Source organism: Streptomyces sp. NBC_00038, from assembly GCF_026343635.1.
GTDB lineage: Bacteria > Actinomycetota > Actinomycetes > Streptomycetales > Streptomycetaceae > Streptomyces.
The window spans coordinates 6,515,452-6,744,834 of sequence record NZ_JAPELQ010000001.1 but is presented as its reverse complement, the minus strand read 5'-3'; the positions used below and the strand labels follow the sequence as shown (position 1 = coordinate 6,744,834).

205 protein-coding genes, 1 pseudogene and 1 riboswitch (2 of these 207 cut by a window edge) are annotated in these 229,383 nt (G+C 70.1%); of the genes and pseudogenes, 95 read left to right on the top strand and 111 right to left on the bottom strand.

What is annotated here, in order from left to right; translation table 11 throughout:
• A protein-coding gene (ilvA, locus tag OG219_RS30665) for a threonine ammonia-lyase (RefSeq protein ID WP_266831887.1) crosses the window boundary here: on the bottom strand, positions 1-42 show its start. 1,188 nt of this gene lie to the left of the window's left edge; 42 of the gene's 1,230 nt are visible here — the first part of the coding sequence; it begins with the start codon at positions 40-42; its stop codon lies beyond the left edge, outside the window.
• Between the two features lie 164 nt (positions 43-206).
• On the opposite strand from ilvA, the gene OG219_RS30660 reads away from it, so the two are divergent.
• The 3 genes from OG219_RS30660 (at position 207) to OG219_RS30650 (ending at position 1,708) form a co-directional block, all read left to right on the top strand.
• Positions 207-713, top strand: coding sequence for a MarR family winged helix-turn-helix transcriptional regulator (locus OG219_RS30660; protein ID WP_266836288.1), 507 nt, complete (start codon positions 207-209; stop codon positions 711-713).
• Positions 714-965: 252 nt separating this feature from the next.
• Positions 966-1,463 (top strand): sigma factor-like helix-turn-helix DNA-binding protein, encoded by a 498-nt coding sequence (locus OG219_RS30655; RefSeq protein ID WP_266831885.1) that lies wholly within the window; start codon positions 966-968, stop codon positions 1,461-1,463.
• Positions 1,460-1,708, top strand: coding sequence for a hypothetical protein (locus OG219_RS30650; RefSeq protein ID WP_266831883.1), 249 nt, complete (start codon positions 1,460-1,462; stop codon positions 1,706-1,708). Before OG219_RS30655 ends, OG219_RS30650 begins: the two co-directional genes overlap by 4 nt.
• 5 nt (positions 1,709-1,713) lie before the next feature.
• On the opposite strand, the gene OG219_RS30645 is transcribed toward OG219_RS30650, so the two are convergent.
• Positions 1,714-2,871: a cystathionine gamma-synthase gene (locus OG219_RS30645; RefSeq protein ID WP_266455174.1), complete on the bottom strand. Its 1,158-nt coding sequence runs from the start codon at positions 2,869-2,871 to the stop codon at positions 1,714-1,716.
• Between the two features lie 211 nt (positions 2,872-3,082).
• Here OG219_RS30645 and OG219_RS30640 point away from each other — a divergent pair, with 211 nt between their 5' ends.
• Positions 3,083-4,201, top strand: a complete 1,119-nt coding sequence (locus tag OG219_RS30640; protein ID WP_266831881.1) for a hypothetical protein — start codon at positions 3,083-3,085, stop codon at positions 4,199-4,201.
• Between the two features lie 42 nt (positions 4,202-4,243).
• Here the strand turns inward: OG219_RS30640 and msrA are convergent, their stop codons facing one another.
• From msrA to OG219_RS30610, 6 genes are all read right to left on the bottom strand, one after another.
• A complete protein-coding gene (gene msrA / locus OG219_RS30635; RefSeq protein WP_266831879.1) occupies positions 4,244-4,756 on the bottom strand; it encodes a peptide-methionine (S)-S-oxide reductase MsrA in 513 nt (170 codons plus the stop codon).
• A 174-nt stretch (positions 4,757-4,930) separates the two neighbouring features.
• On the bottom strand, positions 4,931-5,536 hold the full coding sequence (locus OG219_RS30630; RefSeq protein ID WP_266831877.1) for a hypothetical protein: 606 nt from the start codon (positions 5,534-5,536) through the stop codon (positions 4,931-4,933).
• Positions 5,533-6,051 carry an RNA polymerase sigma factor gene (locus tag OG219_RS30625; RefSeq protein ID WP_266831875.1) on the bottom strand — a complete coding sequence of 173 codons (519 nt, stop codon included), beginning with the start codon at positions 6,049-6,051 and terminating at the stop codon, positions 5,533-5,535. Before OG219_RS30625 ends, OG219_RS30630 begins: the two co-directional genes overlap by 4 nt.
• Before the next feature lie 154 nt (positions 6,052-6,205).
• Positions 6,206-7,903: a methyltransferase gene (locus OG219_RS30620; RefSeq protein WP_266831873.1), complete on the bottom strand. Its 1,698-nt coding sequence runs from the start codon at positions 7,901-7,903 to the stop codon at positions 6,206-6,208.
• 104 nt (positions 7,904-8,007) lie between these two features.
• A complete protein-coding gene (locus tag OG219_RS30615) occupies positions 8,008-9,171 on the bottom strand; it encodes a 4-hydroxybenzoate 3-monooxygenase (RefSeq protein ID WP_266836287.1) in 1,164 nt (387 codons plus the stop codon).
• A gap of 434 nt (positions 9,172-9,605) precedes the next feature.
• Positions 9,606-10,259, bottom strand: a complete 654-nt coding sequence (locus OG219_RS30610; RefSeq protein ID WP_266831871.1) for an NADPH-dependent F420 reductase — start codon at positions 10,257-10,259, stop codon at positions 9,606-9,608.
• A 101-nt stretch (positions 10,260-10,360) separates the two neighbouring features.
• On the opposite strand from OG219_RS30610, the gene OG219_RS30605 reads away from it, so the two are divergent.
• Complete coding sequence (locus OG219_RS30605) at positions 10,361-10,738, top strand: helix-turn-helix domain-containing protein (protein ID WP_266831869.1); 378 nt, start codon at positions 10,361-10,363, stop codon at positions 10,736-10,738.
• 46 nt (positions 10,739-10,784) lie between these two features.
• Here the strand turns inward: OG219_RS30605 and OG219_RS30600 are convergent, their stop codons facing one another.
• On the bottom strand, positions 10,785-11,651 hold the full coding sequence (locus OG219_RS30600; RefSeq protein WP_266831867.1) for a helix-turn-helix transcriptional regulator: 867 nt from the start codon (positions 11,649-11,651) through the stop codon (positions 10,785-10,787).
• A 106-nt stretch (positions 11,652-11,757) separates the two neighbouring features.
• On the opposite strand from OG219_RS30600, the gene OG219_RS30595 reads away from it, so the two are divergent.
• Complete coding sequence (locus OG219_RS30595) at positions 11,758-12,495, top strand: SDR family oxidoreductase (RefSeq protein ID WP_266831865.1); 738 nt, start codon at positions 11,758-11,760, stop codon at positions 12,493-12,495.
• Between the two features lie 175 nt (positions 12,496-12,670).
• A complete protein-coding gene (locus tag OG219_RS30590) occupies positions 12,671-13,012 on the top strand; it encodes a VOC family protein (RefSeq protein ID WP_266831863.1) in 342 nt (113 codons plus the stop codon).
• Between the two features lie 309 nt (positions 13,013-13,321).
• On the opposite strand, the gene OG219_RS30585 is transcribed toward OG219_RS30590, so the two are convergent.
• On the bottom strand, positions 13,322-13,873 hold the full coding sequence (locus OG219_RS30585; RefSeq protein WP_266831861.1) for a DUF3455 domain-containing protein: 552 nt from the start codon (positions 13,871-13,873) through the stop codon (positions 13,322-13,324).
• Between the two features lie 242 nt (positions 13,874-14,115).
• Here OG219_RS30585 and OG219_RS30580 point away from each other — a divergent pair, with 242 nt between their 5' ends.
• Entirely contained in the window at positions 14,116-15,102 is a 987-nt protein-coding gene (locus OG219_RS30580) for an LLM class flavin-dependent oxidoreductase (RefSeq protein ID WP_266831859.1), read from the top strand.
• 22 nt (positions 15,103-15,124) lie between these two features.
• Here OG219_RS30580 and OG219_RS30575 read toward each other — a convergent pair whose 3' ends face one another.
• Positions 15,125-16,417, bottom strand: a complete 1,293-nt coding sequence (locus OG219_RS30575; protein WP_266831857.1) for an ArgE/DapE family deacylase — start codon at positions 16,415-16,417, stop codon at positions 15,125-15,127.
• A 180-nt stretch (positions 16,418-16,597) separates the two neighbouring features.
• Between OG219_RS30575 and OG219_RS30570 the strand changes: the two genes are divergently transcribed.
• Both OG219_RS30570 and OG219_RS30565 read left to right on the top strand, forming a co-directional pair.
• Positions 16,598-17,095, top strand: coding sequence for a hypothetical protein (locus OG219_RS30570; protein WP_266831855.1), 498 nt, complete (start codon positions 16,598-16,600; stop codon positions 17,093-17,095).
• A 12-nt stretch (positions 17,096-17,107) separates the two neighbouring features.
• Positions 17,108-17,914 (top strand): hypothetical protein, encoded by an 807-nt coding sequence (locus OG219_RS30565; RefSeq protein WP_266831853.1) that lies wholly within the window; start codon positions 17,108-17,110, stop codon positions 17,912-17,914.
• Between the two features lie 8 nt (positions 17,915-17,922).
• On the opposite strand, the gene OG219_RS30560 is transcribed toward OG219_RS30565, so the two are convergent.
• Positions 17,923-18,312, bottom strand: coding sequence for a VOC family protein (locus tag OG219_RS30560; protein ID WP_266831851.1), 390 nt, complete (start codon positions 18,310-18,312; stop codon positions 17,923-17,925).
• Between the two features lie 125 nt (positions 18,313-18,437).
• On the opposite strand from OG219_RS30560, the gene OG219_RS30555 reads away from it, so the two are divergent.
• Genes OG219_RS30555 through OG219_RS30545 form a run of 3 tightly spaced genes read left to right on the top strand, consistent with a single transcriptional unit; the run spans position 18,438 to position 21,588 of the window.
• Entirely contained in the window at positions 18,438-19,493 is a 1,056-nt protein-coding gene (locus OG219_RS30555) for an iron-siderophore ABC transporter substrate-binding protein (protein WP_266831849.1), read from the top strand.
• 41 nt (positions 19,494-19,534) lie between these two features.
• On the top strand, positions 19,535-20,542 hold the full coding sequence (locus OG219_RS30550) for an iron ABC transporter permease (RefSeq protein ID WP_266836286.1): 1,008 nt from the start codon (positions 19,535-19,537) through the stop codon (positions 20,540-20,542).
• Entirely contained in the window at positions 20,539-21,588 is a 1,050-nt protein-coding gene (locus OG219_RS30545) for an iron chelate uptake ABC transporter family permease subunit (protein ID WP_266831847.1), read from the top strand. Before OG219_RS30550 ends, OG219_RS30545 begins: the two co-directional genes overlap by 4 nt.
• A gap of 51 nt (positions 21,589-21,639) precedes the next feature.
• On the opposite strand, the gene OG219_RS30540 is transcribed toward OG219_RS30545, so the two are convergent.
• Positions 21,640-22,680 (bottom strand): NAD(P)-dependent alcohol dehydrogenase, encoded by a 1,041-nt coding sequence (locus OG219_RS30540; RefSeq protein ID WP_266831845.1) that lies wholly within the window; start codon positions 22,678-22,680, stop codon positions 21,640-21,642.
• Between the two features lie 198 nt (positions 22,681-22,878).
• Between OG219_RS30540 and OG219_RS30535 the strand changes: the two genes are divergently transcribed.
• Positions 22,879-23,793, top strand: a complete 915-nt coding sequence (locus OG219_RS30535; RefSeq protein WP_266831843.1) for a helix-turn-helix domain-containing protein — start codon at positions 22,879-22,881, stop codon at positions 23,791-23,793.
• A gap of 226 nt (positions 23,794-24,019) precedes the next feature.
• On the opposite strand, the gene OG219_RS30530 is transcribed toward OG219_RS30535, so the two are convergent.
• The 6 genes from OG219_RS30530 to OG219_RS30505 form a co-directional block, all read right to left on the bottom strand.
• Positions 24,020-24,790: a group II truncated hemoglobin gene (locus OG219_RS30530; RefSeq protein WP_266831841.1), complete on the bottom strand. Its 771-nt coding sequence runs from the start codon at positions 24,788-24,790 to the stop codon at positions 24,020-24,022.
• 98 nt (positions 24,791-24,888) lie between these two features.
• Entirely contained in the window at positions 24,889-28,197 is a 3,309-nt protein-coding gene (locus tag OG219_RS30525; protein ID WP_266831839.1) for a S8 family serine peptidase, read from the bottom strand.
• Positions 28,198-28,400: 203 nt separating this feature from the next.
• Positions 28,401-29,084, bottom strand: a complete 684-nt coding sequence (locus OG219_RS30520) for an ABC transporter ATP-binding protein (RefSeq protein WP_266831837.1) — start codon at positions 29,082-29,084, stop codon at positions 28,401-28,403.
• Positions 29,085-29,140: 56 nt separating this feature from the next.
• The gene (locus OG219_RS30515; RefSeq protein WP_266831835.1) at positions 29,141-30,619 is read right to left on the bottom strand and encodes an ABC transporter permease; all 1,479 of its coding nucleotides are present in this window, start codon (positions 30,617-30,619) and stop codon (positions 29,141-29,143) included.
• A 171-nt stretch (positions 30,620-30,790) separates the two neighbouring features.
• Complete coding sequence (locus tag OG219_RS30510) at positions 30,791-32,062, bottom strand: Ig-like domain-containing protein (RefSeq protein ID WP_266831833.1); 1,272 nt, start codon at positions 32,060-32,062, stop codon at positions 30,791-30,793.
• Positions 32,063-32,271: 209 nt separating this feature from the next.
• Positions 32,272-32,616, bottom strand: coding sequence for a hypothetical protein (locus OG219_RS30505; RefSeq protein ID WP_266831831.1), 345 nt, complete (start codon positions 32,614-32,616; stop codon positions 32,272-32,274).
• Between the two features lie 110 nt (positions 32,617-32,726).
• On the opposite strand from OG219_RS30505, the gene OG219_RS30500 reads away from it, so the two are divergent.
• Together OG219_RS30500 and OG219_RS30495 are read left to right on the top strand one after the other, a co-directional pair.
• The gene (locus tag OG219_RS30500; protein ID WP_266831829.1) at positions 32,727-33,068 is read left to right on the top strand and encodes a hypothetical protein; all 342 of its coding nucleotides are present in this window, start codon (positions 32,727-32,729) and stop codon (positions 33,066-33,068) included.
• A gap of 37 nt (positions 33,069-33,105) precedes the next feature.
• Positions 33,106-33,843, top strand: coding sequence for a DUF2625 family protein (locus OG219_RS30495; protein ID WP_266831827.1), 738 nt, complete (start codon positions 33,106-33,108; stop codon positions 33,841-33,843).
• A gap of 85 nt (positions 33,844-33,928) precedes the next feature.
• Here the strand turns inward: OG219_RS30495 and OG219_RS30490 are convergent, their stop codons facing one another.
• The 5 genes from OG219_RS30490 to OG219_RS30470 all read right to left on the bottom strand — a co-directional run bounded on the left by OG219_RS30490 (position 33,929) and on the right by OG219_RS30470 (position 40,052).
• Positions 33,929-35,614, bottom strand: a complete 1,686-nt coding sequence (locus OG219_RS30490) for a DEAD/DEAH box helicase (protein WP_266831825.1) — start codon at positions 35,612-35,614, stop codon at positions 33,929-33,931.
• 113 nt (positions 35,615-35,727) lie between these two features.
• The gene (locus tag OG219_RS30485) at positions 35,728-35,931 is read right to left on the bottom strand and encodes a cold-shock protein (protein WP_266455269.1); all 204 of its coding nucleotides are present in this window, start codon (positions 35,929-35,931) and stop codon (positions 35,728-35,730) included.
• 242 nt (positions 35,932-36,173) lie between these two features.
• Positions 36,174-37,712 carry a histidine ammonia-lyase gene (gene hutH / locus OG219_RS30480; RefSeq protein ID WP_266836285.1) on the bottom strand — a complete coding sequence of 513 codons (1,539 nt, stop codon included), beginning with the start codon at positions 37,710-37,712 and terminating at the stop codon, positions 36,174-36,176.
• A gap of 64 nt (positions 37,713-37,776) precedes the next feature.
• Positions 37,777-38,946, bottom strand: coding sequence for a diguanylate cyclase (locus tag OG219_RS30475; RefSeq protein WP_266831823.1), 1,170 nt, complete (start codon positions 38,944-38,946; stop codon positions 37,777-37,779).
• Between the two features lie 293 nt (positions 38,947-39,239).
• Positions 39,240-40,052, bottom strand: coding sequence for an enoyl-CoA hydratase/isomerase family protein (locus tag OG219_RS30470; RefSeq protein WP_266831821.1), 813 nt, complete (start codon positions 40,050-40,052; stop codon positions 39,240-39,242).
• 349 nt (positions 40,053-40,401) lie between these two features.
• Here OG219_RS30470 and OG219_RS30465 point away from each other — a divergent pair, with 349 nt between their 5' ends.
• Positions 40,402-40,848 carry a hypothetical protein gene (locus tag OG219_RS30465; protein ID WP_266831819.1) on the top strand — a complete coding sequence of 149 codons (447 nt, stop codon included), beginning with the start codon at positions 40,402-40,404 and terminating at the stop codon, positions 40,846-40,848.
• Positions 40,849-40,870: 22 nt separating this feature from the next.
• Here the strand turns inward: OG219_RS30465 and OG219_RS30460 are convergent, their stop codons facing one another.
• Entirely contained in the window at positions 40,871-42,064 is a 1,194-nt protein-coding gene (locus tag OG219_RS30460) for an adenylate/guanylate cyclase domain-containing protein (protein WP_266831817.1), read from the bottom strand.
• Positions 42,065-42,314: 250 nt separating this feature from the next.
• Positions 42,315-43,187, bottom strand: coding sequence for a biotin--[acetyl-CoA-carboxylase] ligase (locus tag OG219_RS30455; protein ID WP_266831815.1), 873 nt, complete (start codon positions 43,185-43,187; stop codon positions 42,315-42,317).
• 193 nt (positions 43,188-43,380) lie between these two features.
• On the opposite strand from OG219_RS30455, the gene OG219_RS30450 reads away from it, so the two are divergent.
• On the top strand, positions 43,381-44,979 hold the full coding sequence (locus OG219_RS30450; protein ID WP_266831813.1) for an acyl-CoA carboxylase subunit beta: 1,599 nt from the start codon (positions 43,381-43,383) through the stop codon (positions 44,977-44,979).
• Between the two features lie 35 nt (positions 44,980-45,014).
• The gene (locus OG219_RS30445) at positions 45,015-45,224 is read left to right on the top strand and encodes an acyl-CoA carboxylase epsilon subunit (protein WP_266831811.1); all 210 of its coding nucleotides are present in this window, start codon (positions 45,015-45,017) and stop codon (positions 45,222-45,224) included.
• A 7-nt stretch (positions 45,225-45,231) separates the two neighbouring features.
• Here OG219_RS30445 and OG219_RS30440 read toward each other — a convergent pair whose 3' ends face one another.
• Positions 45,232-46,362 (bottom strand): SGNH/GDSL hydrolase family protein, encoded by a 1,131-nt coding sequence (locus OG219_RS30440; RefSeq protein WP_266831809.1) that lies wholly within the window; start codon positions 46,360-46,362, stop codon positions 45,232-45,234.
• A 164-nt stretch (positions 46,363-46,526) separates the two neighbouring features.
• Between OG219_RS30440 and mmpB the strand changes: the two genes are divergently transcribed.
• Both mmpB and OG219_RS30430 read left to right on the top strand, forming a co-directional pair.
• Positions 46,527-46,655 carry a morphogenic membrane protein MmpB gene (gene mmpB, locus OG219_RS30435; protein ID WP_266455295.1) on the top strand — a complete coding sequence of 43 codons (129 nt, stop codon included), beginning with the start codon at positions 46,527-46,529 and terminating at the stop codon, positions 46,653-46,655.
• 54 nt (positions 46,656-46,709) lie between these two features.
• Entirely contained in the window at positions 46,710-47,330 is a 621-nt protein-coding gene (locus tag OG219_RS30430; protein ID WP_266831807.1) for a nucleoside triphosphate pyrophosphatase, read from the top strand.
• 12 nt (positions 47,331-47,342) lie between these two features.
• Here OG219_RS30430 and OG219_RS30425 read toward each other — a convergent pair whose 3' ends face one another.
• Positions 47,343-47,825 carry a hypothetical protein gene (locus tag OG219_RS30425; protein ID WP_266831805.1) on the bottom strand — a complete coding sequence of 161 codons (483 nt, stop codon included), beginning with the start codon at positions 47,823-47,825 and terminating at the stop codon, positions 47,343-47,345.
• A 356-nt stretch (positions 47,826-48,181) separates the two neighbouring features.
• Here OG219_RS30425 and OG219_RS30420 point away from each other — a divergent pair, with 356 nt between their 5' ends.
• Positions 48,182-49,954, top strand: a complete 1,773-nt coding sequence (locus OG219_RS30420) for a biotin carboxylase N-terminal domain-containing protein (protein ID WP_266831803.1) — start codon at positions 48,182-48,184, stop codon at positions 49,952-49,954.
• 120 nt (positions 49,955-50,074) lie between these two features.
• Here OG219_RS30420 and OG219_RS30415 read toward each other — a convergent pair whose 3' ends face one another.
• Positions 50,075-51,040, bottom strand: coding sequence for a DeoR/GlpR family DNA-binding transcription regulator (locus tag OG219_RS30415; protein ID WP_266831801.1), 966 nt, complete (start codon positions 51,038-51,040; stop codon positions 50,075-50,077).
• 167 nt (positions 51,041-51,207) lie between these two features.
• Entirely contained in the window at positions 51,208-52,656 is a 1,449-nt protein-coding gene (locus tag OG219_RS30410; RefSeq protein ID WP_266831799.1) for an NAD(P)H-quinone dehydrogenase, read from the bottom strand.
• A gap of 107 nt (positions 52,657-52,763) precedes the next feature.
• Here OG219_RS30410 and OG219_RS30405 point away from each other — a divergent pair, with 107 nt between their 5' ends.
• From OG219_RS30405 to OG219_RS30390, 4 genes are all read left to right on the top strand, one after another.
• Positions 52,764-53,201, top strand: a complete 438-nt coding sequence (locus OG219_RS30405; RefSeq protein ID WP_266831797.1) for a gamma-glutamylcyclotransferase — start codon at positions 52,764-52,766, stop codon at positions 53,199-53,201.
• Between the two features lie 158 nt (positions 53,202-53,359).
• Positions 53,360-54,184, top strand: a complete 825-nt coding sequence (locus OG219_RS30400; protein WP_266831795.1) for a purine-nucleoside phosphorylase — start codon at positions 53,360-53,362, stop codon at positions 54,182-54,184.
• Between the two features lie 253 nt (positions 54,185-54,437).
• A complete protein-coding gene (locus OG219_RS30395; protein ID WP_266831793.1) occupies positions 54,438-56,069 on the top strand; it encodes a phospho-sugar mutase in 1,632 nt (543 codons plus the stop codon).
• A 200-nt stretch (positions 56,070-56,269) separates the two neighbouring features.
• On the top strand, positions 56,270-57,415 hold the full coding sequence (locus tag OG219_RS30390) for a glycosyltransferase family 39 protein (protein ID WP_266836284.1): 1,146 nt from the start codon (positions 56,270-56,272) through the stop codon (positions 57,413-57,415).
• Positions 57,416-57,637: 222 nt separating this feature from the next.
• Here OG219_RS30390 and OG219_RS30385 read toward each other — a convergent pair whose 3' ends face one another.
• On the bottom strand, positions 57,638-58,333 hold the full coding sequence (locus OG219_RS30385; RefSeq protein WP_266831791.1) for a PH domain-containing protein: 696 nt from the start codon (positions 58,331-58,333) through the stop codon (positions 57,638-57,640).
• A 158-nt stretch (positions 58,334-58,491) separates the two neighbouring features.
• Between OG219_RS30385 and deoC the strand changes: the two genes are divergently transcribed.
• From deoC to OG219_RS30370, 3 genes are read left to right on the top strand one after another with little or no spacing between them, the layout of a single operon-like run.
• The gene (gene deoC / locus OG219_RS30380) at positions 58,492-59,451 is read left to right on the top strand and encodes a deoxyribose-phosphate aldolase (protein ID WP_266836283.1); all 960 of its coding nucleotides are present in this window, start codon (positions 58,492-58,494) and stop codon (positions 59,449-59,451) included.
• A gap of 3 nt (positions 59,452-59,454) precedes the next feature.
• Positions 59,455-60,891, top strand: a complete 1,437-nt coding sequence (locus tag OG219_RS30375; protein ID WP_266836282.1) for an aldehyde dehydrogenase family protein — start codon at positions 59,455-59,457, stop codon at positions 60,889-60,891.
• Positions 60,884-61,771 (top strand): aldehyde dehydrogenase family protein, encoded by an 888-nt coding sequence (locus OG219_RS30370; protein ID WP_266831789.1) that lies wholly within the window; start codon positions 60,884-60,886, stop codon positions 61,769-61,771. The genes OG219_RS30375 and OG219_RS30370 overlap by 8 nt, the downstream gene beginning before the upstream one ends.
• Before the next feature lie 229 nt (positions 61,772-62,000).
• Here the strand turns inward: OG219_RS30370 and OG219_RS30365 are convergent, their stop codons facing one another.
• From OG219_RS30365 to OG219_RS30350, 4 genes are all read right to left on the bottom strand, one after another.
• A complete protein-coding gene (locus tag OG219_RS30365) occupies positions 62,001-67,469 on the bottom strand; it encodes a hypothetical protein (RefSeq protein ID WP_266831787.1) in 5,469 nt (1,822 codons plus the stop codon).
• Between the two features lie 16 nt (positions 67,470-67,485).
• Positions 67,486-69,183 carry a hypothetical protein gene (locus OG219_RS30360; protein ID WP_266831785.1) on the bottom strand — a complete coding sequence of 566 codons (1,698 nt, stop codon included), beginning with the start codon at positions 69,181-69,183 and terminating at the stop codon, positions 67,486-67,488.
• On the bottom strand, positions 69,183-73,394 hold the full coding sequence (locus OG219_RS30355; RefSeq protein ID WP_266831783.1) for a protein kinase: 4,212 nt from the start codon (positions 73,392-73,394) through the stop codon (positions 69,183-69,185). Before OG219_RS30355 ends, OG219_RS30360 begins: the two co-directional genes overlap by 1 nt.
• Positions 73,395-73,507: 113 nt before the next feature.
• Positions 73,508-73,873: a hypothetical protein gene (locus tag OG219_RS30350; RefSeq protein WP_266831781.1), complete on the bottom strand. Its 366-nt coding sequence runs from the start codon at positions 73,871-73,873 to the stop codon at positions 73,508-73,510.
• Between the two features lie 150 nt (positions 73,874-74,023).
• Between OG219_RS30350 and OG219_RS30345 the strand changes: the two genes are divergently transcribed.
• Positions 74,024-75,061 carry a DUF397 domain-containing protein gene (locus tag OG219_RS30345; protein WP_266831779.1) on the top strand — a complete coding sequence of 346 codons (1,038 nt, stop codon included), beginning with the start codon at positions 74,024-74,026 and terminating at the stop codon, positions 75,059-75,061.
• Between the two features lie 60 nt (positions 75,062-75,121).
• Here the strand turns inward: OG219_RS30345 and OG219_RS30340 are convergent, their stop codons facing one another.
• The 3 genes from OG219_RS30340 to OG219_RS30330 form a co-directional block, all read right to left on the bottom strand.
• Positions 75,122-76,564, bottom strand: coding sequence for a restriction endonuclease subunit S (locus OG219_RS30340; RefSeq protein ID WP_266831777.1), 1,443 nt, complete (start codon positions 76,562-76,564; stop codon positions 75,122-75,124).
• Complete coding sequence (locus OG219_RS30335; RefSeq protein ID WP_266831775.1) at positions 76,561-78,798, bottom strand: N-6 DNA methylase; 2,238 nt, start codon at positions 78,796-78,798, stop codon at positions 76,561-76,563. The genes OG219_RS30340 and OG219_RS30335 overlap by 4 nt, the downstream gene beginning before the upstream one ends.
• 154 nt (positions 78,799-78,952) lie before the next feature.
• A complete protein-coding gene (locus OG219_RS30330) occupies positions 78,953-81,010 on the bottom strand; it encodes an AIPR family protein (RefSeq protein WP_266831773.1) in 2,058 nt (685 codons plus the stop codon).
• Positions 81,011-81,315: 305 nt separating this feature from the next.
• Here OG219_RS30330 and OG219_RS30325 point away from each other — a divergent pair, with 305 nt between their 5' ends.
• On the top strand, positions 81,316-81,564 hold the full coding sequence (locus tag OG219_RS30325; protein WP_266831772.1) for a type II toxin-antitoxin system Phd/YefM family antitoxin: 249 nt from the start codon (positions 81,316-81,318) through the stop codon (positions 81,562-81,564).
• Positions 81,565-81,816, top strand: coding sequence for a type II toxin-antitoxin system RelE/ParE family toxin (locus OG219_RS30320; RefSeq protein ID WP_266831770.1), 252 nt, complete (start codon positions 81,565-81,567; stop codon positions 81,814-81,816).
• Positions 81,817-81,929: 113 nt separating this feature from the next.
• On the opposite strand, the gene OG219_RS30315 is transcribed toward OG219_RS30320, so the two are convergent.
• On the bottom strand, positions 81,930-82,343 hold the full coding sequence (locus OG219_RS30315; protein ID WP_266831768.1) for a hypothetical protein: 414 nt from the start codon (positions 82,341-82,343) through the stop codon (positions 81,930-81,932).
• A gap of 213 nt (positions 82,344-82,556) precedes the next feature.
• Here OG219_RS30315 and OG219_RS30310 point away from each other — a divergent pair, with 213 nt between their 5' ends.
• A complete protein-coding gene (locus OG219_RS30310; protein WP_266831766.1) occupies positions 82,557-83,195 on the top strand; it encodes a uridine kinase in 639 nt (212 codons plus the stop codon).
• 200 nt (positions 83,196-83,395) lie between these two features.
• On the opposite strand, the gene OG219_RS30305 is transcribed toward OG219_RS30310, so the two are convergent.
• Complete coding sequence (locus OG219_RS30305) at positions 83,396-84,136, bottom strand: SigE family RNA polymerase sigma factor (protein WP_266455371.1); 741 nt, start codon at positions 84,134-84,136, stop codon at positions 83,396-83,398.
• Positions 84,137-84,433: 297 nt separating this feature from the next.
• Between OG219_RS30305 and afsQ1 the strand changes: the two genes are divergently transcribed.
• The 5 genes from afsQ1 (at position 84,434) to OG219_RS30280 (ending at position 88,285) form a co-directional block, all read left to right on the top strand.
• Positions 84,434-85,111, top strand: a complete 678-nt coding sequence (gene afsQ1 / locus OG219_RS30300; RefSeq protein ID WP_266831764.1) for a two-component system response regulator AfsQ1 — start codon at positions 84,434-84,436, stop codon at positions 85,109-85,111.
• Complete coding sequence (locus OG219_RS30295; protein WP_266831762.1) at positions 85,108-86,700, top strand: HAMP domain-containing sensor histidine kinase; 1,593 nt, start codon at positions 85,108-85,110, stop codon at positions 86,698-86,700. Before afsQ1 ends, OG219_RS30295 begins: the two co-directional genes overlap by 4 nt.
• A complete protein-coding gene (locus tag OG219_RS30290; protein ID WP_266831760.1) occupies positions 86,697-87,314 on the top strand; it encodes a hypothetical protein in 618 nt (205 codons plus the stop codon). Before OG219_RS30295 ends, OG219_RS30290 begins: the two co-directional genes overlap by 4 nt.
• A gap of 113 nt (positions 87,315-87,427) precedes the next feature.
• Positions 87,428-87,979, top strand: coding sequence for a VanZ family protein (locus tag OG219_RS30285; RefSeq protein WP_266831758.1), 552 nt, complete (start codon positions 87,428-87,430; stop codon positions 87,977-87,979).
• Positions 87,980-88,081: 102 nt separating this feature from the next.
• Complete coding sequence (locus OG219_RS30280; protein ID WP_266831756.1) at positions 88,082-88,285, top strand: PspC domain-containing protein; 204 nt, start codon at positions 88,082-88,084, stop codon at positions 88,283-88,285.
• Positions 88,286-88,364: 79 nt separating this feature from the next.
• Here OG219_RS30280 and OG219_RS30275 read toward each other — a convergent pair whose 3' ends face one another.
• Together OG219_RS30275 and OG219_RS30270 are read right to left on the bottom strand one after the other, a co-directional pair.
• On the bottom strand, positions 88,365-88,718 hold the full coding sequence (locus OG219_RS30275; RefSeq protein WP_266831754.1) for an ATP-binding protein: 354 nt from the start codon (positions 88,716-88,718) through the stop codon (positions 88,365-88,367).
• 142 nt (positions 88,719-88,860) lie between these two features.
• A complete protein-coding gene (locus OG219_RS30270; protein ID WP_266831752.1) occupies positions 88,861-90,024 on the bottom strand; it encodes an adenosine deaminase in 1,164 nt (387 codons plus the stop codon).
• A 113-nt stretch (positions 90,025-90,137) separates the two neighbouring features.
• Between OG219_RS30270 and OG219_RS30265 the strand changes: the two genes are divergently transcribed.
• From OG219_RS30265 to OG219_RS30235, 7 genes are all read left to right on the top strand, one after another.
• Positions 90,138-90,899 (top strand): alpha/beta hydrolase, encoded by a 762-nt coding sequence (locus OG219_RS30265; RefSeq protein ID WP_266831750.1) that lies wholly within the window; start codon positions 90,138-90,140, stop codon positions 90,897-90,899.
• Between the two features lie 156 nt (positions 90,900-91,055).
• Positions 91,056-91,706 (top strand): choice-of-anchor M domain-containing protein, encoded by a 651-nt coding sequence (locus OG219_RS30260; protein WP_266831748.1) that lies wholly within the window; start codon positions 91,056-91,058, stop codon positions 91,704-91,706.
• Between the two features lie 9 nt (positions 91,707-91,715).
• Positions 91,716-93,329 carry a choice-of-anchor M domain-containing protein gene (locus OG219_RS30255; protein WP_266831746.1) on the top strand — a complete coding sequence of 538 codons (1,614 nt, stop codon included), beginning with the start codon at positions 91,716-91,718 and terminating at the stop codon, positions 93,327-93,329.
• A complete protein-coding gene (locus OG219_RS30250) occupies positions 93,326-94,810 on the top strand; it encodes an anchored repeat ABC transporter, substrate-binding protein (protein WP_266831744.1) in 1,485 nt (494 codons plus the stop codon). The genes OG219_RS30255 and OG219_RS30250 overlap by 4 nt, the downstream gene beginning before the upstream one ends.
• Entirely contained in the window at positions 94,810-96,177 is a 1,368-nt protein-coding gene (locus OG219_RS30245) for a TIGR03773 family transporter-associated surface protein (protein ID WP_266831742.1), read from the top strand. The genes OG219_RS30250 and OG219_RS30245 overlap by 1 nt, the downstream gene beginning before the upstream one ends.
• Positions 96,174-96,899, top strand: coding sequence for an anchored repeat-type ABC transporter ATP-binding subunit (locus OG219_RS30240; protein WP_266831740.1), 726 nt, complete (start codon positions 96,174-96,176; stop codon positions 96,897-96,899). The genes OG219_RS30245 and OG219_RS30240 overlap by 4 nt, the downstream gene beginning before the upstream one ends.
• Complete coding sequence (locus OG219_RS30235; RefSeq protein ID WP_266831738.1) at positions 96,896-97,783, top strand: anchored repeat-type ABC transporter permease subunit; 888 nt, start codon at positions 96,896-96,898, stop codon at positions 97,781-97,783. Before OG219_RS30240 ends, OG219_RS30235 begins: the two co-directional genes overlap by 4 nt.
• Here the strand turns inward: OG219_RS30235 and OG219_RS30230 are convergent.
• Entirely contained in the window at positions 97,737-98,699 is a 963-nt protein-coding gene (locus OG219_RS30230) for a LysR family transcriptional regulator (protein ID WP_266831736.1), read from the bottom strand. The two genes, OG219_RS30235 and OG219_RS30230, sit on opposite strands and share 47 nt — an antisense overlap.
• 62 nt (positions 98,700-98,761) lie before the next feature.
• On the opposite strand from OG219_RS30230, the gene OG219_RS30225 reads away from it, so the two are divergent.
• Positions 98,762-100,051 carry an MFS transporter gene (locus tag OG219_RS30225; RefSeq protein ID WP_266831734.1) on the top strand — a complete coding sequence of 430 codons (1,290 nt, stop codon included), beginning with the start codon at positions 98,762-98,764 and terminating at the stop codon, positions 100,049-100,051.
• A gap of 354 nt (positions 100,052-100,405) precedes the next feature.
• Positions 100,406-101,455, top strand: a complete 1,050-nt coding sequence (locus OG219_RS30220) for a sigma-70 family RNA polymerase sigma factor (RefSeq protein WP_266831732.1) — start codon at positions 100,406-100,408, stop codon at positions 101,453-101,455.
• A 39-nt stretch (positions 101,456-101,494) separates the two neighbouring features.
• Here the strand turns inward: OG219_RS30220 and OG219_RS30215 are convergent.
• A pseudogene (locus OG219_RS30215) lies at positions 101,495-101,734 on the bottom strand (hypothetical protein); the annotation flags it as partial.
• A gap of 123 nt (positions 101,735-101,857) precedes the next feature.
• Here OG219_RS30215 and OG219_RS30210 point away from each other — a divergent pair.
• Positions 101,858-102,778 carry an AEC family transporter gene (locus tag OG219_RS30210; RefSeq protein WP_266831730.1) on the top strand — a complete coding sequence of 307 codons (921 nt, stop codon included), beginning with the start codon at positions 101,858-101,860 and terminating at the stop codon, positions 102,776-102,778.
• Positions 102,779-102,808: 30 nt separating this feature from the next.
• Here the strand turns inward: OG219_RS30210 and OG219_RS30205 are convergent, their stop codons facing one another.
• The 8 genes from OG219_RS30205 to OG219_RS30170 form a co-directional block, all read right to left on the bottom strand.
• Entirely contained in the window at positions 102,809-104,092 is a 1,284-nt protein-coding gene (locus OG219_RS30205) for a thymidine phosphorylase (RefSeq protein WP_266836281.1), read from the bottom strand.
• Positions 104,093-104,190: 98 nt separating this feature from the next.
• On the bottom strand, positions 104,191-104,586 hold the full coding sequence (locus OG219_RS30200) for a cytidine deaminase (RefSeq protein ID WP_266836280.1): 396 nt from the start codon (positions 104,584-104,586) through the stop codon (positions 104,191-104,193).
• 17 nt (positions 104,587-104,603) lie between these two features.
• Entirely contained in the window at positions 104,604-105,869 is a 1,266-nt protein-coding gene (locus OG219_RS30195; RefSeq protein WP_266831728.1) for an ABC transporter permease, read from the bottom strand.
• Positions 105,866-106,990 carry an ABC transporter permease gene (locus OG219_RS30190; RefSeq protein ID WP_266831726.1) on the bottom strand — a complete coding sequence of 375 codons (1,125 nt, stop codon included), beginning with the start codon at positions 106,988-106,990 and terminating at the stop codon, positions 105,866-105,868. The genes OG219_RS30195 and OG219_RS30190 overlap by 4 nt, the downstream gene beginning before the upstream one ends.
• Positions 106,990-108,621: an ABC transporter ATP-binding protein gene (locus tag OG219_RS30185; RefSeq protein ID WP_266831724.1), complete on the bottom strand. Its 1,632-nt coding sequence runs from the start codon at positions 108,619-108,621 to the stop codon at positions 106,990-106,992. The genes OG219_RS30190 and OG219_RS30185 overlap by 1 nt, the downstream gene beginning before the upstream one ends.
• A gap of 272 nt (positions 108,622-108,893) precedes the next feature.
• Complete coding sequence (locus OG219_RS30180) at positions 108,894-109,943, bottom strand: BMP family protein (protein WP_266831722.1); 1,050 nt, start codon at positions 109,941-109,943, stop codon at positions 108,894-108,896.
• Between the two features lie 300 nt (positions 109,944-110,243).
• On the bottom strand, positions 110,244-111,299 hold the full coding sequence (locus tag OG219_RS30175; RefSeq protein ID WP_266831720.1) for a BMP family protein: 1,056 nt from the start codon (positions 111,297-111,299) through the stop codon (positions 110,244-110,246).
• Positions 111,300-111,739: 440 nt separating this feature from the next.
• Positions 111,740-112,978 (bottom strand): amidohydrolase, encoded by a 1,239-nt coding sequence (locus OG219_RS30170; RefSeq protein ID WP_266831718.1) that lies wholly within the window; start codon positions 112,976-112,978, stop codon positions 111,740-111,742.
• Between the two features lie 373 nt (positions 112,979-113,351).
• Here OG219_RS30170 and OG219_RS30165 point away from each other — a divergent pair, with 373 nt between their 5' ends.
• Both OG219_RS30165 and OG219_RS30160 read left to right on the top strand, forming a co-directional pair.
• A complete protein-coding gene (locus OG219_RS30165) occupies positions 113,352-113,894 on the top strand; it encodes a SigE family RNA polymerase sigma factor (protein WP_266455456.1) in 543 nt (180 codons plus the stop codon).
• Entirely contained in the window at positions 113,891-114,919 is a 1,029-nt protein-coding gene (locus OG219_RS30160) for a hypothetical protein (RefSeq protein ID WP_266831716.1), read from the top strand. Before OG219_RS30165 ends, OG219_RS30160 begins: the two co-directional genes overlap by 4 nt.
• A 25-nt stretch (positions 114,920-114,944) precedes the next feature.
• On the opposite strand, the gene OG219_RS30155 is transcribed toward OG219_RS30160, so the two are convergent.
• The 5 genes from OG219_RS30155 to OG219_RS30135 form a co-directional block, all read right to left on the bottom strand.
• Positions 114,945-116,108 carry a low temperature requirement protein A gene (locus tag OG219_RS30155; RefSeq protein WP_266831714.1) on the bottom strand — a complete coding sequence of 388 codons (1,164 nt, stop codon included), beginning with the start codon at positions 116,106-116,108 and terminating at the stop codon, positions 114,945-114,947.
• 88 nt (positions 116,109-116,196) lie between these two features.
• The gene (locus tag OG219_RS30150) at positions 116,197-117,327 is read right to left on the bottom strand and encodes a hypothetical protein (protein WP_266831712.1); all 1,131 of its coding nucleotides are present in this window, start codon (positions 117,325-117,327) and stop codon (positions 116,197-116,199) included.
• Between the two features lie 29 nt (positions 117,328-117,356).
• A complete protein-coding gene (locus tag OG219_RS30145) occupies positions 117,357-118,292 on the bottom strand; it encodes an N-acetylneuraminate synthase family protein (protein WP_266831710.1) in 936 nt (311 codons plus the stop codon).
• 14 nt (positions 118,293-118,306) lie between these two features.
• A complete protein-coding gene (locus tag OG219_RS30140; protein ID WP_266831708.1) occupies positions 118,307-119,617 on the bottom strand; it encodes an N-acylneuraminate cytidylyltransferase in 1,311 nt (436 codons plus the stop codon).
• Between the two features lie 77 nt (positions 119,618-119,694).
• Positions 119,695-121,047 (bottom strand): DUF6716 putative glycosyltransferase, encoded by a 1,353-nt coding sequence (locus OG219_RS30135; RefSeq protein ID WP_266831706.1) that lies wholly within the window; start codon positions 121,045-121,047, stop codon positions 119,695-119,697.
• Between the two features lie 198 nt (positions 121,048-121,245).
• Here OG219_RS30135 and OG219_RS30130 point away from each other — a divergent pair, with 198 nt between their 5' ends.
• From OG219_RS30130 to OG219_RS30110, 5 genes are all read left to right on the top strand, one after another.
• Positions 121,246-122,232: a glycosyltransferase family 2 protein gene (locus OG219_RS30130; protein WP_266831704.1), complete on the top strand. Its 987-nt coding sequence runs from the start codon at positions 121,246-121,248 to the stop codon at positions 122,230-122,232.
• Positions 122,232-123,563, top strand: a complete 1,332-nt coding sequence (locus tag OG219_RS30125; RefSeq protein ID WP_266831702.1) for an alpha-2,8-polysialyltransferase family protein — start codon at positions 122,232-122,234, stop codon at positions 123,561-123,563. The genes OG219_RS30130 and OG219_RS30125 overlap by 1 nt, the downstream gene beginning before the upstream one ends.
• A gap of 243 nt (positions 123,564-123,806) precedes the next feature.
• A complete protein-coding gene (locus OG219_RS30120) occupies positions 123,807-124,904 on the top strand; it encodes a glycosyltransferase family 2 protein (RefSeq protein ID WP_266831700.1) in 1,098 nt (365 codons plus the stop codon).
• Entirely contained in the window at positions 124,894-125,334 is a 441-nt protein-coding gene (locus OG219_RS30115; RefSeq protein ID WP_266831698.1) for a GtrA family protein, read from the top strand. Before OG219_RS30120 ends, OG219_RS30115 begins: the two co-directional genes overlap by 11 nt.
• Positions 125,331-126,599, top strand: coding sequence for an NAD(P)/FAD-dependent oxidoreductase (locus tag OG219_RS30110; protein ID WP_266831696.1), 1,269 nt, complete (start codon positions 125,331-125,333; stop codon positions 126,597-126,599). Before OG219_RS30115 ends, OG219_RS30110 begins: the two co-directional genes overlap by 4 nt.
• Positions 126,600-126,656: 57 nt before the next feature.
• Here OG219_RS30110 and OG219_RS30105 read toward each other — a convergent pair whose 3' ends face one another.
• Genes OG219_RS30105 through OG219_RS30095 form a run of 3 tightly spaced genes read right to left on the bottom strand, consistent with a single transcriptional unit; the run spans position 126,657 to position 132,139 of the window.
• Entirely contained in the window at positions 126,657-128,414 is a 1,758-nt protein-coding gene (locus OG219_RS30105; RefSeq protein ID WP_266831694.1) for a hypothetical protein, read from the bottom strand.
• Between the two features lie 3 nt (positions 128,415-128,417).
• On the bottom strand, positions 128,418-130,754 hold the full coding sequence (locus tag OG219_RS30100) for a glycosyltransferase (protein WP_266831692.1): 2,337 nt from the start codon (positions 130,752-130,754) through the stop codon (positions 128,418-128,420).
• Positions 130,751-132,139, bottom strand: coding sequence for a glycosyltransferase family 29 protein (locus OG219_RS30095; protein ID WP_266831690.1), 1,389 nt, complete (start codon positions 132,137-132,139; stop codon positions 130,751-130,753). Before OG219_RS30095 ends, OG219_RS30100 begins: the two co-directional genes overlap by 4 nt.
• A gap of 370 nt (positions 132,140-132,509) precedes the next feature.
• Here OG219_RS30095 and OG219_RS30090 point away from each other — a divergent pair, with 370 nt between their 5' ends.
• Positions 132,510-133,619: an acyltransferase gene (locus OG219_RS30090; RefSeq protein WP_266836279.1), complete on the top strand. Its 1,110-nt coding sequence runs from the start codon at positions 132,510-132,512 to the stop codon at positions 133,617-133,619.
• A gap of 113 nt (positions 133,620-133,732) precedes the next feature.
• Complete coding sequence (locus OG219_RS30085) at positions 133,733-134,743, top strand: class I SAM-dependent methyltransferase (protein WP_266831688.1); 1,011 nt, start codon at positions 133,733-133,735, stop codon at positions 134,741-134,743.
• A gap of 40 nt (positions 134,744-134,783) precedes the next feature.
• On the opposite strand, the gene OG219_RS30080 is transcribed toward OG219_RS30085, so the two are convergent.
• The gene (locus OG219_RS30080) at positions 134,784-135,434 is read right to left on the bottom strand and encodes a TetR/AcrR family transcriptional regulator C-terminal domain-containing protein (RefSeq protein WP_266831686.1); all 651 of its coding nucleotides are present in this window, start codon (positions 135,432-135,434) and stop codon (positions 134,784-134,786) included.
• A 27-nt stretch (positions 135,435-135,461) separates the two neighbouring features.
• Between OG219_RS30080 and OG219_RS30075 the strand changes: the two genes are divergently transcribed.
• Positions 135,462-136,919: an FAD-dependent oxidoreductase gene (locus OG219_RS30075; RefSeq protein WP_266831684.1), complete on the top strand. Its 1,458-nt coding sequence runs from the start codon at positions 135,462-135,464 to the stop codon at positions 136,917-136,919.
• Positions 136,920-136,925: 6 nt separating this feature from the next.
• Here the strand turns inward: OG219_RS30075 and leuE are convergent, their stop codons facing one another.
• Positions 136,926-137,573, bottom strand: a complete 648-nt coding sequence (gene leuE / locus OG219_RS30070; protein ID WP_266831682.1) for a leucine efflux protein LeuE — start codon at positions 137,571-137,573, stop codon at positions 136,926-136,928.
• Between the two features lie 55 nt (positions 137,574-137,628).
• Positions 137,629-139,209 (bottom strand): methylmalonyl-CoA mutase, encoded by a 1,581-nt coding sequence (locus OG219_RS30065; RefSeq protein ID WP_266831680.1) that lies wholly within the window; start codon positions 139,207-139,209, stop codon positions 137,629-137,631.
• 240 nt (positions 139,210-139,449) lie between these two features.
• Here OG219_RS30065 and OG219_RS30060 point away from each other — a divergent pair, with 240 nt between their 5' ends.
• On the top strand, positions 139,450-140,313 hold the full coding sequence (locus tag OG219_RS30060) for a L,D-transpeptidase family protein (protein WP_266831678.1): 864 nt from the start codon (positions 139,450-139,452) through the stop codon (positions 140,311-140,313).
• A 221-nt stretch (positions 140,314-140,534) separates the two neighbouring features.
• Here the strand turns inward: OG219_RS30060 and OG219_RS30055 are convergent, their stop codons facing one another.
• The 5 genes from OG219_RS30055 to OG219_RS30035 all read right to left on the bottom strand — a co-directional run bounded on the left by OG219_RS30055 (position 140,535) and on the right by OG219_RS30035 (position 144,908).
• The gene (locus OG219_RS30055; RefSeq protein ID WP_266831676.1) at positions 140,535-141,818 is read right to left on the bottom strand and encodes a hypothetical protein; all 1,284 of its coding nucleotides are present in this window, start codon (positions 141,816-141,818) and stop codon (positions 140,535-140,537) included.
• Positions 141,818-142,480: an RNA polymerase sigma factor gene (locus tag OG219_RS30050; protein WP_266831674.1), complete on the bottom strand. Its 663-nt coding sequence runs from the start codon at positions 142,478-142,480 to the stop codon at positions 141,818-141,820. Before OG219_RS30050 ends, OG219_RS30055 begins: the two co-directional genes overlap by 1 nt.
• A 401-nt stretch (positions 142,481-142,881) precedes the next feature.
• The gene (locus tag OG219_RS30045) at positions 142,882-143,577 is read right to left on the bottom strand and encodes a hypothetical protein (protein WP_266831672.1); all 696 of its coding nucleotides are present in this window, start codon (positions 143,575-143,577) and stop codon (positions 142,882-142,884) included.
• A gap of 162 nt (positions 143,578-143,739) precedes the next feature.
• A complete protein-coding gene (locus OG219_RS30040) occupies positions 143,740-144,357 on the bottom strand; it encodes an RNA polymerase sigma factor (RefSeq protein ID WP_266831670.1) in 618 nt (205 codons plus the stop codon).
• A 161-nt stretch (positions 144,358-144,518) separates the two neighbouring features.
• A complete protein-coding gene (locus OG219_RS30035) occupies positions 144,519-144,908 on the bottom strand; it encodes a hypothetical protein (RefSeq protein ID WP_266836278.1) in 390 nt (129 codons plus the stop codon).
• Positions 144,909-145,096: 188 nt separating this feature from the next.
• Here OG219_RS30035 and OG219_RS30030 point away from each other — a divergent pair, with 188 nt between their 5' ends.
• From OG219_RS30030 to OG219_RS30020, 3 genes are all read left to right on the top strand, one after another.
• Positions 145,097-145,324, top strand: coding sequence for a type II toxin-antitoxin system VapB family antitoxin (locus tag OG219_RS30030; protein ID WP_266831668.1), 228 nt, complete (start codon positions 145,097-145,099; stop codon positions 145,322-145,324).
• A complete protein-coding gene (locus OG219_RS30025) occupies positions 145,321-145,731 on the top strand; it encodes a PIN domain nuclease (protein WP_266831667.1) in 411 nt (136 codons plus the stop codon). Before OG219_RS30030 ends, OG219_RS30025 begins: the two co-directional genes overlap by 4 nt.
• A 176-nt stretch (positions 145,732-145,907) precedes the next feature.
• Positions 145,908-148,634 (top strand): FG-GAP-like repeat-containing protein, encoded by a 2,727-nt coding sequence (locus tag OG219_RS30020; protein ID WP_266831666.1) that lies wholly within the window; start codon positions 145,908-145,910, stop codon positions 148,632-148,634.
• 67 nt (positions 148,635-148,701) lie between these two features.
• Here OG219_RS30020 and OG219_RS30015 read toward each other — a convergent pair whose 3' ends face one another.
• The 5 genes from OG219_RS30015 to OG219_RS29995 all read right to left on the bottom strand — a co-directional run bounded on the left by OG219_RS30015 (position 148,702) and on the right by OG219_RS29995 (position 153,033).
• Complete coding sequence (locus OG219_RS30015) at positions 148,702-149,082, bottom strand: hypothetical protein (RefSeq protein WP_266831665.1); 381 nt, start codon at positions 149,080-149,082, stop codon at positions 148,702-148,704.
• A 212-nt stretch (positions 149,083-149,294) separates the two neighbouring features.
• Positions 149,295-149,882, bottom strand: coding sequence for a hypothetical protein (locus OG219_RS30010; protein ID WP_266831663.1), 588 nt, complete (start codon positions 149,880-149,882; stop codon positions 149,295-149,297).
• Between the two features lie 113 nt (positions 149,883-149,995).
• Positions 149,996-150,499 (bottom strand): hypothetical protein, encoded by a 504-nt coding sequence (locus tag OG219_RS30005; RefSeq protein ID WP_266831661.1) that lies wholly within the window; start codon positions 150,497-150,499, stop codon positions 149,996-149,998.
• A 91-nt stretch (positions 150,500-150,590) separates the two neighbouring features.
• Entirely contained in the window at positions 150,591-150,971 is a 381-nt protein-coding gene (locus OG219_RS30000) for a DUF4328 domain-containing protein (protein WP_266831659.1), read from the bottom strand.
• Between the two features lie 484 nt (positions 150,972-151,455).
• Positions 151,456-153,033, bottom strand: a complete 1,578-nt coding sequence (locus tag OG219_RS29995) for a glycoside hydrolase family 20 protein (protein WP_266831657.1) — start codon at positions 153,031-153,033, stop codon at positions 151,456-151,458.
• Positions 153,034-153,737: 704 nt separating this feature from the next.
• Here OG219_RS29995 and OG219_RS29990 point away from each other — a divergent pair.
• The 7 genes from OG219_RS29990 to OG219_RS29960 all read left to right on the top strand — a co-directional run bounded on the left by OG219_RS29990 (position 153,738) and on the right by OG219_RS29960 (position 159,829).
• Complete coding sequence (locus tag OG219_RS29990) at positions 153,738-154,361, top strand: 2-oxo-4-hydroxy-4-carboxy-5-ureidoimidazoline decarboxylase (protein ID WP_266836277.1); 624 nt, start codon at positions 153,738-153,740, stop codon at positions 154,359-154,361.
• A 166-nt stretch (positions 154,362-154,527) separates the two neighbouring features.
• Complete coding sequence (gene sdhC / locus OG219_RS29985; protein WP_266455538.1) at positions 154,528-154,908, top strand: succinate dehydrogenase, cytochrome b556 subunit; 381 nt, start codon at positions 154,528-154,530, stop codon at positions 154,906-154,908.
• An 8-nt stretch (positions 154,909-154,916) separates the two neighbouring features.
• A complete protein-coding gene (locus tag OG219_RS29980) occupies positions 154,917-155,420 on the top strand; it encodes a succinate dehydrogenase hydrophobic membrane anchor subunit (RefSeq protein WP_266831654.1) in 504 nt (167 codons plus the stop codon).
• Between the two features lie 23 nt (positions 155,421-155,443).
• Positions 155,444-157,198, top strand: a complete 1,755-nt coding sequence (gene sdhA / locus OG219_RS29975; RefSeq protein WP_266831652.1) for a succinate dehydrogenase flavoprotein subunit — start codon at positions 155,444-155,446, stop codon at positions 157,196-157,198.
• The gene (locus OG219_RS29970) at positions 157,198-157,977 is read left to right on the top strand and encodes a succinate dehydrogenase iron-sulfur subunit (RefSeq protein ID WP_266831650.1); all 780 of its coding nucleotides are present in this window, start codon (positions 157,198-157,200) and stop codon (positions 157,975-157,977) included. The genes sdhA and OG219_RS29970 overlap by 1 nt, the downstream gene beginning before the upstream one ends.
• 151 nt (positions 157,978-158,128) lie before the next feature.
• Positions 158,129-158,917, top strand: a complete 789-nt coding sequence (locus tag OG219_RS29965) for a hypothetical protein (protein WP_266831648.1) — start codon at positions 158,129-158,131, stop codon at positions 158,915-158,917.
• A 237-nt stretch (positions 158,918-159,154) separates the two neighbouring features.
• Positions 159,155-159,829 (top strand): hypothetical protein, encoded by a 675-nt coding sequence (locus OG219_RS29960; RefSeq protein ID WP_266831646.1) that lies wholly within the window; start codon positions 159,155-159,157, stop codon positions 159,827-159,829.
• Here OG219_RS29960 and OG219_RS29955 read toward each other — a convergent pair.
• The 4 genes from OG219_RS29955 to OG219_RS29940 form a co-directional block, all read right to left on the bottom strand.
• The gene (locus OG219_RS29955; protein WP_266831644.1) at positions 159,791-160,720 is read right to left on the bottom strand and encodes a hypothetical protein; all 930 of its coding nucleotides are present in this window, start codon (positions 160,718-160,720) and stop codon (positions 159,791-159,793) included. The genes OG219_RS29960 and OG219_RS29955 overlap by 39 nt on opposite strands.
• A 303-nt stretch (positions 160,721-161,023) precedes the next feature.
• Positions 161,024-161,287, bottom strand: coding sequence for a TM2 domain-containing protein (locus tag OG219_RS29950; protein WP_266455555.1), 264 nt, complete (start codon positions 161,285-161,287; stop codon positions 161,024-161,026).
• Positions 161,288-161,597: 310 nt separating this feature from the next.
• On the bottom strand, positions 161,598-162,017 hold the full coding sequence (locus tag OG219_RS29945; RefSeq protein ID WP_266831642.1) for a DUF2752 domain-containing protein: 420 nt from the start codon (positions 162,015-162,017) through the stop codon (positions 161,598-161,600).
• The gene (locus OG219_RS29940) at positions 162,010-162,522 is read right to left on the bottom strand and encodes a TM2 domain-containing protein (protein WP_266831640.1); all 513 of its coding nucleotides are present in this window, start codon (positions 162,520-162,522) and stop codon (positions 162,010-162,012) included. The genes OG219_RS29945 and OG219_RS29940 overlap by 8 nt, the downstream gene beginning before the upstream one ends.
• 331 nt (positions 162,523-162,853) lie before the next feature.
• On the opposite strand from OG219_RS29940, the gene OG219_RS29935 reads away from it, so the two are divergent.
• The 4 genes from OG219_RS29935 (at position 162,854) to OG219_RS29920 (ending at position 165,244) form a co-directional block, all read left to right on the top strand.
• Positions 162,854-163,264, top strand: coding sequence for a VOC family protein (locus OG219_RS29935; protein WP_266831638.1), 411 nt, complete (start codon positions 162,854-162,856; stop codon positions 163,262-163,264).
• Between the two features lie 185 nt (positions 163,265-163,449).
• Positions 163,450-163,857, top strand: a complete 408-nt coding sequence (locus OG219_RS29930; protein ID WP_266831636.1) for a hypothetical protein — start codon at positions 163,450-163,452, stop codon at positions 163,855-163,857.
• Between the two features lie 6 nt (positions 163,858-163,863).
• The gene (locus tag OG219_RS29925; RefSeq protein ID WP_266831634.1) at positions 163,864-164,472 is read left to right on the top strand and encodes a thiol-disulfide oxidoreductase DCC family protein; all 609 of its coding nucleotides are present in this window, start codon (positions 163,864-163,866) and stop codon (positions 164,470-164,472) included.
• 106 nt (positions 164,473-164,578) lie between these two features.
• Positions 164,579-165,244 carry a TetR family transcriptional regulator gene (locus OG219_RS29920; protein WP_266836276.1) on the top strand — a complete coding sequence of 222 codons (666 nt, stop codon included), beginning with the start codon at positions 164,579-164,581 and terminating at the stop codon, positions 165,242-165,244.
• Positions 165,245-165,301: 57 nt separating this feature from the next.
• Here OG219_RS29920 and OG219_RS29915 read toward each other — a convergent pair whose 3' ends face one another.
• Positions 165,302-167,710 carry an MMPL family transporter gene (locus tag OG219_RS29915; RefSeq protein WP_266836275.1) on the bottom strand — a complete coding sequence of 803 codons (2,409 nt, stop codon included), beginning with the start codon at positions 167,708-167,710 and terminating at the stop codon, positions 165,302-165,304.
• 157 nt (positions 167,711-167,867) lie between these two features.
• Between OG219_RS29915 and OG219_RS29910 the strand changes: the two genes are divergently transcribed.
• The 3 genes from OG219_RS29910 (at position 167,868) to OG219_RS29900 (ending at position 172,125) form a co-directional block, all read left to right on the top strand.
• Positions 167,868-168,557, top strand: a complete 690-nt coding sequence (locus OG219_RS29910; RefSeq protein ID WP_266831632.1) for a response regulator transcription factor — start codon at positions 167,868-167,870, stop codon at positions 168,555-168,557.
• A complete protein-coding gene (locus OG219_RS29905; RefSeq protein WP_266831630.1) occupies positions 168,554-170,029 on the top strand; it encodes a HAMP domain-containing sensor histidine kinase in 1,476 nt (491 codons plus the stop codon). Before OG219_RS29910 ends, OG219_RS29905 begins: the two co-directional genes overlap by 4 nt.
• 230 nt (positions 170,030-170,259) lie before the next feature.
• Entirely contained in the window at positions 170,260-172,125 is a 1,866-nt protein-coding gene (locus OG219_RS29900; protein ID WP_266831628.1) for a sulfatase, read from the top strand.
• A 135-nt stretch (positions 172,126-172,260) separates the two neighbouring features.
• Here the strand turns inward: OG219_RS29900 and OG219_RS29895 are convergent, their stop codons facing one another.
• The 5 genes from OG219_RS29895 to OG219_RS29875 all read right to left on the bottom strand — a co-directional run bounded on the left by OG219_RS29895 (position 172,261) and on the right by OG219_RS29875 (position 176,911).
• Entirely contained in the window at positions 172,261-172,665 is a 405-nt protein-coding gene (locus tag OG219_RS29895) for an ATP-binding protein (protein WP_266831626.1), read from the bottom strand.
• A 128-nt stretch (positions 172,666-172,793) separates the two neighbouring features.
• Positions 172,794-174,350, bottom strand: coding sequence for an ABC transporter substrate-binding protein (locus OG219_RS29890; RefSeq protein ID WP_266831624.1), 1,557 nt, complete (start codon positions 174,348-174,350; stop codon positions 172,794-172,796).
• A 121-nt stretch (positions 174,351-174,471) separates the two neighbouring features.
• Entirely contained in the window at positions 174,472-175,239 is a 768-nt protein-coding gene (locus tag OG219_RS29885; protein WP_266831622.1) for a hypothetical protein, read from the bottom strand.
• A gap of 42 nt (positions 175,240-175,281) precedes the next feature.
• Positions 175,282-176,631: a metallophosphoesterase gene (locus OG219_RS29880; RefSeq protein ID WP_266831620.1), complete on the bottom strand. Its 1,350-nt coding sequence runs from the start codon at positions 176,629-176,631 to the stop codon at positions 175,282-175,284.
• A gap of 16 nt (positions 176,632-176,647) precedes the next feature.
• Positions 176,648-176,911 carry an SCO4848 family membrane protein gene (locus OG219_RS29875; RefSeq protein ID WP_266831618.1) on the bottom strand — a complete coding sequence of 88 codons (264 nt, stop codon included), beginning with the start codon at positions 176,909-176,911 and terminating at the stop codon, positions 176,648-176,650.
• A gap of 91 nt (positions 176,912-177,002) precedes the next feature.
• Here OG219_RS29875 and OG219_RS29870 point away from each other — a divergent pair, with 91 nt between their 5' ends.
• Entirely contained in the window at positions 177,003-178,286 is a 1,284-nt protein-coding gene (locus OG219_RS29870; protein ID WP_266831616.1) for a D-alanyl-D-alanine carboxypeptidase family protein, read from the top strand.
• On the opposite strand, the gene OG219_RS29865 is transcribed toward OG219_RS29870, so the two are convergent.
• From OG219_RS29865 to OG219_RS29855, 3 genes are all read right to left on the bottom strand, one after another.
• Positions 178,240-179,205, bottom strand: coding sequence for a YihY/virulence factor BrkB family protein (locus tag OG219_RS29865; RefSeq protein WP_266831614.1), 966 nt, complete (start codon positions 179,203-179,205; stop codon positions 178,240-178,242). The genes OG219_RS29870 and OG219_RS29865 overlap by 47 nt on opposite strands.
• 91 nt (positions 179,206-179,296) lie before the next feature.
• Positions 179,297-180,349, bottom strand: a complete 1,053-nt coding sequence (locus OG219_RS29860) for a decaprenyl-phosphate phosphoribosyltransferase (RefSeq protein ID WP_266831612.1) — start codon at positions 180,347-180,349, stop codon at positions 179,297-179,299.
• The gene (locus OG219_RS29855) at positions 180,346-180,906 is read right to left on the bottom strand and encodes a phosphatase PAP2 family protein (RefSeq protein ID WP_266831610.1); all 561 of its coding nucleotides are present in this window, start codon (positions 180,904-180,906) and stop codon (positions 180,346-180,348) included. Before OG219_RS29855 ends, OG219_RS29860 begins: the two co-directional genes overlap by 4 nt.
• Before the next feature lie 142 nt (positions 180,907-181,048).
• On the opposite strand from OG219_RS29855, the gene OG219_RS29850 reads away from it, so the two are divergent.
• Both OG219_RS29850 and OG219_RS29845 read left to right on the top strand, forming a co-directional pair.
• Positions 181,049-182,410 carry an FAD-binding oxidoreductase gene (locus OG219_RS29850; protein ID WP_266831608.1) on the top strand — a complete coding sequence of 454 codons (1,362 nt, stop codon included), beginning with the start codon at positions 181,049-181,051 and terminating at the stop codon, positions 182,408-182,410.
• The gene (locus tag OG219_RS29845) at positions 182,407-183,162 is read left to right on the top strand and encodes a decaprenylphospho-beta-D-erythro-pentofuranosid-2-ulose 2-reductase (protein WP_266831606.1); all 756 of its coding nucleotides are present in this window, start codon (positions 182,407-182,409) and stop codon (positions 183,160-183,162) included. The genes OG219_RS29850 and OG219_RS29845 overlap by 4 nt, the downstream gene beginning before the upstream one ends.
• 30 nt (positions 183,163-183,192) lie before the next feature.
• Here the strand turns inward: OG219_RS29845 and OG219_RS29840 are convergent, their stop codons facing one another.
• A complete protein-coding gene (locus OG219_RS29840; RefSeq protein ID WP_266831604.1) occupies positions 183,193-183,777 on the bottom strand; it encodes a 2'-5' RNA ligase family protein in 585 nt (194 codons plus the stop codon).
• Positions 183,778-183,977: 200 nt separating this feature from the next.
• Positions 183,978-184,991, bottom strand: a complete 1,014-nt coding sequence (gene trpS / locus OG219_RS29835; protein WP_266831602.1) for a tryptophan--tRNA ligase — start codon at positions 184,989-184,991, stop codon at positions 183,978-183,980.
• 77 nt (positions 184,992-185,068) lie between these two features.
• Between trpS and OG219_RS29830 the strand changes: the two genes are divergently transcribed.
• From OG219_RS29830 to OG219_RS29820, 3 genes are read left to right on the top strand one after another with little or no spacing between them, the layout of a single operon-like run.
• Complete coding sequence (locus tag OG219_RS29830) at positions 185,069-185,776, top strand: RNA polymerase sigma factor (protein WP_266831600.1); 708 nt, start codon at positions 185,069-185,071, stop codon at positions 185,774-185,776.
• Entirely contained in the window at positions 185,763-186,653 is an 891-nt protein-coding gene (locus OG219_RS29825; protein WP_266831598.1) for a hypothetical protein, read from the top strand. The genes OG219_RS29830 and OG219_RS29825 overlap by 14 nt, the downstream gene beginning before the upstream one ends.
• 57 nt (positions 186,654-186,710) lie before the next feature.
• Complete coding sequence (locus tag OG219_RS29820) at positions 186,711-187,508, top strand: hypothetical protein (protein WP_266831596.1); 798 nt, start codon at positions 186,711-186,713, stop codon at positions 187,506-187,508.
• 66 nt (positions 187,509-187,574) lie between these two features.
• Here OG219_RS29820 and OG219_RS29815 read toward each other — a convergent pair whose 3' ends face one another.
• A complete protein-coding gene (locus OG219_RS29815; RefSeq protein ID WP_266831594.1) occupies positions 187,575-189,023 on the bottom strand; it encodes a glycine hydroxymethyltransferase in 1,449 nt (482 codons plus the stop codon).
• A 41-nt stretch (positions 189,024-189,064) separates the two neighbouring features.
• A riboswitch (ZMP/ZTP riboswitch) is annotated at positions 189,065-189,151 on the bottom strand.
• Positions 189,152-189,264: 113 nt separating this feature from the next.
• On the opposite strand from OG219_RS29815, the gene rocD reads away from it, so the two are divergent.
• Positions 189,265-190,482, top strand: a complete 1,218-nt coding sequence (gene rocD / locus OG219_RS29810) for an ornithine--oxo-acid transaminase (protein WP_266831592.1) — start codon at positions 189,265-189,267, stop codon at positions 190,480-190,482.
• Positions 190,483-190,604: 122 nt separating this feature from the next.
• On the opposite strand, the gene OG219_RS29805 is transcribed toward rocD, so the two are convergent.
• Positions 190,605-191,801, bottom strand: a complete 1,197-nt coding sequence (locus OG219_RS29805) for a glutathionylspermidine synthase family protein (protein WP_266831590.1) — start codon at positions 191,799-191,801, stop codon at positions 190,605-190,607.
• Positions 191,802-191,831: 30 nt separating this feature from the next.
• Positions 191,832-192,197 carry a hypothetical protein gene (locus OG219_RS29800; RefSeq protein ID WP_266831588.1) on the bottom strand — a complete coding sequence of 122 codons (366 nt, stop codon included), beginning with the start codon at positions 192,195-192,197 and terminating at the stop codon, positions 191,832-191,834.
• A 135-nt stretch (positions 192,198-192,332) separates the two neighbouring features.
• Between OG219_RS29800 and OG219_RS29795 the strand changes: the two genes are divergently transcribed.
• Positions 192,333-193,232, top strand: a complete 900-nt coding sequence (locus OG219_RS29795; protein ID WP_266836274.1) for a hypothetical protein — start codon at positions 192,333-192,335, stop codon at positions 193,230-193,232.
• A 135-nt stretch (positions 193,233-193,367) separates the two neighbouring features.
• On the opposite strand, the gene OG219_RS29790 is transcribed toward OG219_RS29795, so the two are convergent.
• Positions 193,368-194,765, bottom strand: coding sequence for a PLP-dependent aminotransferase family protein (locus tag OG219_RS29790; RefSeq protein ID WP_266831586.1), 1,398 nt, complete (start codon positions 194,763-194,765; stop codon positions 193,368-193,370).
• Between the two features lie 72 nt (positions 194,766-194,837).
• On the opposite strand from OG219_RS29790, the gene OG219_RS29785 reads away from it, so the two are divergent.
• On the top strand, positions 194,838-195,335 hold the full coding sequence (locus OG219_RS29785) for a carboxymuconolactone decarboxylase family protein (protein ID WP_266831584.1): 498 nt from the start codon (positions 194,838-194,840) through the stop codon (positions 195,333-195,335).
• A gap of 32 nt (positions 195,336-195,367) precedes the next feature.
• On the top strand, positions 195,368-196,081 hold the full coding sequence (locus OG219_RS29780) for an isocitrate lyase/phosphoenolpyruvate mutase family protein (RefSeq protein WP_266831582.1): 714 nt from the start codon (positions 195,368-195,370) through the stop codon (positions 196,079-196,081).
• Positions 196,082-196,208: 127 nt separating this feature from the next.
• On the opposite strand, the gene OG219_RS29775 is transcribed toward OG219_RS29780, so the two are convergent.
• The 5 genes from OG219_RS29775 to OG219_RS29755 are packed head-to-tail and all read right to left on the bottom strand — an operon-like array spanning position 196,209 to position 203,475.
• On the bottom strand, positions 196,209-197,180 hold the full coding sequence (locus OG219_RS29775) for an ABC transporter substrate-binding protein (protein WP_266831580.1): 972 nt from the start codon (positions 197,178-197,180) through the stop codon (positions 196,209-196,211).
• 1 nt (position 197,181) lies between these two features.
• Positions 197,182-199,137 carry a proline/glycine betaine ABC transporter permease gene (locus OG219_RS29770; protein ID WP_266831578.1) on the bottom strand — a complete coding sequence of 652 codons (1,956 nt, stop codon included), beginning with the start codon at positions 199,135-199,137 and terminating at the stop codon, positions 197,182-197,184.
• Between the two features lies 1 nt (position 199,138).
• Complete coding sequence (locus tag OG219_RS29765; RefSeq protein ID WP_266831576.1) at positions 199,139-200,368, bottom strand: glycine betaine/L-proline ABC transporter ATP-binding protein; 1,230 nt, start codon at positions 200,366-200,368, stop codon at positions 199,139-199,141.
• Positions 200,365-201,897, bottom strand: a complete 1,533-nt coding sequence (locus tag OG219_RS29760; RefSeq protein ID WP_266831574.1) for a GMC family oxidoreductase — start codon at positions 201,895-201,897, stop codon at positions 200,365-200,367. Before OG219_RS29760 ends, OG219_RS29765 begins: the two co-directional genes overlap by 4 nt.
• 57 nt (positions 201,898-201,954) lie before the next feature.
• Positions 201,955-203,475, bottom strand: coding sequence for an aldehyde dehydrogenase family protein (locus tag OG219_RS29755; RefSeq protein WP_266831572.1), 1,521 nt, complete (start codon positions 203,473-203,475; stop codon positions 201,955-201,957).
• Between the two features lie 228 nt (positions 203,476-203,703).
• Here OG219_RS29755 and OG219_RS29750 point away from each other — a divergent pair, with 228 nt between their 5' ends.
• On the top strand, positions 203,704-204,615 hold the full coding sequence (locus OG219_RS29750; protein WP_266831570.1) for a helix-turn-helix domain-containing GNAT family N-acetyltransferase: 912 nt from the start codon (positions 203,704-203,706) through the stop codon (positions 204,613-204,615).
• 46 nt (positions 204,616-204,661) lie between these two features.
• Here OG219_RS29750 and OG219_RS29745 read toward each other — a convergent pair whose 3' ends face one another.
• From OG219_RS29745 to OG219_RS29730, 4 genes are all read right to left on the bottom strand, one after another.
• On the bottom strand, positions 204,662-205,651 hold the full coding sequence (locus OG219_RS29745) for a malate dehydrogenase (RefSeq protein WP_266455649.1): 990 nt from the start codon (positions 205,649-205,651) through the stop codon (positions 204,662-204,664).
• Positions 205,652-206,114: 463 nt separating this feature from the next.
• Positions 206,115-207,392: an XRE family transcriptional regulator gene (locus tag OG219_RS29740; protein ID WP_266831568.1), complete on the bottom strand. Its 1,278-nt coding sequence runs from the start codon at positions 207,390-207,392 to the stop codon at positions 206,115-206,117.
• 700 nt (positions 207,393-208,092) lie between these two features.
• Positions 208,093-208,755 (bottom strand): DUF3017 domain-containing protein, encoded by a 663-nt coding sequence (locus tag OG219_RS29735; protein WP_266831566.1) that lies wholly within the window; start codon positions 208,753-208,755, stop codon positions 208,093-208,095.
• Positions 208,745-209,599 carry a bifunctional methylenetetrahydrofolate dehydrogenase/methenyltetrahydrofolate cyclohydrolase gene (locus OG219_RS29730; RefSeq protein ID WP_266831564.1) on the bottom strand — a complete coding sequence of 285 codons (855 nt, stop codon included), beginning with the start codon at positions 209,597-209,599 and terminating at the stop codon, positions 208,745-208,747. The genes OG219_RS29735 and OG219_RS29730 overlap by 11 nt, the downstream gene beginning before the upstream one ends.
• A gap of 254 nt (positions 209,600-209,853) precedes the next feature.
• On the opposite strand from OG219_RS29730, the gene OG219_RS29725 reads away from it, so the two are divergent.
• The 5 genes from OG219_RS29725 (at position 209,854) to OG219_RS29705 (ending at position 214,180) form a co-directional block, all read left to right on the top strand.
• The gene (locus OG219_RS29725) at positions 209,854-210,438 is read left to right on the top strand and encodes an RDD family protein (RefSeq protein ID WP_266831562.1); all 585 of its coding nucleotides are present in this window, start codon (positions 209,854-209,856) and stop codon (positions 210,436-210,438) included.
• A gap of 169 nt (positions 210,439-210,607) precedes the next feature.
• Positions 210,608-211,009: a DUF3592 domain-containing protein gene (locus OG219_RS29720; RefSeq protein WP_266831560.1), complete on the top strand. Its 402-nt coding sequence runs from the start codon at positions 210,608-210,610 to the stop codon at positions 211,007-211,009.
• A gap of 125 nt (positions 211,010-211,134) precedes the next feature.
• Positions 211,135-211,872 carry an FHA domain-containing protein gene (locus OG219_RS29715; RefSeq protein ID WP_266831558.1) on the top strand — a complete coding sequence of 246 codons (738 nt, stop codon included), beginning with the start codon at positions 211,135-211,137 and terminating at the stop codon, positions 211,870-211,872.
• The gene (locus OG219_RS29710) at positions 211,869-213,248 is read left to right on the top strand and encodes a protein kinase (protein ID WP_266831556.1); all 1,380 of its coding nucleotides are present in this window, start codon (positions 211,869-211,871) and stop codon (positions 213,246-213,248) included. Before OG219_RS29715 ends, OG219_RS29710 begins: the two co-directional genes overlap by 4 nt.
• Before the next feature lie 302 nt (positions 213,249-213,550).
• Positions 213,551-214,180 (top strand): M23 family metallopeptidase, encoded by a 630-nt coding sequence (locus tag OG219_RS29705; RefSeq protein WP_266831554.1) that lies wholly within the window; start codon positions 213,551-213,553, stop codon positions 214,178-214,180.
• Between the two features lie 66 nt (positions 214,181-214,246).
• Here the strand turns inward: OG219_RS29705 and OG219_RS29700 are convergent, their stop codons facing one another.
• Entirely contained in the window at positions 214,247-214,612 is a 366-nt protein-coding gene (locus tag OG219_RS29700; RefSeq protein ID WP_266831552.1) for a hypothetical protein, read from the bottom strand.
• Between the two features lie 221 nt (positions 214,613-214,833).
• Between OG219_RS29700 and OG219_RS29695 the strand changes: the two genes are divergently transcribed.
• Positions 214,834-215,265, top strand: a complete 432-nt coding sequence (locus tag OG219_RS29695; protein ID WP_266831550.1) for a peptidoglycan-binding protein — start codon at positions 214,834-214,836, stop codon at positions 215,263-215,265.
• Between the two features lie 89 nt (positions 215,266-215,354).
• Here the strand turns inward: OG219_RS29695 and purH are convergent, their stop codons facing one another.
• Complete coding sequence (purH, locus tag OG219_RS29690) at positions 215,355-216,923, bottom strand: bifunctional phosphoribosylaminoimidazolecarboxamide formyltransferase/IMP cyclohydrolase (protein WP_266831548.1); 1,569 nt, start codon at positions 216,921-216,923, stop codon at positions 215,355-215,357.
• Positions 216,920-217,546 (bottom strand): phosphoribosylglycinamide formyltransferase, encoded by a 627-nt coding sequence (gene purN, locus OG219_RS29685; protein WP_266831546.1) that lies wholly within the window; start codon positions 217,544-217,546, stop codon positions 216,920-216,922. The genes purH and purN overlap by 4 nt, the downstream gene beginning before the upstream one ends.
• Positions 217,547-217,974: 428 nt before the next feature.
• On the opposite strand from purN, the gene OG219_RS29680 reads away from it, so the two are divergent.
• The gene (locus OG219_RS29680) at positions 217,975-218,859 is read left to right on the top strand and encodes a hypothetical protein (protein WP_266831544.1); all 885 of its coding nucleotides are present in this window, start codon (positions 217,975-217,977) and stop codon (positions 218,857-218,859) included.
• A 245-nt stretch (positions 218,860-219,104) separates the two neighbouring features.
• Here the strand turns inward: OG219_RS29680 and OG219_RS29675 are convergent, their stop codons facing one another.
• Positions 219,105-220,694, bottom strand: coding sequence for a DUF6350 family protein (locus OG219_RS29675; RefSeq protein ID WP_266831542.1), 1,590 nt, complete (start codon positions 220,692-220,694; stop codon positions 219,105-219,107).
• A 108-nt stretch (positions 220,695-220,802) separates the two neighbouring features.
• On the opposite strand from OG219_RS29675, the gene OG219_RS29670 reads away from it, so the two are divergent.
• Positions 220,803-222,023, top strand: coding sequence for a helix-turn-helix domain-containing protein (locus OG219_RS29670; RefSeq protein WP_266836273.1), 1,221 nt, complete (start codon positions 220,803-220,805; stop codon positions 222,021-222,023).
• Between the two features lie 73 nt (positions 222,024-222,096).
• Here OG219_RS29670 and sucD read toward each other — a convergent pair whose 3' ends face one another.
• The 6 genes from sucD to OG219_RS29640 all read right to left on the bottom strand — a co-directional run.
• The gene (gene sucD, locus OG219_RS29665) at positions 222,097-222,981 is read right to left on the bottom strand and encodes a succinate--CoA ligase subunit alpha (RefSeq protein ID WP_266831540.1); all 885 of its coding nucleotides are present in this window, start codon (positions 222,979-222,981) and stop codon (positions 222,097-222,099) included.
• Positions 222,982-223,002: 21 nt separating this feature from the next.
• Complete coding sequence (sucC, locus tag OG219_RS29660) at positions 223,003-224,181, bottom strand: ADP-forming succinate--CoA ligase subunit beta (RefSeq protein WP_266831538.1); 1,179 nt, start codon at positions 224,179-224,181, stop codon at positions 223,003-223,005.
• A gap of 493 nt (positions 224,182-224,674) precedes the next feature.
• Positions 224,675-225,946 carry a hypothetical protein gene (locus tag OG219_RS29655; RefSeq protein WP_266831536.1) on the bottom strand — a complete coding sequence of 424 codons (1,272 nt, stop codon included), beginning with the start codon at positions 225,944-225,946 and terminating at the stop codon, positions 224,675-224,677.
• A 157-nt stretch (positions 225,947-226,103) separates the two neighbouring features.
• Complete coding sequence (locus OG219_RS29650; RefSeq protein ID WP_266831534.1) at positions 226,104-227,198, bottom strand: hypothetical protein; 1,095 nt, start codon at positions 227,196-227,198, stop codon at positions 226,104-226,106.
• Positions 227,199-227,380: 182 nt separating this feature from the next.
• Positions 227,381-228,586: a VWA domain-containing protein gene (locus OG219_RS29645; RefSeq protein ID WP_266831532.1), complete on the bottom strand. Its 1,206-nt coding sequence runs from the start codon at positions 228,584-228,586 to the stop codon at positions 227,381-227,383.
• On the bottom strand, positions 228,583-229,383 hold the final stretch of the coding sequence (locus tag OG219_RS29640) for a DUF5682 family protein (RefSeq protein WP_266831531.1). 1,620 nt of this gene lie beyond the right edge of the window; the window shows 801 of its 2,421 coding nt (coding positions 1,621-2,421); its start codon lies beyond the right edge, outside the window; it ends in the stop codon at positions 228,583-228,585. The genes OG219_RS29645 and OG219_RS29640 overlap by 4 nt, the downstream gene beginning before the upstream one ends.

Below are 229,383 nucleotides of genomic sequence, written 5' to 3'. Positions count from 1 at the left end.
GAGAGTCACACTGGGCAAGGAGTCAGCCGTGCTGTAGCTCATGACCACCAGTCTCGCAGTTCACGCGGGTCTCCTCCCGGTGTGACCACGCTCCGAGACTGGTTTACGCAGCGTCGGTACGGCCCGCGCCCCGGCCGCGTACCCTGTCCCCCAACCCAGCTCCCCACGCATGAATTGAGCCCCCGGCCATGCCCACAACACCAGAGATGTCGATGGACATGACGACCGTCGGTGACACCGGTCTTCTCGACACCCTGCAGCACGAGGTCGCGGTCTTCGCGCGCCGTGCCGAACAGACCCGGCTCGGCGGGGTGGGGCAGGTGCGCAACTCCATGGACCGCGCCGCCTACCTCCTGCTCAACCGCCTCGACAAAGAAGGCCCGATGGGCGTCAAGGCGCTCGCCGCAAGCATGGGAATCGACTCCTCGACGGTCACCCGGCAGGTGGCCCCGCTGGTCGACACCGGGCTCGTCAAGCGCACCTCGCACCCCGAGGACGGACGCGCGGTGGTGCTCCAGCTGTCGCCGCGCGGGCAGTCCCGCCTCGACGAAGTACGTTCCTCCAGGCGCCAGTTGATGGCCGAGCTCACCCACGACTGGGCACCGGAGGAGCGCGAGGCGTTCTGCACGCTCCTGACGCGCTTCAACAGCGCGCTCTCGGCCCGTCAGGCCGCCCAGGGCCTGCCGGTGGGCGAGTCGGAGCCGGCCTCCTGAGCCGTGTCGGGCACCGGATCCGGTGTTCGGGTCGCTCCACGCGCGCGTGCGCGGGACTCCGCTTTGCCCGACACCCACGCGCGCGTGTGCATGTGTGCCGGGCACGCGCGCGTGGGTGTGGTCCGGACTCTTGACCGGAAGGCCGCGCCTGGCCTCAGATGAGACTGGGTCCTGGTCGTACGCGGTGCGGCTGCCTGTCGTACGCGGCCGGGGCCCCGTTTCCCTCAGGGTCGGCCTCAGGCGGGAGGCGCGGTGCGCGAACGGCAGGTGTCCCAGGACGCCCGCCGGGCCCGGGAGTTCGAGGCGTTCGTCGCGGGCGCGGCAGGGCGACTGCTGCATGCCGCCACGCTGCTCACGGCTGAGCCCCGGAACGCCAACCCGCGCGCGCGACGCCTGCTGACGCTGGCCCTCGCCCAGACGTACGCCTCCTGGGACCGGCTGCGCGGCGAGGATCCGTACGACCACGCCCGCCAGCACCTGGCCGTCCGCTTCGCACGCGGCGCCTGGCACCAGCACGGAAGCCTCGGCCGGGCCCGCCCGTCGTCGGACAGCGTCCTGGCGCTCCTGTCGCCCCAGGAGCGGCTGATCCTGGTCCTCAGGCTGTACGAGGGGGTCGCCGAGGAACAGACGGCGGCCCTGCTCGGGCTCCCCACGGAACGGGTACGGGCGATCTGCGCCCGCGCAATGGCGACCCTGCTGCACCCGCCGCGCGGACCGGCACCCGCCCTGGCGAAGGTGGTGCCGTCATGAGCGTGCGCGAGCGTGAAGCGGCCGTACGGCGGATGCTGGAGCGGACGCCGCCTCCCGTGCCGCCGGACCTGCACGCGGACGTCGTACGCCGCGGCAGCCGCATCCTGCGCCGCAGGACCGCGGCCCGGCGCCTGATGTGGCTGCTGCTGCTCGCCGCGGCCGTCGCCTTCGCCGTCTGGGCGATGACGGCACAGCCCTGGGTGGAGCCGCCGTCGGAGACGACTCCACCACTGACGGGCTGGTGACCCGGTTACTGACCGAGCGCCTGCTGGAGGTCCTGAAGCAGGTCGTCGACGTTCTCGATGCCTACGGAGAGGCGTACGAGATCGGCGGGTACTTCGAGGGCGGAGCCGGCCACGGACGCGTGCGTCATGCGCCCGGGGTGCTCGATCAGGGATTCCACACCGCCCAGGGACTCGCCGAGCGTGAACACCTTGGCGCGGTTGCAGACCTCGACGGCCGCCTCTTCGCCGCCGTCGACCTGGAAGGAGATCATGCCGCCGAACGCCTTCATCTGCTTGGCCGCGATCTCGTGCCCGGGGTGCTCCGGGAGACCCGGGTACAGAACGCGCGTCACGCGCGCGTGCCGGGTGAGCATCTCGGCGACCTTGGTGGCGTTCTCGCTGTGCCGGTCCATGCGTACCGGGAGCGTCTTGGTGCCGCGCAGCACCAGCCAGGAGTCGAAGGGCCCGGCGACCGCGCCCATCGCGTTCTGGTGGTACGCCAGCTCCTCGCCCAGCGCCTGGTCGCCGACGATCAGCGCGCCGCCGACGACATCCGAGTGACCGCCCATGTACTTGGTCAGCGAGTGCACGACGACGTCCGCGCCGAGCGCGAGCGGCTGCTGGAGGTAGGGGGTCGCGAAGGTGTTGTCGACGACCAGCCTGGCGCCCGCGTCGCGCGCGATCTGGGCGACGACGGCGATGTCGGTGATGCCCAGGAGGGGGTTGGAGGGGGTCTCCACCCAGATGACCTTGGTCTTGGGGGTGACGGCCGCCCGTACGGAGGCGGGGTCGCTGGTGTCGGCGACCGACCATTCCACCCCCCACCGGGAGACGACCTTCGCGAACAGGCGGAACGTGCCGCCGTACGCGTCGTTCGGGATGACCACGTGGTCGCCGGGGCTGAGCAGCGTGCGCAACAGGCAGTCCTCGGCCGCCAGTCCGGACGCGAACGCGAGGCCGCGACGACCGCCCTCCAGGGCGGCGAGGTTCTCTTCCAGGGCGGTCCTGGTGGGGTTGGCGCTACGGCTGTACTCGTAGCCGCCGCGGAGCCCGCCGACGCCGTCCTGCTTGTAGGTCGAGACCTGGTAGATCGGCGGGACGACCGCGCCGGTGAGGGGATCGGCGGTGTTGCCCGCGTGGATCGCGAGAGTCTCGAAGTGCTGACTGATGTGCCTGTCGCTCATGGGTACCGAGCGTAGTGCGCTCGCGGGGCTGATGTGGTCGCGCGGTCGTGGAGGCGGTCCGTTCACGGAGGGGCAGGTGCCGGTGGAGCCGATCCGGTCACCGATGCCGCATGCCGGTGGAGCAGCTCCGACCGCCGGTCGCAGCGCGCCGGTTTGCCGGCGGAGCCGACCGGGTTCGCCAATTGTCCGACCCGTCTGGTTCGCTTGAGGCATGGAGATTCTCTGGGTCCTGATGGCGCTGGCCATGTTCAGCCTGGTCCTGCTGCCGGTTTTCAGGCGCAGGCGTGCCGGTATACAGCTGGTCTCGCCGGGCGACCCGGACGCCGCGGACCCGGCGAACTACGGGTTCCTGCTCCAGGAGGAGCTGGACATCCGCATGCCCGGCCCCGACCGGGACCTGATGGACGTGCTGGACCTGGTGCAGCGCACGCAGGACTACCGCTCCGCGTCGCAGCTCCTCGTGGGCACGGAAACAGAGGGCGAGCGGCGCTGGCAGCGGGTGCAGGCCTTCGCGGGCGCCGCCTCCCTTGAGCTGCAGCAGCGCCCCGGCGGGGTCAGCGAGACGCCCGGTGGGCAGTGGCTGCGGGTGTGGCGTGCCGAGAAGCCCAAGGACGCGGGCGGCGCGGCGGTGCACGCGGAGTTCCTGGTGCAGCAGGCGTGGCGCACGTCGACGCCGGGGACGGACGAGTTCCGGATCATCATGGAGGAGGCGAAGTCGGCGTGCGGCGAGGCGGCGCTGCTGTCCCCCGGTGACCCGATCCCGTACATCATCGAGCTCTCCGTGGCCCGCGGACTCGCCTACCCCCAGCCGGAGTTCGAGAAGCTCTGGCTGAAGATCCTGGACCGCGCGCCGGCCCACATGGGAGCGCATCTCGCGGCGCTGCACTACTGGTGCGAGAAGTGGCACGGCTCAAGGGAGATGTCGTACTCGTTCGCGGAGGCGGCCGCCGCGCGCGCCCCGCAGGGCTCCCTCCTTGCCGCCATGCCGCTCTTCGCGGTCTTCGAGCACCTCCCCGAGGTGAACCTGGTCCGCAGCTTCTACCAGAGCGAGGTCGTGACGAAGGCGGTCCACGGCGCCCTCTTCGCGGTCCACGCCGCCCGCCCCGACGACCCGATGCTGGCCCACGTCCGGCACCTTCTGGTCTTCTTCCTGGTCCGCAGCGAGCGCTGGGCGGAGGCCATGAACCAGCTGGTGCACGTCGACGGCCACGTCGGCGCGCTCCCCTGGACCGTCACGTCCGACCCGGCGGCGGACTACGCGGTGTACCGGGCGCTGGCGGTGGCAGGGTACGAGGCGAACGGAGGAAGCCCGGCGACACTCCCGCACTGAGGCCGGGCCAGCCTCCGCCCTCCGGGCCGCCTCCTCGTTCGGTCAGCCCTCCGCGCGGGCCGGCAGCCGCCATCCCGGGCGCGGGAAGTGGCAGGTGTAGCCGTCCGGGTAACGCTGCAGGTAGTCCTGGTGCTCGGGCTCGGCCTCCCAGAAGGGGCCGACCGGCTCGACCTCGGTGACGACCTTGTCCGGCCACAGTCCGGAGGCGTCCACATCCGCGATCGTGTCCTCCGCGGTCCGCTTCTGCTCGTCGTCCACGTAGTAGATCGCCGAGCGGTAGCTGAGGCCGATGTCGTTGCCCTGGCGGTTCTTGGTGCTCGGGTCGTGGATCTGGAAGAAGAACTCCAGGATCGCGCGGAAGTCGGTCTTCTCGGGGTCGAAAAGGATCTCGATGGCCTCCGCGTGCGTGCCGTGGTTGCGGTACGTCGCGTTCGGCACGTCACCACCGGTGTATCCGACCCGGGTCGCCGTAACGCCCGGGAGCCGGCGGATCAGGTCCTCCATGCCCCAGAAGCATCCGCCCGCCAGTACGGCCCTCTGCGTCTGCGCAGCCATTGCGGCCCTCCAATATCTGTCAGCTAGGTCACTCGGGCTGCTCGGCTCGCCCACCACCGGCATCTCATACCCACACCCCTCAACGCGCGAGGATTCCTGGCGATTCCTTCCCGGACCGGCCCGAGCCCACCGCGGCCGTCGGTGGGCTCGGATCGTCCGTGCAGCTGGTTTCCGTTACTTCCCGAAGGCCTGGCGGAATTCGTCAACGATCTCGTCCGGGGCCCCGTTCGCACCGCACACCGGGACGACGCCGTTCTCGGCGGCCACGATGTAGCGCTCACCTTCCGAGAACGTCAGCGCCTCCGGCCGGCCCGCGTCGCTGTCGAGCACGACCGTCTCCGTGTCGCCGCCCTTCAACCAGTGGTCGACGCGGAAGGTGACAGTGGAGCCCTTGATGGAGGTGACCGTTCCCACGAAGAGGGTCGGGTACCCACGCAGGGTGTCGGGACTGGGTGCCGCACACTTCCGGCTGCCGAAGTCGCTGTGGATGGTGAGTGTCAGTGGGCCGGCCGAGGCCGGGTGCCCGTTGTCGTTGTTCGCCATGACTCCTCCGGCGATGCCGCCGCCGAGCAGAAGCAGACCGGCAGCGGCCGCGAGCCCCAGGAGCTGACGGCGGCTCCGTCGCGCAGCGGTGTTCGCGGGAACCGGATTGCCGGTCTGGAGCGCGGTGTCGGTGGTCAAGGTGTCCTCCACAAGTCGGTTGATGTCGGGCAGCGGAGCGTGTGGGGTCAGCGCCGGGTCCGCGGACTTCAGCCGGGCCAGCAGCTCGTCGTCGTTCACTGACCGCTCCTTCCTTCATCTCTCTTGTGTCCGGACGGTTCGTCATGCTTTCGCCTCAACTGTGCGGCGAGTTTCTTTTTCGCCCGGTGCAGCCGGATGCTCACGGCGTTGGACGTCAGCCCGGTCGCCTCCGCGATCTGCAGGGGCGTCAGCCCCTCCCACGCCCACAGCCGCACCACCTCACGGTCCAGCGCCCCGAGGGCGGCGAGCGCGGCGTGCAGATCGCTGTGGTCGGCGACCACGGCCGGCTGCTGCTCCTGCGTCCGGATCAACCGCTCCACCAGCCGGAGCCGGCGCCCGTCGGCACGGCGGGCGTTCGCCAGGCAGCCCCGCGCCACCCCGTAGCACCACGGCAGCACGTCATCGGGGTCGGGCGGGGAACCCGGCGCCGGCCCCAGGCCGGGGACGTCGTCGATACGGCGCCACAGCACCAGCATCGCCTCGGCCAGGATGTCGTCGACCATGTCGGCGCTCGTCCGTCGCAGCAGATACCGGTGCAACGGTTCCACCACCACGTGCGCCAGTCTTTCGAAGCGCGCCCGCTGCCTCTGGCGCGACTCCTCTTCCGTAATGGATTCCACAACCCGTCCTGTTCGGCACTGGCCGGATCCTTTCAGGCGAGGGCGTACGGACCATCGGCGGACGCTGCAGCTGGGGCGAGAAGGCAGGTCAGGAGAGAGATGTGTTCGCCGGCCCGGTCCTGCGGACGTGCAGCACGCTGCCGTCGAGGGGCAGCGGTGCCCGGCCCACCAGGGTGAGGCCCGCGTCGGCGAACAGCCGGGCGTAGTGGTCGGCGCGCCGTTCGCGGCCACCGACGTTGCACATCATGTGCAGGTCCCAGGCCGTGGCCAGCGAGGTCGAGCCGTCGGCGGGCAGAACGCGTTCGACGACGAGCAGATCGGCGGTGTCGGACATCGCGCGGGCGCAGTGGCGCAGGATCTCGCGGCAGCGGTCGTCGTCCCAGTCGTGCAGGACGCGGGACAGGACGTAGACGTCGCCGCCCGCGGGTACGTCCGCGAAGTCGCCCGCCTGGAAGGTGCACCGCTCCGTGTGGCCGGCCGCACCGAGGAGGCGGCGGGCGGTCTCGACGGTGTGCGGGCGCTCCAGCAGGAGGCCGTGCAGGCGGGGGTGCGCGGAAAGGATTCGGCCGAGCAACTCCCCGCTGCCACCCGCGATGTCGACCACGGTGGCCCCTTCGGCCGCCGCGGTGAGGACCGGGTGGACGGGCAGTGGATCGAACATCCGTGAACCGGCGGCCATCGACCGGTCGAAGAGTTCGGCGAGTTCGGGATCGCGGGCGAAGTGGTCGAAGTGGTTCTCGCCGAAGCGCTGCTCGAAGGCGACCTGCCCGGTGCGCACGGTGTGATCGAGCCCGGCGAAGGACTCGTAGAACGGTCCCCCGTACATCAGCGCCAGGGCCCGCATCGACCCTTCGGTGTCCGCGCGCAGCAGCCCGCCGGTGTCCGTGAGCCGGAATCCGTGGTGGTCCTCGCTCACCACGCCGAGCATGGTGAGGTAGCGCAGCAGGGTGGCCAGGTTCGGCGCCAACACATCGACGTCCCGCGCCAGTTCGTCCAATCCGACGCCCCGCTCCTCGTCCATCGCGTCGGCCACTCCAAGGCGCGCGAACGCGGCCAGGGCCTGCGTCGTCCACGCCCCGGTCAGCAGGCGCAGCAGGGTCTCGGCGGGCTGCCGCCTGCGGTGCTCGTCGAGGTGGGCGGCGAGGATGTCGCGGTGGTCGCCGGGGACGTACAGCTCCACGCGCCGGTACCCGGCCTTGGCCTCGGCGGGCGCGGTGAAGTAGAACACCGTGCCGTTCTCGTGAGGGTTGTAGCCGCCGCCGTCAGGGGTGGCGCCGTACCGCCCGAAGACCGCGCACAGGCCGCGCAGCACCAACGGGTCCGGTGCCTCGACCTCGAAGGCAACATGCGCCTCGTGCTGCCGCTCCCGCTCCTGCGCGGCGACCGTCTCTAGGTCCGACCCCGGCGGCACGGTCAGCGCGAACACCTCGACCCAGCGCCGCGCCCCGTCCACGCATTCCACCGCGGGGCGCAGAATGCCGACGTCGAGCTCCGCCGCACACCGCTTGTGCCGTACGGCGAGACGCTCGCGCACGACGACGCTCGGCCGCGGCGGCGCGTCCGCGACGAGCCCGCAGTCGGCGAGCACGGCGTCCAGCGCCGCCTGGTCGGGCGGGAAGACGAGCAGCGCCGCGTGCGAGAAGTCGCAGCGCTCCACCAGGGCGCGCAGCTCCGGGCCGTCGAGCCCCGGGAGCAGGAGCGGGAGCAGCGTGGCGGTGTCCTGCTCCTTGACGAAGTCGACCGTCGCGCGCAGGCGGGACGTATCGCCCGACAATGTCGTGATCATTGCGGGGGGATCCTCATTCCGGGGTTCGGATGTACGCAGACGGATGTAGGCGTACGGACGCAGGCGTACGGATGTACGCGGGTGCGGAGTTGGGGGATGACGGGCTATACGCCGACGTATTGCTCGGCGAACCAGTCCTGCTGGCTGCGCGAGGTGCGCAGCGAGGTGAGGCGGGAGCGGCGCAGGGAGTTGTGGAACAGCGACTCGCCGTCCGCGCCGGACGGGCCGTGCAGCAACCCGATCATCCAGTGCGAGAACTCCTGCGCACGCCAGATGTGGTTCAGACACCGCGCCGAGTAGGCGTCGAGGCCTTCGGAGTCCCCGACGGTGAGGTCGTCGATCAGGGCGCGGGCCAGGACCGCCGCTTCGAGGACCGCGAGATTGGCGCCCTTCGCGGCGGACGGGCTGATCAGACCGGCGGCGTCGCCCACGAGGAACAGCGCGCCGTGGCGCAGCGGTTCGAGCACGTCGGACTCCAGGTCGACGACGGAGCGCTGCACGACGCGCCCGCGGCGCAGCGGGCCGTACTCCCGCGCCCGCATCCGCAGCTCCAGCTCGTCCCAGATCCGCTCCTCGGACCAGGCGTCGGCCGGGGTGCCGCGCTCGCACTGGAGGTAGTAGCGGGTGACCTCGCTGGTGCGGGCCATGTGCCCGGCGAACCCGTGCTCGTGCACCGCGTAGCCGACGGCGTCCAGGCTGGGCGGCGCCTCAGCGAGCAGGCCGAGCCAGGTCACGCCGTGATCGCGGTGGTGACGGACCGTTCCTGCGGGCAGTGAACGCCGGGCCGCGCCGTGCCGCCCGTCGCAGCCGGCCACGTACCGCGCCCGCCACAGGCCGGGCCGCCCGTCGCCCTCACGCACGGCCACCTCGGGCCGCTCACTGTCGGCGCCGCGCACGGCGACGGCCTCCGTGCCGAAACGGATATGTCCGCCACGTTCCAGGAACCGCGTCAACAGGTCGGTCACCAGCTCCTGTTGGGGGTAGACGGTGTGCCGCTCGCCCTGCCCGAGCCCGCTGTAGTCCAGCCGGAACCGGCCGTCCTCGGTACGGAACTCGCAGGTGCTGTGGATCTGCCCGCGCCGGTGCAGCCCGTCGGCGAGACCGTGCCGTTCCAGGATCCGTACGGTGCCCGCAGCCAGGAACCCGGCACGTGCCCGCGTCTGCACCTGCGTGCGCTCGGCCCGCTCCAGGACGACGCAGTCGATCCCCCGGTCCACCAGGATGTTGCCGAGCACGAGCCCGGCCGGCCCGGCCCCGAGGACGACCACACCGGTCGCGTGGTCGGCCGGTCGCCACCGGCTCTTCCCGTCTGTCACGGAACAAGATCCTAAGTAGCCGAAAATCCATGCTCGCACCGAAATCACCTGAATGCCCGGCTCGAACGGTGAATCGATCACCACTCCGGACCACCACTCCGGACAGAGTGGCCAGGCCTTGAGCCAGAGCTCCCCGCGTATCAACAGGCAATGCGGGAACGGCTCCTCGCGGCTCCCGTGGTGCCCGCGCCCGAACCCTGGCGGCTCGTCGCCTTCGTTCCGGTCGGTGGGCTGCTCGGGATGGGCTTCGCTTCGCACCCCGACGACGGCCACGAGCGGTCGGCTGCTCACCCTCCGGGCAGACCATCGCCGTCGCGACGAGCAGCGACATCTCACTGTGGACACGCAGGGCGGACCAGAGTCACTCCGGCAGCGCCGCGGACAGCTCAGTCCACCGCGGGCGATGAAGGCACACGAGGAACCGCGGAGTTGGGGTCGAAGCCTGTGAACGCCAGCCCGATGACGAAGCCCGCCACCTGTTCCAACTGGTGGACGCGGTCCAGTGGCCCGAGTATCGCCGGCGTCCCGCCGACGTCACGCACCAGTTGGCCGACGATGTGCAGTGCCGCCGGGTCGTCGCCGCACATCGCGACGGTCACGCGAGACCGGCCGTCGTCGGGAGGGCTCGTCCACTGGTCGGCGGGAAAGAGGTGGAACGCCTTCACGACCTGGGCTCCTGGAGCGAGTTCGGCGATCCGCCCCGCCATCGACTCGCCGGGTTCGGTGAGCAGAACGCCGACACCGTGTGCGACGGCGTTCGTGGGATCGATCAACGGCGTTCCCTCAAGCGCGCCGTCGGACCCGCCCGCCTGTCGCAGCATGTCCTCGACGCCGTCCCATGACACGGCGAGCAGCACCGCATCGCGCCCGGTGACCACCTCACGAGGCGGCACCGGGAGCACTCCGTGGCCCAGCCGCTCGGCGAGCTTCGCCGCCTTGGGCTGCGACCGTCCACCGATCGCCACCTCGTGCCCCGCACGTGCCCAGCCCTCGCCCAGGGCCGCCGCCAGTGTTCCCGTTCCCAGGATCCCGATTCGCATCGTCGCTGCCTCTCTCGAGCCGTAGCCAGTAGGGCAGTTACGGTAAGGAAGGTGTTACGCACCGATCGGTGCGTAACCAACGCGCGATGATGGGCGGCGAGATGACTGATCGCGAAGCCCACTGCTACGAGCTGGTCGCCGACTGCCGTCTGCGTGCGGCCACCGATCTCTTCGCCCACACCTGGGATCCCGTTGTGCTGGCGGCTCTTCGCATGGGACCGCGCCGACGCCGCGAGCTGCGCGCCGACATCGGCGGCATCAGCGACAAGGTCCTGACCGATACCCTGCACCGCTTGCTCGCCGCCGGCCTGGTCGACCGTCACGCACATGCCGAGGCGCCACCTCGTGTCGAGTACGGCCTGACCAGTCTGGGACAGAGCCTCGTCGAGGGACCGATGACGGCGCTCGGACGCTGGGCCGTCGAGCACGGTGACGAGCTTCTTGAAGCCCAGGAGAGCGCGGCACGGGCGCCTGGATGACGTACCGGTCCCCCCAACCCGTCCTGTCCGGTGCGGCCTTACCACGCTACTCGGACGAGTGGACGGTCACCATCGGCGCCGCCGCCGCACTCGCCCGCGTTCGTTCGGCCGGTTCGGTGCCGTCGGCGAGATAGATCACGAGGGTCTGTTCCGGCTGTTCGGCCAGGTGGAAGGCGGTGTAGGCGTAGTCGACCGCTTCGCGGCCCGGGTGCCGTAGCCGTTTCCGTCCGCTGTGCCGGGGCTGCACCTCGTACTGGGCCCACCAGTCCCGTGCTTCCGGGCTGCCCTCGTGCAGCTCTTCGATCAGCCGGGTGTAGCGCGGGTCGGTGGGATGGCGTCCGGCCAGTGTCCGGAGCCGGGCGAGCAGGCCTCGGGCCTCCGGCTCCCAGTCCACCAGCACATCCCGGGCCGCGGGTTCGAGGAAGACCCAGCGGACGAAGTTCGGAGGCCGGCCGGCCCCGTCGGTCTCGGCGATGAGGTTCGGGAACAGCTGGTCGGCGGCCTGGTTGTGGCTGAGGACGTCGTAGGTGCCGTCGATGATGTACGCGGGGTGCGGCTGCAACAACAGCGGGACGGCCGCCACTTCGGGTGTGAGGGGTTCGGATGCCTCGACTTCCGCCGGTGGCGCGTGGCCGGCGAGCTGGAGCAGATGCCCGCGCTCGTGCCGGTTGAGCCGCAGCACCGAGGCGAGGGACTCGAATACCTGCTCCGAGGCGCGGATCTCCCGCCCTTGCTCCAGGTACGTGTACCAGGTGGCGCTGATCCCGGCGAGCAGGGCGAGTTCCTCCCGCCGCAGACCCGGCGTCCGGCGGCGACCGGTCCCCGGCAGGCCGACCTCGTCCGGAGTGACGCGCTCTCTGCGGCTGCGCAGGAACGCGCCAAGTTCCTGACGGCGGTCCGGCTGTTTCGGCATGGTGTGTGGCAGCCCTTATTCCAGAATAAATGCGCTCTGGATACCAGGCTAAACCCGCCGCACACTGGGTTCAAGTACAGAAACACGACTCAAGGAGGCAGGCATCATGCCGGGAATCGACGGCAAGGTAGTGGCGATCACGGGGGCCAGCGGCGGCATCGGTGAGGCGACCGCGCTGCTGCTCGCCGAACGCGGCGCGCGACTCGTCCTCGGCGCACGCCGGACCGAGCGGCTGGAGGAACTGGTCGCCCGGATCGAGAAGACGGGCGGCGAGGCCGTGCAGATCCGCACCGATGTGACCCGACGGGAGGACCTGCACGCCCTGGTCGCGGTCGCCGACGAACACTTCGGCCGGCTCGACGTACTCGTCAGCAATGCCGGGCTCGGCACGATCTCGCCCCTCGACGACCTGCGCGTCGACGAATGGGATCGGATGGTCGACGTCAACGTGAAGGGGGTGCTGCACGGAATCGGTGCCGCGCTGCCGGTCTTCCGGGCGCAGGGCACCGGCCACTTCGTCACCGTCGCCTCCACTGCCGCGTTTCGCGTCGCGCCGGCCATGGCCGTCTACGCCGGTACGAAGGTCGCTGTCCGGGCCATCTGCGAAGGACTGCGCCAGGAATCGGGCGGCTCCCTGCGGGTGACCACCGTCTCGCCCGGGATGACCGCGACCGACTTCGCCGAGGCGTCCACCAACAGCGAGGTCCGCGCCGACATCACGAAGATGCGGGACGACATCGCGATCCCGCCGGAAGCGATCGCCCAGGCCATCGCGTTCGCCATCGAGCAGCCCGACACCGTGGACGTGAACGAGATCGTCGTACGCCCCAGCGCCCAGAGCTGACCTCCCCGCCCCTCCGATACGGCCGACCCGCCGAAGCCAGGCCGACACCCCCGGCGCGGCCCCGCGGGTCACGCGGCCGCCAAGGCTCGCCGGGACGGGCGTTCCTGCCCGATCGGTGGCCAAGGCAGACGGCTGAGCCTCTGCCCCGGACACTCGCCGGACCTACCATTGCGGCATGCCCCTCGATCTCTTCGCAGGCATCCCGGTCACCGACTACGCGGCGGCACTGGCCTGGTACGAACGGCTCCTCGGCTCCCCGCCGGCGTTCTTGCCGAACGACACGGAAGCCGTCTGGGAACTCGCGGAACATCGGTACGTGTACATCGAGCATCGCCCCGAGCAGGCCGGCAACGCCATGCACACCGTCCTCGTCGACGACCTCGACACCCGCGTCGCCGAGATCGCCGGCCGTGGCCTGAGGCCCACGAGCCGCGAGACCTACCCAGAAGGCATGCGCAAGATCACCTACCACGACCCGGACGGCAACGAGTTCGGATTCGGCGGCGCTTCACACTGATCGCCGGTGAAGTGGACGGAGAAGGCAGCTCCGGTTGAGCGGTCGGATCACCGAAGCTCGCCAGGACCAAGGCGTATCTGTCGAGCCGCCACCTGCCCGAAGCCGAAGCGGCACTCCAACGGCTGCTCCGCTGCGAAGCGGCCGGCGACTTCGAGGGCTTCTCCGCCGCGAGTCGCTCGGCCTGGTACGCCGCCTACTACGCGCCTTGATGCCTGACGCCGGTCTCCGGCAACGGCCGTTCCGTCTCCCACGCCTGGGCAGAGGCCCCTCGAAATCGCCCAGAGGCCCCTGCCGTTGCTCCTTACCGCATCACTTGGCGGGCTTGTAGAACGCGTAGGTGGCGGTGTACGGGACGCTGGTCTGGTCGGTGCCGGTGCAGGCGGTGGTGGGGGCGACGCCGCCCTGGGTGTCGAGGCGCTGAATGTAGGAGACGGCGGCGAAGACGCCGGTGCCGCGGGTGGCGGTGGCCTGCAGGAGGAGTTCGGGGATGGTGCCGGTCTTGGGGGAGGTGGCTATGGCGGCGGCGTTGACGGCGCTGCCGTCGACCGTGGACACCCAGACGGGGCCGCGGGAGTGGAGGGCGACCGGGCGGCGGGCACGGTCGTTCTTGGCCCAGAGGGTCGCGGCGGGCTCCAGCAGCTTCCAGGCGCCGTCGGTGCAGGTGTAGGTCTGGACGCCCGCGGCGGAGAAGACGCCGGTGAGCCTGTTGCCTTCGGGGACCTTCAGCGCGGCGGGGGCGTCCACGCCGGTGTGGGCGGGCTGCGCGGTCGCGGCCTGGCCGACCGTCGCGCCGAGGAGCGTGCCGGCGGTCACGGTGGCGAGAGCCGTGGTGGCGAGGATCAGACGCTTGGCGAACTTCATCGAGTTGGTCTCCAAAACGTTCTCTGAACAAGATCGTGGGTGTGGGGCGCGGACGCCGTACGTTGTCCACGTGCCGGAACAGCATGGTCCGCCGAGCCTTCGAAGCGGGAAAATATTCATGAACACTCGGCTCACACAAGGTAGTTGACGCGCCCGGATCTTTCCGGCCGACCGCGCCGATGGCCCATCGACCCTGCGCACAAAGGGAGTTGGCACCGAAGGACGTTTCCTATACTGACCGGATGATCACAGTTCCGCTCAGCGCGCTCGAGGTGGCCATGGTCCAAACGGGCGCCCGCGCGGAAGACACGCTACGAGACACCGCCGAGTTCGTCCGACGCCTTGAGGACCTCGGTTACGGGCGGCTCTGGTACGCCGAGCACCACCACTCTCCGGCCATCGGAGCGTTCCCGCCCGTCGTCCTGACCGCCCACGCGGCCGCGTTGACGTCGTCCATCCGGCTCGGCTCCGGGGGCGTACTCGCTCCGAACCACGCCCCGATCATGCTGGCGGAGCAGTTCGGCACGCTGGCCGCACTGCACTCGGGCCGGATCGACCTGGGCATCGGCCGTGGCCCGGGCACTTTCGACGACTCCACCGCGGGGGCGCTGCGCCGTGGGGCGGGTCCGACGACGGACGACGAGTACCGCGACGACGTGTCGTCGATTCTGCGTTTCCTGGTGGACGAGGTCGCGCTCGACCCGCTCCCGGAGCCGTGGCTGCTGTCCTCCAGCACGGCCGGTGCCGCGCTCGCTGCGGAACTCGGGCTGCCGATCGCGTTCGCCCATCACATTCGGCCCGACAACACCCTTGCCGCGCTCAGCCACTACCGCGAGCGTTTCTCCCCCTCCCGCTGGTGCGAGCGCCCGCGCGTGCTGGTCTGCGTGGAGACGGTCTGCGCCGAGACGGAGGAGGAGGCCGCCCGGCTCGCCGGCCCGATGGATGTCGTCAAGGCCGCGCTCCTCAAGGGACAGGGCGACATCACTTTCCCCACGCCCGAAGAGGCGACCACCCACCCGTTCACGGCAGAAGAAGTGCGGGCGCTGACGAGCTTCCGTGCCCACCAGGCACTCGGTACACCCGAGACCGTGGTGAAACAGCTGGCGGACCTGGTCGACGTGACCGGTGCGGACGAACTCATGCTGGTGACACCCGTCTACGCGTTGGCCGACCGATTGAGGTCGTACGAACTCGTCAAACAGCGCGTCATGACGACGGCGGCGGCGTAGCAGCGATCATCATGCGGCGGTGTCACCTGGTGCCGACCGTACGAAGTGCGCTGACGATCAACGCGCGGGTCACGTGCACGATCTCGGAGACCGAGACCTGTTCCTGCGAGCTGTGCGCGACGCGGATGTCGCCGGGGCCGAACTGCAGGGTCGGGATTCCGGCGGCGGCGTAGAGCCGCAGGTCGCTGCCGTACGGGGCGCCGTGTTCGCGCGGGGCGGGGGCACTGCCTGCGACGGCGTGTGCCGCCTCCCGTACGACGTCCCGCAGCGGATGCCCCAACGGCAAGCGCCCGCTGGCGAATTGGCCCCCGGACCAGGTGACCTTCGCCGGATGGTCGCGCAGCCACGGGTCGGCGGCGCAGGCCTCGGCCACGCGGGTCTCCAGGGCGGCGCGGGCGGCCGCGGGGTCCTCGTCCAAGCGTACGCCGAACCGGCCCTCGGCGACCAGGAGATCGGGCACGCTGCTCGCCCAGTCGCCCGAGCGGAGCGTGCCGACGGACAGCGCGTACGGAATGCGGTACTCGGCCATCAGCGGATCCGGGTCGGTGTTCCGCTCGGCCTCCAGGGCGGCCAGCGCGCGGTGGACGGGCAGGTACGCGTCGATGGCGCTGACCCCGGCGTCACGGGAACTGGCGTGGGCGGCCAGGCCTGGCACGGCGATACGGAAGGTCAGTGCGCCGGCGTTGGCCGTGATCAGGGAGCTGCCGGTCGGCTCGGTGATGATGCAGGCGTCGCCCGTGTGGCCGCGCTGGAGCGTGCCGAAGGCGCCGAGTCCGCCGTCCTCCTCGCCCACCACGAAGTGCACGGCCAACCGGCCGCGCAGCCGCACCCCGCTTGCCCGGATCGCGGCCAGCGCGGCGAGGTGGGCGACCAGCCCCGCCTTCATGTCGCACGCACCCCGGCCATGGACGATGTCCCCGGCCACCCTCGGCACGAACGGGTCCCCGTCCCAGCCCGCCAGGTCACCGGGCGGTACGACGTCCACGTGCCCCTGCAGGATCAGCGTCGGCCCGTCACCGCCGTCCTCCGTGACCCCGACAAGACCCCAGGCCTCGTCGCGCGGCGCCTCCGACCCGGGGAAGCCGGGGTGTGCCAGCAGCGCGGGCAGGTCCATGGACCACAGATCGACGTCGAGCCCGAGTCCGCCCAGCCGTCCGGCCAGGTCGTGCTGCGCCTCGGATTCCGCCGGGCTCCCCGTCACGCTCGGGATGGCGATCAGCTCGAGGAGGGTCCGGGCGACGGCCTCCTCGTCGATCGCGGCCAGGGCGGCCGCCTCCTGCGCGCTCAACTCGGCACTGGACACGTCGGTGCTCATGGGCGGTCGCTCCTGTCACGGCTCAGTGCGTCATGGCTCTCTCGTTGCGTGATGTTCACGTCGACGTTGGATCACTTCGGATCCTATGGCGCGGCAATTGGGCACTCAATCTTCGTACTGGCCGACTATTGAGACCAGGTCAGGTCGGTATCCGTGCCGGGAGCATGCCGGGAGGCTCTGGTGGAGATCGCTTCGTTGCCGTACGTCGATGAGCACGACACGGTTGTCGCGGCGGAGGCCGACGACGTCTGGCGTGGCCTGGGTGAAACGCTGGAGAGGTCCTTCTCGCGCCCCGGTGCGGCCCGCTACGCGCGGCTGGTCGGATCCCCCGACCGTACGGCGTCCGGGCCGCGGCCTCTCGCCGAGGGCTCGACGTTCCCCGGGTTCCGGGTGTCCGCCGCGCTGCCGGGGCAGGAGCTGGTACTTGAGGGGCGCCACCGCTTCTCGACCTACGCCCTGATCTTCCGCCTCGACCACGCAGGCCCGGGCCGGACACGGCTGCGCGCCGAGACCCGGGCCGACTTCCCCGGCCTGGCCGGCGGCCTCTACCGACGGCTCGTCATCGGAACGGGCGGGCACGCGGGCAGCGTACGACGCCTGCTCGCAGCGGCCCGCCGCCGGTCGGAGCAACCCTGGTCCGAGACCGGAGCCCCGGACAGCGGTTCCCAGCAGGAGTAGTAGCTTGCGGCCATGTGTGTCTCGATGGACCAGGCCGACTTCTCCGGCACCACCCTCTACGCCGGACGGCTGCGGCATCCCGCGCACGGTCTGATTCATGTCCTGGGCTACCAGAACACCGTGGTCAATCTGGCCGACGGCCCCAATGCCATGCTGCTGCACCTGCCGACGTACCGGATGAGCCGGGACAACTTCCTTTCGGTGGGGCGCAGTTCGGATGTTCTGGAGCGGATGGTGGATGCGGTGCGACCGGCCGCCCGTGCGGACGACGGCATCGCCTGGATGGGGTGGGACACCGCCCCCGAGGTCCAGGTCTTCGAGCACGACATCTACACGGTGTTGCTGGCCCGCGACCCGGCCGCACTGCCCGCCGCCCTCGCCGAGGTGCCTGACCACAAGCGGCCCCGGCTGAGCGAGGCGCTGTTGCGGTTCTACGGAGAGCGGTATCCGGGGTACGCCCTTGCCGTGTGCTGCTTCGACAACGCGCAGGCGGCGCAGGCAAAACCGCTGCTGATGTGGTATCCGCCGATCGATCCGGACGTGCTCACCGTGCCCGCGGTGGACTGTCACACGGGGGACGTGCCCGACCTCGACTCCGAGGTGGCGGTGGATCATTGGGTGCTGTTCGGTACCGACGAGGCGCCCGAGGGGTGGGGCTTCCCCGTCGCGTACGACGAACGCATGCGGCACGCTTTGCGGCGGTTCCTGCCCGGTGCGGTGGTGGGGCGGCGCTTCGAGGGCGCTCTCCCGAACGGGGACTTCGCCATCGACCACGGTGATCTGCTCGCGGGCGAGTTGGACGGCATCCGCAGGACCTGACGTGCGCGTCAGGCGTCGGCGCCGCTTCCGTACGGCCGGGTCAGGATTTCCAGGTTGTGGCCGTTCGGGTCGTCGAAGTAGGCGCCGCGGCCGCCGTCGTTGGTGTTGATCTCGTTGACGCGGCGGTGGAACGGGTCCGCCCAGTACGTGAGTCCGGCGGTGCGGATGCGGGCGAAGATCTCGTCGAAGTCGTCTTCCGAGACGAGGAAGGCGTAGTGCTGCGGGGGGATCGGTCCGGGGGTGTCCATGTAGTCGAGCGTGACGCCGTTGGGGATCGGGACCGGGATGAACGGGCCGTACTGCTCACCCACCCGCAAGCCCAGGATGCCGGCGAGGAACCGTGCCGAGGACTTCTTGTCGTGGGCGGCGACGATGGTGTGGTTCAGCTCGATGGTCATCGCGAAGCCTCCTCGTAGAGCCAGCGTCGCAACTCCGGGGTACGCCGTCCAGTCCGCCCCCGGTCCAAGCCACCCCAGGGCAGAGCTTAAGGTAAGCCTTACCTAATTCATCGATCGGAGTCGTTGTGCGTACCTGGGGATCAAAGGCCGTACTGGCCGTTGCCGTCGTCGGCGGGCTGTTGGCCGGATGCTCGTCCAGCGATGGAGCCTCCTCCTCGAAGAGCGAGAGCGCCGCCTCCGACTCGGACCGCAATCTCGTGGCCGGTGCCTCCGAGGGGCCCTCCGTCGCTCCCAGCGCCGTCGAGGACGGCATGGGTGCCGGGGGCGCCGAGGACGGGGAGTTCCCCCGGACCGTCGGGCACTTCCAGGGCAAGACGGAGATCAAGACCCAGCCCGAGAAGATCGCCGTGCTCAGCACCGGACAGCTGGACGACCTGCTGTCCCTGGGCGTCGTGCCGACGGTCACGACCCGTGCCGACAACGCCGGGCTCGTCCCGGACTATCTGGCGGACGCCTTCCCGGCGTACAAGAAGCAGCTCGCGGAGATGACCGACGCGGGTACGCGCCAGGCACCGAACCTGGAGACGCTGGCCGCCGCCAAGCCCGACCTGATCCTGCTCAACGACTCGCTCGGCGACCTCTACCCGAAGCTGTCGAAGATCGCGCCGACCGTCGTGACGGCCGGCAACGGCATCAACTGGAAGCGCGACCTGCTGCTCGTCGGCGACGCGATCGGCAAGGGCGAGCAGGCGCAGAAGCTGCTCGACTCCATCGTGGACGACGCCGCCACGAGCGGTGAGAGCCTCGGCGACCCCGCCGTGTCGATGCTGCGCTTCACGCCGGACCGTACGCGGATGTTCGGGGTGTCCTCGTTCACCGGGTCGATCGCCGTCGACATGGGGCTCGGCCGGCCCAAGTCGCAGCAGTTCAACGCGATTTCGCAGGACATCGGCGCGGAGAGCGTCGACACCGCGGACGGCGACTGGATCTTCTACTCCGTGCAGGGTGACGCGTCCAAGACCGACGCGGGCAGCGTGCTCGCCGGGCCGCTGTGGAAGTCGATGAAGGCGGTCAAGGCCGGTCAGGCGGTCAAGGTCGACGACGACCCCTGGTACCTCAACGCCGGTCCGACCGCCGCCAAGCTCGTCATCAAGCAGCTCACGGACACCATCGGCAAGTGAGTCAGGCAGCTCAGGCGGAACATGCGGTTCCGCCGAGGTCGGTGAAACGACGCGCGACGGCAGCCAGGCGCACCGCCTGGCTCGTCGTCGCGCTCCTGCTCACGGTCACCGCCGTCGCGTTCAGCCTCGCCGTCGGCACCCGCCCCGTACCGCTGTCCACCGTCCTCGACGCCCTCGTGCACGGCGGGGACTCACCGGACGCGCTGGTCGTACGGTCGCTGCGGGTGCCGCGGACCGCGATCGGCCTGACGGCGGGGGCCGCGCTGGGGCTCGCGGGGGCGGCCTTGCAGGCGGTCACCCGCAATCCGCTCGCCGATCCCGGGATCCTCGGACTGAGCCAGGGCGCGTCGGCCGGTGTCGTCTTCGCGATCGCGCTCGGGTGGGCGAACGGCTTCTCCGGGTACGTCTGGTACGCCTTCACCGGTGCCGTCGTCGCCGCGTGTGTCGTGTACGCCATCGCCTCGCGCGGCCGGGGTGGCGCCTCGCCGGTGAAACTGGCCCTCGCCGGAACGGCCCTGTCGGCGATGACGGCCGGGGCCACCACCGTTGTACTGACGTCGAGTTCGGCGACCCTCGACCAGTTCAGGTTCTGGCAGGTGGGCGCGCTGAGCGGGCGCGACGCCGGGACCGTCGGGCGGATGCTGCCGTTCCTGATCGCCGGCGCGCTTCTGGTCCTTGCCTGCGCCCGCGGCCTGGACGCGCTCGCACTCGGCGACGACACGGCGCGGGCGCTGGGCCACCGGGTCGCGCTCGTACGCGTGTGTGCGGCGCTCGGCGCGACCGTGCTCACCGCGGCCGCCGTCGCCGCCGCGGGGCCGATCGCCTTCATCGGGCTCGCCGTGCCCCACCTCGCCCAGCGACTCGTCTCCGGCGGCCACCGCTGGACCCTCCCCCTGTCCGCCCTCCTCGGCGCCGCCCTGCTGCTCGCCGCGGATGTGGCCGGGCGGGTGGTCCGCGCCCCGGCGGAGGTCCCGGCCGGCGTGATGACCGCGCTCGTCGGCGTACCCGTACTGATCGTGCTCGTACGCCGGAAGTCGGTGGGCGCATGACCATCAACAGTTACCCCCGCTCGGCGGGACTCTCCGTACTCCGCCGCAGCCGCTTCTCCCTCCTCCTGCACCGGCGCTCGGCAGCCGTCGTCTGCGCACTCGTCCTGCTCCTCGCGGGCGTGATGCTGCTGTCGGCGTGTGTCGGGCAGACGTACATCCCGCCGGGCGAGGTCTGGCGCGTCCTGCGCGGCCAGGGCGGCCCGTACGACCTGATCGTCGGTGAGCTGCGCGTCCCGAGGATCGTGCTCGGCGCGATGGTCGGCGCCGCGCTCGGGCTTTCCGGGGCGCTTGTGCAGACCGTGACGCGCAACCCGCTCGCCAGCCCGGACGTCATCGGCGTCGGACACGGCGCCGCCGCCGCGACCGTCCTCGCGCTCGCCACCGGCGCGGTCGCCTCCCCCGGCGCGCTCCCGGCCGTCGCGGTCACCGGCGGTCTCGTGGCCGCCGCGCTGGTGTACGTGCTGGCCTGGCGACACGGGATGCAGCCAAGTCGGTTCGTGCTGACGGGAGTCGGGATCGGAGTCGCGCTCTCGGCGGTCGTGCAGCTGTATCTGACCGAGAGCGAACTCGCCGAGGCCGAGGCGCTCAAGCTGTGGCTGACCGGCAGCCTCAACGGGCGCGGCTGGGAGCAGGCGGGGCCGCTCGGCTGGGTCCTGCTCCTCTCGCTGCCCGCCCTGGTGTGGGCGAACCGGGCGCTGCGGCCGCTCGGCCTCGATCCCGAGACGGCGGCCGCGCTCGGCATGCGCGTGCACCGCACCCAGCTCGGGCTGACCTTCCTGGGCGTGGTGCTCGCCGCGACGGCGACGGGCGCGGCGGGACCGATCGGCTTCGTCGCCCTCACCGGGCCGCAGCTGGCCCGCCGTATCACGCGCACCCCTCAACTGCCGCTCGTCGCCTCGGGGTTGACCGGAGCGGTGATCGTGGTCGCCGCGGATCTGGTGGCCCGTACGGTGGTGCCGCCGCTGGAGATTCCGGTGGGGGCGCTGACGTCGCTGGTCGGGGGGCCGTATCTGCTGTGGCTGCTGGGGCGTTCGGGCAAGCGCTGAACCCGGGCCCGGAGAACCGGGCCCGGGTTCGGCGCAAGGCGCCGGACCTGGCTAGATCGTGGCCGTGTCGATCACGAACCGGTAGCGGACGTCGCTCGCGAGGACCCGCTCGTAGGCGTCGTTGATCTCGGAGGCGGTGATCAGCTCGATCTCGGCGCCCAGGCCGTGCTCGGCGCAGAAGTCGAGCATCTCCTGGGTCTCCTGGATGCCGCCGATACCGGAGCCGGCGAGGGTCTTGCGGCCCATGATCAGGGAGAAGAGGTTGAGCGAGACCGGCTCCTCCGGGGCGCCGACGTTCACCAGCGCGCCGTCCGACTTCAGCAGGGACAGGAACGCGCCGAAGTCCAGCGGGGCCGAGACCGTCGACAGGATGATGTCGAAGGTGCCCGCCAGCTCCTCGAAGGTCTTCGGGTCGCTGGTCGCGTAGTAGTGGTCGGCGCCCAGCCGCAGGCCGTCGTCCTGCTTGCGGAGCGACTGGGACAGGACGGTCACCTCGGCGCCCAGCGCGTGCGCGATCTTGACGCCCATGTGGCCGAGGCCGCCCATGCCGAGGACGGCGACCTTCTTGCCGGGACCGGCGTTCCAGTGCTTGAGCGGGGAGTACGTGGTGATGCCGGCGCAGAGCAGCGGCGCGGCCTCGTCGAGGGCGATGCCCTCGGGGATGCGGAGGGTGTAGTTCTCGTCGACGACGATGTGCGTGGAGTAGCCGCCGTAGGTGGGCGTGCCGTCGACGCCGATGCCGTTGTACGTCTGGATGTTGCCCTTGACGCAGTACTGCTCCAGGCCCGCCTTGCAGTTCTCGCACTCGCGGCAGGAGTCGACCATGCAGCCGACGCCCGCGCGGTCGCCCACCCGGAACTTGGTGACACCGGAGCCGACCTCGGTGACGATGCCGGCGATCTCGTGGCCCGGGACCATCGGGAAGATGGCCTCGCCCCAGCCCTCGCGGGCCTGGTGGATGTCCGAGTGGCAGATACCGGCGAACTTGATGTCGATCAGGACGTCGAACTCACCGACCTCGCGGCGCTCGATGGTGGTGCGCTCCAGCGGAGCCTTGGCGGCGGGGGCGGCGTACGCAGCAACAGTGGTCATGCCGGGGTCTCCTAGGGAGTGGTCGTGTACCCGGCTGCCTTCTGACCTTGCTGTCCTTCTGACCGGGTACGTCGTCCAGCGTGCCGGGCCGCGCGACATTCACCCAGGTCACGGCTTTACGTACGTTCGCTGGTCCTACTACTGGCGGGGTCAGCCTCGTGCGCGTACGACCGTGGACGGGCCGTGAATACTGGAGGCATGGACCCACAGCCTTCTCAGCAGCCCGCGGGCGAAGCGGGGCCGCCGCTGGACCGGCGCGCCGAGCTCAGCGAGTTCCTGCGCACGCGCCGGGCCCGGCTGAAGCCCGAGGACGTGGGGATGCCGGACTTCGGGCGGCACCGCCGGGTGCCGGGGCTGCGCCGCGAGGAGCTGGCGCAGCTGGCCGGGGTGTCGGTGGCGTACTACACCCGCCTCGAGCAGGGCAACGGACGGAACGTGTCCGCGGAGGTACTCGACGCGATCGCACGCGCCCTGCGGCTCACTGACGCCGAGCACGCGCATCTCACCCACCTCGCGAAGCCCAAGCAGCACAAGAAGAAGCAGGGGGCTCGGCCGCAGCAGGTGCGGGGTGCTCTGCGGCAGCTGCTCGACACGCTGGACGGGGTGCCGGCGTACATCACCGGGCGGCGGTCCGACGTCCTCGTGTGGAACCGGATGGCCGCGGCCGTGTTCGGTGACTGGGCGGAGCTGCCGGTGCAGGAGCGGAACTGGGCGCGGATGGTGTTCCTCCGGCCCGAGTACCGCGATCTGTTCGTGGAGTGGGAGCAGAAGGCGATCGACATCGTCTGCCTTCTGCGTATGGACGCGGGCTGTCACCCCGATGATCCTCGGCTGTCCGCGCTGGTCGGGGAGCTCTCCGTGAAGAGTGAGGACTTCCGGCGGTTGTGGGCCACGCACGATGTGAAGGAGAAGACTCACGGGGTGAAGCGGTTGCGTCATCCCCTGGTGGGTGACCTCTCCCTTCAGTACGAGTCCTTCCAGCTGGCCGGGGACGGTGAGCAGGTGCTGGTCACGTACCACGCGGAGCCGGGGTCGCCCTCTGCGGAGGCGCTCCACCTGCTGTCCAGCTGGGGGCGGGACGCGACCCGGGCGGGCGCGGCTTCACCGCCGTAAGGTTTTTCGCCCCCTCCGCCCCTACCCATTCCCGTCCCTTGGGGGCTCCGCCCCCAAACCCTCGCTCCTCAAACGCCGGAGGGGCTGAATCTTTCCCCGGCCGGCGCTAGAGATCTTTTAGCCCGTCCGGCGTTTGAGGACGAGGCCGTCCAGGCCGAACGGGGGTCTGGGGGCGGAGCCCCCAGGAACGGGACGGGAAGGGGCGGAGGGGGCGAAAAAAATCCCCCTAGCCCCGATACGGCGGCGCCACCCCCCACCCCCACCGCGGCACAGGCTGCTCCCCCGGAGCCACCGCATCCGGGCCGGAGAAGTACACGGCCAGCCGCGTCCCCCACTCCACATACGCGACGAACGCCGAGCGGAACTCGGCGTCGGTCGGCAGGCCCGCGTCGTCGGCGGCGTCCTGGAGGAGGCCGGCCCACCGGCGGCGCTGGGCCTCGGTGATGCCCTTGCCGAGGTGCTTGGCGACCATGTGCCCGTGCCCGCCCTGCGTCTCGGAGTACGCGGCCGGCCCACCGAAGACCTCCCCGAGCCAGAGCGCGACATGCGCCGCGTGTTCGGGGGCCATGTCCGCGAACACCGGGGCGAGGACCTCGTCCTTGAGGACCTTGTCGTAGAAGACCTCGGTGAGGCGGGCGAAGGCCTCGGCGCCACCCGCCCAGTCGTACAGCGTGGGCACCGCCGCACCCGATCCCCGTACCGCCGTCGGCTTGTAGTGGCGCATCTCCTCGATGCTGGAGATGTAGGGCCGGATCTCGGCCAGGAAGTCGGGGAAGAGCTCCGACTTGCGGAAGCCTTCGAGATGGTCCTCGGTCGACGTCCACGTGATCCGCAGGACGAAGTGCTCGAAGTCCTCCTCGCAGCGCGCCAGTTCGTAGTCCATGCATTGCGGAGCTGCGGCGAGCTGGACGGCGGCCCGGGTGTAGGCGGCGAGGAACTCCGCCGACTGCTGCTCGGGGATGCGGTACCGGATGTACTCGACGGTGTGGGCGGTCATGTCCCCACACAAACACGGACGGCCCGCCGGAAGCTTTCCCTCCGACGGGCCGTTCGCTATTGGCTCACTTCACGAGCGGGCTCGACTCGCGTACACGCTCACTTCCCGAAGTACGCGTTGAAGACCGAGACCGTCGACTTGTTCCCCTTCTTGTCGGCGATCCTGGCGCTGAAGGAGATGCCCTTGCCCTTCGCCGGGTTCTTGAAGGTGACCTTGCCGCTCTTGACGGTGAGCTTGGTCCACTTCTTGCCGTAGTCGTAACTGACGTACACGGCCAGCGACTTGAGGTTGCTGCCCGCGGCCGCTCCCTGGACGGTGACCGGCATGGTCATCGTCTTGCCCGCCGTGGCACGGCTGTCCAGGCCGACGAGCGCGCCGAAGCGGGCCGTCGAGATCGGCAGCTTCGCGTTGGCGACCTTCTTCGAGCGGAACGTCCAGCTCGCGTTGATCTTCGTGGCGGCCGCGGCCACCTTCGCGGAACGCGTGATGGACGTGTTCAGCTGGTACAGCGCGTCCGCCGCCGACACCTTGAACTGGCCGCTGCCGTCCAGCGGATCGGCACTCGCGGAGATCTTGGTGCCGTTGCGGTACAGGGTCGTCTTGACCGAGGTGTAGAGGGAGTCACCGGCGTTTCCCGGGCCGTCGGCGAACATCGGCAGATAGCCGTAGAGGTAGTCCCCGGAGCGGAAGACCCCGTACTCACTGCTGAGCTTCGGGCCGAAGACCCCTCTGTTGAAGGTCTTCGTGTAGCTGGTGCCCGCCTTGTAGGTGACCGGGTTGCCCGAGGTGTAGAAGGCCTCCATGACCGGGGAGCCGTCCGCGGCCACGCCCCCGTACTGCGCGAAGTCCAGGCTCCACTTGACCTTGTCACCGGTGGACAGGTACATCGTCCGCGAGCTCGGCAGCTTCTGCCCGACCTCGACGCCGAAGGTGAAGTCGTTGGGCAGCTCGCCGTAGGCGGCGACCGAGCCCGTCTTGCCGGTGGCCGAGGCCCCCAGGTTCGCCTTCACCTTGGCGAGTTCGCTCGCCTTGTAGTGCTTGACCTTGGCGCCCTGCAGCTTGGTGACCTGGCCGCCGGTGAACACGTCGTACTCGGTGGCGCCGCCCTTGACCCAGGTGCCGGACCAGCTCTGGTACAGGCCGGAGGCGATCGCCGGTCCGACGTGCGCCGTCCGCAGGTTCTTGAAGGAGTCCAGGCCGAGGCCCAGTCCGACACCCGCGGCGTCGTACGAGTAGGAGACGACCCCCTGGAGCTGCTTCGCCGCCGCGTCCGGCACCGTGATGTCGGCGCCCTTGGCGGTGCGCTGGTCGATCGTCACCGTGGTGTCCTTGGTGACGTCCAGCTTGGGCTGGACCAGCCAGTCCACGCCGCCCTCGATCGTGACGAGGTCCTTCAGCAGGATGGTGTCCAGGATGTACGAGCCCTTGGGCACCCGGATGGTGTCGGTGGCCCCGGTGCCCTGCCGGTAGAAGTCCCTTCCTTCGGCCAGACCCGAGTAGGACCACAGGTCGGTGAGGTGGATGGGCTGCTCGCCCGCGCGGGCGATGTAGTTCACGGTGACGTCGTACGACTCCACCTCGCGCTGAACCGCCGCCGCCGTGCGCACGGTCTGGCCGCCGCCGGTCGCCGTCACGTACGAGGAGTACGCGCCGTCCGTGGTGCCGCCCAGCTTCGAGTTGACCGTCAGGTCGACGGAGGCCTCGCCGTTCGCGGGGACGGTGACCGTCGTCGCGCCGAGCGTGAAGAAGCCCGCGGGAGCCGCCTGGCCCTTGGGGTTGGTGGCCGTCGCCGTGAGGTTCAGGGTGACGTCCGCCGTGCCGAGGTTGCGGTAGGTGATCTGCTCGGTCACCGGGGTGTCGTCGGTGTGCGGCCACTCCTGGATACCGAAGCTCACCGACGAGGTCTTGGCGATCACGGTCTGCTGGATGGCCTTGTCGACCTGGATCCGGCCCGCGCCCTGCTGGAACGGCGTGTACGCGCCGCCCTTCGCGGAGCCGGTCAGCGCGCCCTTGAGCTCGGCGTACGTCCAGTCCGGGTGCTGCTGCTTGAGGATCGCCGCCGCGCCCGCGACATGCGGGGTCGCCATCGACGTACCGGAGATGGTCAGGTAGCCGGCCGGCTGCTCGCCGACCTCCTGGGCGATGAGGCTGCCCGCGGCCGAGGCCGCCGTGATGTCCACGCCGGGCGCGGTGACGTCGGGCTTGATGCCGCCGTCGAGGCCGGGGCCCCGGCTGGAGAAGGCCGCCAGCTTGTCGCTGCCGTCCACGGCACCGACGGTGAGCGCGTCGGCCGCGCTGCCCGGGGAGCCGATGGTCTGCTCGCCGCCGTCGTTGCCCGCGGCGATCGCGAAGAGGATGCCCTTCTCCTTGGACAGCTTGTTGACCTCGGCCTCGAGCGGGTCGATCTCGGGGGTGTCGAAGCCGCCGAGGCTGAGGTTCACGATGTCGGCGCCCTGTTCGGCCGCCCACTCCATGCCCGCGAGGATGCTGGAGTCCTCGCCGCTGCCCGTGTCGCTGAGGACCTTGCCGTTGAGGATCGTCGCGCCGGGCGCGACACCCTTGTACTTGCCGTTCGACTTGGCGCCCGTGCCCGCCGCGATGGACGCGACGTGCGTGCCGTGGCCGTACTTGTCGGTCGCGTCGGGCGAGGTGGAGAAGTTCTTCGACTCGGCCACCTGGTCCTTGAGGTCCGGGTGGGTCGCGTCGACCCCGGTGTCCAGTACGGCGATCTTGACGCCCTTGCCGTCGTAACCGGCGGCCCACGCCTTGGGAACACCGATCTGCGGCACGGACTTGTCGAGGCTCACCTCGCGTACGCCGTCCAGCCAGACGTGCGCGACACCCGAGGCCGCGCTGCCGTCGTCGGTGACCGCGTCCCACAGCTCGGTGGCGTCCTGCTTGGGCGTCAGAACCGCGTCCGCGTTGAGGGACTTGAGGGTCCTGCGGACGGTGCCCGCGTCACGGACGTCGTCCTTGGCCGCCGTCGCCGTGCCCTTGTAGCCGACGATCACCTTCAGGCCCTGCTTCTGGGACTTGCGGTTCGCCGCCTTGTTCAGCTCGGTGACGTCGAAGAGCCGCTGGTCGACCTTGCCGCCGGCTATCAGGCGCTGCGCGTCGGCCGGCACCACGAGGGTGTGGCCGTCGGCCTTGCGGATCTTGACGGGTATGTTCTCGCGGCCCTCGGCGCGCTCGACCCCGACGACGCGGCCCTTGGCGTCGACGGCCACCCGGTCACCGGTGATCAGCGTGATGGTGTGCTTGGCCGTGAGCCCGGACTGCTTGGCCTGCGCGGCCAGTTGGGCCGTGGCAGCGCCACTCGCGTGTTCGGCCGACGCCGGGCTGGTCATTCCCGCCGCCAGAGCCACAGCGGCCGCCGTGGCGACCGTGGCAACGCACGCCCTTTTCATTTGTCTGCGCAAAACTCCCCCTGAGATGAGATCCGGACGAATCCCCATTCGTCCGGCCGGAGGAAGTTCCGCACGCGCATGCGTGCACCCCCCGGAATACGCAATTATGCCCGGGGGGTGATCGCCTACTCAATAGAGGGGAAGCGGCGAAGAGTTGACGGACTTGCTCCGCTACGCTCCCCCACTCCCCCTTTTGTGCTCCTTTACGCTCCCGCGTTTTCCTTGACGGTGATCCTGCCCTTGCGGATCGTCGCAAGCCGCGGGGCCTTCTTCGCGATGGCGGAGTCGTGCGTGACCATGATGAAAGTGAGCCCGTGCTCCTTCCACATGGTTTCCAGTACGTCCATGATCTCGTCGCGCATCGACTCGTCGAGGTTGCCGGTCGGTTCGTCGGCGAGCAGCACCTTCGGCTGCTTGACCAGGGCGCGGGCGATCGCGACGCGCTGCTGCTGACCGCCGGACAGCTCGGCGGGCAGATGCCCGAGCCGCTCCTCCAGGCCCACCGACGCCAGCGCGTCGGCGGCCCGCTGCCGCCGGTCCTTCGCCTTCACACCGAGGGGTACGAGGGCGGTCTCCACGTTCTCCTGGGCGGTGAGCGTGGGAATCAGGTTGAAGCTCTGGAAGACGAAGCCGATGTTCTCGGCGCGCACCTTGGTGAGCCTCGCCTCGGACAGTTTCGCCATGTCCGTGCCGTCGAGTTCGACGCTGCCCTCGGTGGGCCGGTCGAGCCCGCCGAGCATCTGGAGAAGGGTGGACTTTCCGCCGCCGGTGGGGCCCTGGATGACCAGCCGGTCGCCCGAGGCGATCGTCAGGTCGACACCGGCCAGCGCGTCGATCGTGTCCTTGCCCCGCGAATAGCGCTTGGTGACGCCTCTGAGTTCGTACATGGAACAACTCCTGGTTATGCGTAAGAGGGTTGGCCGCGAGAGCCTGCGGGGCCGGACTACTCGACGCGGCGCAGGGCGTCCGCGGGACGCAGCCGGGAGGCGCGCCAGCCGCCGAAGGCACCGGCGATCAGACCGCCGGCGACAGCGAGGCCGACGGCGACAGCGATCGTGTTGAGGCTGACGGGCGCGCTGAGTGCGACGTCGAGGGTCGAGGACGCCGCCTCACGGGCGGCACCGAAGCCGCCACCGCCACCGGGGCCACCACCACCGGGACCGGCTGCCGCGGCGCTCGAACTGCCCACCTCCGCCTGCAGGGTGGGGCTGATCTCGGTGACGACGAAGGCGCCCGCGAGACCGACCGCGATACCGAGGGCACCGCCGACCAGACCGTTGACGATGGCCTCACCGACGACCTGGCGGGTCACCCGGCTCGACTTCCAGCCGAGCGCCTTGAGGGTGCCGAACTCGCGGACGCGCCGGGAGACGGCCGAGGAGGTGAGCAGACCGGCGACCAGGAACGCGGCGATGAGCACCGCGATCGACAGCCACTTGCCCACGTTCGAGGCGAGGTCGGAGGCGGTCGAGAGGGAACCGGAGACGGTGTTCGCGAGGTCGGCGGAGGTGGTGACCGTCGTACCCGAGATGTTCTTCTGGATGGTGCTCTTGACGCTGTCGATCTGCTGCGAGTCGGACGCCTTGACGTAGATCGTGGTGACCTTGTCCTTGGAGTCGCTGAGCGTCTGCGCCTGCTTGAGCGGGATGTACAGGTTGGCCGCCGCGTCACCGCTGTCGGGCGTCGCGATGCCGACGACCTTGTACTTGACGCTCTTGATCGTGACGGTGTCGTTGAGAACGAGCTTGTTCTCCTTGGCGTACGAGGTGTCGACGACGACGACCTTGGCGTCCGTCTCGGACGCCGTGAACGTACGGCCGCTGGTGATCTTCGAAGAGGTCAGCGGGCCGAGCTCCGGCTTGGTGACGTCGGTGCCGTAGACGGTGTAGCTGTTGACGTCGAACTCGGCGCCGCCGCCCTCGACCCGGCCCTGGGGAGCACCGGTGCCGCCACCGTTGCCACCGCCACCGCCGCCACCGGGGGCAGCGGTCGCGCCCTCGTCCTGCTGGAACTGGCCCTGCCGGAACTCGCCGTTGACCTTGACGACCTGGAGGCTCAGCCCGCCGACGGAGTCCGCGACGCCCGCCTGGGAGTCGACCTTGGTGACCGTGCTGGAGGCCAGGGTCTGGAAGCCCTGGACCATCACGCGGTCGCTGCTCTGCTCGGCGTCACCCTCGTTCGCGTCGAAGTTGAAGCGCGGGCGCTCGCTGGTGTCCGTCTGAGCCGCGGCAGCCTTCGTGACCGTCATGTCCGTACCCAGTCCGTACAGCGACTGGAGGACCTTGCCCTGGGCCTTCTCCATGCCCGAGGACACGGAACTGACCACGATGACCAGGGCGATGCCCAGGGCGAGCCCGGAGGCGACGACGAGGGCCGCCTTTCTGCGGCGGCGCAGTTCGCGCCTCAGGTAGGTGAAGAACATGGCCGCAAGCTAGGTACGGCGCGTGATGATGGCATAAGGCCGAGATAAGAGAATGATGAGAAGGCTGTGACGGGCCGGGAGTTCACCTGTGGGCAACCCCAGAAGCCTGTGGAAACGCGTCGGCGGCGACAGCTCGTGAGAGCTGCCGCCGCCGACGGTGGAACGAAGGGGTCAGACTGCCGAACCGGCGGTCCACGCCGCCCAGTCCAGGTTCCAGCCGTTGAGGCCGTTGTCCGGGGCGATGGTCTTGTCGCCGGTGTTCTGGACGACCACCACGTCACCGATCATCGAGTGGTTGTAGAACCAGGCGGCGGTCGTGTTCGGGTCGTTCGCGCCCTTCGTGTCCGACAGGCCCACGCAGCCGTGGCTGGTGTTGACGCTGCCGAAGACGGACTTGGCGCCCCAGTAGTTGCCGTGGATGAAGGTGCCGGAGGCGGACAGGCGGATGGCGTGCGGCACGTCCTTGATGTCGTACTCGCCCTTGCCGTCGTCGTCCGTGAAGCCCACGGTCGCGCCGTTCATGCGCGTCTCCTTGAACATCTCGGACATCACCATGACACCCTGGTACGTCTTGTTCTCGGGCGAACCGGCGGATATCGGGATGGTCTTGATGGTCTGCCCGTTCTGGGTGACCTTCATGGTCTTGGTCTTGGCGTCGACGATCGAGACCTGGTTGCGGCCGATCTTGAAGGTGACCGTCTTCTGCTGCACGCCGTACACACCGCTCGCGCCCTCGACACCGTCGAGGTTCAGCTTGAGGGTGACGGTGGAGCCGCCGGTCCAGTAGTCCTCGGGGCGGAAGTCCAGGCGGTTGGCGCTGAACCAGTGGCCGACGACCTGCTGGCCGCTGCTGGAGGTGACCGTGATGCCCTTCTGCACGTCGGCCTTGTTCGTGATCGACTTGTCGAAGTTGATCGAGACCGGCATGCCGACGCCGACGGTGGAGCCGTCCTCCGGCGTGAAGTTGCCGATGAAGCTGTTGGCCGGGGAGACCGTGGTGAACGACGCGTTCTCGTGGGCGACGCGGCCCTCGGAGTCGGCGGCCTCGGCCGTGACCTTGTACGTGGTGGAGCGCTCCAGCTGACCGGTGGGCGCCCAGCTCAGCTTGTCGGCGGATATCTCGCCGGCGACGGCGGTGCCGTCCGCGGTCTCCATGGTCACGTCCGTGAGCGTGCCCTTGCTCACGGTGACCTTGGCGGCGTTGTTGATGGAGGCGTTGTCGGAGCCGTCCTTCGGCGTGATCGTGATCGATGCCTCGGAGGTCTTCTTGGCGGCGGCCTCGTCAGCCTGGGCCTGGGCGCTGCTGGTGTTCCCACCGTCACTGCCCGTGGCCTTGTCGTCGCTCCCGCTGCACGCAGAGAGCACCAGCACCCCGCCGAGCAGCGCGGACGCGACCATCAGGCCCCTGCGCCGCTTACTGTCCGTCATCACACGCTTCTCCATCGTTGCCGAATCCCCAAAACCCAAGAGAGCCCCGTAAGAACTTTCAACGCTACGACCGGTTCGTCCCGTTCCACATCCCGTGGAAGTGTGGGGCACACCACGTCGGATCCCCATGGGGCGAGTGGTGCGGATGTGGTCAGTGCTTCCTCTGAGACGACGAAACCCCGGACGGCGGTTGCCGCCCGGGGTCACGATTTCCCCAAGAAGCGTCAGCCGACGCCGACTTCCTCGTCGTCCTCGGCGTCATCATCCTCGTCGAGATCCCAATCCGGCGAATCGGGGTCGTACTCGATCGGCTCGCTGCTCCACGAGGCCTGGGCGAGTTCGATCCCGGGCACCTCGCTGACCAGGTCGAACGGGTCGACGAGATAGGCGAGGGCCTCGGCAGTGTCTTCCGTCACTGCGTTCTCGGCGTGCGTCCGCTCGTCGGCAGGCATGCCGGTGTCCTCGGCGATCCGCCGCAACGCGGCCTTGGCGACGGCATCGGCGTCGTCGACTTCAAGCACCAGTTCGACACGAAGCCGTACAAACCGTGCTGTCTCAGGTGTACTCATGGGAGGGAGCGTACGACCCACAGGTTCCGCGACTTTCCCACGACCCGCGCCTTTCATTAGCATCGGTCCACACGGCCAATTCGCCAGCGCCACAAGGGGATCGATATTTCGTGTCCGCCGCACGTCGATCGTTGCTGACCGCCACTGCCGCGGGGACCCTCCTGGGGGCCCTGTGGTTCGTCCCGTCCGCCAACGCGACCCAGGACGAGACCGTCCAGCACGTCTCGACGTCCACCAGCGCATCACCCACTCCATCGGCCGGTTCCTCGACGACGACCACCGTGGACGGGACCTCCACGGACTCCTCGGAGTCGGGCGGTGACCAGGCCCAGCTGGCCGACACCGGAAGCGTCGACACGACGCCGTACGTCATAGGCGGCACGCTCTTTCTCGGCCTGGGGGCCGGGTTCGTGACGTATTCGGTGCGCCGTGAGCGCACGGTGGCCTACTGAGCGAGGTGCTGCGGCGCCCGTACCCATCGGGGAACCCATGCGAGACCTGACCGAGCTGACCGATGTCGAGGATCCGGCGTGGCCGGCCCTCTCGGAGAAGCTCTCCACGACGAACTCCGTGTCCCTGGAAGTGCTCCCGGTGGACCCGGCGCACGGCCGCGGGACCCTGCTCCAGCTGCAGATCACGGCCCGGTCCTGGCTGGGCGCGTTCGCGCTCAACTGCGGCGGGGTGGTGCTGGACAGCGGATGGCTGCGCATCTACGGCAGTCCGGGCGACGGCACACCGGCGGGCCCGCCCGGCCTCGCCGAGGTCAACGAATTCCCCGAGCGCTTCGATCCCACGTGGCGGCCGGACGGCGGGCTCGTCATCGGCCATGACGTCCTGGGCGGCGTCTTCGTCCTCAACGGCCCCACCCCCGAAGCCGACGGAAGACCCGGCCAACCCGGCGAGATGATCTACTTCGCGCCGGACTCGCTGCGCTGGGAGGCCCTCGAAGTGGGCCACGGCGACTGGCTCAACTGGCTTCTGAGCGGCGGCATGGAGCAGTTCTACGACACCCTGCGCTGGCCCGGCTGGCGCGGCGAGTCCGGCGCCCTGACCGGCACCCAGGGCCTCTCCGTCTTCCCGAACCTCTGGTCCGCCGAGGCCCGCCGCGATCTCACGGCCACCACCCGCCGCGCGGCCCCCCTCGCCGAACTCCTCGACCTCCACCGCAGCTCCGCCCTCAAACTCGACTCGGTCGACCCGGGGTTCTTCGGCGAGGTGAACGACTGAGCCGCTCGTCCGGCAAAGCCGAAGGGGGTGTCGTACGGACCGATCCGGCCCGTACGACACCCCCTTCGGCGCGTACGCCTGTCACCTACGCGGCCCGGCGACCGCCACCGCCCTGACCGCCACCTTCGGTGCGGCGCTGCGGGGCGCGGCCACGGCCGCCCGCGCGGCTCGCGCCCGCGGCGCCACCGGCCTCGGTGCGACGACCACCGGCGCGCTGGGGCTGACGGCCCTGCGACTCCGTACCGGCACCCTGGGCCCGGCCGCCGTTACCCGTTCCCTGGGCGCGGCCACCGTTGCCCGCGCCCTGCCCGCGGCCACCCGTACCACCCGTTCCCTGCGGACGACGGGCTCCGCCGCCCACCCGGGGGCGGGACTTGGGCCGCTTGGGCTGTTCGGCGACCTGAGGCACCTCGATGACCACGGGGACACCAGAGGGCTCCTTGGCCCCGGTGATACGCGTCAGCTCCGCGTCGCTGGAGGTGACCCGGGCGGTGCGCGGGGTGATGCCGGCGTCCGACATCAGACGGGTCATCTCCCGCTTCTGCTCCGGGAGTACGAGGGTGACGACGCTGCCGGACTCGCCCGCACGGGCCGTACGGCCGCCGCGGTGCAGGTAGTCCTTGTGGTCGGTCGGCGGGTCGACGTTGACCACGAGGTCGAGGTCGTCGATGTGGATGCCGCGGGCGGCCACGTTGGTGGCGACCAGCGCGGTGACCTGACCGGTCTTGAACTGGTCGAGCGTGCGGTTGCGCTGCGGCTGGCTGCGCCCGCCGTGCAGCGCGGAAGCGCGGACTCCGTTGGCGAGCAGTCGCTTTGTGAACCGGTCGGCACCGCGCTTGGTGTCGACGAAGAGGATCACCCGGCCGTCACGCGCCGCGATCCGCAGCGCCACGGCCTTCTTGTCGGTCTCGTCGGCGACATGCAGCACGTGGTGCTCCATGGTGGTCACCGCACCCGCCGACGGGTCCACGGAGTGGACGACGGGGTCGGTGAGGAACATCTTGACGAGGCGGTCGATGTTCTTGTCGAGCGTCGCCGAGAAGAGCAGCCGCTGACCGCCCGGCTCGACCTGCTTGAGCAGCGCCGTGACCTGCGGCATGAAGCCCATGTCGGCCATCTGGTCGGCCTCGTCGAGGACGGTGATGGAGACCTGGCCGAGCGTGCACTCGCCGCGCTCGATGAGGTCCTTGAGCCGCCCGGGGGTGGCCACGAGCACCTCGGCACCGCGCCGCAGCGTCCCGGCCTGACGGCCGATCGACATTCCGCCGACGGCCGTTGCGATACGCAGGTTCACAGCGGTCGCGTACGGCGTCAGCGCGTCGTTGACCTGCTGCGCGAGCTCACGCGTGGGGACGAGCACGAGCGCGAGGGGCGCCTTGCTCTCGGCCCGGCGGCCCGCGGTGCGGGCCAGCAGGGCGAGGCCGAAGGCGAGCGTCTTGCCGGAGCCGGTGCGGCCCCGGCCGAGAACGTCGCGCCCGGCAAGGGCGTTGGGCAGGGTCGCGCCCTGGATCGGGAAGGGCTCGGTGACACCCTGGGCAGCCAGGGTCTTCGTCAGCGCGGCCGGCATGTCCAGCGCGTCGAAGGACTCGACGGCGGGCAGTGCGGGCGTGATGCTCTCGGGCAGCGAGAACTCCTGCGGCGGCGCGACCTTGCGGGCCCCGCCCTTGTTGCCGGCGCCACGGCCGGTGTTCCTCGCGGAGGCGGAGGAGCCGGTCTGGGTACCGCGTGCGTTCGCCGGCCTCTTACGGACGGGACGTTCGGATCGAGTCATGCTGGATCTGGATTTCCTTCCTGGGCCACACGGACAGCACACGCGCACAGCGCGAGCCGGGGCCCGCACCCGAAGGTGCGGGGCCCCGGCTCTGGAAAAGCGCTTCCCCTGAATTAGGCGGGGACGATGTTCTCCGCCTGCAGGCCCTTCTGGCCCTGCGCGACGTCGAACGAGACCTTCTGGCCCTCCAGCAGCTCACGGAAGCCGGAGCTGGCGATGTTGGAGTAGTGAGCGAAGACGTCGGGGCCGCCGCCGTCCTGCTCGATGAAGCCGAAGCCCTTTTCCGCGTTGAACCACTTCACGGTGCCTGTAGCCATGTTTTTCTCCTGAATAGGTAGGGGCCCCAATCCGGAGATGCACCGGGAAAAGCCGGAGATGCCGGTAAAACAAAACGCGCCTGCGGAAGATTCCGATCAGGCGCACAAAGTAAATGGGTACCAAAAACGTATCAATGTGACAGTAGCACACCTCTGAGCACCTCCGGGCCCCGAAAGACCCGGACGTGACGAGGACCACCGTACAGCCGACGGCGGCCCCCGCCATGTAGGACTTCCGACTGCTAGGCCAGCGGACCGGTCACCGGCTCCACGGCCGCGACCACCTGCCCCGCGCGCACGAACGCGTCCGCCGCCGCCAGGTCCGGGGCGAGGAAACGGTCGGGGCCGGGGCCCTGGACGCCTGCCGCGCGGACGGCCTCGATGACCGCCTGCGACGCCGGGGCCGGTGTGAGGCCCTCGCGGAGCTCGATCGCGCGCGTGGCGGCGTACAGCTCGATCGCGACGATGCGGGTGAGGTTGTCCACGGCGGTGCGCAGCTTGCGGGCGGCCGACCAGCCCATCGATACGTGGTCCTCCTGCATCGCGGAGGACGGGATGGAGTCGGCGGACGCCGGTACGGCGAGCCGCTTCATCTCGCTCACCAGTGCCGCCTGCGTGTACTGGGCGATCATCAGGCCCGAGTCGACGCCGGCGTCGTCCGCGAGGAACGGCGGCAGGCCGTGCGAGCGGTTCTTGTCGAGCAGCCGGTCGGTGCGCCGCTCGGCGATGGAGCCGAGGTCGGCGGCGGCGATGGCGAGGAAGTCGAGGACGTAGGCGACCGGGGCGCCGTGGAAGTTGCCGTTCGACTCCACGCGGCCGTCGGGGAGCACGACGGGGTTGTCGACGGCGGAGGCCAGCTCGCGCTCGGCGACCGTGCGGGCGTGCGCGAGGGTGTCGCGTCCGGCGCCGGCGACCTGCGGGGCGCAGCGCACGGAGTAGGCGTCCTGGACGCGCGGGGCGCCGTCCTGGTGGTGCCCGGTGAGCTCCGAACCCTTCAGTACGGCCAGCATGTTGGCGGCCGCGGCGCTCTGGCCGGGGTGCGGGCGGATGGCGTGCAGTTCGGGGGCGAGGACCTTGTCGGTGCCGAGGAGTGCTTCGAGCGACAGGGCGGCCGTCACATCGGCCGACTTATAGAGGGTCTCCAGGTCGGCGAGGGCCATGACCAGCATGCCGAGCATGCCGTCGGTGCCGTTGAGGAGGGCGAGGCCTTCCTTCTCACGCAGCTCGACCGGGGTGATGCCGGCCTCGGCGAGCAGCTCGCCCGCGGGCCGCACGGTACCGTCCGGGCCCTCCGCGTCGCCCTCGCCCATGAGGGTCAGCGCGCAGTGGGACAGCGGGGCCAGGTCGCCGGAGCAGCCGAGCGAGCCGTACTCGTGGACGACCGGGGTGATACCGGCGTTCAGGATGTCGGCCATGGTCTGCGCGACCTCGGGCCGCACGCCGGTGTGCCCCGAGCAGACGGTCTTGAGCCGCAGGAACATCAGCGCGCGGACGACCTCGCGCTCGACGCGCGGGCCCATCCCGGCGGCGTGCGAGCGGACGATGTTGCGCTGCAGCTGGGCGCGGAGTTCCGGGCTGATGTGCCGGCTCGCGAGGGCGCCGAACCCGGTGGAGACGCCGTAGACGGGCTCCGGCTTCGCGGCCAGCGCGTCCACGATCTCGCGGGCAGCGGCGAGGGCCGCCACCGCCTCGCCGGAGAGCTCGATCCGGGCGCCGGCGCGCGCCACGGCGAGAACGTCGGACGCGGTCACCCCGGACGTCCCCACCACCACAGTGTGCATATCCATATTCAGGAGCGTACGCAGTGAATTCGATGATGTCACTACTGGGTGCCGGGTTGACCCCTTACCTCTCCTCCGTGTTCCGCGGCCCCGGGCGCCCTCGGAAGCGGCGCCGCTCCCCCGCCCCCTCCTTGGACGGCGCGTCGGCGAGGCGTACGACCGGGTCGTCGGGGCCCTCGCGCCCGGCGACGACGGGCTTCGCGGCCCGAACGGCCTTCGCGCGGTACTGGGCGGCGTCGGCGAGCCGGAACAGCCGCCTCGCCGAGCGCACCGGCCCGATCGGATCCTCGGTCGAGGCGACCCCGCAGGCCACCCCCTCACCGAGCTCCAACTCGGCGGCCCTGCGGCAGAGTTCGTCGGCGACCCGGACGACCTCGTCGGCGGCCGGGCCCACCGCGAGGAGGCAGAACTCGTCGCCGCCGAGCCGGGCCGTGAGGGTACCGGGGAGCATCGCGCCGCACAGGGACAGCACGGACCCGAAGCGTTCGAGGAGCCGGTCGCCGACCGCGTGCCCCCGGGTGTCGTTGACCCGCTTGAGCCCGTTGAGGTCGCAGACGACGAGACTGACCACGACCTTCTCGTCCTCCTTGTGGCGTTCGATCGCCTCGTCGAGCCGTACGTCGACGGCGCGGCGGTTGGCGAGACCGGTGAGGGCGTCCGTGAACGCCAGCCGCCTGGCCTCCTCCAGCCGCTCGGTCTGGGCGATCCCTGCCGCCACGACCGAGGCCAGGACGGTCGCGAAGTCGGCGTCGGCCCGTTCGAAGACGGGGGCTCCCGCCGGGCGGGCCACGTACAGCTCGCCCCAGGCTCGGCCGTGCAGCACGATCGGGGCGACGACACAGCAGCCTCGGCCGCGCCTGCGCAGGGCGGCGACGCGCTGATGGCAGTACCCGGCGGGGCCGCCCGCCGGGCCCTCCGCGGTCTCGACCCAGGCGTCGGGCTCGCCGCCTCCGGCCCACCGCTCGTGCAGGAACTCGGTGATCTCCGGGAACTGGTGCACCGGGTAGGCCTCCCCCTCCGGGAACTCCTCCTCGCCCTCCGCCCGCTCCCCCACGTTCGCCAGAACGCGCAGCCGGCCGAGCTCCCGCTCCCATACGGAGAGCGCGGCGAAGCTGCCGTCGAGGGCGTGGCAGGCCCCGAGTGCCGCGGCCCGCCAGGACTCGCGCGGGGTGTGCGCCGCCGCCATCCCCTGCGCAAGCTCCACCACGGCCCTCAGCCGTCTGTCCTCACCCATCACTCCAGGCTAGGTAAAATCCCGGCATTTCGGGACATTGATACGGCGAACAGGGGTCCGGGGCGGGGGTTCTGTCGGGTTTTTTCGCCCCCTCCGCCCCTACCCGTCCCTCGTTCCTGGGGCTCCGCCCCAGACCCCGCTCCTCAAACGCCGGAGGGGCTGAAAATCTTGCCCGAGCCGGAAATTCTTTAGCCCGTCCGGCGTTTGAGGACGAGCCCTTCGGGCGATCGGGGGTCTGGGGGCGGAGCCCCCAGGAACAAGGGACGGGTAGGGGCGGAGGGGGCGAAAAACGCCTACGCCCCCGGCCACTCCGGCGTGCGCTTCTCGTTGAAGGCCGCCACACCCTCCGCCCGGTCCCCGGAGAAGGCGACGGACCGCCACGCGGCGTCCTCGACCTCGAGCCCGGCCCGGAGGTCGAGACCGTGGCCGAGCCGAAGCGCCCGCTTGGCCGCACGCAGCCCGACGGGAGAGTTCCCGGCGATCCGGGCGGCGAGGGCAAGCGCCTCCTCGCGATCCCGCCCCGCATCGACCAGCTCATCGACAAGCCCCAACTCCCGCGCCTCAGCCGCCTCCAGCCGCCGCGCCGAGAAGATCAGCTCGGCCGCCCGAGCGGCCCCGACCCGGCGCGGCAGCAACTGCGTACCGCCCCCACCGGGAATCACCCCGACCGACACCTCTGGCAGCCCGACCACCGCCGTACGGTCGGCCACGATCAGATCGCAGGACAGCGCCAGCTCGAACCCGCCACCCAGCGCGAACCCGTGCACAGCGGCGACGGTCGGCATCGGCAGCTCCAGAACCCCGGTGTACGCGGCCCGCGCGACGGGCCGCTGGCGCACCAGCTCGGCGTCGGTGAGGGAGTTCCGTTCCTTCAGGTCGGCGCCGACGCAGAAGGCCCGCTCATGGGTCGAGGTCAGCACGACCACGCGCACGTCCCGGTCGGCGGCGAGCGCCTCGCAGGCACCGGCGATGGCGCGGGCCATGTCCGTGGACACCGCGTTCATGGCCTTCGGCCGGTCGAGGACGAGCTCCGCGACGTACCCGTGCCGCCGTACGGCGACGAACTCCCCGAACCGCCGCTCGCCCCCCTGCTCCAGCTCCGCCATGACGCCCTCCTGGTTAACGCGGGTTAACTGCCGACTCCTCGATCATCGCAGGAGCCACCGCCCACCGGAACCCACCCCCACACCCCCGCACCCCCGTCTCCCCGTTCGGGTGACACCCCGCCCAACTCCCGGCCCCCGCCCTCACCCGCCGCATAACCTGCGCACCGCCGCAGCGCATCGGGGAGCGCGGGCACCTTGGGGAGGTATGACCATGACGGACCGGGAGACGACACGTGGGCGGCATCGCAGGCCCCGCCCGCGACGAGTGCTCTTTGCCGTGGGCGGACTCGCGCTGGCGGCAGGGGCGTTGAGCCTCGTGAGGATGGCGCCGGAGTCGATGATCGGGGGCATGGGGGCCCCGGACGCGGAGCCGACCTCGGGCACCGTCACCGACACGGCGGGCAATGCCGCCGCGAACGTCGAGGCCGTGCCCTCGGCGCGTCCGGTGGCCGCCACGACGCCCGCCGTGATGGGCGGGGAGAGCGCGCTGCCGGCCCCGGGCGTGAGCCTCGCGCCGACACCGGCACCGACGCCGACGCGATTCGTGACGGCCCCGTCGACGCCTGTCAGCGTCCCCGTGGGCGGCACGCCGGACACGACCGGCAATCCCACGGGCCCGGCGCCGGCTCCCGCGGCGCCGCGGCCACCGGCAGCGACCACCGCCGCACCTGCCCCGAGCGCGACCGCCCCCGCTCCGGGCGCGAAGCCCGAGCCCCCGGGCCTGTGCGTACCCGTCGTCGGGCTCTGCGTGAACGGTCTGGCCGAGCCGCTCGGATCCCTCGCCGGACCCCGCTAGGAGTCCGTGCCTGCGACGGTGCCTACGCCTCGGTGTCGCGGCGGGCGAGCAGCCACGGTTCGACCACGCCGAGGCCGCGCACCGGGCGCTGCCACATCGGCTGGAGGGCGAAACGGTAGGAGGGCGGTTCCTCGCCCTCCTTCTCCGCGGCGGCCGCTGCCTCGGCGGCCTCCGCTTCCGAGGCGGGCGCGTCGCCGGTGCGGACCAGTTCCTCCGCGAAGGCGCCGTCCACCAGGACGGCGTCCCGTGGCGCTATCGAGGTGAGGCGGCTCGCGAGGTTCACCGTCGTACCGAACACGTCGCCCATCCGGGTCGTCACCGTGCCGAAGGCGATGCCGACGCGCAGTTCCGGCATGGTCTCGTCGTTCGCCATCGTCTCGATGAGGCGCAGCGCGATCTCGGCGGCGACCCCGGCGTCGTCGGCGGCGTACAGGACCTCGTCGCCGAGTGTCTTGATGAGCCGGCCCCCGTGCGCGGCCACCAGGTCGGCGGCCGTGGTCTCGAAGGCCTCGACCAGTTCGCCGAGTTCCTCCTCCTCCATGCGGCGCGTCAGCCGCGTGAACCCGACGAGGTCCGCGAAGCCGACGGCGAGCCGGCGGTCGACCATCTCCTCGTCGTCCCCGGCCTGCACGACCCGGCCGGTCGCGGCGGCGAGCTGGCGGCGCCAGACGTAGACGAGGAACTCCTCCAGCTCGGGCAGGAGCAGTTCCATCAGGGGGTACGTCACCTCGGTGCGCGTCATCCCCGGTTCCGGGGGCTCGGTGAGGCCCGCCAGGAAGGAGTCGATCTGCCATTCGGCGAGGCGGGCGGTGGTCTGGCCGGTGGAACGGGCCACCTGGACCGCCATCGCCTCGCTCAGCAGGCCCGCCTCGACGAGGCCCGCGAGGCGGCGCAGGGCGAGGACGTCGGCTTCCGTGAGCGCCTTGGCCTGGCCGATGTCGGCGAAGCCCATGGCCCGCCAGAAGCGGGAGGCCAGCTCCATGGAGACGCCTGCGCTGCGGGCCGCCTGGAAGGGGGTGTACCGGCGCTCGGCGCCGAGGATCAGCTGCTCCAGGCGTAGCGCCAGCGGGTCCTCGCCGGAGTCCTGGTCCTCGTGTGCGTCCACCCGTACGGCGCCTTCGTTGGACCTGTGGGTGACCGACCCGGCGGTACGGCCCGGCTCGGCGTCGGGGGCGGGGTCTGCACCCGTACCGGAACCGGTGTCGTCGACGGTCACGCCTGCTGCCCTTCCGATCTGCCACGGTCAGGTATCGACCGCGCTCAACTCTACGGCAGGTGTGGGCTGGCTCACTCCTGACGCGGGTGTGTGCACGGGGCCGGCCTTGGGGTTTTTCGCCCCCTCCGCCCCTTCCCGTCCCGTTTCTGGGGGCTGCCGCCCCCAGACCCCCGCATCGCGCTGACGCGCTCGTCCTCAAACGCCGGACGGGCTAAAAGATCTCCCCCCGGCCGGGGCGAAAAACCCGCCCTCAGCCCCCCACCGCCCGCAGATGCACGATGTCCCCCGCCCCCACCGGCTCCTGCACCCCTTCCTCCGTGGCCAGAACCAACCGCCCGTCCCCGTCCACGGCCACCGCCTCCCCGCTGATCGACCGCCCCCCGGGCAGCTCGGCCCGCACCACGCGCCCGAGCGTCGCGCACCCGGCGGCGTACGTCTCCTGAAGGCCGGACGCGACAGGGTCACCGCCCGCGTCGCGCCAGCGCTCGTACCACTGGGCGAGTGAGCGAAGGACGGCTCGCAGGACGGTGTCACGGTCCGTGGTCGCCGCGCCCGCGAGGGCGAGGGACCCGGCCCCGGGGACGGGGAGTTCGTCCTCGCGCAGCGTGACGTTGATGCCGACGCCCACCACGACCGCGTCGGTCCCGGCCCGCTCGGCGAGAATGCCGCCGGCCTTGCGCTCCGCACCGTCCACGGTCACCAGCAGGTCATTGGGCCACTTGAGTGCCGTATCGACGCCGGCGGCCCGCGAGAGACCGGTCGCCACCGCGACCCCGGTGAGCAGCGGCAGCCATCCCCAGCGCTCGACGGGCACCTGGGCCGGCTTCAGCAGGACGGAGAAGAAGAGGCCGGAGCGGGCCGGTGCCGTCCACTGCCGGTCGAGGCGTCCGCGCCCGGCGTTCTGCTCCTCGGCGACCAGTACCGCGCCCTCGGCGGCCGTTCCCGCGGTGGCGAGGGCGACGAGGTCGGAGTTGGTCGACCCGGTGCGGGCGACCACCTCGATGCCGGACCAGAGGCTCCCGTCCCGTACCAGCGCCTTGCGCAGGGCAACCGCGTTGAGCGGCGGACGGTCCAGGTCGGACCACTGGTTGTCGTTGGCGTCTGATGCATCTCGCGGCGTCATGCAACCCACCCTAGGTGTGGTAAACGCCGCACTGCCGAACCGTATCGCCGCCACTACCCTACGAGTCAGTAGCAAACTCCTGAGCAGCATCCTTAACAGCATCGTTGAGCAGAACGCGCCACAGAGCGCTCAGTAGCACCCTTGAGTACGTCACCCTCACGTCCCCATTGAGCAGGCAGGGAGCCGCATCCCGATGTCCGAGCCGGAAGAGCTGCACCACCCCGACATCCACACCACCGCGGGCAAAATCGCGGACCTGCAGCGCCGTATCGAGGAGGCGACGCACGCCGGCTCGGCACGCGCCGTCGAAAAGCAGCACGCCAAGGGCAAGTTGACGGCCCGTGAGCGGATCGAGCTGCTCCTCGACGAGGGGTCGTTCGTCGAGTTCGACGAGTTCGCACAGCACCGCTCCAGCGACTTCGGCCTGGAGAAGAACCGTCCGTACGGAGACGGTGTGGTCACCGGGTACGGCACGGTCGACGCCCGCCCCGTCGCCGTGTTCTCACAGGACTTCACCGTCTTCGGCGGCGCCCTCGGAGAGGTCTTCGGCCAGAAGATCATGAAGGCGATGGACTTCGCGCTGAAGACGGGCTGCCCGGTCATCGGCATCAACGACTCGGGCGGCGCCCGCATCCAGGAAGGTGTCAGCGCGCTGGGCATGTACGGCGAGATCTTCCGCCGGAACACCCACGCGTCCGGGGTCATCCCGCAGATCTCGCTGGTCGTCGGCCCGTGCGCTGGCGGCGCGGTCTACTCCCCCGCGATCACCGACTTCACGATCATGGTCGACCAGACCTCGCACATGTTCATCACGGGGCCCGACGTCATCAAGACGGTGACGGGCGAGGACGTCGGCTTCGAGGAGCTCGGCGGCGCCCGCACGCACAACGCGGTGTCCGGCGTGGCCCATCACATGGCGGGCGACGAGAAGGACGCCATCGAGTACGTCAAGCAGCTGCTGTCGTACCTGCCGTCCAACAACCTCAGTGAGCCCCCGGTCTTCCCGGAGGAGGCGGACCTCACCGTCACCGACGAGGACCGCGAGCTGGACGTGATCGTGCCGGACAGCGCGAACCAGCCGTACGACATGCACACGGTGATCGAACACGTACTGGACGACGCCGAGTTCTTCGAGACGCAGGCGCTGTTCGCGCCGAACATCCTCACCGGGTTCGGGCGGGTCGAGGGCCACCCGGTCGGCATCGTCGCCAACCAGCCGATGCAGTTCGCGGGCTGCCTGGACATCGACGCGAGCGAGAAGGCCGCGCGCTTCGTCCGGACGTGCGACGCCTTCAACGTCCCGGTCATCACGTTCGTGGACGTCCCGGGCTTCCTCCCCGGCGTCGACCAGGAGCACACCGGCATCATCCGCCGCGGCGCCAAGCTGATCTACGCCTACGCCGAGGCGACCGTCCCCCTCATCACGGTCATCACCCGCAAGGCCTTCGGCGGCGCGTACGACGTCATGGGGTCCAAGCACCTGGGCGCCGACCTCAACCTCGCCTGGCCCACGGCCCAGATCGCGGTGATGGGCGCGCAGGGCGCAGTCAACATCCTGCACCGCCGCACCATCGCCGCGACTCCCGCGGAGGAGCAGGAGGCGACCCGGGCCCGCCTCATCCAGGAGTACGAGGACACGCTCCTGAACCCGTACACAGCGGCCGAGCGCGGCTACATCGACGGCGTGATCATGCCGTCCGACACCCGCGCCCATGTCGTACGCGGCCTGCGTGCGCTGCGTACGAAGCGGGAGTCACTGCCTCCGAAGAAGCACGGCAACATCCCCCTCTAGGCCCCCTCCAGACCCTGAAACGCTTGGGAGCGGTTATGACGATCAAGGTCGTACGGGGCAACCCGACCCCGGAGGAGCTGGCCGCCGCACTGGCGGTGGTCCGCGCGCGCGCCGCGGCGGCGGCCTCGGCCCCGCCCGGCGCGCCCGGGGCAAGCGACTCGTGGGCCGACCCGGCCCGCATCGCCACGCGCCGGCTGCCCCAGCCGGGGCCGACGGCGTGGGGCCGCACGTACTGGCCCGGCTAGACGGGCTCTAGAGCAGTTTCGCGAGGGCTTCGGCCATCACCGCGTACCCCGCGTCGTTGGGGTGCAGGTGGTCGCCGAAGTCGTACGCCGGGTGCAGCCGGTCCGGGTCGGCCGGGTCGGCCAGTACGCGGTTCAGTTCCAGCGCCGCGTCCCACTCACCGGCGCCGCGGATCCACTCGTTCACCTCGTGGCTCACCTTCGCCGCGCGCTCGCCCCAGTGGTCGGAGCCGCCGAAGGGGAGGAGGGTGGAGCCGATCACCCGCAGGCCCCGGGCACGCGCCTGCCGTATCAACTCCCGGTAACCGTCGACGAGTTCACCGGCCTCCACGACCGGTGCGGGCTTGTACGTGGGCTGTTCGCCAGTCTCGCTGAAGCCGATGTCGTTGAGCCCCTGGAGCACGACGAGTGTGCCCACGCCCTGGTGGTCGAGGACGTCGCGTCCGAGTCGGCGGATGCCCTTCTCGCCGTACCAGGCCGAGTCGTTGAGCAGCAGGTTCCCGCCGATGCCCGCGTTGAGGACGGGGTGTCCGGTGCGTTCGGCGAGCGCGTCCGACCAGCGGCGGTTCGCGCCCGGGGTCGAGCCGAAGCCGTCCGTGATGGAGTCCCCGAAGAGCGCGACGGCGTCCCTGCGGCCTGCGTCGACCTCGACGGCCGAGAGGAAGTACCAGGACTCGGACGAAGCGTCGAAAGCCTGGCCCCCGACGTCCGCCAGGCGGTCGCCCGGAGCCCGGTAGCTGGTCGCGAAGGCCTGTGCATGGAAGGTCGCGGGGCCGGTGACGGCGTCGAGGTGGAGGGTGACGGTCACCGACTCCAGGGGTTCCAGGGCGAGTTCGGCCGGGTCGCTGACGGCGAGGCCGCGCGCGGGGATCTCGGCCGAGGCGTCCCCGCCGAAGGTGAGCCGCCGTACCGAGCCGGGCTCGACGGCGGCCTCTTCGCCGGCCCGGGCCACGGTGGCGCCCGCGATCCGCAGCGGCGAGGTGCCGTACGCGTTGGACAGCCGGACACGGATCCGGTCGCCGCCCGCGGTGAGGCGTACGGCCTGGCGCAGCGACTGGCGCCAGAAGCCCTCCTGCGACCAGTTGGGGGTGAAGCCCTCGGCGGGGAGCTGGGGCGATGCGGTCCAGGCGGTGGTGAACACGGCGGCTTGCCTCCATTAAAGGGACCAGGGTTCCTTTAGCAACGCTCACGACGGTAACAGGAGGTCACGCGTGAAAGGAACCCAAGACCCGTTTACGCGAGACGTGCGCAAGTTGAGTACGCGTACTCAGGCGCCCGGCCCTTCGCCGTCGCACGATCGAAGACATGCTGTGGTCCGACCCCGAGAACGAGCCCCCCAAGGAACTCCGCGACACTCAGGACATGTTGCGGCGCCTTGGCGTTCTCGTGGCGCTGGCCATGGTGCTCGCGATGGTCGTCCTCGGAGTGATGTGAGCACCCTCCACATGACGCCGAGGACGATCACCGCTGCGGCGATACCCTGATCGCATGACTGATCAGCCGCGTCGCCGTCTCGTGCTCGCCTCGCAGTCCCCCGCCCGTCTCAACCTGCTGCGGCAGGCCGGACTCGCCCCCGAGGTGATCGTGAGCGGGGTCGACGAGGAGGCCGTCAACGCACCGACCCCCGCCGAACTCGCCCTGGCGCTGGCCGAGGCGAAGGCCTCCGTGGTGGCGGCGAAGCCCGAGGTGCAGGGCGCCCTGGTGATCGGCTGCGACTCGGTCCTCGACCTGGACGGCGAGGCGTACGGCAAGCCCGCCGACGCCGAGGAGGCCACCGCCCGCTGGAAGTCGATGCGCGGCCGCGCCGGGACACTCCAGACGGGCCACTGCGTCTACGACACGGCGGCCAAGCGCTACGCCTCGGCGACCGCGTCCACCGTGGTCCACTTCGGCGACCCGAGCGACGCCGAGATCGCCGCGTACGTCGCCTCGGGCGAACCCCTCTACGTGGCCGGGGCGTTCACCCTCGACGGCCGCTCGGCCCCGTTCATCGACGGCATCGACGGCGACCACGGCAACGTGATCGGGATCTCGCTGCCGCTGGTGCGCCGCCTGCTGGCCGAACTGGGCGTCGGCATCACGGAGTTGTGGACGCCGCGGGAGAAGTGACCCGGAGCGGGATCAGGAGGCCGAGGGGGCCGGAGGGGCCACGACCGGTGCCCCTCCGTTGTCTCCGTTCCCGCCCTTCTCGGGCGCGGCGTCGACCGGGCCCGCCGGGCGGTCGAACGCCAGGAGCGTGAACACGATCAGCGCGAGCCCCACCATCATGAAGGCGAACGCGCCCCAGCCCACCAGGCCCACCGTGAAGGCGCCCAGCAGTCCGTGCACCACCGCGGCGCTGACGAGGAGGACGCGGCCGAAGAGGCCCGGCGCCCGGTCGCGCACGGCGGCGAGCAGGGCGGTGACCCCGCACAGCGCGAAGTAGGCGCCGAAGACCAGGCCTCCGACCTTCGACGAGATGGACATCATGTCCGGGTCGAGCCCCGCCAGGGACATGTCCTGGTTGTCGACGACAGTGCCGAGCAACCAGTTCAGCAGCGCGATGCCGATCGCCTCCACGAAGAGCACGATCGCCGCCACCCACGCAACCGGTCTGCGCACCACCGGTCCCCACCCGCTTCCGTGTGCTGTTACCCCTAGTACGTTCGAGTACATCCTGAACGCTACTAACGGGTAAACCTCGGGACAAGGGTTCTGCCGAGGGCAAAGAATCATTGGGCCATTCGTAGGGACTCGACAAAGAAACCCTGTGGCGCGCAGCACTGACTCACAGAGACCTCGGCCACACAGGAGGGCTAGGGTTCAGGGAAGGGATCCCGTGTGCCGTGGCGCGACAAGGGATTTCACGGGTCGAGCGCGCCTCGAATCACACTCCGTGTGGGCAAGCTCACCATTGGGGACGGGTCGAAAGGTCGTGTCGGCAGTCCCTAAACTCGGCTTGTTTCAAGGAGGGAGCCATCGTGCGCAAGGTGCTCATCGCCAACCGTGGCGAAATCGCTGTCCGCGTGGCCCGGGCGTGCCGGGATGCCGGTATCGCGAGTGTTGCCGTCTATGCGGAACCGGACCGGGACGCTCTGCATGTCCGTGCGGCGGACGAGGCGTTCGCGTTGGGCGGTGACACCCCGGCCACCAGCTACCTGGACATCGCCAAGGTGCTCCAGGCCGCCAAGGATTCGGGGGCGGACGCCATCCACCCCGGTTACGGCTTCCTTTCCGAGAACGCGGACTTCGCCCAAGCCGTGCTGGACGCGGGCCTGGTGTGGATCGGGCCGCCGCCGCAGGCCATCCGCGATCTGGGTGACAAGGTCGCCGCCCGGCACATCGCGCAGCGCGCCGGCGCCCCGCTGGTGGCCGGCACACCCGACCCGGTGTCCGGTGCCGACGAGGTCGTCGCGTTCGCGCAGGAGCACGGGCTGCCGATCGCGATCAAGGCTGCCTTCGGCGGCGGCGGGCGCGGTCTGAAGGTCGCCCGCACGCTCGAAGAAGTGCCGGAGTTGTACGACTCGGCAGTCCGCGAGGCGGTCGCCGCCTTCGGGCGCGGGGAGTGCTTTGTGGAGCGCTACCTCGACAAGCCCCGGCATGTGGAAACGCAGTGCCTGGCCGACTCCCACGGCAACGTGGTCGTGGTCTCCACCCGGGACTGCTCGCTGCAGCGCCGGCACCAGAAGCTGGTCGAGGAGGCGCCCGCGCCCTTCCTCTCCGACGCCCAGGTCGAGGAGCTGTACTCCTCCTCCAAGGCGATCCTGCGCGAGGCCGGCTATGTCGGTGCGGGCACGGTCGAGTTCCTGGTCGGCACCGACGGCACGATCTCCTTCCTGGAGGTCAACACCCGCCTCCAGGTGGAGCACCCGGTGACCGAGGAGGTCGCGGGCATCGACCTGGTGCGCGAGATGTTCCGCATCGCCGACGGCGAGGAACTCGGCTACGGCGACCCCGAACTGCGCGGGCACTCCTTCGAGTTCCGCATCAACGGCGAGGACCCGGGGCGCGGTTTCCTGCCCGCCCCCGGCACCGTGACCGTCTTCGACCCGCCGTCGGGGCCGGGCGTCCGGCTGGACGCGGGCGTGGAGTCCGGCAGCGTCATCGGCCCGGCCTGGGACTCGCTCCTCGCCAAGCTGATCGTCACCGGCGCCACCCGCGAGCAGGCCCTGCAGCGGGCCGCCCGCGCGCTGGCGGAGTTCAATGTGGAGGGCATGGCCACCGCCATCCCCTTCCACCGCGCGGTCGTCATCGACCCCGCGTTCGCTCCCGAACTCACCGGTTCCGACGGCCCGTTCACGGTGCACACCCGGTGGATCGAGACCGAGTTCGTCAACGAGATCCCGGCCTTCGCCGCTCCGGCGGACACCGAGGCCGAGGACGAGGCCGACCGCGAGACGATCGTCGTCGAGGTCGGCGGCAAGCGCCTCGAGGTCTCGCTGCCCTACTCGCTGGGCATGTCGCTGGCCCGCACGGGTCTGGCGGCGGGTGCCAAGCCCAAGCGGCGGGCGGCGAAGAAGTCCGGGCCTGTGGCCTCGGGCGACACCCTCGCCTCGCCGATGCAGGGGACCATCGTCAAGGTCGCCGTCGAGGAGGGCCAGGAGGTCAAGGAAGGCGACCTGGTCGTCGTCCTGGAGGCCATGAAGATGGAGCAGCCTCTCAACGCCCACCGCTCCGGCACCATCAAGGGCCTCAGCGCCGAGGTCGGCGCCTCGCTGACCTCCGGCGCCGCCATCTGCGAGATCAAGGACTGACGGCCCCTGCGTCCCACCCGTACGAGACGGTCGTACGGCATCCCGAAGCGCCTGTCGGACTGGAGCAGTCAGTCCGCCGGGCGCTTCGGCGTTCTCCTCCGGTCGTGCGGCCGGAGGTGGTCAGCGGCGGCGCAGGTCCGCCACCCTTGCCCGCTCCCCGGGGGACTGCTCGCCCAGGACCGTGGCCGAGCGCAACTGGGGTGCCGAGCCGGGGACTTGGCCGCGGCGCGGGCCCGGGAGCGGCATGTCCCGGCGTGGCTGACGCCCCGCCGGGACGGGATCGCCTCCCGCGCCGCCACCTGCGGATGACCCGGCCACCGTGATCTGTACGCCCTGATCGGCCAGGGCCTGCAGTTCGGTGAGGGCACGGTCGTCGTGGGCGGGGGGATCGTCGGTGACCAGGCGGGTGATCAGGTCGGTCGGGACCGTCTGGAACATCGTGTCCGTACCGAGCTTGGTGTGGTCGGCGAGGACGACGACCTCCGCGGCGGCCTGGACGAGCGCCCGGTCGACCGAGGCCGACAACATGTTGGACGTGGACAGGCCGCGCTCGGCGGTCAGCCCGCTTCCGGAGAGGAAGGCCCGGGAGACCCGCAGCCCCTGGAGGGACTGCTCGGCACCGGAGCCGACCAGGGCGTAGTTGGAACCGCGCAGGGTGCCGCCGGTCATCACGACTTCCACCCGGTTGGCATGGGCCAACGCCTGTGCCACCAGGAGGGAGTTGGTGACGACGGTCAGCCCGGGTACCCGCGCGAGCCGACGGGCCAGCTCCTGCGTGGTGGTCCCCGCGCCCACCACGATGGCCTCGCCCTCTTCGACGAGACCCGCGGCGAGATCGGCGATGGCCGTCTTCTCAGCGGTCGCGAGATGCGATTTCTGCGGAAAGCCGGATTCTCGCGTGAACCCGCCCGGCAATACCGCACCGCCGTGCCGGCGGTCGAGGAGTCCTTCTGCCTCCAGTGCGCGCACGTCCCGCCGTACGGTCACTTCGGAGGTCTGGACGACGCGGGCGAGCTCACGGAGCGACACGGCCCCATTCGCTCGCACCATTTCGAGGATCAATTGGCGACGTTCTGCAGCGAACACGAAACTGACAGTAACCCCAACGACCGTCTGCTTTCAGCAGTTTGCGCCGAATAACAGAAGTTGTTCGCATGGCGGGGGTCGAAGTGGTATAGGCGCCTACTCGCGCCGCCTATGCCGTGCGAATGGGCGACAACTCCCCGTGACCAGCGGAGAGTCGCCCGTGGGGCTCAGTTGCCGCTCTCGGTCTTCCTTGTGTGCAACTGCCGTGCCACCTCCGCGATCGAGCCCGACAGGGACGGATACACGGTGAACGCGTTCGCGATCTGTTCGACCGTCAGATTGTTGTCGACCGCGATCGAGATGGGGTGGATCAGTTCCGAGGCGCGCGGGGACACGACCACACCGCCCACCACGATCCCGGTGCCCGGGCGGCAGAAAAGCTTCACGAAGCCGTCGCGGATGCCCTGCATCTTGGCGCGCGGGTTGCGCAGCAGGGGCAGCTTGACGACGCGGGCGTCGATCTTGCCCCCGTCGACATCGGCCTGGGTGTACCCGACGGTGGCGATCTCCGGGTCGGTGAAGACGTTCGACGAGACGGTCTTCAGGTTCAGCGGGGCCACCGCGTCGCCCAGGAAGTGGTACATGGCGATGCGGCCCTGCATGGCGGCGACGGACGCGAGGGCGAAGACGCCGGTCACGTCACCGGCGGCGTACACACCGGGAGCCGTGGTCCGCGAGACCTTGTCGGTCCAGATGTGCCCGGACTCCCTGACCTTGACGCCGGCCTCCTCCAGGCCCATCCCGCTGCTGTTCGGGATGGCGCCGACGGCCATCAGGCAGTGCGAGCCGCTGATGACCCGGCCGTCGGAGAGGGTGACCTCGACCCGGTCGCCGACCCGCTTGGCGGACTCGGCGCGGGAGCGCGCCATGACGTTCATGCCGCGGCGGCGGAAGACGTCCTCCAGGACGGCGGCGGCGTCCGGGTCCTCGCCGGGCAGCACCCGGTCGCGGCTGGATACGAGCGTGACGCGGGAGCCGAGCGCCTGGTAGGCGCCGGCGAATTCGGCGCCGGTGACACCGGAACCGACCACGATGAGCTCGTCCGGGAGCTCGTCGAGGTCGTACACCTGGGTCCAGTTGAGGATCCGCTCGCCGTCGGGCTGTGCGTCGGGCAGCTCGCGCGGGTGGCCGCCGGTCGCGATCAGCACGGCGTCGGCGGTCAGCGTCTCCTCGGTGCCGTCGGCGGACCGCACGACCACCTTGCGGGAGCCGTCCAGGGACTGCATGCCCTCGAGCCGGGCGCGTCCGCGCAGGACACGGGCGCCGGCGCGGGTCACGGAGGCCGTGATGTCGTGCGACTGGGCGAGCGCGAGGCGCTTCACACGGCGGTTGACCTTGCCGAGGTCGACGCCGACCACCCGCGCGGGCGCGTCGATGTGTGGAGTGTCGTCGGCGACGATGATGCCGAGTTCCTCGTACGACGAATCGAAGGTGGTCATCACCTCGGCCGTCGCGATAAGGGTCTTCGACGGCACGCAGTCGGTGAGCACCGACGCCCCGCCCAGACCGTCGCAGTCGACGACGGTCACCTCCGCGCCGAGCTGGGCGGCCACGAGGGCCGCCTCGTATCCGCCGGGTCCGCCACCGATGATCACGATCCGAGTCACGTACTCCATTGTCCCGCACGCTTCAAGGTGCTTCCGCCCTGGGGGGCTCCATGGGGGCATTCGAGCTACTTCTGTTACGCGAGAGACGCACGTTTCACTGCCGTACCCTCGACCCCATGTCGCTCTACGCCGCGTACGCCGGCAATCTCGACCCGCGGCTCATGACGCGCCGCGCACCGCACTCGCCGCTGCGCGCCACCGGCTGGCTGAACGACTGGCGGCTGACGTTCGGGGGCGAGCACATGGGCTGGGAAGGCGCGCTGGCGACGATCGTCGAGGCACCGCGGTCCCAGGTCTTCGTGACTCTGTACGACATCGCGCCCCTGGACGAGGACTCCATGGACCGGTGGGAGGGCGTCGGGCTCGACATCTACCGCCGGATGCGGGTGCGGGTGCACACGCTGGAGGGCGAGGAAGCCGCGTGGGTGTACGTACTCAACGGGTACGAGGGGGGACTCCCGTCGGCGCGGTACCTGGGGGAGCTCGCCGACGCCGCCGAAACGGCCGGGGCGCCGCACGACTATGTGATGGAGCTGCGTAAGCGGCCCTGCTGAGGCAGTACGCCTGGCTTTCGTCCCTTTCTCCGCCCATTTGCCCACCCCATTGTGGGAAACGTTCCTCATGCGCTTGTTGGAAACGACAAGACAACGATCGCAAGACCGTGAGCTCTGTCATCTACGCGCGTAGGCCTGGACCAGCTACCCTCATGCGCGTGAACGCATCTCTTCTTCCGGACGACATCCAGGGCGACCCCCATGCGGCCGCCGACGCCGCCGCCACGCGACTGCGTGAGCTCACGGGCGCCGAGACCCACGACGTCGCCCTTGTGATGGGCTCCGGCTGGGCGCCGGCCGTGGACGCGCTCGGCTCACCCGAGGCCGAGTTCCCGGTCACCGAGCTGCCCGGGTTCCCCCCGCCGTCGGTCGAGGGCCACGGCGGCCAGGTCCGCTCGTACAAGATCGGCGACAAGCGGGCCCTGGTCTTCCTGGGCCGCACCCACTACTACGAAGGCCTCGGTGTCGCCGCCGTCGCGCACGGTGTCCGTACCGCCGTCGCCGCCGGCTGCAAGACCATCGTGCTCACCAACGGCTGCGGCGGTCTGCGCGAGGGCATGCGCCCCGGGCAGCCGGTCCTGATCAGCGACCACATCAACCTCACGGCCACCTCGCCGATCATCGGCGCGAACTTCGTGGACCTCACCGATCTGTACTCGCCGCGGCTGCGCGCCCTGTGCAAGGAGATCGACGCGAGCCTGGAGGAGGGCGTGTACGCGCAGTTCCCCGGGCCGCACTACGAGACGCCCGCGGAGATCCGGATGGCTCGGGTCATCGGAGCCGATCTGGTGGGCATGTCGACCACGCTGGAGGCCATCGCCGCCCGCGAGGCCGGCGCGGAGGTGCTCGGCATCTCCCTCGTCACCAACCTCGCCGCGGGTATGACGGGCGAGCCCCTGAACCACGAGGAGGTCCTCCAGGCGGGCCGCGACTCGGCCACCCGCATGGGGGAGCTGCTTACGCAGGTGCTGGACCGGCTGTAGGTGTTTTTTCGCCCCCGCCGCCCCTACCCATTCCCGTCCCTTGGGGGCTCCGCCCCCAAACCCCCGCTCCTCAAACGCCGGAGGGGCTGAATCTTGGCCTTTCAGCCCGTCCGGCGTTTGAGGACGAGGCCGTCCAGGCCGATACGGGGGTCTGGGGGCGGAGCCCCCAGGAACGGGACGGGAAGGGGCGGAGGGGGCGAAAAAACCAGGGTGGACCCAGCAACGTACGACCGAACAGAGAGGCGCAGCCGACGTGCAGGACGAACTCATCGCTCGGGCCAAGGCGTGGTTGGCCGAGGACCCCGACGCGGAGACCCGTGAGGAGCTCGCGAAGCTCATCGACGCCGGCGACACGGCGGAGCTCACCGCACGGTTCACCGGCACCCTCCAGTTCGGCACCGCAGGCCTGCGAGGCGAACTCGGCGCGGGCCCGATGCGAATGAACCGCGCCGTGGTCATCCGCGCGGCCGCGGGCCTCGCCGCGTACCTCAAGGGCAAGGGCGAGACGGACGGCCTGGTGGTGATCGGCTACGACGCCCGCCACAAGTCCGCCGACTTCGCAAGGGACACGGCCGCCGTCATGACCGGCGCCGGCCTGCGTGCCGCGGTACTCCCGTACCCCCTCCCGACCCCCGTCCTGGCGTACGCCATAAGGCACCTCGGCGCGGCGGCGGGCGTGGAGGTCACCGCCAGCCACAACCCGCCCCGGGACAACGGTTACAAGGTGTATCTCGGGGACGGTTCGCAGATCGTCCCGCCCGCGGACGCGGAGATCGCCGCCGAGATCGACGCGGTCCGCGCACTGGCCGATGTGCCCCGCCCGGACAGCGGCTGGGAGATCCTCGACGACACCGTCCTGGACGCCTACCTGGCCCGCACGGACGCCGTACTCGCCACCGGCTCCCCGCGCACGGCCCGCACCGTCTACACCGCGATGCACGGCGTCGGCAAGGACACCCTCCTCGCGGCGTTCGCGCGGGCCGGCTTCCCGGAGCCCGTGCTCGTCGCCGAGCAGGCGGAGCCGGACCCCGACTTCCCGACGGTCGCGTTCCCGAACCCGGAAGAGCCCGGCGCGATGGACCTCGCCTTCGCGAAGGCCCGCGAGACCCAGCCGGATCTGATCATCGCGAACGACCCGGACGCGGACCGCTGCGCGGTGGCCGTCGCGGACGGCGACGGCTGGCGGATGCTGCGCGGCGACGAGGTCGGCGCGCTGCTCGCCCAGCACCTGGTGAAGCGCGGCGCGCGGGGCACGTTCGCCGAGTCGATCGTCTCCTCCTCGCTGCTCGGGCGGATCGCCGAGAAGGCGGGTCTGCCGTACGAGGAGACCCTCACCGGCTTCAAGTGGATCGCCCGGGTCGAGGGGCTGCGGTACGGGTACGAGGAGGCGCTGGGCTACTGCGTCGACCCCGACGGCGTACGCGACAAGGACGGCATCACGGCGGCTCTGCTGATCACGGAACTCGCCTCGGAGCTCAAGTCCCGCAACCGCACCCTCCTCGACCTCCTCGACGACATCGCCGTCGAGTACGGCCTGCACGCCACCGACCAGCTCTCGGTCCGCGTCGAGGACCTCTCCCTGATCGCGAACGCCATGCGGCGCCTGCGTGAGCAGCCGCCCACCCGGCTCGCGGGCCTGGCGATCACGAAGGCCGAGGACCTGACGAAGGGGACGGACAGGCTCCCGCCGACGGACGGGCTGCGCTACACGCTGGAGGGCGCACGGGTGATCGTCCGGCCGAGCGGGACCGAGCCGAAGCTGAAGTGCTATCTGGAGGTCGTGGTGCCCGTCGCCTCGCACGAGGGGCTCGACGCGGCGCGGACGAAGGCGGCCGAGCTGCTGGCGGCCATCAAGCGGGACCTCTCGGCCGCCGCCGGCATCTGACCCGTACTCGCACCAGTACTCGTACTCGACGGGGTGGACCGGCCGTCCCCGGCCACCCCATCGAGTGATTTCCGCGGGACAGCTGACGCACCTCCGCACCCGGCCGCCCTCTCCGGGAAACGGTGACCCGGTACCGCCCGCCGAGTACTGGAGCCGCCGCCGTGTCCTCGACCGTCCCCGACACCGCCCCCGGCAGACACATTCCGAGCACCCGGCGACGACCCCCGTCCCCCACGCCGACCACTCCGACCGCCCTGCGCCGGGTCGCGCCCGCTCTCCTCGCCTACGTCGCGGTACGGGCCGTGGGACTGCTGGTCCTCGCCGCCTGGGCGCACCGGCAGGGGCACGGCGTCTGGCCGGTCCTGGCAACGCGGTGGGACGCCGACTGGTATCTCGGGATCGCCGGCCACGGGTACGCGCGGGAGCTGGGCACGGCGTACGACGCGAACAATCTCGCGTTCTTCCCGCTCTACCCGGTCCTCGTCAAGGCGGTCGCGGCCGTCACGCCCGGCAGCGCGGCGGGCGCCGGTCTCGGGATCGCCGTCGTCGCCTCCCTCTTCGCCGCCTGGGGGGTCTTCGCGGTCGGCGACCGGTTGTACGGGCGGCGGGTCGGCGTCCTGCTCACCGTCCTGTGGGCCGCGCTGCCGGTCGGGCTCGTGCAGTGGATGGGCTACACCGAGTCCTTGTTCACGGCGTTCGCCGCCTGGTCGCTGTACGCGGTGCTCAGCGGCCGCTGGCTGTGGGCGGGGGCGCTGGCCTCGCTCGCCGGGCTGACCCGGCCGACCGGTGTCGCGGTCGCGGCCGCGGTGACCGTCACGGCCCTGGCCTCCCTGCGCCGCCGCTTCGACGCCCGCGTCCTCGCGGCCGCCGTCCTCGCTCCGCTCGGGTGGCTCGGGTACGTCGGCTGGGTGGGCCTGCGGCTCGGCCGCTGGGACGGCTACTTCGCCGTACAGCGCCTGTGGCACAACGAGTTCGACGGCGGCCTGGCGACGCTGCGGCGGATGCGCGAGTACCTGATGTACGACTCGACGCCCGAGCTTTTCCTGCTGATGGTGACCGCCACGCTGGTCGCCTCGGTGCTGCTGTTCGCGCTGGCGGTGTGGGACCGGCAGCCGCTGCCGCTGCTCTTGTTCACGGGCCTGCTGCTGGTGATCGTGCTGGGCAGCGGAGGCGTCTACTTCCCCCGCGCCCGCTTCCTGCTGCCGGCCTTCCCGCTGCTGCTCCCGCTCGCGGTGCACCTGTCCCGCGCCTCCCTCCGCTTCCGCGTGCTCACGCTGGCGGCAGCGGTGCTAGGAGCGGCTTACTTCGGCGCCTACATGGCTCTCGTGTGGCCCAGCGCTCCCTGATTCACGGGGAGTTGGGCCCTCGCATGCTCCTCGGCTGCCTACTCCGCCCCCTCTCGTCCCACGCTGGAGGAGGCAACTGAACCCCGTGTCGGTTCGCCCACGTACCCACGTGGAGCGGCTCAGCCCGTGGGCGCGCTCGTGTCCTCGGTCGTGCCCGTCCCTGCGGTAGCCGGGGTGGTGGTGTCCGACGCGGTGGACTCAGGGGCCAAGCCCCTCCCCCACTCACCCCACCGCCAGCAAAACCCCCAACAACACGGCCCCGGCAACGGCGGGCCCCACAATCTCGTACGCCCACCGCACCGTCACCTCGCCCTGCGCGCTCTCCGCCTTCCCCCGCGTCTCCCGCAGCTCGCGCAGTTCGTCCATGATCCGGTCGGCCTCCGCACGCACCGGCCCGGCCGATCCGGATGCCGGACCACCGGTGCCTCCGCCGAACCCGCCGAAGCCCCCCAGCCCTCCGCCGCCCCGCCGCTTCCCGGACGCGTCGGCGGCCTGCCGAGCCTCGCGCTGGGCCGCCTTCTTGCGTCCGCGCAGGGACACCGGCACCGCCCACAGCTGGAACTTCCGGCCGGACGGGTCGACGGCCTCGTTGGAGTAACCGGAGCGCAGCCCGGCGACCTGCCCCCAGGGCAGCACGATCAGGCGGAGCGGGTTGCGGATGGCCAGCCGGTCGGCGTTGGCGTAGACGGCCGGGCGCAGGGTGAACGCGACGATCAGCGGCACGACGAGGAGCATCGCGGCGAGCGCCAGCCAGGGGGTGCGGTCCTCGCCGGAGACCAGCGCGTCGATGCCGAGCCAGCCCACGAGGGCCAGCAGCAGGGCGCCGCCCACCATGCCGGCGGGCGACCGGTAGATCCGGTCCTTCGACTCGGGGCGCGAGGCGTCCGGCGTGGGTGACTGGTGATCCGGGGTCGTCATGGTCCCGATTCTGCCCGACGCCCGGACCGGCGCTCATGCGCGGTGGCCCCCCGCGACCCCCCGCCCGTGCCGCCTCTCGACGAGCGCCCGGGGATGCCCGGGAGAAGCTCTCGGGGCTGTACAGCCGCTACGCGCGTAGATATGCTCGTCTGGTGACCATGCCCACCTATGCACACGCTGCACACGCACTCGGCGACGTAACCGCGTCCGACAGCACGCTGCGCCGCTTCCTCCACGGGCTCCCCGGCGTGGACGCGGTCGGCCTGGAGGCGCGTGCCGCCTCGCTGGGGACCCGTTCCATCAAGACCACGGCCAAGGCGTACGCCATCGACCTCGCCATCTCGATGGTCGACCTGACGACGCTGGAAGGCGCGGACACCCCGGGCAAGGTCCGGGCGCTCGGCGCCAAGGCGGTCCACCCGGACCCGACGGACCGTACGGCACCCGGCACCGCGGCTGTCTGCGTCTACCCCGACATGGTGGCCACCGCCAAGGAAGCCGTCGCCGGCTCCGGCGTGAAGGTCGCCTCCGTCGCCACCGCCTTCCCCGCCGGCCGAGCCGCCCTCGACGTCAAGCTGGCCGATGTGCGGGACGCCATCGCCGCGGGCGCCGACGAGATCGACATGGTCATCGACCGCGGGGCGTTCCTCGCGGGCAAGTACCTGAAGGTGTACGACGAGATCACCGCCGTGAAGGAGACCTGCGGGACCAACGCCCGCCTCAAGGTCATCTTCGAGACCGGTGAACTGTCGACGTACGACAACATCCGCCGCGCCAGCTGGCTCGGCATGCTCGCCGGCGCCGACTTCATCAAGACCTCCACCGGCAAGGTGGCCGTGAACGCGACCCCGGCGAACACGCTGCTCATGCTGGAGGCGGTACGCGACTTCCGCGCCCAGACGGGCGTGCAGATCGGCGTGAAGCCCGCCGGCGGCATCCGCACGACCAAGGACGCCATCAAGTTCCTGGTGCTGGTCAACGAGACCGCGGGCGAGGACTGGCTGGACAACCACTGGTTCCGCTTCGGCGCGTCCTCGCTACTGAACGACCTGCTGATGCAGCGTCAGAAGCTGGCCACCGGCCGCTACTCCGGCCCCGACTACGTGACGGTGGACTGATCCATCATGGCTACTTTTGAATACGCGCCGGCGCCCGAGTCCCGCTCGGTGGTCGACATCGCACCCTCCTACGGCCTCTTCATCGACGGAGAGTTCACCGAGGCGGCCGACGGCAAGGTCTTCAAGACCGTCAGCCCGTCCACCGAAGAGGTCCTCGCCGAGATCGCCCAGGCGGGCGAGGCGGACGTCGACCGTGCCGTGAAGGCGGCCCGCAAGGCGTTCGAGAAGTGGTCGGCCCTGCCCGGCTCCGAGCGCGCCAAGTACCTGTTCCGCATCGCCCGGATCATCCAGGAGCGCTCCCGCGAGCTCGCCGTCCTCGAAACCCTGGACAACGGCAAGCCGATCAAGGAGACGAGGGACGCCGACCTCCCCCTCGTGGCCGCGCACTTCTTCTACTACGCGGGCTGGGCCGACAAGCTCGACCACGCGGGCTTCGGCGCGAACCCCCGGCCGCTCGGCGTCGCGGGCCAGGTCATCCCCTGGAACTTCCCCCTCCTGATGCTGGCGTGGAAGATCGCCCCGGCGCTGGCGACCGGCAACACGGTCGTCCTGAAGCCCGCCGAGACGACCCCCCTCTCCGCGCTCTTCTTCGCGGACATCTGCCGCCAGGCGGGCCTCCCCAAGGGCGTCGTCAACATCCTTCCCGGGTACGGAGACACGGGCGCGGCCCTCGTCGAGCACCCGGACGTGAACAAGGTGGCCTTCACGGGCTCCACCGCCGTGGGCAAGGCGATCGCCCGCCAGATCGCGGGCACGAACAAGAAGGTCACCCTCGAACTCGGCGGCAAGGGCGCGAACATCGTCTTCGACGACGCCCCCATCGACCAGGCCGTGGAGGGCATCGTCAGCGGCATCTTCTTCAACCAGGGCCAGGTCTGCTGCGCGGGCAGCCGACTCCTGGTCCAGGAGTCGATCCAGGACGAACTCCTCGACTCCCTCAAGCGCCGCCTCTCGACCCTCCGCCTCGGCGACCCCCTCGACAAGAACACGGACATCGGCGCGATCAACTCCGCCGAGCAGCTGTCCCGCATCACCACACTCGTCGAGCAGGGCGAGGACGAGGGCGCCGAGCGCTGGTCCGCGCCCTGCGAACTCCCCTCCTCCGGCTACTGGTTCGCCCCGACGCTCTTCACGAACGTCACCCAGGCGCACACCATCGCCCGCGACGAGATCTTCGGCCCGGTCCTGTCCGTCCTCAGCTTCCGCACCCCGGACGAGGCGGTCGCCAAGGCCAACAACTCCCAGTACGGCCTCTCCGCCGGTATCTGGACGGAGAAGGGCTCCCGCATCCTCGCGGTCGCGGGCAAGCTCCGCGCGGGCGTCATCTGGTCCAACACGTTCAACAAGTTCGACCCGACGTCGCCGTTCGGCGGCTACAAGGAGTCGGGCTTCGGCCGCGAGGGCGGCCGCCACGGTCTGGAGGCATACCTCGATGTCTGATGCGCGACTGTCAGTCTTCAAGACCTACAAGCTGTACGTCGGGGGCAAGTTCCCCCGCAGCGAGAGCGGCCGGGTGTACGAGGTGACGGACTCGAAGGGCAAGTGGCTGGCCAACGCCCCGCTCTCCTCCCGCAAGGACGCGAGGGACGCGGTGGTCGCCGCCCGCAAGGCGTTCGGCGGCTGGTCCGGCGCGACGGCGTACAACCGCGGCCAGATCCTCTACCGCGTCGCGGAGATGCTGGAGGGCCGCAAGGACCAGTTCGTACGCGAGGTCGCGGACTCGGAGGGGCTCTCGAAGTCCAAGGCCGCAGCGGTCGTCGACGCGGCCGTCGACCGCTGGGTCTGGTACGCGGGCTGGACCGACAAGATCGCCCAGGTGATCGGCGGCGCCAACCCGGTGGCGGGCCCGTACTTCAACCTCTCCACCCCGGAGCCGACCGGCGTGGTCACCGTCCTGGCCCCCCAGGAGTCCTCGTTCCTGGGCCTGGTCTCGGTGATCGCCCCGGTGATCGCGACCGGCAACACGGTGATCGTGATCGCGAGCGAGAAGTCCCCGCTCCCGGCGCTGTCCCTCGGCGAGGTCCTGGCGACGTCCGACCTGCCCGGCGGTGTCGTCAACGTCCTCTCCGGCAGGACGGCGGAGATCGCCGCCCCGCTGGCCGCGCACCAGGACGTCAACGCGATCGACCTCGCGGGCGCGGACGACGTACTGGCGAAGGAGCTGGAGATCGCCGCCGCGGACAACCTGAAGCGAGTTCTCCGTCCACAGGCTGTGGATTACTCCGAGACGCCCGGCATCGAGCGCCTCACCGCCTTCCTGGAGACGAAGACGGTCTGGCACCCGACGGGCGCGCTTGGCGCCTCCGGATCGTCCTACTAGAACGAACGAGGGCGTACGAGGATCTCGGCGCCCTCCGCCGGCTCGGGACCCCGATCCGTGTCCCCGGGGTCCCGTTCACGAGAGAGCCGCGCCTCCCCTCCGTCCAGGGGAAGCGCGGCTCTCTTCCCGTTCAGCGCAGCAGCCCCGTCCTGCCCGAGCACCGGACAACACTCCGAGTGGCCCTGGGTCTGCCCAAGCAGCCAGGGCCACTCGGAGCCACACCAACGCATCAACCGAGCGCAGTCCTGGTGCCACCGCCATGTTCGGTGACCCTCGGACGGCACAGCACCTTCACCGTTCCCTGCGTGAAAGCCTCGTCCGTGGCCTTACTGGACCAGACATAGGCCTCTCCTGGGCGTAGTTCCGCCATCTTCTGAGCTGTGAGTCCGCCGAGTGCGGTGTTCACCTTCTGCAAGTACTTGAGCCACGCCGGCGAGGTGAACTTGTGCAGCACGATCGTGCTGGACAACTCGATCAGAGTGGCGGGCACGGACGGGGGGTCCTGACTCGCGACGACGACCGACATTCCCTTGTGCCGCATTTCCCGCACGCTGGAGACGAGCCCCGCGACAAGGTCACCGCCGTCCGCGTATTTGTGTGCCTCGTCGAAGACGACCAGCTTGTTGAACTGCTCGCTCCCGTGCCGTGCTTCGGCGAACAGCTGCATGAGCACGACGAACAGGCCGAGTGCATCGTTCTTTTCAATGTCGTCGGAGCGCACATCGACAATGATCAGCCGCCCCGGCCGTACCAGGTCCTGCAGTCTCGCGGTGTCGTCGATGAAACTCTCCGCCAGATCCAGCCGCCCCTTGGCCTGCTTCTTGAGGTGCTCGGCAAGTTCGGAATCCTCGACGCCACGGAGGATCGTCTCCAGAGTGAGATTCTCGCGGTTCGTCTTGATGATCCGGCCGATCTGGCGGATGTAGGTGGCCTGGTTGCCGACGGCTCCCATGAGGAACCGCCAGTGGCTCATCTTCAGCTCCGACGAGGCGAAGGCCAGTGGCCGGACGTCGATGTCCGGATAGTCGCGCCTGCGCTCGGCAACGTTCTCAGCGGGGACAAGCAGCATGACGTCCGTCAGGGCGGCGGGTTCCGCCCCGTAACGCACCCGCAGAGCGGCCCGCTGGCCGTCGTCGCTGTTCGGACGGATCATGCTGGTGAACTCGGGGGCGTAGTCGGACGTCTCGCTGTAGTGGAAGACAATGCTCGCAAGCGGTTTGCTGAGCTCATTGATGCCCGGCACAGGCAGACTCGCCATCTCCAGGATCGACCCGAGCGTGTAGCTCTTACCGCCGCCCTGTACGCCGAACAAGCTGATCGTGTGCGTTTCGTTGAGGTCCAGCGCGACCTTCCGGCCTGAGCTGATCCCGAGCAGACCGAACTGCGGTGACGGGTGAGAGACACCAAGCACCACGTCTGCCGGGGTTCTGCCCGCACCGTCGTCTCCGCCCGGGTCCGAACCCTCCACCGGTTGCGGATCCGGCTCCTGGTCGAGAGTCTTCTTGTCTGCGCCCTGCTCCGCACGAGGCTGGATCTGGTCAGCACCCCGCGCTGCTGGCACTTGGACCGTCTCTGCCACCTCCGGTCCCTCCGGCTCGTCGTCGACGTCCAGGGGAAGCGGACCGGGCTCATCCGGCAGCACACGCTCACGCTCACGGGGCCTGAGCGCTGCGAGCGCCTCAGCCTCCGCTCGGTCTGCGCCCGCAGATTCCGCAGCCCTCGAACGCAGCTCGGCGCTTTCCTCACCGTTCTCGGCTGCTTCGGGCCCCCTCACGTACTCCGTCTCGATCTCGTCCAACATCCGCAGCACATGGTCCCGCCCCACCCGGTGATAGGCGATGCCGTCCTCGCAGTCGATGTCGACCCCGTCCGCGGACAAGTCGAAGACCAGGCCGGTCGCCGTGAATTCCAGGCCGAAGCGGTGATCGAGATGATCGAGGAGCCACTGCGCCTCGTCCCGGGACTTCCGGGAGAGGAGCCCGTAACGGTCGGCGCGGGCCAGGTAGTGGCCGAGGAGCGTGCGAAGGGTGACGTTCTGCAGCGGCCGGTCGCTGCGGCGGACGGACGGATCAAACAGCGCGGTGAGCACCCGTCGGGTGTTGTCGAGCTGCGTGCGGATGCGCTGCCGCGTCGACTGGAACGACGCCAAGCCACCGGAACCGGTAAAGCATTTGACCTCCACCAATCGGCAGGTGAGGGTCTTGCGTTCGGCGTCCAGGTCGAACAAGGCGAGGTCGGTTCGGTGCAACCGGACCCCGCTGTCTCCCGCCGCAGAACGCCTCTGTTCCTCCCCGTACAGCTCCGGATGTGCGTCGAGCGGCACCAGGAGCTGATGCCGCAGCGCGCTGCGGTCTCCCAGGTATAGGCGTGCGAGGGCGAGACCCACCACCTCGGTGCGGCCGCTTTCGCCCAGCGCCGCGAGTTTGAAGGCGAGGCTTCCCGACAGTTCCCTCAGCTGATCGAAGAACGTGCGGACGTGGCGCTGCTCGATGCTCAGGCGCCGGTCCGCCAGTACGGGCTCCAGCAGTGCCCTCAGCTCGTCGACCGACCGGGAGGAGACCACGACGTGACTGCTCATACCCGCCGTTGAGGATGCTGAGTAGTCGATGACGTACTCGGCCCGGTTCTTGCGTCCGTGGTCGAAGTACTCGGCGCCCAGGGTGCGGTCCACTGTGATCACCCAGTCGCTCATGCGGTGCACGTCGTGCAGCAAGGAGCGGTCGTCCGCGTCGAGGCTGAGGCTGATCTGGGGCAGGGTTCCCGGCCGCGGTTCACCCGACGTGGCGGCGACCGCGCCGGCCGAAAGCGCGGTGGGAAGCGCAGCCAGGAGGTCTCCGGTGACCTCCGCTCCTGGCAAGGGGTCCGTCGCACCGTGCCTGGGCTGTCGGCTCCAGACCGCCGATCCGCCGTCTTCGCTGTAGTGGCTGGTCATCTCCTGTACGAGACCGTGGACTGCGGCTCGACCGTCGGCCGAGCCGCCGGGCGCGATGTCGTACCGCTCTCCGCCGAACGGAGCGAACAGGAAGGTGAGGTGCGCGGGGAACTCGGCCTGCGCCGAGGTGAGGTCGACCAGTTTGCGCACCACCACCGCCAGCTTCGGCCTGAGGGGATCGCCGGGCGTGGAGAATGCCTCCGCCGCGGCCGTGCGGGCTCCGTCGGCGGGCGCGATGAGGTCGGTGAGGGCCGCACCGGTCCAGGGGTCGTCGGGGGTCGGGGTGAACAGGCGCACCGTATAGCGCAGATGGGCGAGGTGACGCCGCTCCTGGAGAGCGGTGAGCGTGTCGGCGAGCAGCTCGCCGCGCCCGGCACCCACCGCGTTGATGACCAGAGAGTCGGCGTAGGGGTGGAGGCGTACGTAGCGCTCGACGCGATCGGCGAGCTCCGCACCGGTCACGTCACCGCCCCCGGCCACCGCCCCGTCCGCTCCGAGTGCGGTGGCGATACGGGTGACCACGCCACGGGGATTCTCTGTCTCGCTGGGCAGGCAAACCTGCCAATAGTCGGTCAGTAGCCCGCCGGCAAAGGCGAGTTCACCGCCGGCGAGCGGTACGGCGAGGGGGAAGCCGAGGGGTGCGAGCCGCTTCTCCAGCGCCTCCAGCCGTTCCAGGACGGCGGCCCGCCCGTCCGTCTCCGCTTCGGCGAGCCAGTGGTCGGCCAGGGCGGCCTGACCGCTCCACCACAGCATCCGCAGGGGATGCGTCGGGGCGACGAGCACAGCGGCGTGCCGACTGCCATCTATGTCGGTCAGACTCACTGGAAGGGTGTCAGTCCGCAGCAGGAGCTGAAGCTCTGCGCGGCGCGCGTCCGCATCCCGCTCATACGGGTCGTCGAGCGCCCGGAGGCAGGACGTCAGGGCGTTCAGGTAAGCCTCCGCATACGTCTCCGTCCTGGCGCGCAGATGACGAGGGTCGGCGCTCTCCACCACCAGCACATCCGCCCCGGTCCCTTCTCCGGTGAGCATCGTGAACAGATCGGCGCGCGCATCGAGATACGCAGTGAACGAGGGGGCGGCCACGAGCGTGCCCTCCGCGGAGATGTGGACTCCGTCCGCCGCGTCGATCTCGACGACCGGCCCGATCAGGGTGTGCGGATGGCGCAGCAGCCTCTGCTGGGCCTCGACCAGCCGATGCGGCAGGTCGATGACGAAGGGTGCGCCGGGGCCGAAAGAAGCGCGCAGCGACCGAGTCCTGGCTCCAGTACTCCCCCAGGTGACGTCGCGGCACGTGATGCGCGAGGGGTCCCGTCCGTCGGCCTGCGCTGTGAAGCGCAGCCGGTTGACAGCCTGGGCGACGCCGGGTGCGTGCTGGGCTCGGGGCGCTGGGGGCTCATCGAATTCTCCTTCCGGCACCACGTAAAAGCGGTCGCTCTCGTCCGTCCGCCGCGTGGTGCCCGCACCAGCGACGGGCATCGGGTCGCCGCCCTCGTCGAGTGGCGTGACTCGAACGAAATGCCAGCCCTCCTCCCAGTCGGTGGCTTTGCGGCCCCGCTTGAGCTTCACGTTCGCCTTTTTGGTGGTGCGGCCGACGGTGACGGTCAGCCCTGTAGGACTGGCTACCACGGAGCCGTCATCCCCCTCCTCTGCGCCCTCACCGCCCGACTCCGCGTAGATCTCCACCTTGAAGCGCGCGAGTCCGGTGATATTGCGCGGGTCGGGATCCACCGTGAAGGACACCGGCAGTACGGACAGACCGCCGGGCAGCAGGTAGCGAGCGCCGAAGACCCGCTCCAGCACGGGGTGATTGCGCAGGTCCTCGTCGCTGTCGCCCGCCTTCGGCAACGCGGTCAGTTCGTCCACGTCCACCGTGACCGGCTGATCACCGTGGTCGTTCTCCTCGGGCCAGTGCTGAAATGCCAGCGGCCAGTTGCCGGGCTCGACGGCGATGGACCGGCACCACTGCCGGGGTTCGGCGAACGAGGTGCGCCCCGCGAAGGCCACCAGCCGCCTCATGAACGCCTGGTGTTCGGCGGAGGACCGGGGCAGTCCCAGCGCCAGAACCCGCTGCCGCGAGGTCGCCACGCTGTCGCTGAGCGCATCCACCACACGACGGTTGCGCTCGGCTTTGCGGCTTACCAATGTGGGATCGGCGAAGAGGCGGAAGTCGGGGATGAGGCCGAGTAGATGGATGGCCGCACCCGCCGCCTCGGGATGGTTGTGGTTCTCCCGCAACGTGAGCAGATACCGCACGGCGGCCTGGGGATCAGCGCCTGCCGGTCCACCTGCCGCCGGTGAACCCAGGAGTTCCGTGACCGAAACCCGCAGCGACTCCGGCACCTGGCTCAGCAGGGATTGCCGGAGTGCGGTATGAACATCGGCCAGCCGCAGTTCCTCGAACGTGGCGGTGGAGAACGAGTCCTCGGCACTGGCGCGGGTGCCTGGCGGGACGAAGACGAGCAGGGGCGGCCGCAGGGCTCCGGTCGCGTCGGGGTTGCGTAGCTCCACCAGTTTGGTGCTGGTGATGGTCGTCTCGTCGGCTTCCTGCTCGCGCATTCCGCCGTCGAGGACGTACACCTGGGCATCGGGCACCGCCGTGCGCAGCCTGCGGGTCAGGCTCGTGGTCAGGTCGGCCCGCAGCCCCTCGACGCGCATGCAGTGGCCCGCCTCCCGCTGCCGCAGAACGGCGGCGATGCGCGGCAACAGCGCCTGTTCCAGGGCTTCTCGCCACTGGCTCTCGGTGATCTCGGTCAGTCCTCGTGCCATGTCGATCCGTTCTCCGCTACTTTCCGCTGCCCGCTGTGACCGTGCCGTCCTCTGCGATCACGAAGCGCGGTGCGATCACCTGGGTGAGATACGCATCGGACAGGTCGTCGTAGAAACCGATCTCCCGCAGCTTCGTGGTGAACGCCTCGGTGTTCGCGCGCAGTGCCGCCTCCTCCTCGAATCCGGCTGCGGCGAAGCCGTCCGTGGCCGGAAGCCTGTCGATGTACAGGCCGTAGCGCGTCCGCAGCAGATCGGTGAACTCGTCCAACCGGAGGGAGACGGTGTGGTGCGTGAACCTGGAGCGGCTGCCGCGCGGGTTGGGGCGCAGCAGCGCGACCTGGACCAGGACCTCCAGCAGCGCGCTGTCGAGGACGAAGCGCCGCTTGCCGCGGTGGGGCTGTGCGATGAGGGCGCCCGGTCGGTTCTTCAGCAGCAGGGAGTCGATGGTCTCGATGATGTACTTGTGGTGGTAGCGGCCTCGGTAGGCCATCAGCAGTTCGAGGTACTGCTCGAAGGGGTCTATCCCCATGGTGACTTCCAGCAGGGGGCGTAGTGCTTCGGGCTGCTCTTCGCGCGGTGTCTCCTCCAGGATGGTGTCGAGACGGGATGTGAAGAACCGCTCACGCCGTTCCTTGTAGTCCTCCGAGCCGAAGCGCAGCAGCTCTCCGGCGCTGAAGTGGCCCTCCTTGGGCCGCCTCGCCTCGCCGCGTCCGACGAGGTGCTCGGCGAAGTCGTCGAGCTTGCGCACCACGTACCCGGCCCGGACGAAGTCCGGGATGCGCCGGAGCCATACGGCGGTGCTGTGTTCGGCCAGGGCTGCCACGGGGGTGCCGGGGACTCCGGCGGCGTCGACGAAGAGACCCGCGCGGAAAGGACAGCCGGCGAGCGGATCAGCCGCCGAACCCGTGGCCGGGCAGTGGTCGAGGCCGCAAGCGGGGTCGAGGCCACCGCGCGCCACGGCCTGTGGCAGCAGTTTCATCGCTTTCAGCTGGCCGAGTGCGAGGTGCAGGGCGAAGAGGATCTTCAGGTACTCGACCATGGTGACGCGCGGCAGCAGGTCCTTCAGAGACATCAGGCGCAGCACATCGTCGGCGAGGAGGTCGGCCTGGCCGACGCACAGCGGGGGCGCGGAGTACCAGCCGCGCAGCTGCTGCGGGGCGTCCTGCGTCACCTGGTTGTTGAGGTGCAGTACGGCCTGGGTCTCCACGTCGATTCGGGAGTCCCCGGGCCCGTCGCCGAGGGCGGGATCCAGCCCGGTGAAGAAGAACCGTCGCAGCTGCTCAAGGGCCGCTTGGCCCCGGTTGCCGCGTGCGTGGCGCAGCATTTCGTACAACTGGGCGTCCGCGCCGTAGGCACGCGAGTGGTAGTAGTTGCGGAACTTATACGTCAGTCCGTGCAGGGGGCGCAGTCCGGCCACGGCCTGGCTGGGCTTGCCCCGGTTGACCATGTCGAGCAGCTGGGTCTCGATCCAGCGGCGGGTGATGTCGCTGTGCTCGGCGAAGCCGGGGAACTGACCGGTGTGGCGGTCGCTGGTGAACTCCTTGACGAAGGTTTCGACCGAGAGGTCTTTGCGGTGCACCATCTTGCTCGGCAGTCCGCGGTGGTTGACCCGCATCAGAAAACCGGTCAGGACCCGGTCCATCTCGACGCGCTTGTACTCCAGGTACGACACACCCAAGTGCTTGAACTCGCTGTCGCGGCGTCGCAGCGCCATCAGTCCTCCCTCCTTTCATCGCCGGTACGGCCGTCTCGCGCGGGGGCGAGCCGCAGCGTCCCGCCTGGCTGCCTGCTGAGCCGGTAGGGAGGGCTGCCCGGGGCACTGAGCAGCACCTCCTGGGTGGACGTCGCGGACAGGGCGTTCTTGAAGACCGCGAGGGCGAGGTTCTGGCCCTGGCGGTCCTCGACACCGGATTGGTGGCCGCGGTAGAGCCGGTCGAGCAACTCGTACAGGTCGAGGCGGACAACGAGTTGGGCGTGCTGCGGCCCATCGTCGTCGGGCCGGTAGCGCATGACCAGTTCCCGGGGGCTCTTCTCCACATAGTCCGAGGCCGCGGGCGTACGGACGTCGAGGGTGAACCGCCCGGCGGGGAAGAGCCGGTGGCTGCGCACCGTGCCGCCGCGCACCGTCCTCACCTGGAGGGCGAGGTCCGGGCCGCTCGCGTCGGAGGTGTACGGCATGCCCTCGCCGCGGCTGATCGCTTCGATGAGGCGGACGAGTTCATCCTCCACGGGAAGCGCGCCGTCCAGCAGTCCGAGGAAGTGGTCACCGGACTGGTAGCTGAGCATGGTGGACCAGCGGATGTCGTCGAGGCTTTCGAAGAAGAACCGCCGGCGGGCCGCGCCCAGGTAGGCGCGGTGGGCGGCGAGTTGTCGGCCACCCGGTTCAGGAGTCCGCGGCAGTGCGGCAAAGAACTCCTGCAGCAGCTCCTCGTCGTGGCCGCCCCGCTGGTCGACGGAGATCAGGCTGTGGCCGCCGGAGGGCCCGGTGTAGTCGAGCCTGCGGTCCAGCTGCGGATCGGGCACGGTGGCCATGTCCAGGTCGCGGAGTTGGGTGAGGAACCGGTCGTGCTCCGCGTCGGCTCCAGTGTGGAGGCCGGCCCAGCTGGTGAAGTAGAAGCTGTCAAGGCGTTCCTGAGCGCTGTCCGCACCCCGCTCGTAGAGGGTGTGGATCTGGGCGCAGTCGCGTGCCGAGGTGAGGGTGTAGGCGAGGGCGGAGCGCAGGTCGCGCAGGGTGACATGGAGACGGCCGCGGAGCTGTGCCATGCGGTGCAGCGCGGCGAGCCGATTGACGATCTGGGGACCGGCCGTGGGGTGCGTGAAGGTCCGCGCGTTGTGCAGGGCGTAGCAGCGGGGTGCGAGGGTGCAGGAGGCGCAGGCCGTCCAGTGCCGTTCGTCGGTCATCGCCTCGACCATGCGCCGCATGATCGAACCGGTGCCGTACGGATCGGCGAAGACGTCCCGGGCGTTGAGGTTGATCACCACCACACTGTGGGCTTCCTGTCCCGTGGCCAGCCCTTCCCGCACGGTGTGGGCGAGCAAGGGATACCGGTCCTCGTGGTGGGTCACGAAGTCGGTCAGCCGCCCCTCGTTGACCGCGAGCAGCCGGGTCTCCCCTTCGGGCCAGGCGTCGGCCGTATCGCCTCGGTAAGGGGCGAGGAACCCGTCCAGCACGGCGTCGTTGTCCGTGTCGCCCTCGTCCTGGCTGCCGTCGTGGTTGGTGCGGAAGAGCCGTCCCCGGTAGGTGAATTCGGAGCCGTTGGGGCGGTCCTGGCCGGCATCGGCGCCTTTTTTGGCCGCGGTTTCCGCGAGGTTCTGCAGGAACGCCGTCTTGCCGTCGCCCGCATTGCCGGTGATGATCACCAACCGGTGGTCTCCCCGAAGAACAGCCTTGGTCAGCTCGGTGTCCAGGGCGGTCTCGACATAGAGCGGGAATCCCGCGGGGTCGAGCCCGCGTGTGCCTGAGTTGGTCCGGGAGTTCTGGCTGTAGAGCGTCTGTAGACGGGCGACGAAGGGGTTGTCCCCCACCCCTTCGGGCGCAAGTGCCGACCCGCTGTCCGAAGCACCGGCAGCCGTCGTGTCCTCGTTGTCCGTCAAGCGAGGTGTCAGACGTACGTCACCGGCTGCGCGCAGCGCGGCGAGGAAGGCCTCAGTGTCGGCGAACCGTTCGGCACGGCGCGGGGAGATGGCGCGGCGGAGCACTGCCGCGAAGGCAGGGCTCAGGTCGGCGAAGCCCGCGATGTCACGGGGGTCGGGGGCCTCCTCGTCCTTGGGCGGGCTCTCCCGTCCGCGCCACGGGTAGGCGCCTGTGAGCGCCATGTAGGCGGAGACACCAAGTGCGTACAGATCGAGATCGGTGAGGTCCTCCACCGTGGGCCGTCGCCGCCCCATGGCACCGGGCGCAATGAACTTGGGCGAGCCGAGCGTCGGGGTGAGCGTGGACCCGGCGGAGACCGCGGCGTTGAAGTCCAGCAGCTTGGTGCCGTCAGGAGTCCAGAGCAGATTGCTGGGCTTGATGTCGCAGTGGTAGACGCCGTTCGCATGCAGATGGGCGAGGCCCGCGAGGCAGTCTTCCAGGAGTCTCCGTACGTCGGCGGGACCGAGCGGCCGTTCCCTGCCGCCGCTCCTGCGGCCGTCCCCGCCGATGACCGTCTGCAGGTCCTGCCCCTCCGCGAACTCCATGCGCAGATACTGGAATCCGCCCTTCGGCAGCCACTCGGCGTCGATGAGCGGCACCAGGTTGGGATGCGGGGGCAGCTGCCGCAGGATGCGGTACTCCCCTCTCAGCCGCTCCTCGACGGAGACGCCGCCGCCCGTCATGATCTTCAGCACCTCGTCCGTGTCGTCGAGGGTGTTGAAGACGCGGTAGACGACACCGAACTGACCCTGGCCGAGCTTGGCCCGCACCCGGAACTTCTCGGTAAGCCGGAACCCTGCTGGCAGGTGGGCATAGTTATGCGGATTGTCCCAGTCGAAGGAGTCGTCGTCCTCCCGCTCCTCGGCGCCGCCCCGGCCGGCGCCCTGGCCTGCCCGGCGCCGGTCGACCAGTTCGATCGCCTCCCGGGCCTCCGGGCGCCGCCGCGGGTCGGCATCCAACAGCCGTCTGATGAGGTACCTGACCTCGCGTTCAAGGCCCGGTACCTCGTCAAGTCCGTCGCCCTCCCCCACCGACGGCGGTTCCCCCGCGTACAGCTCGTGGAAGAGCGCACCGGCCGCGTACATGTCCGAAGCGGGCGAGAACCCGTCCGGATTGTCCCTGACCTCGGGTGCGAGATAGGCGGCATCGTGCCGTTCGAGCGCCGTCTGCCGCACGGTGAGCTGCGCGCCGCGCGGCTCACCCGGGTAGGCGAAGTCGAACCCGGTCAGCATGGCTTCCCCGTCGCGGTCGACCAGCACCGTGTCGGGCGTCAGGCCTCGGTGCACGACCCGCTTGGCGTGCGCGTGCGCGAGCCCGGCGAGAACCCCGGACATCACCCGTCGCCTGGCGTCCGCCCCGAGCGCCGCAGGCCCGTCCGTGAGCCTCACTCGCAGTGCGTCGGCGTGTACGTCCTCCAGCACGACGGCGTATCCGGTCTCGTCGTGCACCGGGAAGTCGTCCACGCACGCGACGATGTACTGGCTCGCCTTGAGCCGGCTGTGCGCCTGGATCGGCGTGCTGATCCGCGTGTACGCCGCGGCCAGATCGGCCTCCGGCAGCAGCGGATCGACGGCGTGCACCTGCAGCAGGTAGGTCCCGGACGTCGGCTGGCCGCGCTTGCGGACCCGGTACACCGACACATTCTCGTACGGGTCGTACGGGTCTTCGGACGTCACCGAGGGGTCGGCCTCCGCCAGGGTCTCTACGACCTCGTACCTCCCGAACTGGCGCGAGCCGGACGCGGGACGGGCCTCGGCCCGCAGTGCCCGCACGATGTCGTCGTGCACGCCGGCGATGGGCGGGCCCGAGTGGGCGGCAGTCGGCCGGTGCTGCGTGAGGTAAGGCACGAGATCCCGCAGCCGGACCGTGCACGGCTCGTCCAGGCCACCGGGGTCGCGCAGCACCGCGTCCTCGAACGGCAGGATGACCAGCGGCTCGCACCACACCGAAACCCCCGCTCCGGAACGGGACCGCCGTCTGAGGAGCTGGCCGAGGATCTTCGCGTGGTCCCGGCACTTACGGACCGGGCTGGGATACGGCTGCCGCCGGTGCGGATACCAGCGCGCCCCTCGCACCTCGATCCGGCCGTGCGCCCCCTTGGTGTCGGCGAGATAGCACGCGTGCTCCGTGAGGATGGCCAGGTCCACCTCGAAGACCTGCCGCCCGTGCCCGTACGACAGCTCGAAGTTGGACACGACGGTCCACTCGGCCGGAGCGTGGTCCCGCAGGTGCCGCAGCACCATCCGCTCGGCGTCATTGACCGGCTCCCCCACCTGAATGATCCGCGCCACCGGCCGCAACCCCCCGTGCACATCTGCCGATTCCGAGTCACCAGCCACTCTATTACCGACCACTGACAATGCGTCCGGCATAAATACGGCGGCCCCCGTCGGCGCCCGGCGGGTCAGAGCAACTCCTGGCGGCTGCGCGCGTTGGCGACAGCGACCCGGGCCCGCAGAAGCCCTTGCGGCAGGTCACCCTCAGGAGCGTCGGCGGCGACCGGCTCGACCTCGCCGGGCCGCGCGGTCCACTCCATCCCTCCGCCGGGAGGGCGCAGCCACACGTAGCCGTCGAGGTGGTCCATGACTACTCCACGGCGCTCCCGCCTTGTGTCGTAGGCGAGTTGACCGACGGGGAGGTTATGCGGCTCGCGCGCGGCGCGGGCGGCATCCGTGTGGGCCTGCGCCGCGGCGGCGACGGTTTCGGGGTCGTGGAGGGCGGGGGTGCGGGTGGTCTCACGAGTGGACCGGTCAGCCTTACGTCGAGTCAACTGCGCCTCCTGTGACGGGGGTTGCGGCCTCACAACCCCGGACTTTCACTGTTCGCACCCACATCGTCACCGTGCGCCACTGCCATGGACAGAGTGATGCCATCCCCTCCCGGGATGAGGAACAGCACGTCAACACGTCAGGGGGCGCACGTGATCTCAGGAACCCGCGAACTCGACCCGGCTCACTCGGCGCGAGACCTCTACGGCACGGAACTCCGCCGCCAGCGGCAGCGCGCGGACATCTCGCTCGACCGCCTGTCCGACATCGTCAACTACAGCAAGACCCAACTGCACGGCGTCGAAACCGCCGAACGCCTCCCCCTGCCTCCCCTGTCCGTCAAGCTCGACGCCGCGTTCGGCACGGGCTCTCTCTTCGAGGGCCTGTGGGGCATCGTCCAGCGAGAGCAGTTCCCCGACCGCTACCGCCGGTTCATGGAACTCGCCGCCCAGGCCATCGACATCCACGAGTACGGCGGCCACCTGGTGCCCGGGCTCCTGCAGACGGAGGCGTATGCGCGGGCGCTGCTTCTGGTGGGGGATCCGGAGGCCTCGGAGGAGGAGATCGAGCGGAAGGTGGGGCTTCGACTGGAGAGGCAGGGGCGGTTGAAGGAAGCGGATGGGCCTTACTTGTGGGTGGTGTTGGAGGAGGCGGTGTTACGGCGGCACATTGGCGGCCCTGCAACCATGCGTGAGCAGCTCGCCGCCCTCTTGACGGCGGCCGAGTCGCCTCGCATCGGGATCCAGGTACTCCCGTTCACGTATGGGGAACACACACTCATCGCTGGCCCACTCACACTCCTGCACCTTCCGGACCACAGGACGTTTGCCTACTTCGAGAGCCGCTACGGGGGCCATCTCGTTGAGGAATCGACCGAAGTGAAGCAACACCAGCGGGCACGATCTACTGAGGGCCTGCGCCCTTTCGCCGCAGGATTCCGCAGCGATGATCGAAGCGGCAATGGAGGACTTCACCTCATGCGAGCAACGAACGGACTGGGCACCGCGCAGTGGCGCAAGTCCAGCTACAGCAACCCTGACGGGGGCAACTGCGTCGAGGTCGCCGACGGGTTCCCAGGAGCTGTTCCCGTACGGGACAGCAAGGACACCACTGGCCCTGTCCTGACGGTCCAGGACAGGGCCTGGCGACTGTTCGTCGACGGCCTCAAGAACAGTTCGCGCCAGGGCTGATGTGCGGAACGGGCCGTGGAGGTGTTCCACGGCCCCTTCCGGAACAAGTGATCTGCCAGTTCAGCCGGTGGCAACACCAGAGTGCAGCACCACGGCCGCCTCCAGCTTGGCCAGCGCCTGGTCTTCCTTACGGTCGGCTTCGTCACGCTGGCGGTATGCCTTGCGGACGGTTTCAGCGATGCGGTTGCGGTCAGCCTCTGTGAGGACCGGCACGGGAATGTACTTGCGCAGGTCTTCGTGGATGTCCTGTTGCTTGCCGCCGACTGACATGGATCTGAGCACACGGAACAACGGCTCCGACCGGAGCAACGCGAACAGATAGGCCCCTGCAAAGCGCGAGTCTCCGGGCACTACACGCAGAAAGTGCTGACTATAGGCGTGGTTGAGCCAGGCACCCGTAACAAGGAAGGGGCGGCAGAACACCTCGTTCTCACCCAGGGTCCCTTGTGCGGCGACCATCACCGTCTCATCCGTCGCAAAGATTCCCGACGGCGCCTGTTCTGAGCTGATCCAACGCCCCTCTGGCCGTAGCCAGAACGCCTGCCGCTGGCCAATCAACCGCACGGCACCGTGGCCCTGCTCGGCGTCGATGCGCTTAAAGCGCACCCCGGACCCGAGCATGCCCCCCTCGCAGACATCCCCCAACGTCACATGCTCAACCCCCCGCAGCCGCCGCAGTATCTCCTGCGCCCGCGGCTGGAAGTTCAGCGCCCGCAACGTCGTAGCGTTCAGCCCGGACTGTGCGAACCCCAAGTCCCGCCCCTGCTCATGCCACTTGAGGTCGAGCAGATCCTCAAGTTCGGCCACCCGGAACAGATCCCGCGTCGCCGCGGTGATCCCCTTCTGGAACGCGGCACGCAACTCGGCCGCCTCCTCCACGAGTTCGTGGATCTCTTTCTCCACCGCCTCCCCGAAGCGCGGCACGCGGATCTTCCCGACGTGGTCGGGCGCGATGTGCTTGACGGCCGACCCGTACACCCCGCCCCTGATGAGCACTTCACCGAACCGACTCATCAGAAAGGCGTACAGGTACCCGGGCTCGATCTTGCCGCGATCGGGCACAACCTTGATGACGTCTTCCGATCCCCAGAAGCCGCCCATGTCCGGACGTACGTATGCGCGCCTCCCGGCATTGAACCCCGACCGCGAAATCAGCGTCATGCCGGGCTCAAGTTCCAAGTAATGCAGGCTGGACGACTCTGCGTCGGCCTTACTCAGCCTCGGCAGCGTTGTGAAGTCGGCGAGCTGCATGTCCTTGCTGCCGACGAACGGCACACTGTGCTCAGGGTCAGTGAGGTACACCCGTCGGAACAGCGGCCCGCTGAAGATGCCCCCACCATGCCCCGCCGTGACCTCCTCCAACGGCACCGTCTCCACCCGCAGCCGCTCCAGCAGCCGCTGCGTCGCAAACACACCCGACAGATAGGGCTTCGCAACCAGCTTCAACCCCTGCTTGTCGAGCCACCCGCGCCTGGCCGGGTTGCCCGGCTCGGCGAGCTTCACGCCTTCCCCCCCTTCTTCCAGGGGAGATCGTCGGCGTACTTCTCGACGAACGCACGGTACTCGGTGACGACGCTCGGCCGGTCGTGGTACGGGGGCCGTTCCCGCAGGGACATCAGGTCGTCGTCGCGGATCAGGACGCGCCGCTTGATCCGCCGCGGGATCGCGACACCGCGGACGACGATCTCGTCCGTCTCATCGTGCTCGCGCACCACGAAGTCACCCCGTGCGTCCCGCACGTACAGCGGGGCACCGCGCCGGTCGTGGCCGACCTTCTCGGCGACGGCCATGAACATCGGATAGTCGGCGGCGTCGTGCAGTTGCTCCTCGTCCTTCTCCCGCTCGGTCTTCTTCTGCAGGAAGAGGAGGGTGGTGAGGATGTTGACGCCCGCACCCACGACGAAGATCTCCACGGGCAGTTCGATGCTGGCCATCACCCAGCACTCGTCGAGGATGTACTGGCGTACCGCCTCGTCGTCGGGGCCCGGGTTGGACAGGATGCCGTTGGGCAGGACGATGCCGATGCGGCCGCCCGGCTTCACCCACTCGACGGCCTTCTGCACGAACAGCCGCTCCGGTGCGACGGACACAGCCTCCTTGCCCTGCTTGAGGGTGCCGTCCTCCTTGCGGCTCCAGCCGTAGGCGATGCTCCGCTTCTCCCTGTCGTACTCGTCCTTGCGGAACAGGTCCAGAACCGGGCCGGTCACGGGGATGTCCGTGCCGAAGGGCGGGTTGGTGAGCAGGACGTCGACTTGGCCGGGGTAGATGCGTTCGCGGTGCGCGTGGGCGAACTTCACACCGGGCAGTTTGCCCATCCGCGGGAATCCGAGGGAGTCCATCTGGAAGGTGTTGCCCGCGATGTCGGTGAGCATCATGACGCCGAACGCGGCGGCCCGGGTCAGGAAGGGGTCGAAGTCGGCGCCGAAGATCCGGTCCTGGGCATACTCGCCCAGGTCCTTCCGGCGAGCGGTCTCCAGCCTGGCGCGCTCCTGCACGGACAGCGACTGCTCGTCCTCGGGCATCCAGTTGCTGTGCAGCACATGGAGCAGGCTTTCACGCAGGAAGCCGCCGGTGCCGCAGCACGGGTCGAAGACGGTCTCACCCTCCTGCGGGTCGAGGATCTCGACCATGAGCCGTACCGCACCGGGCGGCGTGAAGTACTGGCCGCGGTCGCCGCGCAGATTGTCACCGACGAGTTCCTGGTAGGCGGTGCCGAGCGCGTCCAGGGAGGTGTCGTGGATGCTGTAGGTGGCCAACTGGCGTGTAATGAAGGTGAGGGCTCCGTCGGTCAAGGTGAGCCGGTCGTACTCGTTGAACAACTCCTGTTCGGCGTAGAAGCCCTTGACCTCCTCGAAGAGCTCCCTTATCCGGTCGGCGACCTCGGGGCTGCCTTCCTCGCTCTCCAAGGCGGCGGCGAGGTCGTTGCTGTCGACGAAGAAGCGGGGCGGCTTCCCCTCCCGCACCAGACGCTCGTCGTAGAGCTTGGCGAACAGGACGTACAGGAACTGCCAGAAGGCGGCGTCCTTGGGCAGGCCCTCGTTGCCATGGATGTAGTTGTGGCAGCGCCGGAAGGCGAACCGCAGCATCGTCTCGTCGGCCCGCCGCATGGTGCCGAGAGAGGAGGCGTTCCCCTGGGCGTCGAAGGCGGTCGCGTCGCCGCGCGGCCAGTTCAACAATGGTCGGTAATCGTCCTGGAAGAGCGAGGACTCCGTGTCGCGAAGGATGAAGTACAGGTCCTTGTCGTCCGTCCACAGACCGTACTTGCACTCGGAACCGGTCGCCTTCATCAGCTCGGCGACCTCGTCGATCTGCTCCTTGGCGTGCGCGTAGGTGCGGATCTTGGAGACGGTGCGACTGTCCTTGGGGCGGGGCTTGGTGACGACGATCCGGCGGAGGTACTGCAACTCGTGCGGCTGCTCGTGCTCGAAGATCGCGATACTCGCGCGGCGCCGGGACTTGCGGCCGGTCTCCTCGTTCACCACGGGAATCGGGAAGTCGGCCTGCATGTCACGCGGATCGATGCCGTACTGGTGGACGAGGGCGCGGGCGATCCGCTGCCGCACCTTCTCGGTCTCGGTGAGCTTCACCACCTTGTCGCCGGTGATGTAGTCGAAGACCTCGTCGTCCTGCAGCTTGCGCGGCTCCTTGGGCTTGTCGGCTTCACCGGACTTTCCGGACGCCAGCGGCTTCCGCTTGCCCCCCTCTGGAATGTCAAAGCCCAGCTGTTCCTCAGCCATAGCGATCGCGCCCACCTTGTCCCGTATTACCTCGATACGCGCCACATGGTGACATCCGGCGCACCGCCCAAGACTAGGGCAGCGCGGAACCGGTTCCTCTCCGTTCCGCGCCACCGCGCTCTACGGTCACCCACGACGGCACGGCACCGCGCTGTCACTCTTCGGCGCCCTCTACTGCAGCGGCACCACCCTGTGCTATCTGAAGCAGAGAACGCCCGTCCGGGTCGGCCCAATACTTCGTCCCCTGCACCTGCTGGTCGTTGCCCATGGCCTCACGGCGGATACGGCGCGCCAGGCTGGACGGGGAGTACGCCTGACCGTCCACCTCCCACACCAGCGGCTGACTCTTGCTGCTGCGCCACATAGCACGCCCGCGCCGCGGGTCCTCCTGGATCCAGCGGGGCAGATTCTTGCGGTCCGCCTCGGTGTCCGGCACCAACTCGAACCTCGTGCCCTCCGCAACGAGGCCCCGCTCGAAGATCGTGGTGACCGCGCGCGTGCTACGCCCACCGGCCGCCGGCTGCCGCACTGTGCTGGCAGCCTCGGCGGTGAGAGCCAGCTCGGCCTGCGCTGCGGCCCCAGTCTCGACGCCGTCCTCGGGCTCACGCGTCGCCTCGGGCTCAGCTTCCCCCTCGGGCTCAGTCAGGTGCGCCGTCATCAAGAGCCAGGAGAGCCTGTCCGCGACCTCTTTGGCACGCTCCGGCAAAGTGACGGCCTTAACAACCTGGCTCGTGCGCCCGTATGCGCCATCGATGACATCGACCATGTGCGGCACGACCTGCCGCACCCTCTCCGGAACCCCGGCCAGTTGCTCCTGCCACGCCTGCCCGTCCTCGGCGTCCAGGTCGCCGGTCTCCATGGTGTGGAAGAGCACGTGGGCGAGGAGAAGGTCGGCATGCTCAGCCACCTGCGACACGCGGCGGCTCGACACACCGTCGAGCTCACCGAGTTCACCAAGCGCGTCGCGTACCGCCCGGAGCAGGCCGACGCACCGCCACACGCGGAAGGCCGTGGGCAACGGGCCGAAGACCGCCTGGTAGTTCTTCTTCTCCCACAGCCACGCCGGGTCCTGTCTGGCCTCAGCCGCGCAGACCGGGTCCGGGTACACGGCGGCGAGGGCGAACGCGGCCTCTTCCATCGTGCAGCCCCGATCCCGCTCAGGCTTGCCCTCGCCCCGCTTGGCGGAGTACGTGAGGCCCAGCGACAGTTGGAAGTCCTCCCGCAGGTCGACCTGTTCCTGCTCCAGCGCCCTGAAGTCCCGGGCCTCGATGGGGTTCTGCGTGTTGGCCGCGATCGTGATCGCATCCCCGAAATTTTCGGGGCAATCCTCAAGCGAGATGATCCGGACGTGCACTCGAGCCTGGGCGACCCGGTCGGGGTGAGACTGCATTACCGCGCAGATCGCGTCCCCGGTTTGGGCGCCATTGATGACGCTCGCCCCCTCCAAACACAGCCCCACGGGCGCCCATTTGTCAGGCGGGTCCACCCCGTTGCCCCCGAGGCTGTCGCAGACCAGAGTGATGCCGCCGTTCCAGTACAGGAAGTGTTCCGGGTGCTGGATCAGGGTGTTTCGGATCACCGAGTTCACCTCGGTATCCTCAAGGGCGTTGCGAACGTTGCGGTCGGTGAGGAATGCGCCGTTCTCACCGGCGTACCACGCGGCCACCGTCGAGGCGGGGACGGTGCCGTAGTAGAGGGTGAAAGGCTTCGTCTGCCTGCCCGGGCTGTCCAGGTCGAAGACCAGGGTCACCTTCCGCCGGGCCTCGTCCAGAGCGAAGTGGTACATGTCGAGCAGGTTGACGACCTTGACCTCGACTAGGCTGGGGTCGCGCGGATGCAGGGCCCGTATCTGGTTCTCCAGCCGATTCCGGGCGTTGACGTGGAGCTCCTTCCCGACATCACCGTTGACGAGCGCGAGGACAAGAGTCACGCGAGGGCGTGGCGCTTTCAGAGCGCGGGTCAGCTCGTCGACATGCGGGGCCATCTTCGGCCCGAGTTGCTCGAAGTTGCGGTTGAAGAGATAACGCAACCCGTCCACGACGGCGGCGATGTCGTGGTTGCCGAACCCCGCGGTCCCCTTGTCGTTCCATTTGGCCTGAACGACAAAGATCTCCCGGCCACTGACGGCGACGGCATCGAAGCCTTCGTCGCCGGTACCGTCAGTGATCGCCCGCGCCGCATCCCCAGCACTCATGTCGGCCTCGTACTGCAAGGAGAGGGCCGCGACAGCTCGGCTCAGGAACATCCGCTCCTCGTTGGGATGATCCGCCACGTCCTCCGCGATGTTCAGCGGGCGGTACCGCTCGGTCAGCTTCTTGGCCAGCCTCCGAGCCTGAACCGGGTAGGGCACGGATCCCTCTCTTTCACCACTGACGCTCGCCGCATGCCGTACGGATGCCGAGCGAGGCTACCTCGTGGATCCCGACCCTGTTCCGTTCGTTCTCGCGGAACAGGGTCGACGCCCCGACCCCAGCCATCAAATTGACCACAAGATGCACCTTATGAAACCATGTGCGCATGGTTGAGATTGCCATCAGCACCGCCCGTTCCCAGCTCGGCGACCTCGTGCGCCGCGCCGCCCACGGGCGCGAGACCATCGCCCTCACCGACCACGGGCACATCGCGGCCCTCCTCGTATCTCCCCAGGTCATAGAGGAATTCGAAGACGCCCTGGCGCTCGCCGAGTACGAACTGAGGAAAGCACGCGGAGCTATTGAGCCGGGCATTCCGCACGAAGAGGTCGGCCGCATGCTGGGGCTGCGGTAAGTGACCTACGAGATCATCTGGGAACCGCGCGCCACGAACGCGGCCGTGCGATTCCTCAAGGACGACCCGGCCGGACTGTCCGCGGTCTACGAGGCCGTGGACACACTGGCGACCCAGCCCCGCCCATCCGGCTCCATCCCTTACGGATCACAACACGTGCGTCGCCTGCATGTCGGCGACTACCGAGTCCTCTACGTCATCGAGGAAGACGTGATCCGCATCCTCGTCACCCATCTCGGTCGGATCGCATGAGCCTTTCCGCAGCGCCACGAAGAGCCGCTTGAGACCGAAAAGCCGCACTTCCCCTCCGTCCCGGGGAAGCGCGGCTCTCTCTTGTCGCGACGCCAGCCGCGCTTGTCGCGATGTCAGCCGTGCAGCAGTCCCGCCGCCTGCCCGATCACCGGGATGCTGCCCACCGACGGCGCCTGCGCCAGCGGCCCCGTCAGGGCCTGCGAGGACAGCGGCTTGAAGTCGGCCAGCTGCGTGGCGACGCCGTTGTCGAGGGGGTCGACCCCGGTGCCCGCCAGCGGGTTGGGCTTGAGCCCCGCGACCGGCCCTGTGACGTACCCGACCGTGCCGGTCAGGGCGCCCAGACCCGCCTGCGGGTCGATGTTGCCGAGCGAGGTGGGACGGGTGCGCACGACGTCCACGACGGGGTCCGCGTCCGCGACGGCCGGGGCGGCGACGGCCGCACCGGCAGCAACGACCACGCCGGCCGCGGTGGCGATCCGCGCGGTCCTGCGAGCCCTGGTGGTCAGTTGGTCTGCGTGTCGCGCCATCACATTTCCCATTCGGAGAGCAACTTGATTGACACGCAGAGTAGTTGACTCGGCTCCCCTTCCGGGCGGTCCTGGCGGCTGATTCGCCTGTGCGGCCCAACAGGCATATCAGCGCCAGTCCACCGTGCACGTCGACGGCGGGGGGCAGGGATAATGTCCTGGACGTTGCCGGCAGGCGGCGAGGCCCGGTCGAGTCACAGAAGGTACAGAGAATTGGGTTCCCATCCCCCGATACCCACCCGCGTGGTGCTGCTCTGCGGCCCCTCCGGCTCTGGGAAGTCCCTTCTCGCGGCCGACTCCGGCCTCCCCGTGCTCCGCCTCGACGACTTCTACAAGGAGGGCACGGATCCGACGCTGCCCCAGGTCGAGGGCAGCGCGGACATCGACTGGGACCATCCGCTGTCCTGGGACGCGGACACCGCGGTCACCGCGATCGAGGAGCTGTGCCGCACGGGCCGTACGACCATCCCCGTGTACGACATCGCGCTGAGCGCCCGTACGGGCACGGAGGCGCTGCACATCGAGCGGACTCCGCTGTTCATCGCGGAGGGCATCTTCGCCGCCGAGATCGTCGGGCGCTGCCGGGAACTGGGCGTGCTGGCCGACGCGCTGTGCCTGTCGCGCGGCCCGGTGACGACGTTCCGCCGCCGCTTCCTGCGGGATCTCAAGGAGGGCCGCAAGTCGGTCGCCTTCCTGCTGCGCCGCGGCTGGCGCCTGATGCGCGCCGAGCGCTCCATCGTGGCCCGCCAGACCGCCCTTGGCGCGCATCCCTGCGACAAGGCCGAGGCCCTCGGCCGCCTGACCGCGGCGGCGGCCGGCCGCTGCTCGACCCCGCGCCCGGCGGCGGCCTAGCGACCCGGACGTACGCACACAGCGAAAAGAGGCCCAGGCGGACCCCCCAGTCCGCCTGGACCTTTCTCGTTTCCCCCGTGCTCCCCCCAGGGTCCCCCGACCCTGTGGGGTCCCCCGACCCCGAGGGTCCCCCGACCCGTCGGTTCCCCCCGGAACCGCTCCCCCGTGTTACCTGTTTCCCTTTACTTCCCCCCAGACCTTCAGGCGACAAGCTCCCCGAAGGACTCCTCCTCGTCACGTCCGAAGCTGAGAACCTCGTCCTCACGCATCCGGCGGAGCGACCGCCAGATGCTCGACTTCACCGTGCCGACACTGATGTCGAGGATCTCCGCGATCTCCGGGTCCGTGCGGCCCTCGTAGTAACGAAGGACCAGCATGGTGCGCTGGAGTTCGGGCAGCCGGGCCAGCGCCTGCCACAGCACGGCGCGCAGCTCGGTGCCGCGCATCGCGTCCGTGTCACCGGCGGTCTCCGGCAGTTCCTCGGTCGGGTACTCGTTCAGCTTGCGGCGGCGCCACGCGCTGATGTGCAGATTGGTCATCGTGCGGCGGAGGTAGCCCCCGACCGCGGCCTTGTCGCTGATCCGGTCCCAGGCCTTGTACGTCGAGAACAGCGCGCTCTGCAGCAGGTCCTCGGCCTCGAAGCGGTCACCGGTCAGGTGGTAGGCGGTTGCGTACAGGGAGGCCCGGCGCTCCTGGACGTAGGCGGTGAACTCCGCCTCCGACACCGAGCGCCGCTCCCCCGTGCCCTCCCCGTACGCGGCTCCCCCGTGAGCCTGTCCCCCCGCGTCAACCACCGTCATGTACCCGGTGTGCTGACGCCCGGTGCCGCGAGCGCACCCCCGCCCGCTCACGGCACCGGACTTCTCCGTGTTCCGGGAGACTGTGACGTCGTGCAGACGCGTGACAACTGCGCTAGTGCTGGTGCTGTGCAGCGTGTTCATCTCGCGCCCCCCGTCGTGGAGTCCCGGTTCTTCGGTTCGTTCCGCCGTGCTGTCTTGCTTGTGTCGAGAAGCTTGCCCGGGCCACTTCATGACGGTGTCCGCCGACTGTCACAGACCTGTCACAGGGCCCACCCGCAGGCGCGTCACGGCAGGGTCACAGCGCGATCACAGAGAAGAGCGGTACGACTACACGAATGACCACTTGGGGGCTCGCGCGGGGCCTCCTCGTGTGCCGGAGATGAGTGGGAGCGCTCCAACGGTCGATACACCACCGTTCGATGGGCCAGAATGACGTCCGTGCCCACCCTGTTGCTGATCGAAGACGACGACGCCATTCGTACGGCCCTGGAGCTGTCGCTGACGCGCCAGGGGCACCGTGTGGCCACAGCTGCCACCGGCGAGGACGGTCTGAAGCTGCTGCGTGAGCAGCGGCCCGACCTGATCGTGCTGGATGTGATGCTGCCCGGCATCGACGGATTCGAGGTGTGCCGGCGAATCCGGCGCACCGACCAGCTGCCGATCATCCTGCTGACCGCGCGCAGCGACGACATCGACGTGGTGGTGGGCCTGGAGTCCGGCGCCGACGACTATGTGGTCAAACCCGTGCAGGGGCGGGTGCTCGACGCCCGGATCCGGGCCGTGCTGCGGCGCGGTGAGCGCGAGGCGAACGACTCGGCGTCCTTCGGCTCCCTCGTCATCGACCGCGCCGCCATGACGGTCACCAAGAACGGCGAGGATCTGCAACTGACGCCCACCGAGCTGCGCTTGCTCCTGGAGCTGAGCCGCAGGCCCGGACAGGCGCTGTCCCGCCAGCAGTTGCTGCGCCTGGTCTGGGAGCACGACTACCTCGGCGACTCGCGTCTGGTGGACGCCTGTGTGCAGCGGCTGCGCGCGAAGGTGGAGGACGTACCCTCCTCCCCCACTCTCATCCGCACGGTGCGCGGAGTCGGCTACCGGCTGGACAATCCTCAGTGACCAAACCGCACGACAAGCTCCGCGGCTGGGCGGCGGCGCGCAAGGCGATACTGTCCGGCCTGCGCTTCACCAGTCTGCGGCTGCGCCTGGTGGTGGTGTTCGGGCTCGTCGCGCTCACGGCCGCCGTGTCGGCGTCGGGCATCGCGTACTGGCTCAACCGCGAGGCCGTCCTGACGCGTACGCAGGACGCGGTGCTGCGCGACTTCCAGCAGGAGATGAACAACCGCGCGAGCATGCTGCCGGTGCACCCCGCTCAGGACGAACTCCAGCGCACGGCAGGGCAGATGTCGGCGAGCAGCCAGCGCTTCAGCGTGCTCCTGGTCGCCGAGGCCACGGACGGCAAGCAGATCACCGGCAATTCCGCGCTCGACACCTTCACGCTGGAGGACGTACCCAAGTCCCTCCAGACGGCGGTGAACAAGAAGCAGCCGCTGACCTCGAACAACAAGTCCGCGTACCACCTGTACTGGCAGCGCGTCACCGACGACGACAAGCCGTACCTCGTGGGCGGTGCGAAGGTGATCGGCGGCAGCACGACCGGCTACATGCTCAAGTCCCTGGAACCCGAGGCGAAGGATCTCAACTCCCTTGCCTGGTCCCTGGGTATCGCGACCGGTCTGGCCCTGATCGGGTCCGCGCTGCTGGCCCAGGCCGCCGCGACCACGGTCCTCAAGCCGGTCCACCGCCTCGGCATCGCGGCCCGCCGCCTCGGCGAGGGCAAGCTCGACACCCGCCTGCGGGTGTCCGGCACGGACGAACTCGCCGACCTCTCCCGCACGTTCAACCACACGGCCGAGGCCCTGGAGAAACGCGTCGCGGACATGAGCTCCCGCGACGAGGCCTCCCGCCGCTTCGTGGCGGACATGTCCCATGAACTCCGTACGCCTCTCACCGCGATCACCGCCGTGACGGAGATCCTGGAAGAGGAGCTGGACGCGGAGACCGGCAGCGTCGACCCGATGATCGAACCGGCCGTACGGCTCGTCGTCAGCGAGACCCGCCGGCTGAACGACCTGGTCGAGAACCTCATGGAGGTCACCCGCTTCGACGCGGGTACCGCCCGCCTCGTCCTGGACGACGTGGACATCGCCGACCAGATCACCGCGTGCATCGACGCGCGCGCCTGGCTGGACGCGGTGGACCTGGATGCCGAGCGCGGCGTCATGGTGCGCCTCGACCCGCGCCGCCTGGACGTGATCCTGGCGAACCTGATCGGCAACGCGCTCAAGCACGGCGGCTCGCCGGTACGGGTCTCGGTGCGCAAGGAGGCCGACGCCCTGCTGATCGAGGTCCAGGACCACGGTCCGGGCATCCCCGAGGACGTACTGCCGCACGTGTTCGACCGCTTCTACAAGGCGAGCGCGTCCCGCCCCCGCTCCGAGGGCAGCGGCCTCGGCCTGTCCATCGCGCTGGAGAACGCGCACATCCACGGCGGCGAGATCACCGCGGCGAACGCACCCAAGGGCGGCGCCGTCTTCACGCTCCGCCTCCCGCAGGACGCGCCGGTGCTGCTCGCCGACGACCCGCGCGACCGGAACGGCGACGACGAGCACGAGAACGGGAACGGCACGGAGGCGACCGCCGGATGAAGACCGCAAGACGCCGCTCCGTCCGTCCCTGGGTGGCCGTCGGCCTGCTGACCGCGCTGCTCACGGGCTGCGGCATCCGCTCCACCCAGGTGCCCACGGACTTCGGCCCCGCGCCCTCCCTGGTCCCCTGTGCCCTGTCCGGCGACATCTCCACGCAGACCTCCGGGGGCGTCCCGGTCCAGGTCTTCCTGCTCTGCTCCGCGCAGCTCGTCACGGTCGACAGGTCCGTCGCCATCCCGGCCGGCACGGAGGAGGCCGCGCGGCGCGTCCTGGTGGCGCAGGGGCTGCTCGACGAGCTCGCCGAGACGCCGTCCACGGCCGAGCGGCAGGCCGGTTACGCCACGGACGTACGCGGCGGCATGACGGTGAGCGGTCCGCACCCCAAGGACCCCGAGGACGCCCTCCGGCTGTCCACTCCGCCGAGCGGCCTCACGCGCTTCGCCCTCGCCCAGATCGTCTGCACCTTCGCCGACTCCGCCGCGGCCCAGGACGACGGCTCCGTCATCCTCGGCGGCCCGGACACCGGCCCTCTCAACCGCTACGAATGCACGCCCGAGGTCCGCTCAAGCCCGGGCACGGAGTCCCTGGCCGCCACGGCGGTCGACGGCGCCTGAGGGGCTGAAGCGGTCTCGGGGAGAGCCGTCGGTGTGGCGCATGCCTCACCCCTCAGCCCCAACCTCCCCACCAACCCGGAACCGATCGCGCCGCGCCCCGCGTCTTGGGGAACGTGCAGCGTGATGGCTCAGGCGGCGGCAGTGCCGCGATCCGCGTCCGTGTGGCAGGAGGTGTCCTCCTCGTCGCACACCTCGCCCTCGTCGCCTGGATCACCCTGCGCCCCCTGGACGTCCCCTGGGTGAGCGCCGCCAACCTGCGGCCCTTCGCCGGTATCAGGGCGGATCTCGCGCTCGGCCCCCGGGAAGCGGCCCGCCGTATCGGCGAGGGCCTGGCCCTGCTGGCCCCGCTGGGCGTCCTGCTCCCGATGGCGGGCGGCAGGCTCGCCGCCTCCCCGCTCGGCTCTCTCGTCCGTACGATCGCCGCGGGCGCCCTGCTCTCCCTGGGCATCGAGCTCCTGCAGACCGGTGTCCCCGGCCAGGTGGTGGACATCGACTCGCTGCTGCTCAACACCGTCGGCGTGGCCCTGGCCCACCTCGCGGTCGTGCCCGCCGGCCGGGCCGGGTTCCGCCGCCGGGCGGAGAAGCGGCGACGGGCCGCCCTCCGCCGGGAGGACGCGGCTCAGGGTCGGACCCCGACGATTCCCAGGGTCGGGATCGCACCGTAGAGCGACGCTTCGTCCGCTTCGTCTCCGTAGCTTTGAAGTCACAGAGACAGGGTCACCGGGGCGGACGAGCCGCCCGACCCACGGTTCGCGAAGGAGCCCGGAATGAGCGCCATTGCCCGCCCGACCAACGGCCGCATGATCGGCGGAGTGTGCGCAGCGCTGGCACAGCGCTTCGGCACCTCCGCGACCACGATGCGCGTGATCTTCGTCCTCTCGTGCCTGCTCCCGGGCCCGCAGTTCCTGCTGTACATAGCGCTGTGGATCCTGTTCCCCTCGGAGGACAAGGCCCGCACCGCGGCCTGGTGACCACGGCCCGAACGACGAACGCCGGTGGGGCGCACCCTAGTTGGGTGCGCCCCACCGGCGTTCGTCCGTGCAAGTGGCCTCAGCCGATCGGCAGACCGTTCACCGGCAGTCCGTGCGTGGGCAGGCCCTGCACCGGCAGGCCGCCGAGCAGACCGGCGACCGGAGCGGTGGGCCCGTCGGCGAGGACGCGCGCGGCGGCGGGCTGCGCGGCGGCCACGCCCGCGCCCAGCGCGCTCTGCCCCTGGGCGATCGCCTCGCCCGCACCGGGGAGCGCCTTGGCCAGGTTCTCCGCGGGCAGCGTCGAGGTGACGGTGTCCAGCGCCGAGGAGGCGTCCGGCACGGCCGGCGCGGCATTCGCGGCACCCGCGCCCGCGGCGGCGAAGGCGGCACCGAGAGCGGCGACACCGAGGGTCTTGGCAGCAGACTGCTTCATTTTGAATGCGTCCTTGGATCCGTGAGACGGGGATGTGAGCGGTCCAAGACCGTAAACACGTAATGCGACCCTCTGCAAACATCGAAAAGCGGTCGAGTCATGGAGAACAAGTGAAGACCCGACCGCTTTCCGCCACGCCCAATCAGCCCTCATCCTCCACAGAACCGCTGGTGGAAGCGGTCTGCTCGAACAGCCAGGCGGACTTCAGCTCGGCATAACCCGGCTTGATCACGTCATTGATCATGGCCAGTCGTTCATCGAAAGGAATGAATGCTGACTTCATAGCATTGACGGAGAACCATTGCATGTCGTCGAGCGAATAACCGAACGCCTCGACAAGGTGCTCGAATTCCCGGCTCATGCTGGTACCGGACATCAGCCGATTATCCGTATTCACCGTGGCCCGGAAATGCAGCCGCCGGAGCAGCCCGATCGGATGGGCGGCGTAGGAGTCGGCGGCACCGGTCTGGAGGTTGGAGCTGGGGCACAGCTCCAGGGGGATGCGCTTGTCGCGCACATAGGCGGCGAGCCGTCCGAGCTGGACGGAGCCGTCCTCGTGGACCTTGATGTCGTCGATGATCCGCACCCCGTGCCCGAGCCGGTCGGCGCCGCACCACTGCAGGGCCTGCCAGATCGAGGGCAGCCCGAAGGCCTCTCCGGCGTGGATGGTGAAGTGGTTGTTCTCGCGCTTGAGGTACTCGAACGCGTCGAGGTGCCGGGTGGGCGGGAACCCGGCCTCGGCGCCCGCGATGTCGAAGCCGACGACACCGCCGCCCGCCAGGTCCCGGTAGCGGTTGGCGAGTTCGGCGATCTCCAGGGCGCGGGCGGCGTGCCGCATGGCGGTGAGCAGGGCTCCGACGCGGATGCGGTGGCCGTTCTCGCGGGCCCGCCGCTCGCCTTCCCGGAAGCCCTCGTTGACCGCCTCGACGACCTCTTCGAGGCTGAGCCCGGCTTCCAGGTGCTGCTCGGGCGCGTAGCGCACCTCGGCGTACACGACGCCGTCCTCGGCGAGATCCTCAGCGCACTCGGCCGCGACCCGGACGAGCGCGTCGCGGGTCTGCATGACGGCGCAGGTGTGGGCGAAGGTCTCCAGGTACCGCTCGAGGGAACCGGAGTCGGCGGCTTCGCGGAACCAGATGCCGAGCTTGTCGGGGTCGGTCTCGGGGAGACCGGAGTAGCCGGTTTCACGGGCTAGTTCGACGATCGTCCCGGGGCGCAGGCCCCCGTCGAGATGATCGTGCAGCAGGACCTTGGGCGCCCGGCGGATCTGCTCCGAGCTCGGGGTGTTCCGGATCTGGCTCGTCATTTTCGCACTCTAGTCCCTACGCGCGTAGATCTCCTGTCGGGCAGATCCGTCGATACGTAACGGTGACCCTGCGGACGGGTGGCGTACACCGCCGCTTCTGAGACTGTTCTGTCATGGCACACCAAGCGACGCCGGTTCGCAGAGCCCGGCTGGGGAGGGCGCTCGGCTCGGAGCCGACGGCGGTCAGCGGGGTCGTCCTGCTGCTCCCGGGTGGCGAGGAGAGCTCCGCCCGCAGACCGTCCTCGATGCTGGCGGCCGCCTCCGTCCACACCCTGGGGCGCCGACTGAACCGCGCGGGACGCACGGAGGGCCTGGTCACGCATGTCGTGCACTACCGGGTCCGGGGCTGGAACGGCCCCGAGGCGGAGCTGGCGGCCGACGCGTCCTGGGCCGCCGACGAGGTCGTACGCCGTTACGGAGACGTCCCCGTGTGCCTGGCCGGCATCGACATGGGAGGCCGCGCGGCGCTGCACAGTGGCGGCCACAGCGCCGTCAACTCCGTGCTCGCGCTTGCCCCTTGGCTGCCCGAGGAGGACGTGGCGGCACCACCCGAACCGGTGAAGCAGCTGGCCGGGCGGCGCGTGCTGATCGTGCACGGCACGAACGACGAGCGCACCGACCCGGAGCTGTCCTTCCGGCTGGCGGCGCGCGCGAAGAAGGCCAATCGCGACATCTGCCGCTTCGAGGTCCACTCCGACGGTCACGCGCTGCAGCAGCACCGGAGTGAAGTCCTGGCTCTCGCCGAGGACTTCGTCCTGGGCGCGCTGTTCGGGCGCGGCTTCTCGCGCCCGGTCGAGGACGCGTTCGCCGCGCCGCCGCCGCTGGGGCTGCGGATGCCGCTCGCGGCGGGCTTCGGGCAGTCGCTGCGGCGGTAGCCGCCGACTCCCCGCGCACAACCGGCGACGGTCGTCACCTCCCCCGCACACAAAAGGTCACCCCTCCCACAAGACCCCCTTGCGAACCTTTACTGAAAATGATTATCGTCTTTACGTGCCCATGGAGGGCATGTACATGACTCAGGGGGGTCTATTTTGCGTACCCGCAAGCGCCTGCTGACCGTTGCCGGTTTCGCCGCCGCCGCTCTCTCCGCGGCCGGTCTCAACACGTCCGCCTTCGCCGCGACGACGCTGTCGTCCGGGCACGTCGACGTACTCGACTCGGAGTGGGACGGCAGCGCCCTGCACCTGCACGTGCACGACGAGGTGACCGACACCGAGTACGAGCCGGCCGATGTGACCCTGGCCGTCCCGGCGGCGGCGAAGGTCACCAACCCGGGCTACGGCTTCCTCGGCACCGGCGGCCAGGTGTGGCTGCTGCCCGACACGGAGGCCGAGGCCACCGCCGCCGGCGTGCTCTTCGCCGGCGTCTCCACCGAGCACCTCACCGCCGGCACCTTCACCGGCGACACCGTCACCTACACCCTGGTGAGCGCGACCCGGAACGGCGCGAGCACCGAGGACTTCAGCGTCTACAGCGACGCCTCGGGCTCGGTGAACCGCTACTTCGACAGTGGCAGCACCGCCAACCGCTCCGAGTCGTTCACCGTCGCCGCCCACAACCACCCCAACTGGGCCTTCGAGGAGGCGGGCACCTATCAGGTCACCTTCACCGTGAGCGGCACGGTCGGCGGCGGCACGGTCACCTCGGAGCAGGAGACCCTCACCTTCGTCGTGTCGGGCTGATCCGGGCCGATGAGTACAAGACACACCTACGCCGCCGCGGTGATCACCGCGGCGGCGGTGGTCACCGGCGCGGTGGGGCTCGTGGCGGGCGGCACCCCGCCCGCCCGGGCCGCCTCCGCAGCCGTCGTGCTCGACAAGGGAGCGGTCGACCTCACACCCCGGCTGGTCGACGGCGAACTCCAGCTCCAGATCGACGACCGGACGAGCGGCACCGAGGTGGTCCGCGAACCGTCCGAGGTCGTCTGGCACGTCGTACCCGAGGCGAAGTCGTTCGTCGAGGGCCCGCTCCAGGGGCCGTTGGGCAGCCTGATGGACGCCTGGTACCTCAACGGCTGGGAGGCGGACCAGATCTTCGCCCTCGAACCCGGCTGGAACGGCACGGAGGCCGGGGCCGACACCGAGGTGACGCTCGCCGGCTTCGAGGGCCCGGGCGGCTTCGCCCTCTACGACTGGCTGGAGGACGACTCCTACAACGACGTCCCGCCGGACGTGCACCTCGCCTCCGACCCCGCCGCGAACACCTCCTACACGCTGGGCAAGGACGCCGAACACGCCATCCCCACCTGGGCGTTCGGCGCCGAAGGCGTCTACCGGCTCACCCTGCGGGCAAGCGCCGCCCTCGCCGACGGCACCGTCTCCAGCGACACCGAGACCCTCGCGGTCGCGGTCGGGAACACGGACCCCACGGCTGTACTGCCGGGCGACGGATCGACACCCACAGCTGACCCCAGCCCTACAGGGACCAGCACGCCCACCGGCTCCGGCCCTCATGTCATCGACGACGGGCACCTGGATCTCGCCGCCCGGCCCGTCGACGGCGGATTGCAGTTCCAGATCAAGGAGGGCACGGCGTACGACTACGAGTGGTACGAGCCCGACGAGGTCGTGCTGCATGTCGTCCCGGCCGCGAAGAAGAAGATCACCAGCGACACTGCCTTCCTCGGCGCCGAGGGCGACCCCGTCTGGTGGCTGCCACTCGCCCAGGTCTCGGGCATCCTCTGGCCGGGCTGGAGCACCGAGGAGTGGGAACCCTCCGCGCTCGACGGCCAAGTCACCTACCAGGTGGACTCGTTGCAGGGCCCGGGCACCCTGGCGGTCTTCTCGGGCGGATCGCTCAGCGGCTGGGACCTCTGGATCAACAGCGGCGACGGGCTTCCCGACAGCTTCAACCACAGTGTCGACGCGCACTCCCACTCGTACTGGGCCTTCACCCAAGAGGGCGTCTACCGCACGAAGTTCACCGTGAGCGCGACCCTCGCCGACGGGACGGAGGTCAGCGACACGGCGACCATCGCGTGGGTGGTGGGCGACGACGTCGATCCGTCGACGGTGACGCCGGGGGCGGGGAGTGAGGCCACGGCGACGCCGACGGCCAGTGTTTCGGGCTCCGTATCGCCGTCAGGGACCGCGAGTACGAGTGCGAGTCCGAGTGCGGAGCCGTCCGCATCACCGTCGAGCGCCGCGTCCGCAGCGCCGTCCAGTGGCCGTACGCCGGCCACGGCCACCGGCGCTCTCGCCTCCACCGGCTCCGGTGTCCTCGTGCCGCTCGGCGCGTCCGTCGCCGCGCTGATCGTCGGGGGCGGGGCCGTGTGGGCCGTACGGAGAAGGAGGGTTCAGCGGTGAGGGGTCGTGCGGTCACGGCGGCCCTCGTGGGCGTGCTGCTCGCCGGGTGCGCCGCGTCCCAACAAGGCTCGGACACCGCCGAGTTGAGTGTATCGACGACCACCGCGATCATCGCCGACCTGGTGCGCCAGGTCGGCGGTGACCGTGTCGACGTCACCTCGATCGTGCCTGTCCACGGCGACCCGCACTCCTACGAGCCGAGCCCCGGCGACGCGGCGAAGGTCGCACGGGCCGACCTGGTCTTCAGCAACGGGCTACTGCTCGAAGAGCCGGGGATCACCAAGATGGTCCACAGCAACGCCCGCACGGACGCGCCCAAGGTCGAGATCAGCGAGGAGCTGGAGGCGTACGGCGGCACGGTCATCGAGCTGGAGGAGGACCTCGGGCTCGATGTGCTGTGGCTGGGCTGGGCGGTCGAGGGCGACCTCGGCGGCGCCGGTGCCCAAATGCGCATCAGCGCGACGGACTTGGAAGGTCCGGGCGACCTGCACGTCTATCTCACCGACACCCTCGGCAACCCGCAGAGCTACATCGACTCCACCGACGGCTTCGACGAGGACGACTCCTTCGAGCTGCCCGCCGAGGCGCACACCCACGTGAACTGGGCCTTCACGAAGCCGGGTACGTACCGGCTGACCGTCGAGGGCTCGGGCGGCGGCAGCGGCACGCTGACCTTCTCGGTCGGCGGCGCGGCCCCCGAAGGGGGTTCGGTTCTCGACGGCGGGCACGCGGACGTCGCATTCGACGCCGGGCAGCACAAGGTGTCCGTACGCTCCGACGATCCCGGCACCGGGAAGCGGACGTACCACGCGACCGACGACGTCACGCTCAATGTGCCGGACAGGGCGAAGGAACAAGTGCCCGAGGAGGGCGCGTACCGCTTCCTGGGCGCACCCGGCGCCGGCCTGTGGGTGCTGCCGCAGGCCGTCATCGGCAAGCACGTGCACGGCGACCTGGACCCGCACGCGTGGGAGGACGTCGCCAACGCCGAGGCCTATGTGCGGCGCATCGAGGCCGAATTGGTCAAGGCGGACCCGGCCGGGAGGACGGCGTACGAGAAGAACGCCGCCGCCTACCTCAAGACGCTCGGCGCCCTCGACCAGGAGGTCGCGGACACGCTCGCCACGATCCCCGAGGAAAACCGCAAGCTCATCACCACGCACGACGCCTTCGGCTATCTCGCGAAGGCGTACGGCATGGAGGTCGCGGGCTTCGTCGTCCCCGTGCCGAACCAGGAGCCGAGCGCCGCCGAGGTCGAGGAACTCGGCGACACCATCCGGGAGAAGGGCGTCCCGGCGGTCTTCCTCGAACCGAACCTCGCCGCCCGCGCCGACGTGCTGCGCCGGGTCGCCGAGGACGAGGGCGTGCGGGTCTGCACGATCTACGGCGACTCGTTCGACGACAAGGTCCACGACTACGTGGCGATGATGCGGCACAACGCGACGGAGCTCGCGAAGTGCCTTGAGGGAGAGGCACGTTGATGTACGGCAGGGTTTGTACGGCGGTGGCGCTGGCCGCCTCGCTGACGGTGGGCGGGAGTGTGGCCTTCGCGGCGGACGACAGCGCGGACGCCGGGGTTCCCGTGGTGGAGGTGGACGACTCCCATCGGGTCGTCGTGTCAGGGGGCGGCGAGGACTTCGCGGGCTCGCGGGTGTGGGAGGTGACGGCGGACGAGACCGGCTGGGGCCGGGACGGGTGGTCGCTGAGCGGGGCCGAGGGACCGGGAGCGGTGACCTCGGAGGGCCAGGAGCGCGACGCGCGTTGGGTGTTCGCGGCCGCGGGGACGTACGAGCTGGTCTTCCGTACGGGTGAGGCGACCCAAGCTCGGTATCAGGTGTTCGTCGGGGACGCGGCCATCGAGGAGGCGGAGACCGGGGCCGAGCCGGACGCGCCGCCTTCGGTGGCCGTCGGGGCGCCTTCCGCCGAGGCGACCGGGACGCCCGCCGTCTCGATGTTCGCCGCCCAGCAGGTGCCCCAACTCGCCGCCGAGAAAGCCCAGTCCGCCGCCGACGAACTCCGGTCCACCGCCGAGGACGACGTGACCGTGGTCTCCACGAAGGCGACCCTCGACGAGGGGCACATCGACATCGCCGCCCGGGTCGTCGGCGGCAGGATGCAGATCCACGTCAAGGACGGAACCGTGGCCGGAAAGACCACCTGGCGCGAACCCTCGTCCCTCGTACTGCACGTCAAGCCGGTCGCCGAGAAGACGATCCCGGAGAGCGACGACTTCACGTTCCTCGGCGAGGCGGGCGACCCGGTGTGGCTGCTCGACCAGGTGCAGCAGGACGGGCTGCTGTGGCCGGGCTGGTCGACGGAGAACATCCCGGCGGGGACGGCCGAGGGCGAGGTGAGGTTCTCGCTCGACAAGGCCGACGGGCCGGGGGACTTCGCGCTCTACACCTACGACGGACTGGCGGGCGCCGACGTGCTCTTCGACAGCGCGGACGGCGTGCCGGACTCCTTCGACATCGCCCAGAACACCCACGCGCACGGCGGCTGGGCCTTCCGGAAGGAGGGGACCTACCGGCTGACGTTCACCATGTCCGGGCGACTGGCGGACGGGACGAAGGTGAGCGACACGGAGACGCTGGCGTTCGTGGTCGGGGACGGCGCCGATCCGTCGGAGGTGAGTGGCGGGGACGATTCGCCGGACTCCGCCACGGACTCCGGGAGTTCGGAGACGTCCGCGGAAGCGGCCACCGGGAGCACCGACGCCTCCGGTTCCATGGCTCACACCGGCGCGGACGGCACCGTCCTCCTCGGGTCCGTGGCCGCCGGTCTGGCGGTGGCCGGCGCGGGTGCCGTCTGGGCCGTACGACGACGCCGTACGGGTGAGGAGGCGTGAGCGGCGCCCTGCTCAGGGTCGACTCGGCGTCCGTCGTCCTCGGCGGGCGCCCGGCACTGCGGGGCGCGTCACTGAGCGTCGACGGCGGCGAGCTGGTGGGGCTCATCGGGCCCAACGGGGCGGGAAAGACAACCCTGTTGAGGGCGGTCCTCGGCCTTGTCCCGCTCGCCTCGGGAGCCGTCCGCGCCGAGTCGTCTCCCATCGGGTACGTGCCCCAACGGCACGAGTTCGCCTGGGACTTCCCCATCGACATCGCGGGGGCCGTGCTGACGGGACGTACGCGCTCCATCGGCTGGCTGCGGGCGCCGCGGGCCGCGGACCGGGCGGCCGTCGGACGGGCCCTGGAGCTGACCGGGCTCACCGGGCTCCGCCGCCGGCCCATCGGCGAGCTGTCGGGCGGGCAGCGGCAACGTGTGCTGGTGGCTCGGGCTCTCGCCGCCGAACCCGAACTCCTGTTGCTGGACGAGCCGTTCACGGGAGTGGACGTGCCGACGCAGCACCTTCTAAACGACCTCTTCGGGCAACTCACCCGCGAACAGGGCAAGGCGCTGCTGATGACGACCCACGACCTGGCGGCCGCCGCCCGCACCTGTGACCGGGTGGTGCTGATCAACGGGACGGTCGTCGCGGAGGGCGGGCCGGAGCTGCTCACGGACCCGGAGCAGATGCTGCGTGCGTTCGGACTCGACCGGGCGATGGCGGGCAAGGGAGTGACCGCGTGATCGAGTTTCTGCTCGACCCCTGGGAACTCCCCTTCATGCACCGGGCGTTCACCGTGGCCGCCGTCGTCGGGCTGGTCTGCGGGGTCGTCGGGGTGTACGTCGTGCTGCGCGGGATGGCGTTCATCGGGGACGCGGTGGCGCACTCGGCGTTCCCGGGTGTGGCGCTGGCCTACACCTTCGAGGGGAACCTGCTGATCGGCGGGGCGGCCGCCGGGATCACCACCGCCGTACTGATCGCGTTCGTGTCGCAGAACCGGCGGCTGAAGGAGGACACCGTCATCGGGGTGTTCTTCGCCTTCGCGTTCGGACTCGGGATCGTGCTCGTGTCGACGCGGGACAGCTGGACGACCGACCTGTCGTCGTTCCTGTTCGGGCAGGTGCTCGCGGTGTCGGCGTCCGACGTGTGGACGGTGGCGGGGATCGGGGCGGTGCTGGTCGCCGTCGTGCTCGCGCTGCGCAAGGAACTGGTGGCCGTGAGCCTGGACCGGGAGACCGCCCGCGCGGCGGGGCTGCCGGTCTTCCGCCTCGATCTCACCCTGTACGTCGTCGTCACCGCGACGATCGTGATGTCGCTGGAGGCCGTCGGCAACGTACTCGTCCTGGCGCTGCTCATCACGCCCGCGGCGACCGCCCGGATGCTGACGGACCGGTTGTGGGTGATGACCATGCTCGCGTCCGGGATCGGCTGCGCGGGCAGTGTGGCCGGGCTCTATGTGTCGTACGCCTATGACCTCGCGGCGGGTGGTTCGGTGGTCGTCGTGCTGACCGGTGTCTTCATCGTCACCTGGTGTCTGGCGCCGCGGCACGGGCTGCTGACGCGGGCCCTGCGGCAGCGGGTCACTCCGGCAGCAGGTGCCCCCGCCGTGACAGCAGGAACTTCTTGAATGCCGCGACGGGCGGCGTGTCCGGGTGGCCGTCGAGCCAGGCGACGCCGATCTCGCGCACCGCGCGCGGGGCGGTGACCGTCAGTTCGACAACTCCCGGGCGGGCGAAGGCCGGTGGCGGGAGCAGTGCCACCCCGAGACCGGCGGCGACGAGTCCTCGTAGCGTCTCCGCCTCCTCGCCCTCGAAGGCGACCCTCGGCCTGAAGCCCGCCTCCCTGCACACGGCGTCGGTGATACGGCGCAGGCCGTAGCCGGGTTCGAGGGTCACGAAGGTCTCGTCGGCGGCCTCGGCGAGGCGGATGCGCTTGCGGGCGGCGAGGCGGTGGTCGGCGGGGACGACGAGCCGGAGCTTCTGCTCGTCGAGGCGGCGGGCCACCAGGTCGGGCGCGTCCGGCACGGGCGAGGTGAGGCACAGGTCCAGCTCGCCGGAGCGCAGCCGTTCCAGCATCGCCTCGCCATAGGTCTGGACGAGGCTGAAGCGGACGCGGGGGTGGTCGGCGCGGAAGGCGCGGATGAGCCCGGGGACCGTTTCCGACCCCATGGTGTGCAGAAAGCCGAAGGCGACCTTGCCGGTGGCCGGGTCGGCGTCCGCGCGCACCTCGTCGGCGGCGCGCTCGATCTCGGCGAGGGCCCGTTCGACGGAACCGAGGAACGTACGCCCCGCCGGGGTGAGCGAGACCGTCCGCCCCCTTCTCGCGAACAGGTCGACGCCCAGGTCCTGTTCGAGCCGGACCATGGCCCGCGACAGGGTCGACTGCGGCACGCCCATCTCCTGCGCGGCCCGCGTGACGTGCTCGGTGCGGGCCACTCCGGCGAAGTACGCGAGGCGCGGGGCGAGCAGCCTCGACATGTCCGCGCTGTCTTCTGTGTCACTGGACGGTGACAGGCGCGCTTCTGACCTCTGCTCATGCATCACGGGAACGATTATGTCGTTTCTGTGCATTGGACGGATGAGCGGTGGGTCTTTAGTTTCGAAGCATGCCTTCTGCCAGTACCGGGGCGTCCACGACCGTGGGCGCCGCGACCACCGCTCCTGCTCCTGCTCTCTCGACCGACTCCCGTATGGCCCCGGGCGGGCCCGGTTACCGCCGGATGAGCTTCGCCCTCTTCCTCGCGGGCGTCGCGACCTTCGCGCTGCTGTACTCCACGCAGGCGCTCCTCCCCCTCATCTCGCACGACTTCACGGCGAGTGCGAGCCAGGCGAGCTGGACGGTGTCGGCCGCGACGGGCGCGCTGGCGCTCTTCGTCCTCCCCATGAGTGCGCTGTCGGAGCGGTTCGGGCGTCGTACGTTGATGACGGCGTCGCTGGTGGTGGCCGTGACGGTCGGCCTCCTCGTCCCCTTCGCCCCGTCGATCGGCGCGCTGATCGCGCTGCGGGCCGTGCAGGGCGCCGCGCTCGCGGGGCTGCCGGCCTCGGCGACCGCGTATCTGGCCGAGGAGGTCCGGCCCAAGGCGCTGATCACCGCGATCGGTCTGTTCGTGGCGGGCAACAGCGTCGGCGGGATGAGCGGGCGGGTCATCACCGGCTGGGTCGCGCAGGAGTGGGGCTGGCGGGTCGCCGTCGGCGTGATCGGCCTGATCGCGGTCGCGTGCGCGGTCGCGTTCCGGCTGCTGCTTCCCGCTCCGCGGCACTTCGCCGCCGGGTCGCTGCGGCCGCGGGTGCTGGCCCGGACGGTCCGTGATCACCTCTCGAATCCGCTGCTGTGCCGGCTGTACGCGATCGGCGCGCTGTTCATGACGGTGTTCGGCGGGGTCTACACGGTGATCGGGTACCGCCTCACCGAGGCGCCGTTCTCCCTTCCCCAAGGCATTATCGGCTCGATCTTCCTGGTGTACCTGGTGGGTACGGTGTCGGCGTCCACGGCGGGGAAGCTGGTCGCCCGGCTGGGACGCCGGGGCTCCCTCTACCTGGCGGGCGGCACGACGACCGCGGGGCTGCTGGTCTCCCTGGCCGACTCGCTGCCGCTCATCCTGCTCGGCCTTGTGCTGATCACCGCGGGGTTCTTCGCGGGGCACGCGGTCGCCTCGTCGTCGGTGAGTCACACGGCGACGCGAGGGCGGGCGCAGGCCTCGGCCCTGTACCAGTCCGCGTACTACATCGGCTCCAGCGCCGGCAGCACGCTGGGCGCGGTCGCTTTCCACGCGGGTGGCTGGGCCGGGACGGTCTCGCTCGGCCTGCTGGCGGTGCTCGGGGTCGTAGCGATCACGGTGTTCGGTTCGCACGCGGCGCGGGCGGAGGCCCGGCGGGGGCCGGTGCTGGCGCACTGAGTGCGGGTGACGGGCAGGGTTTTTTCGCCCCCTCCGCCCCTACCCGTCCCTTGCTTCCTGGGGCTCCGCCCCAGACCCCGCTCCTCAAACGCCGGAGGGGCTGAAAATCTCGCCCGAGTTGGAGATCTTTCAGCCCGTCCGGCGTTTGAGGACGAGGCCGTTCAGGCCGAAGCGGGGGTCTGGGGGCGGCAGCCCCCAGGAACAAGGGACGGGTAGGGGCGGAGGGGGCGAACAAAACTCCCACCCCCTGACCTGCACCTTTCCCCACTCCGGGCGCCATTGTCAGTGGCCTGCGGTAGCTTCCGAAGTGCGGCGCGAAGACGCGACGGAAGCAGCCACAGGGGTGGGTTGGCTATGAGCGACGGCACGGCGACGACGACAGACACAGACCTGGACGTCCGGCTGGAGAAGCACCGGGTCGAGCTGACCGGGTACTGCTACCGGATGCTCGGCTCCTCCTTCGAGGCCGAGGACGCGGTGCAGGACACGATGGTCCGCGCCTGGCGCAGCTACGACAAGTTCGAGGGCCGCTCCTCGATGCGCTCCTGGCTGTACCGCATCGCGACGAACGTATGCCTGGACATGCTGAACGCGGGCAACAAAAGGGCACGCCCGATGGACCTGTCGGCACCCTCACCGCTGGCCCAGGCGGCGCTGAACCCTCTCCCGGACCACACGTGGCTGGAGCCGATGCCCACCGCCCGCGTCCTGCCGGAGATCGCCGACCCGGCCGAGGCCGCGGTGGCGAAGGAGTCGGTGCGGCTCGCCTTCATGGCCGCCCTGCAGCAACTGCCGCCCAAGCAGCGGGCGGTGCTGATCCTGCGCGAGGTCCTCGCGTGGAAGGCGAGCGAGGTCGCCGAGCTGCTCGGCACGACGGTCGCCTCGGTCAACAGCGCGCTCCAGCGGGCCCGGGCGACCCTCGCGGAGAGCGAGGGAGCCGGGGCGGACGCCGCGACCTCCGACCCGCTCGACGAGGAGCAGCAGAAGCTCCTGGAGCGCTATGTCGCCGCGTTCGAGGGGTACGACATGACGGCGCTGACGGCGCTGCTCCACGAGGACGCGATCATGACGATGCCGCCGTTCGACCTGTGGCTGGTCGGCACGGAGGACATCACCGGCTTCATGACGACGCTGGGCGCGGGCTGCGCGAACTCACGCCTGGTGCCGGTGGAGGTCAACGGCCTCCCGGGCTTCGCGCACTACAAGCCGGATCCGGAGGAGGGCGGCTTCTCCCCCTGGGCCGTGCAGGTCCTGGAGATCTCAAAGGGGCGGATCACCGGGTTCCACTGCTTCCTGGACACCGCTCGCTGGTTCCCGCTCTTCGGCCTGCCCCTCCGGCTCGAAGGCGTCGATGGCGTCGAACGCCTCGAAGGCGTCGAAGCGGAGACCGACCAGGTCGAGTAGGGCGCGCAGGGCCGGGTCCGGATTCCGCAGCCGTATCCGGCCCCCGGCCCGCCGCGCGGCCAGCTCCAGCCGAGCCAGTACGTCCACGACGCCCAGGCCGGGCGGCCCGAGCCCCGCGACATCGCAGACCACCACCCCGCTCCCGGTCGTCTCCAGTCGCGCGCGCACGTCGTCGCAGAGCCGGGGCACCTCGTCCCTGGTGACGAGGCCCGGCAGCACGAGTACCGCGGGTGTCGTGGCATCCACAATCAGTAGACCGGCCGGGGGCGCGGAACTCATCGCGAGGGTCCGCACAACATCACATTGACCTGAGCCGAGCCTTCCCCGGAGGGTTGGGTGTATGCCCCACGAACCAACACCTGATGCGATACCCGACGGCCGCCTCCCCGCCAAGGAGGCGCTGTGCAAGGGGTTCTGACGGGGTTCGCGGTGATCGCCGTCGTCATCGGGGTCGGCTATGTGATCGGACGGCGCGGACACCTCGGGGAGAACGGACGGGAGGTGCTCACCAAGCTCGCCTTCCACGTGGCATCACCCGCCCTGCTGTTCACGACGCTCGCGGGGGCCGACCTGTCGGTGATCTTCTCCAGCCGGCTCCTGGTCACGGCGCTGAGCACGGCCGCGGCGGCAGGCGTCTTCGTCGCGGTGGGTGCCGTACGGGGCTGGGGCGTGGGACGGACGACGATCGGCGCCCTGTGCTCCAGCTACGTCAACTCGGGCAACCTCGGTATACCGATCGCCGTATATGTGCTGGGGGACGCCTCGCTGGTCGCGCCCGTGCTGCTCTTCCAGGTGGTCGCCGTGACTCCTGTCGCGCTCACCATCCTGGACCTCTCCGGGGACGGCGAGAAGGGCCCCCTGTGGCACCAGCTGATCACGCCGCTGCGCAACCCCATCGCGGTCGGTTCCCTCGCCGGGGTCCTGGTCTCGGCGACCGGCATCACCGTGCCGAGCCCGGTCCTGGACCCGCTCACGCTGATCGGGAACATGTCGGTGCCCGCGGTACTGCTGGCGTTCGGCATCTCGCTGTGCGGCAGCAGCCTGCCGGGGCGCGGCTCCGACCGGCACCTGGTGCTGCTCTCCGTCGCGCTGAAGTCCGTGGGCCAGCCGCTGGCCGCCTGGGCACTGGCCGTCGGCGTCTTCGGCCTGCACGGCGCCCCTCTGCTCGACGTCGTGGTCACCTCGGCCCTGCCCGCCGCCCAGAACCTCTTCACGTACGCCTCGCGCTACCGGGTCGGCGAAACACTGGCCCGCGAGTCGATCCTGCTGTCGACGATCCTGGCGGTACCGGTGCTGGTGGTCATCGCGGCGCTACTGGGATGACCACCAGCCTGTGAGCAGCAACGGCCGAGCCTAGGAGATCCGGTCCAGCACAATCGGGGTCGGCTTGAAGTCCGTGCCCGCGGCCGCGATGTCGTAGGACCCCTCGACCGACTGGAGCGCGTACTCGAAGCGGTCCGGGGTGTCCGTGTGGAGGGTGAGGAGGGGCTGGCCCGCCGTCACCGTGTCGCCCGGCTTGGCATGGAGTTCGACGCCGGCTCCGGCCTGGACCGGGTCCTCCTTGCGGGCGCGCCCGGCGCCCAGGCGCCAGGCGGCGATGCCGATGTCGTAGGCGTCGAGGCGGGTGAGCACGCCCGACTGGGGCGCCGTGACGACGTGCTGCTCGCGTGCGACGGGCAGCGTGGCGTCCGGGTCACCGCCCTGCGCGGCGATCATGCGGCGCCAGACGTCCATCGCGGAGCCGTCGGCCAGGGCCTTCGCCGGGTCGGCGTTCTTGATGCCGGCCGCGTCGAGCATCTCGCGGGCCAGCGCGATGGTGAGGTCGACGACGTCCGAGGGGCCGCCGCCCGCCAACACCTCGACGGATTCCCGTACTTCGAGCGCGTTGCCCGCCGTCAGACCCAGCGGTGTCGACATGTCGGTGAGGAGCGCGACCGTCTTCACCCCGTGGTCGGTGCCCAACCCGACCATCGTGGAGGCGAGTTCACGCGCGTCCTCGATGGTCTTCATGAAGGCGCCGGTGCCCACCTTCACGTCCAGGACCAGCGAGCCCGTGCCCTCGGCGATCTTCTTGGACATGATCGAGGAGGCGATCAGCGGGATCGCCTCGACCGTGCCGGTGACATCGCGAAGCGCGTACAGCTTCTTGTCGGCGGGGGCGAGACCGTCGCCCGCCGCGCAGATCACCGCGCCCACGCCGTCCAGTACGGAGAGCATCTCCTCGTTGGACAGCAGCGCGCGCCAGCCGGGGATCGACTCCAGCTTGTCCAGCGTGCCGCCGGTGTGGCCGAGGCCGCGCCCGGACAGCTGCGGGACCGCCGCACCGCAGGCCGCCACCAGGGGCGCCAGCGGGAGGGTGATCTTGTCGCCGACGCCGCCCGTGGAGTGCTTGTCGGCGGTCGGGCGGGACAGGGACGAGAAGTCCATGCGCTCGCCGGAGGCGATCATCGCGGCGGTCCAGCGGGCGATCTCGCGGCGGTCCATGCCGTTGAGCAGGATCGCCATGTTGAGGGCGGCCATCTGGTAGTCCGCGACCTCGCCGCGGGTGTACGCGTCGATGACCCAGTCGATCTGCTCGTCGCTGAGCTCACCGCGGTCCCGCTTGGTGCGGATGACGGAGACGGCATCCATCGACAAAACAGCCATGGCTTTCCTTCCGAAAGGTGAGCGGCCCCTCACGTGACCGGTCGATCAGTCGATCAGTCGATCAGTCGATCGGGAGGGGCCGCACGGAGTTACTTGGTGAGATGCTCCGGCCCGAAGGCCTGCGGCAGCATCTCGGAGAGGGGCAGGATCCCGGCCGGGGTCTCCAGGATCAGGTCAGGCCCGCCGAACTCGTGCAGCAGCTGACGGCAGCGCCCGCACGGGACGAGGATCTCGCCCCGCCCGTCGACACAGGTGAAGTGCGTCAGCCGGCCGCCCCCGGTGTTGTGCAGCTCGGAGACCAGACCGCACTCGGCGCACAGCCCGACGCCGTACGAGGCGTTCTCGACGTTGCAGCCGGAGATGATCCGGCCGTCGTCGACGAGGGCGGCGACGCCGACCGGGTAGCCCGAGTACGGGGCGTACGCACGGGACATGGCCACGCGGGCCACCTCCCGCAGGGCGTCCCAGTCGACCTCGGCCGCCAGCCCCTCACCGGAGGCCGTCACTTGCCCTGTCCCTTCCGGTACGGCAGACCGTCCGCCTTGGGCATGCGCAGGCGCTGCGCCGACAGCGCGAGCACGAGCAGCGTGATGACGTACGGCGTGGCGGAGACGACCTGGTTCGGGACCTCGTCGGTGAGGGCGTACCAGAGGAACATCAGGACACCGATGACCAGGGTGATCACGGCGGGCACGTACTTCTTCCTGATCGCCAGCCAGATCGCGCCGATGAGCAGCAGGATGGCCCCGAGCAGCAGCAGCGCGTGGACGTTCTCGGAGCCGCCGCGCAGGTTGAGGCTGTCGGTGTAGCCGAACAGGCCCGCGCCCAGGGCGAGTCCGCCCGGCATCCAGTTGCCGAAGATCATCGCGGCGAGACCGATGTAGCCGCGTCCGCTGGTCTGGCCCTCCAGGTAGAAGGGGTTGGCGACGGTGGAGAGGAAGACGCCGCCGAGGCCGGCCAGACCGCCGGAGATGATCACGGCGATGTACTTGTACTTGTAGACGTTGACGCCGAGCGACTCGGCCGCGATCGGGTTCTCGCCGCAGGAGCGCAGACGCAGGCCGAAGGGCGTGCGCCAGAGGATCCACCAGGTGGCGGGGATCAGCGCGATGGCGATCAGGGTCAGCCAGGAGACGTTGGTGACCAGGCCGCCGAGCAGGCCCGCGACGTCCGAGACGAAGAACCAGCCCTTGGAGTTGAGGGTGGTGAGCCAGTCGGACAGCCCCGGCACCGTGAAGCTGCCGAGTGAGTCGACCGGCGGGGACTGCTTGGCCGAGCCGCCCTGGACGCCCTCGAAGGCGAGCGGGGCGAGGTAGCGGGTGACGCCGAGGGCCAGGATGTTGATGGCCACACCGGAGACGATGTGGTTGACGTTGAAGGTGACGGTGACGATCGCGTGCAGCAGACCGCCGATGCAGCCGCCGATGATGCCGACCAGGATGCCGGTCCACGGGCCCCACTGGTAGCCGGCCCAGGCACCGAACCAGGTGCCGAGGATCATCATGCCTTCGAGGCCGATGTTGACGACGCCCGCGCGCTCGGCCCACAGACCGCCGAGACCGGCAAGGCCGATCGGGACGGCCAGTTCGAGGGCGGTCGACATCTGGCTGACGTTGGTGATGCCGTCGGCGCCGGTGATGATGCGGACGATCGAGGTCAGCGCGAGGCCGCCCGCGATGACCAGCAGGAGGACGGGGAGCGACAGCCGGCGGCCGCCGGGGGGCGCGGTCTCCAGCGAGGGCTGGTTGACGTCGGTTGCGGTGGTCATCGGCCCGCCACCTCCTTCTCGGTGTTGTTGGAGGCGCCGAGGACATGGCCCGCGGCCAGCTCCGCGCCGACGCGACGCTGCTGGCGGCGCAGACCCCACTCGCGTACCCACTCGTAACTGACGACGACCGAGAGGACGATCAGGCCCTGCATGATGACCGCGATCTCCTTGTCGTAGCCGTTGTAGTCGAGCTCGGGCGACGCCTTGTCCAGCCAGGCCCACAGCAGGGCCGCGAAGGCGATGCCGGTGGGGTTGTTGCGGCCGAGGAGGGCGATGCCGATGCCCAGGAAGCCGATGCCGGTCGGGAAGTTCAGGCTGTACGTGTGCGAGTCGCCGAGCAGGATCGGCAGGCCCGCGAGGCCGGCCAGACCGCCGGAGACCAGCATGGCGGTGAGCACCATGCGCTTGGGGTTCACACCGCTGGCCGCGGCGGCCGTCTCCGAGGCGCCCGAGGCACGCAGGTCGAAGCCGAAGCGGGTCCGGTTGAGGACGATCCAGTAGCCGATGCCGAGCAGCGCCGCGAGGACGACCAGGCCGTAGATCTCGCCCGAGTCACCCATGTCGAAGCCGGGCACCCAGCCGGACTTGTCCATCTCGCCGGTGGTGTTGTTGTTGCCGACCTTGACGCCGAAGACGTTCGGCAGCCAGAGGTAGGCGATGACGGAGGTGGCGATCGCGTTGAGCATGATCGTCGCGACGACCTCGCTGACCCCACGGGTGACCTTGAGGACACCGGCGATGCCGGCCCAGAACGCGCCCGTACAGACCGCGGTCAGGATGAGCAGCGGGACCTGGAGGACGGCCGGCAGCGCGACATGGGCGCCGACGACCGCGGCCATCATGGCGGCGAGCTGGTACTGGCCGTCCACACCGATGTTGAACAGGTTCATCCGGAAGCCGATGGCCACCGCGAGGGCCGCGATGTAGTACATCGAGGCCTGGTTGATGATCAGGACCTGGATGTCGCTGTACGTGGCCTGCTCGAACATGAGCGTGTACGGCTCGATCGGGTTCTTCCCCGAGGCGATCAGCACGACCGAGGTCAGCGCCACGGCCACGACGAGCGCGATGACCGGTCCGGCCACCGCGAGGAGCAGGCGCTCCTTGTCGAACTTCTTCATCAGCGGGCCTCGTCTTCCGGGGCGTCCGGGGTCTCTGCCGTGGTCTCGGCTTGATCAGCGGCTTGCTGGGGCTCGGCCTGTTCGGCCTGCTCTTCGAGCTCCACCTGCTCGGCGAGCTCTTCGTTCTCCAGGTGTCCGGTGGCGGCGCCGGTCATGGCCGTGCCGAGCTCCTCCGGGGTGATGGTCGCCGGGTTGGCGTCGGCGACCAGCTTGCCGTTGTAGATCACCCGGAGGGTGTCGGACAGGCCGATCAGCTCGTCCAGGTCGGCGGAGATCAGCAGTACGGCGAGACCTTCGCGGCGCGCCTCCCGGATCTGGTCCCAGATCTGGGCCTGCGCGCCGACGTCCACACCGCGGGTGGGGTGGGCGGCGATCAGGAAGCGCGGCTTGGAGCTCATCTCGCGGCCGACGATCAGCTTCTGCTGGTTGCCGCCGGAGAGGGAGGCCGCCGTGACGTCGATGCCGGGGGTGCGGACGTCGTACGCCTCGACGATCCGGCGGGTGTCGGCCTGGGCGCCCTTGATGTCGAGCCAGACGCCCTTCGCGTTGGGCTTCTCGGTGACGTGGCCGAGGATGCGGTTCTCCCAGAGGGGGGCCTCCAGGAGCAGGCCGTGGCGGTGCCGGTCCTCGGGGATGTAGCCGATGCCCTGCTCGCGGCGCCTGCGGGTGGCCCAGGAGGTGATCTCCTCCTCGGCCAGCGTGATGGTGCCGGAGTCGGCGCCCTTGAGGCCGATGAGCGCGTCGATCAGCTCGGTCTGGCCGTTGCCCTCGACACCGGCGAGGCCCAGGACCTCGCCCGCGTGGATGGTGAAGGTGATGTCGTCGAGGAGGGCCTTGCCGCCGGGGGCGACCAGGCGCAGGTCGGTGACGGTCAGGACCGGGCGGTCGGTGACCGTGGACTCCGCCGTCTCCGGGGTCGGCAGCTCGCTGCCGACCATCAGCTCGGCGAGCTGACGCGAGGTGGTCTGGGACGGGACGGCGGTGCCGACCGTCGTACCGCGGCGGATGACGGTGATGTCGTCGGCGACGGAGAGCACCTCGCCCAGCTTGTGCGAGATGAAGATGACCGACAGGCCCTCGGCCTTGAGCTCGCGCAGGTTGGCGAAGAGCCCCTCGACCTCCTGCGGGACGAGGACCGCGGTGGGCTCGTCGAGGATGAGGATGCGGGCGCCGCGGTAGAGGACCTTGAGGATCTCCACGCGCTGGCGGTCGGCGACACCGAGTTCCTCGACGAGGACGTCGGGGCGCACACCGAGGCCGTACCGCTTGGAGAGGTCCAGGATCTTGCGGCGGGCCTTGCTGCCGATGCCGTACAGCTTCTCGCTGCCCAGGACGACGTTCTCCAGGACGGTGAGGTTGTCGGCGAGCATGAAGTGCTGGTGGACCATGCCGATGCCGCGCGCGATGGCGTCGGCGGGCGAGGAGAAGGTCACCTGCTCGCCTTCGACGGCGATGGTGCCCTCGTCCGGCTTCTGCATGCCGTAGAGGATCTTCATCAGCGTCGACTTGCCGGCACCGTTCTCGCCGACGAGGGCGTGCACCGTGCCCTTGCGGACGCTGAGGTGGATGTCGTGGTTGGCCACGACGCCGGGGAACCGCTTGGTGATCCCGGCGAGTTCGACTGCGGTCACCTGACCGTTGACCGCGCCGGCCGGAGGGCTGCTGGACGCGTTGATGGCGCACTCTCCTGAGGGAAAGGGGGTCGTCTACGCGCGTAGCGCCCCTACGGCAACATAAGGGGCGACGCGCCGCGAGAACGGGATACGGAGAGCCAGACTTCCCGTACCCCGTTGAGCGGACGTAACCCCGCGGTTACTAAGCAGCTCCGGGGAAGAGCGGGTGGGCCCCGTGGAGCCCTCCTGAACTTCCCCGGAGCCGCTCAGCGGTCCTGAGGTCCTGCTCGTCAGCTGGTCTTGACCTTGATCTCGCCGCTGATGATCTTTGCCTTGGCGGCCTCGACGGCATCCTGGACAGCGGTGTCGTTCTTGAACTCCGGGTTGGAATCGGCCAGGCCGACCTCACCGGACTTCAGGTCGCCCCGAACGATACCGGTCTCCGGCTTGCCGTCCTCGACCGACTTCGCGAGGTTGTAGACCGCCTTGGCGACGTCCTTGGTCGCGGAGGTCAGGATGGAACCCTTGTACGCCTTCAGGGCTTCCTGCTTGTACTGGTCGGAGTCGACACCGATCGCCCACACCTTGGCAGCGGAGGCGGCCTCGATGACACCCTGGCCGGACAGACCGGCCGCCGCGTAGACGACGTCGGCCTTCTTCTCGATCTGGCCCTCGGCGGCCGTCTTGCCCTTGTCGGGGCTGGAGAAGCCGCCCTCCTCGGCGGTCTGCGTCAGGTACTGCGACAGGACGGTGACCTTGGAGTTGGTGTCCTTGACGCCCTGCTCGAAGCCCGCACCGAACTTGTGGATCAGCGGCACGTCCACGCCGCCCACGAAGCCGACGGTGTTGGTCTTGGTGGCCTTGGCGGCCGCAACACCGGCGAGGTAGGAGGCCTCCTGCTCGGAGAAGACCAGGTCCGCGACGTTCGCCGTCTCGACCGTGGAGTCGTCGACGATGCCGAAGGTGGTGTCGGGGTACTTCGCCGAGGCCTCCTTGATGGCCGGCGCGTAGGCGTAGCCGATGCCGATGACCGGGTTGTAGCCCTGCTTGGCCAGCGAGACCAGGCGCTGCGTCTTGTCGGCGTCCGTCTCACCGTCCGTGGGCTCCACATCGGCGGTCTTGTAGCCGAACTCCTTCTGCGCCTGCTCCAGACCCGCGTACGCGGCGTCGTTGAAGGACTGGTCGCCCTTGCCGCCGACGTCGTACGCGATGGCGAGACCCAGGTCGCCCTTCGACTCCGACGAGCTCGAAGAGGTCGAGGTGCCGCCACAGGCGGACAGAACGAGGGCGAGAGACGCGGTCGCAGCGCCTGCGAGCGCGATGCGGGGAACCCGGCGCATGAGTTGTGCTCCTGTCGTACAAGCGCCTGACGGAACGGCTCGGCGCTGGCTTCGCCGCAGATTAACGCGCGTAGACCAACTAGAAAACCCCTTCTGTCCACCTTGTTATGCGGCTGTGCCCGACGGCGCTCATTTGGTGGGTCGAGCCTTGCCGACCGCAAAGGTGCGGTGGCGGTGGGTGACCTGCGGCGCGGACACGGAAGCGGGCGGGTACCTTTCGGCACCCGCCCGCTCCGTGTGACTTTGATCCTGTTCGCCCGTTCGGGCTCGGCGGCGGACGTCAGCCCACCGCCACGGTCACTACTCGGTCTTGACCTTGATCGTGCCGTCGATGATGCCCGCCTTGGCCTTGGCCACGGCGTCGGTGAGACCGGCGATCTCCGCCATCTTCGGGTTGCTGTCGGCGAGACCGACGCCGTCCACCTTCAGGTCGAAGGTCTGCACACCGGTCAGCGGCTTGCCGTCCTTCACGGACTTGGCGAGCGAGTACACGGCGCCACCGACGTCCTTGAGCGCGGAGGTCAGGATGTAGTCCTTGTACGAGGCGAGGGCTGCCTGGTTGTACTGGTCGGAGTCGACACCGATCGCCCAGACCTTCGCCGCGGCGGCGGCCTCGATGACGCCCTGGCCGGACAGACCGGCGGCCTGGTAGACCACGTCCGCGTTCTTCTCGATCTGGCCCTCGGCGGCCGCCTTGCCCTTGTCGGGGCTGGAGAAGCCACCCTCCTCGGCGGTCTGCGTCAGGTACTGCGAGACGACCTTGACCTTGGAGTTGGTGTCCGTGACGCCCTGCTTGTAGCCCGCCTCGAACTTGTGGATCAGCGGGATGTCCACGCCGCCGACGAAGCCGACGGTGTTGGTCTTGGTGGCCTTGGCGGCGGCGACACCGGCGAGGTACGAGGCCTCCTGCTCGGCGAAGACCAGCGACGCCACGTTGGCGCCCTCGACCACGGAGTCGACGATGCCGAAGGTGGTGTCCGGGTACTTGCTGGCGACGGCCGTCAGCGCGGGGCCGTAGGCGAACCCGATGCCGATGACCGGGTTGTAGCCCTGCTTGGCCAGCGAGGCGAGCCGCTGCTCCTTGTCGGCATCGGTCTCACCGTCGGTGGGCTCGATGTCGGCGGTCTCGTAGCCGAACTCGGCCTTCGCCTTCTCAAGGCCCGCGTAGGCCGCGTCGTTGAAGGACTGGTCGCCCTTGCCGCCGATGTCGTAGGCGATGGCGAGGCCCTTGCCCCCGCTGCTCGCACTGCTGCTGTCGTCGCCCGCTTCGTCACTGGTACCGCCACAGGCAGTGGCCGCGAGTGCAAGCGACGCGACCCCCACCGCGACGCGGGTCAGTCTGGATATCCGACGCATCTGAAGGTTCCCCATTCTCCAAAGCCCCGCAGTGGGTGCTGAGTTCGGCGCACAGTAACGCGCGTAGACCGTTCAGGGAACGGGGTTTCGCTTGGCCGTTATCCATTCGTGCCGATGGCCGGTTACGTCCTTGTGAACTATGGGGCCGAAAGGTGCACTTGAGGACAGAGCGCCCACTGTGGTGGTGACGATCCGTGTGCGGATCGCGAGTATGCGTGACTGGGCAAGCGGTTATGGGTGTCTGGTCCACCACGCTACGACGGAGGGGTGGAGGGCGCTACCGGAGTGACCGGAATCAGCCGTCGGGGCGCGACCGCGGAGGGTCGCGCCCGTCGCTTCAGGCCCGGCGCCGGAGAGGGTCGCGCCCGCCCTTCGGGCCCCGGCGTCGGAGAGCTTCACGCCCGCCCCCGCAGCCCCCGGAGAACGTCACGTCCGTCCCCTCAGGCCCCGGCGTCCGAGCGAGGCACCCCGTCCAGCAGAGCCGCCGCGGTGAACAGCTCCACGCCCACCGTGATCGCCGACTCGTCGGCGTCGAAGTCACCCTGGTGCAGATCGCGGGGTGCGCGCTCGCCGGGCGTGCGGACGCCGAGCCGGGCCATCGCGCCGGGCACGTGCTCCAGGTACCAGGAGAAGTCCTCGCCGCCCAGGCTCTGCTCGGTGTCCTCGATGGAGTGCACCCCGCGCCGGGCGGTCATGGCGTCGCGCAGCAGGTCGGTGACGGCCGGGTCGTTGACGACCGGCGGAACGCCCCGGATGTAGTTGATCTCGGACTTCGCCCGGTACATGTTCGCGATCTCGTCGATCGCCGCGTGCACGAGGTCGGGCGCGGCCCGCCAGGTGGCGAGGTCCAGGCAGCGCACGGTCCCGGAGAGCTCGGCGTGGTTCGGGATCACATTGCAGGCATGCCCGGATTCGATGCGCCCCCAGGTCACGGCCAGCCCGCTGCGCGCGTCGGTACGCCGGGCGACCAGGCCGGGCACGTCGGTGGCGACACGGGCGGCGGCGGTGACGAGGTCGGTGGTGAGGTGAGGGCGCGCGGTGTGGCCGCCCGCGCCGTCGAGTGCGACTTCCAGCCGGTCGCACGCGGAGGTGATCGCGCCGTGCCGCAATCCGATGCGCCCCGCGTCGACCTTCGGGTCGCAGTGCACGCCGATGATCCGCCCGACGCCTTCGAGGACGCCCGACTCGATCGCGTCGGGGGCGCCACCAGGGAGTACTTCCTCCGCGGGCTGGAAGATCAGCCGTACGGGCCGCGGCAGCCGCCCCTCGCGGTGCAGCTCGGCGAGGACGAGACCGGCGCCGAGCACGACGGACGTGTGCACGTCGTGTCCGCAGGCATGCGCGCGATCGGGCACGGTCGACCGGTAGGCGCAGTCGGCCTTCGTGTCCGGGATGGGCAGCGCGTCGATGTCGGCACGCAGGGCGAGCAGGGGGCGTACGCCGTCCCAGTCGCCGATGTCACAGATGAGCCCGGTGCCGATGGCGAGCACGCGCGGCTCCAGGCCCGCCAGCTCCAGGCGCGCCTTGAGCGCCGCGGTGGTGCGGAACTCCTGGTTGCCGAGCTCGGGGTGCATGTGCAAGTCGCGGCGGAACGCGACGAGTTCGGCGCGCAGCGCCTCGGGCAGCGCGCCGGGGAGCACGGCTTCCCCGGGGAGATCGGCCTCGGACTCTCGGGACATGACTTCGTTCACCCTCTGAAGGGTAGGGCGATCGGGCGGCCAACTGACCCACGATCAACAAAACTTCAACCCGTTAGGGGAAGAAAATCTGGCCGCACGGCGCATACACAGTGAATGGGATGGGTAAACTCACCCGGCTTTCCGGGCGATTGGATCTTGAACCGTTCCGCCGAGGGTCTCCCGCGGACTCCCGAGTGGAAACGTCCCATGTGCCCGAGCCCATTCCCGTACTCGCTCTCCACGGTCTCACAACCCTCCCCGTGATCCCGGAACCGTCACCGCCACGCGGAGGTGTCGACACGGACGGTGACTGTCGGGCGCCCGGGCAACCAAATCCGCCGAACCGGTGGTCTGGGGGGCGAGGGGGTGCGGAATGCAGGTCGAGGAAGACGCCCAGTTTCAGGCCTTCGTGAGAGCGCGGTGGACCCATCTGGTGCGGACCGCCTATCTGTTGACGGGTGATCCGCACGACGCGGAGGACCTGACGCAGACCGCGCTGGCCAAGGCCTACCGGTCCTGGCGGCGGGTGCGGCGCAGTGACAGCCCGGAGGCGTACGTCCGGCGCGTGCTGGTCAGCTGCAACAGCGACCGCTTCCGCAAGCGGCGGGTCACCGAGCGGCTCACCGCGGCGCCGCCGGAGCGGGCGGGGCAGGACGACGCCGTCTCGCGGGCCGACGAGCGGAGCGTGCTGATGGCCGCGCTGGCGGGGCTGCCGCCGAGGCAGCGGGCGGTGGTCGTCATGCGGTACTGGGAGGACCTCTCCGAGGCGGAGACCGCCGAGGTACTGGGCTGTTCGCAGGGCACGGTCAAGAGCCAGGCGTCCAAGGGGCTGGCGAAGTTGCGTGAGTATCCGGGGCTGGCGCGGGTCATGGACGCGCCAGGACCCATGACGTTCGAACGGGGAGGCAGCCGGTGAGCCGGGACGAGAACGAGGTCGTGTACGAGGGCTGGGACCCTTCCTGGGGGTCGAAGGGCTCGAAGCCGGGCGGTGGATCACCCTCCGGTCCGGGTCTCGACGCCGACTCCGCTCCAGGCCGATTCGAGGCGCAGCTGAGGGAGTTGCTGGCCGAGGACGCGTACGCCATCGCGCCCTCACCCGCTCCCTGCGCCACCATCCAGCGGCAGGGCCGCACGAGCAGCCGGCGGCGTGCGGCGGCCACCGGGGTCGTGCTGGTGACCCTGGCCGCCGTGCCCGCGGGGGCGTACGCCTTCGGAAGGACGGACAGCTCACCGGCCGGCACGGACACGGTGGTGGGTACGGCGTCCCCGACACCCAGCGCGCCCCCCACCGCAACGTCCCCATCCCCATCCCCGTCCGGTCCCGCCGGCCCGGCCACACCCGGCCAGCTCGTCGACGGCATCACCTTGTCCCGGGCCGCGGACGGTCTGGACGCGTGCATCGCCTACAACAGCGGCATGGGCTTCTCCCAGACGGACCTGGGCACCGCCGCCGACTACCGCATCCTCCTCGCAATGAACAGCACCGGGGACGACAACGCCCCCGGCGACGGCATCTTCGTCGTGGCGGTCAAGGAGAAGCCGAAGTCCGAGTCCGAGCAGATGCGGGTCATCTGCAACGTGAAGGACGGCAAGGCGAGCGGCATCAACATCAGCGGCTCGGACGCCGGCCCGGACACCGGCCACGTCGTCCCCGACATGAACGGCGGCAAGCTCTACAAGCAGACGATCATCACCAGCAACGGCTGGAAGCTGCCGTTCCGCTGGGGCAGCATCGGCACCGTCGACTCCTCGGTGGCAAAGGTGACCGTCACGTACGGCGGCAGCACGAGCGAGGCCGCCCTGGACCACGGCTGGTTCGCCGCCACCGGAATCCTCGAACAGCAGGTCACCGCGGCCCCTCGCATCAAGGGCTACGACGCCGACGGCAAGCTCGTCTACGACTCCGACCAGGACAAGTTCTACGCGAAGACGTTGTCGTAGGGTGTCGGGGCGGGCGCCGGACGGATCAGGCCTCGTGCGTGGCCGTCCGCCGGTCGAGGAGCAGTAGGGCCGTCACGGCGGCGGCCAGCAGGGTCAGGGCCAGCAGGGCGGGGACGACCGCGACCGCCGGGCCCGCGCACAGGAGGACGAGGCCGCCGGCGACGAGGATGGTGGACGCCCGTCCGGTGGTCCGGAGCAGGATTGCCGCGGCTGCCAGGACGAAGATGCCGACGCCTCCGGTGAGGGCCCAGGCCACGACTCCGTGGAGCGGTTCCGACAGGTCGTAGTGGTCGGTGTCGGCGACCTGTTGGAGGGCTTTCTTCATGCCCAGGGCCGTGAGGACCACGCCGGCCACCAGAGGCAGGTGGAGGAAGGTGTAGACGTCGCGGGCGAAGCGGGTGCGGTCGTCGCCCTCCAGGGCCGCGAGGTGGTGCTCGGCGGGCTCGCTGAGGCGGCGGAAGTACAGGCGCCAGAGGCCGGCGACGACCAGTAGGCCCGCGGGGGCCGCGAGGAGTACCGGGGCGTTCAGCGGGAGTCCGGACACCCCGACGCCGATGGCGACGATCGACTCGCCCAGGGCGATGATGACGATCAGGCCGTGGCGTTCGGAGAAGTGCCCCGGCGAGGCCACCCGCCAGCCCGAGGATCCGGTGACGTAGATGCCGAGGTAGTCGATCAGCACCGCGCCCAGCCAGATCAGGATCTGGGTGATCCCGGTGAAGGCGCTGCCCACCAGGAGCAGCGCGAAGGGCGGCGCCACCGAGAGCAGGGCGGTCCGGCGGAGGGTGGCGTGCAGGGCCTGGTCCTCGCGGTCGGAGAGCCAGTACGTGACGAGGTGCAGGATGCGCACCGCGCCGTAGCAGAGCACGAAGACGAGGGGTGCGGGCAGGCCGCCCGGTGCGTCGGCGTAGACCTCGGGCACCGTGAGGGAGACGACGAGGACGACCGCCATCACGGCGATGAGCACCCCGAACATCGGCCCGGAGTCGGCCCGTACGACATTGCCCAGCCAGGCGAAGCAGCACCAGCACCACCACAGCAGTGCGAGCACCACGCCCGCGCCGAGCAGTCGCTGTGCCGTCGGATCGGCCGCCATCAGTGCGGTGACCTGGGTGATCGCGTACACGAACACCAGGTCGAAGAACAGCTCCGCCGGTGTCACCCGGTGGCTGTCCCCGGTTGCCGCCATCCGCGACCGTTCACTCCGTGTCACCACGGTCCCCCTCCCCCGCCCGTGTACCCCGCGGAACAATACCCAGGGCTCGGGCGGGAGCGGGTCAGACCGCCGTACTCGCCGACAGCCGGGTCACATCCCTCGCCGTCCCCGTGACCCCCGACAGGAACCCCTGCGCCCGGGGCGAGGCGTGCTCCGTGAGCCAGGTCGGGTCGATGTCGCAGACGGCGACGCGCACCTCGGTGCCGGCCAGGGCCAGCGGCAGGGTGTGGACGACGGTGGACGGGAAGCTGAGGATGGTGCGGCCGATCGGGCCGCGGCGGGCGATCAGTTCGAGGGGGAGGTCCGGGCGGACTATTTCCAGGCCCGTTTCGACGGCCAGGCGGTGGAGTTTCTCCGTGCTCTCGCGGCGGTGGGCGAAGTAGCGGGTCGCGCCGTGGGTCTTGGCGAGGGTGCGGACCGCCTCCAGGTAGTGGTCCGCGTCGACCACGCCGGTTTCGACCAGCGATGTGCCGACGAGGTCCGCGCCCTTGGTGATGCGGGGCGGGCCGAAGCGGGCGCGGGTCCAGGAGAAGTCGTTCGGGGTGAGGCGGACGCCTTCCGGGGCCGAGTCGATCGGCATCGAGGAGAAGACCTCCACCGAGCGTCTCTCGGAGGGGGTGAGGCGGCGGCGGGCCGAGGCCGAGACCGGCGCGAAGAGCAGGTCGCGCGGGCCGGGGCGGCCACCGCGCCGGTGCCAGCGCACCAGGCGTTCGCCACCGGCCAGTTGGGCGACGAACTCCATCGTCGCCGTGCCGTCGTCCACGACGACCAGTTCGCGGGCCTTCGTGATCGTCAACAGCAGTTGTACGTAACGGGAGAACGGGTCTCCCATGACGATGCGGTCGGCCTTGCGCAACAGCGGGGCGAGGCCGCCGATCGTCTGGAAAGGGGCCGCGGTGCCACCGCGCGCCTCCTCCCAGCGCACCTCGTAGCCCTCGTCACGGGCCAGGTCCGCCATGCGGCGCAACTGGCCGCGGGTCATCGGGTCGTTGGGAGAGAGGACGACGAGCGTGAGCCCCGCGCCGGGCGGCCCGGCGGCCCCCCCGGCCGGCGCCCCGACGGGCGCCGGAGAACTGTCCTGCTCGGGCCGGAGGGTATAGGCGTACGCCCACTCCAGCACGTTCAGGAGCTGTACCGGACTCTCGACGAAGGCGAGAGTGTGGGGGCCGGCGGAACCGGCGCGGGGGCTCATCGACGTACGACCGTCCCGTCGTAAGGGTTTCAGACCGAGACCGGCTCGCCGGCCGCGTCGGCGATCTCCGCCTCCGCGACGACGCCCGTGACGCGGCGCAGCTTCTTCATCGGGCCGAGCTCGGACTCGTAGACCTTCTTGATGCCGTCACCGAGAGAGGCCTCAATGGTACGGATGTCACGCACGAGGCGCACGAGGCCCTGCGGCTCGACCGAGGCGGCCTGGTCGGAGCCCCACATCGCGCGGTCCAGGGTGATGTGGCGCTCGACGAAGGTGGCGCCGAGGGCGACCGCCGCGAGGGTGGTCTGCAGGCCCGTCTCGTGGCCGGAGTAGCCGATCGGGACGTTCGGGTACTCCGCCTGGAGGGTGTTGATGACGCGGAGGTTGAGCTCCTCCGCCTTCGCCGGGTAGGTCGAAGTGGCGTGGCAGAGCAGGATGTTGTCCGAGCCGAGGACCTCGACCGCGTGGCGGATCTGCTTCGGGGTGGACATGCCGGTGGAGAGGATGACCGTACGGCCGGTGGCGCGGAGCGAGCGAAGGAGCTCGTCGTCGGTCAGCGACGCGGACGCGACCTTGTGGGCCGGTACGTCGAACTTCTCCAGGAAGGCGACGGCCTCGGTGTCCCACGGGGACGCGAACCAGTCGATTTCCCTCGACTTGGAGTACTCGTCGATCTGGCGGTACTCGTCCTCGCCGAACTCCACGCGGTGGCGGTAGTCGATGTAGGTCATGCGGCCCCAGGGGGTGTCGCGCTCGATGTCCCACTGGTCGCGCGGGGTGCAGATCTCCGGGGTGCGCTTCTGGAACTTCACGGCGTCGCAGCCGGCCTCGGCGGCGGCGTCGATCAGCTTGAACGCGTTCTCCAGCTCACCGTTGTGGTTGATGCCGATCTCGCCGACGACGTAGACGGGGTTGCCGGGGCCGGCGGTCTTCGAACCGAAGGTGCGCAGACGGGAGTTGCTCATGGGGGTGTGGTTCCTTACTTTTCGAGGGAGTCGAGAGAGGGGCCGAGGATCCAGCTGGCGATCTCTCGGATCGCGCCGTCGCCACCGGGGACGGTGGTGACCGCGCGTGCGGCGCCGCGCACGACGTCGTGGGCGCTCGCGACCGCCACGGGCCAGCCCACGAGGGCGAAGCACGGGAGGTCGTTGACGTCGTTGCCGACGTAGAGCACGCGCTCGGGCGCGATGCCCTGTTCCTCGCACCACTGCTTCAGTGCGAGATCTTTCCGGTCGATGCCGTGGAGGACCGGGAGTTGGAGCTTCCGGGCCCGGGCGGCGACGACCGGGTTCTGCTCCGAGGACAGGATCAGCATCTTCAGGCCGCTCTTGCGGAGGGCCGCGATACCGAGGCCGTCGCCGCGGTGCACGGAGACGAACTCCCGTCCGTCGGAGTCGATCAGCACCCTGTCGTCGGTCTGGGTACCGTCGAAGTCGAGGACGACCGCGTCGATGTCGGCGGCGGTCGGGAGCGTGCCGGGACGGTTGGCGTCGAACAGCGGCGCCAACGCCCTTGCGCGGGCGAGGTCGTGCGGGTCGTCGATCTCAAGGACTCGCGCGGGGTCGGTGCGGACGAGCTCCGTACGGCCGAAGAAGCGGTGCTGGTGCTCGCGGAAGCCGGTGGCGTCCATGGCGTACGCGGCGCCGGTCTCCAGGAGGTCCTGGGGGCGGTCCTGGCGGCGCGGGCGGAAGGACTTGTCGTGGTTGACGCCGTAACCGCCGCTCGTGGCCGTGGTGTTGGCGACCGCCACCGATGATCCGCCCACGGACGCGGTGGACGTGGTGTCGACGGCCGTGGCCTCGTCGTCGGCGTCGCGCCAGATGAAGCCGTGGAAGGCGGCGACGGTGACCGCGGTGTCCGCGCCGTTCTGCACGACGGCGGCCGAGACCCCGTCGATGTCCTCGCGGACGATGAACGGGCTGGTGGCCTGCACGAGCAGGACCACGTCGACCGGCGAGCCGTGCAGGGCCTCGTGGGCGTCCATGGCGTGCAGGACGGCGGCCTCGGAGGTCGCGGTGTCGCCGGCGATGGCGGCGGGGCGCAGGACCACCTCGGCGCCGGCCTGGCGGGCGGCGGCGGCGATCGCCTGGTCGTCCGTGGAGACGACGACGTCGGTGACGAGGCGCGCGGCGCGGCACTCGCGCACGGCACGGGCCACCAGCGGCACACCTCCCACGGGGAGGAGGTTCTTCGCGGGGACCCCCTTGGAGCCGCCACGCGCGGGGATCACCGCGAGCACGCGGCGCACCCGCGCCGCCTGACCCGCTTGGCCGGCTTCCGAGTTGGACATTCGCTGTTCTCCTTGACGAGGAAGGCGAGAGAGGCGTGGGAGGCCCGAGGGGCCCGGGACGCGTGGGTCGGAGTCGCTCACAGTTCGCCCATCCGCCGGATCACCGGGGCCACGCGCTGGACACCGTGGCGGTAGGCGCCACGGGCCGCCCGGCGCACTATCTGGCGTACGGGGCTGGGCTCCTTGTCCGCCGCGGGCGCGCCGGGCAGCGGGGTGCCGTCCGGGCCGAGGTGGTGGCGGGCGAGGATGCCGGGCAGGTAGCCGGGTGCGGTGACGGGCGTGTAGTACGGGGCGAGCGGCGGGAGTTCGGCCGCTTCGAGCAGCTCGGTGATCCTGAACCGTGCCACGTCGAAGGCCGTCTCGTACGACCCGTCGGCGGCGACGCCCTGCCGGGACACCCAGGCCGCGTCGGGCACCGGCTGGTGTCCGTCGTCGAGCTGGTCCCAGGAGGCCAGGCAGCCCGAGCCCACGAAGTGGTGGTTGCCGAGCGCCTCACGCACCCCGAGGTCACTGAGGACGACGGTGGGGATACGGCGGTGCAGCGACTCCAGGGCGGCCGTGGAGCTGATGGTGACCAGCAGGTCGGTGTTGTCGAGGACTTCGCCCATGTGCCCGTACACAAGGCGGAAGTTGGCCGGCGGGTCCAGCTTCTGGACCAGCTTCTGGTAGGGCAACTCCTCGATGTGCGTGGTGTGTTCGCCGGGCTTGGAGCGGAGCTTGAGCAGCACCTCTCGGTCCGGGTGCAGCCGTGCGTGCTGGATCAGGCGGTTCAGCAGGTAGGTGCGGTCCTTGCGGTTCTCCGGTACGGAGGGCTGGGCCGCGAAGACGACGGTGTACGGGTCGTTGCCCTTCTTGTAGGGCTCGCCCCCGAGGAAGGGCAGTGCCACCTCGGTGACCGCCGAGGCGTCGGCGCCCACCCCCTCGTACACGGCTCGGAAACGGTCGGCGTCCTGACGGGAGTTGGCGAGGACGAGGTCCGCGCCGTGCCGCAACAGGAGGCCGTCGGCGAGCTTTTCGTACACGACTCCGACATAGCCGGTGACGACCAGGGGCCGCTCGGCGCGGCCTTCCCAGATTCGTCGCAGGCCGTGCAGCATCGCCTGGACGGCGCCGCCGACCAAAGCGAGGATCACGACGTCGTACGACTCCCGCTCCATGGTGCGCAGGAATTCGACGGCGGTCACCTCACGGATCGAGTCGGCGCGGACACCGACTTCCGCCAGCTGGCGGGCCGTGGGAGTGGCCCGGCCGCGCAGCAGGAATCCGCTCAGCGCAGGGCCGACTTGCGCGTCGCCGCGCGATCCGGCTTCCATTGACGGGCCCGGGGCAATCCGGTCCGCGGTCAGGGCACCCCATTTCCAACGGGTGTCGGAGTCCGCGAGTACCGCGATCCGCAGAGATTTCGATGTACTAGTTGCACTTGGTGGCACACCCAAGACGCTAGGAACCATTTCTTAGATATAACCCAACCTCAACTCAACAAAAAGTTAACAGCACACTTCCCCAAGCCCAACTGGCCCGTCGAAGACCAGGAAGATTACGGAATGCACCGTTCCGACACATCGAGTTCACCCCCCGTACCTGCGCCGGAAAGTTCCGGATCCGGGCAGCCTCATAGGCTCCCTGGCGTGCCAAAGCTCTCCGTCATCGTGCCCTTCTACAACGTCCAGCAGTACGCCCCGGACACCCTCAGAAGCCTGCGCCTGAACGCCCGGCAGGACTTCGAGTTCGTGCTGGTGGACGACCATTCGAAGGATGAAACTCCGGCGATCCTGGAACGGGCGGCCGAAGAACTTTCGGATGTCGCCCAGGTGCGCTATGTCCGCCACAAGGAGAACGGGGGGCTCGCCACCGCGCGCAACACCGGCCTCGACGCGGCCCGGGGCGAGTACCTGACCTTCCTGGACGGCGACGACTGGCTCGCTCCCGGCTATCTCGGTGAACTCGTGTCGGCCATCGAGGGGTTGGGCTGCGACTTCATCCGCACCGACCACGTACAGGCCACCAACCGCGGCCGTACGGTGCACCGGGCCCCGCACGGGCGGCGCAACGAGGTGATGAACCCGCGCGAGGCGATCCTGCCCGTCGACCGGACGACCTCGGTCGACTACGCGTACGCCTGGGCTGGCGCCTATCACCGCAGGCTGCTCGACCGGGGGCTGCTGCACTTCACCGACGGGCTGCGCACGGCCGAGGACCGGCCGTGGATCTGGAAACTGCACCGCGAGGCGGAGTCGTTCGCCGTGGTGAGCCTGCTGGGCGTCTTCTACCGACGTGGAGTCGCTTCCTCACTCACTCAAATCGGTGATGTCCGTCAACTCGATTTCATCCGCGCCTTCGATCAGGTCGTCGAGGAAACCGCGGCGGACCCCGACGCCGACCGGCTGCTGCCCAAGGCGGTGCGGACGTACTGCGCGATCATCGCCCACCACCTCTCCGAGATCGACAAATTCGAACCGGCCGTCGCCAAGCAGCTGCGGTCGATGAGCGCGGCGGCCATAAAGCGGATGCCGCAGGACGCGCTCGGGGACGTACTCGACACCATGGACCTGAGCCGTTCCTCGAAACTGCGGCGGCTGCGGCGCCGGATCACCACTGCGAAGGCGGCCGCCTGATGTCCCGTACGACCCAGATCTTCTGCGCCTCGACGCTGTACGGCGCCGCGACCCTGGCCGCCGCGATCGAGTCCGACCAGTTCACCCCCGCCGACCGCCGTCTGCTCCTGGTGTTCAACAACTCCATGACGCCGGAGACCACCCCCGCCGTCGACGAGATGCCGGGGTTCGCCTCGCTGAGCGACCACTTCGACGGGGTGCTGTCCTGGAACGAGGCCATCCGGCCGTTCCACCCCGGGGCGTGGTCGCCGCGCACCGACGACATCCCGCTGTTCGAGCGGTATCTGCGGCTGCTGTGGGACCTCGGCGACGACCGGGTGGAGCTGGTCCTGGAGTCGATCCAGGTCAGCCCCGCCTTCACGGTGGCGCAGCTGTTCACCGGGGCTCCCATCGACGTCTACGCCGACGGGCTGATGAGCTACGGCCCCACCCGCAACAAGCTCGACCCGCTGGTCGGCACGCGGGTACGGCGGCTGCTGCACCTGGACCTGGTGCCCGGACTGACACCGCTGCTGCTGACCGAGTTCGACGTGCCCGCGGAGGTCGTGCCTTCGGACGCGTTCCTGAAGGTGCTGAGCGGGCTCGGCGGCGCCGTACCGGAGCTGCCAGCGCTGCCCGACAACGCGGCACTCCTGCTCGGCCAGTACCTGTCGGCGCTGAACATCCTCTCCGCGAAGGAGGAGGAGGACCTGCACGTGCGGATGATGCGCGGGGCCGTCGACCGCGGACACCGCACCATCGTGTTCAAGCCGCACCCGACCGCGCCGGCCAGTTACAGCCGCGCACTGGAGACCGAGGCCGCCGAGCTCGGCGTCGAACTCACCGTCCTGAACACGCCGGTGCTCGCCGAGGTGCTGTTCGAGAAGACCCGGCCCGCTCTGGTGGTCGGCTGCTTCTCGACCGCGCTGTTCACGGCCTCCGCGTTCTACGACCTGCCGGTCGCCCGTATCGGTACCGAGCCGATACTGGATCGCCTCACGCCCTACCAGAACAGCAACCGCGTGCCCGTCGCGCTGGCCGACGCGCTGCTGCCCGACCTGGAGGGCAAGAAGGGCAACGACGCCCTCCCCACCGACGAGTTGAACGGTCTGGTCGTCGCGCTCGGGTTCACCATGCAGCCGCAGATCCACCCGGCGCTGCGCCCGGCCACGGAACGCTATCTGTCCCAGCATTTCGGCCCGCGCACCCAGCGCTACTTCAAGCGCCGCCGGCTGACCTCGCTCGGCCTTCCCGGCGGCATCCCGGAGCGGCTGGCTTTCGTGCCCCGCAACTCCACGGCACGCCGAGTGGTGCGGCAGGCGCGTGCGCTGCGCAAGGCGGTACGCCGCTGATCGCAGGCCCGGAAGAGTGGTGCGGTGGGTGGGTGGATCAGCCAGTGATCCACCCACCCACCGTGTGTTGCCGCCCGTATTCCCGGCGCGATCGAACGGCCGCCTCAAATGGGTGAAGGGAGACTATGCATACAACTCACGGACCCGGGGCGTTCATCGTTCCTTAACCAAGCCTCCATAGCTTCCTCCAATGCAGCAAATAGCTTTCTCCATACGCCCGTTCGGGTTTACGGGTGGGTGGAGATGACCCAGCAGGACATACGTCCGCCTGCCCCCGCCGCCTCTCCCGCTCCGGCCGGCGTCACCCTCGCGCCCCTGGACCTGGACCCGGAGCCGGCGAAGAGGCCACTGATCTCCTACGTCCTGCCGGTCTACAACGAACAGGACGGCATCGCCGCCTTCCACACCGAGCTGATCGCCGCGATCGAAGGCCGCCCGGAGCTCGATTTCGAGCTGCTGTACGTCAACGACGGTTCCTCGGACCGTTCGCTCGCCATCCTCAAGGCCCTGTCGAAGAACGACGGGCGCGTCCAGGTGGTCGACTTCGCCCGCAACTTCGGACACCAGGTCGCCATCACCGCGGGCCTCGACCTCGCCCAGGGCGACGCGGTGATCGTCATGGACACCGACCTCCAGGACCCGCCGCGGGTCAGCCTCGAACTGGTCGACGCCTGGCGCGAGGGCGCCGAGATCGTGCACGCGCAGCGCCGCAGCCGGCAGGACACCGCCTTCAAGCGGGCCACCGCGCACCTGTACTACCGCGTCCTGCGCTCCAGCACCGAGGTCGACATCCCGCTGGACACCGGAGACTTCCGGCTGCTCGACCGGCGGGTCGCAGACGAGCTGCGCCGGTACCGCGAGCGCAGCCGCTTCGTGCGCGGCATCGTCGCCTCGATGGGCTACCGGCAGACCACGGTGGCCTTCGACCGCGACGAGCGGTTCGCGGGCGAGACGAAGTACCCGCTGCGCAAGATGGCCCGCCTCGCGGTCGACGGGATGACCAGCTTCTCCACCACACCGCTGAAGATGATCACCCGCCTCGGCTTCGTGGTGCTCGTACTGTCGCTGATCGGCATTCTCTACACGCTGGCCATGAAGTTCTTCCGGCCCGAGGTGACCGTCTCCGGCTGGACGATGCTGATGGTCGTCGTGCTGTTCCTGGGCGGCACCCAGATGCTGTCCCTGGGGGTGCTGGGCAGCTACATAGGGCGCATCTACAGCGAGACGCAGGGACGCCCGCTGTACCTGGTGCGCGAGGTGATCGGACGGCGCAAGGACGAGCGGGACGGACCCGGAACCGGTGATCGCACCGACGAGCGGGACGGTCGCCGTGGCGTCTGACACCACCTCCACGGCCGCACCCGCAGTGACCTTGGACGAGGCCCCGGAGGGCCGCACGCGCACGCTGCGCCAACTGCTGCGCTACACCCTCATCGGCGGCAGCGGCCTCGCGCTCGACCTCGTGGTCTTCCTGCTGCTGCACAACCTCGCCGGGATGGACGAGCAGTTCGCCAACGCGATCAGCACCACCCTCGGCATCGCCAACAACTTCGTCCTGAACGCGCTGTTCACCTTCGAGCGGCGCGACCGGATCGTCGTGCGCTTCCTGCGCTTCTACGCGGTCGGGCTGACCGGCATCGCCCTGACGAACCTGCTCTTCCTCGCCTTCACCGACGCACTGGGGATCGACGCCAACCTCGTCAAGGTCGGCTCGCTCCCGCTGGTCCTGGCGCTTCAGTTCGCGCTCAACAAAAAGTGGAGCTTCGCATGAACCTCGGCATCATCGGCGCGGGTGCCAGCGGCCTGACCGCCGCCTGGGACGCCGTACGCGCCGGCCACCAGGTCACCGTCCTGGAAGCGGCCGGCGAACTCGGCGGTCTCGCCGCGTCGTTGGAGGTGGGCGGCGTCCCGCTGGAGCGCTACTACCACCACATCTTCCGCAGCGACAAGGCCATGATCGGCCTGATCGAGGAGCTGGGGCTCGGTGACGCGCTGCGCTTCCACAAGCCGACCACGGCCATCTTCCGCGGCGACAAGCTGATCAACTTCACCAGCCCGGTCGACATGCTGCGCTTCCCGGAGTTCTCCCCGCTGGACGCGGTGCGGTTCGCCGGTTCCTCCGCGCTGCTGAAGGCAGTGCGCAGCGGTGAGCGGTTCAACGACCTGACCGCGCTGGCCTGGCTGCGCCGCTGGGCGGGCCGCAAAGCGACCGCGGCGATCTGGGAGCCGCTGCTGACCGGCAAGTTCGGCGACCGCGCGGAGCAGGTGTCGATGGCCTGGCTGTGGGCCCGAATCCACTGCCGCACCTTCGAACTCGGTTATGTGGACGGCGGGTTCGAGCGCGTGTACGCGGCGCTGCGGGACGGCGTCGAGGAGTTGGGCGGCAAGGTCGAGTTCGGCAAGGCGGTCGAGTCGATCCGGCAGGATGGTGACGCGGCGCCCGCGGTGGTGACGTGCGCGGACGGCTCGAGTTACGAGTTCGAGCAGCTGATCGTCACCACTCCGCAGCCCGCCTTCGCCAAGGCGGCGGGGCTGCCCGCCGACGACGCCGTGTGGAAGAACCAGTACCTCGGCGCGACCTGCTTCGTCCTGGAGCTGGACCGCAGCGTGATCCCGTACTACTGGCTCAACATCAACGAGCCGGACTTCCCGTTCCTCGCGGTGGTCGAGCACACCCGGATGATCGACCCGTCGGTCTACGGCGGCCGGCACATCCTCTACGTGGGCAACTACGTGGAGCGCGAGGACTGGCGGTTCACGACCGATCCCGCCGAGCTGCTGAAGGCGTTCGTGCCGTATCTGCGGCGGATCAACCCGGACTTCGACGAGTCCTGGATCAAGGACTGGCACTTCTCGAAGGCCGGGTTCGCCCAGCCGGTGGTGACCCCCGAGTACCGCTCGCTGATCCCGCCGCACGACACGCCGATGAGCCGGGTCAAGCTGGTGACGATGGCGCAGATCTACCCGCAGGACCGGGGGCAGAGCTACTCGGTGGCGCTGGCCCGCAAGGTCACCGCCTCGCTCGGCCTGCGCTGAACGGACGCTGGAACGACGCTGCCCCGGCCGGGTGTCACCGGCCGGGGCAGCGGTCTGTCAGGTGCCGCTCCTGCGCTCGCACAGGACCAGCTTGGCCTTGCCGCTCTCGTCGGCGGTCGGGCAGTCGTACTCGGCGGAGATGCGCCGTGCGAGTGCCGGGTCGACCTTGCCCGGCCGGAACCAGTTCCGGTCCAGGACCGCGTACGGGGCGGGGTCGTGGTCGATGCAGTCGGCGTTCTCCTGGAACGACTTCAGCTCGGTGACGTCCGCGAGGAAACGGGTGCGCTGGAGGAACGTGGCGATCGGGTACCGGCACTGCGCCGGGTGGTCGACGAAGTACGCCGCGTCGCCGAAGGCCAGGTACAACACCGGGGCGTCTGCGGGCAGTTGGGCCCGGATCCGGTCCGCCGCCTGCTCGGAGCCCTCCAGGGACTTCAGGTACGCGGCGTTCGTCGTCAGGACCTTGCCGTACTGCACGAGGTGCGGTGAGTCGGGCCAGCTGCTCCCGGCCAGGCACACCACACCGGCCAGGGCGGCCAGCGCGGCCGGCCACACCCCGCGCGCGATCCTCGGCCGCGGGGCGCGCACGCCCGTCGCCCGCACACGTGCCTCCAGCCAGGCGTCCAGGACGGCGGCGAGCAGGGCGACCAGACCCGCGGCCCAGAGGACGTACGGCCGTTGGAGGCCTCTCGGCAGTTCGGTGTACAGCACGGGCAGCGCGCCGTAGAGCAGCGACACTGCGCCGAAGAACCAGGGCGGGGAGCGGCGGGCGCCGCCCACGGCCAGGCCCCACATGGCGGCGGCGATCACGGGCATCTGGGCGCCGTGGTACAGGAACCAGTTGCCCTGCACGACCACGACCGCCTGGGCGCCGAAGCCGATGGTGAGGGCCACCAGGATGAGTTCGGCCCGGCGGCGCCGCCCGCGCACCCGGCACAGCACAAGCAGCAGCGCTCCGGGCAGGAGCAGCAGCACCGGGCTCTCCACGGCGCGGTCGGCGAGGAAGTCCACGGAGCGTTCGACGATGAACCGCGGGTGGATGCCGGTGCGGCCGATCGACGCCTGGTTGAGCTGTGGCATGTCCTCGGTCCACTGCCACTCGTGGGACCCGGCGAGGACACTCAGCGCGAACAGGGCCACCGCGCCGGGCACCGCGACCAGGGCGAGCCGTACGGCCCGGCCCCGGTCGACGGCGTACACGAAGAGCACGCCGATGGCTGCCGAGGCGGCGGTGGAGTACTTCATCATCACCGCGAGCGCCAGGGGCAGCGCGGCGAGCAGCGCCGCCGGCCACGGCTTCGCGGGGCCGAGTGTCGCGGCGACGGCCAGCACCGTCAGTACGACCGCTGCCCACTCCGGCTGGAGGAAGTCGTTGCGGGGGGCGAGCGTCATGGCGAGGCCGACGGCGCCCGCTGTGAGGGCCGCTTCGCGCCCGGTGAGGTGGCGCAGGAGCGCCACGTACAGGGCGTAGGCCGCCGCGGCGGCGAGCAGTACGCCGGCCGCGCCCATGAGTGCCTCGCGCACCATCGTGGTGCCGAAGGTGAGTTGGTCGAGGCCGGCGATGAACCACCGGTAGAAGTAGGGCCGGTGGGTGAAGATCTCCGACGGTGAGTAGCCGGCCTGCTCACCGGTCCGCAGGGCGCCGAGCACGTACTCCAGGTCGCCGGTCAGTCGCCGGGCGACCACGACGTACGCCACGGCCAGCGCGGCCGGCAGCGCGACCACCGGCCACCACAGGGGTGACCGGCGGACGCGCTGCTGCGGCCGTGCTGCTGGTGTGGCGCCGTCGAGGTCATCGGCCAGGGCGGTCGCCACCGGTCAACCGCCCAGGATGATGCGCAGGTCCGAGGCGTTCGCCTCGGTGATCTTCCACAGCTCCTGCTGACGGCCGTGCACGTCGGCGACGGTCGCGGCGTGGTCGGCCAGCAGACCCTGGGCGCGCTCCACGAGCTTGCCGCCGAGGTTCCGGTCGTGCACGGACACGCCCCACTCGGGCCGCTCGATGTCGCTCAGGAAGTACGCCATCTTGGGGTGCGAGATCAGGCTGATGATGGGCGTGCCGCAGCCGAACGGGATCATTCCGGCGTGCCCGCGCATGCCGATGACCAGCTTGGTGCGGGCGTACAGGTCGCGGATCTCGTCGTTCTCGAAGTTGTACATCGGGATGACGGGCATCGAGATGCCGTGCTCGCGGCGCAGGTCGAAGGCGATCTTCTCGTCGTCCAGCGAGTGGGCGGCGCACTGCACCTCGGCGAGCTTCCCGAGGCCCCGTACCGCGTCGGCCATCTGCGCCAGGAAGTAGGCGTAGTCGTGGCCGAAGCGCAGTCCCGCGCGGTCGTAGGCCGCGTTGATGAGGATGGTGTCCTCGCGCTTGGCCGGGTCCTGCCAGTTCGCGACGAGCTGGCGGGTGACCGTGGTGGGACAGGGCTGGAAGCGCACCTTGTCGTGCAGATGGGCGGGGAGCATGGCCCGCACCTTCGCGATGGAGCCGTGGTTGCGCAGTCCGAAGAAGGAGGAGCGCTCCACGAGTTGCTGCAGCGAGGAGCGGAACCGTCCGGCGCGGTAGGACTGTCCGTCGAAGGCGTTGAAGCCCACGGCGAAGACCGCGATCGGCACGTCGATGCGGTTGAGCAGGTCGTCCGGGACGTTCCACTGCCAGGCGCTGTTGCCGTTGGGCATGGTGTCCGGGATGAACAGTCCGCCACCGCCGATGACCAGGCCGCGGCGTTCGTTGACGCGCTTGAGGGCGGCCTCGTCGAACAGCCGGTGGGCGTGCACCGGGTGCCAGCGGCGGGAGCCGGTGTCGGGCCCGAAGGCGAGCCGGACGCTCTCGGGGAGCAGCTTGTCGCCCGCGTTGCCCTGGCGGTCCATGTAGAAGGCGACGTGCGCGAGTTGGTCCTCGGGGGTGCCGAGTTCCTGGGTGGGCACGGAGGCCGCGCGGGTGACCCACATGCGGCTGGCGCGGTGGGTGGGGTCGACGCTGATGCCGGCCGTGGCGTACTTCAGGGCCTCGGCGTTGTCGCCGTGCACCCAGGCCATCTGGGCGAGGCGGGAGTACGCGGTGGCGGCCCGGTTGGGGGCGGCGGTGGCCAGCAGCAGTTCGGCCTTGGCCTCCTCGTAGCGGGAGACGCTCATCAGGGCGTGGCCGAGCGTCTCGTGCGCCCAGGACTCGTCGACCGGGAGCCGCACGCTTTCGAGTACGTCGACGGCGTCCTGGTAGTCACCGGCGGCGATGTGGGCCGCGGCGACCTTGCGGGCGAGTTCCGGGTCCCCGGTGCGGGCGACGTGCGGGGTGCCGAAGTGGACCAGCAGGTCGTGGTGGAGGCCGCCGGAGCGCTCCAGGTAGGCGCCGTGGAACTCGGCGTCGGTGAGCTCGAACTCGCGCCAGCGCGCCTCCGCCTGGCCGTACCCGGCCTCGCCGCCCTGCCAGGGCTTGTGGCGCCCGGTGAAGTGCAGGATCGAGACGTCCTCGGGCACCGGCAGGTCGCCGGACAGCCGCCGCTTGACGTAGTTGTACCGGGCGTCGAGGTGGACGAAGTCACCGTCGAGCACGGCGTTGAGGATGCCCTGGTCGTGCTTGTCGAGCTCGTAGTCACCACTGCGGCCGGTGGCGTCGATCTTCGCGCAGAACTCGTCGCTCAGGTACTCGCGCTGGATGACCAGGAGACCGGAGTTGAGCTTGTGCTGCCCGTAGAAGAACTGCGGTACGGCCGCAAGTCCCTCGCGCAGCTTCAGCAGTTCGCCCAGGTCGCCGAGGACGACCATGTCGGTGTCGAGCGTGATGATCGTATCGTACGCGCGCAGCCGGAAGATGTCGAGGATGAAGTAGGCCTTGCGGACCAGGTAGTTGTCCTGGTCGCCCTTGGCGTACGAGTCGTAGTGCTCGGCGTTGACGCGCTGCAGCACGATGCGCGGGTGCAGGGCGCGGATCTTGGCGATCGAGCCGGGGCGCAGGTCGTCGTAGAGGACGACGAAGTCCTCGCACACGTTCGGGTTCGACAGGGCGAGGCTGCGCAGCAGGACGAGGAAGCCCGGCAGGTAGTTCTCGTCGACGAAGCTCGCGAACGCGATGCGCCGCTTGCCGGTGAGGTCGGCCGCCGAAGCGCCGACGGCCGGGACCGCCGCGGCGGTTCCGGTCAGGGAGGTCGTGGTCATCGCAGGGATATCCTCATGTCGGTCACGCTCTGAGCCCGCTGCATGACCCATTCCTTCTCGCTGGTGTATTCGTGCACGGATGTGATGGCCAGCTTCATGGCTTCCGCGACGCGGTAGGCACCGCTCTCGTAGAAGTCGAAGCCGATCAGGTCGAGGGTCGGGCTGACGTCCAGGAAGTCGAGCAGCCACAGCATGTTGAAGCCGGTGGTCGGGATGCCCGACCACCGGTCCGCGCCGACCTGGCCGATGTTCCGCAGCGGCCAGCGCAGCGTCTCGTCACCGAGGTACTGCTGCGCCCCGGGCACCAGACGGTTGCGCAGCGAGTACTTCCAGTCGCCGGAGATGCCGCCGAAGACGAGCCGGGTGGTCACCGGCTTGTCCCAGTTGAAGCCGTGCTTGTGGATCGTGGTGTGGATGTCGGTACGGCTGCCGGTGTTCTTCGCGTCGATCTTGTACGAGTTGAAGCGCACCACGAGGTCGTACGCGTCGATCTCGGCGCCCATCGAACTGGCGCCGACCCGGCCGGAGTTGGCGATCAGACAGATGGACTTGCCGGCGATCTGGTTGCGGAACTCCCCCAGGGTGAGCCACTGCACGCCGCCGATGGTGGGGTCGAGGACCGGGCCGCGCGCCCGGATCCGGCGCTGTTCGGCGTAGAGCGAGAGCGCTTCGGTGAGCGCGGGGAGTGCGGCGAGGTCGCCGTGGGAGATGCCGGTGCGCAGGTCCAGGTACTGGCTGAGCAGGTCCTGTCGGTCGCTCACCGGGGCGTCCTCGGCGGCCAGCGCGAGCAGCGCGCCGACCAGCAGCGGTTCGGCGCCGGCCCAGTCTCCGGCGTCGTGCCGGGCGAGGCCTTCGGCCCACACCTCGGTGACGGGGCCGCCGGCGAACTCCTGGGCGCGCGGGACCTGGCGCTTGAGGAGCGCGAGGAGTTCCCGCTCCCGCTCCGCAGCGGCACGCATACCGCCGATGCGGGCGGCGACGCCGAACCCGTCGTCGGTGGTGAGCGAGAGGTAGCGCTCGTACGCCTCCAGCGCCTCCGTCTCCTCACCGAGGGCCTCGAGGAGCCGGGCGCGCAGCCGCCAGCCGGCGCGGGAGTTCTTGCGCTCGGCGAGCACAGTGTCGCTGATCACGAGGGCGAGGTTCAGCTCGTCGTCGTAGCCGCACTCCATCGCCTTGTTGGCGACCGCGAGCAGGGCGTCGAGGAGCGCGTTGTCGATCCCGGAGGAGGGGGTCGCCGCGCCCTTGACGGCGCGCTTGAGCAGGGCGGTGGCGCCGCCGCCCGTCGGGGCGGGCGCCGGGCTGCTGGTGGCGGACATGCCCCACGCCACCAGTAGCTTCCTCAGCTGCTCGGCAAGCTCGATACGGCGGCGGTCGAGGCTGCCCACGAGTTTCCCGCTGTGCGCCGCGCAAGCGCGCAAGCAGTCGTCCAGCTCCCCTCCACGCGCACGTGCCCGTCTGTTCTGGACCCTCGTCATGGCACTCCTGATTTTTTGCCAAGCAAATGCTGTGTTCACTGCTGCTGGCTGCCGCTATTCACTGCTGCTGACTGACTGATGGCACGATCTTGCGCACGTTTAGACGCCGGTGGGGCGATGATGAGAAAAATTAGGAAGCTAAAACGACTTCCAGGTGAACTCGTTGGAACCGGGGGGAAAATCGTTGGCCTGTCAACCAGGTCGAGTCTGTGATTCGGACTAACGTGCTGGGACAACCCGCCCACAGGAGCACCCGCGAGGGGATTTTTTCGTGACCAGCATGACCGTCCGCCCGGTGACCGACGTACCCCGGCCGGAGCGGGCGAGGCCCCGGGAGACCCGGCTGCGCGCACTGGACGGGCTGCGGCTGATCGCTGCCCTGATGGTAGCGGCGTACCACTACGGCGGTCGGGGCGGTGACGTCACCAGGGCCTGGGGAAGCTCCGCCGAACGGCAGTTCCCCACCCTCCACGAGTATTTCGCGTACGGCTGTCTCGGCGTCCAGGTCTTCTTCGTGATCAGCGGGTTCGTGATCTGCATGAGCGGCTGGGGCCGGCCGCTGAAGTCGTTCTTCGCGTCCCGCGCCTCCCGGTTGCTGCCCGCCTATTGGGCGGCGGTCGTGCTGGTGACGGTTGTGTTCGCGCTGCCGATGGTCGCCTACCACGCGGTGTCGCCGAGCGACGCACTGGTCAATATGACGATGCTTCAGCAACCCCTGGGTGTGAACCGGGTGCTGGGGGTCTGCTGGACGCTGTGGGCGGAGATCCGGTTCTACGCGCTGTTCGCGCTGTGCGTGGTGCTGCCCGGGGCCACCAGGCAGCGGGTGATCATGTTCTGTGCGGGCTGGACGCTGGCGTATGTGATCGCGCAGGGCGCGCAGATGCCGCTCCTCGACATCGTGTTGATGCCCGAGTACGCGCCGTTCTTCATCGGCGGCGTCGGCCTCTACCTCGTCCACCGCGACCGGCGTGACGTCTACGCCTGGGGCATCGTGGCCGTCAGCTTCCTGATCGGGCAGCACTACGCGGTGCGCGAGCTGTGGAACGCGGCGGACCCGAACGCCTTCGCCCACCGCACCACGTTCGGCATCGTCCTCGTCGTCGCCTTCGGCTTCGTGGCAGTCGCGGCGATCGCGCTGGGCTGGCTGAACTGGGCGAACTGGCGCTGGCTGACGGTCGCGGGCGCCCTGACGTACCCGTTCTACCTGGTCCACGAGCACCTGGGCTGGGTGGCGATAAAGGCCTACCACCAGACCCTGCACATCCCGTCGTACGGCACGTTCCTGCTCACGGTCGCGACCATGCTGCTGCTGGCCTGGCTGATGAACCGGTACGTGGAGAAGCAGCTGACGCCGCGACTGCGTTCCGCGCTGGCCAAGCCCCGGCCCTGAGCCCTTACAGCATCACCGGTCGGCAAAGTCCGATAAAACGCATTTGCCTTCAGGTTCACCTGGTCGTGCGTGTGGATTTCTCTCTCCGCGCAGGCGCGGAAACACTGATCGTCATGACTGCTACACAAGGCGCCATCCGCCCGCCCCATCAGCTCGACGACGTTCCCGGCTGGTTCCCCGTCCTCGACCAGATGCTCTTCGACTGGTGCCTGGACCGGCAGGAAGCCGCTGGGATGCGTGGTGATCTGCTCGAAGTCGGTGTGTACATGGGAAAGAGCGCGATCTTCCTGGGCCGCCACGCACAGGAGGGTGAGCGGTACACGGTCTGCGACCTCTTCGAGGGAGAGGCCCCCGACAACGCCAATCAGGCGGAGTCGACGAAGTCGTACAGCGCACTCACCCGTCGGGCCTTCGAGGAGAACTACCTCTCCTTCCACGACGAGCTGCCCCGCGTCCTGCAGGGCCCCAGCTCCCTGGTGCCGTCCGAAGTCGCCCCCCGCTCCTGCCGGTTCGTGCACATCGACGCCTCACATCTGTACGAGCACGTCCACGGGGACATCGCGGCGGCCCGCGAAGCGCTGCTGCCCGGCGGCATCGTCGTCCTGGACGACTTCCGCTCGGAGCACACGCCCGGCGTCGCCGTGGCCACCTGGGAGGCCGTGCTCAGCAGGGGCCTGCACCCGATCTGCCTGAGCGCCCAGAAGCTGTACGGGACTTGGGACGATCCCGAGCCCGTGCAGGAGGAGCTGCTGGCCATGGCCCGGGAGCGGACGGACTGTCACCTCAGCGTTCAGCACGCGGCCGGGCACCGCATCATCCGCCTCAAGGCCAAGGGCATGCGGGCCCCGGCCTTCCCGCCGTCCCGGCACTTCACCGAGGAACCCGCGACCGTCGCCGCCGAGAACTCCACACCCGTCGCGGCCGAAGCCCCGGCGGAGCCGGAGCCCGCCGCCCAGGCGGACCCGCCCCCCGTCCAGCAGCCCCACCAGGCGTCCCAGGGCCGCCGAAGGCCCGCCCCGGGCCCCGTCCGCCAGGTCCGCCGCATCGCCCTCGACCTGCTGCCGCCGGTCCTCACGCGTGCGATCCGCCGGGCCCGTGCCGCCAGGCGGTCGGCGGCCCACTGAGACGCCCGTGTGCCGCCGCCGGAGCCTCCGACGGCGGCACTCACTTGATCCCGTACCGCGCCCCGACCCCGGCGATCAGCAGGCGCAGCCCTTCCTCGAAGCCCTCCTCGTAGTTCTGGAAGACTTCGGCGCCCGTGGACGCCGCGAGGGGGAAGTCGGCCATGCGGGCGGCGCGCTCCTCGACGTCATAGCCCTCGCGGCGCTCCCCCGGCAGCGGCCAGACGCCCTGCTCCTCGGTGACGAAGCCGAGGGTGAAGTAGAAGGCCGTGGAGGTGGCGCGGACGGCCTGGGGAACGCTGAAGCCCGCGTCCACCAGGGCACGGAGGTTCGCCTCCATCTCGACGGCGTGCTCGATGCCGGTGAAGCGGGTGCCGCTGAACACCTTGGCGCCGTCGCGGTAGCCGAGCAGCGCCGTGCGCAGGCCGCGCTGGCTCACGAGGATCCGTTCCTGCCAGGTGGCGTCCGCGGGGATCCGCGCGTCCGCGACCATCCGGCGGTACATCTCCGTCGCCATCTCGTCGAGCAGGGCCTGTTTGTTCTTGAAGTGCCAGTAGAGGGCCGGGGCCTGGACGTCCAGCTCCCTGGCGATCGTCCGGAGCGTGAGCCCGTCGAGGCCGACCTCGTTGAGGAGCCTCAGGGCCGTCTCGACGACCTGCTTCTTGTCCAGCTTGGGGGATCTCTGACTAGCCACGCTTGACAGTTTAACGCCGTTAAGGGCATGCTCCGAAGCGAGGAACTTAACAGCGTTAAGGAGCTGTCCATGAATACGTACGACACTGACGTACTCGTCATCGGCGCCGGCCCCACCGGGCTCGCGCTCGCCGTGGACCTCGCACGGCGCGGGGCCCGCGCGCTCGTCGTGGAGCGCGCCGACGGGCTCTTCCCCGGTTCGCGCGGCAAGGGTCTGCAGCCCCGCACCCAGGAGGTCTTCGACGACCTCGGCGTGCTCGACGCGGTCCGCGCGGCGGGCGGCCCCTACCCGGTCGGGATGATCTGGCAGGACGGGGAGCGCAAGGGCGAGCACCGGATGTTCGACGAGACCGGGGCGACGGAGGCCGAGCCGTACCACGAGCCGTGGATGCTGCCGCAGTGGCGGACACAGCGGATCCTCTTCGACCGGCTGACGGAGCTCGGCGGAGAGGTCGCGTTCGGGCGGGAGCTGGTGGGGATCGCGCAGGACGCGGACGGGGTGACGGCCTCCTTCGCGGCGGGCACGCCGGTCCGCGCCCGCTACGCCGTCGCAGGCGACGGAGGCCGGTCCACCGTGCGGCGCGTGCTCGGCGTCAGCATGACCGGCGAGACGGTGGACCCGAACCCGATGCTGGTGGCCGACGTCCGCATCACGGGCCTGGACCGCGACAACTGGCATGTCTTCCCGCCGACCGAAGCGGCGGGCTTCATGGCCATCTGCCCGCTCGCGGGGACGGAGGACTTCCAGGTGGCGGCCCAGTTCCCGGAGGGCACCGCCATCGACCTCTCCCTCGACGCCATCCGCAAGGTCGTCGCCACCCGCTCGCACCTCTCCCCCGAGGACGTGACCGAGGTGCGCTGGGCCTCCGACTTCCGGCCCAGGGCCGCGATGGCCGACCGGTTCCGCGAGGGCCGCGTCTTCCTCGCGGGCGACGCCGCGCACGTCCACTCACCCGCGGGCGGGCAGGGTCTCAACACCAGCGTCCAGGACGCGTACAACCTGGGCTGGAAGCTGGGCGCGGTGCTGAACGGCGACGCTCCCGAGTCCCTCCTCGACTCGTACGAGGAGGAGCGGCTGCCCAACGCCGCGGAGATGCTCGGACTGTCCACGCAGGTCCACCGCGGCGAGGTCCGGCGCGGCGAGGCCACACAGCAGCTCGGCCTCGGCTACCGGGGCCGCTCGCTCGCGGTGGAGACCCGGGAGGGCCTGCCGTCCGACGCCCTGCACGCGGGCGACCGCGCACCGGACGGCATCCGAGGCGGCGTACACCTCTTCGACGCGTTCCGGGGTCCGCACTGGACACTGCTCGCGGTCGGCACGGACGTGGACCTGCCGGACCTCGACGGGGCCCGCACGGTCCGGATTCCGGCGTACGAGGCGTACGGGACCGGGGTGTTCCTCATCCGTCCCGACGGTTACGTCGGGTGGGCGGGCGGTACGGCGGAGGGGCTGGCGGAGTACGCGGGTGTTGTGGGCGCCGCCTAGCCCCGCCTACGCGCTCGCGAGCGTCAGCTTCACCGCGAAGCCGAGGAAGAGGGCGCCGGCGGCGGTGGTGGCCCCGGCCGAGAGCCGCTTGCGGCTGCGGAAGGCCGCCGCCAGCTTCGTACCGCTGAAGATCAGCGCGGAGAGGTAGAGGAAGCTCGCCAGCTGGGCGAAGGCGCCGAGGACGACGAAGGAAAGGGCCGGGTAGGCATATCCCGGGTCCACGAACTGCACGAAGAAGGCGACGAAGAACAGGATCGCCTTCGGGTTGAACAGGCTGATGACCAGCGCCCGCCGGAAGGGCCGCTCCTCCGCGTCCGCCACCACGGCCGGGGCCTCCGCCCGCGCCTTCCGGGTCCGCCACATCCCCCACGCGGCCCGCAGCATCCCGATCGCCAGCCAGGTCAGATAACCGGCACCGGCGTACTTCACGATCCCGAAGAGCAGCGCGTTCCCCTGCAGCAACGAGGCGACTCCGGCCGCGGAGAGCGTCATCAGGACGGCGTCTCCGCACCAGACGCCCGCCGCGGCCCGGTAGCCGGTGCGTATACCGCTGCGAGCGGCGACCGACAGCACGTAGATCGAGTTCGGGCCGGGGAGGAGGACGATCAGGACGAGGCCTGCGAGGTAAGTGGGGAGGTCAGTGACACCAAGCATGGGACGGAGTGTCGCACGGGGGTACGACACTCCGCCTTCGTGTTTCGAGGGGCGGTCAGAACGCGTCCGTAGGCACGTAAGTCCCCCAGACCCCGCGCAGCGCGTTGCACACCTCGCCCACCGTCGCGCGGGCGCGCAGGGCGTCCTTCATCGGGTACAGGACGTTGTCCGTACCCTCGGCCGCCTTCTTGAGGTCGGCGAGGGCCGCGTCCACCGCCGACTGGTCCCGCTCCGCCCGCAGCTTCGCGAGCCGTTCCGCCTGCTGGGCCTCGATGGCCGGGTCGACGCGGAGCGGCTCGTAGGGCTCCTCCTCGTCCAGCTTGAAGCGGTTGACGCCGACCACGACCCGCTCGCCGGAGTCGGTCTCCTGGGCGATCCGGTACGCGGAGCGCTCGATCTCACCCTTCTGGAAACCGTTCTCGATGGCGTTCACCGCGCCGCCCAACTCCTCGACCCGGGCCATGAGTTCGACGGCCACGGCCTCCACGTCGTCGGTCATTTTCTCGATGACGTACGAGCCCGCGAAGGGGTCGACCGTCGCCGTCACGTCGGTCTCGTACGCCAGCACCTGCTGCGTACGGAGGGCGAGCCGCGCGCTCTTGTCGGTCGGCAGCGCGATCGCCTCGTCGAAGGAGTTGGTGTGCAGGGACTGCGTGCCGCCGAGCACCGCGCCCAGGCCCTGCACGGCGACGCGCACCAGGTTCACTTCCGGCTGCTGCGCGGTGAGCTGGACGCCCGCCGTCTGGGTGTGGAAGCGCAGCATCAGCGACTTGGGGTTCTTCGCACCGAACTCCTCGCGCATCACCCGGGCCCAAATACGGCGCGCGGCACGGAACTTGGCGACCTCTTCGAGGATCGTCGTACGCGCCACGAAGAAGAAGGACAGGCGCGGGGCGAAGTCGTCGACGTCCATCCCGGCCGCCACCGCGGTGCGCACGTACTCGATGCCGTCCGCCAGCGTGAACGCGATCTCCTGCGCGGGCGAGGCACCCGCCTCCGCCATGTGATAGCCGGAGATCGAGATGGTGTTCCACTTCGGGATCTCGGTCCTGCAGTACTTGAAGATGTCGGCGATCAGCCGGAGGGAGGGCTTGGGCGGGAAGATGTACGTGCCCCGCGCGATGTACTCCTTCAGGACGTCGTTCTGGATCGTGCCCGTCAGCTGGGAGGCGGGCACGCCCTGCTCCTCGCCCACCAGCTGGTACATCAGCAGCAGGAGCGCGGCGGGGGCGTTGATCGTCATCGACGTGGAGACCTTGTCCAGCGGGATCCCGCCGAACAGGATCCGCATGTCGTCGATCGAGTCGATGGCGACCCCGACCTTGCCCACCTCGCCGGACGCGATCGGGGCGTCGGAGTCGTGGCCCATCTGGGTGGGCAGGTCGAAGGCGACCGACAGACCCATCGTGCCGTTGGCGATCAGCTGCTTGTAGCGCGCGTTGGACTCCACGGCCGTGCCGAAACCGGCGTACTGGCGCATCGTCCACGGACGCCCGGTGTACATCGACGGATACACACCACGCGTGAAGGGGAACTCACCCGGCGCGCCCAGCTTCTCCGCGGGATCCCAGCCCGCCAGAGCCTCCGGCCCGTAGACCGGCTCGATGGGCAGTCCGGACTCGGATTCGCGCGCCATTGCTGTGCCTCCCGCTGAAGCTACTCACTAGTAGGAACCGCCTTCGCGACGGACTGTAGCCGCGGCCGTGCGGCCGGTGGAGTGGCCCACGCTGGGACCTTGCTCACAGACCGGCCCACGGCCCTGTTTGATGGGCTTCGCTCTCCACCATGCCGCGTAGTTCGCAACCGGTCATGCGCGGGGAGCATCTCAAGTGACACACGACGGCACGACGGGGGTCCGATGCGTACGACACCACCCATGACGAGGTCGACGAGACCGACGAGGCACGTGAAGCGATCGCTGGCCGTGCTCGTGGTACTCGCCGCGGTCGGCGCGTGCACCGCTCAGGCCGTGGACACGGACGGCAAGCAGCCGCCGCTGGTGCGGATCGACGGCTCGGCGGGCTCCACTCCCAAGCCCAGCGCTTCTGCCTCCCCCACCGACGCGCCCGACGACCCCAAGCCGAGCACCGAGCCCACCCCCGTCCCCGCCGAGGTCCTCTGGTCCCGGGGCGACGAGGGCACCGACGTACGCGAAGTGCAGGCCCGGCTGCGGCAGGTCGCCTGGCTCTTCGACGGGCCGACGGGGACGTACGACGACCTGACCGCCACCGCCGTGAAGGGCTTCCAGGGCAAGCGGGGTCTGCCACGGACCGGAGCCATGGACACCGTCACCTGGCAGCGGCTGCAGAAGATGACGCACGAGCCCGGCAAGTGGGAGCTGTACGCGTACGGCGGGCAGCCCGCCGCGAAGCCGGACTCGCGCTGCATGACGGGGCGCGTGCTGTGCATCAGCAAGACGAGCCGCACACTGCGCTGGATGGTCGACGGCCGGACGGTGTCGACGATGGAGGTGCGGTTCGGCTCGCAGTACACGCCGACCCGCGAAGGTGTGTTCAGCGTCTACTTCAAGTCGCGCTACCACGTGTCGACGCTCTACGACTCGTCCATGCCGTACGCCATGTTCTTCAGCGGCGGCCAGGCCGTGCACTTCTCCACCGACTTCGCGGCCCGCGGCTACTTCGGCGCCTCGCACGGCTGCGTCAACGTCCGGGACGAGGGGAAGATCGCTTCGCTGTTCGCGCAGGTCCGCACGGGTGACAAGGTCGTCGTCTACTGGTGAAACGCGGCGTGTGACACGTGCCGCGGACGGTGAGTGGGGCGCGGGCGGGACCGGGGGAACCTGTCCCGCCCGCGCCGGTGTGCACCGAGCCATGGGTACGGGGGGAACCCCGGCTCAGTGCGACGGCCGATGACCAGTCGGCTCACCCACTACTGCGCCACGGCGGCTGAAAATGTCACACCTGGGGCCGAAGAAAATTCAGGGGAACACGAAATCGCAGGTCAGGTGATGTTTGCCGGGGTCGGGAGGAGCCGGGCCAGGGTGGAGGGGGAGGACGACGAGGGCGATGGGGACTGGGACGCGGAGGGGGACGACGGCGGGGTGAGGATTCCGTCGTTGCCGACGTTGTCGTTGCCGAGGTCGGTTTTGTCGGTGCCATCGTTGTCAGAGGCGCCGGCGCCAAGGTCTCCGCCACCGAGGTCATCGCTGCTTTGAGTGTCGTGGCCGCGATCGTCGTTGCGCCCGTCGTCGTCACGGCCGTCGTCGCTGTCGCCCGTGCCCGGGAGTACGGGGAGCAGCGGGAATATGTGGTTTCCGTCGTCGTCACCACCCCCGTCCTCCGGGTCGGAGTCCTGGTCGGAGCGGGTGTCCGCGCCCGAGCTCGTGTTCCCGGCCGAGTCCTTGGCGTCGTCGCGGCCGTCGTCGCCGGTGTCCGTCCGGTCCAGGATTCCGTTGCAGTACGTCTTCAACCGGCCGTTTCCGCCGGCGGCGTCCTCCAGGACGCTCTTGCGGCCGGCGTCCAGGTCCTTGCCGTCGAGGACGTCTTGGCAGGACGAGCGTGTCTGCCTCCACCACTCGCCGGTACGGCCGGACTCCCCCGCCGCGTCCGAGCCCTGCTGCCCGCTCGTGGCACCGCCGCCCGCCTCGTCCTTCGAGGAGCCGTCGACGGACGGGCCTTCCGTGGTGCCGCCGGGCGCCGGGACCTGGGAGTCGCCGTCGTCCGGGGCGCCCGGCGACGGCGAGGCGACCGGGCGCTCCGGCGTCGCCGCGGCCGTGACCGAGGCGGCGGGGCCGGGCTTGTCCTCACCGAACGGAGTCGGCAGCATTCCGGTTCCGGCCGCGACGGCGACCCCGCCGATCATCCCGGCGGCCAGCGCGGCGGCGAGACCGAGGCGCGTGGGGCGGCCCCAACGGGCCCGGCGACCACCGGAGTCGGGACGTCCCAGACGTACGAGACCGGCGTCGGAGGGGTGGGAGGTGATACGGGAGACGGGGTGCGTACGACCACGCGGGGCGAGCTGTTCCACCTCGCCGTGCCGGTCCGCGCGCACCTTGCGGAACGCGGCCAACGCGGCGGCCTCACCGGGGAGTTCGTCGCTGCTGAGCACGGGTTCGGCGGCCAGCGCGGCGAGTGCCCCGGCGAGCTGGTCCACCTGGTTCCGGGCCTCGGCGTCGACGGCTTCCAGGGGTTCTCCGCGCAGCAGACGCTCGGCGGCGTCGCGGTCCAGCCACCGGCCCGGGGGCCGTGGGTTGTCACCCGGGAAGACACAGCGCTCGTCGGCCATCACATGTCCTTCTGCGTCCGCGAACGCGTATGCGTCACACCGGCGGACGTCACCGCGCGCGTACGCGGTTCTCTTTGTGGGGGTACGGCGCCGAGTGCGCCGGCGGATTCCGGATCGTCGCCGAGCAACTCCGCGAGCCGTTTCAGACCCCGGTGCGCCGCTGTGCGCACCGCGCCGGGGCGCTTGCCGAGCGTCTCGGCCGCGGTCTTGGCGTCGAGGCCGACGACGACGCGCAGCACGACGGCCTCCGCCTGGTCCTGCGGGAGCTGGGAGATGAGCGAGAGGGTGCTGTTGGTGGCCAGGGCCTCGATGGCCTCGCCCGCGGTGTCGGACTCGGCGGCCTTGCCGGTCAGTTCCGTCTCGTCGCCGCCTATGGCGGGGCGGCGCCCGCGCATCCGTATGTGGTCGAGGGCGCGGTTGCGGGCGATGCGGGCGGCCCAGCCGCGGAAGCGGTCGGCGTCCCCGCTGAACCGCTCCAGGTCACGGGCGATCTGCAGCCAGGCCTCGGACGTGACGTCCTCCGCGTCCGGGTCGCCGACCAGCGTCCGTACGTACCCGAGCAGCCGTGGGTGCACCGCGCGGTACACAGTCCGGAACGCGGTCTCGTCCCCGTCCTGTGCCGCAAGCACCGCGGCAGTCAGCTCCGCGTCGTCCCCCAGCACCGCACTCCCTTTGCGCCTAAACCGGCGCCGCTCTCGCGGACCGGGTTGCTCGCCATCGGGGTTGCTCAATTGATGGTTGCGGTCTTAAGGCCCCTCGTGGTTGCGGCTGTCTACCCTCCGCACCCCGGCGCGAATTGCACGTTACGGCGTGAAACCGCTTGGCGTCCATGTTCGTACAACGTGCAACTACGTGGTGACGGAGCGAGGTGTGACAGAAAGCGCAGTCGCGGCGCTGTAGGAAGTACGGGCCGCCGCGCGGCCCGTGCCGCGCGACGGCCGGGGCCTCTCCTGTGGGGGGTGGCGGCCCCGGCCGTTGCCATCGGCGAGGGCGGGACCTGCCGCTTTCCCCTGGACATGTCGGGACCGGGTCTACTTCTTGCCCTCGTCCCGGTCCTGATCCCTCAGCCCTTGCTCTTGGACTTCTTGGGTTTCGGCGTTGCCTTGGGCGTGTTGTCCGCCTTGCCTGGAGCCCTGGTGGCCGCGTCGTCCAACTGCCCGGCGCAGTACGACTCGACGTTGTCCTCGCCGCCCGCGGCGTCGATCAGCCGCTGCCAGGCCGTCGAACTCAGCGCCTGGCCCCGGCCCTTGACCGCGTCGTACGCGCGACAGTGGGCCTCCGTGTCCTGCGCCTGGGACGGGCGGCCGGACGGTGCGGCCTGCCCGGAGCCGGGCGGCGTCGGGTTCGCGGGTCCTGACTCGGACCGCTCAGGGGCGGCGCTGCTCGACGGCCGGGTCCCGTCCTGGCCCGCATCCCCGTCGTCCGACACCGAACCGATGCCCGCGACGGCGACCCCGCCCAGGGTCAGGCTCGCGAACAGCACGGCGAGCGTGGTCCGCAGCGAGCGGCCCACCTTCCGCTGCTCCCGCGGACGCCAGTCGTCGCGCCGCCGGGAGCGCGCGGGTCGCACGGCGTGCTCGCCCGCGTCGCGCGCGGCGCGGAACGCGGCGACGGCCCGCGCCTCCGCGCCGGCGTCACTCACCACACGCCCGCGCAGGGCGGCGGCGAGCAGCTCCTCGGCGGTGCGGTCCTCGCCGGCGGGGGCGTCGCCCGCAAGCGGTTTCAGGAGTGCAGGGTCGTCGTTCGCAGGTGGTGCCACGAAGGCAGGCTCATCGCCTGTCGGGCGCGCGACCCGACGGTCGGGCGTACCGCCACCGCTCTCTCGCTCACCCATGTCCGGATCCATCCCTGAAGCTGCCCGACGTACTCGAATTGACCGACCCACTCGGCCGGCTCGACCTGCCCGCCCGCTCCCTGCCGCTCATCCCGACTCCCCCAGCGTCCGGGGTTCCTCATCCGTCACACCCTCGACGCCGAGTTGGCGCGCGAGGCGCTTCAGGCCGCGGTGGGCGGCGGTGCGTACGGCGCCCGGGCGCTTGCCGAGGACGCGTGCGGCGGCGGGTCCGTCCAGGCCGACGACCACCCGCAGCAGTACGGCCTCGGCCTGGTCGCGGGGCAACCGGGCGACCAGTTCCAGGGCGTCCTGGGTGGACAGGGCCTCCAGCGCCTGGCCGTCGGTGCTGTGGGTACCCGGCAGCTCCAGTACGTCCTGTTCGAGCGTGGTCGCCCGCGGCCGCACCTTCAGGCGTCGCAGATGGTCGAGCGCGCGGTGCCGGGCGATGGTCGCGGTCCAGCCGCGGAAGCCGGCGCCGTCCCCCTTGAACCGGCCCAGATCCCGGGCGATCTCCAGCCAGGCGTCGGACGCGACATCCTCCGCGTCGTCACCGACGATCCCCCGCAGATACCCGAGCAGTCCGGGCTGCACAAGCCGGTACGCGACCGCGAAGGCAGCCTCGTCACCGTCCTGCGCCCGCGCGACGGCGACGCCCAGTTCCCCGTCGTACGCCTGCGCGCGGCGGGGTTCCCCTCGCTGGCCCAACACTGTCCTCGTTCGTACCGAATTCGTCCGAATTTCACGCCGTTCGACACAGTCGGACCGTGTCGACGCCCCCATGGTCATCAGCGTCGGCCCCCACATAAATGTCACAGCACATCAGCCACCCCTTCCACGCTATCTGCCTCTTCCACCCCTCCCGCACCTCAGGCGATCTGCCGGGACGTCCGCCCGTGCAGTTGCAGATACAAGGTCCGTACGGATTCCAGCTCCCCAGCCTCGAACCGCTTCACGACCTTGCCGAGCGGGTTCCACACCCGCCCGTCGGACATCCGCACCCCGACGGGCTGCCCGAACAACTCCCGCTGCCCGGCGTCGAATTCGACCCATCGCGCCCCGGCCCGCCGCACCAGCACCTCGCCCGTGTACGCACCGAGCCCGAACAGCACATGCTCGACCCTGCCGCGCTCGGGCTCCCCCTTCCGCAACCCGTCCACGATGAAGTCGACGACCCGCAGACTGTTCACCGAGTAGTCCAGCGGCACACGGTTCCGCGCCGTGACCTGCCGCACGAACTGCGCCGCATGCTGCCGCATCCACACATCGACCGACGTCCGCTCCGCCACGAGCCCCGCCCCCCTCATCCCCCTACACCCGGGGCGTGGTCACGCACCGGTCCACCTGTCCAAGCGGAACGCGGGCGTCGAACGTCACACATGGCCAGCGAATGTACAGCGGATCATGTATATTGATATACGAAGCCGTATATCACAAGGAGGCGCTCATGAGCCGCACCGTCATCGACCTCGACGACGAAGCCCTGGAAGCAGCCGCCATAGAGCTCGGCACAGCGACGAAGCGCGACACGATCAACACCGCGTTGCGGGAGATCGTCGCTCGCAACCGTCGCCTGCGCGCCTTGCACGAGTTGCAGGACCTCGCGGCAGAAGGCGCCCTTGACGTCAAACTCCTCCTCGACAAGCGCAATTACCGAGGGGGAAACAGCGAGTGACCGTCCCGGACTATCTCATCGACACCTCGGCGTTGGCACGAATCCTGCTGCGCCAGGCATCCGAGGAATGGGAGCGCCGCGTTGGCGGCGGGCTGGTCGCGCTGTGCGACATCAGTGAACTTGAGGTGCTGTACTCCGCTCGCTCTGCCGAAGACCGTGAGGTCATCCGGGACAGGCTGAACCAGTTCGCCTGGTGCCCCATGCCCGACGGCATCTACCGGCGAGCCCGCGTCGTCCAGCAACAACTCACCACCAAGGGCGAGCACCGCAGCGCCGGGGCCATCGACCTCCTGGTCGCCGCGGTCGCCGAAGAGGCCGGCCTCACCCTCCTGCACTACGACCGGGACTTCGAGACGATCGCCCGGACGACAGGGCAGCCGGTCCGCATGATCGACCTGAGGAACTAGCTCTCACCGACACGACTGAAACCACCTGGCCGTCGACACCACCCCGGCGCGGTCCTGTGGTGACGCTTTGCGATCTCTGTGCGCTGGGTAAGCGGGCCACCCCTGTGACGGGTGGGCTTGTCGTGGCCCTGCTCAGGGTCGTCGACCGTTGTTGACGTTTTCTAGGGGTGGGGCAGTTGAGTCGCAGGACGACCCATGCGTACAAGCCGCTGAGTCTGAAGCGGAGAGCATGGCTGACGATAGGAGCGGTCGTACTGGGAGGGGCGGGAATCGTCACGTACGCCGCGGCGAATCCGTCGGCGCCCGACGACGACAAGGCCGCCGGTTCCCGCGAGCCCGCCGTGCACGCCGTGAAGCTCAAGGACGAGGGCGCCGGCCGCAAGGGTCTGGACAAGCAGGGCACCAGCCGGTTCAGCGCGGTGATGCTCACCTGGAGCGACCCGGGAGCGGAGCCGAAGGGCACGCCCGAGGTGCGTTACCGCGAGCGGGAGAGCGGCACCTGGTCGGGCTGGCAGCAGCTGCCGGACGACCCGTTCTCGGCAGACGGCAAGGAGGCCGAGGACGCCGGGACACGCGGCGGCACCGCGTCCCTGTGGACCGGCGACGCGGACGGCGTCGAGGTGCGGGTGGTCGGCGCGGACGGCACCGAGGCGAAGGGGCAGCCGGCCGGGATGGACGTGCGGCTCCTCGACCCGGGTACGGATCCGGGCACCGGTCCGACGGGCGCCTCCACGGCGCAGGCCGAGCCCGCCGCGTACGCCTACCCGGCGGAGGAGACCACACCCGCGGCGAGCGACTCGGCGACACCCACGGACACGGGTACGGGTACGGGTACGGCTGCGCCCACGGACTCGACGACCCCGCCGACCCCGACGGACACGGTGACGCCGACCCCGACGGACACCATCTCCCCCACGCCGTCTCCCACGCCCACCCCCACCCCAACCGACACCGTCCCGGCCCCCCGCCCCTCAACGGTCGTCAAGCCCCCGATCATCACCCAGTCCCAGTGGGGCGCCTCCACCGCCTACGACGGCACCCCCTCCTACGGCACCGAGATCAAGGCAGCCGTCATCCACCACACCGGCGTGGACAGCGACAACAAACTCTCCTGCGCGCAGTCCCGCGCCCGCCTGCGCACCATCCAGCAGGAGCACTTCTCCCGCGGCTACTACGACATCGGCTACAACTTCCTCGTCGACAGGTGCGGCCAGATCTTCGAGGGCCGCAGCGGCGGCATGGACCTGCCCGTGGTCGGGGCGCACGACGTCGGCTTCAACACGAACACGGTCGGCATCTCCTACCTCGGCAACTACGAGAGCGCCCAGCCGAGCCGGGCAGGGCTCGACGCCATCGCCCGGATCGTCGCCTGGAAGTTCGGGATGTACGGCATCGACCCGACCGGCAAGGTGACGCTGACGTCCGGCGTCGACGCCGGGGTCGACGGCAACAAGATCGCGAAGGGGCAGTCGGTCACGCTGCCGCGCGTCTTCGGTCACCGTGACACCAACGCCACGGCCTGCCCCGGCGCCAACCTCTACAAGAAGCTCTCCCAGATCGCCACCCTGGCCAAGGTCCCCGGCGTCTCGCACGCCCTCGCCACCGCCGACTACAACCGCGACGGCGTCAGCGACCTCGTCGCCGGTACGCCGACGGCAGGCGGCGGCATCGTCACCGTGGTCCCCGGCGGCCTCGACGGCCCGGTCACGGCCTCGAAGCTGACGCTCACACAGAACAGCGCCGGCGTCCCCGGCGGCTCCGAGACCGGTGACAACTTCGGCGCTGCCACCGCCTGGGGCGACGTCAACGGCGACGGCTACGCGGACCTCGCCATCGGCTCCCCCGGCGAGGACGACACCAGCGGCAACGCGGACCGCGGCTCGGTCACCGTCATGTACGGCCCCGCCCTCAACTCCGGTTTCTCGTACGCCACTTCGACGGTGACAGCGGCCGGCGCCAAGCTCGGCGCGGCCGTCACGGTCGCCGACTTCAACGCCGACGGCAAGGCGGACGTGTTCGCCGCGGGCACCGGCAGGGGCGGCAACTGGAACGCCCGCCTCACCGGCGGCGCGACGCAGACCGGCACCCTCACCACCTCGACGAGCGCGATCGCGTACGCCGATGCCGCGACCGGCGACTTCAACCGGGACGGCTACGCGGACGTGGCCCTCAACTACCGTGACGCGGGCGGCATCGGCCGCGTCACCTGGTTCAAGGGCGGCGCGTCCGGCCTGACGAAGGTGTCCGTCATCAGCGTCAGGGGCGGCCGCTCGATCGCCGCGGGCGACGTGAACGGCAACGGCTACGACGACATCGTCATCGGCCAGCCGTACGCCACCGAGTCCGGCGGCAGGGCGGGCGGCCAGGTCACCATGGTCCCGGGCACCGCGACCGGCTTCACCACCACCGGAATGACCGTCATCCACCAGGACACGACCGGCGTTCCGGGCGGCGACGAGTCCGGCGACGCCTTCGGCACCTCGGTCTCGGTCGGCGACTACAACGCCGACGGCTACGCGGACGTCCTCACCGGCGCCCCCGGCGAGGACCTCGCCCGCGACGGCGTCAACCGCGCCAACGCGGGCACGGCGACCCTCGTCAAGGGCACCAGCGTCGGCCTCACCGGCTCCGGCTCGGTCGCCGTCTCGCAGGACACCACCGGCGTCCCCGGCGCCACGGAGACCAACGACAAGCTGGGCTCGGCCGTCTCCCTCACCGACCTGTCCGGGTACGGCCGCGCCGACCTCACGCTCGGCGCCGAGGGCGAGGACGCGAACAACGGCATCCTCATGTACGTCCCGAGCAACAGCACCGGTCTCGGCCTGTCCACGACGGCGATCCTGAGCAGGACCCCGCTGGGTACGCCGACGGGCGCCCGCCTCGGCCAGGTGATCGCACCGTAGGTACGTCGGCCTCCGCGGCGGCGGGCTCCCGCCGCCGCGGACGGTCACGGTCACTGGGGCCGCGGGCTCAGCGCGTGGCCTCCCGGCACAACAGCCGCAGCGACCCGTCGCCCGCGTAGCAGCGGCGGGCCTCGTCGATCGGGTCCCACAGCCGCCCGTCGGGCGTACGGAGCCAGTGATCGCCGCCCGTCTCCCACCACTCCGCCCCCGTGCACCGGGCGACGACCTCACCGCCGTACGCCCCGAAGCCGCGCAGCACGGTCTCGACGGCGGCGTACGGCGCGCCCTCCCGGCGTATCTCCTCGATCAGCCGGTCGACGCGCCACAGACTCTGCGCGGAGTAGTCGAGGCGCAGCCGGGCGCCCTCACGCATCGTCGCGACCGCGTCCGCCGCCCAGCGAATGGGCTTCGTCGCAGCTTGGGGCCGGGTTGTTCGAGTTGCGTTCACACTCGGAAGAGCGCTCTCCGAAGAAAATTCGTCACGCCGATCCAGCGACTCCCGGACACCGGCGCGGGATCGCCTCACGGCGCCCACAGCGACCGCAGGACGGGCACAGGACTCTCGCAGGCAACGGGTTTACGACGCGGAGGACGCCGTACGGGCGGGGTGTCGGCGACAGACGTACGGGGGCCGGTACGAAGAGGGAGGCGCCGGCGCTGCTACGCCCGTCCCCGCGCCCGGCGCGACACCACCGCCCGCAACACCCGCCGCCCCTCCGTCGACTGGCCCAGGACGAGCCGCAGCCCGCCCGCGCCTCGCTCCGCGAGCAGCTCCAGGATGGCGATCTGGCGCCGCAGTTCGGCGGCGACGAGCGGTGACATGCCGTCGGTACGGCCCTCGCGGCGGGCCGCCACCGAGGACGTGCCGTCGGCGGCGATGTCGAGGAGCTCGTGTATCCGCAGGGCCGCCGCGGAACAGGCGTCGGCCCATGCGCGCAGGGCGTCGACGGAGGACTCGACCGGAACGGTCGCGAGCATGCGGCGGACGAGGAAGGCGGCTTGGTCGTCGGGCGAGGCACCGGAGGGGGAGCCGACGTCGGAGTCGGCATCCCCCGGCTCGCCCAGGTCCGCCCGTGCCTTCGCGACCCGCTCCCCCCACTCCTCCCCGTCCACCAGGCTCGTCCACAGGGGCCGCAGAACATCGTCGTCATCGCCGCCCAGCAAGGGAACGCACCGGTCCAAACAAGCCAGCCCGCTCGCCGCCAGCCCACGCTCGTCGGCCTGAGCGATCAGTTCCATCAGGCTCATCGCGCCTCCCTCGAACTACTCCAACTCCGCGAACACCAGGACAGGGCACCTGTTTCTTACGGAGCCCGCACTTCCCCTTACTGCGTGCGACAGACCAGGAGTGTCACAGAAGCTCACAGAGGGACGACGCCTAGCCGGTCCAGGAATCTGAATAGCAGGTTTTCGGCCAACGGGTCGGGATTCGCGGTCAGTACGTCGAGCAGCGGCTCGGCGACCACCGTGTGCCCGGCCTCCGCGGCCCAGGCGACGGCCCGTTCGGCGGCGTCGGGCGGCTCCAGGAAGTAGTCGTCGACGGTGAGCCCGTCCTCACCCGTCCCCAGGTACCCGGCCATCGCGGCCCGCGCCAGGCACGTCGTCCACGCACCGCTCTCCGGCGCGGCCGCCTCGACGACCACGCAGTCGCTGTCCATGACGTATCCGAACAGCGCGGGCGCCCCGGTCTCCCGGGCGAGCGTGTTCATGCTCCCGACGTCCCCGTCACCGCTCGGGTACTCCCACACCTGCCAGCCGTCGGGCGTCATGGCATGCAGAACCATGCCCGGCGCCCCCGCCAACGCGTCCAGCTCCGCGAGCGGTTGCTCGCTCCTGCCCACGACGTAGTACCCCCAGTAGCCCATTCCGGTCCCCCCGGTGTCTCGGTTCGGCTCGGCCCGAATACACCACAGGCGTACGGGAGTTCGCCACCGAATCGGGCAATCCGCCCCGGAGTCAGACCCCGGCCGGTACGAAGCCCTGGCCCTGGTGCGCCTTCTCGTCCTGCATCCGCGTCAACCGCAGCACGACGAGGATCGCGAGCACGGCCGCCGCGATGTCCATGACGTCCGCCAACATGATCTGGCCGGTGGCGTCCTGGAGCTCCTGGGGTGCATCGGCGTTGCGATACGAGCTGGACCCGGCCCGGTCGGCGATCAGCGAGACGATCCACAGCGTCCACCAGGCGTTGACCAGCCCGTGCGAGCCGCGGGAGCCCACGGGGATGCTCGCGTCCCAGATGTCCAGCATGACCCGGCGGGGGAACCACAGGTTCACGATCGGCACGAACCAGCCCCAGATCACCCAGGCGCGCCCTGCTGTGCCGAAGAGGATCACAACTACTGGGCAAGCAAGCCGTTTTGGTGAACATGGGCACGATTGGGTGAACGGTGCGATGACCGGTGGTTATGCCTGGCTGGCGGTGCGTAACGTGCTCGATGCGATCTGGGACGCCGGGTGTGGCGTCAGCAGTCGGGGCCCCCGCTCCACCAGCGAGATGGTTCGGGGCCTCCCCGTCGCCTCTGGCCACACCCACATGGCCAGGTCGTAGGGAATCCGCCCACCTGGAACGGACCGCATACGGGATATGCGTCGCCGCCCAGGACGCGAAAGCGGAGGACCAGTGCGCCCAAGACCGTTCGGGGCGTGCCGGTGAGCCAGGACCCACTCCTACCCACTGCCCAGGAACGGTTGAACACCTCGGCGTTGACCCACACCTGCGGGAACCAGCCGAGGCAGACGACGAGGCCGCGATCGGGACGCGCACCTGCACGACACCGGTCGCGGCATACGGCGAGTCCGCGCGCCCGTTCAGCGCGCCTCAGCCCAGCCGGTCCGCCAGCTTCTTGAAGTCCGCCCAGGACAGCGCGGGTTTACCGGGATCCCACAGCTTCTGGACCGTCGCACGCAACGGCATCCTGATCCCCGCCGCCACCTGGTCCTGGGTCTGCGAGCCCGCGAGATCGCACCACACCGCGAAACTCCCGCCGAGGATCTGCCCGTCGTACTTCGCGGGTACCGGCGTCGTTCCGCGCACCACGAGCGGGGTCCACTGCTCGTAGATGCGCTGCCCGGTCGGGTAGACGAAGGTCTGCGGCTCACCGAGGACGTAGTAGAGGTACTCGTCGTTGTAGTTGATCAACTCGCGCCCCGCGCTGAGGTATTCGACGGGCTTGCGCGCACCGATCTCCTTGCCCGTCCAGTACGCCACCTGCAGATCGCTGTCGGCCTGCACCTGGCCCCCGGGGAAGAACCCGTCGTTCCAGGCGCGCAGCGTCCGGTCGTGCCCGCGCATCACCTCGGCGCGGTCGTTGAGCCAGCCGGTCGCGAGGTCGGCGATTCCGGCGCCCGAGCCGTAGGTGTTCACGGCCGCGGTGGCCAGCTGCGGGTAGGAGGCCGCGGGGTTCGCGACCGTCAGCGCCCGGTACTCGTCGCCGCCGAGGTGCCAGTAGGCGCCGGGGAAGAGACCGGCGTACTCGTTCAGCAGCTCGTCGACGAGGTCCGCGGACGCCTGCTGGGAGATGTCGAGGGAACCCTGCGAGACGACGCCCTGCGCGTTGCGCAACTGCAGGTCGGGGTACGCGGCGAGGACCGCGCCCAGGTGACCGGGCGAGTCGATCTCGGGCACGACGGTGATGTGCCGGCTCGCGGCCAGGTCGAGGATCTCGCGGACCTGCGCCTTGGTGAGGTGCTCCTTCGACACGATCTCCGGGTGCGTGTCGGACTCGATGCGGAAGCCCTGGTCGTCGGAGAAGTGCAGGCCGAGCTGGTTGAACTTCAGGTCCCCCAGCTCCCGGACCCGGTCCTCGATCCAGTCCGCCGTGAAGTGCTTGCGCGCGATGTCCAGCATCAGCCCGCGCTGCGGCTTCGCGGGCCGGTCGCGTACGACACCCTCGGGCGCCGTGCCGCCGCCGTGCACCTCCTGCTTGAGCGTGCGCGTGCCGTAGAAGACGCCCGCGTCACCGGGGGCGGTGATCGTCACCCGCCCGTTCTTGACGGTCAGGGTGTACGACTCCACACCCGCGGTCCCGTCGTCGAGGCCCAACTCGACGTCCCCGGACCGGGGTTCCGTCTCCCCCGCGTACGACATCTTGAGCTCTCCGGCGAGCAGCCTCCCCTCGTCGGCGAGGTCAGCGTCGGCGACGACCACGCGGGCGCCGGTGGCGGGGCGCCAGCCGGGGCCCCTGGCGGGGGTGTGTTCGCGTACGGCGGGGATGGTGCGGGGGGTCTGGGACAGGGGGTACGTCCGTGTCGGCGTCGGTGAGGCGCTGGTGGCCGCCGGCGGCACGACGCTGGACGCGCTCACCGACGTACCGCCCGACGGCACCTGGGCTCCCGCCGGTTCACCACTGTCCCCGGCGGGCCAGAACGCGACGGTGAGCGCCGCTGCCCCGGCCACGACGACTCCGCCGCCGGCTACCACGACCCACCCCCTCCCCCGCACCGGCGCACGCCGACGCCCGCGGCTCACAGCGCCACGCTCCGCACGGCGGCGACGGGCGGGAGTTTTTCGCCCCCTCCGCCCCTTCCCGTCCCGTTCCTGGGGGCTGCCGCCCCCAGACCCCCGCTTTCGGCCTGAACGGCCTCGTCCTCAAACGCCGGACGGGCTAGAAATAGCCCCTCCGGCGTTTGAGGAGCAGGGGTCCAGGGGGCGGAGCCCCTTGGCGGGGTCTGGGGCGGAGCCCCAGGAACAAGGGACGGGTAGGGGCGGAGGGGGCGAAAACCCCTACCACCCGCACCCGCACACCCGATCCCCGCCACATCCCACATCACGTTCCGCATCACGCCGCCGCTCACTTCGCCGCTCGCTTCGCCACCGAGATCGCACAGCTGGCTCGTACAGCCAGGTCCTACACCCCCCATTACGGAGCCAGGTTTCGCATCCCCTCAGTGAACCTAGGCCCCCTTCCCCACCCCAACCGTCCACCACACGTTCCGAAACACTCCCGTCCGGGTGAAATTCGGGCATCCGTCGGACAGCTCCCGACACTCCTCGATAGCGTGAGCATCACAACTTTCTCTCCTTCCCCTGCCGAACCACACGTGACATCCGCACGTGACGCCCACCGGACGTCACGTGAATCCCACCGCCGAGGACACCCGCTGCCCCCGCACCGTCTCCCACGCCTCCCCGAGCAGAAGAGCGCGGCGCCGTCCCCGCCCGCCCGCCCGGAGCGGTTCAACTCCGCACCCGCCGACACGGTCGAACGCGCCCTCCTCACCTGCTGCCGCAGCCTGCGCTGGGCCCACCGACTGGTCGAGCACCGGCCCTACCCGGACCTGGACGCGCTGCTCGCCGCGGCCGACGAGGCGGCGTACGACCTGACGCCCGCCGACCTCGCCGAGGCGCTGGCCGGCGAGTCGCTCACTCTGCTCCCGGACGGCGCGTACTCCGCCGCCCACACCGCACTGAGCGCCGCGCACGCCGCGTACGAGAGCCGCTTCGGGCATGTGTTCGTCATCTGCCTGGACGACTTCGCCCCGGAGGAGGCCCTCGACCAGGTGCTCGGCGGGATCCGCTCCCGGCTCGCCAACGACCCCGAGGAGGAGCGCGTCCTCGCGGCCGAGGAGCTCAGGCGACTCGCCCGGGGCCGACTCACTCGCCTTGTAAACCTGTTCGAAACGGACAGAGATGGCGGCGGGGACGGCAGCGGAGACGGCGGTGGGGCCGACGTGGGCGAAGAACCCGGAATCGTCGAAACACATGGATTCCGGGCGACCCGATAGCCCGTACGTGCCTGTTTGGTTGCCTGTTTGATCACACCGGTGGGGCCGCTGTAAGCGTTCCGACAAAGCGTCGCTACGATGGCCAGGGCCGGTGGACCGTACCCGGCCGGGCCCGTCCGACACCGAAGCCGGCGCGGCCCCAATCCCCGCTCCCGGAGGGTTTTCCGTGCCGGCTGGAACGCTGTACCGCGGCCGGGAAGGAATGTGGTCCTGGGTGGCTCATCGAGTCACCGGCGTCCTCATCTTCTTCTTCCTGTTCGTACACGTGCTGGACACCGCTCTTGTCCGTGTATCCCCCGAGGACTACGACAAGGTCGTAGCCACGTACAAGACGCCGCTCGTCGCGCTGCTGGAGTACGGCCTCGTCGCCGCCATCCTCTTCCACGCGCTCAACGGCCTGCGTGTCATCGCCGTCGACTTCTGGTCGAAGGGCCCGCGCTACCAGAAGCAGATGCTCTGGTCCGTCGTCGGTATCTGGGTCGTGCTGATGGTGGGGGCCCTTTACCCCGTCCTCGGTCACGCATTCCGCGAAGTCTTCGGGAGCTGACGCAGCCAATGACGGACAACACAGTCACCACTGAAACCGCCGCATCCGGCATCGGCCCCGTCGAAGGCGCGGGAGCGCTTTCGACGTACGACGTCGACAACCCGGCGCCGCTCATCGAGGCCCCGCGCAAGCGGACCAAGAAGACCCCGAAGTCGACCCGCGGCAACTTCGAGATGTACGGCTGGCTCTTCATGCGCCTGTCCGGCATCGTCCTGGTCGTCCTGGTCCTCGGCCACCTGCTCATCCAGCTCGTCCTCGACGGCGGCGTCTCCAAGATCGGCTTCGCCTTCGTGGCCGGCCGCTGGGCGTCCCCCTGGTGGCAGGTCTGGGACCTCGCGATGCTGTGGCTCGCGATGCTGCACGGCGCCAACGGCCTGCGTACGGTCATCAACGACTACGCGGAGCGCGCGAACACGCGCCTGTGGCTGAAGGGCCTGCTGTACACCGCCACGGTGTTCACGATTCTGCTGGGCACGCTGGTGATCTTCACCTTCGACCCGAACATCCGCTAGGCACGGGGCTGAGGCAACCACTCATGAAGATCCACAAGTACGACACCGTCATCGTCGGCGCCGGCGGCGCCGGCATGCGCGCCGCCATCGAGGCGACGAAGCGCAGCCGCACCGCCGTGCTGACGAAGCTCTACCCCACCCGCTCCCACACGGGCGCCGCGCAGGGCGGCATGGCCGCCGCGCTCGCCAACGTGGAAGAGGACAACTGGGAGTGGCACACCTTCGACACCGTCAAGGGCGGTGACTACCTGGTCGACCAGGACGCCGCCGAGATCCTGGCGAAGGAGGCCATCGACTCGGTCCTCGACCTGGAGAAGATGGGCCTTCCCTTCAACCGGACGCCCGACGGCACGATCGACCAGCGCCGCTTCGGCGGTCACAGCCGCAACCACGGTGAGGCGCCGGTGCGCCGCTCCTGCTACGCGGCCGACCGCACCGGCCACATGATCCTCCAGACGCTGTACCAGAACTGCGTCAAGGAGGGCGTGGAGTTCTTCAACGAGTTCTACGTCCTCGACCAGCTGATCGTCGAGGTCGACGGCGTCAAGCGGTCGGCCGGTGTCGTGGCGTACGAACTGGCGACCGGCGAGATCCACGTCTTCCAGGCGAAGGCCGTGATCTACGCGTCCGGCGGCACCGGCAAGTTCTTCAAGGTGACGTCGAACGCGCACACGCTGACCGGTGACGGTCAGGCCGCGGTCTACCGTCGCGGGCTGCCGCTGGAGGACATGGAGTTCTTCCAGTTCCACCCGACCGGCATCTGGCGCATGGGCATCCTGCTGACGGAGGGCGCCCGCGGTGAGGGCGGCATCCTCCGCAACAAGGACGGCGAGCGCTTCATGGAGAAGTACGCGCCGGTCATGAAGGACCTCGCGTCCCGTGACGTCGTGTCCCGCTCCATCTACACGGAGATCCGGGAAGGCCGTGGCTGCGGCCCCGAGGGCGACCACGTCTACCTCGACCTCACCCACCTCCCGCCGGAGCAGCTGGACGCGAAGCTCCCGGACATCACGGAGTTCGCGCGTACGTACCTGGGCATCGAGCCGTACACGGACCCGATCCCGATCCAGCCCACCGCGCACTACGCGATGGGCGGCATCCCGACGAACGTCCAGGGTGAGGTGCTGAGCGACAACACGACCGTGGTTCCCGGTCTGTACGCGGCCGGCGAGGTCGCGTGCGTGTCGGTGCACGGCGCGAACCGCCTGGGCACGAACTCCCTCCTCGACATCAACGTGTTCGGGAAGCGCGCGGGTATCGCGGCCGCCGAGTACTCGGCGAAGGCCGAATACGTCGAGCTGCCCGAGGACCCGTCCTCGCTGGTCGTGTCGCAGGTCGAGCACCTGCGCAATTCGACGGGCACGGAGCGGGTCGCGACCCTGCGCCTGGAGCTCCAGGAGTGCATGGACGCCAACGTGATGGTGTTCCGCACCGAGCAGACGATCAAGACGGCGGTCGAGAAGATCGCGGAGCTGCGCGAGCGCTACCGGAACGTCTCGATCCAGGACAAGGGCCGCCGCTTCAACACCGACCTCCTGGAGGCCATCGAGCTGGGCAACCTGCTCGACCTGGCCGAGGTCATGGCGACCTCCGCACTGGCGCGCAAGGAGTCCCGCGGCGGTCACTACCGCGAGGACTACCCGAACCGCGACGACGTCAACTTCATGCGCCACACCATGGCGTACCGCGAGGTCGGCGACGACGGCACCGAGTCCATCCGTCTCGACTACAAGCCGGTCGTCCAGACCCGCTACCAGCCGATGGAGCGTAAGTACTGATGGCAACACCGACCCTGGACAAGGCGGAGCCCGCCGACAAGCCTGAGGCAGGCTTCGCCGACTCCCCGTACATCACCGCCACGTTCCGCATCCGCCGCTTCAACTCCGAAGTCTCGGCGGAGGCGGCCTGGGAAGACTTCCAGCTGGAGATCGACCCGAAGGAGCGCGTCCTCGACGCCCTCCACAAGATCAAGTGGGACCAGGACGGCACCCTCACCTTCCGCCGCTCCTGCGCGCACGGCATCTGCGGCTCGGACGCCATGCGGATCAACGGCAAGAACCGCCTTGCCTGCAAGACACTGATCAAGGACCTCAACCCCGAGAAGCCGATCACGGTCGAGCCCATCAAGGGCCTGACGGTCCTCAAGGACCTGATCGTCGACATGGAGCCGTTCTTCCAGGCGTACCGCGACGTGATGCCCTTCCTCATCACGAAGGACACCAACGAGCCGACCCGCGAACGTCTCCAGACGGCGGAGGACCGCGAGCGCTTCGACGACACCACGAAGTGCATCCTCTGCGCGGCGTGCACGTCCTCGTGCCCGGTCTTCTGGAACGACGGCCAGTACTTCGGCCCGGCCGCCATCGTCAACGCGCATCGGTTCATCTTCGACTCGCGCGACGAGGCGGGCGAGCAGCGCCTGGAGATCCTCAACGACAAGGACGGCGTGTGGCGCTGCCGCACCACGTTCAACTGCACGGACGCCTGCCCTCGGGGGATCGAGGTCACTAAGGCGATCCAGGAGGTCAAGCGGGCGTTGATCACTCGGCGGTTCTGACGCCTTTCGGCATCGCAACAGGGCCCTGTTTCCGCATCAGCGGGAGCAGGGCCCTCTTCCGTTTTGGCTTGATCCAGCCCCTCCCATGGGCGGGTTTCACCGTCACACTCCGAAGGGTCTGTCCTGAGTTCAACTGATTCGGGGGGATCGGATGGCCGAGTCGGACGACTCTATAGACCTGGCTTGGGAAAAGCCGGACCCGTTGGGGTACGGGCAGGGTGTCAAAGAGGTCCACTTCATCGCGGCGCCCCTGCTGGCCGCGGCGGCACTCTCATTGTCGGGAGTGGTGGCCAGCGCGGACAGGGGCACCTTCCGGTGGCCCGGTTTCACTCTTCTCCTGCTCGTCGTCACCGCGATGCTTCTCATAGCCACCATTCAATTGGGCTACTACGCACGCAAGTTCCTGTACTCACGCCAAGACGTCTACGACTGGATCCCCCAGCCTCCGCCGGAAGAGGGAACGGCGGTCGAGAAATATCTGCGCAAATGGCAGAACGACGACTACCAAAAGTGGCTCCGATACAACAACAGGGCGAACCGGTGCTTCGATCTGGGACTGGTCCTCATCGGCCTCAGCGTCGCCGCCGTCCTGGCGCCACCGCACGGCCATCCATCGGATTGGCGCACTGCGGCTGCCTGGACCGTGATCGCGTGCACCGTGATCGAGATCAGCGCGATCGTGGGAATGGAGCTTGCCGTCGACCAGCGCTCGAAGGAGCGGGAAGAGACTTTCCCCCCAACGACGCCTCCCCCTCCAGCCAAGGAGACAGCCAGTGAGTCTGCACGCAGCAACACTGCCCGGGCACCCAGGCCACCCCGTGCACTGCCGCCAAGACGGCTGCCCGGCGGATTTCGGCACCGTGCACTTCGGCGCGTGGCACAAAAGAAATTGGCACGCGGCAGTGAAGGCCGGCCCACAGGCGATCGCCGAATACCTTGAGAAACGGAATCAGTTCAAGCACTCGGCCGACTGCCCATTGCGTGACCTGCCGCCCGAGGTGCACGCGACCTGCGACTCCCAAGGACTCGAGGAGGAACTCAGGAAGCTACGGGAAGCACGAGGCTGACAGCCCCTCCACCGGCAGATCCCGCCCTCGGATCAGGAGCGTTCCCGTCCCCCATTACGATTGCCGCCGCGCCGCTCTGCGGCTGACCGGTTCGGCAAAGGGTGGGAGCGATGCACGGCGACGGGCGGGAGGGCCGTACATCGCGAACGCGGATGTGGGGCGGCGTACTGGCGCTCGCCGTCGGAAGTTACATCGCCGGGGACGCTGCCCATCGGCTCCACACGGCCGCCGCGATCGCGGCCGACTGGTGGCCGTGGGCCCTGCTCGGACTCGCCGCCCTGAATCTGCTCCGCTCGGCCATACCCGTCGGCTCGCTCATCGGTCCTCTGCTGCTCGGCGCCGTGGCTCTGGGCGGTCTCGCCGCGTCAGGCGGAGTGGCACGCGAGACGCTCGCGGACCGCGTCGTGCCTTGCGCGCTCGCCCTGATGGGAGCCGCCCTGTTGCTGTCAGCGGGCCGGGCCGCAGGCACGACCCGCGTTCTGTCGACGGGCCGGGTCGACATCCCCAAGTCCCCCAGCGGTCCTCTCGCCCTGCGCGCCGTAGTGGGGGAGCTGCGTGCCGATCTGAGCGGAACGGGCCACGCCAGTGTGGTTCTCCATGTCACCGCCATCGGCGGCCATGTCCGCCTGACCGTCCCGCGTGACGCGCTCGTCCGGATCCACCACACCGGCGCCGTCCTCACTCGCATACGCGCTGCCCCAGAAGTCCGACCCGCGGAGAGCGGTCAGGTCTTCGACATACACGTCCTAGGCGTCTGCGGTGCCGTCAGCGTCGTGGGCGTCTGAACCGGCCCGCCACGCGTCCCTGTGCTCATACCGGAGATCGGGAGGCCGCAGTCCGTTGAGCAGATCCGAGACCTGCACGAACACCTCCTCCTCGGCCTCCCGGTCCGGCGGCAGCCGGTAGTGCATCGCTTCCAGCAGATCGAAGCGATGCAAGTCGTACACCACATGCATCAGCCCCGCGTACGTCTGTGCCGCGATCACCGCCCCCTTGTACGCGACACCCGCCGACAACAGCCCACTGCCGCACAGCCACCACTGCGAGGGCTCCTCATGCAGCGCCGCCACCGATGTCACCGTCAGAGCCAGGAACGACCAGCACAAGTTCACGGCCGCATCGAGTGCGTCTCGTGCGGAACGCAGAACGTCGGCCATCCGGTCCGAGACCTGCATGTACACCCGTGGCCAGGAGGACAGCGTCGTCAGGCCGTAACGCTCCCCGGCGCTCAGTTCCCCGGCCCTCAGCGCGTTGCCCAGAGCTGTGGGCAATAGCACCTCCTCGGGCGGATGCAGCGCCAACCGCCGTTGTGCGTCGGCTCTCACATGCTGCGCGGCCTCGGTCCTCGTGGTCCCCTCCGCCCGCTCTCGTAGCGCCTCCCACCGCCGCCGCTGTACTTCCACGAGCACCCCAGCAAGCCCGGCTGTGGCAGGCCACCGGTCCCAGTACCCCTCCAGCACTCGCACCGCCCGCACCTGGAACGGTTGCAGCAGGAGGCCCAGGAGCGACGCGCAAACCGAGACCGTCGCCAGCACTCCCAGCACCGCCGCCGGGCGCTCCGGCCACACGGCACGCCAGTCGCTGCGCCCGGAAAAGCTGCCCGCCCGCACGAGAGCGAGCACGCCGGCGACGACCAGCGCGCACGGCGCGAAGTGCACCGCCAGCACCCGTCGCATGAATCTCAGCCTCCCCCTATGCCCCATCAGCCTCTGAGCATTTCAGTCCGAGGTTCCCAGGAGGGCGGGCTTCGTACACGCCCGACGGGACAGCATGGCTACCGTCGGCGCGGCCTTCGTCGTCCGGAGCCCCCTGATCGCCTGTACAGGCGATCAGGGGGCTGGCGATGCGGCTCCCCACACGACAACGTCGGTTCCCAGGACCACAACCGGGTCTTGAGAACCGACGTCACCGGAGGCCCCGAATTGGTCATCAGCGTCGGCGCTGTACCGGGTACGGGACCCTCGTCGCATACGGCAGCGTCAGCCGCGCAGCACGCGACCCTGCTTGTCCGTGCGGTCGTTGCTCGTGAAGAACAGGATCGCGTCGATCAGGGCCCATATGCCCAGACCACCGCAGGTGAAGAGCTGGGCGATGGCCACGCCCGTGGAACCGACGTAGAAACGGCCGGCACCGAGGCCACCCAGGAAGAGCTGGAGGAGGCCCGCGGTGATCTTGGACTTGTCGGACAGGGGGCGGCCCTGGTGGTCGACGCCGAACGGTGCGTCAGGGGTGGGGACAGACATGGAAGTTGCTCCTGGGATGACCGATGAGAGACCGGAGCGGAGTGCTCCGGGGGATCCAGGAGGGAACCCATGGCAAATAGCCCGTACTGCGATGGCGTAGGACTTACCGCGCCATCCCCCCTGAGACGTCGGAAGCATAGAGAAACTGAGGGGGACGGTGGGAGTGAGAACGCCCGATCGCTGTGGATCGTTCCATATCCGTGATCAAATTCCGGCCAAATTCTCCGTGGAGATGCCGTGACCGACCGGGGGGTCGGGGCTTTTGCCCCAACGTGGCTGCCTCCAGGGCAATTTGGCCGCCTCACAGGCCTCACACAGCGTTACGGACCACGGTCCACGCCACGGCCACCAACAGCACCAGCACCTGGGCCCGGGGACTCAGGGTGGGACGCCAGCGGCGCCCGCGCACCCCTTCCACGAACCAGCGCCCCAACAGCACCAGTGCGAACGGGGAAGCCAGCAGCAGCACCCTGTTGTCGTGCCAGGCCGCGGTGAACTGGCCATGCATCAGGTCGTACACCATGCGGGTCCCGCCACAGGCCGGGCAGAGCAGCCCGGTGAGGTAGCGGAACGGGCACTGGGGCAGCAGATGCCCCGGCTCATGCGGATCGGTGCCGTAGAGATAGCCAGCGCCCGCGACCCCGGCGACGAGCACCGCGAGGGGTGCCGTCGCCGGGTGCCGCAGGACGGTCCCCCGCCCGGCACCTCGCCCGGCCGCGGGCTCAGCCACGCAGGATCCGCCCCTGGGAATCCGTGGCGGTGTTGCCGGTCAGCAGGAGGATCCCGTCGATCAGGGCCCAGATGCCCAGACCACCGCAGGTGAAGAGCTGGGCGATCCCGATGCCGACGCTGCCTATGTAGAAACGCCCGATGCCGAGGCTGCCGAGGGTGAGCTGGAGAATCCCCGCGACGATCTTCGACTTGTCGGAGTACGGGCGGCCGTAAGGGTCGTAGCCGTACGGGGCGTTGGGGTCGCCCGTGTACATGCCGGGCGGCACGGCGCCCATCGGGTAACCCTGCTGCGGGTAGCCGTACGGGCCGGGCTGCTGGTAGGCGCCCGGCTGCTGGTACGCCCCCGGACCCGGCTGCTGATACGCGCCCGCCTGGCCCGCCCCGTACGGGTTCGCACCGTCGGGCGGGACGGGGCCGGGGTTCGGATAGCCGTAGCCGGGCGGCTGGTCCGAGGGCTGCTGCGGCGGCTGCGGCTGCTCGGGGTGCTGGGGCTGGTCGGTCAAGGTGGTCGCTCCTGGTCTCCGCGCGAAGAACGCTGGGCACGCCTGTCGACCAAATGGCCGAACAGGACTGTCGGTCATATTGCAGGAGCGAGGGGCCTGGAGAGAAGTCCGTGCCCAAGACCGGACACTCCAGGAGAACAGGGCACCCCACTGACCCAGCAGGGCACCCACTGACGCAGCCGCCCGCCTCCCGCGTAGGCCTTCTCCAGCAATGGGCCGGGTGCGGCGGACAGTCTCGGGACCGAGGGCGGCCGCGGCAGGCCACGACTCCGGCGATCGCCACGCCGCCACCATGAACGGGAAGAAGCCGACAGCGCTCTAATCTGACGACATGTCAGATGATGAGTCGTACGAGCTGCTCGGTTTCGACAACGCACTCCTGCCCGTCGGGAACCTCGACGAGGCCGTGGACTTCTATGAGCGGGCCGGCTTCCCCGTCGCGTTCCGGCTCGACGAGGCCGGGATCGCCCTGCTGAAGGTGGGGAAGGAGACGCCGGGGGTGTTGCTGCGGCTGGACGAGGAGTTGAGTCGGCGGGCGCCGGTGTGGGCCTCGGTGCGGGTGTGGCTGGAGGTGCGGGATGCGCGGGCGGTGGCCGGGGTGCTGGCCGCGGCGGGTGTCCAGACCCTCGACGCGCCATTCCGCGGCGCCACCGGGTGGACCGTCGAGTTCGCCGATCCCTGGGGGAACGTCATCGGCCTCACCGACTACAGCAAGCGGCCCGAGCTCAGCCGGCAGGCATAGCCGCCCTCCGGCCAGAGTTCCGCCGGCAGGCATAGCCCCCCCTCGGCCCAGAGTTCTGCCGGCAGGCGTGACCACCCTCACCCCACCCCACCACCCTCTCCGACTTGAACATGTTCAAAAGCGGGTCTAGATTCTTTCTCGACAGCGTTTTGAACGCGTTCAAGAAAGCATGGAGGGGTGGGGACATGGACCTCACGGTCGTCTCGTACGTCATCTATCTGCTGGTCAGCATCGCGCTGACCGTCTGGGTGGCGCGCACGCTGAGCCACAACGGGCGGATCTTTCTGGCCGACGTGCTGAACGGGAACGAGAAGCTCGCCGACGCCGTCAACCACCTGCTGGTGGTGGGCTTCTACCTGGTCAACCTGGGCTTCGTCGCTCTCTATCTCAACGGGGACGACGAGATCGCGAACGCCCGCGAGGTCTTCGAGGCCCTGTCGACCAAGCTCGGTGTGGTGCTGCTCGTGCTCGGGGTCATGCACCTCGGCAACGTGTACGTGCTCAACAAGATCCGGCGCCGGGGTGTCATGGAGCGGGAGCAGCTGCCGCCCGTCGCGCCGACCGACTGGATCGCTCCGTCGGCCGGGGCGTGACGGGCGATGGCCGGCATCCCAGCCACCCGGGACCGGGACGCCGCGCGCGTCCCGGTCCTCGGGCTCACCGTCCTGTACGACGCCCAGTGCTCGCTCTGTACCTTCCTGCGCGACTGGCTGGGCAAGCAGCCACAGCTGGTGCCGCTCCGGTTCGTGCCGGCCGGGTCCGACGAGGCCGGGGAGCGGTTCCCGGCGCTGGACCAGCGGGCCACCCTCGACGAGATCACCGTCGTGGGGGACGGCGGGCAGGTGTACCGGGGGTCCGCCGCCTGGGTCGTATGCCTGTGGGCGCTGCGCGAGCACCGGCCGCTCGCCCACCGGTTGAGCACGCCGGCCGGTGCGCGTCTCGCAAAGGGCGCGATGCTCGCCGCCGCCAAGTGGCGCGACAGCCGAAACGCGGGCAGCGGCGGCTGGGGCGGCAGCAGCGGCAGCGGCTGGGGCGGGAGCGCCTACTACAGCGGTGACGGATGGGTCTACGACCCTCGGACGGGCTGGTCCTACAACCCTCCGACGGACTGGACCACCAACCGCCCCACAGGCCGCACCGCCACCCCTCCCACAGACCGCACCAACAACCCTCCCGGCTGCGACAGCGGCACCTGTTCCACTCGTTAGGCTCCTCCCCGTGCCAGTACCGACAGACAGCCCCGGCTCCGACAAAGCGCTCCCCCCGGAGAAAGGCCCCGAAAAGGGCCCCGGCAAGAGCGAGCAGACCCGCGCCCTGATCCTGGAGACAGCGATGCGGCTGTTCCAGGAACGGGGGTACGACAAGACGACCATGCGGGCCATCGCCCAGGAGGCCGGGGTCTCCGTCGGCAACGCGTACTACTACTTCGCCGGCAAGGAGCACCTGATCCAGGGCTTCTACGACCGGATCGCCAAGGAGCATCAGGCGGCGGTCCGGGAGGTGCTGGACCGGGAGACCGATCTGGAGGCGCGGCTCGGCGGGGTGCTGAAGGCGTGGCTGGACATCGCCACGCCGTACCACGAGTTCGCGGTGCAGTTCTTCAAGAATGCCGCCGACCCGGACAGCCCGCTCAGCCCCTTCTCCCCCGAGTCGGAGCACGCGCGCGAGGAGGCCATCAGCGTTCACCGCGAGGCGCTCGCCGGGGCCAAGACCAAGGTGCCGGAGGAACTCCGCGACGCCCTGCCGGAGTTGATGTGGCTCTCTCAGATGGGGCTCGTCCTGTACTGGGTCTTCGACCGGACCGAGGGGCGCGAGCGCAGCTACCGGCTCGCCGAGCGGGGCGCCCGCCTCACCGCACGCGGCGTCTCCCTGGCCCGTTTCCGTATCCTGCGGCCGCTCGTCCACGAGGTGCACGAGCTGTTCACGGACTTCCTGCCGGGGATGACGAACGCGCTCCCCGACCCCGCGAAGAAGCGTTGAGGGGCGCGCTCCGGACGACAGCCCTCCGGAGCACACCCCTCATTTCAGCCGAGCCCCTCAGTTGACCGCGTCTACCTCCCCCTCGGCCAACTCCACGTCGTGCACCAGCGGTTCATCGGTCACGACCACATGCCGTGCGCGGGGCGCGTACGAGGGAGCCGTCGCCGCCACCAGATAGGTGCCCGGGACCGGCACGGAGACGATGTACGAGCCGTCCGCCAGGGACGTCACGCGGTCGAGCTGGCGGCCGCCCTTCGAGAGCAGCAGGATGACCGCGCCGTCGACCGGGGCGCCCTCCCCGTCGCGGACGAAGCCGTGGACCACCGTCGCGCCGGACGAGGCCGCGGCAGGGCCGGGCCCTGAACCGTCCTCCTTCGGCTCCACGGCCAGATGCGGCAGCCGCTTCTCCAGACCGGCGGGCAGCCACCAGTTGGACTTGCCGAGCAGATGCATCGCGGCCGGCACCAGGGCCGTACGGAGGATGAAGGCGTCCAGTGCGACCGCCGCCGCCAGGCCGACGCCCGCCATCGCGGCGCCCGTGTCACCGCTCAGTACGAAGGCCAGGAAGACGCAGACCATGATCAGGGCGGCGGAGTTGATGACCCGGCTGGTCTCCGCCAGGCCGACGCGGACCGCGCGTGCGTTGTCCTTCGTGTGCACCCATTCCTCGTGCATCCGGCTCACCAGGAACACCTGGTAGTCCATCGAGAGGCCGAAGAGGAGCGAGAGCATGATGACGGGCAGGAAGGAGTTGATCGGGCCTTCCTTGCCGAGGCCGAGGAGGTCCAGGCCCCAGCCGTACTGGAAGACCGCGACGAGTACGCCGAAGGACGCGGCGGCCGCGATCAGGTTCATCACCGCCGCCGTCAGCGGTACGACGATCGAGCGGAAGGCGACCATCAGGAGCAGGAAGCCCAGGCCGATGATGGCCAGGACGAAGTACGGCAGCCGGTCCGCGGTCACGGACGAGAAGTCCTTGGAGACCGCTGTCACGCCGCCGACATGGGCGGTGACGCCCGCTTCCGGGATCACCTGGTCGCGCAGGGTGTCGATGAGCTCGTCCGTCTCCACGGACTGCGGTGACGTGGTCGGCACGACCTGGATCACCGTGACGCCCTGGCCGGGCGGCAGGGCGACCACCTGGGCGACTCCCTCGGTCGCGCGGATGCCCGTGACCAGGCTTTCGGTGTCGGGGCTCTCCGTGACCACCTGGAGGGGGCCGTTGAAGCCGGGGCCGAAGCCCTCGGCCAGCAGGTCGTACGCCTGCCGGGTCGTCGACGACGCGTCGTCGTTGCCCTGGTCGGTGGTGCCGAGCCGGAGCGACAGCAGCGGCAGCGCGAGGACGGCCATGACGACCACGGCCAGCGCGGCGACCTTGCGCGGGTTGCGCTCTACGTTCGCGGACCAGCGCACCGCCAGGCCGCTCGTACGGTCCGGCTGCGGTCCCTCGGCCGCGAGCTTGCGCCGCTGGCGGCGGCTGAGCACCCGGGTGCCGAGCAGGCCGAGCAGCGCGGGCAGCAGGGTGATGGCCGCGAGGACGCTCAGCACGACGGTGACCGCGGTGCCGACGACCACACCGTCCAGGAAGCGCATGTTCATCACGAGCATTCCGGCGAGCGCGATGACCACCGTGCCACCCGCGAACAGCACTGCCCGCCCAGAGGTGTTGAGGGCCGTGACCGCCGCGTCCTCCGGCTTCTCGCCGCGCATCAGGCCGCGCCGGTGCCGGGTCACGATGAACAGCGCGTAGTCGATGCCGACGCCGAGACCGATCAACGTGGCCAGCAACGAGGCGAGTTCGGGCACGTTCGTGACATGGCTGAGGAGCTGGGTCGAGAACATGCCGGTGCCCACGCCGAAGATGGCGATGCCGATCGGCAGCAGCATCGCGAGGAACGAGCCGAAGGCCAGGTACAGGACGATCGCGGCCGCCGCGACGCCCACCAGCTCGGCGAGGCCGGTCGGCGGCTCCTGGACGCGCTGGATCGCCTGGCCGCCCAGCTCCACGTCGAGACCCGCGCGTTCGGCGTCCTGCGAGGTGTCGACGACGTCCTGGACGAGTTCCTTCGGTACCGCGTTCGCCTGCTCGGCGAAGGTGACCTGGGCGTAGGCGATCCGCCCGTCCTCGCTGATCTGCGCGGCGCCACCGGCCGCGTACGGGTTCGTGACGTCGCCGACGCCCTTCATCTTGCCGATCTCGATGAGCGCGGGCTCGATCCGGGACCGTACGGACTCGTCCCGCACCGATCCGCTGTCGACCTTCCACACCACCGTGTCGGTGTCGCCCGCCCGCTCCGGGAAGGCCTTCTCCATCAGGTCGTACGCGCTCTTGGAGTCCGTGTTGGGAAGAGAGAAGGTGTCCGCATAGTTCGTGCCCGCGGCCGAACCCGCGAAGCCCAGTCCGAACAGCGCCCCCACCCACAGCAACAGGACCACCAGCCGGTGCCGATAGCACCACCGCGCCAATGTCGCCACGCTCAACGCTCCTTCGTCGGGTCCCCCGGGTCCTGAGCCCTCAGGATCTCCGCACCTCCCGCCGCGTGGCACCGCCCGCCCATGACTCTCAAGGAACTCCAAAGAGCGGAACCGCCCCGCTGTCAGTGGCGCCGCGGATACTGGGGGCATGACCGCTCACGAGGGATCCACCGTCCTCGTCGTCGAGGACGAGCCGAGCATCGCCGACGTCCTCACCATCGCCCTGCGCTACCACCGCTTCGAGGTGATGGTGGCGAGCACCGTCCGCCAGGCGCTCACGCTCGCCGAGCGCACCCGCCCCGACGCGGCGCTGCTCGACGTGATGCTGCCGGACGGCGACGGCCGGGCGCTGGGCCGCGAGCTGCGCCTGCGCCAGCCCGACCTGGCGATCGTGTTCCTCACCGCTCGGGACGCGCCGGCCGAGATCGTGGGCGCGCTCGGCTTCGGCGACGACTACATCACCAAGCCGTTCAACATCGACGAGGTCGTTGCCCGGATCACCGCTGTACTGCGCCGCACGCGCACGGCGGACATCCTGCCGGAGCGGCCGCCCCTGCGGTACGGCGATCTGGAGCTGGACGAGACGACGTACCGCGTGCACCGCGGGGACCGCACGGTGGAGCTCACCCCCACCGAGTACGCCCTGCTGCGCTTCCTGGTCCGCAACGGCGGTCGGATCGTCCCCAAGGAACAACTCCTGCGCCACGTATGGCAGTACGAGCACTCGGCCGAGTCGACCGTCGTGGAGACGTACATCAGCTACCTGCGCCGCAAGCTGGAACCGCTGGGGCCGCCGGTGATCCAGACCCGGCGGGGCGTCGGATACGGGCTCGCATGAGCGTCTGGCGCGTGGTGATCCCGCCCCTGAGGATCCGCCGTGCCCACAGCCACCACGGAGTCCACTCGCTGCGCGGCGGACTCACGCTCGCGAACGTGGCGCTGCTGGCCCTGGGCATCATCATGGCGACCGCCGTGAGCCTGATGGGCATGCGGCACTATCTGCTCGACCAGATCGACGCGGATCTGGCCAAGACGCGTGACTCACTGGGCAGTTCGCAGCTCACCATGCGGCAGATCGACTCACTGAGCGCGCTTACCTTCATACGCGACCGGCTCGTACCGGAGACGGACAACTCGCCGACGCCGGACTCGATCTTCACGGCCGTCGACGGGAGCGGGACCGCCGTCTCCATAGGCGGCTTCAAGCTGACCGGTTCCCAGCTCGCCCTGGCCGCCGCCGTGGACGACCCGCGCGCACTCACCGCTGACCCCGAACCGCACGACGTCACCGTGCAGGGCGCCGCCTACCGGACCACGGGGGCGCGGCTCGCCGACGGCACGTACGTCCTGCTCGCCACCTCCACCGACGGGCTGCACAACGGCATCGCGAAGGCGCTCAAGCTCGATGTGGCCTTCGGGACACTGCTGTTGGCGCTGCTCGGATGCCTGACGATGTTCAGCGTGCGCCGCCGGATGCGGCCGCTGGAGGACATGGTGGAGACCTCGTCGGCCATCGCCGAGGGGGATCTGACCCGGCGGGTGCCCTCCAACCGCCATCCGACCCAGGAGGTCGAGCAGCTGCGGATCGCCCTCAACTCCATGCTCCACCAGGTCGAGTCGGCGCACCGGACGCGTGAGCAGAGCGCGGCCCAGCTGCGCCGGTTCGTCGGCGACGCCTCGCACGAGCTGCGCACGCCGCTGTCCGCGATACGCGGCTATCTCCAGTTGATCGAGAAGGGCATGCTGCCCGATCCGGCCGAGCGCAGGCGGGCCTGGGACCGGATGCACGCGGAGGCCGACCGCATGGGGCGCCTCGTGGACGAGCTGCTCACGCTTGCCCGGCTCGACCAGCGGCCCGAACTGCGCTTCAAGAACGTCGACCTGAGCCGGCTGGTACGGGACGCAGCGGAGGATCTGCGGGCCCAGCAGCCGGACCGCCCGGTGACCGTCGGCGCCGACGGTACGCTCCTCGTGCACGCCGACGAGTCGGGGCTGCGGCAGGTGCTCGGCAACCTCGTGGGCAACGTACGTACCCATACGCCCGCGGAGGTGCCGGTGCGGCTCGGTCTGGAGCGCGCGGACGGTGTCGTACGACTGTGTGTCGCGGACGAGGGTCCGGGGCTTGCGGAGGACGACGCGGCGCGTATCTTCGACCGGTTCTTCCGGGCGGGCGGTGGGGCGGGCAGCGGGCTGGGCATGGCGATCGTGCAGGGTGTGGTGACCGCGCACGGGGGCGAGGTGGCGGTGCGCACATCGCCGGGTGCGGGGCTGGCGGTGACGGTGTCACTGCCGACGCGGCAGCGGGCGTGAGTCCTTCTCGTCGCCTTGCTCGACCCTTGCTCGGTCCTTGGCTCGGCCCTTCGCTCGGCCCGTGTGAGTTTGCTTGACCAAATGTGGTGATCCGCTTGACCGGAAGCGGACCTGGATGATTGAACAGGGGCCGCCGGCGTGCCGTACACAATCACAGGTGGAACCGGCCTGGTCAGGCTGATCCGCCCGCACCAGCACAGCACAGGGTTTCGCACGGAAGGACCACCGGGTTGTCGTTCAACACGAGCTCTCGACAGCTGCCGAAAACGGGCGAGGCGACGGACGGGACGCAGGCGCCTCCGGAGGACAGCGTGACGCCGGAGGCCGGTTCCGAGCCGACGCCTGCATCCGAAGCCGTTCCCACTCCGGAGACCGAGCCGGAGGCCACTGCCGAGTCCGCGCCGGAAGCGGCCCCCGCGCCGGCCCCTGGCCGGTTTCGTCGCTGGCGCGGCTGGCGCGACAGGTACCCCCGCGCCGCGAAGGCGGTGTCATGGACCACCACCGCCCTCGCCACCGCACTCGTGCTGTTCACCCTGCTCATGTCGAACAACCCCGCCGGTATAAAGCCCATCGCGTTCGTACGCATCCCCGTGGAGGCGATCTTCGGCGCCGCCGTACTGATCGCCCTGCCGCGCAAGCCGCGCATCGTCGTGGCGGCGCTCGCGGGGCTGGGCCTCGGCGCGCAAATGATCCTGAACTTCCTCGACATGGGGTTCTTGGAGTACCTCGGGCGGGACTTCAACCTGGTCCTTGACTGGGCCCTGTTCTCCGACGCGCAGGCGTACCTCCAGGACACGATCGGCGAGACGGGCGCGCTCGGCGCCGTCATCGCGCTCGTGGTCTTCGTCCTCGTCCTGCTCGTCGTCATGGCGCTGTCGGTCGTCCGGCTGGGCAACATCATGGCCCGGCACACCGCCATCGCGACCCGCACGACGCTGGTGTTCGGCACCGTCTGGGTCGCGTGCGCGGCACTCGGCGTGCAGTTCACCACCGACATGCCGGTCGCCTCCGGGCGCTCGGCCAACCTCCTCCGTGCCCGGATGGAAGCTGTGGAGGTGACCCTGAAGGACGAGGCGGAGTTCGCCAAGGTGGCCAAGAAGGACGCCTTCGCCAACACCCCGCCGGACCAGCTGCTGACCGACCTGCGTGGCAAGGACGTGCTGATCACCTTCATCGAGAGCTACGGCCGCAGCGCGATCGAGGACCCGGTCATCTCACCGGGGGTGACCTCGGTCCTCACGGCCGAGAACGAGAAGCTGCGCAAGGCCGGTTTCGCGGCGGAGAGCGGCTGGCTCACCTCGTCGACGTACGGCGGAAACAGCTGGCTGGGCCACTCCACCTTCATGTCGGGCCTGTGGATCAACAACCAGCAGCGCTACCGCACCGTCACCTCGGGCGACCACCTGACCCTCACCGGCGCCTTCACGAAGACGGGTGCCTGGCGCACGGTCGGCATCATGCCGGGCATCCAGCAGACCTGGCCGGAGGGGAAGTTCTACGACCTCGACACCATCTACGACTCGGGCGATCTCGGTTACAAGGGCCCGAAGTTCAGCTGGTCCACCATGCCCGACCAGTACACCCTGGCCGCGTTCGAACGCCTGGAGCACGGCAAGAAGCAGGACAAGCCCCTCATGGCGGAGATCGTCCTGACCTCCAGCCACCAGCCCTGGGCACCCCTTCCCAAGACGGTCCCCGATGACCAGCTCGGCGACGGCTCGGTCTTCGACGCCATCGAGAAGGAGGGCAAGGACCCCGCGGACATCCTCACCAGCTCCCCCAAGTCGAAGGAGGAGTACGGCAAGTCCATCCAGTACTCGGTGACCAGCCTCATCGACTACCTGGCGAAGTACGGCGACGACAACACCGTCCTCGTCTTCCTCGGCGACCACCAGCCCATCACCCGGGTGACCGGCGACAGGTCCATCCGTGACGTGCCGATCTCGATCGTCGCCAAGGACCCGAAGGTGCTCGACAAGATCGACAGCTGGGGCTGGACGGACGGACTGCAGCCCGAAAAGAACGCCCCGGTCTGGAAGATGAGCGACTTCCGCGACCGCTTCATGACGGCGTACGGTTCCACGCCGGCGCCTTGATGAGGCAGGTCACGTGGCTGTCGTCGCCACGCACCCTGCCGGCAGGTCACGTGGGCGCCGCCACGGATAACGTGAGTGCCGCCGCGCGCCCTGCGACAGGTCACGTGGGCGCAGCCCCCGCACCCTGCTGCCAGATCACATGGACGACGCCGCCACGACCACCCACACCGTCTTCCCATACCGGCCCCTGCTCCACACCCCCCACGCCTCGGCGATGCTCTCGACGATGTGAAGCCCGCGGCCCGTCTCCTCCCACTCGGCGACCGTCCGCAGCCGGGGTTCGGTGAAGCCCTCGTCGGAGACCTCGATGAAGCAGGAGCCGTCGGCGAGGGCGGTCACCGCGACCTCGAACTCCCTTTCAAGGAGCGGGCCGTGGCGCACCACGTTGGTCACCAGCTCGGAGACGAGCAGGACGGCGTCCGCGAGGGCCGGGTCGTCGGTGCTGTGGCCCCAGTCGGCCAGATGGTCCCGTACGCGGTGCCGGGCGAGACCGACGGACGCCGGATGCCGGGGCAGCCGGAACGAGTTGCGTCTCAGCACATCGACTCCTCACCCCGCACACATCTCCGACACATGATGCTGCGTTGGGCAAGGGTGCGCTGTCACTCGGGTGAGTAACGACCCACGGGATCACGACACTTGTCATACCCGGGAGATCGCGCCGGTTGTCATATCCAGCTCAGCCGCCAGAGGCGGAAGACACCGGTCCCGTCCGACAGATACTGGCCACCGCCGACGTCCTCACTGCTGAGTACGTACTCCTTGCGCTGCCAGAGGGGAATCAGCGGAACATCGCGGGCCACGACGTCCTGCAACTCCCGGAAGTCGGCGGTGGTGACGCTCCGGTCCTCGTTCTTCTGAGTGGCCAGAATCAGCCGGTCGACCTCCTTGCTGCTGTATCCGTTCTTCATGCTGTTGCCGGTGCCGACGAGCGGGGCGCTGAAGGTGTCGGCGTCCGGGAAGTCGGCGACCCAGCCGACCGCCCAGGCGTCCAACTCCCCCTCCGCGTAACGCTTCTGGAAGTCGGTCCACTCGTACCCCTTGGTCTCCACCGCGAACAGCCCACCCGCCTCCAGCTGCCGCTTCAGCTCGGCGGCCTCGTCCTTCGCGGCGCCCCGCCCTTCGGCGTACCCGTAGGTGAAGCGGACCGGCAGTTGCACCCCGGCCTCCTCCAGAAGCGCCCGCGCCTTGTTCGCGTCGGGCTTGGGATTGGCGTCGAAGAACGACGTGGAGTGGCCGGTGATGCCGGTCGGGACGAGCCCGTACAGCGGATCGGTGGTCCCTTTGTACGTCTCGCTGACCAGTTGCTCGCGGTTGATCAGCGCGGCGACGGCCTGACGTACGCGGCGGTCGTGCAGCGGCGAGTCCGCGCGGACGTTCAGCACAAGGTTGCGGCTCTCGGGGCTGTCGGCCTCCGTGACGCGCTGATTCGGATCGCTCGCCGTGAGTTCGGCAAGCACCTCAGGGGGCAGTTGCCGGGTGGCGACATCGAACTCCTTCGCCTTCCAACCACTGTTGAGCGCCTTCGAGTCGGCGTAGTAGCGCAACTCGATGGGCCGACCACCGTCCTTGACCGCACCCTTGTAACGCGGGTTGGGATTCAGAACGGCGCGCCAGTTCTTCGTATACCTCTTCAGCACATACAGCCCGGTGCCGTCCGCGCCGGTGTCCGTACGCAGACCGTCCTTCGGATACCGGGTGTGGTCGACGATCGAGCCGGCGCCGGTGGCCACCTTGAACGGGAACGTGGCATCGGGCGAGGACAAATGAAAAGTGACCGTCTGCCCACTGGCCTCCACCGAACCGAGCGTGCCGAAGAGGCTCGCGGGGCCCACCTCGGAGTTGATGCCCTTCACCCGGTCGAAGGAGAACTTCACATCCTCGCCGGTCATCCTGAGCCCGCTCGGAAACGTCAGGTCGTCACGCACGGTGCAGCGGTACGTACGCAGCCCACTCCCCACGAAGCCACAGCTCTCCGCCGCGTCCGGCACGGGGGTGGCACCGCCCGGCTCGAACGTCAGCAGCGTCTGGAACACGTTGCTGAACAACGCCCAGGATCCGGCGTCGTAGGCACCAGCCGGGTCGAGCGACGTCACCACATCCGTCGTCCCAACCGTGATCGTCCTGTTCCTGTCCCCCTGCGACGGTAACAACTGCCAGCCGCCGACTCCCGCGCCCGCCAACACCAACAACGTCGCAAGAATCCGTATGCGAACGGATCGCATCGGTTGCCTCCCCAGGCCCCACCCCCGCGTCACTCCCCAGTGACGCGGGTCACCTAACCACAGGAGTTTCAACTGTGGGAAGGGGTATCCGATGGCTCAAATCAGCTTGTGGGTAGGCGAGTTACCGCAGGGGGTCGTCGGGGTTTCCCCTCCGGACAGGAGAGGACGCGGACTGCCGCCGTGACCCAGCGGCGCGCTCGCGGTCCCCGAAGTGAACCGCGACAAGCAGCACCGCGAGAGCCCCGACGAAGCGGCTGACAATCTCGAACAGATCCTTCTCCATCCCGTCCCGCAGTCCCAGCAGACCGGCCCACCCCGTCCACCGCAGGATGAGGGAGTAGAACCAGCCGACCAGAGCCATAGGGGCCAGTACGACGGCGAACCGGCCCTCACCCGAGGTACGCAGTTCCAGCAGGCGGCGGTACATCTCCCCCGCCTCGGCCAGCGGCGGCTCGCCCTTCTCACGCCGTACCCGGGCTTCATGGACGTACCAGAGCACGGCGCCGATCAGGCATGCGCACAGCGCGGCGATGGCCAGCGCCCTCGGACCGGATCCCCCCTGCTCCCAGGACGTCCACATCCAGACGAAGGACCCGGCCCACATCGCCCCGCCCGATTGACAGCAGACCCAGATCGCCCAGGCCCACCCGGAGGTCACGCGGCGCAGGATCCCGCGTGCGTGGACGGCGAGCAGAATCGACATGGCCATGGGGGCGAACCGCGCCACATCCCCATAGTCGCGAAGAGGCTGTTCCACGGACGACTGTCCGCCCGGGAGATGCCACACCCGGTAGAACACCCAGAACACGACAAACAGCGCCGCCAACAGCCAGCCGAGAACCAGCCTTCCGGCTGCCGACGAGAACAAAATCCTTCTGGGTGTGGTCACAACGCGCCATCAAAGATCAGGAACCTGTGAGAAGGCAGGTTGTCAGGCCTGCCGCGAAGCCAGCTCAACCACCGTGATGTCCGACGGCGCCCCCACCCGCGTGGGCGGCCCCCAGGCCCCCGCACCCCGGCTGACGTACAACTGCGTGTCCCCGTACCGCTCCAGCCCTGCCAGGGTCGGATTCGCGAGGTCGGCGATGAAGTTGCCCGGCCACAGCTGCCCTCCGTGGGTGTGGCCGGAGAGCTGGAGGTCGACGCCGTACTCGACGGCATCGTGGATTTGGACCGGCTGGTGGGCCAGCAGGACGCTCGTCCGTGAAGTGTCCCGGTCGCCGAGCGCCTTGGCGAAGTCGGGACCCTGGCCCTCACTCTCGCCCGCCACGTCGTTCACCCCGGCGAGGTCGAAGGCGGGCAGCTCCACCCGAGCATTCTCCAGCGGACGCAGACCGAGCCGCCGTACCTCCTCGACCCACTGCTCGGCACCGGAGAAGTACTCATGATTGCCGGTGACGAAGAACGCCCCGTGCCGGGCCTTGAGCTGGGCGAGGGGTGCGGCCGCAGGCCCGAGATCCTTCACACTGCCGTCGACCAGATCACCGACCACCGCGATGAGATCGGGCTGGGTGGAGTTGATGGTGTCGACAACACGCTGCGCGAAGCCCCGCCCCAGCACCGGGCTCAGGTGGATGTCGCTCACCACCGCGATCCGGAATCCGTGCGCCGAGCGCGGCAGCTTGGCCAGCGGCACGGTCACACGCTTGACCGAGGGCCCGCGCAGAACGCCGTACGTCCCGTACCCAACGGTGCCGACAGCGGCAGCCGCCGCAACACCACCCACCACGCGGGAGACGAAAAGGCGGCGGGACGGCCCAGCACCCGTTTTCGCCCCCGCCGAACCGGCAGAAGGGGACGTACCGGAACGTCCGCCCGCAGCGGCTGGCGCGTCAACACCCCCGGCTTCCAAAGCAACCGATTCCGCGCCAGACCGAGGACGGATGCTCCGGTGCGGCCCCGACCCCACGACAACCGTGGGCGGTTCGGCCGAGGCGGACACGCCGGACTCGGCAGCCCCCCGCCGCTCCAGGAACCGCCGCAGCAACGGCCGTACGACCTCCCCCACGAACAGGGCCAGGCCAAGGTAGATGAACAGCGCCAGCCACAGGAACCCGGGCCAGGCCAAGATCCGCTGAAGCCAGAACGGCGCACCGCCGCGCTCGGCGGCGAGGGCGGAGACCATCAGCAGGGGCCCGGCGACAAACACGACAGCACCCGCACGTCGGGCAAGCCCCGGCCCGCGGGTCGTGTCGCGCACAAGGCGGCGCCACTCGTACCAGTGCAGTGCCACGATGGCGGCCACCACAGCCACCAGGATGATCACAAAGACGACGACCACGGTCCCGTACCCCCGTTTATGACGACGACGTCGCGCGAGACGCCGGCTCGCGCAAGGCGCGGACCCCGCGCAACCCGATGCCCCCGACAACCGTCCCCAACACAAAGGAGACGACGGCGAGCGTCAGGTGCACCCAGAAGTACGCCGTCGGATCCCCCGCGTCGTCGAACGCCAGCCCGCTGCCGTCCTTGAACAGATTCTTGATGAAAGTGATCCAGATGACCCAGCTCCACACCCCGAAGGCGAGCAGGAACCAGGAGACGGGGCGGGTGAGCTTCATGGGTTCAGTATCGCCGCCGCCGGCCGGTACCCGCCGCCGGGGTGGGGAGGGGGTTGGGACTTCCCGCCCGGAGCCCTGTACTTTCTCGACCGTGCCCGCCACCAATAAGACCGTCACGCGATCCTTGCTGGTCACTTCCGCCACCCTGTTGTCCCTTTCGCTCACGGCCCCCGCCTTCGCGGACGCGAGCCCGTCGGCCACCCCGTCGACAAGCCCGTCGGCCACACCCCCGGCGAACATGTCGACGGTGGGCGGCGAACAGCTCGGCCAGGCAGGAACCCAGGTGAACCTGGGCACCGGCGCCCCCGTGCTCCCCAAGGACATCTCCGCACGCTCCTGGATCGTCTCCGACGCGGAGTCCGGTGAGGTCCTGGCCTCGCACAACGCGCATTGGCGGCTGCCCCCGGCGAGCACCCTGAAGATGCTGTTCGCCGACACGCTGCTGCCGATGTTCCCGAAGACGACGGAGCACAAGGTCGTGCCCTCCGACCTGGCGGGCATCGGCTCCGGCTCCAGCATGGTGGGGATAAAGGAGGACGAGACGTACACGGTCCACGACCTGTGGCTCGGCGTCTTCCTTCGCTCCGGCAACGACGCCGTGCACGTCCTGTCGGCGATGAACAAGGGCGTCGACCAGACGGTCGAGGACATGCAGGCGCACGCCGAGGAGCTCCAGGCCCTCGACACGCACGTGGTCAGCCCCGACGGCTACGACGCGAAGGGCCAGGTGTCATCGGCGTACGACCTGACACTGTTCGCCCGCTCCGGGCTGCAGAAGAAGGACTTCCGCGAGTACGCCTCGACGGTGTCGGCGAAGTTCCCGGGCGAGACGACGAAGAACAGCAAGGGCAAGACGACCCGCGGGACCTTCGAGATCCAGAACACCAACCGCCTGCTCACCGGCGACAGCGACATCTCGCAGTACCAGGGCATCGCAGGTGTGAAGAACGGCAACACCACGAACGCGGGCGCCACCTTCACCGGCGTCGCCGAGCGCAGCGGCAAGGTGCTGCTCGTCACGGTCATGAACCCGGAGAAGGACGAGCACAACCAGGTCTACAAGGAGGCGGCCGCCCTCCTCGACTGGGGCTTCAAGGCGGCGGGCAAGGTCGAGCCGGTGGGCGAGCTGGTGCCGCCGCAGGGCGTCGACTCGAGCGCGCAGCCGGGCGCGAACGCGTCGTCCACTCCGGGTGCGGACGGCACGGGCGAGGCGTCCACGAAGCCGGTGGCCGCGTCGGCGGACGCGAGCGACGGTTCGAGCGGCGTAGGGATCGCCCTGGCCATCACGGGCGGCCTGCTCGTACTGATCGCGGCGGGCGGCTTCCTGGTCAACCGCCGCTGGCCGCTGCCGGACCTGATGCGCCGGCGTCGCTGACCCCCTCCTCGGCCTCGGCCTCAGCCTCCGCCTCCACCGCGGCCTCGACCTCCGCCTCGTCGGGCTCACCCTCCCCACTCTGCGTCGCCGTCCAGGCGGCGCAGAACAACAGCAGCTTCGCGGTGAAGTTGATCCAGAGCAGCAGCGCGATGGGCACCCCGAAGGCCCCGTACATGCTCTTCGACGCGACCCCCTTCATATAGCTGCTGAGCAACAGCTTGAGCAGCTCGAACCCGGCGGCGCCGATCAGCGCTCCGACGACGAGCCGACGCCGCGGCGGCTCGACACCGGGCAGCAGCGTCAGGACGTACAGCAGGAGCAGGAAGTCGGCGAGTACGGCGACGGCGAACGCGGCGACCTGCAGCAGGACACCGCCCCAGCCGTCCTCGTCGACACCCATCTGCCGGGCCGTCCAGCCGACCATGGTGGAGGCGACGGCGGAGACGGCGACGGTGACGAGTACGGCGCCGCCGAGCCCGACGAGCACGCCCGCATCCTTGAGCTTGGCCAGGAGGGGGTTCTCCTCCGGCTCCGGCAGCTCCCACACCGCCCGCAGACACTCCCGCATCTGGCCGACCCAGCCGATGCCGGTGACCAGCAGAATGGCGCCCGCGATGACGCCGATCGTGCCGGCGTTCTGGACCAGCGAGTTGATGTCGAGCTGGTCGGAGATGCCCGGCACCTGCTCGGCGAGCTTGTCCTGGAGCTCCTCCTGCTGCTCGCTGCTCAGCGTGGCGGCGGCGATCGCGGCGGCGACGGTGAGCAGCGGGAAGAGCGCGATGAAGCTGATGAAGGTCATCGCGGCGGCGAGCCGCGTCCACTTCACCCGGTCGAGCCGCTCGTACGACCGCCACGCGTGCGTGGCCATCAGGCGGGCGACCAACGGTCCCACGCCGGGAAGCTTCTTCAACCAGTCCATGATCCGACTCTGCCCTCGCCTCGGAAAACCAATGTGCGGGTACCCCAAAACGGGGACAGGTGCCGTTGGCCAAGGCCGAGCCTGCCAAGCCTCACCAGTTCGCCACCGCGAGCCCGTACATCGCCAGCCACACCACCCCGATGAGCGCGAGCGCCCGGTCCCGGAGCACCACGTCCTCGGGCTCGCCCGCGGTTCCCCGGTCGGCGAAGACGGCGTACCGAAGAACGGCCAGGATGAAGGCGATCATCGACAGCTGCCGCCACGGCAGCAGGCCGGCGCTGGGCACCCCGCCCTCCTCCAGGGCCCACAGGCAGTAGCCGAGGACGGCGACCCCGGCGGCCAGCTGCCAGACGAAGCGCAGGTAGCCGGTGGTGTACTCGGTGAGCAACGCGCGCGTGGCGCCCGCTTTCCCGGCCATCTGCACGGCCTCGGAGTAACGCTTCGCCGAGACCATGAACAGAGCCCCGAAGCCGGTGGTGATCAGGAACCACCGCGAGAGCGGGATACCGAGAGCGAGCCCGCCGATCATCGCCCGCATCAGGAACCCGCTCGTGACGACGGCGAGGTCGACGACCAGGACGTGCTTGAGGCTGACGCAGTACGCCAGTTGCATCCCGATGTACGCGGTCAGCAGCGCGGAGACGACCGGCGGACAGAGCCAGGCGGCGGCGATCGGCGCGAGGGCGGCGAGGGCGCCTCCGACGGCGTACGCGACCGGGACGGGGACCTGGCCCGCGGCGACCGGGCGATGGCGCTTGACGGGGTGGGCGCGGTCGGCGGCGGCGTCCCTGGCGTCGTTGATCAGGTACACGGCGGCCGCGCAGGCGGTGAAGAGCACGAAGACGAGAGTGAGTTGGGTGAGCGCGTGCCGCGAGAAGAGCTGGCCCGCGGCGGCCGGCGCGGCCACGACGAGCACGTTCTTCACCCACTGGCGGGGGCGCGCGGTGATGAACAGCCCCCGAGCCAGGCGCGTGAGGCGCCCGAAGGGCGTGAAACTCTTCGCGCGCGCCGAAGTGAACGGCGCGCACTCCAGAAGCACAGCGCCCGCCGCACGCTCAGAGCGCTCCACCCCCTCCACGCACTCCCTGCGCTCCGCCCGCTCCCTGCGCTCCGCCCGCTCCATGCGCTCCATGCGCTCCGTCACAGCCGCCCCCCGATCCAGCGCGCACCGAGCCGAGCCGTCACCGCACCCAGCGCAGCCCCCGCGGCGACGTCCGAGGGATAGTGCACGCCGACGACCATCCGCGACACACACATCACCGCAGCGACCGGCGGAATCACCCGCCCCCCGAGCGCCCCCAGCGCGCCGTACGCGACCGCCGCGGCCGCCGCCGAGGTGGCGTGCGAGCTGGGAAAGGAGTGGCGTCCGGCCGTACGTACCAGCGGCACCACATGCGCGGGCCGCGGACGGCGCACGATCCGTTTCACGCCCATGCTGACGGCGTGCGCACCGGCGGTGAGCGCCGTCGCGCGCAACCACGCTCCGCGCCGCTCCCTGTCGACGGCCGCCCCCGCGATCCCCACGGCCAGCCACAGCGCGCCGTGCTCCCCGCTCCAGGACAGGGCTCGCGCGACGGCCGCCACACGGGAGTCGGCGCCGCACTCATGGAGGGCCGACAGCAGCCTGTGATCGATGCCGCCGGGCTCGCCACCAGCGTCATCGCGAGGGCTGCCGTCAACGTCGTCGTCAAGTTCGTCCATGTGATCTCACTCTTCTAGGGAGCAGCCACAGAACTAAGACAATCTATGACGACATCCCATTAATCACCCATTTCAGTGAGGACCTATGAGAGCAGGAGAGGTCAGGGCGTAATACCCCTTTACCGACGCTACGGTCACGGTCATGCCCGCCGACACCGTCACCGTCACGGGTTGGGGCCGCACCGCCCCGACCGCCGCCCGCCTGGTCCGCCCGCGCAGCTACGAGGAGGCGGCCGCGGCCGTACGCGAGTGCGGGGCACGCGGAGGCATCGCGCGGGGCCTGGGACGGGCGTACGGGGACGCGGCGCAGAACGCGGGCGGAGCGGTGCTCGACATGACGGGCCTGGACCGGATCCACGCCATCGACGCCGACGGCGGAACCGTGCTCTGCGACGCCGGAGTGAGTCTGCACCGGCTGATGGAAGTGCTGCTGCCGCTGGGCTGGTTCGTGCCGGTCACGCCCGGGACCCGCTATGTGACGGTCGGCGGCGCGATCGGCGCGGACATCCACGGCAAGAACCACCACGGGTCGGGCTCGTTCGCCCGCCATGTGCTCTCCTTCGAGCTGCTGACCGCGGACGGCGAGATCCGCACGGTGGACCGCGACACACCCCTCTTCGACGCCACGGCGGGCGGTATGGGCCTCACCGGCGTGATCCTCAGGGCGACCCTCCGGCTCCAGCCCGTGGAGACCTCGCTGATGTCCGTCGACACGGAACGCGCGGCGGATCTCGACGACTTGATGGCCCGCCTCACCGCCACGGACCACCGCTACCGGTACTCGGTCGCCTGGATCGACCTCCTCGCGCGCGGCAAGTCGATGGGGCGCTCGGTGCTGACCCGCGGCGACCACGCGCCGCTCGATTCGCTGCCCCCACGCGCGCGTAGACACCCATTGGCGTTCCGTCCCTCGCAGCTCCCCGCCGCCCCCGCCTTCGTACCGGAGGGACTGCTCGGCCGCTCGACGGTCGGCCTCTTCAATGAGCTCTGGTACCGGAAGGCGCCACGCGCGCGTGCCGGTGAACTGCAGAAGATCTCCACCTTCTTCCACCCCCTCGACGGGGTCCCCCGCTGGAACCGGATCTACGGGCGCGGCGGCTTCGTGCAGTACCAGTTCGTCGTGGGACACGGCCAGGAGGACGCGCTCAGGCGGATCGTGGAGAGGATCTCGGGGCACCGGTGCCCGTCCTTCCTCGCCGTTCTCAAGCGCTTCGGAGAGGGCGATCCGGGCTGGCTGTCCTTCCCGATGCCCGGCTGGACCCTCGCCCTCGACATCCCCGCCGGTCTGCCCGGTCTCGGCCCCTTCCTCGACGAGCTGGACGAGGGGGTCGCGGGGGCCGGCGGGCGCGTCTACCTCGCGAAGGACTCGCGGCTGCGGCCGGAGCTGCTGGGTGTCATGTATCCACGACTGGCCGAATTCCGTTCGCTGCGGGCCGAGTTGGATCCGCGTGGGGTGTTCACGTCGGACCTGTCCCGTCGCCTCAATCTCCAGGAGTTGTCATGAAGGACGCCTTCGGTATCCCCCAGTCCCTGCTGATCCTCGGCGGCACGTCCGAGATCGCGCTCGCCACCGCGCGCCGTCTGATCGCCCGGCGCACCCGGACGGTGTGGCTCGCGGGACGGCCCTCGCCCGCCCTGGAGCGGGCCGCCGAGCACCTGCGCGGGCTGGGCGCGGACGCCCGTACCGTCGCCTTCGACGCTCTCGACCCCGAGTCCCACGAGACCCTGCTCGGCAAGGTCTTCGCCGAGGGTGACATCGACATGGTGCTGCTCGCGTTCGGCGTGCTCGGCGACCAGGCGCGGGACGAGCAGGACCCCGTGTCGGCGGTACGGGTCGCGCAGACCAACTACACGGGCGCGGTCTCGGCCGGCCTGGTGTGCGCGCGGGCACTCCAGGCCCAGGGGCACGGCTCCTTGGTGGTGCTCTCCTCCGTCGCGGGCGAGCGTGCCCGCCGCTCCAACTTCATCTACGGCTCCAGCAAGGCGGGCCTTGACGCCTTCGCCCAGGGCCTGGGCGACGCGCTGCACGGCACCGGCGTACACGTGATGGTCGTACGCCCCGGGTTCGTCGTCACGAGGATGACGGCCGGTCTGGCGCAGGCGCCGCTGGCCACCACTCCCGAGGCGGTCGCGACGGCCATCGAGACGGGCCTGCGACGACGCTCGGAGACGGTGTGGGTGCCGGGCGCACTGCGGCTCGCGATGTCGGCGCTGCGCCATGTGCCGCGCCCGGTGTTCAGGCGGCTGCCGATCTAACGCTCAGCCGGGGGCGCGCGGCGCGCTCGGTCAGAGCGCGGGCAGTGTGGTGTCGCGCTCCGCCGGCGCGCAGGCCTGCGGAGGCACCACCGCGCCGCCGAAGACGAACTCCCGCAGCTGGCGCCAGACCCCGTCCGCACCCTGTTCGTAGAGCGCGAACCCGGTGCACGGCCACGCGGCCCCGTACCCGGCGAGCTCCTCGTACGCCCGGTCCATCGCCTCGTCGTCGATGCCGTGCGCCACGGTGACGTGCGGGTGGTACGGGAACTGCAGTTCGCACGCCACGGGCCCGGAGGCGTCCCTGACCTGCTTCTGCAGCCAGGTGCAGGCCTCGGCCCCCTCGACGACCCGCACGAACACGACGGGCGACAGCGGGCGGAAGGTGCCCGTCCCGGAGAGCCGCATCGGGAAGGGGCGCCCGGCGGCGGCGACCTCGACGAGGTGCGCCTCGATCGCGGGCAGCGCCGAGTCGTCGACCTCCGTCGGCGGCACCAGGGTGACGTGCGTGGGGATGCCGGAAGCCGCGAGGTCACCGAAGCCCGCGCGCTGCTCCTGGAGCAGGCTGCCATGAGGCTCCGGGACCGCGATCGACACACCGATCGTTACGGTCCCCACGTCGTCTCCTGTCGTCGTATCGGTTCTTCTCGGTCCTCGCGGGCAGGGCTGGCCGCTCGGCTGGTACGGCTATCGACTGTACGGCGGTGCCGCCCGTTACCGGCTGTCGTACGGGTGTTGTGCTCGTCTCGTACTGGCTTTCGGACACGCTGTCGTCCTGACCGCCGGGGCGGCCGCGGTCCGCAAGCCAGTACCGGGTGTCAGTGCTTGGCAGGCAGGAAGCCGACCCTGTCGTACGCCTGGGAGAGCGTCTCCGCCGCGACGGCACGCGCCTTCTCGGCACCCTTGGCCAGGATCGAGTCGAGCGTCTCCGGGTCGTCCAGATACTGCTGGGTGCGCTCCCGGAACGGCGTCACGAAGTCGACCATGACCTCGGCGAGGTCCGTCTTCAGCGCACCGTAGCCCTTGCCGGCGTACTTCTCCTCCAGTTCGCCGATACCGGTTCCCGTGAGGGTCGAGTAGATGGTCAGCAGGTTGCTGATACCCGGCTTCTGCTCGGTGTCATACCTGATGACGGTGTCCGTGTCGGTGACCGCGCTCTTGACCTTCTTGGCCGTCGTCTTCGGGTCGTCCAGCAGGTTGATGAGGCCCTTCGGAGTGGACGCCGACTTGCTCATCTTGATCGACGGGTCCTGGAGATCGAAGATCTTCGCCGTCTCCTTGAGGATGTACGGCTTCGGAACCGTGAACGTCTGGCCGAAGCGGCCGTTGAAGCGCTCGGCAAGGTCCCGGGTGAGTTCGATGTGCTGCCGCTGGTCCTCACCGACCGGGACCTCGTTGGCCTGGTACAGCAGGATGTCCGCAACCTGGAGGATCGGGTACGTGAAGAGGCCGACGGAAGCACGGTCGGCGCCCTGCTTGGCGGACTTGTCCTTGAACTGGGTCATGCGGCTCGCCTCGCCGAAACCGGTGAGGCAGTTCATGATCCAGGCGAGCTGGGCGTGCTCGGGGACATGGCTCTGCACGAAGAGCGTGCAGCGGTCCGCGTCGAGCCCCGCGGCGAGCAGCTGCGCGGCGGCGAGCCGGGTGTTCGCGCGCAGGTCCGCGGGGTCCTGCGGGAGGGTGATCGCGTGCAGGTCGACGACCATGTAGAAGGCGTCGTGGGACTCCTGCAGAGCCACCCACTGGCGGACCGCGCCGAGGTAGTTGCCGAGGTGGAACGAGCCTGCGGTGGGCTGGATTCCGGAGAGCACGCGGGGACGATCAGAGGCCATGCCCTCATTCTCTCAGGTGTCTCTCATTGCTCGGGAACAGGTGGGAACCGATTGGGCTCGAGCGGTGTAACAACAGTGTGAGGACGCGGGAGGGGGGCCGCATCGTCGTCGACGAGGCCGTGGTGATCGCACGGGTACGCGCCGGGGAGCCGGAGGCGTACGCGGAGCTGGTGCGCGCCCATACGGGCATCGCGATCAGGGCGGCCAAGGCACTGGGGGCGGGTGCGGACGCGGAGGACGTGGTGCAGCAGGCCTTCATCAAGGCCTACTGCTCGCTGGGGCGCTTTCGGGACGGCGCGGCGTTCAAGCCGTGGCTGCTGTCGATCGTCGCCAATGAGACGAGGAACACAGTGCGGACGGCGGTGCGCCAGCGGACGCTGGCCGGCCGCGAGGCCGCGCTGGTGGAGGCGGAGCCGCTGATACCGGAATCGGCGGACCCGGCGCACGCGGCCCTGGAGATAGAGCGCCGCGTGGCACTGCTGGCCGCCCTGGACCAGCTGAGCGAGGACCACCGGCTCGTCGTCACCTACCGCTATCTGCTGGAGATGGACGAACCGGAGACGGCCCAGGCCCTGGGCTGGCCCCGCGGCACGGTGAAGTCCCGGCTCAACCGCGCCCTGCGAAAGCTGGGGCGGCTGCTGCCGGATTTCGAGCCTCGGGGTGGTGGCGGACCCCGGGAAGGTGAGCCGGAGCGCGAGGAGTCCCGGGGGCGCATGGAGTCCGGGGAAGGTGAGAGGTCTCGGGATCGTCAGGAGTCCCGGGAAGGAGGTGATGAGCATGGGTGAGTCGTACGAGAGCGGGGGCGCCGGGTCGTCCTCCGGCGACCGGGATCGGCGTGGGCGTGAGGGTGTCTCACGGCTGCCCGAGGAGCTGCGGGCGCTCGGGCGCTCGCTTGACGAGCCGGGGGCGGCCGGGAGCGAGTCGATGGTGGAGCGGGTGCTGGAGCAGATACTCGCCGAGCGAGTGCCGGTCCCGGTCGCCGAGCCTCCGGGGCACGGCGAGCGGCTCCGTGGGGTGCGCCGCTGGGCGCGGGTGCGCTGGCGCGCGCTGACCGCGGGGCTGTGCGGTCTGCTGACGGTCCTCGTGCTCACGCCTCCGGTGCGCGCCGCGGTCACGGACTGGTTCGGCTTCGGCGGGGTCGAGGTGCGGTACGACCCTTCGGCGGTGCCGTCACCCGGAGCCGAGGTGCCCGGCTGCGACGGCACCTCGCTGACACTCGCCGAGGCCGGGCGGCGTGCGGGCTTCGCACCACTCGTGCCCCCCGCCCTGGGGACACCGGGGGCGGTGATGGTGACGCGTGAGCCGAAGGGGCGGTTCCTGGTGACCCTGTGCTGGCGCGAGCAGGGGCACACGGTCCGGCTGGACGAGTTCGCGGCGCAACTCGACCCGATGTTCACCAAGACGGCGCGGGAGCAGCCGGAGTATGTGCCGCTGGGCGCGAGCACGGACTACGCGAATCAGGCCCTGTGGTTCCCCAGGCCCCATCTCCTGGAGCTCTGGCTGGTGGACGAGCACGGCGACCGGTTCACCCGCTCTCAGCGGACCGCCGGAGCGACCCTGCTCTGGATGCACGGAGGCGACATGACCCTTCGGCTGGAGGGCGTGGCGTCCAAGTCGCGGGCGGTGGAGATCGCCAAGTCCGTCAACCGGTCCGGGAATTAGCCGAGGAACTGGTCCGGGCGGAATGGGAACCCCGGCGGGTCGAGCGGTGTACCAGAAGTGACACGCGGCGTGCGGGCGGGCCGCACCTGGATCGACTGGCTGTTGGGGGTTCGGATGCGCAGGATTCGTGAACTGTTCGCGGCGCTGGGGGCGTTGGCGATGGCCGTCGCCGTGGTGCTGCTGAGTGCGCCGGCTGCGACGGCAGGCGGCCCGACGAGTGTGCTGGTGGTCTCGCCGGAGAGCGAGGAGAGCGCGGCGCTGTACTACTCGGACAAGGAGTACGGGGAGTTGCAGAACCTGCTGGGCGAGTCGGGCAGAGGCACACCCGAGGAGCCGCCCGGGCTGGGTGTGGGCAGCGGCCGTCAGATCAATGTCACGTGGCTGGTCCATGACGTGTCGCCGTGGCGGGTCGACCGCGTGTATCCGGACACGGCAGGGGGCGGAGACGTTTGGATACACACGGCGACCGACGTGCCGACGTCCATGAACGGCTACTGGCACAAGGCCGGGCAGCCGGACGAGGTACGCACTCTGTTCAAGAAGCTCGGCGTGCTCGGCAATTCGGCGGGCGACGGATCCGGGGCCGCCGACTATCCGGCGCCGTGGCAGATGACGGAGGACGCCTCAGCCGCGCCCGCCGAGCAGTCCCGCACGACGGCAGCCGCGACGACGGGCGACGGTACCGACTGGTGGTGGGCGATACCGGGAGCGGCGGCCGGAGCGGTGCTGGCGCTGTTGCTGCGGCCACTTCTCCCGGAGATGACACGTCGGCTGTCACCGGCCCGCCGACGCGAGGAGCGGGAGGAGCGGGAGCAGCAGGAGCCGGGCCCGCGGCAGGAGCTGATCGACTTGTGAGGCTCGCGAGCCCCGTACGGCCCCTGAGGCTCGCGAACCCTCTGACGATCAGCTCCGGCCGCGAGGTCAGCCGAGGTCGATCTCCGGGTAGAGCGGGAAGCCGGCGAGGAGGTCGGTGGCGCGGTGGGAGATCTCGTCGGAGATCTTCGGGTCCAGGACGTGCTGGGCCTTGGACGGCTTGCCCTTGGCGGTGGTGCCGGCCTCGGCTGCGGTGAGGACGCGGTCGATCAGGCCCGCGATCTCGTCCATCTCGGTGCTGCCCAGACCACGGGTGGTGAGCGCGGGCGTGCCGATGCGGATACCGGAGGTGTACCAGGCGCCGTTGGGGTCGGCGGGGATGGCGTTGCGGTTGGTGACGATGCCCGAGTCGAGGAGGGCGGTCTCGGCCTGGCGGCCGGTGAGGCCGTAGGAGGAGGCGACGTCGATCAGGTTGAGGTGGTTGTCGGTGCCGCCGGTGACCAGGGTGGCGCCGCGGCGCATCAGGCCCTCGGCGAGGGCGCGGGCGTTGTCGACGACGGCCTGGGCGTAGTCGCGGAACTCGGGGCGGCGGGCCTCGGCGAGTGCGACGGCCTTGGCGGCCATGACATGCGGAAGGGGGCCACCGAGGACCATCGGGCAGCCGCGGTCGACCTGCTCGGCGAGGGTCTCGTCGCACAGCACCATGCCGCCGCGCGGGCCGCGCAGTGACTTGTGTGTGGTGGTGGTGACGATCTGGGCGTGCGGGACCGGGTCGAAGTCGCCGGTGAGGACCTTGCCGGCGACGAGGCCGGCGAAGTGGGCCATGTCGACCATCAACGTGGCGCCGACCTCGTCCGCGATCTCCCGCATGATGCGGAAGTTCACCAGGCGGGGGTAGGCGGAGTAGCCGGCGACGATGATCAGGGGCTTGAACTCACGGGCGGAGGTGCGCAGGGCCTCGTAGTCGATGAGGCCGGTGGCGGGGTCGGTGCCGTAGGAGCGCTGGTCGAACATCTTGCCGGAGATGTTCGGACGGAAGCCGTGGGTGAGGTGGCCGCCGGCGTCCAGGGACATGCCGAGCATGCGCTGGTTGCCGAGGTCGCGGCGGAGCTGGGCCCAGTCGGCCTCGGTGAGGTCGTTGACGTTGCGGACGCCGGCCTTGGCGAGGGCGGGGGCCTCGACGCGCTGGGCGAGGACGGCCCAGAAGGCGACGAGGTTGGCGTCGATGCCGGAGTGCGGCTGGGCGTAGGCGTGCTCGGCACCGAAGAGTTCGCGGGCGTGCTCGGCGGCGAGGGCTTCGACGGTGTCGACGTTGCGACAGCCGGCGTAGAAGCGGCGGCCGACGGTGCCCTCGGCGTACTTGTCACTGAACCAGTTGCCCATGGCCAGGAGGGTGGCCGGGGAGGCGTAGTTCTCGGAGGCGATCAGTTTGAGCATGTCGCGCTGGTCGGCGATTTCCTGGCCGATCGCGTCGGCGACCCGGGGCTCCACGGCCCTGATCACGTCAAGGGCGCTGCGGAAGGCGGTGGACTCGGTGGAAAGGGACTGCTCAGGCATGACGGCCTCCGGACGGCGTGGCGTATTGCGTTCACGATTCACGGTTCGGCCCAGGCGCACGGCACTCATGGTCCGAGCCGCTCCCCGATGGTCGGTCCCATCCCAGCGCGCCAGTCACGGCTCGCCGGTCAGCCTACCGGGCGCGCCGGATCACAGGGGGCCCTGGTCCACCATGCGAGCGACGATAGGAACGGGCCACCAGCCGGCCCCCATCCCCTGTGCAGTAGGAAACGGAGACCCCGTGAGCACTACGGAGACCACGCGGGCGTACATCGCCGCGGCCGACGCGCACAGTGCGCACAACTACCACCCCCTGCCGGTCGTCGTGGCGACGGCGGACGGGGCGTGGATGACGGATGTCGAGGGGCGCCGCTTCCTCGACATGCTCGCCGGATACTCGGCGCTGAATTTCGGACATGGCAACCGGCGGCTGCTCGACGCGGCGAAAGCGCAGCTGGAGCGGGTGACGCTGACGTCGCGGGCGTTCCATCACGACCGGTTCGCCGAGTTCTGCGCACAGCTGGCGGAGCTGTGCGGGATGGAGATGGTGCTGCCGATGAACACGGGGGCGGAGGCGGTGGAGACGGCCGTGAAGACGGCCCGGAAGTGGGGGTACCGGGTCAAGGGGGTCCCGGACGGGGCGGCGAGAATCGTCGTGGCGAGCGACAACTTCCATGGCCGTACGACGACGATCATCAGCTTCTCCACGGACGCGGAGGCGCGGGCGGACTTCGGCCCGTACACGCCGGGCTTCGACATCGTTCCGTACGGGGATCTGGCGGCACTGCGGGAGGCGGTCACCGAGGAGACGGTCGCCGTGCTGCTGGAGCCGATCCAGGGGGAGGCGGGTGTTCTGGTGCCGCCGGAGGGCTACCTCCAGGGGGTGCGGGAGGTGACGCGTGAGCGGAACGTCCTGTTCATCGCTGACGAGATCCAGTCGGGGCTGGGTCGGACGGGCCGGACCTTCGCCTGTGAGCACGAGGGGGTCGTGCCCGATGTGTATGTGCTGGGCAAGGCGCTCGGAGGCGGGGTCGTCCCGGTGTCGGCGGTCGTGTCCTCGGCCGAGGTGCTCGGGGTGTTCCGGCCCGGTGAGCACGGGTCGACCTTCGGGGGGAATCCGCTGGCCTGCGCGGTGGCGCTCGAGGTGATCGCGATGCTGCGGTCGGGTGAGTACCAGCGGCGGGCCGCCGAGCTGGGCGATCATCTGCACCGCGAGCTGGGGCTGTTGACGGGCACGGGCCAGGTGACGCAGGTGCGCGGGCGCGGGCTGTGGGCGGGCGTCGACATCGCCCCGGCGTACGGCACGGGCCGGGAGATCTCCGAGAAACTGATGGACCGGGGTGTCCTGGTCAAGGACACCCACGGGGTCACCATTCGGATCGCCCCGCCCCTGGTCATCAGCAAGGAGGACCTGGACTGGGGGCTCTCCCAGCTCCGCGCGGTACTGGGGGCGGCCTAGGGCCTGTCCGGCGGATCATGCCGGAGACGCGGGGTCTGGTGCGCCCATCTGGGTTGCATGGCGCCGCTACTTTCCTCCGGCCTGATCCGCCGGACAGACCCTAGGGCCTGTCCGAAGACGAGTCAGAGGATCACGTGGGGCAGGAAGCGGGCGTATTCGTCCGTGATCAGGCCGGCGGACTCGCGGATGCCGAGGCCTGCCGACTCGTCCTCGACGACCCAGGCGCCCAGGACGACGCGGTTGCCGTCGAAGGAAGGGAGAGGGGCCAACTCCTGGTAGCAGCAGAGCTCTTCACGGGCGATGGATGAGGCGACGGGCGAGGTGCCGGGCTGGTGGACCGTGACTCCCGCGCCCTCGCGGCCGAGGAGGGGCTTGGCGACGTATCCCGTCGTCGTCGCCAGTTCGCGGGGGCCGTCGAGGTAGGAGGGGAGGAGGTTGGGGTGTCCCGGGTAGAGCTCCCAGAGGATGGCGAGGAGGGCCTTGTTGGAGAGGAGCATCTTCCAGGCGGGCTCGATCCACAGGGTCGTACCCGTGCCGCCGCCGTTGTCGAGGGTGTCCAGGACGTGGTCGGCGAAGCGGTCGGTGGTGAGCCATTCCCAGGGGTAGAGCTTGAAGCAGCTGCGGATGAAGCGGAGTTGGTTGTCGACGAAGCGGCCGGAGAGGGGGTCCCAGCCGATCTCCTCCACCGAGATCCAGTCCGTGTCGAGTCCGGCCTGCTCAGCGGTCTCCTTGAGATAGGCGACCGTCATGAGGTCCTCGCCGAGCTCGTCGGCGGCGGAGTGGGCGAAGTGGAGGGGGCTGCCCGGCGGGAGGAGGGCGGCGTGCTTCTTCCAGGCGGCGACGAGGCGTTCGTGGAGGGAGTTCCACTGGTCGGCGCCCGGGAACCGGTCCTCCATCCAGAACCACTGGGGGCTGGCCGCCTCGACGAGCGACGTCGGCGTGTCGGCGTTGTACTCCAGGAGCTTGGCGGGGCCCGTGCCGTCGTAGCGGAGGTCGAAGCGGCCGTATACGGAGGGGAGTTCGGCTCGGCGGTGCCAGGCTTCGGCGACCGCTTCCGCGACGCGCGGGTCGGTGATGCCGAGGTCGGCGAAGCGGTCCCGCTCGACGATGTGCGCGGCTGCGGCCAGGCACATGCGGTGCAGCTCCTCGACGACCTCCTCCAGCGCCTCCACCTCGGGGAGCGAGAAGACGTAGTACGCGCTCTCGTCCCAGTAGGGGCGCAGGGAGTCGTCGGGGTAGCGGGTGAGCGGGTAGATCAGGCCCTGTTCCTCGACGGTCTGCTGCCAGCCGTCGCGGGGCTCGATGGTTCGGCGTTCCATGGCGTACGTCCTCGATCGGATCCGTGTCGCTCAGCCGCCGGAGCTGCCCTTGCCGGTTCCGCTGCCGCTGTCACTTCCGAAGCCGCCGCGGTCGACGCCGCTGCCGCCGCTGCTCGAACTGCTGCCGGAGCCCGAGCTCGACTTGGCGAAGGAGCCGCCCTTGACCCAGCCGCTCTTCTTCTTGCCGCCGTAGTAGTAACTGCCGTTGACGGAGGTGGTGGTCTTGCAGTTCTTGTCGGCGACGACCTCGTAACCCTTGGTGGCGGTGTAACTGTCGCGGTCGACGCAGCGCTTGTCGGGATCGTCCGAGGAGCAGGCGGTCAGTGCCACCGCGAGGAGTCCCATGCCGCCGAGCACGACCGTGCCCGAGCGCAGTTGCCGTCGTGAATCCGCCATGTCCGTACCCCCGTTGTTGTCCTGCTCAGACGCTGTTCGGCCACCAGATTAAAGATCGACTTCGGCGCCCGTCCAATGACCCCCTTGGGTAATCCCTCCCTCGCGGGCACTTACAGTCGCTTCGTGCTCTTTGGAATGATCTGCGCCCTTGGTGCGGCGGTCTGCTTCGGTACGGCGACGGTGTTGCAGGCGATGGCCGCGCGGGAGGCGGCATCCGCCGGCGACGGGACGAGTACGAGTGGAAATGACAGTGGAAGTGGCAGTGGAAGTGGCACAAGCGGCGGGGCCGGGGCGGATGCCGCGCTGTTTCTGCGGGCGGTGCGGCAGTGGCGGTATCTCGTGGGGCTCGGGCTCGACGGGGTCGGGTTTCTGCTCCAGATCGTGGCGCTGCGGTCCCTGCCCATCTACGCGGTGGGGGCCGCGCTCGCCGCCAGCCTGGCGGTGACGGCGGTGGTCGCCGCGCGGCTGCTGCACGTGCGGCTGAGCCGGGTCGAGTGGGGTGCGGTGGGGGTGGTGTGTGCGGGGCTCGCCATGCTGGGGCTGGCGTCGGGGGCCGAGGGGGACCGGGCGGGGTCCATCGCGCTGAAGTACGCGATGTTGGGGACCGCGGTGGGGGTGCTGCTGCTGGGGGCGGTGGGTGGGCGCTTGCCCGAGCGGGGGCGGGGGCTTGTCCTGGGGCTCGGGGCCGGGTTCGGGTTCGGGGTGGTCGAGGTGGCGGTGCGGCTTGTCGACGACCTTGCGGTCGGGTCGCTGCTTCGCAATCCGGCGACGTATGCGCTGCTCCTCGGTGGGGGTGCGGCGTTTCTTCTTCTCACGTCCGCCTTGCAGCGGGGGTCGGTGACCGTGGCCACCGCCGGGATGGTCATTGGGGAGACCATCGGGCCCGCGGTGGTGGGGGTGGTGTGGCTGGGGGACCGTACGCGGGAGGGCTTGGGGTGGCTGGCGGTGCTCGGGTTTGTGGTGGCGGTGGTCGGGGCGTTGGCGCTGGCTCGGTTCGGGGAGGCGCCGGTCGAGGTTTCGGCGGGGGTTCCGTGAGCCGGGGGGTTGTGGGTGAGGTCGAGGGGTTTCGCCCCCTCCGCCCCTACCCGTCCCGTACCTGGGGGCTGCCGCCCCCAGACCCCCGCTGTCGGCCTGAACGGCCTCGTCCTCAAACGCCGGACGGCTGAAAACCTACGGCAACGCCCCGCACAACGCGTCCAGCGCCCCCGACCACGCATGGTCCGGCGGCGTGCCGTAACCCACCACCAGGGCGTCGAGTGGTTCGGTGACCGCGTCCGGGTGGCGGAAGCGGGACAGGCCGTGGACGGCCAGGCCCTGCCACGCCGCCGCGCGCAGGACCGACTGCTCGGTGCCGGGCGGGAGTTGGAGGACGGCGTGCAGGCCGGCCGCGATGCCGGTGGCCCGGACCGCGGGGGCGCGGGTGGCGAGAGCGGAGACGAGTGCGTCGCGGCGGCGGCGGTAGCGGAGGCGGGCGGCGCGGACGTGGCGGTCGTAGGCGCCGGAGGTGATGAACTCCGCGAGGGTCAGCTGGTCCAGGACGCCGGAGGACCAACCGCCGCCGTCCTTCAGCGCCGTGACCTCGCCCGCGAGCGACGGCGGCAGGACCAGCCAGCCCAGGCGCAGGCCGGGCGCGAGGGACTTGCTTGCGGTGCCCAGGTAGACCACGTGGTCGGGGTCGAGGCCTTGCAGGGCGCCGACCGGCTGGCGGTCGTAGCGGAACTCGCCGTCGTAGTCGTCCTCCAGGATCAGGCCCCCGGTGCGGCGGGCCCAGTCCACGACGGCGGCCCGGCGGTCGGGGTGGAGCGGGACTCCCATGGGGAACTGGTGCGCGGGGGTCAGCAGCATGGCCCGTACGCCGGTCAAGTCGTCCGTGCGGGTGCCGAGTTCGTCGAGGGGCAGGGGGACGGTGCGCAGGCCCGCGCGGTGCAGCAGGTTCCAGTGCACGTCGAGGCCGTACGACTCCACGGCGAGCGAACGCAGGCCGCGCTGCCGCAGCACCGCGCCGAGCAGCGTCAGGGCGTCCGAGAAGCCGGAGCAGACGACGATGCGGTCCGCGGCGGCCCGTACGCCTCGGGCGCGGGAGAGGTAGCCCGCGAGGGCGGTGCGCAGTTCGGCGCGGCCGCGTGCGTCGCCGTAGCCGAGGGCGTCGTGCGGCGCGCTGGTCAGGGCTCGGCGGGCGGCCTTGAGCCACTCGGCGCGCGGGAAGGAGGCGAGGTCGGGGCTGCCGGGGATCAGGTCGTACGCGGGGCGCCCCGGCTCGCGGGTACGGGGCGCCGCGGCCGACGCGGGCGCCGGTTGCGGCAGCGTCCGTTCCGCGACGCGGGTGCCCGAGCCCTGGCGTGCGGTGAGCCAGCCCTCGGCGACGAGACCGGCGTACGCGTCGGCGACCGTGTTGCGGGCGATGCCCAGGTCGGCGGCGAGGGAACGGGAGGAGGGGAGGCGGGTTCCGGGCGCGAGCCTGCCGCTGCGGACCGCTTCGCGCAGGGCGTCCGTCAGACCTCTGCGGACGCCGGGTCCGGTCGGCTCGACATGCAGGTCGACCCCCAAAGTGGCCCATTCTTTTGCCATGGGAATGGACCATACCCCTGGGCTACTCTGCTCGTAGGGTCCATATCCATGACGACATCCCTTACGACATCCATGACGACGAAACCCACGGCGTACGCCCCCGAGCCCAGCGCCCGTCTCCCCTGGGCCAAGCTCGCCCCCGATGTCTACAAGGCCATGGTCAGGCTCGACGCGGCGGCCCGGCAGGGCCTGGACCCCGTCCTCCTGGAGCTCGTGAAGATCCGTGCCTCGCAGCTCAACCACTGCGCGTTCTGCCTCGACATGCACACCAAGGACGCGCTCGCGGCGGGTGAGAGCGTCGAGCGGATCGTGCAGCTCAGCGCGTGGGAGGAGTCGCCGCACTTCTACACCGAGAAGGAGCTCGCGGCGATCGGGCTGACCGAGGCGGTGACTGTCCTGACGGACGGGTTCGTACCGGACGCGGTGTACGAGCGTGCCGCCGAGCTCTTCGCGGAGGGGGAACTGGCTCAGCTGATCGCCGCGATCACGGTGATCAACGCGTGGAACCGGTTCGGGGTGGCGTGCCGGCTGGTGCCGGGGCACTACGAGGCGGGGCAGTTCAAGTCGTGAGCGCGGTACCGGTCGTGAGCGGGGTGCAAGGCGTGAGCAAGGTCGAGGTCTTCCGCGCGCTGCATCACAGTCGTGTGCCCGGCGATCCCCTGGTCCTCCCCGGGCCCTGGGACGCGGTCAGCGCACGGGTGTTCGCGGACGCCGGGTTCCCTGCGCTCGCCACGCCCAGTGCCGGGGTCGCCGCGTCGCTCGGGTACGAGGACGGGGACACGCCGGTGGGCGAGATGTTCGCGGCGGTCGCGCGGATCGTACGGGCCGTCGACGTGCCCGTGTCCGCGGATGTCGAGGACGGGTACGGGCTCGCGGCCGCGGAGCTGGTGGAGCGGCTCCTTGAGGCCGGGGCCGTCGGTTGCAACCTTGAGGACTCCGCCGGGGGTGTTCTCAAGGAGGCCTCTCGGCATGCCGACTGGCTTGCGGAGGTGCGGGACGTGGCGGGTGGGGAGCTGTTCGTCAACGCTCGGGTCGACACGTTTGTACGGGGGGTCGCGGATCCGGGGCGGGCCATTGAGCGGGCCGCGCTGTACGTGGGGGCCGGGGCCGACTGTGTGTATCCGATCGGGGCTCCGGTGGAGGTGGTTCCGCTGTTGCGGGCGGGGATTCTGGGGCCGGTGAATGTGCTGGGGCGGGTTGACGGGGCCTCGTTGAGGGAGTTGGGCGAGCTCGGGGCTACTCGGGTTACGTTCGGGGCGGGGTTGCTGCGGTGCTCTGTCGATGCGTTGCGGGGGGTTGTGGCGGGGTTGAGGTAGTGACGCCGGGCGCCTTCCTGCGGGGCGCCCGGCGTTGGGGTTGGCGTCGGGGTGGGTGCGCTGCTCGGCGTTTGCGAGGTGCCGCTGTGCCCACCCGTGCCGCCCCTAGCGGCACGCATGCCCACAGCTATGAAGGAAGCCATGCCTTCCACTCGGGCTCGTGAGTCTCCACCCACTTCTTCGCCGCCTCCTGTGCCGACAACCCGTCGTTGGCGATCATTAGGGATACCTCGTTCTGGTCCTCCGTCGTCCAGTTGAAGTTCTTGAGGAAGGCTGCTGCCTTGCCGCCGGAGTGGGCGAAGTCGGTGTTGAGGTACTTCTGGAGGGGGGTGTGGGGGTAGGCGCAGGCGACCTTTGTCGTGTCGGCGTCGCAGCCGTCCTTGTACGCCGGGAGTTTCACCTCGGTCATGGGGACCTTCTTGAAGAGCCACTGCGGGGCGTACCAGTACGTGAGGAAGGGCTTGTGCTCCTTCGCGAACTGTTGGATCTGCGTGATCTGGGCGGCTTCGGAACCGGCGAACACGACCTGGTAGTCGAGGTTCAGGTTGTCGACGAGTGCCTTGTCGTTCGTGACGTACGACGGGGAGCCGTCGAGGAGTTGGCCCTTGCCGCCGCTCTCCGCCGTGCGGAGCTGGTCGGCGTACTTGTTGAGGTTCTTCCAGTCGGTGACGTCCGGGTGCTGCTCGGCGAAGTACGTGGGGACGTACCAGCCGATGTGCCCGGTGACCCCGAGCTCGCCGCCGGGGGTGATCGTGTTCTTGTCCTCGACGTACCGCTTCTCCTGGTCGGGGTGGCCCCAGTCCTCCAGGATCGCGTCGACCCGGCCCTGGCTGAGCGCGTCCCACGCGGGGACCTCGTCGACCTGGACGGTGTCGACGCGGTAGCCCAGCTCGTGTTCGAGCAGGTACTGGGCGACGGCCACGTTGGCCTGCGCGCCGACCCACGACTGCACGGAGAGGGTCACGGTCTTCGCGCCCTGCGCGTTGGCGAAGGGCGAGGCCTGCTTGGTCATGTCGGCGGCGCCGCAGCCCGTCGTCAGGACCAGTACGGCCAGGCCGGCTGTCATCCGCGTACGAGACTTCAATCGCGTACGAGACATGTCACGCTCCCTTCTTCGCACGGCGTTCCGTCGGCTGCGTGACCCGGTCGAGCATCAGGCCCAGGCAGACGATCGCGGCGCCGGCGACCAGGCCGGTCGCCAAGTCGCCCTGTGCGAGGCCGAACACGACGTCGTAGCCGAGCGCGCCGCCGCCGACCAGGCCGCCGATGATGACGACGGCGAGGACTAGTACGACGCCCTGGTTGACGGCGAGGAGCAGTGCCGGGCGGGCCAACGGCAGTTGGACCTGGCGCAGTTGCTGCCCGCTGGTGGCGCCGAGCGAGCGGGCCGACTCCAGTGCGGCGGGGTCGACGGCGCGCAGGCCCTGCGTGGTGATGCGGACGACGGCGGGCAGCGCGTACACGACGGCGGCCGCCACCGCGGGCGCGCGGCCCACGCCGAACAGCGCCACCACCGGGATCAGGTACACGAACTGCGGCATCGTCTGGAAGACGTCGAGCACCGGCCTCAGCAGGCGTTCGACGCGCTCGCTGCGTGCCGCCGCGATGCCGGTCGCGAGGCCGAGGACGAGGGTCACGGCGACCGCCGCCAGCACCTGCGACAGCGTGTCGAGCGACGGCTTCCAGACTCCGAGCACACCGATCGCGGCCATCGCGAGGACCGCGGTGAGTGCCGTGCGCCAGGTGCCGATCAGCCAGGCGAGCGCGGCGACGATCAGGAGGACGGACCACCAGGGCAGCCACTGCAGGCCGTCCCGGAGGGGGTTGAGGATCCAGGTCGTGAAGTGGGCCGCCCAGTCGGCCGTTCCGCCGATGTACGGGACGCCCGAGTAGAGGTGGTCGGTCATCCAGTCGACGGCTCGGTTCACGGGCTCGGCGATGGGCACGGTCCAGGCGTCGGGCCAGTCCAGGCGGCCGGTGAGCCGTCCCGCCGCCGCGACTGCGAGGGCCGCGACTGCGGAGTAACCCCAGTGCAGGAGGCTCCCGTCGGATTCCCCGAGCCGCTCCCCCGCCGCTCCCGTCACCCGGTCCAGTACCACCGCGAGCAGCACGATCGGGACGCCTGCCGCGAGTGCGGCGCCCACGTCGACGGAGGCGAGGGCCTGGTAGACGCGGTCGCCGAGGCCGCCCGCGCCGATCACGGAGGCGATGACGGCCATGGACAGCGCCATCATGATCGTCTGGTTGAGGCCGAGGAGGAGTTCCTTGCGGGCGAGTGGGAGTCGGGCGGTGAGAAGGCGCTGGCGGGCCGTGGCGCCGAGTGAGGCGACCGCTTCCATGACACCTGCGTCGGCGTCGCGCAGGCCGAGCGCGGTGAGGCGGGCCATGGGCGGGGCCGCGTACACGACGGTCGCGAGGACGGCCGCCGGGACACCGATGCCGAAGATCAGGACGACCGGGAGGAGGTACGCGAACGCCGGGAGCACCTGCATCGTGTCGAGAACCGGCCGCAGCGCGCGGTACGTACGGTCGGACAGCCCCGCCGCGAGGCCCAGCAGCGCGCCGAGCGCGACGGACGCGAGCACGGCGACCACCATGAGCGCCAGCGTCTGCATGGTGGGCACCCACATGCCGAGCAGGCCGCAGGCGCAGAACGCGGCGGCCGTGCCGAGCGCCAGCCGCAGACCCGCGACGCGCCAGGCCACGAGTGCCGCCACCGCGGTCACCCCGGCCCAGCCCGCGCCGAGCAGCACCAGGTAGACGGCGCGTACGGCGAGGGTGACGACGTTGCTGACGTACCCGAAGAAGTACAGGAACAGCGGGTGACTGTCCCGGTTGTCGATGATCCAGTCGCTGGCCCTGCCGAGGGGTTCGGTGAGGTCGACGGTGAGGGCGTCGGGCCAGGTTCCGCTCTCCCAGCGGGAGTTGAGGACGGGGACGATGACGGCTGCCGCCAGGGCGAACAGCAGGAGTTTGCCCGCGGCTCGGTGGCGGAGGAGGCCTCTGGCCCGGTCGGCCGGTCCCGTATGGCCGACGGGTGCGGTGACGGCGGCCATATCAGGCCACCTCCTCACCGCGGACGGCGCGGAAGCCGTCGGCGTCGGAGCCTTCGGCGGCGTCGAAACCGTCGGAGCCCTCATCGGCGCCGATGCCGACGGAGCCCTCGTCGGCACCGAACCCGCGGCGCCCGTCGGCACCGCCATCGCCGCCGCTATCGCCGTTGCCGCCGTTCGCGGACACCCCGGACACCCCGGCCACCACCCCGAGCAGCGAAGGCGAGTCCACGACTCCGAGGCACCGCCCCCGCTCCATCACCCGCGCCGGAGCGCCCGCCCTAGCCACCGCCTCGATCGCCTCCGAGACGGTCGCGCCCGGCGCCACGGCCGGACCCTGGCCACCCGCCTCCTCGGCGGACGCCGCCCGCATGGCCGAGCGCACCGTCATCACCTGCTCGCGCGGAACGTCCCGTACGAACTCCCGCACGTAGTCGTCGGCGGGCGAGCCGACGATCTCCTCCGGGGTGCCGAGCTGGACGATCCGGCCGTCGCGCATCAGGGCGATGCGGTCGCCCAGGCGCAGGGCCTCGTTCAGGTCGTGGGTGATGAAGACCATCGTGCGGCCCTCCTCGCGGTGGAGCCGGATGACCTCCTCCTGCATGTCGCGCCGGATCAGCGGGTCGAGCGCGCTGAACGGCTCGTCGAACAGCAGGACTTCGGGGTCGGCGGCGAGCGCCCGAGCGAGCCCGACGCGCTGCTGCTGACCGCCGGAGAGCTGTCCGGGCCGCCGCTGCTCCATGCCTTCGAGGCCGACCTTGGCGACGATCTCCTGCGCCCGCTGCCGCCTCGCCGCCTTGGACATCCCCTGGATCTCCAGGCCGTAGGCGACGTTGTCGAGGACCGAGCGGTGCGGCAGCAGGCCGAAGTGCTGGAAGACCATCGCGGCGCGATGGCGGCGCAGTTCGCGCAGCCGGGCCCCGTCCATGGCGAGGACGTCCTCGCCGTCGATGGCGAGCGCGCCGGACGTCGGCTCGATGAGCCGGGTCAGACAGCGCACGAGTGTGGACTTGCCCGAGCCGGACAGGCCCATGACGACGAAGACCTCGCTCTTGTGCACGTCGAAGCTGACGTCGTGGACGGCGGCCGTGCAGCCGGTGCGGGACCGGAGTTCGGCGGGTGTGAGCGCGGCGAGTTCGGGGTCCGCGGGGACGCGGTCGGCCTTCGGACCGAAGACCTTCCACAGGTTGCGTACCGAGAAGACGGGCGTCACCGACTGGGGTGTCGTACTCATCGCACCTCACCCCCGATCAGCTCGGCGCACTTCTCCCCGACCATGAGCACCCCGATCATCGGGTTCACGGCGGGCATCGTCGGGAAGACGGACGCGTCGGCGATCCTGATGCCGTCGAGGCCGCGGATGCGCAACTCGGGGTCGACGACCGCGAGTTCGTCCGAGTCGGCGCCCATCCGGCAGGTGCCCGCCGGGTGGTACACGGTGTGCGCCACCTGTCGTGCGTACGCGCTGAGCTCCTCGTCGTCCGTGACCTCGGGGCCCGGGCACACCTCGCGCTTGAGCCAGCCGGCGAGCGGTTCGGACCTGGCGACCTCGCGGGCGATCTTGATGCCGTCGACGAGTGTGCGGCCGTCGTGGTCGTCCTCGTCCGTGAAGTACCGGAAGTCGAGGGCGGGCTTGACCGCCGGGTCGGCGCTCTCCAGATACAGCCGGCCGCGGCTGCGTGGCTTGGGGATGTTGGGGGTCATGGAGACGCCGTGCTCCGGGCGCCGGTAGCCCAGCCGCTCCGGGTTGTCCGTGAACGGGATCTGGTAGAAGTGGAACATCAGGTCGGGGCCCGCGTGTTCGGGGTCCCGGCGCACGAACAGGCCCGCGTCGGAGTCCATCGCGGAGTTCTCGGGGATGGGCCCGTTCGTCTCCCAGACGATCACGGACTCGGGGTGGTCGAGCAGGTTCTCGCCGACGCCGGGCAGGTCGTGCGCGACGGGAATGCCGAGCCGCTCCAGGTCCTGCGCGGGCCCGATCCCGGAGTGCAGCAGCAGCCGCGGCGAGTCCACGGCCCCCGCACAGAGCAGGACTTCGTTCCGAGCCCGTACGAGGATCTCCTCGCCGTCCTGCGTGCGAACGTGCACGCCCGTCGCGCGTGTGCCCTCCAGCTCCAGCTTGTACGCCCAAGTCTCAAGGAACAGCGTCAGGTTGGGCCGCTTATCCATCACCGGGTGCAGATACGCCACCGACGCGCTCGACCGCTTGTTGTTCTCGGGGTGGTACGCGAGGTCGAAGAATCCGACGCCCTCGGTGAACGGCTTCTTGTTGAAACCTTCGACGCGCGGCACCCCGAGCGCGGCCTGTGCGGCGTCGACGAAGTCGCGGGCGATGGCGTTCCGGTCCTTCTCGTCGACCGGGACGATGTTGTTGAGGAGCCGCGCGAAGTACGCCTCCATCGGCACCGCGCCCCAGCCCTTGGCGCCCGCCGCCTCCCACTCGTCCCAGTCGGACGGCAGCGGCTTGAACGCGATCAGCGTGTTGTGCGAGGAGCAGCCGCCGAGCACCCGGGCGCGGCTGTGCCGGATGAAGGAGTTGCCGCGCGGCTGCGGGGTCGTCGGGTAGTCGTAGTCCAACTCCCCGCCGAGCAGGCCCATCCACCGGCGCAGGGTGAGGACGTCGTCGCGGCCGACATCGCTGGGGCCGCCCTCGATGACGGCGACGGTGACGTCGGGGTTCTCGGTGAGGCGGGACGCGATGACGGAGCCCGCGGTGCCGCCGCCGATGACGACGTAGTCGTACTCGTGCATGTTCTCGGGCATGGGGACGTACTCCAAGGTGCTGTGTTCGGTGGGGAGTTGAGGAGGTCGATTCGCGGGTCAGCCCGCGAACCACCGCACGGGCTTCGGCGCGAGGTTCTGGTACACGTGCTTGGTCTCGCGGTACTCGGCGAGACCGGCGGGCCCCAACTCCCGCCCGACACCGCTCTTTCCGAAGCCGCCCCACTCCGCCTGCGGGAGATAGGGGTGGAAGTCGTTGATCCAGACGGTGCCGTGCCGCAGCCGTCCGGCGACGCGGCGGGCGCGGCCGGCGTCGGCGGTCCAGACGGCGCCCGCGAGCCCGTACTCGGTGTCGTTGGCGAGCGCGACGGCCTCGTCCTCCGTGCGGAAGGTCTCCACGGTCAGGACGGGCCCGAAGACCTCCTCGCGCACGACCCGCATCTCGCGGTGGCACTGGTCGAGGACGGTCGGCTCGTAGAAGTACCCGGTGGCGGGCCTGGCCCCGGACGGCTCGGGGCGCCTGCCCCCTGCGCGCAGCACCGCGCCCTCCGCGAGCGCCGAGGCGACGTACGCCTCCGTCTTCTCCCGCTGCTGCTCGGAGACGAGCGGGCCGCACTCGACACCGTCCTCGGTGCCGCGCCCGAGCCGGATGGCGCCTGCCCTGCGGGCGAGTTCGGCGACGAAGCGCTCGCGCACCGACTCCTCGACGATGAGGCGGGAGCCCGCCGAGCACACCTGACCGCTGTGGATGAAGGCGGCGTTGAGGGCCTGGTCGACGGCGGTGTCGAACCCTTCCTCCGTCGCACAGACGTCGGCGAAGACGACGTTGGGGTTCTTGCCGCCGAGTTCCAGCGCGACCTTCTTCACCGTCACGGCGGCGGCCTGCGCGACCTTCGTGCCGCTGACCAGCCCGCCGGTGAAGGAGACGAGGTCGACGCCGGGATGCTCGGCGAGCCGGGCGCCGACGGTGTGTCCGGGCCCGGTGACGATGTTGGCGACACCGGCGGGCAGCCCGGCCTCGACGAGCAGCCGGATCAGGGCGATCGTGGTCAGCGGGGTGATCTCGCTCGGCTTGACGACGAAGGTGTTGCCTGCCGCGAGGGCGGGGGCGATCTTCCAACTGGCCTGGAGCAGCGGGTAGTTCCAGGGTGTGATCAGCGCGCAGACCCCGACGGGCTCGTGCACGACGACGCTGTGGATGTCGTCGGAGCCCGCGTCGACGACGCGCCCGCCGCCCTCTCCCACCACGAGATCGGCGAAGTACCGGAAGGCGTCGGCGACACAGTCGATGTCGACGCGCCCCTCTTCGAGGGTCTTGCCCGCGTCACGGCTCTCAAGCAGCCCGAGTTCTTCGCGGTCGCGTACGAGGAGATCGGCGACGCGGCGCAGCAGGGCGGCGCGCTCGGTGGTGGGCGCCTGGCGCCACGGGCCCTCGTCGAAGGCGCGGCGGGCCGCCGAGACGACCGCGTCCGTGTCCCGCTCGTCACCCTCCGCGACCACGGCGAACGGCTTGGCATCCGCGGGGTCGACGATCTCGCGGGTGGCGCGCGAGATCGCGTCGAGCCACTCCCCGCCCACGTGAATGGTCCGCGGTGCCTGTTGTGCCTGCTGTCCTGCCATGTTCGCTGTTGCCTTCCGTTCCTGTTTCCGTGCCCCTGCGTGCCCATGCGTCACACGCGTGTCACTCCCGGGGACCGTGAGCACCTGCCCTCCGACCCCGGGTGCATGCACAATCCGTGATCGAAAGTGCGCCGCGTCACTGCAAAATCGTCGGAAAAGGGTGTGAACCGACCCGTAGACGTGCGCGTTTCCTTTGACTAAAGTCAAAGGAATATGGAGACAGTGTCAATGGACGACGTGCGTGCACTGCGGCGTTTCAATCGCTACTTCACCCGGCGCATCGGAGCGCTCGACGATCACTACCTCGGGCAGGACCGGCCGCTCGGCGAGGCGAGGCTCCTGTTCGAGATCGGGGACGGCGCCTCACTCAGGGAGCTGCGGAGCCGACTCGCGCTGGACGCCGGGTACTTGAGCCGGATGGTGCGGGCCCTGGAGACGCAGGGGCTCCTGCGGGTGACCGTGCACGCCGACGACAGCCGGCTGCGGTTCGCGGAGCTCACACCGGCCGGGCGGGCCGAGGTGAAGGAGCAGAACCGGCGGGCCGACAAGCTCGCCGAAGGGCTGCTCGGCGGCCTCGACGAGCGGCAGCGCGGCGAACTCACCGCCGCCGTCGCCGTCGCCGAACGGCTGCTGCGGCTGGCCGGGATCACCGTCGAGACGGTGGACGGCGCCTCGCGCGACGCCCGCGACTGCCTCGCCGCGTACGCCGCCGACATCGACGCACGGTTCCCGGAAGGCTTCGATCCCGGGGCCCTCGTACGGCCTCACGAGGTGTCCGGGGACCGGGGCGCCTTCGTCGTCGCGTACGAGGAAGGGCGACCCGTGGGGTGCGGGGCGCTGCGCGGGCTCGAACCCGGGGTGGGCGAGATCCGGCATGTCTGGGTCCGTCCCACCGCCCGTCGGCTCGGGCTCGCCCGGCGGATCCTCGACAGCCTGGAGCGGCATGCCGTCGCACGCGGCCACGAGCTCGTACGGCTCGACACGCATGCCGTACTCACGGAGGCACAGACGATGTACCGGGCGTGCGGCTACACGGAGATCCCGCGCTACGACGACAACGTGTACGCGGCCCACTGGTTCGAGAAGCGGCTCCTGGAGCCGACGGGACCGGAGCCGGCCGCCGGGGGCGGAACGCACTGATCCCCGGGCGGCCGAAGCCGCCCGGGGATCAGAGGAAGCGGGGAACTCAGATCAGGCCGAGGGCGCGGACCGCTTCGCGCTCCTCCGCCAGTTCCTGCACCGACGCGTCGATGCGGGCGCGGGAGAACTCGTTGATGTCCAGGCCCTGGACGATCTCGTACGAGCCGTCCTTCGTGGTGACGGGGAAGGAGGAGATGAGGCCCTCCGGGACGCCGTACGAGCCGTCCGACGGGATGCCCATGGAGGTCCAGTCGCCGTCCGCGGTGCCGTTGACCCAGGTGTGGACGTGGTCGATGGCGGCGTTGGCGGCGGAGGCGGCCGACGAGGAGCCGCGGGCCTCGATGATGGCGGCGCCGCGCTTGGCGACCGTCGGGATGAAGTCCTCGGCGAGCCACTTCTCGTCGCTCACGACCTCGGCGGCGTTCTTGCCGGCGACCGTGGCGTGGAAGATGTCGGGGTACTGGGTGGCCGAGTGGTTGCCCCAGATGGTCAGGCGCTTGATGTCGGCGACCGTCGAACCCGTCTTCTTCGCGAGCTGAGTGAGCGCGCGGTTGTGGTCCAGGCGGGTCATCGCGGTGAAGCGCTCGGCCGGTACGTCGGGGGCGGAGGCCTGCGCGATGAGCGCGTTGGTGTTCGCCGGGTTGCCCACGACGAGGATCTTGACGTCGTCGGCGGCGTTGTCGTTGATGGCCTTGCCCTGCGGCTTGAAGATGCCGCCGTTGGCGGACAGCAGGTCGCCGCGCTCCATGCCCTTGGTGCGGGGGCGGGCGCCGACGAGCAGGCCGACGTTGGTGCCGGCGAAGGCGACGTTCGGGTCGTCCGTGATGTCGATGCTCTGGAGGAGCGGGAAGGCGCAGTCGTCGAGCTCCATGGCGGTGCCCTCGGCGGCCTTCAGCGCCGGTGTGATCTCCAGGAGGCGCAGCTTGACCGGCACGTCCGCGCCGAGCAGCTGGCCGGAGGCGATGCGGAAGAGCAGGGCGTAACCGATCTGGCCGGCCGCGCCGGTGACGGTGACGTTCACGGGAGTGCGGGTCATGGCGTTCTCCGTATGACAGCTGGCGGTGGGGCGTCCCTGCCCCGGGGTGCAGGAGCTCCCCTGCGTCCGCCGCATCGATCGGTCAGGGGTACCGATCGGTTTGATCGATCAGGGGTACCGATGATCGATCTCTTGGCGTCAAGAGAGATCCGCCGTCAGGCTATCGCGCATCCGGGAGCCCCGGCGTCCGGGTCCGTGTGGCCCAGCCCACAGAGTGGTGTGGGGAGGCGGCCGCCGGGCTCGGGAGAGTGGGCTCGGCGGCCGCCGATGGGGTACCGGATGTTCCGGATCCCGTGGGGGTAACGTGCGTCTGCCCCGGATACGGGTGGGCATTCCGGGGTGGGGGGAGGTTTTTTTCGCCCCCTCCGCCCCTACCCATTCCCGTACCTGGGGGCTGCGCCCCCAGACCCCCGCTATCGGCCTGAACGGCCTCGTCCTCAAACGCCGGACGGGCTGAAGATGCCTACTGCGTGCAGCCCGTCTCCCCCGACGCCAGCGTCGCGCACGCCGTCGCGTCTCCGGCGTCCTTCACGGCCACCATCGGGGTGTAGGCGTCGGTGTCCGCGTCGACCGAGCCGGTCTGCTTGGCCGCGGTGCCGGAGGACACCTCGACCGTGTCGCCCACGGCGGCCTGGGTGATGCGGGCCCAGGCTGCGGCGCAGGTCTCGCTGTAGCGGACCTCGACGAGGGTCGTGCCGACGGTGACGCTGGTGGCGGTGGTCGCCAGTTCGCCGCCGCAGCCCATGTTCTCCGGGTCCTTGCCCGTGCAGTCGGCGCCGGAGCAGTTCACTCCGGCCGGCAGCTCGGGATCGGGAGCGGCCACGGAAGTCGTGGGCGTCTCGGGCGTGCTCTCGTCCTTCGTGTCGTCGCCCCTGGTGAGGTACACGGCTGCGGCGACCACGACGAGCGCGCCGACGACCCCCGCGAGGAACATCGTGAGCCGCCGCTTGCGCCGCGCACCGTCGGGCGAACCCCCGCCCGCGGCGGAAGGCCGGGCATCCCGGGGCGGACCCCCGGCCGCACCGGCAGGCCCGCCGGGACGGGCGGCTCCCACAGGACTGGACGGACCGGTCGGACCGGACGGACCCGTCGGCCCGAACTGCCCGGCGCCGCCGGAGGACGGCGTGGCGACGACCCCCCAACCGCCGCCCCGCCCGGCCCCACCGGACGAGCCACCCCCGCGGGAAGGGGCCTCGCGCGACCAGGTCCCCTGCGACGAAGCGCCCTGCGGCGATGCTCCGCGCGAGGAACCCCCGCCCGACGAGTCCTCCGCGTCAGCGGCGGACGGCTGCGGCGGCACCGTCGGCGCCACCCCCGCGGGCCCGGCGATCCCCGGTGTCGCGGTCGCGCTGCCGCCCTTGCGGGCCTGCTTGCCGTTGCTCCCCTTCGCCGGGGGCGCCCCGAACTCACCGAGCGCGGCGCGCGCCTGGGAGATCCGGATCGCTTCCATGGTCATGTCGTGACGCATCTCCGAACGGCTCCAGGCACGCTCGGCGAGCTCCCACATGGTCGTCAGATGCATGGGATTGGTGCCGGTCACCTCGGCCAGGGCGACGATCGCACCCTTGGGCGCGAGGAGCCGGCCGTTGAGATAACGCTCCCAGGACGTCTTGCTGTAACCGGTGCGGTCGGCCACGGCGGCGATGCTCAGGCCGCTCCGGTCGACGAGCCGGCGCAGCTGGCTGGCGAACTCTCTGACCTGCGGATCGAGTTCGTCCGGCAAGGCCCTCCAACGAGGCATTGCTTCTCCCCCTACTTCTTTCACCCCGTACGCGACTGGTCTTCCCCCGTACGTGACTTCTGTTCCCCCGTACGTGACTCACTTTTCCCCCGCGCGCGGCGCCCCTTCGCCGAGTCCCCGTTCTGGCTACCCACAGGGATGCGTTCGGTAAGGATCTCAGTTCCCGGGATGGGGGCGCACGGGAGCATTCGGGCGGAGGCATGCACCGTTGCACGCCCATCGGCTGCGGTCCAGTGTCCCATCGGCATTGTTGTACGACCGGTCGAACTCCTGGCTCGCGCACGGGACGTCCCGGACCGTCCCGATTGGCCACGTTAACTCGACTGTTGGGCTGGATCGGAGTAAATCCTTGAACTTGTCAAGACATCGACACATCCGGAACACGGGAGTGACCTCACGTGCCACGGGAGCGGCCAGCTCACCCGAGGGTCACGAACTGCCCTTCCATCGACTGGAGTTGATGAAGTTCCGCTTCGACGGAGGCCCGCCGGGCGCGGTCTCCGTTGCATGGCGCGGACACCGTAGCGGAACGGTCACTTCCGTGCCACAGCGAACTGACAGACGTTGAACAGCCTGTTCCTGTGCACAAAAGTTGTCTCCGGGCGGAACACTCGCCCGACCGCGGCCCGTCCTTGCTCGGGGGAGGGGACGGGCCGCGTCACGTCGGCCGCGGGTGGCGTGGGGGAACCCGGGGGTCCCCTCAGCGGACGGTGAAGTGCAGGGTGTCGTCCAGGAACGGGATCTCCAGCCACGGTTCGGGCTGCGCCATCAACGCGAGGAGCACGATGGCCATGCCGAGCACGCCGTACGTGACCAGGTCCGTGAAGCGGGAGCGGACCGCCAGCATGCCCACGTCGGGCAGCGTCCAGCGCAGCACACCACCCACAAGCAGCGCGACGCCGATCAGGATCGTGCCGTAGCGGAACACGTCGAAGGCCGTCAGCAGCAGGCCGAGCCCGACCAGCGCGAGCACCGCGAGGATCGGCCACTGGCGCGCGGGCGCCGGGGCGTCCCTGGGCGCCGCCCGGCCGCCGCCCTCGGGCCGCGCGGTGTCCCGCGTGAACAGCGGGAAGCGCCGAGTGGTGCGGTGCGGGTTCCCCTCGGCATCGGGTGCGCTCACCGGGTCGACGACGACCGGCTCGGCGGCGTCCCCCGGTTGTTCACCCTCGACGCCGTCCGACTGGCCATCGGCGCCCTGCGGGTCCCGTACGGCCGGCTCGGCGCCGTTGCCTGCCACATCCCGTACGACGGACTGCGCGCCGTTGCTCAGCGCGTTCCGCGCGCCGGACGCCTCTGCGACCGGCTCGTCGGACTTGCCGCCGGTCTTGCCGTCGGTCTTCGCGGAGTTGCCCTCAGCCGACACTGCGCTCCGCCGCTTCCACCACGTTGACGAGCAGCTGGGCGCGGGTCATCGGGCCGACACCGCCGGGGTTCGGGGAGATCCAGGCGGCGACCTCGGCGACGCCCGGGTGGACGTCGCCGACGATCTTGCCGTCGGAGCCGCGTGAGACGCCGACGTCGAGGACGGCCGCGCCCGGCTTCACGTCCTCGGGCCGGACGAGGTGCGCGGAGCCCGCGGCGGCGACGATGATGTCGGCGCGCCTGAGGTGGGAGGCGAGGTCACGGGTGCCGGTGTGGCACTGGGTGACCGTCGCGTTCTCGCTGCGCCGCGTGAGCAGGAGCGGCATCGGGCGCCCGATGGTCACGCCACGGCCGACGACCACGACTTCGGCGCCCTTGATCTCCACTCCGTACTGGCGGAGGAGGGTGAGGACACCGTTGGGCGTGCAGGGCAGCGGGGCCGGCTCGTTCAGGACGAGGCGGCCGAGGTTCATCGGGTGCAGCCCGTCCGCGTCCTTGTCCGGGTCCATCAGCTCCAGGATGCGGTTCTCGTCGATGCCCTTGGGGAGCGGCAACTGGACGATGTATCCCGTGCAGGCGGGGTCCTCGTTCAACTCCCGTACCACCGCCTCGATCTCCTCCTGCGTGGCGGTGGCGGGCAGTTCGCGCTGGATGGAGGCGATGCCCACCTGCGCGCAGTCGCGGTGCTTGCCGGCGACGTACTTCTGGCTGCCGGGGTCGTCCCCGACCAGGACGGTCCCCAGGCCGGGCGTCACGCCCTTCTCCTTCAGGACCGCCACGCGGGCGGTCAGGTCGGACTTGATCGCGGCTGCGGTGGCCTTGCCATCGAGAATCTGGGCGGTCATGACCCCATCCTCCCGGATGACCGGTACCTGGTTCCAATCGGGCGGACCTGTCGCGGCCGTACGGACCCGCCGGGAAGATCACGAAGATTGCAGCTGCACAACATATGTGCTCACCGGCTGGACAAGAACTGGCCTGTCACAGAACGATGTACGGTGCACAACGCGGTCCGTGTTGGGGGGCATACCGCTCATGTTCGTGACGTTCCTCCGCGCCATCCGCGCCGTCCCCGCCCTTTGCATGGAGGAAAATCACCATGAGTTTCGGCTCACCCAACCCGTATGAGCAGCCGCAGAACCCGCAGCAGGGGCAGCCCGGCTACGGCTACCCGCAGCAGGGCCAGCCCGGTTACGGCGCCCCGCAGACACCCCCCGGCGTCCCGCCGCAGCAGGGTTACGGCTACCCGCAGCAGCCCGGATACGGCTACCCGCAGCAGCCGGGTTACGGCGCCCAGCCGCCGTACGCGAACTGGGGCCAGCGTTTCCTCGGCACCCTGGTCGACATGCTCGTGTTCGCCGTCCCGTACGGCATCGTCATCGCCGGCAAGGACACTCCGGCGCTGGTGGCGATCGGCGCCCTCGCCCTCATCGGCCTCGCGATCTGGCAGCTGATCCAGGAGGGCCGCACCGGCCAGACCGTCGGCAAGAAGGCGCTCGGCATCCGCCTGGTGCGCGAGATCGACGGCCAGCCGATGGGCGTCGGCATGGCGTTCGTCCGCCGGCTCGCCCACTTCCTCGACAGCCTGGCGTGCTACCTGGGCTGGCTGTGGCCGGCGTGGGACGCCAAGAAGCAGACGTTCGCCGACAAGGTGTGCTCGTCGATCGTGATCCGCACGTCGTAGCGGACGCGTCGGCGCGAGCGACAGCGCTCCGGAACACTCCGGCACCGCTGGGCAGTTCGCGTCATTTGCTCCAAGGGCCGTGTCTCACCCTGCGCAAGGGGGGACACGGCCCTGGTGTTTCGGCCTAACCTGACGAGACACATCCGCACGCACAGAGCCGGGGGGCGCCGTGCGAGGCTGGGCCATCTTCTGTTCGGTGTTCGCCGTCGTCCAAGTGCTGATCTTCTCTCCCGAAGCACGCCGCCAGCGCCGCCTGCGCAGACACGGACGTGTCATCACAGCGGTCTGCCTCGAGCACTTCAACGCCCGGGGGGACGGTCCGATCCGGGTGCGCTGCGGATACCTGCCGGACCCGGACGGAGGCCAGGTCCGCGCCATCGTCCAGACGCACGAGCGCATCCCCCAGGTCGGCGAGGAGCTCAAGGTGCTCTACGATCCGCGGGATCCCCAGCACGCGGAGAACCTGGACATCACGCGCGGTCCCGCGTTCGGACGCGGCGACATCGTCTCCGGGGCGATGTGGGCCGGCTTCTTCCTCATCGGCGCGGGGTGCGCGGCCGCCGCCGACTGAGGGCACGAGGGCGCGGGGAGATTCCTCACCCTTCGTATTAGACGCGCCATTTTTGCGTGCCCTTGGGGCGCTTACTCCCCTCTCCCTACCCTGAGTCAGTTCCTATCGGGGGAGAGGAAATCGCCATGCACAGCATCATCGTCGTGCCCATGGACAGCACGTGCCCGGCCGACCAGATCCACCTCGCACCCAGCGAGTCCCTGCCGTTCGGCCGTGCGGCCCACTCGTACGGCCCGCACCTGACCATCCCGCACGAGGGCGTGTCCCGTGCCGCGGGAGAGATCACCGCCGCCGGTGCCTACTGGACGCTCAGCAATCTCAGCGGCGGGCAGACCTATGTGGTCGAGAACCCGGAGGGCGCGGGTGAGCATGTCAAGATCGCGCCGGGCCGGCTCGACGCTCCCATCCCGTTCGAGTTCTCACGCGTCGTCCTGCCCGCCGGGAACGAACTGCTGAGCTTCGACGTCTGGGCGCCGCGCCACGACTACCTGGACTGCGCCGGTACGGGGGACGGGGCGCCCACCGCGTCCGCCTTCCCCCTCGACCGCGGCAAGCGGTACTTCCAGGTCCTGGTCGCCCTGTGCGCCCCACGCCTGCGCGGCGAACCACACGCTCCGCTGGCCACCGCCGACCAGCTCGTCGACCTGCTGCGTCCCCAGTGGCCGTCCACGACCCGCACCTCGGTGCAGTGGAACATCGACTATCTCTCGGTGAAACTGCGTCTGAAACCGGCCCCGGACACGGTGCCGGGCGGTGGCCCGCGCCTCAACGGCAAGAAGGAACGCCTGGTCTCCCTGGCCCTGCGCTTCGACCTCGTCCGGGAGGACGACCTGGCGCTCCTCGACGGGAGTGCCACCCGATGAGCGTGAGGCCGACACACACCGTCCCGGTCCCGAAGGGCTACCGCGTCGGTGCCTGGGAGATCCGCGAACCCATCGCCTCGGGGGCCTTCGGCAGTGTGTACGCCGCCCGGTGCGCCGAGCCCTCCGAGGGCCTGCCGTCCGAGGCCGCCCTGAAGTTCCTGCCCACCGGCACCAGCACGCCACGCCAACTGCACCATCTGCGGGAACTCGCCGAGCGGGAGACCGAGTTGCTGCGCCGGCTCCAGCGCCCGCGGCTCATCCGCATGTACGAGACGCTGACCGTCGACGATCCTTCGGAGCCGCTGCTCGACGGCACCACCGTCCTCGTACTGGAACGCGCGGAGGGCTCTCTCGGCCAGTTGCTCGACCGGCTGCGGGACCGGCGCTCCGGACCGCCGGACCATGCCGTCGCCGTCCCGGGCGGTCCCTCGCTGCTCGCCCAGATCTGCGAAGGCCTGGCGCACCTCCATCACGCGGGCTGGGTGCACGGCGACCTCAAACCGGCCAACGTCCTGCTGATGGCGGACGGTTCGGTGAGGCTCGCGGACTTCAACCTCGCCTCCGAGCTGGAGGGCACCCACGCCTACTCCCCCGCGTTCTCCACCCCCGACTACACCCCGCCCGAACTCCTCTGGGCCGAGGTCGGCGAACACGGCCACCTCACTCGCCCCTCCGCCGACATCTGGGCCTTCGGCATCCTCGCCCACCTCGTCCTGACCGGGGGCCTGCCGATGCCGGGGGCGACCCCGGCGGCGCGGCGGGAGGCGGTCCAGCGCTACGCGCGGGGCGACGAGGAACTCCGCCTCTCACCCGAACTCCCGGACGCCTGGCGGGAGATCGTCACCGACTGTCTCGCCCCCACGCACGCCGCCCGCGCCCCACACACCGCGCAGAGCCTGCTCCGCCGGGTCGAGACCGCGGCCGGGGCCGCCCGTTCGCCACGGCTTCCGCGGCTCACGCCGAGGCGCGGACCGCATCCCGCCGTGCTCGGCGGACTCGCCGCGGTCGCGGTCGTGTCGCTGGTCACGGCAGGCCTCCTCGCGCTGCGCGAACCCGCCCCGCAGGGGTATGCGCGCTGCGACCGCGGTGACGTCTGCTTCTTCACCGAGCGGGACGGGCAGGGCGAGATGTGCCCCTGGTTCGACTACGAGGACAACTGGCTCGGCGGGAACATCACCTGCGACTGGGCGAAGGACAGGAACCCCAAGTCGGCCTTCAACAACGGCTACGACGGGGACCCGCACGACGACGTCCAGCTCTTCCGCACGGTCAACCGGAAGGACCCGATCGGCTGCATCCAGGCCAACGCCAAGGTCAACTTCCCGGACCGCGACGGCCTGTTCATCCGCTCCCACGAGTGGGTGGGGGCCTGCTAGGGCCTGTCCGGCGGATCAGGTCGGAGGAAATCGGCGGTGCCTCATGGACGCAGGTGAGCGGGGCGTGGTGCGTCGAGCTGCAAGGCGGAGGAGGGCGACGACGCGGAGCGTCGGCAACCGACGACAACGCCGCAGATCGGCGTGCCACGCCCCGCGTCTCCGGCATGATCCGCCGGACAGGCCCTAAGCGGTCTGCCTATGACTTCCGAGGTACCGGGGCGGCGCCCCTCGCCACATGCTCGACGCGTACACGACGAGGAAAGGGGCGGACGCGAAGTCCGTCACCGCAACGGGGAGAACAGATGAAGACACGCATGTCCGTACGCCGTCCATCGACCTTGGCGCTCATGGTGACCGCGCTGGCGCTGACCTTGGGCGCGGGGGGAGCGGGCCTCGGGACCGCGGCGGCGTCCGAGGGAGTCACCGCAGTGGCCTCCGAGGGAATCATCGCAGCGGCGGCCAAGCCCAAGTTCCAGATGCCGTTCCTCTGCAACACGAAGTGGCAGCTCAACACCTACGACTCGGGCCACAACCCGGCCCTGGACATCGTGGTGAAGGGCAACACGGGGTCGAGTGGCAAGTGGGTCCTGCCCGGCTACAAGGGCACCGTGGCCAAGACCTTCTGGGACCGCGGCGCCGGCAACGTCATCATCATCAAGCACGGCGGCGGCTGGTTCACGGCGTACTACCACCTCAAGGACAAGCACAACAAGTACGTCCACGCGGGGGAGAACGTCGGCCCCCGGACCAAGATCGGCCGCATCGGCGCCACCGGCAGCAACAGCGGTGACTGGGCGCACCTCCACTACGAGCAGCGCTACAAGGCGAGCGGCATCCCCACCGAGGCCAACCGCAAGCCGGTGCACTTCAACGGCACCAAGTACACGGGCACCGGCAGGACATGGACGAGCGTCACCAGCAAGAACTGCTGACGGCCGAAGGCAGGGGGGAACGGGTTCGAGGGGCGTACCGCACACGCGGTGCGCCCCTCGCGCGTTTCACAGCAGACACGCACCGCCGGCCGAAGGGGTCACCGACGTCACCCTGTTGGTCCCTGTCTGGGTCCGGCCGGCCGCCAGTGGATAGTTCAGGTCACCGCCCACGCAGTACGTGACGGCCGTGCTGTTCGTGACCTCCGCGACCGTCAGCGCGGGATCGTACTTGGCGCTGTCCCCCTCCTTCACCAGGACCGGGGCCCCGCTCCCGAACAGGGGCAGGAGACACACGTACCCCTTCGGACAGTCCACCGCCGCCGCGCCCTCCGCGGCGGAGGCCGTTCCGAGGACCGTCGTACCGAGCGCGACGGCCAGCGCCGCACCGACGACGGCGATACGACGGGTCCCGCTGAGTCTGCTGCTGCGCATGACTGAACCTCCGAGTGCCGGGGCCGAGTTGGGTCGGTCCCTGACACTTCCAGCGGAGCGCCGGGTTCTGCACCCGGGTATGCGCCATTCCGCCGCGCCCGCCCACGCACGGCGGTCGGCACCGGAGCGCGGGCACCCTGAAATGTTCGAGGTTCCGTCCGTCCGCCCCTCCGTTGAGAGTGGTGCCGCTACCGGCCCATACCAACGGGGAAGGAACACCCATGAACGTCCGCGCACTTCGCGCCAAGGCAGGGCTCTCGGCCGCTGCCGTCGCACTCGCCGGTGTCGGGCTCGCCGTCACCACGGCGACGCCCGCATCCGCTCTCAGCGCCTGCTCCGGCAGCAAGACCCTCTACACGGCCTCGGGGGCGCTGGCCAACCTCCCGGCTCTCAACGGCTCCATCTACAACTGCCAGCTGGCCCAGGGCAATGCCGGAACCGGAGTGAAGCGCCTGCAGCTCGCGCTCAACCTCTGCTACGACCGCGACCTGGACCTGGACGGGATCTTCGGCCCCGCCACCAAGGCCGCACTCGTGTACGCGCAGGGGAAGGCCGGCACCGCGGCCGACGGCATCTACGGGCCCAACACGCGCGACGCCATCAAGTGGCCGTGGTGGACCGAGGCGTACTACAGCTGCTACAAGCGCCCGTAACGACCACAGCGGGCCACGACGGACGGCAGGCCGCACCCGGGGGGATGCGGCCTGCCGTTCGCATGCGTGGAGGAACTCAGTGGCGGAACTCAGTGGAAGAAGTGCCGCGTCCCCGTGAAGTACATCGTCACGCCCGCCTTCTTCGCGGCCTCGATCACCAGCTCGTCGCGGACCGAACCGCCGGGCTGGACCACGGCCCTGACGCCCGCCTCGGTGAGGATCTCCAGGCCGTCGGGGAACGGGAAGAACGCGTCGGAGGCCGCGTACGAGCCGCGGGCGCGCTCGGCGCCCGCGCGCTCCACCGCCAGCTTGGCGGAGTCGACGCGGTTGACCTGGCCCATGCCGACGCCGACGGAGGCGCCGTCCTTGGCGAGGAGGATCGCGTTGGACTTGACGGCGCGGCAGGCCTTCCAGGCGAAGGCCAGCTCGTCCAGCTCACCCTGGCTGAGCGCGTCGCCGGTGGCCAGGGTCCAGCTCACCGGGTTGTCGCCGTCGGCCTGGAGGCGGTCGGTCGCCTGGAGCAGCGCGCCGCCGTCGATCTGCTTGACCTCGACCGGGTTCTTCGGGCCGTGGTGGGCGCGCAGCACGCGGATGTTCTTCTTCTTGGTGAGGGCTTCGAGGGCGCCGTCCTCGTACTCGGGCGCCACGATGACCTCGGTGAAGATGTCGGCGACCTGCTCCGCCATCTCCTTCGTCACCGGCCGGTTGACCGCGATGACGCCGCCGAACGCGGACAGCGGGTCACAGGCGTGCGCCTTGCGGTGCGCCTCGGCGACACTCGACGCGACCGCGATACCGCACGGGTTGGCGTGCTTGATGATCGCGACGCACGGGTCGTCGTGGTCGTACGCGGCACGGCGCGCGGCGTCCGTGTCCGTGAAGTTGTTGTACGACATCTCCTTGCCGTGCAGCTGCTCGGCCTCCGCCAGGCCGCCCGTGCCGTCGACGTACAGCGCGGCACCCTGGTGGGGGTTCTCGCCGTAGCGCAGGGTGTTCTTGCGCTCGTAGGTGTGACCCAGGAAGTCGGGGAGGCCGCTGTCGTCGGCGGCCGCGTAGTCGGCCGCGAACCAGCTCGCCACCGCCACGTCGTACGCGGCCGTGTGCTGGAAGGCTTCGGCGGCGAGCCGCTTGCGGGTGGTGAGGTCGAAGCCGCCGTCCTTGACCGCGGCGAGGACGTCGGCGTACCGCGCGGGGCTGGTGACCACGGCGACCGAGGGGTGGTTCTTGGCGGCGGCGCGGACCATCGAGGGACCGCCGATGTCGATCTGCTCGACGCACTCGTCGGGCGACGCGCCGGAGGCGACGGTCTCGCGGAACGGGTAGAGGTTCACGACGACGAGCCCGAACGGCTCGACGCCGAGCTCCTCCAACTGGCGCTGGTGGTCGGGGAGTCGCAGGTCGGCGAGGATGCCCGCGTGGACCTTGGGGTGCAGGGTCTTGACGCGGCCGTCCAGGCACTCGGGGAAGCCGGTCAGCTCCTCGACCTTGGTGACGGGGACGCCCGCCGCGGCGATCTTCGAGGCGGTGGAGCCGGTGGAGACGAGCTCGACACCGGCCTCGTGCAGCCCGCGCGCCAGGTCTTCGAGGCCGGTCTTGTCGTACACGCTGATGAGCGCGCGTCGAATGGCCCGCTTGTTGCTCTCGGCGGTGGCGGTCACTGGATAACTACCTTTCGTCCCTCAATGCGATAGCCGTTGCGGGCGAGCCGCCCCACGACATCGACGAGCAGCCTTCGCTCGACTTCCTTGATGCGCTCGTGCAGAGCGCTCTCGTCGTCCTCGTCCCGGATCTCGACCACGCCCTGAGCGATGATCGGGCCGGTGTCGACGCCGTCGTCGACGAAGTGGACGGTGCATCCCGTGACCCTCGCGCCGTACGCGAGCGCGTCGCGTACGCCGTGGGCGCCGGGAAAACTGGGCAGCAGCGCGGGGTGCGTGTTGACGAACCGGCCGCCGAAGAGGGCGAGGAACTCCTTCCCCACGATCTTCATGAACCCGGCGGAGACGACGAGGTCGGGCTCGTGGGCGGCGGTCGCCCCGGCGAGCGCCGCGTCCCACTCCTCGCGGGTGTCGTAGTCCTTGACGCGGTTCACGAAGGTAGGCAGCCCGGCCCGCTCGGCGCGCGCGAGACCCTCGATACCGTCCCGGTCCGCGCCCACGGCGACGATCTCGGCCCCATAGGCCTCGGGCCCTGCCTCCGCGATGGCGTCGAGCAGTGCCTGCAGATTCGTACCTGATCCGGAGACCAGCACGACCAGCTTGGCCACGGGCTTGGCGGCCACGGTGGGGCCCTTTCTCGGGGGAGCGTTTGCACGGCCGGCTCGTTCTGCACCTTCGCTCACACTTGTACATTCGTACGAATGCATCGCGCCCCGGGATACGGGGAAGTCTACGAAGCGGCCGACCGTCAGCAACGATACCGGCACACCGGGCGGCCCCCACGGGACGGGGGCGTGGCCGGAAGGTAGCGTCTGGGGAGGATCCACCTGGGAACACCGTCCAGCACGGGGAACGCCTTGCGCACGCGGGGCGTTGATCTGGGGTGGGTACGTGAGAGTCCGGGGCGGTCGTCCCGGACTCGAAAGCCCGGGGCGCCAGTCCTGGGTACGCACGCCGAACGGTCGGCTGCCCGGGGCGCGAGTCACGGGCAGGCACGAAGCTCCGTGGACACGCCGCCCGCCAGAACCACCAAGGGGAAGACGCTCACCTGATGCCGGACCGCAGTCTCCGACTCCCTCCGCTCCTGCTGCGCGAGCGGCGCCCTTCGCCTGTGCCGCCGCGGGAAGGCGGGGGCGCACCCGACTCCGCCCCTTCGGGTGAGCACGGCTCGGCCGACGGCAACGGGGCCTCGGGCGGACAGGGCCCGGACGCTCCTCCCCCGAACTCCTCGGGCTCCTCCGGTTCATCTTCCTCGGGCTCGGACGACAATCCGTTCGCTCCGCCGCCGGAGGGGGCTCCCGACCGGCCGTGGCAGCCGCGGAGGCCCGCGAACGGGCAGGGCTCGGAGGGGTCGGGTTCGGGCGAGCACGGTGACCCCGACGGGCAGTCCCCGTGGGGCAGCCAGTGGAGCGACCGGCAGCCGGGGCCGTCCAGCGGCGGTGGTTTCGGCGACCGTCCCGGTGCGCCCCAGGGACAAGGTCAGGGTCAGGGCGGTCCGGAGGGGTCCGGCGGTGGTCCGGGTTCCGGGATGCGCTGGGACCCGACGGATCCGGCGCAGCGCCGGGCGCGCTTCGCCCTGCTCTCCGGTATGTGGGCGTTCTTCTTCGCCCTCTTCAGCTGGCCGTACGTGGCTCTGCTACTCGGCTCGCTCGCCATCTACTGGGGCGTCAGCGCGCTGCGCGCCAAGCCCCGTACCCCGGATCCGGACAGCCCGGCCCCGGACCCTGCCAACGCCCGGCCCCAGAAGTCCGCCGCGGTGAGCGGCCTGGTCACCGCGTCCCTCGCCATCGCCATGGTCGCCGCCGGCTACACCGCCCAGCTCGTCTACAGCGACTACTACACCTGCACCAACGACGCCCTCACGAACGTCGCGAAGGAGTCCTGCAACGACCTTCTGCCGAAGGAGTTGCGGGGGGTGCTGGGGACGCAGGGGTAGGTTTTTCGCCCCCTCCGCCCCTACCCGTCCCTTGCTTCCTGGGGGCTGCCGCCCCCAGACCCCCGCTTCGGCCTGGACGGCCTCGTCCTCAAACGCCGGACGGGCTAAAGATTTTTAGCCCGTCCGGCGTTTGAGGAGCGGGGGTCCAGGGGGCGGAGCCCCTTGGCGGGGTCTGGGGCGGAGCCCCAGGAACAAGGGACGGGTAGGGGCGGAGGGGGCGAAAACCCACCCCCAGCCCCCGCGCCTCACCTCGACTCCGGCGGCTCCAACGGCTCCAACGGCTCCAACGGCTCCACAGGAGCGGACGCCTCCCTCAGCGCCGCCCAGCGCGCCTCACGAGGCACATCCTCGTGCCACGGCGACCCCGTGGCATCGGATGGCAGGAAGTCATACAGCTCAAGGCCGGCGTCGGCCGCCGCCTGCTGGACATCGGACCGGGACCCCTCCGGGGCCCGAGCCGGAGGGGTCCCGTCCCTGTCGCCCCGCGAGAGCCACGACGGCAACGACACCCCCACCCGCCAAACCCTCGGCACCCGAACCCGCCACCCCCGAACCCCCACCACCGCCGGGACCCCAACCCCCACCGTCCACAACCCCGCCGCAGCCCCCACCTGCCACCACACCGGCCCGAAATGAGCCAGCCCCCCAACCCCGAGCGCCCCCCCGGCCATCCCGGCCAGCACCGCAAGCACCACCCCGCACAACCCGGCCGCGAGCAGCACACAGCAAACGGCCCGCCCCCGGGACCACACCACCCCACCCCCCGGCACCGCCGAAGCCACCACGAACCACGCCACCGTCACCCCCGCAGCCACCGGCACAACCCCACCCACCCAGCTCAACGACGCCCCCGCCCCCACCCCCGGCACCGCGGCCAACAGCGGAAAGGCCGGCAGCAGCGCCCCCGGCGCAGCCGAGGACAACGGCCCCGCCACCTGCCCCGCCCCCAGGACGACCCCGGGCCCGAGCCCGTACGCCGCCCCCCACACCGCGGCGTTCGGCACCAGCGCCACACTCAGCAGCAGCACGGCGAAGCGCCCCGACCACACCTCGGTGAGCTGAAGGAACGAACCCCGGGCCGCACCCCCGTGCCACACCAGCGACACGGCCACGAGCAACGCCCCTCCCCCGACCAGCACCGCCACCCCGGCCCCGGCGGCCCACGCCGCGCTCGCAAGGAACCGACGGGCCTCCGGCTCAAGCACATGGGCGTCCACGTGACGACGTACACCCGAAGGCAGGGCATCGAGCCCCCGGCGCCCCCACGGGGGCATGGGCCCACGCGGACGGCCGTACGCCGTCCACACCCCCGCCCCCGCCGCCCCCGCGGCAAGCAGCGGCAGGCATACCGCGGTCCACACCCAGGAGGGCCGCAACTCCCCGCCCGAGGCGTACAGCGCGGCGGCGGCGCCGACGGACAGATATCCGGCGACGACCCCCGCCCACGCCGTGGGCGGCGCGGCTTCCGACTCGGCATCGGCTGCGTCGCGGCCCGCCCGGTGCAGCAGCCACACCGGCAGCACGACGAGAAGCAGCGGTGTGACACCCACCGGCATGGGCACTCCGGAGAGGGTGTCGGTGCGGACGAGTTCGACGCCGTGGGCCAGCAGCCAGAGGGCCGCGGCCACGTGCAGCGCGCCGCCCGGTCCGCTGTCGGGGTAGGGGGAGCTGATCCACAGCACCATGACGAGGACGGCGAACGAGCCGAGTCCGAGCCCCGCTGCGAGGGCGCCACCCAGGAGGCTGGCGGCCAGTCCGGGGGATCGGTCGCGCATCCGGGTGAGCAGGGGCGGCAACGACAGCCTGCGGTCGGTCATTTGGGTCACGCACGTCATGCTCCCAACGACACGCGCTTTCTCGTCGTAACAGGCGAACCCCGGATGTGTCGCTCAATATGCAGTTATGTACTTTTTCGTACGAAGGGGCGCGCTGTGGAGTCCGAGCTGACACAGAGTCATGCGCCCCCGCTGCCGTCCCCCAAGGAGCGCCGCCGCCTGCGCGAGGCCAAGTCGCTGAGCCAGGCCGACGTTGCCGACAAAGTGGGCGTCACCCGCGAGACGGTGCGCTCGTGGGAGACCGGCCGTACGACACCACGCGGGCACAAGCGGGAAGCGTACGTGGAGCTGCTGACGTCGCCGGATCCGGCGACGACCACCGCCGGCGCCGAGGACGGGACCGGCGTCAAGGCCGAAGCCGAGGCCGAGGTGACCGCCCGTCAGGAGCCGCACATCGAAGCCGAGGCGGAATCCAGGGCCGAAGCCGAAGCGGACTCCAAAGAGGACTCCAAAGAGGACTCCGAAGGGGATTCTGAAGGGGATTCTGAAGGGGATGCCGAAGAAGAACCCGAACCCGCTCCCCCGCCCCCCGCCCTGACACCGCCTCAGGCCTTCGACGCCCTCTACGCGTTCTGCACCCCCGCCCTCGTCCGGCAGACGTATCTGCTCACCGGGCGGCGCGAACTGGCGCGCGAGTCCGTCGAGCGGGCGTTCCAACTGGCCTGGCACCGCTGGCCCGAGGTGGCCGTGGACCGGGACCCGGCCGGGTGGGTGCGGGCGACGGCGTACGAGTACGCGCTCTCCCCCTGGCACCGGCTCCGCCCCCGCCACCGGCACCCCGAGGCGCCGCCCGCCGATGCGGCGGACCGCGCCCTGCTCGACGTATTCCTGAAGCTGCCGCCGATGTACCGGCGCACGCTGCTGCTGTACGACGGGATCGGGCTCGATCTGCCGGAGACCGCGGCCGAGACGGAGGCGAGCACGCCCACGGCGGCCAACCGGCTGCTGAACGCGCGCGAGGCCGTCGCCGAGCGCCTGCCGGAACTGGCCGCTCCCGACGAACTGCACCGGCGTCTCACCACGCTCGCCGCCACGGAGCGGCTGCGCGCGGCGAAACCCCGCTCCGTCCGCTACGGCAGCGAGCACCGCGCCCGCACCTGGACCCGCGCCGCCATCGCGTTCACGGTCCTGCTCATCGGCGCCACCTCGCTGACCCTGCGCACGGCCCCGGACCACTACGAGCCGCCCATGGCCCCCGGCGCGACGGTTCGCGGTGTGCCGCCCCGTGCCGCCTCCGGCCCGCTCTCCGACGATCAGCTGGAACTGCACGCCTTCCTCAAGTCGCAGATGGTGAGCGGCCCGGAGAGGCTGGTACCGGAGGCCCGCTGACCACGCCCGAGTACGCGGACGGGCCCGCACCCCGGTGAGGGGGTGCGGGCCCGTCCGTGCGTCGGGCGAGAAATCAGCCGTTGAGGATCTCGCGGGCCAGCTGCGCCGTCTCGGTCGGCGTCTTGCCGACCTTGACGCCCGCGGCCTCGAGGGCCTCCTTCTTGGCGGCGGCCGTGCCGGAGGAGCCGGAGACGATGGCGCCGGCGTGGCCCATGGTCTTGCCCTCGGGCGCGGTGAAGCCCGCGACGTAACCGACGACCGGCTTGGTCACGTTCTTCGCGATGAAGTCCGCGGCGCGCTCCTCGGCGTCGCCACCGATCTCACCGATCATCACGATCAGGTCGGTGTCGGGGTCGGCCTCGAAGGCGGCCAGCGCGTCGATGTGCGTGGTGCCGATGACGGGGTCGCCACCGATGCCCACGGCCGACGAGAAGCCGATGTCACGGAGCTCGTACATCATCTGGTACGTCAGCGTGCCGGACTTCGAGACCAGGCCGATACGGCCCGGCTTCGTGATGTCGCCCGGGATGATGCCGGCGTTCGACTGGCCCGGGGTGATGAGACCGGGGCAGTTCGGGCCGATGATGCGGGTCTTGTTGCCCTTCGACTTCGCGTACGCCCAGAAGGCGGCGGAGTCGTGGACGGCGATGCCCTCGGTGATGACGACCGCGAGGGGGATCTCGGCGTCGATGGCCTCGACCACGGCGGCCTTGGAGAAGGCCGGGGGCACGAAGAGGACGGACACGTTGGCGCCCGTCTTCTCGATCGCCTCGGCGACCGTGCCGAAGACCGGGATCTCGGTGCCGTCGATGTCGACGGACGTGCCCGCCTTGCGCGGGTTCACACCGCCGACGATGTTCGTGCCGTCGGCCAGCATGAGCTTGGTGTGCTTCATGCCCGTGGCACCGGTCATGCCCTGGACGATGACCTTGCTGTCCTTGTTGAGGAAGATAGCCATGGCGGTTGTTTCCCTCGTCCCTTACTTCGCAGCCGCGAGTTCGGCGGCCTTGTCGGCCGCGCCGTCCATGGTGTCCACGCGCTGCACCAGCGGGTGGTTGGCGTCCGACAGGATCTTGCGACCCAGCTCGGCGTTGTTGCCGTCGAGGCGCACGACGAGGGGCTTGGTGACGTCCTCGCCCTTGTCCTTGAGCAGCTGGAGGGCCTGGACGATGCCGTTGGCGACCTCGTCACAGGCGGTGATGCCACCGAAGACGTTGACGAAGACGGACTTGACGTCCGGGTCGCCGAGGATGATCTCCAGGCCGTTCGCCATGACCGCGGCGGAGGCGCCGCCGCCGATGTCGAGGAAGTTGGCCGGCTTCACGCCGCCGTGGTTCTCACCGGCGTACGCGACGACGTCGAGGGTGCTCATGACGAGACCCGCGCCGTTGCCGATGATGCCGACCTCACCGTCGAGCTTGACGTAGTTGAGGTTCTTCTCCTTGGCGGCGGCCTCGAGCGGGTTGGCCGAGTCCTTGTCCTCGAGCGCGGCGTGGTCCGGCTGGCGGAACTCCGCGTTCTCGTCCAGGGAGACCTTGCCGTCGAGGGCGATGACCTTGCCGGAGGCGACCTTGGCCAGCGGGTTGACCTCGACGAGGAGGGCGTCCTCCTTGATGAAGGTGTCCCACAGGGTCACGAGGATCTCGGCGACCTGCTCGGCGACCTCGGCCGGGAACTTCGCCTGGGCGACGATCTCGCGGGCCTTCTCGATGCTCACGCCTTCGTTGGCGTCGACCGGGACCTTCGCGAGGGCCTCCGGGTTCTCCTCCGCGACGACCTCGATCTCCACGCCGCCCTGCACGGACGCCATGGCGAGGAAGGTGCGGTTGGTGCGGTCGAGGAGGTACGAGACGTAGTACTCCTCGACGATCTCGGGCGCGGTCTCGGCGATCATCACCTTGTGGACCGTGTGGCCCTTGATGTCCATGCCGAGGATGTCCGTCGCGCGGGCGACGGCCTCGTCCGGGGTGGCGGCGAGCTTGACGCCGCCGGCCTTGCCTCGGCCACCGACCTTCACCTGCGCCTTGATGACGGACTTGCCGCCAAGACGCTCGGTCGCCTCGCGGGCTGCCTCAGGCGTGTCGATGACTTCACCGGCCAGCACCGGTACACCGTGCTTGGCGAAGAGGTCCCTCGCCTGGTACTCGAACAGGTCCACGCGCGTCCGTCCCTATCAGTGATCTCGCCGCTCTGCGGTCTGCTGTCTCCGTGGGCGTGCCGCGAAGGGCAACGTGACGTCAGCTGTCACAAGGGTGGCGCACACGGTGTCCGAGCGCGCGGCATGTCCGTCTCGCAGGTTATCGCCGCCGGACGCGGGTCCCTAAATCGCAGGTCACACCTGAGCGGTGATACCTGTCACAGATCCGCCCGGGAGGGGGACGCGAGGGGCGGGCAGGGCCTCGCCAGGCTGGGGTTTGCCTGGCGAGGCCCCTCTAACGGCCCCGAAGGGGCCCAGGGCGGGCGGTCTCCACCCCAATGGGGACCACCCGCCCTTCCGCGGGGTTCCGATCGGACGGACCGACGGCATTCGGCCGTCCGGGACCATCGCGCCCGCGGAGTCGGTGGGATTCGGTGGGATGCCGCACCAGGGCTCACCGGTCGTCATCGCCGACCGTCGCCGTCGTACGGCAGGGGGACCTCTGGTCAGACGGTCAGACGCCGTACGTCCCGTACTGGCCGTACTGGGCGTACTCGGCGTTCTGCGCGTAGCTCGGCGTGATCGAGTCGGCCACGTCCTGGACGCCGGTTACGGCGTTGCCCGCGAGGGGGCCGCCGGTGGCCTGGACGGTTCCGGTCAGGTCCTGCGCGAAGGAGCCGACCTGGCCGACGACACCGCCGGCGAACGGGTCGACCTCGCCGACCACACCGTCGGCCAACGGCCGCACGTCGCCCACGACGCCGTACGCGAGGGCGGTAGCGCTGCCCCCGACCCCCTGCACGGTCTCGACGACCGGCCGCACCGTCTCGACGACCGTCCGCACGACCGGCCGCACCGCGCCGACGACACCGCCGGCGAAGGGCTGCACGTCGTCGGTCACGACGCCCTGCGCGAAGGGTCCGACCTGCCCGACCACCCCGTACGCGAGCGGCGGGACCTCGCCCACGACACCGCCTGCGAAGGGCTGGACGTCGCCCACGACTCCGTACGCCAGCACGCCCGCGTCCCCGACGGCCTGCCCGGCGACCGGGACGACACCGTGCACGGCGGTCACGGCGACGGGCGGCAGGACGGAGGCGGTGTCGTCGGCGACCTGGCCGACGAGGCCGCCCGCGAGCGGCTGTACGTCGGCGACGGCGCCGTACGCGACGGTGCTCGCGTCGCCCGTGACGCCGTGCGCCAACGTCGTCGCGTCACCGGCGACGTCGTACGCGAGCGCGGTCACGTTGCCCACGGCCCCGTACGCCAGCGGCGTCACGTTCCCCACGGCGTGATCCACGACCGGGGTGACGCCCCGGACGGCGGTGGTGGCGACCGGCGGGACGACGGCGGTGGTGGTCTCATCGACGACCGGGTCCGCGAAGGCGGCGAGCGGGCCGAAGAGGTAGTCGATCTCGTCCTGCGGGGCGCTGACGTCGGCGACCGACTCGGTGGCCCTGGTCGTGGCCGTGGCCGCGGTGCGCTCCGCGGTGGTGGTGACGGCGGGGACCTTTGCCTGTGCGGCCTGTGCCGCCTGTGCGACCTGTGCGGCCTTGGTGCGGGTGACGCCCGAGGCGGTGCTCCGGACGTCGCTCGTGGCCTTCTCGACGACGCCGTCGGCGGTGTCGGTGACCGAGCCGACAGTGTCCGTGACGTCGAGGGTCGTGTCAGGCAGGGAGGCGGACGTCGAGGGCAGCTCGTCCGCGCTGGCGACGGCGGAACCGAGCGCCCACGCACCGGTGACACCGGCGGCTATGACGATGGAACGGCGGATGTTCTTGTTCATGCGTACGTCAATCCTTCGGGATTCCGAGACTTCGAGACATTCCGTGGGTTTCCGGGGCTTCCGGAGCTTCCGGTGGCTTCCATCCGGTGATCGGAGGAGGTCCGGACAGCGGGCAGACCTGCATCGCTCGCAAAGGCGAGCGCGAGGGGAGGGCTGCCTAGCCGGGGAAAACGGGAATGTCCCGGAACCTGTCCCGGGTCTCGGCCGCGGTCACAACCGCGGACGCGCCGGGCACGAGCCGAAGCGGCACCCGGTGGTAAGGAGTGACGGCATGCGCATCGCCGTGTCGCGACCCGCCGTTGTCGACCGCCGACTGGTTGCCCAGCGCGCCGGTCGGGTTGCCGGGAGGTGCCTGGTGCGCGGGGGCGGGCGCTTGCACGGGACGTACGCCTTGGCGGCCGCCGTGCGCATCGACGCCTTCGGCCTGCGCGCCTATTCGGGCGGGCCCGTACGCAGCCGTGGCCCCGGCGACGGTCCCCTGCTGCCCCGCAACACCCTCGTCCGCCCCGCCCCCGGCCGACTGCTGCGGCGCGGAACCGGCGGCGGGCGGAACCTGGCCGCCCACACCCGGAAGCGCCGGCAGGCCAGGCAGGGACGGGAGCTCGGACAGGGACGGCAATATCTCCGCCGTAGTTCCGGTCAGCCCGCCGGTAACCGTCTCCACCAGGTCACCGATCGGCAGTACGACATCGCCGACGACGGGTTGGACGACGAGCTCACCGACCGGCTGCACGACGTGCCGGACGGTTTCCGTGACCTGGGCCTGAACGGTGTCGACGGTGTCCGTGACGGGCGTCTGAACGGTGTCGACGACCTGGCCCGGGACGCTGTCGGTGAGGTGCGTGACGTTCGTGGGATGCGTGACGTGCGTGACATCCGTGACGGTGCTCGACAGGACCGAACCGGCCCCAAGGACCGAACTGCCCGCCGATTTCACAACATGCGCCACCGGCTTTTCCAGCGACTGCTCCACCGAACGCGTCACTGAACCGGTTACCGGCTTTGTCACCGACCCGGTAACCGAGCCCGTCACCGCACCGCTGATCGAGCCCGTAACCGAGTCCGTCACCGACTGAACGGCCGACACCGGTGTCGTCGGCGCCATCCCGTCCGCCGCGTGCGCCTGCTCTCCGAAGAGGAGCCCGAGGGCGAACAACCCGCCCGCCAGCAGCACCACTTGCAGCGCACGCCGTCCGACCGCCGTGCGCGTCACGCGCAGAGCGGCACCGGGCAGTGCGACTGACAAGGCCATGAGAAGGGGGTGCTTCCCGTGTGAAGGGTGTGAAGGCGCGTCGATCCTCGCACGCGCCTCCCAAGGCCGCGCAAGCCCCCTCTTGGCAATGCTCGTTCATGTCCGGATTTCAACTCTCCTCACTCGCCGTCCGGTCTCCTCATCCGGTGTCCGGTCTTCTCCTCATTCGGTGTCCGGTCTCCTCACCTGGTGTCCGGCACCGGCAACGGCCGCTTCTCGATCGCCGCCGCCATCACCTCGGGAAACAGATCGGGCGTGCACGCGAACGCCGGTGCGTCCAGCGCCGCGAGAGCCGCTGCGTGCTCACGGTCGTACGCCGGTGCCCCCTCGTCGGACAGCGCGAGCAGCGTCACGAACTGCACCCCCGACGCCTTCATCGCCGCGACCCGCTTCAGCATCTCGTTCCGTATCCCCCCTTCGTAGAGGTCGCTGATGAGCACGACGACCGTGTCCGCGGGCCGGGTGATCTGCGACTGGCAGTACGCGAGCGCCCTGTTGATGTCCGTACCGCCGCCGAGCTGCGTGCCGAAGAGGACGTCGACCGGGTCGTCGAGCTGGTCGGTGAGGTCGACGACGGCGGTGTCGAAGACGACGAGCCGGGTGGCGATGGACCGCATGGACGCGAGGACCGCGCCGAACACGGAGGCGTAGACGACGGACGCCGCCATCGATCCCGACTGGTCGATGCAGAGGATGACCTCCTTCTTCACGGACTGCGACGCCCGCCCGTAGCCGATCAGCCGCTCGGGCACGATCGTGCGGTACTCGGGCACGTAGTGCTTAAGGTTCGCCGCGATGGTGCGGTTCCAGTCGATGTCGTGGTGGCGGGGCCTGCTGATCCGGGCACTTCGGTCGAGGGCGCCGGTGAGCGTGGCCCGGGTGCGGGTGGCGAGCCGCTTCTCCAGGTCCTCGACGACCTTCCGTACGACGGCCCGCGCGGTCTCCTTGGTCGTCTCCGGCATGGCCTTGTTGAGGGAGAGGAGGGTGCCCACCAGATGCACGTCGGCCTCCACCGCCTCCAGCATCTCGGGCTCCAGCAGAAGGGCGGAGAGACCGAGTCTGTCGATGGCGTCCCGCTGCATGACCTGGACGACGGACGACGGGAAGTAGGTCCGGATGTCCCCGAGCCAGCGCGCGACGGACGGCGCGGACGCCCCGAGCCCGGCCGAACGGTCGCGCCCCGCCTGCCCCTTGCCTCCCTTCCCGTACAACGCGCCGAGCGCCCCGTCCATTGCGGCGTCCTGCCCGGAGAGGGCGCACCCGGTGCCGTCCGCCTCGTCGCCCCCGAGCACCAGCCGCCAGCGCCGCAGCCGCTCGTCCGTGGCGCCGGTCGCGGCGGTCGCGGCGGCCTCGGTGACTACGTCGGTCGTGTCCGCCGGTGCGGTCATCGGGCCACCTCCACAAGGTCGTTGTCGTCACTCACCTGGTCACCGACTTCGCCATCGCCGACTTCGCCATCGCCGCCGTCGGATTCGTCCAGCCCGAGCAGCAGACGCAGCACCGGCAGTACGGCGTCCGCGCGCTCGGGGTCGAGGTCGGGGGCGAACCCGGGTATCCCGGAGGCCGCTGCCATGGCACTCCCCCGCGCCCCCGGGCCGCGCCTGATCAGCTCGCCGAGCGTCCGGCGCACTCCGGCCTCGTACGCCGAGAACGTCCGCCGCAGCAGCGGCAGTACATCGGTGAACGCCTCCGCCGGCACCCCGGTCAGCCACGCGTCCACCAGCCCGAGCAGGCGCTCGTCGTGCATGAGCAGCATCCCGCCGCCGGAGCCGCCCCCGACGAACCCCTCGATCCAGGCGGCGGCGTCCCCCGGCGCCGTCCCCGGCGACAGCACGAGCCCCATGAGCCGGGCGGCCTCGTCCGGCGCCAACTCGCCCTCGTCGAGCAGCAGTCGTACGGCCCGTCCGCGGATCACCCCCGGCACGGTGTCGCGCCCGGCCAGCACCCGGAGCACGGAGTGCCAGCGGCCGCGTATGCCGCCACGGGACTCGGTGCCGCCCGTCTCCCCCAGCAGGCCCACCGCCCCCTGTACAGCGTCCACATGACGTCGCATCTCCTCCGCGGCCTCGGCATCGAGAGCCGCGCAGGCCGGTGGGAGCCCGACGAAGATCCGCTCGGCGAGGCCCACCGCGACATCGCTGAGGGCGTGTGTGTCCGTGCCGCGCACGTCGCCGTAGCGCAGCGA

Excerpts from the sequence above, each read along its gene's own strand:
- OG219_RS30660 (WP_266836288.1), top strand. The coding sequence starts at position 207 with ATGTCGATGGACATGACGACCGTCGGTGACACCGGTCTTCTCGACACC.
- OG219_RS30650 (WP_266831883.1), top strand. The coding sequence starts at position 1,460 with ATGAGCGTGCGCGAGCGTGAAGCGGCCGTACGGCGGATGCTGGAGCGG.
- OG219_RS30645 (WP_266455174.1), bottom strand. The coding sequence starts at position 2,871 with ATGAGCGACAGGCACATCAGTCAGCACTTCGAGACTCTCGCGATCCAC.
- OG219_RS30640 (WP_266831881.1), top strand. The coding sequence starts at position 3,083 with ATGGAGATTCTCTGGGTCCTGATGGCGCTGGCCATGTTCAGCCTGGTC.
- msrA (WP_266831879.1), bottom strand. The coding sequence starts at position 4,756 with ATGGCTGCGCAGACGCAGAGGGCCGTACTGGCGGGCGGATGCTTCTGG.
- OG219_RS30620 (WP_266831873.1), bottom strand. The coding sequence starts at position 7,903 with ATGATCACGACATTGTCGGGCGATACGTCCCGCCTGCGCGCGACGGTC.
- OG219_RS30610 (WP_266831871.1), bottom strand. The coding sequence starts at position 10,259 with ATGCGAATCGGGATCCTGGGAACGGGAACACTGGCGGCGGCCCTGGGC.
- OG219_RS30605 (WP_266831869.1), top strand. The coding sequence starts at position 10,361 with ATGACTGATCGCGAAGCCCACTGCTACGAGCTGGTCGCCGACTGCCGT.
- OG219_RS30600 (WP_266831867.1), bottom strand. The coding sequence starts at position 11,651 with ATGCCGAAACAGCCGGACCGCCGTCAGGAACTTGGCGCGTTCCTGCGC.
- OG219_RS30595 (WP_266831865.1), top strand. The coding sequence starts at position 11,758 with ATGCCGGGAATCGACGGCAAGGTAGTGGCGATCACGGGGGCCAGCGGC.
- OG219_RS30590 (WP_266831863.1), top strand. The coding sequence starts at position 12,671 with ATGCCCCTCGATCTCTTCGCAGGCATCCCGGTCACCGACTACGCGGCG.
- OG219_RS30585 (WP_266831861.1), bottom strand. The coding sequence starts at position 13,873 with ATGAAGTTCGCCAAGCGTCTGATCCTCGCCACCACGGCTCTCGCCACC.
- OG219_RS30580 (WP_266831859.1), top strand. The coding sequence starts at position 14,116 with ATGATCACAGTTCCGCTCAGCGCGCTCGAGGTGGCCATGGTCCAAACG.
- OG219_RS30575 (WP_266831857.1), bottom strand. The coding sequence starts at position 16,417 with ATGAGCACCGACGTGTCCAGTGCCGAGTTGAGCGCGCAGGAGGCGGCC.
- OG219_RS30565 (WP_266831853.1), top strand. The coding sequence starts at position 17,108 with ATGTGTGTCTCGATGGACCAGGCCGACTTCTCCGGCACCACCCTCTAC.
- OG219_RS30560 (WP_266831851.1), bottom strand. The coding sequence starts at position 18,312 with ATGACCATCGAGCTGAACCACACCATCGTCGCCGCCCACGACAAGAAG.
- OG219_RS30545 (WP_266831847.1), top strand. The coding sequence starts at position 20,539 with ATGACCATCAACAGTTACCCCCGCTCGGCGGGACTCTCCGTACTCCGC.
- OG219_RS30540 (WP_266831845.1), bottom strand. The coding sequence starts at position 22,680 with ATGACCACTGTTGCTGCGTACGCCGCCCCCGCCGCCAAGGCTCCGCTG.
- OG219_RS30535 (WP_266831843.1), top strand. The coding sequence starts at position 22,879 with ATGGACCCACAGCCTTCTCAGCAGCCCGCGGGCGAAGCGGGGCCGCCG.
- OG219_RS30530 (WP_266831841.1), bottom strand. The coding sequence starts at position 24,790 with ATGACCGCCCACACCGTCGAGTACATCCGGTACCGCATCCCCGAGCAG.
- OG219_RS30525 (WP_266831839.1), bottom strand. The coding sequence starts at position 28,197 with ATGAAAAGGGCGTGCGTTGCCACGGTCGCCACGGCGGCCGCTGTGGCT.
- OG219_RS30520 (WP_266831837.1), bottom strand. The coding sequence starts at position 29,084 with ATGTACGAACTCAGAGGCGTCACCAAGCGCTATTCGCGGGGCAAGGAC.
- OG219_RS30515 (WP_266831835.1), bottom strand. The coding sequence starts at position 30,619 with ATGTTCTTCACCTACCTGAGGCGCGAACTGCGCCGCCGCAGAAAGGCG.
- OG219_RS30510 (WP_266831833.1), bottom strand. The coding sequence starts at position 32,062 with ATGGAGAAGCGTGTGATGACGGACAGTAAGCGGCGCAGGGGCCTGATG.
- OG219_RS30505 (WP_266831831.1), bottom strand. The coding sequence starts at position 32,616 with ATGAGTACACCTGAGACAGCACGGTTTGTACGGCTTCGTGTCGAACTG.
- OG219_RS30495 (WP_266831827.1), top strand. The coding sequence starts at position 33,106 with ATGCGAGACCTGACCGAGCTGACCGATGTCGAGGATCCGGCGTGGCCG.
- OG219_RS30490 (WP_266831825.1), bottom strand. The coding sequence starts at position 35,614 with ATGACTCGATCCGAACGTCCCGTCCGTAAGAGGCCGGCGAACGCACGC.
- OG219_RS30485 (WP_266455269.1), bottom strand. The coding sequence starts at position 35,931 with ATGGCTACAGGCACCGTGAAGTGGTTCAACGCGGAAAAGGGCTTCGGC.
- hutH (WP_266836285.1), bottom strand. The coding sequence starts at position 37,712 with ATGCACACTGTGGTGGTGGGGACGTCCGGGGTGACCGCGTCCGACGTT.
- OG219_RS30475 (WP_266831823.1), bottom strand. The coding sequence starts at position 38,946 with ATGGGTGAGGACAGACGGCTGAGGGCCGTGGTGGAGCTTGCGCAGGGG.
- OG219_RS30470 (WP_266831821.1), bottom strand. The coding sequence starts at position 40,052 with ATGGCGGAGCTGGAGCAGGGGGGCGAGCGGCGGTTCGGGGAGTTCGTC.
- OG219_RS30465 (WP_266831819.1), top strand. The coding sequence starts at position 40,402 with ATGGGGGCCCCGGACGCGGAGCCGACCTCGGGCACCGTCACCGACACG.
- OG219_RS30455 (WP_266831815.1), bottom strand. The coding sequence starts at position 43,187 with ATGACGCCGCGAGATGCATCAGACGCCAACGACAACCAGTGGTCCGAC.
- OG219_RS30450 (WP_266831813.1), top strand. The coding sequence starts at position 43,381 with ATGTCCGAGCCGGAAGAGCTGCACCACCCCGACATCCACACCACCGCG.
- OG219_RS30445 (WP_266831811.1), top strand. The coding sequence starts at position 45,015 with ATGACGATCAAGGTCGTACGGGGCAACCCGACCCCGGAGGAGCTGGCC.
- mmpB (WP_266455295.1), top strand. The coding sequence starts at position 46,527 with ATGCTGTGGTCCGACCCCGAGAACGAGCCCCCCAAGGAACTCCGCGAC.
- OG219_RS30430 (WP_266831807.1), top strand. The coding sequence starts at position 46,710 with ATGACTGATCAGCCGCGTCGCCGTCTCGTGCTCGCCTCGCAGTCCCCC.
- OG219_RS30410 (WP_266831799.1), bottom strand. The coding sequence starts at position 52,656 with ATGGAGTACGTGACTCGGATCGTGATCATCGGTGGCGGACCCGGCGGA.
- OG219_RS30405 (WP_266831797.1), top strand. The coding sequence starts at position 52,764 with ATGTCGCTCTACGCCGCGTACGCCGGCAATCTCGACCCGCGGCTCATG.
- OG219_RS30385 (WP_266831791.1), bottom strand. The coding sequence starts at position 58,333 with ATGACGACCCCGGATCACCAGTCACCCACGCCGGACGCCTCGCGCCCC.
- deoC (WP_266836283.1), top strand. The coding sequence starts at position 58,492 with ATGCCCACCTATGCACACGCTGCACACGCACTCGGCGACGTAACCGCG.
- OG219_RS30370 (WP_266831789.1), top strand. The coding sequence starts at position 60,884 with ATGTCTGATGCGCGACTGTCAGTCTTCAAGACCTACAAGCTGTACGTC.
- OG219_RS30365 (WP_266831787.1), bottom strand. The coding sequence starts at position 67,469 with ATGGCACGAGGACTGACCGAGATCACCGAGAGCCAGTGGCGAGAAGCC.
- OG219_RS30360 (WP_266831785.1), bottom strand. The coding sequence starts at position 69,183 with ATGGCGCTGCGACGCCGCGACAGCGAGTTCAAGCACTTGGGTGTGTCG.
- OG219_RS30335 (WP_266831775.1), bottom strand. The coding sequence starts at position 78,798 with ATGGCTGAGGAACAGCTGGGCTTTGACATTCCAGAGGGGGGCAAGCGG.
- OG219_RS30325 (WP_266831772.1), top strand. The coding sequence starts at position 81,316 with ATGGTTGAGATTGCCATCAGCACCGCCCGTTCCCAGCTCGGCGACCTC.
- OG219_RS30315 (WP_266831768.1), bottom strand. The coding sequence starts at position 82,343 with ATGGCGCGACACGCAGACCAACTGACCACCAGGGCTCGCAGGACCGCG.
- OG219_RS30305 (WP_266455371.1), bottom strand. The coding sequence starts at position 84,136 with ATGAACACGCTGCACAGCACCAGCACTAGCGCAGTTGTCACGCGTCTG.
- OG219_RS30290 (WP_266831760.1), top strand. The coding sequence starts at position 86,697 with ATGAAGACCGCAAGACGCCGCTCCGTCCGTCCCTGGGTGGCCGTCGGC.
- OG219_RS30280 (WP_266831756.1), top strand. The coding sequence starts at position 88,082 with ATGAGCGCCATTGCCCGCCCGACCAACGGCCGCATGATCGGCGGAGTG.
- OG219_RS30275 (WP_266831754.1), bottom strand. The coding sequence starts at position 88,718 with ATGAAGCAGTCTGCTGCCAAGACCCTCGGTGTCGCCGCTCTCGGTGCC.
- OG219_RS30270 (WP_266831752.1), bottom strand. The coding sequence starts at position 90,024 with ATGACGAGCCAGATCCGGAACACCCCGAGCTCGGAGCAGATCCGCCGG.
- OG219_RS30265 (WP_266831750.1), top strand. The coding sequence starts at position 90,138 with ATGGCACACCAAGCGACGCCGGTTCGCAGAGCCCGGCTGGGGAGGGCG.
- OG219_RS30255 (WP_266831746.1), top strand. The coding sequence starts at position 91,716 with ATGAGTACAAGACACACCTACGCCGCCGCGGTGATCACCGCGGCGGCG.
- OG219_RS30245 (WP_266831742.1), top strand. The coding sequence starts at position 94,810 with ATGTACGGCAGGGTTTGTACGGCGGTGGCGCTGGCCGCCTCGCTGACG.
- OG219_RS30225 (WP_266831734.1), top strand. The coding sequence starts at position 98,762 with ATGCCTTCTGCCAGTACCGGGGCGTCCACGACCGTGGGCGCCGCGACC.
- OG219_RS30220 (WP_266831732.1), top strand. The coding sequence starts at position 100,406 with ATGAGCGACGGCACGGCGACGACGACAGACACAGACCTGGACGTCCGG.
- OG219_RS30195 (WP_266831728.1), bottom strand. The coding sequence starts at position 105,869 with ATGACCACCGCAACCGACGTCAACCAGCCCTCGCTGGAGACCGCGCCC.
- OG219_RS30190 (WP_266831726.1), bottom strand. The coding sequence starts at position 106,990 with ATGAAGAAGTTCGACAAGGAGCGCCTGCTCCTCGCGGTGGCCGGACCG.
- OG219_RS30180 (WP_266831722.1), bottom strand. The coding sequence starts at position 109,943 with ATGCGCCGGGTTCCCCGCATCGCGCTCGCAGGCGCTGCGACCGCGTCT.
- OG219_RS30175 (WP_266831720.1), bottom strand. The coding sequence starts at position 111,299 with ATGCGTCGGATATCCAGACTGACCCGCGTCGCGGTGGGGGTCGCGTCG.
- OG219_RS30170 (WP_266831718.1), bottom strand. The coding sequence starts at position 112,978 with ATGTCCCGAGAGTCCGAGGCCGATCTCCCCGGGGAAGCCGTGCTCCCC.
- OG219_RS30165 (WP_266455456.1), top strand. The coding sequence starts at position 113,352 with ATGCAGGTCGAGGAAGACGCCCAGTTTCAGGCCTTCGTGAGAGCGCGG.
- OG219_RS30155 (WP_266831714.1), bottom strand. The coding sequence starts at position 116,108 with ATGGCGGCAACCGGGGACAGCCACCGGGTGACACCGGCGGAGCTGTTC.
- OG219_RS30150 (WP_266831712.1), bottom strand. The coding sequence starts at position 117,327 with ATGAGCCCCCGCGCCGGTTCCGCCGGCCCCCACACTCTCGCCTTCGTC.
- OG219_RS30145 (WP_266831710.1), bottom strand. The coding sequence starts at position 118,292 with ATGAGCAACTCCCGTCTGCGCACCTTCGGTTCGAAGACCGCCGGCCCC.
- OG219_RS30140 (WP_266831708.1), bottom strand. The coding sequence starts at position 119,617 with ATGTCCAACTCGGAAGCCGGCCAAGCGGGTCAGGCGGCGCGGGTGCGC.
- OG219_RS30125 (WP_266831702.1), top strand. The coding sequence starts at position 122,232 with ATGTCCCGTACGACCCAGATCTTCTGCGCCTCGACGCTGTACGGCGCC.
- OG219_RS30120 (WP_266831700.1), top strand. The coding sequence starts at position 123,807 with ATGACCCAGCAGGACATACGTCCGCCTGCCCCCGCCGCCTCTCCCGCT.
- OG219_RS30110 (WP_266831696.1), top strand. The coding sequence starts at position 125,331 with ATGAACCTCGGCATCATCGGCGCGGGTGCCAGCGGCCTGACCGCCGCC.
- OG219_RS30100 (WP_266831692.1), bottom strand. The coding sequence starts at position 130,754 with ATGACCACGACCTCCCTGACCGGAACCGCCGCGGCGGTCCCGGCCGTC.
- OG219_RS30090 (WP_266836279.1), top strand. The coding sequence starts at position 132,510 with ATGACCGTCCGCCCGGTGACCGACGTACCCCGGCCGGAGCGGGCGAGG.
- OG219_RS30085 (WP_266831688.1), top strand. The coding sequence starts at position 133,733 with ATGACTGCTACACAAGGCGCCATCCGCCCGCCCCATCAGCTCGACGAC.
- OG219_RS30075 (WP_266831684.1), top strand. The coding sequence starts at position 135,462 with ATGCTCCGAAGCGAGGAACTTAACAGCGTTAAGGAGCTGTCCATGAAT.
- leuE (WP_266831682.1), bottom strand. The coding sequence starts at position 137,573 with ATGCTTGGTGTCACTGACCTCCCCACTTACCTCGCAGGCCTCGTCCTG.
- OG219_RS30065 (WP_266831680.1), bottom strand. The coding sequence starts at position 139,209 with ATGGCGCGCGAATCCGAGTCCGGACTGCCCATCGAGCCGGTCTACGGG.
- OG219_RS30060 (WP_266831678.1), top strand. The coding sequence starts at position 139,450 with ATGACGAGGTCGACGAGACCGACGAGGCACGTGAAGCGATCGCTGGCC.
- OG219_RS30055 (WP_266831676.1), bottom strand. The coding sequence starts at position 141,818 with ATGGCCGACGAGCGCTGTGTCTTCCCGGGTGACAACCCACGGCCCCCG.
- OG219_RS30035 (WP_266836278.1), bottom strand. The coding sequence starts at position 144,908 with ATGCGGCAGCATGCGGCGCAGTTCGTGCGGCAGGTCACGGCGCGGAAC.
- OG219_RS30030 (WP_266831668.1), top strand. The coding sequence starts at position 145,097 with ATGAGCCGCACCGTCATCGACCTCGACGACGAAGCCCTGGAAGCAGCC.
- OG219_RS30010 (WP_266831663.1), bottom strand. The coding sequence starts at position 149,882 with ATGAGCCTGATGGAACTGATCGCTCAGGCCGACGAGCGTGGGCTGGCG.
- OG219_RS30005 (WP_266831661.1), bottom strand. The coding sequence starts at position 150,499 with ATGGGCTACTGGGGGTACTACGTCGTGGGCAGGAGCGAGCAACCGCTC.
- OG219_RS29980 (WP_266831654.1), top strand. The coding sequence starts at position 154,917 with ATGACGGACAACACAGTCACCACTGAAACCGCCGCATCCGGCATCGGC.
- sdhA (WP_266831652.1), top strand. The coding sequence starts at position 155,444 with ATGAAGATCCACAAGTACGACACCGTCATCGTCGGCGCCGGCGGCGCC.
- OG219_RS29970 (WP_266831650.1), top strand. The coding sequence starts at position 157,198 with ATGGCAACACCGACCCTGGACAAGGCGGAGCCCGCCGACAAGCCTGAG.
- OG219_RS29965 (WP_266831648.1), top strand. The coding sequence starts at position 158,129 with ATGGCCGAGTCGGACGACTCTATAGACCTGGCTTGGGAAAAGCCGGAC.
- OG219_RS29960 (WP_266831646.1), top strand. The coding sequence starts at position 159,155 with ATGCACGGCGACGGGCGGGAGGGCCGTACATCGCGAACGCGGATGTGG.
- OG219_RS29955 (WP_266831644.1), bottom strand. The coding sequence starts at position 160,720 with ATGCGACGGGTGCTGGCGGTGCACTTCGCGCCGTGCGCGCTGGTCGTC.
- OG219_RS29950 (WP_266455555.1), bottom strand. The coding sequence starts at position 161,287 with ATGTCTGTCCCCACCCCTGACGCACCGTTCGGCGTCGACCACCAGGGC.
- OG219_RS29935 (WP_266831638.1), top strand. The coding sequence starts at position 162,854 with ATGTCAGATGATGAGTCGTACGAGCTGCTCGGTTTCGACAACGCACTC.
- OG219_RS29930 (WP_266831636.1), top strand. The coding sequence starts at position 163,450 with ATGGACCTCACGGTCGTCTCGTACGTCATCTATCTGCTGGTCAGCATC.
- OG219_RS29925 (WP_266831634.1), top strand. The coding sequence starts at position 163,864 with ATGGCCGGCATCCCAGCCACCCGGGACCGGGACGCCGCGCGCGTCCCG.
- OG219_RS29910 (WP_266831632.1), top strand. The coding sequence starts at position 167,868 with ATGACCGCTCACGAGGGATCCACCGTCCTCGTCGTCGAGGACGAGCCG.
- OG219_RS29905 (WP_266831630.1), top strand. The coding sequence starts at position 168,554 with ATGAGCGTCTGGCGCGTGGTGATCCCGCCCCTGAGGATCCGCCGTGCC.
- OG219_RS29890 (WP_266831624.1), bottom strand. The coding sequence starts at position 174,350 with ATGCGATCCGTTCGCATACGGATTCTTGCGACGTTGTTGGTGTTGGCG.
- OG219_RS29875 (WP_266831618.1), bottom strand. The coding sequence starts at position 176,911 with ATGAAGCTCACCCGCCCCGTCTCCTGGTTCCTGCTCGCCTTCGGGGTG.
- OG219_RS29865 (WP_266831614.1), bottom strand. The coding sequence starts at position 179,205 with ATGGACTGGTTGAAGAAGCTTCCCGGCGTGGGACCGTTGGTCGCCCGC.
- OG219_RS29855 (WP_266831610.1), bottom strand. The coding sequence starts at position 180,906 with ATGGACGAACTTGACGACGACGTTGACGGCAGCCCTCGCGATGACGCT.
- OG219_RS29850 (WP_266831608.1), top strand. The coding sequence starts at position 181,049 with ATGCCCGCCGACACCGTCACCGTCACGGGTTGGGGCCGCACCGCCCCG.
- OG219_RS29845 (WP_266831606.1), top strand. The coding sequence starts at position 182,407 with ATGAAGGACGCCTTCGGTATCCCCCAGTCCCTGCTGATCCTCGGCGGC.
- trpS (WP_266831602.1), bottom strand. The coding sequence starts at position 184,991 with ATGGCCTCTGATCGTCCCCGCGTGCTCTCCGGAATCCAGCCCACCGCA.
- OG219_RS29825 (WP_266831598.1), top strand. The coding sequence starts at position 185,763 with ATGAGCATGGGTGAGTCGTACGAGAGCGGGGGCGCCGGGTCGTCCTCC.
- OG219_RS29815 (WP_266831594.1), bottom strand. The coding sequence starts at position 189,023 with ATGCCTGAGCAGTCCCTTTCCACCGAGTCCACCGCCTTCCGCAGCGCC.
- OG219_RS29805 (WP_266831590.1), bottom strand. The coding sequence starts at position 191,801 with ATGGAACGCCGAACCATCGAGCCCCGCGACGGCTGGCAGCAGACCGTC.
- OG219_RS29800 (WP_266831588.1), bottom strand. The coding sequence starts at position 192,197 with ATGGCGGATTCACGACGGCAACTGCGCTCGGGCACGGTCGTGCTCGGC.
- OG219_RS29795 (WP_266836274.1), top strand. The coding sequence starts at position 192,333 with ATGATCTGCGCCCTTGGTGCGGCGGTCTGCTTCGGTACGGCGACGGTG.
- OG219_RS29790 (WP_266831586.1), bottom strand. The coding sequence starts at position 194,765 with ATGGCAAAAGAATGGGCCACTTTGGGGGTCGACCTGCATGTCGAGCCG.
- OG219_RS29785 (WP_266831584.1), top strand. The coding sequence starts at position 194,838 with ATGACGACGAAACCCACGGCGTACGCCCCCGAGCCCAGCGCCCGTCTC.
- OG219_RS29775 (WP_266831580.1), bottom strand. The coding sequence starts at position 197,180 with ATGTCTCGTACGCGATTGAAGTCTCGTACGCGGATGACAGCCGGCCTG.
- OG219_RS29770 (WP_266831578.1), bottom strand. The coding sequence starts at position 199,137 with ATGGCCGCCGTCACCGCACCCGTCGGCCATACGGGACCGGCCGACCGG.
- OG219_RS29765 (WP_266831576.1), bottom strand. The coding sequence starts at position 200,368 with ATGAGTACGACACCCCAGTCGGTGACGCCCGTCTTCTCGGTACGCAAC.
- OG219_RS29760 (WP_266831574.1), bottom strand. The coding sequence starts at position 201,897 with ATGCCCGAGAACATGCACGAGTACGACTACGTCGTCATCGGCGGCGGC.
- OG219_RS29755 (WP_266831572.1), bottom strand. The coding sequence starts at position 203,475 with ATGGCAGGACAGCAGGCACAACAGGCACCGCGGACCATTCACGTGGGC.
- OG219_RS29750 (WP_266831570.1), top strand. The coding sequence starts at position 203,704 with ATGGACGACGTGCGTGCACTGCGGCGTTTCAATCGCTACTTCACCCGG.
- OG219_RS29745 (WP_266455649.1), bottom strand. The coding sequence starts at position 205,651 with ATGACCCGCACTCCCGTGAACGTCACCGTCACCGGCGCGGCCGGCCAG.
- OG219_RS29740 (WP_266831568.1), bottom strand. The coding sequence starts at position 207,392 with ATGCCTCGTTGGAGGGCCTTGCCGGACGAACTCGATCCGCAGGTCAGA.
- OG219_RS29730 (WP_266831564.1), bottom strand. The coding sequence starts at position 209,599 with ATGACCGCCCAGATTCTCGATGGCAAGGCCACCGCAGCCGCGATCAAG.
- OG219_RS29725 (WP_266831562.1), top strand. The coding sequence starts at position 209,854 with ATGAGTTTCGGCTCACCCAACCCGTATGAGCAGCCGCAGAACCCGCAG.
- OG219_RS29715 (WP_266831558.1), top strand. The coding sequence starts at position 211,135 with ATGCACAGCATCATCGTCGTGCCCATGGACAGCACGTGCCCGGCCGAC.
- OG219_RS29710 (WP_266831556.1), top strand. The coding sequence starts at position 211,869 with ATGAGCGTGAGGCCGACACACACCGTCCCGGTCCCGAAGGGCTACCGC.
- OG219_RS29705 (WP_266831554.1), top strand. The coding sequence starts at position 213,551 with ATGAAGACACGCATGTCCGTACGCCGTCCATCGACCTTGGCGCTCATG.
- OG219_RS29700 (WP_266831552.1), bottom strand. The coding sequence starts at position 214,612 with ATGCGCAGCAGCAGACTCAGCGGGACCCGTCGTATCGCCGTCGTCGGT.
- OG219_RS29695 (WP_266831550.1), top strand. The coding sequence starts at position 214,834 with ATGAACGTCCGCGCACTTCGCGCCAAGGCAGGGCTCTCGGCCGCTGCC.
- OG219_RS29680 (WP_266831544.1), top strand. The coding sequence starts at position 217,975 with ATGCCGGACCGCAGTCTCCGACTCCCTCCGCTCCTGCTGCGCGAGCGG.
- OG219_RS29675 (WP_266831542.1), bottom strand. The coding sequence starts at position 220,694 with ATGACGTGCGTGACCCAAATGACCGACCGCAGGCTGTCGTTGCCGCCC.
- sucD (WP_266831540.1), bottom strand. The coding sequence starts at position 222,981 with ATGGCTATCTTCCTCAACAAGGACAGCAAGGTCATCGTCCAGGGCATG.
- OG219_RS29655 (WP_266831536.1), bottom strand. The coding sequence starts at position 225,946 with ATGAACAAGAACATCCGCCGTTCCATCGTCATAGCCGCCGGTGTCACC.
- OG219_RS29650 (WP_266831534.1), bottom strand. The coding sequence starts at position 227,198 with ATGGCCTTGTCAGTCGCACTGCCCGGTGCCGCTCTGCGCGTGACGCGC.
- OG219_RS29645 (WP_266831532.1), bottom strand. The coding sequence starts at position 228,586 with ATGACCGCACCGGCGGACACGACCGACGTAGTCACCGAGGCCGCCGCG.